This window comes from Haloarcula rara, from assembly GCF_029338235.1.
In the GTDB taxonomy this organism is placed as follows: Archaea; Halobacteriota; Halobacteria; order Halobacteriales; family Haloarculaceae; genus Haloarcula; species Haloarcula rara.
Map to the genome: position 1 here is coordinate 2,098,917 of NZ_CP119785.1, position 221,195 is coordinate 2,320,111.

The 221,195-nt window shown below is 66.2% G+C and carries 229 protein-coding genes, 5 tRNA genes and 7 pseudogenes (2 of these 241 cut by a window edge); 139 read left to right on the forward strand and 102 right to left on the reverse strand.

The features are described 5' to 3' along the window. Both P1K32_RS11110 and P1K32_RS11115 read left to right on the forward strand, forming a co-directional pair. Positions 1-148, forward strand: the 3' end of a protein-coding gene (locus P1K32_RS11110; protein ID WP_276249800.1) for an NAD-dependent epimerase/dehydratase family protein. It extends 311 nt beyond the left edge of the window; the window shows 148 of its 459 coding nt (coding positions 312-459); its start codon lies beyond the left edge, outside the window; the stop codon is at positions 146-148. A 59-nt stretch (positions 149-207) separates the two neighbouring features. Beyond that, on the forward strand, positions 208-465 hold the full coding sequence (locus tag P1K32_RS11115; RefSeq protein WP_276249801.1) for a hypothetical protein: 258 nt from the start codon (positions 208-210) through the stop codon (positions 463-465). Positions 466-509: 44 nt separating this feature from the next. On the opposite strand, the gene P1K32_RS11120 is transcribed toward P1K32_RS11115, so the two are convergent. After that, a complete protein-coding gene (locus tag P1K32_RS11120; RefSeq protein ID WP_276249802.1) occupies positions 510-1,466 on the reverse strand; it encodes a TIGR03557 family F420-dependent LLM class oxidoreductase in 957 nt (318 codons plus the stop codon). A gap of 353 nt (positions 1,467-1,819) precedes the next feature. Between P1K32_RS11120 and P1K32_RS11125 the strand changes: the two genes are divergently transcribed. Then, the gene (locus P1K32_RS11125) at positions 1,820-2,311 is read left to right on the forward strand and encodes a YciE/YciF ferroxidase family protein (protein WP_276249803.1); all 492 of its coding nucleotides are present in this window, start codon (positions 1,820-1,822) and stop codon (positions 2,309-2,311) included. A gap of 18 nt (positions 2,312-2,329) precedes the next feature. On the opposite strand, the gene P1K32_RS11130 is transcribed toward P1K32_RS11125, so the two are convergent. After that, complete coding sequence (locus P1K32_RS11130; protein WP_276249804.1) at positions 2,330-3,571, reverse strand: hypothetical protein; 1,242 nt, start codon at positions 3,569-3,571, stop codon at positions 2,330-2,332. Positions 3,572-3,649: 78 nt separating this feature from the next. Here P1K32_RS11130 and P1K32_RS11135 point away from each other — a divergent pair, with 78 nt between their 5' ends. From P1K32_RS11135 to P1K32_RS11145, 3 genes are all read left to right on the forward strand, one after another. After that, the gene (locus P1K32_RS11135; RefSeq protein ID WP_276249805.1) at positions 3,650-4,381 is read left to right on the forward strand and encodes a 5-formyltetrahydrofolate cyclo-ligase; all 732 of its coding nucleotides are present in this window, start codon (positions 3,650-3,652) and stop codon (positions 4,379-4,381) included. A gap of 67 nt (positions 4,382-4,448) precedes the next feature. Further along, entirely contained in the window at positions 4,449-4,631 is a 183-nt protein-coding gene (locus P1K32_RS11140; RefSeq protein WP_276249806.1) for a hypothetical protein, read from the forward strand. A gap of 137 nt (positions 4,632-4,768) precedes the next feature. Further along, positions 4,769-6,868, forward strand: coding sequence for an outer membrane protein assembly factor BamB family protein (locus P1K32_RS11145; RefSeq protein WP_276249807.1), 2,100 nt, complete (start codon positions 4,769-4,771; stop codon positions 6,866-6,868). On the opposite strand, the gene P1K32_RS11150 is transcribed toward P1K32_RS11145, so the two are convergent. From P1K32_RS11150 to P1K32_RS11165, 4 genes are all read right to left on the reverse strand, one after another. Next, the gene (locus tag P1K32_RS11150) at positions 6,858-8,273 is read right to left on the reverse strand and encodes a dihydrolipoyl dehydrogenase family protein (RefSeq protein WP_276249808.1); all 1,416 of its coding nucleotides are present in this window, start codon (positions 8,271-8,273) and stop codon (positions 6,858-6,860) included. The two genes, P1K32_RS11145 and P1K32_RS11150, sit on opposite strands and share 11 nt — an antisense overlap. A gap of 72 nt (positions 8,274-8,345) precedes the next feature. After that, positions 8,346-10,847: an efflux RND transporter permease subunit gene (locus P1K32_RS11155; RefSeq protein ID WP_276249809.1), complete on the reverse strand. Its 2,502-nt coding sequence runs from the start codon at positions 10,845-10,847 to the stop codon at positions 8,346-8,348. Between the two features lie 94 nt (positions 10,848-10,941). Continuing rightward, positions 10,942-13,428: an efflux RND transporter permease subunit gene (locus tag P1K32_RS11160; protein WP_276249810.1), complete on the reverse strand. Its 2,487-nt coding sequence runs from the start codon at positions 13,426-13,428 to the stop codon at positions 10,942-10,944. A gap of 6 nt (positions 13,429-13,434) precedes the next feature. Then, positions 13,435-15,018, reverse strand: a complete 1,584-nt coding sequence (locus P1K32_RS11165) for a COG1361 S-layer family protein (protein WP_276249811.1) — start codon at positions 15,016-15,018, stop codon at positions 13,435-13,437. 591 nt (positions 15,019-15,609) lie between these two features. Here P1K32_RS11165 and glpK point away from each other — a divergent pair. The 3 genes from glpK (at position 15,610) to P1K32_RS11180 (ending at position 18,795) form a co-directional block, all read left to right on the forward strand. Next, positions 15,610-17,145 (forward strand): glycerol kinase GlpK, encoded by a 1,536-nt coding sequence (gene glpK, locus P1K32_RS11170; protein ID WP_276249812.1) that lies wholly within the window; start codon positions 15,610-15,612, stop codon positions 17,143-17,145. A gap of 97 nt (positions 17,146-17,242) precedes the next feature. Beyond that, positions 17,243-18,058, forward strand: coding sequence for a TSUP family transporter (locus P1K32_RS11175; protein ID WP_276249813.1), 816 nt, complete (start codon positions 17,243-17,245; stop codon positions 18,056-18,058). 137 nt (positions 18,059-18,195) lie between these two features. After that, positions 18,196-18,795, forward strand: a complete 600-nt coding sequence (locus tag P1K32_RS11180; RefSeq protein ID WP_276249814.1) for a hypothetical protein — start codon at positions 18,196-18,198, stop codon at positions 18,793-18,795. Here P1K32_RS11180 and P1K32_RS11185 read toward each other — a convergent pair. Then, positions 18,792-19,367, reverse strand: a complete 576-nt coding sequence (locus P1K32_RS11185; protein WP_276249815.1) for a response regulator — start codon at positions 19,365-19,367, stop codon at positions 18,792-18,794. The genes P1K32_RS11180 and P1K32_RS11185 overlap by 4 nt on opposite strands. 130 nt (positions 19,368-19,497) lie before the next feature. Here P1K32_RS11185 and P1K32_RS11190 point away from each other — a divergent pair, with 130 nt between their 5' ends. Further along, positions 19,498-19,785, forward strand: a complete 288-nt coding sequence (locus P1K32_RS11190) for a DUF8006 family protein (protein WP_276249816.1) — start codon at positions 19,498-19,500, stop codon at positions 19,783-19,785. Here P1K32_RS11190 and P1K32_RS11195 read toward each other — a convergent pair whose 3' ends face one another. After that, entirely contained in the window at positions 19,786-20,637 is an 852-nt protein-coding gene (locus P1K32_RS11195; protein WP_276249817.1) for an NAD(+)/NADH kinase, read from the reverse strand. It lies immediately after the preceding gene. 106 nt (positions 20,638-20,743) lie between these two features. Here P1K32_RS11195 and P1K32_RS11200 point away from each other — a divergent pair, with 106 nt between their 5' ends. Both P1K32_RS11200 and P1K32_RS11205 read left to right on the forward strand, forming a co-directional pair. After that, positions 20,744-21,787, forward strand: a complete 1,044-nt coding sequence (locus P1K32_RS11200; RefSeq protein ID WP_276249818.1) for a KaiC domain-containing protein — start codon at positions 20,744-20,746, stop codon at positions 21,785-21,787. A 90-nt stretch (positions 21,788-21,877) separates the two neighbouring features. Further along, positions 21,878-22,321 (forward strand): universal stress protein, encoded by a 444-nt coding sequence (locus tag P1K32_RS11205; RefSeq protein WP_276249819.1) that lies wholly within the window; start codon positions 21,878-21,880, stop codon positions 22,319-22,321. Positions 22,322-22,509: 188 nt separating this feature from the next. On the opposite strand, the gene P1K32_RS11210 is transcribed toward P1K32_RS11205, so the two are convergent. Then, positions 22,510-22,941 carry a universal stress protein gene (locus P1K32_RS11210; protein WP_276249820.1) on the reverse strand — a complete coding sequence of 144 codons (432 nt, stop codon included), beginning with the start codon at positions 22,939-22,941 and terminating at the stop codon, positions 22,510-22,512. 145 nt (positions 22,942-23,086) lie between these two features. Then, positions 23,087-24,925: an ATP-binding protein gene (locus tag P1K32_RS11215; RefSeq protein WP_276249821.1), complete on the reverse strand. Its 1,839-nt coding sequence runs from the start codon at positions 24,923-24,925 to the stop codon at positions 23,087-23,089. Between the two features lie 107 nt (positions 24,926-25,032). Here P1K32_RS11215 and P1K32_RS17885 point away from each other — a divergent pair. From P1K32_RS17885 to P1K32_RS11225, 3 genes and pseudogenes are all read left to right on the forward strand, one after another. Then, a pseudogene (locus P1K32_RS17885) lies at positions 25,033-25,230 on the forward strand (endonuclease/exonuclease/phosphatase family protein); the annotation flags it as partial. Next, a complete protein-coding gene (locus tag P1K32_RS11220) occupies positions 25,203-25,805 on the forward strand; it encodes an endonuclease/exonuclease/phosphatase family protein (RefSeq protein WP_276249822.1) in 603 nt (200 codons plus the stop codon). The pseudogene P1K32_RS17885 and the gene P1K32_RS11220, both read left to right, overlap by 28 nt. A 42-nt stretch (positions 25,806-25,847) precedes the next feature. Then, entirely contained in the window at positions 25,848-26,183 is a 336-nt protein-coding gene (locus P1K32_RS11225) for a DUF7113 family protein (protein ID WP_276249823.1), read from the forward strand. Here the strand turns inward: P1K32_RS11225 and P1K32_RS11230 are convergent. After that, the gene (locus P1K32_RS11230; protein WP_276249824.1) at positions 26,180-27,430 is read right to left on the reverse strand and encodes a DNA double-strand break repair nuclease NurA; all 1,251 of its coding nucleotides are present in this window, start codon (positions 27,428-27,430) and stop codon (positions 26,180-26,182) included. The two genes, P1K32_RS11225 and P1K32_RS11230, sit on opposite strands and share 4 nt — an antisense overlap. 129 nt (positions 27,431-27,559) lie before the next feature. Here P1K32_RS11230 and P1K32_RS11235 point away from each other — a divergent pair, with 129 nt between their 5' ends. Then, a complete protein-coding gene (locus P1K32_RS11235) occupies positions 27,560-28,474 on the forward strand; it encodes a sodium:calcium antiporter (RefSeq protein WP_276249825.1) in 915 nt (304 codons plus the stop codon). Here the strand turns inward: P1K32_RS11235 and P1K32_RS11240 are convergent, their stop codons facing one another. Further along, positions 28,475-28,867, reverse strand: a complete 393-nt coding sequence (locus tag P1K32_RS11240) for a DUF7522 family protein (RefSeq protein WP_276249826.1) — start codon at positions 28,865-28,867, stop codon at positions 28,475-28,477. 202 nt (positions 28,868-29,069) lie between these two features. Here P1K32_RS11240 and gpmI point away from each other — a divergent pair, with 202 nt between their 5' ends. Further along, on the forward strand, positions 29,070-30,671 hold the full coding sequence (gene gpmI / locus P1K32_RS11245; RefSeq protein ID WP_276249827.1) for a 2,3-bisphosphoglycerate-independent phosphoglycerate mutase: 1,602 nt from the start codon (positions 29,070-29,072) through the stop codon (positions 30,669-30,671). A 1,317-nt stretch (positions 30,672-31,988) separates the two neighbouring features. On the opposite strand, the gene P1K32_RS11250 is transcribed toward gpmI, so the two are convergent. From P1K32_RS11250 to nadA, 4 genes are read right to left on the reverse strand one after another with little or no spacing between them, the layout of a single operon-like run. Then, positions 31,989-32,642 carry an RNA 2'-phosphotransferase gene (locus P1K32_RS11250; protein ID WP_276249828.1) on the reverse strand — a complete coding sequence of 218 codons (654 nt, stop codon included), beginning with the start codon at positions 32,640-32,642 and terminating at the stop codon, positions 31,989-31,991. Between the two features lie 39 nt (positions 32,643-32,681). Continuing rightward, positions 32,682-33,527 carry a carboxylating nicotinate-nucleotide diphosphorylase gene (gene nadC / locus P1K32_RS11255; RefSeq protein WP_276249829.1) on the reverse strand — a complete coding sequence of 282 codons (846 nt, stop codon included), beginning with the start codon at positions 33,525-33,527 and terminating at the stop codon, positions 32,682-32,684. Continuing rightward, on the reverse strand, positions 33,527-35,086 hold the full coding sequence (locus P1K32_RS11260; RefSeq protein ID WP_276249830.1) for an L-aspartate oxidase: 1,560 nt from the start codon (positions 35,084-35,086) through the stop codon (positions 33,527-33,529). The genes nadC and P1K32_RS11260 overlap by 1 nt, the downstream gene beginning before the upstream one ends. After that, positions 35,083-36,204 carry a quinolinate synthase NadA gene (gene nadA / locus P1K32_RS11265; protein WP_276249831.1) on the reverse strand — a complete coding sequence of 374 codons (1,122 nt, stop codon included), beginning with the start codon at positions 36,202-36,204 and terminating at the stop codon, positions 35,083-35,085. Before nadA ends, P1K32_RS11260 begins: the two co-directional genes overlap by 4 nt. A 371-nt stretch (positions 36,205-36,575) precedes the next feature. On the opposite strand from nadA, the gene hmgA reads away from it, so the two are divergent. The 6 genes from hmgA (at position 36,576) to P1K32_RS11295 (ending at position 43,918) form a co-directional block, all read left to right on the forward strand. Beyond that, positions 36,576-37,787, forward strand: coding sequence for a hydroxymethylglutaryl-CoA reductase (NADPH) (hmgA, locus tag P1K32_RS11270; RefSeq protein ID WP_276249832.1), 1,212 nt, complete (start codon positions 36,576-36,578; stop codon positions 37,785-37,787). A 62-nt stretch (positions 37,788-37,849) separates the two neighbouring features. After that, positions 37,850-38,338, forward strand: coding sequence for an Lrp/AsnC family transcriptional regulator (locus tag P1K32_RS11275; protein WP_276249833.1), 489 nt, complete (start codon positions 37,850-37,852; stop codon positions 38,336-38,338). Positions 38,339-38,509: 171 nt separating this feature from the next. Next, complete coding sequence (locus P1K32_RS11280) at positions 38,510-40,684, forward strand: universal stress protein (RefSeq protein WP_276249834.1); 2,175 nt, start codon at positions 38,510-38,512, stop codon at positions 40,682-40,684. 67 nt (positions 40,685-40,751) lie between these two features. Next, positions 40,752-41,264, forward strand: coding sequence for a gamma carbonic anhydrase family protein (locus P1K32_RS11285; RefSeq protein ID WP_276249835.1), 513 nt, complete (start codon positions 40,752-40,754; stop codon positions 41,262-41,264). A gap of 167 nt (positions 41,265-41,431) precedes the next feature. Then, positions 41,432-43,372, forward strand: coding sequence for a glutamate-cysteine ligase family protein (locus P1K32_RS11290; protein WP_276249836.1), 1,941 nt, complete (start codon positions 41,432-41,434; stop codon positions 43,370-43,372). A gap of 72 nt (positions 43,373-43,444) precedes the next feature. Continuing rightward, entirely contained in the window at positions 43,445-43,918 is a 474-nt protein-coding gene (locus P1K32_RS11295; RefSeq protein WP_276249837.1) for a redoxin domain-containing protein, read from the forward strand. A 141-nt stretch (positions 43,919-44,059) separates the two neighbouring features. Here P1K32_RS11295 and P1K32_RS11300 read toward each other — a convergent pair whose 3' ends face one another. The 6 genes and pseudogenes from P1K32_RS11300 to P1K32_RS11325 all read right to left on the reverse strand — a co-directional run bounded on the left by P1K32_RS11300 (position 44,060) and on the right by P1K32_RS11325 (position 49,171). After that, positions 44,060-44,710, reverse strand: coding sequence for a DUF7504 family protein (locus P1K32_RS11300; protein ID WP_276249838.1), 651 nt, complete (start codon positions 44,708-44,710; stop codon positions 44,060-44,062). Beyond that, positions 44,707-45,633: a GAF domain-containing protein gene (locus P1K32_RS11305; protein WP_276249839.1), complete on the reverse strand. Its 927-nt coding sequence runs from the start codon at positions 45,631-45,633 to the stop codon at positions 44,707-44,709. The genes P1K32_RS11300 and P1K32_RS11305 overlap by 4 nt, the downstream gene beginning before the upstream one ends. Positions 45,634-45,778: 145 nt before the next feature. Then, positions 45,779-46,806: pseudogene (locus P1K32_RS11310) on the reverse strand (dipeptide epimerase). After that, on the reverse strand, positions 46,803-47,813 hold the full coding sequence (locus P1K32_RS11315) for an N-acetyltransferase DgcN family protein (protein WP_276249840.1): 1,011 nt from the start codon (positions 47,811-47,813) through the stop codon (positions 46,803-46,805). Before P1K32_RS11315 ends, P1K32_RS11310 begins: the two are co-directional and overlap by 4 nt. A 37-nt stretch (positions 47,814-47,850) precedes the next feature. After that, on the reverse strand, positions 47,851-48,744 hold the full coding sequence (locus P1K32_RS11320) for a Vms1/Ankzf1 family peptidyl-tRNA hydrolase (protein WP_276249841.1): 894 nt from the start codon (positions 48,742-48,744) through the stop codon (positions 47,851-47,853). Positions 48,745-48,811: 67 nt separating this feature from the next. After that, complete coding sequence (locus tag P1K32_RS11325) at positions 48,812-49,171, reverse strand: DUF5802 family protein (RefSeq protein WP_276249842.1); 360 nt, start codon at positions 49,169-49,171, stop codon at positions 48,812-48,814. Between the two features lie 285 nt (positions 49,172-49,456). On the opposite strand from P1K32_RS11325, the gene P1K32_RS11330 reads away from it, so the two are divergent. The 3 genes from P1K32_RS11330 to P1K32_RS11340 all read left to right on the forward strand — a co-directional run bounded on the left by P1K32_RS11330 (position 49,457) and on the right by P1K32_RS11340 (position 51,695). Next, the gene (locus tag P1K32_RS11330) at positions 49,457-50,092 is read left to right on the forward strand and encodes a DUF1405 domain-containing protein (RefSeq protein WP_276249843.1); all 636 of its coding nucleotides are present in this window, start codon (positions 49,457-49,459) and stop codon (positions 50,090-50,092) included. A 95-nt stretch (positions 50,093-50,187) separates the two neighbouring features. Beyond that, complete coding sequence (locus P1K32_RS11335; protein ID WP_276249844.1) at positions 50,188-50,997, forward strand: DUF7096 domain-containing protein; 810 nt, start codon at positions 50,188-50,190, stop codon at positions 50,995-50,997. A 50-nt stretch (positions 50,998-51,047) separates the two neighbouring features. Then, positions 51,048-51,695, forward strand: a complete 648-nt coding sequence (locus P1K32_RS11340) for an ArsR/SmtB family transcription factor (protein WP_276249845.1) — start codon at positions 51,048-51,050, stop codon at positions 51,693-51,695. Here the strand turns inward: P1K32_RS11340 and P1K32_RS11345 are convergent. Then, positions 51,692-52,177, reverse strand: a complete 486-nt coding sequence (locus tag P1K32_RS11345; protein WP_276249846.1) for a hypothetical protein — start codon at positions 52,175-52,177, stop codon at positions 51,692-51,694. The two genes, P1K32_RS11340 and P1K32_RS11345, sit on opposite strands and share 4 nt — an antisense overlap. 243 nt (positions 52,178-52,420) lie before the next feature. On the opposite strand from P1K32_RS11345, the gene gatD reads away from it, so the two are divergent. From gatD to P1K32_RS11360, 3 genes are all read left to right on the forward strand, one after another. Next, complete coding sequence (gene gatD, locus P1K32_RS11350) at positions 52,421-53,668, forward strand: Glu-tRNA(Gln) amidotransferase subunit GatD (RefSeq protein ID WP_276249847.1); 1,248 nt, start codon at positions 52,421-52,423, stop codon at positions 53,666-53,668. Between the two features lie 39 nt (positions 53,669-53,707). Further along, entirely contained in the window at positions 53,708-54,604 is an 897-nt protein-coding gene (locus P1K32_RS11355; RefSeq protein WP_276249848.1) for a GNAT family N-acetyltransferase, read from the forward strand. Positions 54,605-54,688: 84 nt separating this feature from the next. Beyond that, entirely contained in the window at positions 54,689-56,368 is a 1,680-nt protein-coding gene (locus P1K32_RS11360) for a sensor histidine kinase (protein ID WP_276249849.1), read from the forward strand. On the opposite strand, the gene P1K32_RS11365 is transcribed toward P1K32_RS11360, so the two are convergent. From P1K32_RS11365 to P1K32_RS11375, 3 genes are read right to left on the reverse strand one after another with little or no spacing between them, the layout of a single operon-like run. Further along, a complete protein-coding gene (locus P1K32_RS11365; RefSeq protein WP_276249850.1) occupies positions 56,355-56,630 on the reverse strand; it encodes a ubiquitin-like small modifier protein 1 in 276 nt (91 codons plus the stop codon). The two genes, P1K32_RS11360 and P1K32_RS11365, sit on opposite strands and share 14 nt — an antisense overlap. Positions 56,631-56,680: 50 nt before the next feature. Continuing rightward, complete coding sequence (locus P1K32_RS11370) at positions 56,681-58,081, reverse strand: TrkA C-terminal domain-containing protein (RefSeq protein WP_379691125.1); 1,401 nt, start codon at positions 58,079-58,081, stop codon at positions 56,681-56,683. Further along, positions 58,078-59,304 carry a potassium channel family protein gene (locus P1K32_RS11375; RefSeq protein WP_276249851.1) on the reverse strand — a complete coding sequence of 409 codons (1,227 nt, stop codon included), beginning with the start codon at positions 59,302-59,304 and terminating at the stop codon, positions 58,078-58,080. Before P1K32_RS11375 ends, P1K32_RS11370 begins: the two co-directional genes overlap by 4 nt. Before the next feature lie 138 nt (positions 59,305-59,442). On the opposite strand from P1K32_RS11375, the gene P1K32_RS11380 reads away from it, so the two are divergent. Then, on the forward strand, positions 59,443-60,186 hold the full coding sequence (locus tag P1K32_RS11380; protein ID WP_276249852.1) for a hypothetical protein: 744 nt from the start codon (positions 59,443-59,445) through the stop codon (positions 60,184-60,186). A gap of 114 nt (positions 60,187-60,300) precedes the next feature. Here P1K32_RS11380 and icd read toward each other — a convergent pair whose 3' ends face one another. From icd to P1K32_RS11395, 3 genes are all read right to left on the reverse strand, one after another. Beyond that, entirely contained in the window at positions 60,301-61,563 is a 1,263-nt protein-coding gene (gene icd, locus P1K32_RS11385; protein ID WP_276249853.1) for an isocitrate dehydrogenase (NADP(+)), read from the reverse strand. A 110-nt stretch (positions 61,564-61,673) separates the two neighbouring features. Further along, a complete protein-coding gene (locus tag P1K32_RS11390) occupies positions 61,674-61,973 on the reverse strand; it encodes a hypothetical protein (protein ID WP_276249854.1) in 300 nt (99 codons plus the stop codon). 44 nt (positions 61,974-62,017) lie between these two features. Beyond that, a complete protein-coding gene (locus P1K32_RS11395) occupies positions 62,018-62,950 on the reverse strand; it encodes a hypothetical protein (RefSeq protein WP_276249855.1) in 933 nt (310 codons plus the stop codon). A 159-nt stretch (positions 62,951-63,109) separates the two neighbouring features. On the opposite strand from P1K32_RS11395, the pseudogene P1K32_RS11400 reads away from it, so the two are divergent. Then, a pseudogene (locus tag P1K32_RS11400) lies at positions 63,110-63,956 on the forward strand (isoaspartyl peptidase/L-asparaginase). Positions 63,957-64,136: 180 nt separating this feature from the next. Then, positions 64,137-65,027: a type II methionyl aminopeptidase gene (map, locus tag P1K32_RS11405; RefSeq protein WP_276249856.1), complete on the forward strand. Its 891-nt coding sequence runs from the start codon at positions 64,137-64,139 to the stop codon at positions 65,025-65,027. 191 nt (positions 65,028-65,218) lie between these two features. Here map and P1K32_RS11410 read toward each other — a convergent pair whose 3' ends face one another. Further along, on the reverse strand, positions 65,219-65,416 hold the full coding sequence (locus tag P1K32_RS11410) for a DUF7835 family putative zinc beta-ribbon protein (protein WP_276249857.1): 198 nt from the start codon (positions 65,414-65,416) through the stop codon (positions 65,219-65,221). 238 nt (positions 65,417-65,654) lie between these two features. Here P1K32_RS11410 and P1K32_RS11415 point away from each other — a divergent pair, with 238 nt between their 5' ends. From P1K32_RS11415 to P1K32_RS11430, 4 genes are all read left to right on the forward strand, one after another. Beyond that, a complete protein-coding gene (locus P1K32_RS11415; protein ID WP_276249858.1) occupies positions 65,655-66,212 on the forward strand; it encodes an HIT family protein in 558 nt (185 codons plus the stop codon). Between the two features lie 25 nt (positions 66,213-66,237). Next, a complete protein-coding gene (locus P1K32_RS11420; RefSeq protein ID WP_276249859.1) occupies positions 66,238-67,152 on the forward strand; it encodes a cation diffusion facilitator family transporter in 915 nt (304 codons plus the stop codon). A gap of 100 nt (positions 67,153-67,252) precedes the next feature. Then, positions 67,253-67,414 carry a hypothetical protein gene (locus P1K32_RS11425; RefSeq protein ID WP_276249860.1) on the forward strand — a complete coding sequence of 54 codons (162 nt, stop codon included), beginning with the start codon at positions 67,253-67,255 and terminating at the stop codon, positions 67,412-67,414. 47 nt (positions 67,415-67,461) lie between these two features. After that, the gene (locus P1K32_RS11430) at positions 67,462-67,854 is read left to right on the forward strand and encodes a DoxX family protein (RefSeq protein ID WP_276249861.1); all 393 of its coding nucleotides are present in this window, start codon (positions 67,462-67,464) and stop codon (positions 67,852-67,854) included. A gap of 11 nt (positions 67,855-67,865) precedes the next feature. Here the strand turns inward: P1K32_RS11430 and P1K32_RS11435 are convergent, their stop codons facing one another. From P1K32_RS11435 to deoC, 3 genes are read right to left on the reverse strand one after another with little or no spacing between them, the layout of a single operon-like run. Continuing rightward, positions 67,866-69,149 carry a tRNA (N(6)-L-threonylcarbamoyladenosine(37)-C(2))-methylthiotransferase gene (locus P1K32_RS11435; protein ID WP_276249862.1) on the reverse strand — a complete coding sequence of 428 codons (1,284 nt, stop codon included), beginning with the start codon at positions 69,147-69,149 and terminating at the stop codon, positions 67,866-67,868. 54 nt (positions 69,150-69,203) lie between these two features. Further along, positions 69,204-69,428 carry a hypothetical protein gene (locus P1K32_RS11440; protein ID WP_276249863.1) on the reverse strand — a complete coding sequence of 75 codons (225 nt, stop codon included), beginning with the start codon at positions 69,426-69,428 and terminating at the stop codon, positions 69,204-69,206. Beyond that, the gene (deoC, locus tag P1K32_RS11445) at positions 69,425-70,081 is read right to left on the reverse strand and encodes a deoxyribose-phosphate aldolase (protein WP_276249864.1); all 657 of its coding nucleotides are present in this window, start codon (positions 70,079-70,081) and stop codon (positions 69,425-69,427) included. Before deoC ends, P1K32_RS11440 begins: the two co-directional genes overlap by 4 nt. A 162-nt stretch (positions 70,082-70,243) precedes the next feature. Between deoC and P1K32_RS11450 the strand changes: the two genes are divergently transcribed. After that, positions 70,244-71,077: a DUF63 family protein gene (locus tag P1K32_RS11450; protein WP_276249865.1), complete on the forward strand. Its 834-nt coding sequence runs from the start codon at positions 70,244-70,246 to the stop codon at positions 71,075-71,077. A gap of 9 nt (positions 71,078-71,086) precedes the next feature. Here P1K32_RS11450 and P1K32_RS11455 read toward each other — a convergent pair whose 3' ends face one another. Then, positions 71,087-71,311, reverse strand: a complete 225-nt coding sequence (locus P1K32_RS11455) for a hypothetical protein (RefSeq protein ID WP_276249866.1) — start codon at positions 71,309-71,311, stop codon at positions 71,087-71,089. 81 nt (positions 71,312-71,392) lie between these two features. On the opposite strand from P1K32_RS11455, the gene P1K32_RS11460 reads away from it, so the two are divergent. Both P1K32_RS11460 and P1K32_RS11465 read left to right on the forward strand, forming a co-directional pair. Next, positions 71,393-72,118, forward strand: a complete 726-nt coding sequence (locus P1K32_RS11460; RefSeq protein ID WP_276249867.1) for a nucleoside phosphorylase — start codon at positions 71,393-71,395, stop codon at positions 72,116-72,118. 61 nt (positions 72,119-72,179) lie between these two features. Further along, positions 72,180-73,630, forward strand: a pseudogene (locus P1K32_RS11465) (HPP family protein). 30 nt (positions 73,631-73,660) lie between these two features. Here P1K32_RS11465 and P1K32_RS11470 read toward each other — a convergent pair. After that, a complete protein-coding gene (locus tag P1K32_RS11470) occupies positions 73,661-74,821 on the reverse strand; it encodes an NAD-binding protein (RefSeq protein WP_276249868.1) in 1,161 nt (386 codons plus the stop codon). A 114-nt stretch (positions 74,822-74,935) separates the two neighbouring features. Here P1K32_RS11470 and P1K32_RS11475 point away from each other — a divergent pair. Together P1K32_RS11475 and P1K32_RS11480 are read left to right on the forward strand one after the other, a co-directional pair. Beyond that, a pseudogene (locus P1K32_RS11475) lies at positions 74,936-75,459 on the forward strand (DUF5817 domain-containing protein). Beyond that, positions 75,456-75,800, forward strand: coding sequence for a hypothetical protein (locus tag P1K32_RS11480; RefSeq protein WP_276249869.1), 345 nt, complete (start codon positions 75,456-75,458; stop codon positions 75,798-75,800). The pseudogene P1K32_RS11475 and the gene P1K32_RS11480 overlap by 4 nt, the downstream one beginning before the upstream one ends. Here P1K32_RS11480 and P1K32_RS11485 read toward each other — a convergent pair whose 3' ends face one another. The 4 genes from P1K32_RS11485 to P1K32_RS11500 all read right to left on the reverse strand — a co-directional run bounded on the left by P1K32_RS11485 (position 75,801) and on the right by P1K32_RS11500 (position 78,627). Then, positions 75,801-75,929: a hypothetical protein gene (locus P1K32_RS11485; protein ID WP_276249870.1), complete on the reverse strand. Its 129-nt coding sequence runs from the start codon at positions 75,927-75,929 to the stop codon at positions 75,801-75,803. A 96-nt stretch (positions 75,930-76,025) separates the two neighbouring features. Beyond that, complete coding sequence (locus tag P1K32_RS11490) at positions 76,026-76,586, reverse strand: DUF7504 family protein (RefSeq protein WP_276249871.1); 561 nt, start codon at positions 76,584-76,586, stop codon at positions 76,026-76,028. Further along, complete coding sequence (locus P1K32_RS11495) at positions 76,583-78,112, reverse strand: ATPase domain-containing protein (protein WP_276249872.1); 1,530 nt, start codon at positions 78,110-78,112, stop codon at positions 76,583-76,585. The genes P1K32_RS11490 and P1K32_RS11495 overlap by 4 nt, the downstream gene beginning before the upstream one ends. An 83-nt stretch (positions 78,113-78,195) precedes the next feature. Continuing rightward, positions 78,196-78,627 (reverse strand): universal stress protein, encoded by a 432-nt coding sequence (locus P1K32_RS11500; protein WP_276249873.1) that lies wholly within the window; start codon positions 78,625-78,627, stop codon positions 78,196-78,198. A gap of 211 nt (positions 78,628-78,838) precedes the next feature. Here P1K32_RS11500 and P1K32_RS11505 point away from each other — a divergent pair, with 211 nt between their 5' ends. Then, the gene (locus P1K32_RS11505; protein WP_276249874.1) at positions 78,839-79,414 is read left to right on the forward strand and encodes an HTH domain-containing protein; all 576 of its coding nucleotides are present in this window, start codon (positions 78,839-78,841) and stop codon (positions 79,412-79,414) included. Positions 79,415-79,571: 157 nt separating this feature from the next. Next, entirely contained in the window at positions 79,572-81,500 is a 1,929-nt protein-coding gene (thrS, locus tag P1K32_RS11510) for a threonine--tRNA ligase (RefSeq protein ID WP_276249875.1), read from the forward strand. A gap of 18 nt (positions 81,501-81,518) precedes the next feature. Here the strand turns inward: thrS and P1K32_RS11515 are convergent, their stop codons facing one another. Continuing rightward, positions 81,519-82,367 (reverse strand): PspA/IM30 family protein, encoded by an 849-nt coding sequence (locus tag P1K32_RS11515; protein ID WP_276249876.1) that lies wholly within the window; start codon positions 82,365-82,367, stop codon positions 81,519-81,521. 94 nt (positions 82,368-82,461) lie between these two features. Between P1K32_RS11515 and P1K32_RS11520 the strand changes: the two genes are divergently transcribed. The 6 genes from P1K32_RS11520 (at position 82,462) to P1K32_RS11545 (ending at position 86,816) form a co-directional block, all read left to right on the forward strand. Further along, positions 82,462-83,097 (forward strand): alpha/beta hydrolase, encoded by a 636-nt coding sequence (locus P1K32_RS11520; protein ID WP_276249877.1) that lies wholly within the window; start codon positions 82,462-82,464, stop codon positions 83,095-83,097. A gap of 57 nt (positions 83,098-83,154) precedes the next feature. Next, on the forward strand, positions 83,155-83,343 hold the full coding sequence (locus P1K32_RS11525) for a hypothetical protein (protein WP_276249878.1): 189 nt from the start codon (positions 83,155-83,157) through the stop codon (positions 83,341-83,343). Positions 83,344-83,437: 94 nt separating this feature from the next. Continuing rightward, a complete protein-coding gene (locus P1K32_RS11530; RefSeq protein ID WP_276249879.1) occupies positions 83,438-83,836 on the forward strand; it encodes a DUF7344 domain-containing protein in 399 nt (132 codons plus the stop codon). Positions 83,837-83,920: 84 nt separating this feature from the next. Next, positions 83,921-85,585: a CTP synthase gene (locus tag P1K32_RS11535; RefSeq protein ID WP_276249880.1), complete on the forward strand. Its 1,665-nt coding sequence runs from the start codon at positions 83,921-83,923 to the stop codon at positions 85,583-85,585. After that, positions 85,585-86,502, forward strand: a complete 918-nt coding sequence (gene guaA, locus P1K32_RS11540; RefSeq protein ID WP_276249881.1) for a glutamine-hydrolyzing GMP synthase — start codon at positions 85,585-85,587, stop codon at positions 86,500-86,502. The genes P1K32_RS11535 and guaA overlap by 1 nt, the downstream gene beginning before the upstream one ends. Before the next feature lie 2 nt (positions 86,503-86,504). Then, positions 86,505-86,816 (forward strand): DUF7126 family protein, encoded by a 312-nt coding sequence (locus P1K32_RS11545; protein WP_276249882.1) that lies wholly within the window; start codon positions 86,505-86,507, stop codon positions 86,814-86,816. A 346-nt stretch (positions 86,817-87,162) separates the two neighbouring features. Here P1K32_RS11545 and P1K32_RS11550 read toward each other — a convergent pair whose 3' ends face one another. The 3 genes from P1K32_RS11550 to P1K32_RS11560 form a co-directional block, all read right to left on the reverse strand. Then, positions 87,163-87,834, reverse strand: a complete 672-nt coding sequence (locus tag P1K32_RS11550) for an MBL fold metallo-hydrolase (RefSeq protein ID WP_276249883.1) — start codon at positions 87,832-87,834, stop codon at positions 87,163-87,165. Positions 87,835-87,888: 54 nt separating this feature from the next. After that, a complete protein-coding gene (locus tag P1K32_RS11555) occupies positions 87,889-88,713 on the reverse strand; it encodes an aldo/keto reductase (protein ID WP_276249884.1) in 825 nt (274 codons plus the stop codon). Between the two features lie 132 nt (positions 88,714-88,845). Continuing rightward, positions 88,846-89,697 carry a MogA/MoaB family molybdenum cofactor biosynthesis protein gene (locus P1K32_RS11560; protein WP_276249885.1) on the reverse strand — a complete coding sequence of 284 codons (852 nt, stop codon included), beginning with the start codon at positions 89,695-89,697 and terminating at the stop codon, positions 88,846-88,848. Positions 89,698-89,817: 120 nt separating this feature from the next. Between P1K32_RS11560 and P1K32_RS11565 the strand changes: the two genes are divergently transcribed. The 3 genes from P1K32_RS11565 to P1K32_RS11575 all read left to right on the forward strand — a co-directional run bounded on the left by P1K32_RS11565 (position 89,818) and on the right by P1K32_RS11575 (position 92,291). Then, positions 89,818-89,979, forward strand: coding sequence for a hypothetical protein (locus P1K32_RS11565; protein ID WP_276249886.1), 162 nt, complete (start codon positions 89,818-89,820; stop codon positions 89,977-89,979). Positions 89,980-90,137: 158 nt separating this feature from the next. Next, entirely contained in the window at positions 90,138-90,440 is a 303-nt protein-coding gene (locus P1K32_RS11570) for a DUF7977 family protein (RefSeq protein WP_276249887.1), read from the forward strand. 60 nt (positions 90,441-90,500) lie between these two features. Next, positions 90,501-92,291: a histidine kinase N-terminal 7TM domain-containing protein gene (locus tag P1K32_RS11575; RefSeq protein WP_276249888.1), complete on the forward strand. Its 1,791-nt coding sequence runs from the start codon at positions 90,501-90,503 to the stop codon at positions 92,289-92,291. 43 nt (positions 92,292-92,334) lie between these two features. Here P1K32_RS11575 and P1K32_RS11580 read toward each other — a convergent pair whose 3' ends face one another. From P1K32_RS11580 to P1K32_RS11600, 5 genes are all read right to left on the reverse strand, one after another. Further along, on the reverse strand, positions 92,335-92,895 hold the full coding sequence (locus tag P1K32_RS11580; protein ID WP_276249889.1) for an NUDIX hydrolase: 561 nt from the start codon (positions 92,893-92,895) through the stop codon (positions 92,335-92,337). A gap of 139 nt (positions 92,896-93,034) precedes the next feature. Continuing rightward, entirely contained in the window at positions 93,035-93,895 is an 861-nt protein-coding gene (locus tag P1K32_RS11585) for a DUF4013 domain-containing protein (RefSeq protein ID WP_276249890.1), read from the reverse strand. Positions 93,896-94,131: 236 nt separating this feature from the next. Beyond that, positions 94,132-94,205 (reverse strand) — tRNA-Ile (locus tag P1K32_RS11590). A gap of 272 nt (positions 94,206-94,477) precedes the next feature. After that, positions 94,478-95,029, reverse strand: coding sequence for an FxsA family protein (locus P1K32_RS11595; protein WP_276249891.1), 552 nt, complete (start codon positions 95,027-95,029; stop codon positions 94,478-94,480). Positions 95,030-95,191: 162 nt separating this feature from the next. Next, positions 95,192-96,562, reverse strand: a complete 1,371-nt coding sequence (locus P1K32_RS11600) for a cytochrome P450 (protein WP_276249892.1) — start codon at positions 96,560-96,562, stop codon at positions 95,192-95,194. A 474-nt stretch (positions 96,563-97,036) separates the two neighbouring features. Between P1K32_RS11600 and P1K32_RS11605 the strand changes: the two genes are divergently transcribed. Further along, entirely contained in the window at positions 97,037-98,653 is a 1,617-nt protein-coding gene (locus tag P1K32_RS11605) for a DUF255 domain-containing protein (RefSeq protein WP_276249893.1), read from the forward strand. A gap of 49 nt (positions 98,654-98,702) precedes the next feature. Then, on the forward strand, positions 98,703-99,509 hold the full coding sequence (locus P1K32_RS11610) for a TrmB family transcriptional regulator (protein WP_276249894.1): 807 nt from the start codon (positions 98,703-98,705) through the stop codon (positions 99,507-99,509). 3 nt (positions 99,510-99,512) lie between these two features. Here the strand turns inward: P1K32_RS11610 and mptA are convergent, their stop codons facing one another. The 3 genes from mptA to ahbB all read right to left on the reverse strand — a co-directional run bounded on the left by mptA (position 99,513) and on the right by ahbB (position 102,276). Then, positions 99,513-100,457 (reverse strand): GTP cyclohydrolase MptA, encoded by a 945-nt coding sequence (gene mptA / locus P1K32_RS11615; protein WP_276249895.1) that lies wholly within the window; start codon positions 100,455-100,457, stop codon positions 99,513-99,515. 101 nt (positions 100,458-100,558) lie between these two features. After that, complete coding sequence (locus P1K32_RS11620; RefSeq protein WP_276249896.1) at positions 100,559-101,149, reverse strand: response regulator; 591 nt, start codon at positions 101,147-101,149, stop codon at positions 100,559-100,561. An 89-nt stretch (positions 101,150-101,238) separates the two neighbouring features. Beyond that, positions 101,239-102,276, reverse strand: coding sequence for a siroheme decarboxylase subunit beta (gene ahbB / locus P1K32_RS11625; RefSeq protein WP_276249897.1), 1,038 nt, complete (start codon positions 102,274-102,276; stop codon positions 101,239-101,241). Positions 102,277-102,385: 109 nt separating this feature from the next. On the opposite strand from ahbB, the gene P1K32_RS11630 reads away from it, so the two are divergent. The 4 genes from P1K32_RS11630 to P1K32_RS11645 all read left to right on the forward strand — a co-directional run bounded on the left by P1K32_RS11630 (position 102,386) and on the right by P1K32_RS11645 (position 105,984). After that, complete coding sequence (locus P1K32_RS11630) at positions 102,386-103,471, forward strand: anthranilate phosphoribosyltransferase (RefSeq protein ID WP_276249898.1); 1,086 nt, start codon at positions 102,386-102,388, stop codon at positions 103,469-103,471. A gap of 42 nt (positions 103,472-103,513) precedes the next feature. Next, complete coding sequence (locus P1K32_RS11635; RefSeq protein WP_276249899.1) at positions 103,514-104,431, forward strand: alpha/beta fold hydrolase; 918 nt, start codon at positions 103,514-103,516, stop codon at positions 104,429-104,431. A 179-nt stretch (positions 104,432-104,610) separates the two neighbouring features. Beyond that, entirely contained in the window at positions 104,611-105,159 is a 549-nt protein-coding gene (locus tag P1K32_RS11640) for a peptidylprolyl isomerase (RefSeq protein ID WP_276249900.1), read from the forward strand. A gap of 48 nt (positions 105,160-105,207) precedes the next feature. Then, positions 105,208-105,984, forward strand: coding sequence for an MOSC domain-containing protein (locus P1K32_RS11645; protein WP_276249901.1), 777 nt, complete (start codon positions 105,208-105,210; stop codon positions 105,982-105,984). 2 nt (positions 105,985-105,986) lie between these two features. On the opposite strand, the gene P1K32_RS11650 is transcribed toward P1K32_RS11645, so the two are convergent. Continuing rightward, complete coding sequence (locus P1K32_RS11650; RefSeq protein WP_276249902.1) at positions 105,987-106,154, reverse strand: hypothetical protein; 168 nt, start codon at positions 106,152-106,154, stop codon at positions 105,987-105,989. 1 nt (position 106,155) lies between these two features. After that, the gene (locus tag P1K32_RS11655) at positions 106,156-106,341 is read right to left on the reverse strand and encodes a hypothetical protein (RefSeq protein WP_276249903.1); all 186 of its coding nucleotides are present in this window, start codon (positions 106,339-106,341) and stop codon (positions 106,156-106,158) included. A gap of 97 nt (positions 106,342-106,438) precedes the next feature. Between P1K32_RS11655 and P1K32_RS11660 the strand changes: the two genes are divergently transcribed. Together P1K32_RS11660 and P1K32_RS11665 are read left to right on the forward strand one after the other, a co-directional pair. Next, on the forward strand, positions 106,439-106,780 hold the full coding sequence (locus tag P1K32_RS11660) for a ferredoxin (RefSeq protein WP_276249904.1): 342 nt from the start codon (positions 106,439-106,441) through the stop codon (positions 106,778-106,780). A gap of 107 nt (positions 106,781-106,887) precedes the next feature. Next, positions 106,888-106,972 (forward strand) — tRNA-Leu (locus P1K32_RS11665). Between the two features lie 214 nt (positions 106,973-107,186). On the opposite strand, the gene P1K32_RS11670 is transcribed toward P1K32_RS11665, so the two are convergent. After that, positions 107,187-107,993 carry a DUF4397 domain-containing protein gene (locus tag P1K32_RS11670; RefSeq protein ID WP_276249905.1) on the reverse strand — a complete coding sequence of 269 codons (807 nt, stop codon included), beginning with the start codon at positions 107,991-107,993 and terminating at the stop codon, positions 107,187-107,189. A gap of 302 nt (positions 107,994-108,295) precedes the next feature. Between P1K32_RS11670 and P1K32_RS11675 the strand changes: the two genes are divergently transcribed. From P1K32_RS11675 to P1K32_RS11685, 3 genes are all read left to right on the forward strand, one after another. Beyond that, complete coding sequence (locus P1K32_RS11675) at positions 108,296-108,574, forward strand: ArsR/SmtB family transcription factor (protein WP_276249906.1); 279 nt, start codon at positions 108,296-108,298, stop codon at positions 108,572-108,574. Between the two features lie 51 nt (positions 108,575-108,625). Continuing rightward, entirely contained in the window at positions 108,626-108,910 is a 285-nt protein-coding gene (locus P1K32_RS11680; RefSeq protein ID WP_220589101.1) for a DUF8036 family membrane protein, read from the forward strand. Between the two features lie 122 nt (positions 108,911-109,032). Next, positions 109,033-109,545, forward strand: a complete 513-nt coding sequence (locus P1K32_RS11685) for a DUF5813 family protein (protein WP_276249907.1) — start codon at positions 109,033-109,035, stop codon at positions 109,543-109,545. 166 nt (positions 109,546-109,711) lie between these two features. Here the strand turns inward: P1K32_RS11685 and P1K32_RS11690 are convergent, their stop codons facing one another. Together P1K32_RS11690 and P1K32_RS11695 are read right to left on the reverse strand one after the other, a co-directional pair. After that, entirely contained in the window at positions 109,712-109,942 is a 231-nt protein-coding gene (locus tag P1K32_RS11690; protein WP_276249908.1) for an Lrp/AsnC family transcriptional regulator, read from the reverse strand. 1 nt (position 109,943) lies between these two features. Beyond that, positions 109,944-110,630, reverse strand: a complete 687-nt coding sequence (locus P1K32_RS11695) for a potassium channel family protein (RefSeq protein WP_276249909.1) — start codon at positions 110,628-110,630, stop codon at positions 109,944-109,946. 136 nt (positions 110,631-110,766) lie between these two features. Between P1K32_RS11695 and P1K32_RS11700 the strand changes: the two genes are divergently transcribed. Next, positions 110,767-110,997, forward strand: coding sequence for an Lrp/AsnC ligand binding domain-containing protein (locus P1K32_RS11700; protein ID WP_276249910.1), 231 nt, complete (start codon positions 110,767-110,769; stop codon positions 110,995-110,997). 177 nt (positions 110,998-111,174) lie between these two features. Next, entirely contained in the window at positions 111,175-111,492 is a 318-nt protein-coding gene (locus P1K32_RS11705; RefSeq protein ID WP_276249911.1) for a DUF7991 family protein, read from the forward strand. Here P1K32_RS11705 and tmk read toward each other — a convergent pair whose 3' ends face one another. Then, positions 111,493-112,071: a dTMP kinase gene (gene tmk / locus P1K32_RS11710; RefSeq protein ID WP_276249912.1), complete on the reverse strand. Its 579-nt coding sequence runs from the start codon at positions 112,069-112,071 to the stop codon at positions 111,493-111,495. Between the two features lie 176 nt (positions 112,072-112,247). Here tmk and P1K32_RS11715 point away from each other — a divergent pair, with 176 nt between their 5' ends. From P1K32_RS11715 to P1K32_RS11750, 8 genes are all read left to right on the forward strand, one after another. After that, positions 112,248-113,150: a complex I NDUFA9 subunit family protein gene (locus tag P1K32_RS11715; protein ID WP_276249913.1), complete on the forward strand. Its 903-nt coding sequence runs from the start codon at positions 112,248-112,250 to the stop codon at positions 113,148-113,150. Between the two features lie 243 nt (positions 113,151-113,393). After that, complete coding sequence (locus P1K32_RS11720) at positions 113,394-114,578, forward strand: tubulin/FtsZ family protein (RefSeq protein WP_276249914.1); 1,185 nt, start codon at positions 113,394-113,396, stop codon at positions 114,576-114,578. Further along, positions 114,556-115,344 (forward strand): hypothetical protein, encoded by a 789-nt coding sequence (locus P1K32_RS11725; protein WP_276249915.1) that lies wholly within the window; start codon positions 114,556-114,558, stop codon positions 115,342-115,344. Before P1K32_RS11720 ends, P1K32_RS11725 begins: the two co-directional genes overlap by 23 nt. Continuing rightward, entirely contained in the window at positions 115,344-115,955 is a 612-nt protein-coding gene (cofC, locus tag P1K32_RS11730; protein WP_276249916.1) for a 2-phospho-L-lactate guanylyltransferase, read from the forward strand. The genes P1K32_RS11725 and cofC overlap by 1 nt, the downstream gene beginning before the upstream one ends. Positions 115,956-116,007: 52 nt before the next feature. Then, positions 116,008-116,583 (forward strand): J domain-containing protein, encoded by a 576-nt coding sequence (locus P1K32_RS11735; RefSeq protein WP_276252190.1) that lies wholly within the window; start codon positions 116,008-116,010, stop codon positions 116,581-116,583. A gap of 45 nt (positions 116,584-116,628) precedes the next feature. After that, a complete protein-coding gene (locus P1K32_RS11740; protein ID WP_276249917.1) occupies positions 116,629-117,306 on the forward strand; it encodes a phosphoglycolate phosphatase in 678 nt (225 codons plus the stop codon). Between the two features lie 211 nt (positions 117,307-117,517). Continuing rightward, complete coding sequence (locus P1K32_RS11745) at positions 117,518-119,146, forward strand: GTPBP1 family GTP-binding protein (protein ID WP_276249918.1); 1,629 nt, start codon at positions 117,518-117,520, stop codon at positions 119,144-119,146. Positions 119,147-119,194: 48 nt separating this feature from the next. Then, the gene (locus P1K32_RS11750) at positions 119,195-119,806 is read left to right on the forward strand and encodes an NAD(P)-dependent oxidoreductase (RefSeq protein ID WP_276249919.1); all 612 of its coding nucleotides are present in this window, start codon (positions 119,195-119,197) and stop codon (positions 119,804-119,806) included. On the opposite strand, the gene P1K32_RS11755 is transcribed toward P1K32_RS11750, so the two are convergent. The 3 genes from P1K32_RS11755 to P1K32_RS11765 all read right to left on the reverse strand — a co-directional run bounded on the left by P1K32_RS11755 (position 119,800) and on the right by P1K32_RS11765 (position 121,646). After that, entirely contained in the window at positions 119,800-120,279 is a 480-nt protein-coding gene (locus P1K32_RS11755; protein ID WP_276249920.1) for a double winged helix-containing putative transcriptional regulator, read from the reverse strand. The genes P1K32_RS11750 and P1K32_RS11755 overlap by 7 nt on opposite strands. A 3-nt stretch (positions 120,280-120,282) precedes the next feature. Beyond that, positions 120,283-121,218 (reverse strand): methenyltetrahydromethanopterin cyclohydrolase, encoded by a 936-nt coding sequence (gene mch / locus P1K32_RS11760; RefSeq protein ID WP_276249921.1) that lies wholly within the window; start codon positions 121,216-121,218, stop codon positions 120,283-120,285. A 98-nt stretch (positions 121,219-121,316) separates the two neighbouring features. Beyond that, complete coding sequence (locus P1K32_RS11765) at positions 121,317-121,646, reverse strand: MTH1187 family thiamine-binding protein (RefSeq protein WP_276249922.1); 330 nt, start codon at positions 121,644-121,646, stop codon at positions 121,317-121,319. 108 nt (positions 121,647-121,754) lie between these two features. On the opposite strand from P1K32_RS11765, the gene P1K32_RS11770 reads away from it, so the two are divergent. After that, on the forward strand, positions 121,755-122,306 hold the full coding sequence (locus P1K32_RS11770) for a response regulator (RefSeq protein ID WP_276249923.1): 552 nt from the start codon (positions 121,755-121,757) through the stop codon (positions 122,304-122,306). A gap of 232 nt (positions 122,307-122,538) precedes the next feature. Here the strand turns inward: P1K32_RS11770 and P1K32_RS11775 are convergent. After that, positions 122,539-122,610: transfer RNA gene (locus P1K32_RS11775), tRNA-Gly, on the reverse strand. Positions 122,611-122,950: 340 nt separating this feature from the next. Between P1K32_RS11775 and P1K32_RS11780 the strand changes: the two genes are divergently transcribed. The 25 genes from P1K32_RS11780 to secY are packed head-to-tail and all read left to right on the forward strand — an operon-like array spanning position 122,951 to position 137,185. After that, entirely contained in the window at positions 122,951-123,796 is an 846-nt protein-coding gene (locus P1K32_RS11780) for an RNA methyltransferase (protein WP_276249924.1), read from the forward strand. Positions 123,797-123,800: 4 nt separating this feature from the next. Continuing rightward, a complete protein-coding gene (gene rpl3p / locus P1K32_RS11785) occupies positions 123,801-124,817 on the forward strand; it encodes a 50S ribosomal protein L3 (RefSeq protein WP_276249925.1) in 1,017 nt (338 codons plus the stop codon). Between the two features lie 3 nt (positions 124,818-124,820). Continuing rightward, positions 124,821-125,561, forward strand: coding sequence for a 50S ribosomal protein L4 (gene rpl4p, locus P1K32_RS11790; protein WP_276249926.1), 741 nt, complete (start codon positions 124,821-124,823; stop codon positions 125,559-125,561). Continuing rightward, the gene (locus P1K32_RS11795) at positions 125,558-125,815 is read left to right on the forward strand and encodes a 50S ribosomal protein L23 (RefSeq protein ID WP_276249927.1); all 258 of its coding nucleotides are present in this window, start codon (positions 125,558-125,560) and stop codon (positions 125,813-125,815) included. The genes rpl4p and P1K32_RS11795 overlap by 4 nt, the downstream gene beginning before the upstream one ends. A gap of 2 nt (positions 125,816-125,817) precedes the next feature. Beyond that, positions 125,818-126,540, forward strand: a complete 723-nt coding sequence (locus tag P1K32_RS11800) for a 50S ribosomal protein L2 (protein WP_276249928.1) — start codon at positions 125,818-125,820, stop codon at positions 126,538-126,540. Beyond that, positions 126,537-126,959: a 30S ribosomal protein S19 gene (locus P1K32_RS11805; protein ID WP_276249929.1), complete on the forward strand. Its 423-nt coding sequence runs from the start codon at positions 126,537-126,539 to the stop codon at positions 126,957-126,959. Before P1K32_RS11800 ends, P1K32_RS11805 begins: the two co-directional genes overlap by 4 nt. A gap of 2 nt (positions 126,960-126,961) precedes the next feature. After that, on the forward strand, positions 126,962-127,423 hold the full coding sequence (locus P1K32_RS11810; RefSeq protein WP_220589130.1) for a 50S ribosomal protein L22: 462 nt from the start codon (positions 126,962-126,964) through the stop codon (positions 127,421-127,423). Further along, the gene (locus tag P1K32_RS11815) at positions 127,423-128,355 is read left to right on the forward strand and encodes a 30S ribosomal protein S3 (protein ID WP_276249930.1); all 933 of its coding nucleotides are present in this window, start codon (positions 127,423-127,425) and stop codon (positions 128,353-128,355) included. Before P1K32_RS11810 ends, P1K32_RS11815 begins: the two co-directional genes overlap by 1 nt. After that, positions 128,355-128,573 (forward strand): 50S ribosomal protein L29, encoded by a 219-nt coding sequence (gene rpmC, locus P1K32_RS11820; protein ID WP_276249931.1) that lies wholly within the window; start codon positions 128,355-128,357, stop codon positions 128,571-128,573. The genes P1K32_RS11815 and rpmC overlap by 1 nt, the downstream gene beginning before the upstream one ends. Continuing rightward, positions 128,573-128,911, forward strand: coding sequence for a ribonuclease P protein component 1 (locus P1K32_RS11825; RefSeq protein ID WP_276249932.1), 339 nt, complete (start codon positions 128,573-128,575; stop codon positions 128,909-128,911). The genes rpmC and P1K32_RS11825 overlap by 1 nt, the downstream gene beginning before the upstream one ends. After that, positions 128,902-129,228: a 30S ribosomal protein S17 gene (locus tag P1K32_RS11830; protein ID WP_276249933.1), complete on the forward strand. Its 327-nt coding sequence runs from the start codon at positions 128,902-128,904 to the stop codon at positions 129,226-129,228. Before P1K32_RS11825 ends, P1K32_RS11830 begins: the two co-directional genes overlap by 10 nt. Further along, positions 129,228-129,626, forward strand: coding sequence for a 50S ribosomal protein L14 (locus P1K32_RS11835; RefSeq protein WP_220589135.1), 399 nt, complete (start codon positions 129,228-129,230; stop codon positions 129,624-129,626). Before P1K32_RS11830 ends, P1K32_RS11835 begins: the two co-directional genes overlap by 1 nt. A 4-nt stretch (positions 129,627-129,630) precedes the next feature. Beyond that, positions 129,631-129,993, forward strand: a complete 363-nt coding sequence (rplX, locus tag P1K32_RS11840; protein ID WP_276249934.1) for a 50S ribosomal protein L24 — start codon at positions 129,631-129,633, stop codon at positions 129,991-129,993. Next, the gene (locus P1K32_RS11845) at positions 129,990-130,745 is read left to right on the forward strand and encodes a 30S ribosomal protein S4e (RefSeq protein ID WP_276249935.1); all 756 of its coding nucleotides are present in this window, start codon (positions 129,990-129,992) and stop codon (positions 130,743-130,745) included. Before rplX ends, P1K32_RS11845 begins: the two co-directional genes overlap by 4 nt. Beyond that, on the forward strand, positions 130,742-131,272 hold the full coding sequence (locus P1K32_RS11850) for a 50S ribosomal protein L5 (protein WP_276249936.1): 531 nt from the start codon (positions 130,742-130,744) through the stop codon (positions 131,270-131,272). Before P1K32_RS11845 ends, P1K32_RS11850 begins: the two co-directional genes overlap by 4 nt. Then, positions 131,269-131,436 carry a 30S ribosomal protein S14 gene (locus P1K32_RS11855; RefSeq protein WP_220589139.1) on the forward strand — a complete coding sequence of 56 codons (168 nt, stop codon included), beginning with the start codon at positions 131,269-131,271 and terminating at the stop codon, positions 131,434-131,436. The genes P1K32_RS11850 and P1K32_RS11855 overlap by 4 nt, the downstream gene beginning before the upstream one ends. Before the next feature lie 2 nt (positions 131,437-131,438). Then, a complete protein-coding gene (locus P1K32_RS11860; RefSeq protein WP_220589140.1) occupies positions 131,439-131,831 on the forward strand; it encodes a 30S ribosomal protein S8 in 393 nt (130 codons plus the stop codon). A 2-nt stretch (positions 131,832-131,833) separates the two neighbouring features. After that, the gene (locus P1K32_RS11865; RefSeq protein ID WP_276249937.1) at positions 131,834-132,370 is read left to right on the forward strand and encodes a 50S ribosomal protein L6; all 537 of its coding nucleotides are present in this window, start codon (positions 131,834-131,836) and stop codon (positions 132,368-132,370) included. After that, positions 132,370-133,095, forward strand: coding sequence for a 50S ribosomal protein L32e (locus P1K32_RS11870; RefSeq protein ID WP_276249938.1), 726 nt, complete (start codon positions 132,370-132,372; stop codon positions 133,093-133,095). The genes P1K32_RS11865 and P1K32_RS11870 overlap by 1 nt, the downstream gene beginning before the upstream one ends. Next, the gene (locus tag P1K32_RS11875) at positions 133,092-133,541 is read left to right on the forward strand and encodes a 50S ribosomal protein L19e (RefSeq protein ID WP_276249939.1); all 450 of its coding nucleotides are present in this window, start codon (positions 133,092-133,094) and stop codon (positions 133,539-133,541) included. Before P1K32_RS11870 ends, P1K32_RS11875 begins: the two co-directional genes overlap by 4 nt. Beyond that, positions 133,541-134,104, forward strand: coding sequence for a 50S ribosomal protein L18 (locus tag P1K32_RS11880; RefSeq protein ID WP_276249940.1), 564 nt, complete (start codon positions 133,541-133,543; stop codon positions 134,102-134,104). The genes P1K32_RS11875 and P1K32_RS11880 overlap by 1 nt, the downstream gene beginning before the upstream one ends. Beyond that, positions 134,101-134,739, forward strand: coding sequence for a 30S ribosomal protein S5 (locus tag P1K32_RS11885; RefSeq protein ID WP_220589145.1), 639 nt, complete (start codon positions 134,101-134,103; stop codon positions 134,737-134,739). The genes P1K32_RS11880 and P1K32_RS11885 overlap by 4 nt, the downstream gene beginning before the upstream one ends. Continuing rightward, complete coding sequence (gene rpmD / locus P1K32_RS11890) at positions 134,739-135,203, forward strand: 50S ribosomal protein L30 (protein ID WP_276249941.1); 465 nt, start codon at positions 134,739-134,741, stop codon at positions 135,201-135,203. The genes P1K32_RS11885 and rpmD overlap by 1 nt, the downstream gene beginning before the upstream one ends. Further along, positions 135,203-135,697: an uL15m family ribosomal protein gene (locus P1K32_RS11895; protein ID WP_276249942.1), complete on the forward strand. Its 495-nt coding sequence runs from the start codon at positions 135,203-135,205 to the stop codon at positions 135,695-135,697. The genes rpmD and P1K32_RS11895 overlap by 1 nt, the downstream gene beginning before the upstream one ends. A 9-nt stretch (positions 135,698-135,706) precedes the next feature. Continuing rightward, entirely contained in the window at positions 135,707-137,185 is a 1,479-nt protein-coding gene (gene secY / locus P1K32_RS11900; RefSeq protein ID WP_276249943.1) for a preprotein translocase subunit SecY, read from the forward strand. A gap of 421 nt (positions 137,186-137,606) precedes the next feature. Here secY and P1K32_RS11905 read toward each other — a convergent pair whose 3' ends face one another. From P1K32_RS11905 to P1K32_RS11930, 6 genes are all read right to left on the reverse strand, one after another. Continuing rightward, positions 137,607-140,135, reverse strand: coding sequence for an extracellular solute-binding protein (locus tag P1K32_RS11905; protein WP_276249944.1), 2,529 nt, complete (start codon positions 140,133-140,135; stop codon positions 137,607-137,609). Between the two features lie 192 nt (positions 140,136-140,327). Further along, positions 140,328-141,932: an NAD-binding protein gene (locus P1K32_RS11910; RefSeq protein WP_276249945.1), complete on the reverse strand. Its 1,605-nt coding sequence runs from the start codon at positions 141,930-141,932 to the stop codon at positions 140,328-140,330. A gap of 211 nt (positions 141,933-142,143) precedes the next feature. Further along, a complete protein-coding gene (locus P1K32_RS11915) occupies positions 142,144-144,408 on the reverse strand; it encodes an amino acid permease (protein WP_276249946.1) in 2,265 nt (754 codons plus the stop codon). Beyond that, positions 144,405-144,845: a universal stress protein gene (locus P1K32_RS11920; protein ID WP_276249947.1), complete on the reverse strand. Its 441-nt coding sequence runs from the start codon at positions 144,843-144,845 to the stop codon at positions 144,405-144,407. Before P1K32_RS11920 ends, P1K32_RS11915 begins: the two co-directional genes overlap by 4 nt. 133 nt (positions 144,846-144,978) lie before the next feature. Continuing rightward, on the reverse strand, positions 144,979-146,670 hold the full coding sequence (locus tag P1K32_RS11925; protein ID WP_276249948.1) for a potassium transporter TrkG: 1,692 nt from the start codon (positions 146,668-146,670) through the stop codon (positions 144,979-144,981). A gap of 1 nt (position 146,671) precedes the next feature. Continuing rightward, the gene (locus tag P1K32_RS11930) at positions 146,672-147,355 is read right to left on the reverse strand and encodes a potassium channel family protein (RefSeq protein WP_276249949.1); all 684 of its coding nucleotides are present in this window, start codon (positions 147,353-147,355) and stop codon (positions 146,672-146,674) included. 194 nt (positions 147,356-147,549) lie between these two features. Here P1K32_RS11930 and trkA point away from each other — a divergent pair, with 194 nt between their 5' ends. The 4 genes from trkA to phoU (P1K32_RS11950) all read left to right on the forward strand — a co-directional run bounded on the left by trkA (position 147,550) and on the right by phoU (P1K32_RS11950) (position 152,300). Next, positions 147,550-148,881: a Trk system potassium transporter TrkA gene (gene trkA / locus P1K32_RS11935; protein WP_276249950.1), complete on the forward strand. Its 1,332-nt coding sequence runs from the start codon at positions 147,550-147,552 to the stop codon at positions 148,879-148,881. Positions 148,882-148,953: 72 nt separating this feature from the next. Further along, positions 148,954-150,492: a TrkH family potassium uptake protein gene (locus P1K32_RS11940; protein ID WP_276249951.1), complete on the forward strand. Its 1,539-nt coding sequence runs from the start codon at positions 148,954-148,956 to the stop codon at positions 150,490-150,492. Positions 150,493-150,555: 63 nt separating this feature from the next. After that, on the forward strand, positions 150,556-151,221 hold the full coding sequence (phoU, locus tag P1K32_RS11945) for a phosphate signaling complex protein PhoU (protein WP_276249952.1): 666 nt from the start codon (positions 150,556-150,558) through the stop codon (positions 151,219-151,221). A gap of 398 nt (positions 151,222-151,619) precedes the next feature. Beyond that, positions 151,620-152,300 carry a phosphate signaling complex protein PhoU gene (phoU, locus tag P1K32_RS11950; RefSeq protein WP_276249953.1) on the forward strand — a complete coding sequence of 227 codons (681 nt, stop codon included), beginning with the start codon at positions 151,620-151,622 and terminating at the stop codon, positions 152,298-152,300. 255 nt (positions 152,301-152,555) lie between these two features. Here phoU (P1K32_RS11950) and radB read toward each other — a convergent pair whose 3' ends face one another. Further along, complete coding sequence (radB, locus tag P1K32_RS11955) at positions 152,556-153,275, reverse strand: DNA repair and recombination protein RadB (protein ID WP_276249954.1); 720 nt, start codon at positions 153,273-153,275, stop codon at positions 152,556-152,558. 44 nt (positions 153,276-153,319) lie between these two features. Then, positions 153,320-154,150, reverse strand: a complete 831-nt coding sequence (locus P1K32_RS11960) for a hypothetical protein (protein WP_276249955.1) — start codon at positions 154,148-154,150, stop codon at positions 153,320-153,322. A 113-nt stretch (positions 154,151-154,263) separates the two neighbouring features. Between P1K32_RS11960 and P1K32_RS11965 the strand changes: the two are divergent. After that, positions 154,264-155,033, forward strand: a pseudogene (locus tag P1K32_RS11965) (hypothetical protein). Positions 155,034-155,052: 19 nt separating this feature from the next. Here the strand turns inward: P1K32_RS11965 and larC are convergent. Continuing rightward, positions 155,053-156,336 carry a nickel pincer cofactor biosynthesis protein LarC gene (gene larC, locus P1K32_RS11970; protein WP_276249956.1) on the reverse strand — a complete coding sequence of 428 codons (1,284 nt, stop codon included), beginning with the start codon at positions 156,334-156,336 and terminating at the stop codon, positions 155,053-155,055. 483 nt (positions 156,337-156,819) lie between these two features. Further along, positions 156,820-157,236 (reverse strand): universal stress protein, encoded by a 417-nt coding sequence (locus P1K32_RS11975; protein WP_276249957.1) that lies wholly within the window; start codon positions 157,234-157,236, stop codon positions 156,820-156,822. A 113-nt stretch (positions 157,237-157,349) separates the two neighbouring features. Here P1K32_RS11975 and P1K32_RS11980 point away from each other — a divergent pair, with 113 nt between their 5' ends. From P1K32_RS11980 to P1K32_RS11995, 4 genes are all read left to right on the forward strand, one after another. Beyond that, the gene (locus P1K32_RS11980) at positions 157,350-158,003 is read left to right on the forward strand and encodes an L-threonylcarbamoyladenylate synthase (protein WP_276249958.1); all 654 of its coding nucleotides are present in this window, start codon (positions 157,350-157,352) and stop codon (positions 158,001-158,003) included. Between the two features lie 159 nt (positions 158,004-158,162). Next, positions 158,163-160,388, forward strand: a complete 2,226-nt coding sequence (locus P1K32_RS11985) for a CDC48 family AAA ATPase (RefSeq protein WP_220589164.1) — start codon at positions 158,163-158,165, stop codon at positions 160,386-160,388. Between the two features lie 590 nt (positions 160,389-160,978). Beyond that, positions 160,979-161,383: an IS200/IS605-like element ISHko3 family transposase gene (gene tnpA, locus P1K32_RS11990; RefSeq protein WP_276249959.1), complete on the forward strand. Its 405-nt coding sequence runs from the start codon at positions 160,979-160,981 to the stop codon at positions 161,381-161,383. A 4-nt stretch (positions 161,384-161,387) separates the two neighbouring features. Next, positions 161,388-162,629 carry an RNA-guided endonuclease InsQ/TnpB family protein gene (locus P1K32_RS11995; RefSeq protein WP_276249960.1) on the forward strand — a complete coding sequence of 414 codons (1,242 nt, stop codon included), beginning with the start codon at positions 161,388-161,390 and terminating at the stop codon, positions 162,627-162,629. Positions 162,630-162,721: 92 nt separating this feature from the next. Here P1K32_RS11995 and P1K32_RS12000 read toward each other — a convergent pair whose 3' ends face one another. Then, complete coding sequence (locus P1K32_RS12000) at positions 162,722-163,393, reverse strand: helix-turn-helix domain-containing protein (protein WP_276249961.1); 672 nt, start codon at positions 163,391-163,393, stop codon at positions 162,722-162,724. 192 nt (positions 163,394-163,585) lie between these two features. On the opposite strand from P1K32_RS12000, the gene P1K32_RS12005 reads away from it, so the two are divergent. Beyond that, positions 163,586-163,774 (forward strand): hypothetical protein, encoded by a 189-nt coding sequence (locus P1K32_RS12005; protein ID WP_276249962.1) that lies wholly within the window; start codon positions 163,586-163,588, stop codon positions 163,772-163,774. Between the two features lie 195 nt (positions 163,775-163,969). Then, positions 163,970-165,217, forward strand: coding sequence for an RNA-guided endonuclease InsQ/TnpB family protein (locus P1K32_RS12010; protein WP_276252191.1), 1,248 nt, complete (start codon positions 163,970-163,972; stop codon positions 165,215-165,217). Between the two features lie 75 nt (positions 165,218-165,292). On the opposite strand, the gene P1K32_RS12015 is transcribed toward P1K32_RS12010, so the two are convergent. Further along, positions 165,293-165,679, reverse strand: a complete 387-nt coding sequence (locus tag P1K32_RS12015) for a cupin domain-containing protein (RefSeq protein WP_276249963.1) — start codon at positions 165,677-165,679, stop codon at positions 165,293-165,295. Between the two features lie 279 nt (positions 165,680-165,958). Here P1K32_RS12015 and P1K32_RS12020 point away from each other — a divergent pair, with 279 nt between their 5' ends. Continuing rightward, entirely contained in the window at positions 165,959-166,561 is a 603-nt protein-coding gene (locus tag P1K32_RS12020; protein WP_276249964.1) for a twin-arginine translocation signal domain-containing protein, read from the forward strand. 43 nt (positions 166,562-166,604) lie between these two features. On the opposite strand, the gene P1K32_RS12025 is transcribed toward P1K32_RS12020, so the two are convergent. Continuing rightward, positions 166,605-166,922, reverse strand: a complete 318-nt coding sequence (locus P1K32_RS12025; protein WP_276249965.1) for a hypothetical protein — start codon at positions 166,920-166,922, stop codon at positions 166,605-166,607. A 295-nt stretch (positions 166,923-167,217) separates the two neighbouring features. Here P1K32_RS12025 and P1K32_RS17890 point away from each other — a divergent pair, with 295 nt between their 5' ends. Further along, complete coding sequence (locus P1K32_RS17890) at positions 167,218-167,490, forward strand: DUF8106 domain-containing protein (protein ID WP_473092377.1); 273 nt, start codon at positions 167,218-167,220, stop codon at positions 167,488-167,490. 20 nt (positions 167,491-167,510) lie between these two features. Here the strand turns inward: P1K32_RS17890 and P1K32_RS12030 are convergent, their stop codons facing one another. Continuing rightward, positions 167,511-168,647, reverse strand: coding sequence for a CBS domain-containing protein (locus P1K32_RS12030; protein WP_276249966.1), 1,137 nt, complete (start codon positions 168,645-168,647; stop codon positions 167,511-167,513). Positions 168,648-168,754: 107 nt separating this feature from the next. Between P1K32_RS12030 and P1K32_RS12035 the strand changes: the two genes are divergently transcribed. Both P1K32_RS12035 and P1K32_RS12040 read left to right on the forward strand, forming a co-directional pair. Further along, positions 168,755-169,054, forward strand: coding sequence for a lycopene cyclase domain-containing protein (locus P1K32_RS12035; RefSeq protein ID WP_276249967.1), 300 nt, complete (start codon positions 168,755-168,757; stop codon positions 169,052-169,054). 114 nt (positions 169,055-169,168) lie between these two features. Next, a complete protein-coding gene (locus tag P1K32_RS12040) occupies positions 169,169-169,657 on the forward strand; it encodes an HTH domain-containing protein (RefSeq protein ID WP_276249968.1) in 489 nt (162 codons plus the stop codon). Here P1K32_RS12040 and P1K32_RS12045 read toward each other — a convergent pair. Next, entirely contained in the window at positions 169,654-170,004 is a 351-nt protein-coding gene (locus P1K32_RS12045; RefSeq protein WP_276249969.1) for a hypothetical protein, read from the reverse strand. The two genes, P1K32_RS12040 and P1K32_RS12045, sit on opposite strands and share 4 nt — an antisense overlap. Positions 170,005-170,096: 92 nt before the next feature. On the opposite strand from P1K32_RS12045, the gene P1K32_RS12050 reads away from it, so the two are divergent. Further along, a complete protein-coding gene (locus P1K32_RS12050) occupies positions 170,097-170,726 on the forward strand; it encodes a hypothetical protein (protein WP_276249970.1) in 630 nt (209 codons plus the stop codon). A 41-nt stretch (positions 170,727-170,767) separates the two neighbouring features. Here the strand turns inward: P1K32_RS12050 and P1K32_RS12055 are convergent. After that, positions 170,768-170,842: transfer RNA gene (locus P1K32_RS12055), tRNA-Val, on the reverse strand. 178 nt (positions 170,843-171,020) lie between these two features. On the opposite strand from P1K32_RS12055, the gene trpD reads away from it, so the two are divergent. Genes trpD through trpG form a run of 4 tightly spaced genes read left to right on the forward strand, consistent with a single transcriptional unit; the run spans position 171,021 to position 174,899 of the window. Then, positions 171,021-172,016 carry an anthranilate phosphoribosyltransferase gene (gene trpD / locus P1K32_RS12060; protein WP_276249971.1) on the forward strand — a complete coding sequence of 332 codons (996 nt, stop codon included), beginning with the start codon at positions 171,021-171,023 and terminating at the stop codon, positions 172,014-172,016. Further along, a complete protein-coding gene (locus tag P1K32_RS12065; RefSeq protein ID WP_276249972.1) occupies positions 172,013-172,660 on the forward strand; it encodes a phosphoribosylanthranilate isomerase in 648 nt (215 codons plus the stop codon). The genes trpD and P1K32_RS12065 overlap by 4 nt, the downstream gene beginning before the upstream one ends. After that, positions 172,657-174,285 (forward strand): anthranilate synthase component I, encoded by a 1,629-nt coding sequence (gene trpE / locus P1K32_RS12070; RefSeq protein WP_276249973.1) that lies wholly within the window; start codon positions 172,657-172,659, stop codon positions 174,283-174,285. Before P1K32_RS12065 ends, trpE begins: the two co-directional genes overlap by 4 nt. After that, positions 174,282-174,899 (forward strand): anthranilate synthase component II, encoded by a 618-nt coding sequence (gene trpG, locus P1K32_RS12075; RefSeq protein ID WP_276249974.1) that lies wholly within the window; start codon positions 174,282-174,284, stop codon positions 174,897-174,899. The genes trpE and trpG overlap by 4 nt, the downstream gene beginning before the upstream one ends. Here trpG and P1K32_RS12080 read toward each other — a convergent pair. Then, positions 174,896-175,084 carry a DUF8029 family protein gene (locus P1K32_RS12080; protein ID WP_276249975.1) on the reverse strand — a complete coding sequence of 63 codons (189 nt, stop codon included), beginning with the start codon at positions 175,082-175,084 and terminating at the stop codon, positions 174,896-174,898. The genes trpG and P1K32_RS12080 overlap by 4 nt on opposite strands. A gap of 588 nt (positions 175,085-175,672) precedes the next feature. On the opposite strand from P1K32_RS12080, the gene P1K32_RS12085 reads away from it, so the two are divergent. Next, positions 175,673-178,828, forward strand: coding sequence for an adenosylcobalamin-dependent ribonucleoside-diphosphate reductase (locus tag P1K32_RS12085; RefSeq protein ID WP_276249976.1), 3,156 nt, complete (start codon positions 175,673-175,675; stop codon positions 178,826-178,828). A 72-nt stretch (positions 178,829-178,900) separates the two neighbouring features. Here P1K32_RS12085 and P1K32_RS12090 read toward each other — a convergent pair whose 3' ends face one another. Beyond that, positions 178,901-179,191 (reverse strand): DUF7526 family protein, encoded by a 291-nt coding sequence (locus P1K32_RS12090; RefSeq protein WP_276249977.1) that lies wholly within the window; start codon positions 179,189-179,191, stop codon positions 178,901-178,903. Between the two features lie 145 nt (positions 179,192-179,336). Between P1K32_RS12090 and P1K32_RS12095 the strand changes: the two genes are divergently transcribed. Beyond that, the gene (locus P1K32_RS12095) at positions 179,337-180,653 is read left to right on the forward strand and encodes an acyl-CoA thioester hydrolase/BAAT C-terminal domain-containing protein (protein ID WP_276249978.1); all 1,317 of its coding nucleotides are present in this window, start codon (positions 179,337-179,339) and stop codon (positions 180,651-180,653) included. A gap of 2 nt (positions 180,654-180,655) precedes the next feature. Here the strand turns inward: P1K32_RS12095 and P1K32_RS12100 are convergent, their stop codons facing one another. After that, positions 180,656-182,173, reverse strand: coding sequence for a molybdopterin-dependent oxidoreductase (locus tag P1K32_RS12100; RefSeq protein ID WP_276249979.1), 1,518 nt, complete (start codon positions 182,171-182,173; stop codon positions 180,656-180,658). A gap of 96 nt (positions 182,174-182,269) precedes the next feature. On the opposite strand from P1K32_RS12100, the gene P1K32_RS17690 reads away from it, so the two are divergent. Together P1K32_RS17690 and P1K32_RS12105 are read left to right on the forward strand one after the other, a co-directional pair. Next, positions 182,270-182,389 carry an HVO_2523 family zinc finger protein gene (locus P1K32_RS17690; RefSeq protein WP_328763090.1) on the forward strand — a complete coding sequence of 40 codons (120 nt, stop codon included), beginning with the start codon at positions 182,270-182,272 and terminating at the stop codon, positions 182,387-182,389. A 158-nt stretch (positions 182,390-182,547) separates the two neighbouring features. After that, the gene (locus P1K32_RS12105; protein WP_276249980.1) at positions 182,548-185,331 is read left to right on the forward strand and encodes a PAS domain S-box protein; all 2,784 of its coding nucleotides are present in this window, start codon (positions 182,548-182,550) and stop codon (positions 185,329-185,331) included. Here P1K32_RS12105 and P1K32_RS12110 read toward each other — a convergent pair. Next, complete coding sequence (locus tag P1K32_RS12110) at positions 185,306-185,968, reverse strand: TVP38/TMEM64 family protein (RefSeq protein ID WP_276249981.1); 663 nt, start codon at positions 185,966-185,968, stop codon at positions 185,306-185,308. The genes P1K32_RS12105 and P1K32_RS12110 overlap by 26 nt on opposite strands. Before the next feature lie 86 nt (positions 185,969-186,054). Beyond that, positions 186,055-186,234 carry a DUF7317 family protein gene (locus P1K32_RS12115; RefSeq protein WP_276249982.1) on the reverse strand — a complete coding sequence of 60 codons (180 nt, stop codon included), beginning with the start codon at positions 186,232-186,234 and terminating at the stop codon, positions 186,055-186,057. Between the two features lie 237 nt (positions 186,235-186,471). Here P1K32_RS12115 and P1K32_RS12120 point away from each other — a divergent pair, with 237 nt between their 5' ends. After that, entirely contained in the window at positions 186,472-186,840 is a 369-nt protein-coding gene (locus tag P1K32_RS12120) for a DUF5830 family protein (protein ID WP_276249983.1), read from the forward strand. 180 nt (positions 186,841-187,020) lie between these two features. Here the strand turns inward: P1K32_RS12120 and P1K32_RS12125 are convergent, their stop codons facing one another. Next, entirely contained in the window at positions 187,021-187,974 is a 954-nt protein-coding gene (locus tag P1K32_RS12125) for a DUF7115 domain-containing protein (protein ID WP_276249984.1), read from the reverse strand. Positions 187,975-188,089: 115 nt separating this feature from the next. Here P1K32_RS12125 and P1K32_RS12130 point away from each other — a divergent pair. Continuing rightward, positions 188,090-188,234: transfer RNA gene (locus P1K32_RS12130), tRNA-Met, on the forward strand. A gap of 165 nt (positions 188,235-188,399) precedes the next feature. On the opposite strand, the pseudogene P1K32_RS12135 reads toward P1K32_RS12130, so the two are convergent. From P1K32_RS12135 to P1K32_RS12145, 3 genes and pseudogenes are all read right to left on the reverse strand, one after another. Then, positions 188,400-188,807: pseudogene (locus P1K32_RS12135) on the reverse strand (halocyanin domain-containing protein); the annotation flags it as partial. 416 nt (positions 188,808-189,223) lie between these two features. Further along, a complete protein-coding gene (locus P1K32_RS12140; RefSeq protein WP_276249985.1) occupies positions 189,224-190,966 on the reverse strand; it encodes an FG-GAP repeat protein in 1,743 nt (580 codons plus the stop codon). 221 nt (positions 190,967-191,187) lie between these two features. Beyond that, positions 191,188-191,568: a nuclear transport factor 2 family protein gene (locus P1K32_RS12145; RefSeq protein ID WP_276249986.1), complete on the reverse strand. Its 381-nt coding sequence runs from the start codon at positions 191,566-191,568 to the stop codon at positions 191,188-191,190. Positions 191,569-191,642: 74 nt separating this feature from the next. On the opposite strand from P1K32_RS12145, the gene P1K32_RS12150 reads away from it, so the two are divergent. Both P1K32_RS12150 and P1K32_RS12155 read left to right on the forward strand, forming a co-directional pair. Further along, positions 191,643-192,683, forward strand: coding sequence for a zinc-dependent alcohol dehydrogenase family protein (locus P1K32_RS12150; protein WP_276249987.1), 1,041 nt, complete (start codon positions 191,643-191,645; stop codon positions 192,681-192,683). Between the two features lie 42 nt (positions 192,684-192,725). Beyond that, positions 192,726-193,952 carry an FAD-dependent oxidoreductase gene (locus P1K32_RS12155; RefSeq protein ID WP_276249988.1) on the forward strand — a complete coding sequence of 409 codons (1,227 nt, stop codon included), beginning with the start codon at positions 192,726-192,728 and terminating at the stop codon, positions 193,950-193,952. 116 nt (positions 193,953-194,068) lie between these two features. On the opposite strand, the gene P1K32_RS12160 is transcribed toward P1K32_RS12155, so the two are convergent. After that, positions 194,069-194,638 (reverse strand): response regulator transcription factor, encoded by a 570-nt coding sequence (locus P1K32_RS12160; protein ID WP_276249989.1) that lies wholly within the window; start codon positions 194,636-194,638, stop codon positions 194,069-194,071. Between the two features lie 146 nt (positions 194,639-194,784). Here P1K32_RS12160 and P1K32_RS12165 point away from each other — a divergent pair, with 146 nt between their 5' ends. From P1K32_RS12165 to P1K32_RS12185, 5 genes are all read left to right on the forward strand, one after another. Further along, positions 194,785-195,222 (forward strand): pyridoxamine 5'-phosphate oxidase family protein, encoded by a 438-nt coding sequence (locus P1K32_RS12165; RefSeq protein ID WP_276249990.1) that lies wholly within the window; start codon positions 194,785-194,787, stop codon positions 195,220-195,222. 125 nt (positions 195,223-195,347) lie between these two features. After that, positions 195,348-195,764 (forward strand): DUF8009 family protein, encoded by a 417-nt coding sequence (locus P1K32_RS12170; RefSeq protein ID WP_276249991.1) that lies wholly within the window; start codon positions 195,348-195,350, stop codon positions 195,762-195,764. A 203-nt stretch (positions 195,765-195,967) separates the two neighbouring features. Further along, on the forward strand, positions 195,968-196,210 hold the full coding sequence (locus P1K32_RS12175) for a DUF8028 family protein (protein WP_276252192.1): 243 nt from the start codon (positions 195,968-195,970) through the stop codon (positions 196,208-196,210). A gap of 95 nt (positions 196,211-196,305) precedes the next feature. Then, on the forward strand, positions 196,306-196,968 hold the full coding sequence (locus tag P1K32_RS12180; RefSeq protein ID WP_276249992.1) for a ribonuclease H family protein: 663 nt from the start codon (positions 196,306-196,308) through the stop codon (positions 196,966-196,968). Between the two features lie 297 nt (positions 196,969-197,265). Further along, positions 197,266-197,517, forward strand: a complete 252-nt coding sequence (locus tag P1K32_RS12185) for a DUF8015 family protein (RefSeq protein WP_276249993.1) — start codon at positions 197,266-197,268, stop codon at positions 197,515-197,517. 156 nt (positions 197,518-197,673) lie between these two features. Here P1K32_RS12185 and P1K32_RS12190 read toward each other — a convergent pair whose 3' ends face one another. Further along, the gene (locus P1K32_RS12190) at positions 197,674-199,929 is read right to left on the reverse strand and encodes an NADP-dependent malic enzyme (RefSeq protein ID WP_276249994.1); all 2,256 of its coding nucleotides are present in this window, start codon (positions 199,927-199,929) and stop codon (positions 197,674-197,676) included. 109 nt (positions 199,930-200,038) lie between these two features. On the opposite strand from P1K32_RS12190, the gene P1K32_RS12195 reads away from it, so the two are divergent. Continuing rightward, complete coding sequence (locus tag P1K32_RS12195; RefSeq protein ID WP_276249995.1) at positions 200,039-200,533, forward strand: COX15/CtaA family protein; 495 nt, start codon at positions 200,039-200,041, stop codon at positions 200,531-200,533. Between the two features lie 21 nt (positions 200,534-200,554). On the opposite strand, the gene P1K32_RS12200 is transcribed toward P1K32_RS12195, so the two are convergent. The 3 genes from P1K32_RS12200 to P1K32_RS12210 are packed head-to-tail and all read right to left on the reverse strand — an operon-like array spanning position 200,555 to position 202,700. Further along, a complete protein-coding gene (locus P1K32_RS12200; RefSeq protein WP_276249996.1) occupies positions 200,555-202,054 on the reverse strand; it encodes a replication factor C large subunit in 1,500 nt (499 codons plus the stop codon). A 43-nt stretch (positions 202,055-202,097) separates the two neighbouring features. Next, on the reverse strand, positions 202,098-202,469 hold the full coding sequence (locus P1K32_RS12205) for a type II toxin-antitoxin system VapC family toxin (protein WP_276249997.1): 372 nt from the start codon (positions 202,467-202,469) through the stop codon (positions 202,098-202,100). Next, positions 202,470-202,700, reverse strand: coding sequence for an AbrB/MazE/SpoVT family DNA-binding domain-containing protein (locus P1K32_RS12210; RefSeq protein ID WP_276249998.1), 231 nt, complete (start codon positions 202,698-202,700; stop codon positions 202,470-202,472). 151 nt (positions 202,701-202,851) lie between these two features. Here P1K32_RS12210 and P1K32_RS12215 point away from each other — a divergent pair, with 151 nt between their 5' ends. Beyond that, a complete protein-coding gene (locus tag P1K32_RS12215) occupies positions 202,852-203,421 on the forward strand; it encodes a type IV pilin domain-containing protein (protein ID WP_276249999.1) in 570 nt (189 codons plus the stop codon). Between the two features lie 60 nt (positions 203,422-203,481). Beyond that, positions 203,482-204,189, forward strand: coding sequence for a helix-turn-helix domain-containing protein (locus P1K32_RS12220; RefSeq protein WP_276250000.1), 708 nt, complete (start codon positions 203,482-203,484; stop codon positions 204,187-204,189). A gap of 164 nt (positions 204,190-204,353) precedes the next feature. On the opposite strand, the gene hmgB is transcribed toward P1K32_RS12220, so the two are convergent. From hmgB to P1K32_RS12235, 3 genes are all read right to left on the reverse strand, one after another. Then, complete coding sequence (gene hmgB, locus P1K32_RS12225) at positions 204,354-205,691, reverse strand: hydroxymethylglutaryl-CoA synthase (protein WP_276250001.1); 1,338 nt, start codon at positions 205,689-205,691, stop codon at positions 204,354-204,356. 134 nt (positions 205,692-205,825) lie between these two features. Further along, positions 205,826-207,862 carry a hypothetical protein gene (locus tag P1K32_RS12230; RefSeq protein ID WP_276250002.1) on the reverse strand — a complete coding sequence of 679 codons (2,037 nt, stop codon included), beginning with the start codon at positions 207,860-207,862 and terminating at the stop codon, positions 205,826-205,828. A gap of 96 nt (positions 207,863-207,958) precedes the next feature. Beyond that, positions 207,959-208,540 (reverse strand): DUF2150 family protein, encoded by a 582-nt coding sequence (locus P1K32_RS12235; protein WP_276250003.1) that lies wholly within the window; start codon positions 208,538-208,540, stop codon positions 207,959-207,961. 153 nt (positions 208,541-208,693) lie between these two features. On the opposite strand from P1K32_RS12235, the gene P1K32_RS12240 reads away from it, so the two are divergent. Further along, positions 208,694-209,002: a hypothetical protein gene (locus P1K32_RS12240; RefSeq protein ID WP_276250004.1), complete on the forward strand. Its 309-nt coding sequence runs from the start codon at positions 208,694-208,696 to the stop codon at positions 209,000-209,002. Here the strand turns inward: P1K32_RS12240 and P1K32_RS12245 are convergent. Together P1K32_RS12245 and pdxS are read right to left on the reverse strand one after the other, a co-directional pair. After that, positions 208,999-210,204 (reverse strand): mechanosensitive ion channel family protein, encoded by a 1,206-nt coding sequence (locus tag P1K32_RS12245; protein ID WP_276250005.1) that lies wholly within the window; start codon positions 210,202-210,204, stop codon positions 208,999-209,001. The two genes, P1K32_RS12240 and P1K32_RS12245, sit on opposite strands and share 4 nt — an antisense overlap. Positions 210,205-210,277: 73 nt before the next feature. Then, positions 210,278-211,186: a pyridoxal 5'-phosphate synthase lyase subunit PdxS gene (pdxS, locus tag P1K32_RS12250; protein WP_276250006.1), complete on the reverse strand. Its 909-nt coding sequence runs from the start codon at positions 211,184-211,186 to the stop codon at positions 210,278-210,280. Between the two features lie 192 nt (positions 211,187-211,378). On the opposite strand from pdxS, the gene P1K32_RS12255 reads away from it, so the two are divergent. Together P1K32_RS12255 and P1K32_RS12260 are read left to right on the forward strand one after the other, a co-directional pair. Continuing rightward, positions 211,379-212,164 carry a DUF1405 domain-containing protein gene (locus P1K32_RS12255; RefSeq protein WP_276250007.1) on the forward strand — a complete coding sequence of 262 codons (786 nt, stop codon included), beginning with the start codon at positions 211,379-211,381 and terminating at the stop codon, positions 212,162-212,164. Between the two features lie 25 nt (positions 212,165-212,189). Further along, on the forward strand, positions 212,190-212,498 hold the full coding sequence (locus P1K32_RS12260; protein WP_276250008.1) for a hypothetical protein: 309 nt from the start codon (positions 212,190-212,192) through the stop codon (positions 212,496-212,498). 20 nt (positions 212,499-212,518) lie between these two features. Here the strand turns inward: P1K32_RS12260 and P1K32_RS12265 are convergent, their stop codons facing one another. The 6 genes from P1K32_RS12265 to P1K32_RS12290 form a co-directional block, all read right to left on the reverse strand. Then, on the reverse strand, positions 212,519-213,082 hold the full coding sequence (locus P1K32_RS12265; RefSeq protein ID WP_276250009.1) for a hypothetical protein: 564 nt from the start codon (positions 213,080-213,082) through the stop codon (positions 212,519-212,521). 283 nt (positions 213,083-213,365) lie between these two features. Then, a complete protein-coding gene (locus P1K32_RS12270; protein ID WP_276250010.1) occupies positions 213,366-214,178 on the reverse strand; it encodes a hypothetical protein in 813 nt (270 codons plus the stop codon). Positions 214,179-214,242: 64 nt separating this feature from the next. Continuing rightward, complete coding sequence (locus P1K32_RS12275; RefSeq protein WP_276250011.1) at positions 214,243-217,011, reverse strand: valine--tRNA ligase; 2,769 nt, start codon at positions 217,009-217,011, stop codon at positions 214,243-214,245. 225 nt (positions 217,012-217,236) lie between these two features. Further along, complete coding sequence (locus P1K32_RS12280) at positions 217,237-218,754, reverse strand: sodium:solute symporter family protein (RefSeq protein ID WP_276250012.1); 1,518 nt, start codon at positions 218,752-218,754, stop codon at positions 217,237-217,239. Continuing rightward, complete coding sequence (locus P1K32_RS12285) at positions 218,747-218,965, reverse strand: DUF3311 domain-containing protein (protein WP_276250013.1); 219 nt, start codon at positions 218,963-218,965, stop codon at positions 218,747-218,749. The genes P1K32_RS12280 and P1K32_RS12285 overlap by 8 nt, the downstream gene beginning before the upstream one ends. 104 nt (positions 218,966-219,069) lie before the next feature. After that, a complete protein-coding gene (locus P1K32_RS12290) occupies positions 219,070-219,987 on the reverse strand; it encodes an HFX_2341 family transcriptional regulator (RefSeq protein WP_276250014.1) in 918 nt (305 codons plus the stop codon). 369 nt (positions 219,988-220,356) lie between these two features. On the opposite strand from P1K32_RS12290, the gene P1K32_RS12295 reads away from it, so the two are divergent. Continuing rightward, positions 220,357-221,195 carry the 5' portion of a restriction endonuclease gene (locus tag P1K32_RS12295; RefSeq protein WP_276250015.1) on the forward strand. It continues 34 nt past the right edge of the window, so 839 of the gene's 873 nt are visible here — the first part of the coding sequence; it begins with the start codon at positions 220,357-220,359; its stop codon lies beyond the right edge, outside the window.

A 221,195-nucleotide genomic window follows, 5' to 3' on the forward strand; every position in this document is an offset into this window, starting at 1 on the left:
CTCCTCGAACCACGCCGTCGGCGCCTACAACTCCGCCGACGACGACCCCGAGACGACGACGCTGACCGACAGCCGCCCCGTCCGCGGCGACGCGCCCGCCGCGCCGGACTCCTTCTACGGCGTGAGCAAGCCGCCTGCGAGGCCCTGACGAACTACTACGCCGAGCGCCACAGCCTCGAGGTCGTCACCCTCCGTATCGGGTGGTACATGACCGAGGCCGACCTGCGCGAGGCGACCGGCGACGACGTCGACCCGGGCCGGGACCGCTTCGCGCGGGCGACGTGGCTTTCCCCCCGGGACTGTCGGGCCATCCACCGGCGGGCGGCGACGGCCGACCTCCCCGAGAGCCCCGTCACGCTCAACGCCGTCTCGCGCAACGACCGGCGCTACTTCACTCTCACCGAGACGATGCAGACGCTGGGGTATCGACCACGGGACAACGCCGAGGAAGTTCTGGCGGGGTGACCCCCCGAATCACGTGGGACGGGTGGGCCCCGCGCACCGACCAGTCACGAGAACGACGGTAACACCGCTTCCTCGTAGAGGTCGACCATCGCCTGCTGGTCGTCGCCGATCTGCATCGTGTAGACGTGGTCGTAGCCGGCGTCGATAGCGGTCTGGATGCTGTCGATGTGGGCCTGTGGGTCAGGGTCCGTGATGATGCTGCTCTCGGCGATATCGCCCTCGGAGACCATCTGAGTCGCCTGTTCGAACAGCGCCGGCGTCGCCAGCTCGCTGTTCAGCTCGCCCGGTAGCGCCGAGTTGGGCCACTTCTCGTAAGCGGTCGCGACCGCCTCGGCCTCGGTCTCGGCGACACACGCCTGGAGCTGACAGAAACGGGGCCCCTCGCCGCCGTGGTCCTCCCAGGTCTCGATGGCCTCCTGTGGGCCGACCGACCAGAACCCGTCACCGAACTCGGCCGCGGCGGTCGCGGCTCGCTCGCCGTAGGCGGAGACACAGACGGGCGGTGGCTCTTCGGGGAGCGTGAACAGCCGGGCGTTCTCGACGGTGTAGTGCTCCCCGCGGTGGCTGACCTCCCGGCCCGTCCAGAGCCGGTTGCAGATATCGACAGCCTCCTCGAGCATCTCGATGCGGACGGCGTGTGCGGGCCAGCGGTCGCCCAGGACGTGCTCGTTCAAGTTCTCGCCGGTGCCGACGCCAGCGTAGAACTCGCGGCCCTCGAACATCGCGGCGACGGTGGCGACGGCCTGGGCGTAGACGGCCGGATGGACGCGGATGATTGGCGCCGAGACGCCGACCCCGACGTCGATGTCGTCGGTCGCGGTCGCGACCCCGCCTAGCGTCGACCAGACGAACGGGGCCTCTCCCTGCTCGCTGACCCACGGGTGGTAGTGGTCCGAAATGGAGAGGAAGTCGAAGCCGGCGGCCTCCGCTCGCCGCGCGTGCTCGACGAGGTCGGTGGGGCTGTGCTCCTCGCTCGACAGCGTGTAGCCTATCTCCGTCATCGTTCCCGGGACCTAGCCTCACCCGTCCCGGGAGTGAACCCACTGCCGGCACTCGAAAGCGAGCTTTCCGTGCCCAGAGCAGGTGCCGTCGGGGCCGCTCAGAACAGGTCGTCTCGCAGCCGGCCCTCGCTGTTTCGCACCGCCGATTCCGGGGCAGTCTGGGTCGCCTCGTCGGCGTCCCAGTCGAGGCGCTCGGCCAGCTACTCGGTCGTGGACGACTGTCTTGTCGCGGTCCCCCTCGGTTAGCGCTGCTATCGTACTACCAACAGTTCAGCGCCGGGTAGCAAAGGCCGGACCGGACGCAGTTGCAACCCAGCGGCTCATTGCTCGCTCGGTCGAACGAAGACGTGGTCATGACAACTGAATCAATCGAGCAACTGCTCGTCGAAGGTGTCCAGGAACTGTACTACACCGAACAACAGCAGATCGACGCGCTGGAAACGCTCGCCGAGGAGACCGGAATCCAGGCGGCCAGTCACGCCTTTGCCAGCCACCGCGAGGAGACCGAGACACAGGTCCAGCGACTGGAGCAGGTCTTCGAAGCCCTCGGCGAGAAGCCCGAAGCCAGGGAGGACATCGTCGTGACCGCGATGATAGACGAACACGACCAGTTCGCCGGGGCAAACGACGGCGAGGTACTGGACCGGTACAACATGGCGATGGGACAGAAGACCGAACACTACGAGATAGCGGCCTACGGAAACCTCGCGTCGCTGGCGGAGAAGACCGGCCACGACGAGGCCGCCGAACTGCTGGTCGAGACGCTCCGGGAGGAACAGGACGCGCTCGACGAACTCACGGCGGCCAGCGAGCGCTTCGACGAGCAGCAGATAGCAAGCGACTGACCGGCTCGCGGCCGACGGTCACGGGCGGTCCCGGAACAGCGTCAGGTGGGCGACGATGGTCCGGCTCTCCAGCCCGCCTGCCAGCGCCCCCGAGAGGACCCCGATGGTGCTGATGAACGCGCCCGTCCGGACGAGGTCGACGACGCTCACGGTGGGGTCCTCGAGGCTCGGCCAGTTCGACATCAGGTTCGGCGGGAACACGACCACCTGGATGACGAGCATCACGCCCCAGACGAGCGCGAACAGGCCGGCCATCGCCAGCACCAGCACGAGGAAGACGGTGACGTTGACCAGCGCCGTGTGCTCGGTGACGACCCGGTGGCGCTTGCGCGGGAACGAGAGGTTCTGAGCGAACAGGAGATAGAGGGCGGCGACGAGGATGCTCACCACCGCGAACAGCCCCGCCGTCAGATTTCCCATGTGAAAGCCCACGTCCCAGGACTCGGCGCTGAAGACGATGACGAGCGTCGGTGCCACCGCCGCCGTCGACAGCTTCGGCAGGGAGAGCGGAAGCAGCGGCGCCCGGCTATGGCCGAGCGCCTGCAGTATCTGTCGGGGGTTCCGGGCGGCGCTTTTGCCGTGGAAGGCGAGTCGGCCGAGTACCCCTCGCGGCGTGGCCTCCTCGGCGGGTATCTCCCCCGCGATTCTGTGGAGATACGTCTCGACGTCCGCGTCGAACTGCGGGACCGTCGCTCGGTCGGGCAGGAACTCGAACGGGTCCATGACGCCGCCACCGGCGTCGCGGTGCCGGGCGCCCAGCACGTGACCCAGGAGGTGGACCAGTAGCGTCGCCCCGTTCCAGCGGACGGCCGCGTCGTCGAGGTCGTAGGCCGGTTCGCCGCGTGGGGCGCTGCGGAGGGTCCGGGTCGAGAGGACGGCGACGCGGGCGAGCGGTGACGCGAGCCCCGGGACGAACCGCTCCCGGCTGGAGACCACCGGGACGTCCGTCACCACCACGACGGCGTCGTAGGGCCCCGCTACCATCTGGTTGGTCGCCCGGTCGAGGAACTCGGAGGGACCGCGACGGTCGTTGTCGGGAAGCGTGTGTGGCGTTTCGAGATAGAACCGCCAGGACACGTCGGTCGCCGACGCCAGTTCGTCGACGGCGTCCTCGCCAGCCCGTGTCGCGAACGCCCGGAGTTCGTCTGTGTCGCTTCCGGGGGCGTGGGCGAGGAGGACGCCGACGTCTACCGCCAGCCCCGTCGTCCCCTCACACTCCGCGGCCAGCAGTGACGGCTCGGTTCGGGACTCACTTGCCATGCCTATGTTTCATTGTGACGACACTTCTGGCTTTGGCAGAACCGTGAGAGCCGTGTGGCTGGCCCGCGAGGACGCGGTATGGACAAGCAGGCCATCCGCGAGCGGGTGTGGGACCGGCTGGAGGCCGACGGGGTCGCCCGGTTCCCGTTCCCGCCACACGACCGGATACCGAACTACGAAGGGGCCGTCGCGGCCGCCGAGCGGGTGACCGAGACGGCCGTCTGGGAGCGCGCCGAGACGGTGAAGGCCAATCCCGACTCCCCACAGCTCCCGCTGCGCCGGGCCGCGCTCCGGGCGGGCAAAACAGTGTATATGGCGGTCCCACGGCTTCGGGACCGGCGCTGTTTCTACGAGCTGGACCCGACCGAACTCGACGATATCGAGGCGGCCCCGGCGGTCTCGAACGTCGCCGACCACGCCAGCCAGGTCAGCCCCGAGGCCGTCGGGACGCTCGATCTGGTGGTCTCGGGCTCGGTCGGGGTGACCGAGGACGGCGCCCGTATCGGCAAGGGCGAGGGGTACAGCGACCTCGAGTACGCCGTGCTCGACGAACTCGGACTGGTCGACGACACGACGCCGACGCTGACGACCGTCCACGAACTGCAGGTCCTCGATGGGCCCGACAGTGCCGTTCCCGACGCCACCGTCCCCGTCGACGCCCACGATGTCCCGATGGACTACGTCGTCACGCCCGAACGGACCGTCGAGACCGACACCCCGTACCCGCGCTCCGACGGCGTCGACTGGGCCGCCCTCGATGCCGACCGACTCGCCGAGATTCCAGTGCTTGCCGAGCGTGCGCCGGAGTGATGCGCCGATTCGGGCTCGTCCCGCGACGGGACACACGCTTATAGATGTGTAATTTCTATAACAGGATATGGCACACCAGCCAGAGCGACCGAAGGAGTACGTCTGTGAGAACTGCAACAACATCGTCGCGGGCGTCGCCGACGGGGAGCCGCCGGACCGCACCTACCAGCCGCCCAGAGACTGCCGGGCCTGTGGGAACTCCGAGTTCGTGGAACTTGACAACTATTCGTCGACACCCCAGGCGGAGTAACCCGGCGATTACACGCGACCAGTTTTGCATTCTCGTCGTCCCGCCTCGGGAACGGACCGCAGCGTTCTCTCGGCCGAGCCACGTGTTGGGATTGATGGCGACGCATTAATATTAGAGGAACAAAACGTGAACGTATCATGGGTGAGAAACGACGACACGGTATCGACAGACGGTCGTTCCTCGGTGGGGCAGCCGCCAGCGCCCTCGCCGGCCTGGCGGGTTGTAGCTTCCTCCCGTTCGGGCAGTCCGGCCCGACCGGCTACTGGACCGAAGGGGGCAACTTGGCACGAACGAGTTCCACCTTCGACCCGTCGAAGTCAGAAACGCCGGACTGGTTCACCGGACCGACCGACGGGGACCAGGAGTGGCTATACGAGACGCGCAACGGAGGCTACTTCTCGACCGCCGTCGCCGTCGACGACAGTCGCGTGTTCGTCGGAAGCGAGACCGGCGTGGTCACGGCGTTCGACCTCTCAACTGGCTCGGTATCGTGGGAGCGTCGCCTCGACGCCGGCGTCCACACGGCACCGGTCGTCCGGGACGGGGCAGCTTATATCGGTGACGGCGACAACACGCTCCACGCGCTGGCGGCGGCGGACGGTTCCGAACGCTGGACCGTCGACCTCGGGACGGACCTGCGGGCCCGGCCTGCTGCGAGCGACGCGGGCCTTCTCGTCAACACGGGCGAGGGTATCTCTGCCATCTCCTACGAAGATGGTAGCCACCAGTGGAGTACAGGCGGGACACTGCGGTCACAGCCTGTCGTCAGGGACGGGACCGTTTACGCGGCGACCGGCAACGGCGTCACCGCACTCTCGCTGACCGACGGGAGTGAGCGATGGTCGACACTCGACAGTCGTATGGACGGTGTCGACGTCGACGGAGAGAGCGTCTACGCGACCGCCGGCGGAACCGTCTACGGGCTCGACCGCGAGGACGGCACCGAGCAGTGGCAGTACGACCTCGCGGACGGCACTACCGTTGGTCCAACCGTGGCTGACGGGACGGTGTACGCCAGCGCCGGGACTGAACACCTCGTCGCGCTGTCGGCCGCCGATGGCTCGGAGCAGTGGCGCTACGACGAGACGTTCAGCCTCGAAGGGAGCCCGACCGTCGCCGACGGGACCGTCTACGCCCCCGGCAGCGGGGACCTCCACGCGGTCGACGCCGCGACGGGGGAGGCACGATGGACCGTCGAAGGTGACCTCGGGATGACGAAACCGGTCGTACTGAGGGACCGAATCGTCGTCGCCAGCGCGGGCGGCACTGTCCACTCCCTCGAGCCGGGCGACGGGAGCGAGCAGTGGACCGCCGGCACCTATATGCAGGTCACCGGCGGGGTCGCCGTCGTCGGCGACACGGTGTACTTCGGGGACAACACGGACACTGTTTATGCGCTCTCGGCGAGCGACGGGAGCGAACAGTGGACGACCGACGTCGACGGCGAGGTCGCGTACACACCGACTGTCGCCGACGGAACTGTCTACGTTCCCGGTGAGAGCGGCTGGCTCTACGCGCTCGATGCCGAAAGCGGCGAGGAACAGTGGACCCACGAGGAGGGGACGACAATCGCCGGCTCGGTCGCGGTGGCCAACGACACGGTGTACGTCCCCAGCGGCAACGACCGGCTGGTCGCGCTCTCGACCGACGACGGCAGCGAGCAGTGGGAGTACGAGATATCCATCGACAGTGCACCGGCTATCGCCGACGGCACGGTGTACGTCGCTGGTTTCTACGACGACCGACTGGCGGCGGTCTCGGCCGACGACGGTAGCGAGCAGTGGTCGACCTCGGTCGAGGACCTCTCGGACGTGACCCCGGCAGTCGGCAGCGACAACCTCTATGTCGTCTCTGACTCGACGCTCTACGCGTTCGACCGAGAGACCGGCGAGGAGGTGTGGGCCACGGAGGACGAGACAAACTTCTACCGGGCCCCGGCGATTACCGAGGACTACGTCTACGCTGGCACGAGCGACGAGAAACTGGTCGCACTGGACATCGGGAACGGCGACGTCGACTGGGAGTTCGAGTTCGACGACTTCACCGAGGTGCACGCGCCGGTCGCGACCGACGAAGCGGTGTACTTCGGCAACTCTGCCGGCGACCTCTACGCCGTCGACCTGGACGACGACAACGAGCAGTGGTCGGTCGAGACGGAGGCGAGCGTCGAGACGGCTCCAACTGTTTTCGACGGCACCCTCTACGTCGGCGGGTGGGGCGTCCGGGCTATTCGGTAGCCGACGCCAGCTGGGCCACGCAGTCCCGGACCAGCCCGTCGAGATTTTCGGGGAGCGTCGGGTGGTAGGCCCGGTCGGGAATCGCCCGGACGTCGAGTCCGAGTTCGACGACGACCTGGAGCGTCTTCGCGAAGCTATCGGCGTGGTAGTGAAGCCCCTGCCACCCCAGCACCGTGCCGTCCGTGGCATCGACCACGAGCTTCGAGAGTCCCTCGGAGACGTCCTTGGATTTGAAGACGCCGTCGTCGCTGGCCTGCCTGGTCGCCGTCACCACCTCGTACCCCGCCTCGCGGGCGCTCTGTTCGCTGTGGCCGACGCGAGCGAACGGATAGACGCCCAACCCAGAGAAGATGACGTGGTGGTGGACGTTCTCGTAGGGCAGGGGCTGCTGGCCTGACTCCTGGCGCAGGATGTTCTGGGCGGCGGTAAACCCCTGTTCCTTGGCGACGTGAAGAATCGGTTCCTTGCCGTTGACGTCGCCGACGGCGTAGACGTGGTCGGCGTCGACGGTCTGCATCGTGTCCGTGACCCACTCCCCCTCCGTCGAGATGGACGTTCGACCTAGACCCAGTCCGTCGAGCGTTGGACGGCGGCCCGTGAAACAGAACAGCTGGTCGGCCTCGTACTGTTGTTCGCTTCCGTCGTCGAACTCCACGTACAGCCGAACGCCGCCGTCGTCTGTCGGTTCCAGGCGCTGCTCGTAGCAGTTTGTCGGTATCTCTACGTCCCACTCGGCCTCGTAGATGCCGCGGGCGGCGTCGCCGAAGGCGGGGTCGGCCTCGTCGATGGGCCGGGCGTCGTGTTCGATGACGGTGAGTTCCATCCCGCCGGCCTCCGCCAGGTAGGGGACCATCTCCATCCCGATGTAGCCAAAGCCCATGACGATGCCCGACTCGGGCAGTTCCGTCGCGTCGAGCACGTCGGCGCTGGTCATGTAGTCGACGTCCTCTATTCCGGGGGTGTCGGGGACGGAAACGGTCGAACCGGTAGCGACGACGACGTAGTCGGCGTCGAAGGTCCGCCCGCCGGCGCGAACGGTGTGGTCGTCGACGAACTCGGCGGTGGCGTGGACGAACTCGACGCCCTCGCGCTCGGCCAGCTCGTGGATTCCCTCGCGCCGGTGCCTGGCCCAGCCCAGCACGTGGTCGTTCTTCCGTTCGACGGTCGCTTCGAGGTCGACATCGGGGGCCTCGCCTGTGAGGCGCTCGTCGTGGCGCGCCTGGAACCGGTGGGCACCGGCCGACAGCACCTCCTTCGACGGCATACAGCCCTTGAGGATGCAGAGCCCGCCGCCGGGGTCCCCGTCGTCGATGAGCGTCAGGTCGATTCCGTCCACGGTGGCGAGTTCCCCGGCGACGGCCGCGCCGGCGCTGCCGTACGCGCCGATGATGACGACGTGGGTCATACCTGGCCACTAGCTACCCGGTTTGATAAAGGCACCCGCGGCGTGTCCGGTTCGGGCACGACCGCTTGCCCCCTACTTGTCGTCGCCCGGGAGGAGCGACCGGCGGCTGCGGCTCCGGAAGTCGCCGGGCCAGACGTTCCTCGCGCGCGACCAGACGACAAACACCGACGGGAGGACCAGCAGCGAGGTGAGGAAGGCATAGACGATAGAGAGCGCCGTCAGGATGCCGAACTGGCCGATCGCGGGGAAGACGGCGAGCGCGAGGACGCCGATGCCGAAGACGGTGGTGAGCATACTGCCAAACAGCGCACCGCCGGTGCCACGCACCGTTCGGTCGAGCGCGGTCACGAGGTCGGCCGTGTGGTACTCGTCGGCGAAGCGATGGACGACGTGGACGGAGTAGTCCACGCCAAGGCCGATAGTCAACGCCAGCATCGTCCCCGTGATGGCGTTCAGCGGGATGCCAAGATAGCGCATGGTGCCGGCCAGCAAGGCCACGGTGACCACGACCGGCACGACGTTGACGATACCGAGCGAGGGTCGTCCCTCGATGACCCAGTAGATGAACACGAGGAAGACGGCAGTCCCGGTCAGGGCGATGGCCAGCGAGACGATTGCGGACTCGAAGATGACGTCGGAGACGGCCTGGAAGACGACGGTGCTCCCCGTCGCCGTCGCGTCGAACCGGAACTCGTCGGCGACGTCACGGGCGTCGCCCGTCACCTCGCCGTCGCCGGCGTCGGCCTCGACGCTGTAGACGACACGGGTCGCCCGGTAGTCCTCGGTGATATAGCTGAGCGCCTCGCTTCGCGAGGACGACGACAGCAGGTACTCGTATATCTCCGCTAAGTTGTCGTCCGGGACGCCGTTGTCGTTCTGGTCGTTGCGGGAAACGAGCGCCCGGAACTCGGGGTCCCGCTCGGCGCGGTCCTGGATGACGGTGACGATGGAGGTCGAGTCGGCGCGACCGTCCTCACGGACGAACGAGTCGGGCGGGTCTTCGCCCGCCCGATGTATCTGTTCGAGGGCGTCGTCGCTCCGCATCGGCCCCTCGACGTACACCGTCACGTCACCGCCCTGGCTCGAGGTGAACTTCTCGTCTAAGAAGTTCGTCGTTCCCGTGACGGTGTACTCGCTGGGGGCAAAGGGCTCGGGTAGCGACTCTATCCAGTCGGGGTTGTCCTCGGGCGGGAGGAAGTCGTCCTGGGAGAACGAGGTCGAGATGCCGGTCGCGTACATCCCGGCCCCGCCGGTGACGACGAGTATCACCAGCAGGAAGACGACGGGCGCGCGCTCGGCGATGACGACGCCGCCCCGCAACACGCCACTGAGTTTCGACCCCTCCGAGCCCAGCGGGCGCTGGCTGAACGTGGGGATGGGGTAGCGCTCGCGCAGGCGGTCCAGTTCGACCTTCGCAGCGGGGAGGAAGACGCCGAAGATGAGGAACGTAAAGATGATGCCGATGGCGGCGACGTAGCCGAAGTCCTGGATGGGCGGGAGGTCGCTGGAGAGATTCGAGAGGAAGCCGATGACCGTCGTCCCGGTGACGATGCCGAAGGCGACAAGCAGCTGGTCGGTCGTTGTGCGCATCGACCGCCCGATGCCAGTCCCCGTCTCGCGTTCCTCGCGGTAGCGGTTGACCGCGTGGATGCCGAAGTCGATACCCACCGCCAGCAGGAGCGGCGGCACTGCGATGAGCATCTGCGAGAAGGGAATTCCGGCAAGCCCCATGAAGCCGAACGTCCAGACGATGGCCATGAACAGAGCGATAAGTCCCAGCGCCATGTCGGCGAGGTCCCGGTAGGCAATAGAGAGAAAGAGGAGGATAAAGAGGAGTGCCGCGGGCACCGTCAGAATCAGGGAGTCGGCGACGACGTTGGAGAACTCCGCGGCGAGAATGCCCGCGCCGAACACCGTCATCGACCCCGCACCCGTCGTGTCGACGGTGAACTCGGTCTGTCGCTGGATGTCGGTCAGGGGACTGTCACCGCCCTGGCCCGACCCCGACGAGAGACCGGTCGGCAGCTCGTGCGTGACGACGCCGATAGTGGCCGACGCGGCGGCGGACTCGCGGTTGAAGTCGTTGCTGAGCAGCGACGTGAACTGCGGGTTGTCGGCGGCGTCACGGACGGCGGCGTCGATTTCGCTGTCGGTCGACCGTTCGAGCGTCCGAATCTGGGCCTCGGTCGTCGTCGCCGACGGGTCCAGTTCGCGGGCGACGATCGCGGCCGCAGACGACGTCGAGGTCACCCTGAGGTCGTCGTGGTTCTCCAGGGACTCCTGGGTCCGGAGCATCCGCACCATCGCGGGTTTGGCGAGGACGTTCGTCTCCGACTGGATGAGTTGCGTGCTACCGGTATCTGCAGAGAACGCGGGCGAGAACTTCGTGTTCACCTCTTCGAAGGCCTCCTCGGCCGGCAGTCCGGTCGTGAACTGCTGGGTGCCGGCGTTCGTCGAGATGTTGCTCAGGCCGGCAGTAAAGAGCAGAGTCACGACGAGAAATGCGAGGACGACCTTGCGGGAGTCCTCGACGATGCGGTCGTCGGCCCAGTCGATGTAACGCTGATAGTTCATCGGTTCGGGACGCTCCGGGCCACGCGACGGCTAGCCGGTGGCCAGTGGGCTGTCGTCAGGTTGGGGCTGTGACTGGATAAACGCTTCATTTCGATCACCGTTCCTCGCTTTCCGACGGTGGGGTCGCGAGTCCCTGGTCCGTGGTCACGCCCCGCTTGTCGGTCCACGGGAAGATAGAGTCGGCGACGTTCCCGCTTTCGGCGTCGTACCGGCGGAGCCGGTCCCAGACGACCAGCACCGACGGGAGGACGAACATCGACGCTAGATAGGCGTAGACGACCGATAGCGCCGTCAGTAGTCCGAAGTTCCCGACGATTGGGTTCAGCGCGAGCACCAGCACACCGATGCCGCCGACGGTCGTCAGCATGCTGCCGGTCAGCGCGCCGCCGGTGCCGACCACGGTCCGGCGCAGCGCAGGCTCTAGCGCCAGCGTTTCGCGCTCGTCGGCGAAGCGGTGGACGACGTGGACGGCGTAGTCGGTCCCCAGGCCGACGGTGATAGCGAGGATACCGCCGTTGAGGGCGTTGAAATCGATACCCAGGTACCGCATCGTCGCGACGAGGGCGACGACGGCCATCATGATAGGGATGACGTTCACTACGCCGAGGCTCGGCTTCCCTTCGAGCAGCCAGTAGATGCCCACCAGGAACAGCGACGACCCGACGAGCGTTATCAGGAGACTCTGGAGGACCGTATCGAGGATGAGCGCCCCCGCGTCCTTGAAGACGATGGTGATGCCGGTCGCCGAGGCGTCGGCTCGGTGGTTGGCCGCGACCTCGTCACCGGCCGCCGCTATCTCGCCGTTCGTCGCGGTGCCGTCGGCCGTGTAGATAATCTGGGTGCTCCGGCGGTCCTCGCTGAGGAACTGCTCCAGCTGCCCGGGGCTGTCCGCCGCCAGCGCGTCGTAGATGACCGGGAGGTTGTCGTCCGGAATCCCGTTGTCGTTGCGGTCGTTGCGGGAAACGAGCGCCCGGAACTGTGGGTCCCGCTCGGCGCGGTCGCGTATCACCGTCACGAGGCTCGTGACCTCCGCCTCCCGCCCCTCGCCGTCGATTGTCTCGGGCGGGTTCCGGCTGGCGCGGTGGAGTGACTCGAGCGCGTCGTCACGGCGCATGTTCCCCTCGACGTAGACGATTACCTCTTCCTCCTGGTCGAAGTGGCGGTCACGGAGGTTCCGGTTCTCGACGGACTCGAACTTCTCGGGCGGCGCGAGCGGGCCCAGCTGCTGGAGGAAGTCGGGGGTCTCCTCCTTGGGGAGGAAATCGTCGCTGTCGAACTCGGTGCTGACGCCGGTGGCGTACCCGCCGGCGACGGTCGTCGCCACCAGCGCGACAATCAGGAAGACGACCGGGGCACGCTGAGCAACGGTGACACCGCCCGAAAGCAGCCGGCCGAAGGCCGACTCCTCGGAGCTAAACGGGGACTGGCTGAAGACGGGGATGGGGTAGCGCTCGCTCAGGCGGTCGACGTACACCTTCGCGGCGGGGAGGAAGATGCCGAAGATGAGGAACGTAAAGACGATGCCGATGGCGGCGACGACGCCGAAGTCGCGGTTGGGCGGGAACGCGCTGACGAGGTTCGAGAGGAAGCCGATGACCGTCGTCCCGGTGACGATGAAGAAGGCGACGAGCACCTGTCTGTTCGTCACGCCCATCGCGTCGGCGATGTCACTGCCCGTCGCACGCTCCTCGCGGTAGCGGTTGACGACGTGGATACCGAAGTCGATACCCACGGCTATCAGCAGCGGCGGCACGGACACCAGCAGGGGATTGAACGGGATGTCTGCCAGTCCGATAAACCCGAACGTCCAGATGAGCGCCATCACGATGGCGCCGATGCCAAGCAGGAGGTCGACGAGGTCCCGGTAGGCGACGACCAGGAACGTCACGATGAGTATGAAGGCCGCCGGAAGCACGATACCAAGGGATGTCGCGATGGTGTTTGGCGTGCTCCCGAGCACGCGGATGTCACCGCCGACGGTGCCGACGATGCTTCTGACCCGCTCCTCTCGGTTGTCGATGTCGGCGGCGTCGTGGGTGACGGTAGATTCGGTCACCGAGGCCGACGCTGACTCCCGGTTGAAGTCCTCGCTGACCGACGACGTGAACGTGGGGTTCGTCTCCGCGGTCGTCCGGACGGCCCGGTCTATCTCGCGCTCGGTCGCCCCCTCGAGGACGTCTATCTGTGCGGAAAGCGTCGTGGCGTTGGGGTCCAACGTGGTCGCGACGTCACGGGCGGGCGAACTCGTCTCGGAGACGCGCAGCTCGTCGTTGTCGTTGATGCGTTCCTGTGCCCGCAACGACCGCAGCAGTGACTGTTTCGACAGTGCGTTGCTTTCTTTCTGCAGCAGCGTCGTCGACGTCGTCGACTCGCTGAAGGAGGCACCGAAGTCCCGCTGGATATCCTGGAACGTCTCGTAGGACTCCAGGTCCTCGATGAACTGCTCCTGGCCGGATTCGGTCTCTATCGCGCCGAGGCCGGTGGTGAAAGCGACCGTGAGGACCAGGAACAGGAGGACGATACGACCTGGGCTCGTAGTGATGCGCTCGTTCACCCAGTCGATGTAACGCTGGTGGCCCATCCGTGTCTACCGGAACCGCATGTATCCGCCCACGGCCAGTACCAGCACGAGCGCGACGCCCCCGATGGCCGTCAGGGGCAGCCCGCCGCCACCGTTTGCGTCGGTGACTTCGATGGGGACCCGGTAGGTATCGGAGATAGACGAGTCGCCGTCGGGGTCGTCGTACCTGAAGTCCAGCGAGACGGGGTAGGACTTCTGGAGCGCGTCGCCGTCGGCGCTGACGCTGAACGTTATCGTCTCGGACTCGCCGGGTCCGAGCGCGTCGATGTAGGCCTCATCGTCGTCGGTGTCGATGGGCGAGGAGGCAAACAGCTTGGCCGTGATGTCCGAGAGCGTCTCGTTGCGCGTGTTCGTCACCGTGATCTCGATATTACCCGACTGGCCGATACCGACGGAGGTGTTGGCCGAGTCGAGACTGAACTCGTCCTGGTCGGGGCTGACCTGCGCCTGTGCTTCGAGGGTGTCACTCTCCACGCGGTCGTCCTCAGTGTTCCGATAGCTCGTGACGAAATCGAACTGCTTGGAGCCGGCCTCGGCGCTGTCCGTGGCGTCGGCGGTGAAGGTCACCTCGGTCGACTCCCCGGAGTCAAGGTCTCCGACGGCGATCTCGGTCTCCTCTGGCGAGATGTGCTCCTTGTCGCTGACCCACTTGATGACGGCGTTGTCGACGTCACGCGGGCCGTCGTTGGTCACCGTCGCGGTGATAGTCCCCTCCTCGCCGGCTGAGAGGGTGCTCTCGACGTCCGAAAGCGAGAACTCCTGTTCGGGGTCGGGCGTGATGCTCACCGAAGTGTCGGTAGACTCCTTGCGGACGCCGTCGGGGTCGTCGAACGCGACATTGAGCTGGAAGGGATAGGAGTCGACCTGGGCGTCGTCGCTCGCGGTGACGTCGTACCGGAACGTCCGGGTCTCGCCCGGCGCCCACGAGTCGACCGAGCGAGTGCTCTCCGTTCCCTCGCCGAAGGTCAGGTCTCCGCTCTGGCTCGCCAGCGTGACGTCGCTGTCGTTCGCGGCCGTCTGGCCGGTGTTCTCGACGGTGACGGCGACGGTGCCAGTGGAGCCGACCTGTGCGTTGGAGTCGACGTTCGTCACGTCGAAGGTGGCGTCGTCGCTGACGGTGACGCTGACAGTTCGGGTCCGCGTGACGCTCTTTTGCTGTCGCACGCCGCTCGAAATCCGGCTGTAGTAGTCGTAGTCCAGGACGACCGGGACGTCGTAGGTGCCGGGCTCGGCGTTCTCGTCGACGCTGACCTCGAAACTCGCGGTGGTCGGCGCCCCGGTCCCGAGACTACCCAGCGACCGCGTGCCGGTCTTGATAGATATCGGGGCCGACCCGTCCCTGACGTCGACTGTCAGTCCCCGGGCGGTCTGGACCTCGCTGTTCAGGGACGGGTTCTGGTCGTCACCGAGGTCCAGGTCGCCGCTGTTTACGAGTACCACGTCGAGCGTGGTCTCCTCGCCGATGGCGACGGTGTCGTCCTGGAGTGAGGCCTTGATGTCGGGACTCCCCCGGGCGACGGCAGTGGCGGTTCCGGCAGCGAGCACGAGCGCGGCGACGACCAGTAACAGAGAGATTGTGCGATTGTTCATGGGTCAGCGGGTAGGGCGGTCTGGAGGGTCGGTTTCGAATCGGCCGGCGGCCACCCCCCGTGACTCGCCGGCGTGCCGTTTTTGAGCGGCTACTCAGTCAGTTACATCTGAGGACCAATTCGTTAATTAGCTTTGTGATTTCTCACCGCCGTATCGGTCGGCAAGCCACGCCTCGTCCGGTTTCACCGTTCGGTGACGGGTTCTCCTCGGTCTCGTTTCGACCCGAGAGTCCGTGAGCGAGTACATCGAGGACAACGTCGTCCGCGGGCGGACGGACACCGATATCGCCTGCTGCGCCAGCGACCGGGCCGGCTGACGACCGGCGGTACGCAGAACAACGCCGACCCGCGGCTGACGACCGGGAGCCCGGGCGACCACCCGTTCTTCCCGTCGAGACCCCTCGAAAAGGACCTGCGCGACCCCGACGGCGACGAGACCGAGGAGTAGCCCACCCGAGTGCGGTCGGTGTACACGCACGACGCGGCCTTATTTTGGCGGGAAATAATATCAGCTGATCTTATATAATGGTTGTTACCCAACCTTAATACGTCAACCAATTGTCTGTTCGGGCACGCGGAGTTGAGAGACACAATGACAGAAGACACCTACGTCGGTGCGATAGACCAGGGTACCACAGGCACGCGGTTCATGGTGTTCGACCACAGCGGGCAGGTCGTCACCAGCGCCTACGAGAAGCACGAACAGATTTACCCGGATCCAGGCTGGGTCGAGCACGACCCGGTGGAGATCTGGGAGAACACCAAAGAGGTCGTGACCACGGGTCTCGACGAGGCAGACCTCGACCCCGAGCAGCTCGAAGCCATCGGCATCACCAACCAGCGCGAGACCACGATCGTGTGGGACAAGGAGACCGGCAAGCCAGTCCACAACGCCTTGGTCTGGCAGGACCGTCGGACGACGGACCGCGTCGAGGAGATTCAACAGGAGGGGAAAGTCGAGTGGATTCGCGAGAAGACGGGACTCGAGTGCGACGCGTACTTTTCGGCGACGAAGACCGAGTGGATTCTCGACAACGCCGAGCCCCTGAAGCTGGAAGCCGCCCGCGGCGAGGACGTTCGCAAGCGAGCCGAACAGGGCGAACTCCTCATGGGGACCCCCGACACGTGGATGATATACAACCTCACGGGCAACCACATCACGGACGTTTCGAACGCGTCGCGGACGATGCTGTACAACATCCACGAGATGGAGTGGGACGACGAACTCTTAGAGGAGTTCGGCGTGCCAGCGTCCATGCTACCGGAAGTCCGTCCCTCTTCGGACGAGGAGACCTACGGTTCCACGGACGCCGACGGCTTCCTGGGTGCCGAAGTGCCCGTCGCAGGCGCGCTGGGTGACCAGCAGGCCGCGATGTTCGGCCAGACCTGTTTCGACAAGGGTGAGGCCAAAAACACCTACGGGACCGGTGCGTTCTACCTGATGAACACCGGCACCGAGGCCGTCGAATCGGACCACGGCCTCCTGACCACCATCGCCTTCCAGATGTCCGACGAGCCGGTCCAGTACGCGCTGGAGGGCTCCATCTTCATGGCTGGCGCCGCAATCGAGTGGCTCGAGGACGTCGACCTCATCAACAACGCCGCCCAGACTGCAGAACTGTCTCGTTCGGTCGACTCGACTGACGGCGTCTACCTGGTCCCGGCATTTACCGGGCTGGGCGCGCCCCACTGGGACGGCCGCGCACGCGGGACCATCGTGGGGATGACGCGTGGGACGCGCAAAGAGCATATCGTCCGTGCGACGCTGGAGTCCATCGCCTATCAGACCCGTGACCTCGCGGAGGCGATGGAAGCCGATTCGGGCGTCGAGACGGACAAACTCCGCGTCGACGGTGGCGCAGTCAAGAACAACTTCCTGTGTCAGCTCCAGTCCGACATTATCCAGACGGACATCGCGCGACCTGAGGTCGACGAGACCACCGCTCTGGGCTCTGCCTACGCGGCCGGCCTCGCCGTCGGCTACTGGGACACTGTCGACGAGCTGCGCGACAACTGGCGAATCGACCGCGAGTTCAGCCCCGAGAAAGAGGCCGAAGAAGTCGACAAGCTGTACGACCGGTGGGACGACGCCGTCGAGCGCTCCCTCGACTGGGCACAGGAGGAGTAACTGTCGACGGGGCACTGCATCTGCGGTCCGCCGTGGTGTCGGCGCCGCGCATTCCCGACGTACCCTTATTTTGCAACGCGTCCGTTCCTGGAGAGAGATGCTCCAGACACTCGCTGTCGGCGGTCTCCAGCCCGTAATGGTTCTGACCGTCGCGGCCGTCGTCTTTCTGGGCGGTCTGGTGAAGGGGACGGCTGGCTTTGGCTACGCCATCGTCGCTACTGCTGTGCTGGCGACGCTGTTCTCGCCGACCGTCGCCGTCGTCGTGATGATCCTCCCGATGCTCGTGGGCAACCTCCGACTGCTCGGCGAACTCGACCGGGCCGAGATTCCCCGGTGTATCGCCCGCTTCTGGCCCTACGTCCTCGCGACAGCGGTCGGGACGCTCGCGGGCATGGCCCTGCTGGGACGGATTCCCCGACCGGTGCTGGCGCTCGGACTCGGGCTGTTCACGCTTGCCTACGTCGCCGCCACCCAACCCTGGGTCGTCCTCCCGGGCGAAGCGTGGACGCGCGAGCGTTGTTTCCGACCCGGCACCGCGGCGACGGTCGGCATCGGGCTGGTCTCGGGGTTCGTCTTCGGTGCGACGAACGCCGCCGTCCAGGTCGTCGCCTACCTCGACAGCCTCGACCTGGACCGCTCGACGTTCGTCGGGGTCCTGGCCATGATACTCGTCGGTATCTCCCTGCTCCGGCTCGGGGCGGCGTGGGAACTGGGGCTGTTCGCTACCGGCAACGTGGCCCCTGTCACCCTCCTCGCGCTCTCTGCTGTCGCCGCCGTCCCCGGCCTCGTGGGCGTCGCGGCCGGCCAGCGCCTCCGGCGGCGGCTCGCCGAGGGCACGGTGACCGCGGGTGCGCTCCTGTTGCTCACGCTTATCGGGCTGAAACTCCTCGCTGACGGCGCGGCCGGGCTGTGATCGTGATTATTGTAGATTATGGACGGTAGCGCCGACCCCGGGGTCGGCGCGTACCGGTAAACCGCTACACGAATCACTATGACTGGCCGTCCCTGTGCCGAAAGAGGTTAACAGATGGACCGACGATTGCCACTCGAATGAGCGAGCAACCGAACAAGGGGACCAGCGGGGGGCCACAGCTGGGGAACCTCCTCACGGTCGTGGGGTGGATCGCGATAGGCGCGGTGTCGCTCGCCACCGTTCTGGTCGTCCTCGGAACCGTCGTCGTGCTTCCGTTCTCCCGTGACGTCGCCGTCGGCCTCGGGCTTGCACTTGGGGGCGGTGTCGGCGGCGTCGCCCGCCTCTTCCGGGCGTCCGAGGGGGTCGAATCGGCCGACCAGACGATGACAGTCGACGTCGACACCGTCGGACCGACGGCGCCGGAGCCGGCGGACCTCTTCGACGGCCACCCCGACCCGGTGCTGTACTACGCCGACGAGGGCCACGGGACCGTCGTCCGGGCGGCCAACGACGCGTTCGGCGAGACGTTCGACGTGCCCGTCGAGCGCATCGAGGGAACGCCGCTCTCCGAGGCGCTCCTGGTCGCCGGCGAGGAGACGGTCGACGCCGAAGCGGTCACTGCGGGCGGGCTCGACCGTATCGTCGACTGCGAGACGACGGCCGGGACCGAACGGTTCCGCCTCAGAACGATCGGGAACGGCGAGACCGGCTACCTGCTGTACACACCGCAGACCTAGCTCGGCCGCCGCGTGATGTCACGGAACGCGGTGTCGATATCCTCGAAGTCCGAGAGCGCCTCGTCCATCTCCGCCTGCAGCGTGTCGGCGCGCTCCTCGAGCGATTCGACCCCTTCGTTGCTGTCCAGCGTCTGGGGCGTCTTCTCTCCTTTCAGCAGGGCGAGTTTCGACGTGACCTCTAGATACTCCGCGAGCCGGTCGTCGTACCGTCGGGCGGCCAGCTGCTGGTCGATGGCCGCTACCAGGTCCTCCTTCTCGACGGGTTTGCAGAGGTAGTCGTCGAAGGGCATATCGATGATGTCGAAATCGGGGTCGACCGCCGTTATCATGATGACTCGCGTCGAGATATCCCGGTCGCGTATCTCCTCGAGGACCTCGTCGCCACCCACGTCTGGCATCCGCCGGTCGAGCAACACCACGTCGATATCGTCGTCCAGCCGGTCGAGCGCGGCCGCCCCCCCGTAGGCGGTCTCTGTCTCGTACCGGTTGCGGAGACGCAGCGCGTAGACGTCAGCCACTTCCGCCTCGTCGTCGACGACGAGGACGGTCGCGTCCGCAGTAGACTCTGACACAGTAGCCTATACTGTCGGGGGCTGGCATATAACTATTTGTGAGCCACGTAGTGTCGGCCCCTGTCAGGTTCCCGGGGGAAGCGCGGAACGGAACTTTAAAGATTGCGTCACGGCCAGTTTCGGCATAGGAATGCTCGCGCCACCGCTGCAAGTCATCGACGGCTTTCTGCTGAACTACACTATCGGTGATGTCCTGTTGCTCGGGTTCGTCCTCGGTGCCGTCGGCATCCTGCCGACGCGCTCGCTGAAAATGCTGGGTGTCCACACCGTCTCAATCGGTGTATTGTTGCTGTTGATACCCTCCTCGATGCTGGCACCGAACGCCGGCAGCCTGCTCTCGTCGTCGTTCGCGTACAAACTGGTCGGACTCGTCCTCCTCGCGCTCGCGCCGGTCCTGTACTCGGTCGGCCGGAAGTAGCTACCCCAGTTTTCCCAGCGCGGTGAAAAAATCCAGCGGTGGGCCAGCCAGCCGAATCGGTTCGCTCGCCCGCGTTATCGTCACTTTCTCCGGTGGTGACAGCGATTCGCGCACCCGTCCGTCGCTGACGACGACACCCGCGTCAGCGGCGGCGACCGACACCGTCACGTCGCTGTCGACGTCTGCCACGAGCGGCGGCATCCCGTCGGTCTGTGCCATCCCGGTGATGACCAGCCCCCCGACGGCGGGGTGGACGAGCGGCCCGCCCTCGCTCAGGTTGTAGGCCGTCGAGCCGGTCGGCGTCGCCACCAACAGTCCGTCGGCGTGCCCGCTCGTGTACAGCGAGCCGTCGACGCGGACCTCGAACTCGGCGCCGCCACCGCTGCCCCGGTGTGCGCCCTGCACCACGACCTCGTTGAGCGCGGGCGAGAGCTCCCAGCCGTCGCCGGTCGCCCGGAGTCGCGGCATCGCTCTGGTCCGTGCGCTCCCGGTCCGCTGGATGTGGTCGACCTCGGCGACGACCGTCTCGACGGCCTCTTCGGGCGCCAGCGCGTTCAGAAAGCCTACCTCGCCGAGGTTGACGCCCATGATGGGCGTCGAGCCGGCGCCGCGGGCGGCATAGAGGAAGGTTCCGTCGCCGCCGATGCTGACGACCAGCGTACACTCGCTCATCTCCTCGACCGGTCGGGTCGACGGGGTCGCGGCGTTCCACGCGTTGTGGTCCTGGAGCGCCCCGCCGGTGGTCTCGTCGACGGCGACGGTCGCCGAGACCTCCTGGAGCCGGTCAGTCAGCGTACTCGCGAGTGCCATCGCCCGGTCGTTGTCCCGCTGTGCGACGATGCCGACGGTCATGGTGGCCGTTCCCGCCGGGTGATTATAAACCCTCCACGACGGCAAGCTTATATCTGTCTGCACGACAGTGTGCACCCATGGCTGTCTGTGGCCGGTGGTCGCGCGAATGAGCGAGGACCCGGAGGACCGCGACGACGACTGGTTCGAGAGCGCGTTCGACGACGAAGACGAGAGCAACGCGACCGACGAGTCCGGCGACGAACCTGACGCCGAGAGCGACGCAGGGAGCGAGAGTCCGTTTGCCGGCGACGACGGCGGCAGTCCGTTCGAGGACGATAGCGGTAGTCCGTTCGAGGACGATAGCGGTAGTCCGTTCGAGGACGACGGCGAGTCCGACGGGAACGACGGCGGGAGTCTCTTCGGCGACGACTTCGCGACGGCCTTCGAGTCTGCCGGCAGTCCCGGCGGCGGTGGCGGGTCCGGTGCCGAGTTCGAGGACGAGGACTTCGACTCCGACATCCCCCGTATCGACATCGGTATCGATGGGTTAGACCGGATGATACAGGGCGGGATTCCCCGCCGGCACCTCATCGTCGCCATCGGCTCGGCCGGGACCGGCAAGACGACCTTCGGGCTGCAGTTCCTCCATCACGGCCTCGAGAACGGCGAGAACTGCGTGTTTATCACGCTCGAACAGTCCCACGACGCCATCATGGACACCGCCGACGACCGCGACTGGGGGTTCGACGAGTACGAGGCCACCGACCAGCTGGCCGTCGTCGACCTCGACCCGGTGGAGATGGCAAACAGCCTCGACAACATCCGCGGCGAACTCCCGGGACTCATCGAGGACTTCGACGCTGATCGGCTCGTTCTGGACTCCGTCTCCTTGCTGGAGATGATGTACGACAACCCCGCGAAACGGCGCACCGAAGTGTTCGATTTCACCCGCTCGCTGAAGGCCGCCGGGGTGACGACGATGCTGACCTCAGAGGCCAGTGAGGACAACCCCTACGCCTCCCGCCACGGCATCATCGAGTACCTGACCGACGCCGTCTTCGTCCTCCAGTACGTCCGCTCGGAGACCCGGGAGACTCGCCTCGCCGTCGAGATACAGAAGATACGCAACGCCAACCACTCCCGCGAGACCAAGCCCTACGAAATAACGATGGACGGCATCAGCGTCTACCAGCAGGCCAATATCTTCTGAGGGCGCTCGGCTGCGGACAGTCGGCACTGTCCGCTGTCGGGACGTGTGGGGAAACAATCTTTTATTTGCCCGACCGGCGAACCGTCGGGTATGACGCTACTCGTCCCCTTCGACGGCTCGGCGCTCTCGGAAGCCGCCCTCGAACGAGCCACGGAGTTCGCGGAGTTTACCGGCGAGGACGTGCTCGCGCTGACGGTCGTGCCCGACGAACCAGAATACGCCCTCTCGCGGAACTGGGTCGACCCCGAAGACCCCTTCGACCCCGACGACATCGCCGAGCGATTCCGCCAGCGAGTCGTCGATATCGCGCCCGAAGCCGACTTCCGCTATGAGGTTCCCGACGACGTGAGCTCGATGGCCTCCTGTACGACCGACGTGACCCGGACCATCCGCGCGGTCGCCCACGAGGTCGATGCCTCCGTCGTCTTCATCGGTAGCGAGAACGCCGGCCGCGTCTCCTCGCCGGTGTCAAGCGTGGGCGCCCCTGTCTCCGAGGACCCGAGCTACGACGTCTACATTACTCGGCACGCGTGAGCGCGGCAGGTGAGCCGCGCTCTCTCACGCGGAATAGCGGCAGGTGAGCCGCGCTCTCTCACGCGGAATAGCGGCAGGTGAGCCGCGCTCTCTCACGCGGAATAGCGGCAGGTGAGCCGCGCTCTCTCACGCGGAATAGCGGCAGGTGAGCCGCGCTCTCTCCTGCCTGCGAGGGCACCGACGGCCGCTCACCGCACGACGGTCACCGGGACGGTCGCTCGGCGGACGACGATCTCGGCGACGCTGCCCAGCAGGATTCTGGACATCCCCGAGCGGCCGTGACTCCCCATCACAATGTGGTCGATGTCGTGCTCGTCGGCGTACTCGACGATGGCCTTGGTCGGCCGGCCGACTTCGACGGCCCGTTCGACGGCCGCGACGCCGCCGTCGCGGGCGATGGCCGCCAGTTCGTCGAACCGGTCGCTGGCCTCGGCCTGTTTCTCCTCGTACCACTCCTCGGAGAAGGAAGGGACCGACGCTTGCGCGCTGTAGCCCGCCTCCGCGGGGTTGATGACGTGGAACAGCACCAGCGTGGCGTCGGGGAAGTTCTCGACGGCAAAGTCGGCGGCCGCCTCAGCCTGTTCGGAGCGGTCGATCGGGACGAGAACGCGCTTGGTCATACATCCCTTGCCACTGCCGGCGGGCTTGAATGTTCGGCTCGCTGCAGCGGCTCGGTCGTTTCGCGAACGCGGAGCGTTCGCTCACTCCACGGCTCACTACGTTCGCCGTTCCGTTTCGAGGTGGTTCACTGCGTTCACCACCTCGCTACTCCCTGCCGTGGCGTGTCACACACGTCGAGAGCCCGATGAGCTCCACGGGCTCGGAGTTGTCGGGCGAGTAGACGACACGCTGGCCCTTCTCCATGTAGGGGACCTTCGATTCGAGGTTCGTGGGGATGTTGACGGCCTTGATGGCGTCCTCGTCGCCCAGATTCAGGACCATCGTCGTGTTGATCTGCTTGAATACGGGGTCGGCGATGTCCTGGGGGTCCTGCGTGATGAGATACAGCCCTAGTCGCTCCTTGCGGCCCTGCTTTGCGGCCTCGGTGAACTTCCCGATGACCTGCCGGCCCTGGACGCTGTCGGCGTCGGTGAGGAAGTTGTGGGCCTCGTCCATCCCCAGCACCAGCGGGGTCTCCTTGATGCGGTCGTACAGCGGGTCGTTCGAGAGCTTCTGGTCGATGAGCAGGCTTGAGACGGCGAGCACGATGGTCGAGGCGGTGCGAGAGTCCGTGATGTGGTAGGTCGGAATCACGGTCAGCCCGCCGGCCCGCACGAGCTGGGAGATCTGGTCGGTGATGGGGCGGGCGTCCTGGTCGAAGACCGTGCCAAAGCCCTGGACCCGCCGTTTCACGGCGTCGAAGGTGGCCTCGTGGATGTCGCCGGTCTCGTCGAGTTCCTCCTTGAGCGCGGGGTCGCTCAGGAAGGTCGTGAACTGGTCGTACGTGGCGCTGCGGCCGTACTCACGCTTGAACCGCGGCAGGAGCGTGTTCGTCAGCGCGGTGTACTGGTTGTCATTGAGGCTGGAACCGGCGATGAGCCACGGGTTCGAGTGGACCAGCGAGAACGGGATGGTGAACTCGACCTGTTCGGCGCGGTGATGACTGGCGCTGTACTCGGCGCCTGCGACTTTCGGAACGAACGCGATGGTGTCGTCGTGCCCGCCCGTCTTGACCCCCTCGCGCTCGCAGCGACGGGCGAAGTCGTCGGTCATCTTGGGGTTGTCGTCGTGCATCTGGGCGTACTCGTCTTGGGGGTCGAACTGGACGACGGCGAGTTCCGGCGTGCGCCCGTCGCCCATCTCGTAGGTGCGACCCAGATACTGCCGGAGGACGTTCTTCGAGCTGTGGGTCTTCCCGGAGCCGGTGCCACCCGCCACGAGCGTGTGCCGGAAGACGAGCGGGTCGCCCGACTCGTAGTCGTCTTTGAGTCGATAGTCGATGGTCGGCGGGCTGGCGCTCGTCTTGACCTTCTCGCCGCCGACGGAGAGGTGGCCCAGGAAGACGCCGTCCTCGGGAATCTTCAGCCCGGTCTTTATCTCGGATTTGTCGGTCGCCTCGCGGACGACCGTCTCGGGTTTGGGGACGCGGTCGGTCATCCGGCGCTTGAGTTCGTCTCCGTCCTGATAGAGCACGGCGATGGGGTCCAGCGCCGCCATGAACTTGAAGTCCTGCTCGTCGATTCCAGCCTCGCGCATCGCCCGTCGGGCGTGTATCTCGGTGGCGTCGTCGGCGCGGAACTCCTGGGCGTACTCCAGGGCGGAGATGCGACAGAAGAGCCGCTCGCCGTCGGGATAGGGCACCAGGAGGTACTTCCCAAGACGGACCCGCGAGCGGTTCTGGACGGTGACGTAGGCCTGGAGGTGACACTCTTCGTCGTCCTCACTGATGCGGAGCCCGTCGGCCGCCGAGAGGACGCCCAGCCCGGTGTCGATCCCGGCCGGCGTCACGTCCATGGTCTCGAAGTCGTCGTCCGCGGTGTCGCCGACGCCGTCCGCGGTGGTGGCGCCGCTATCGGTCGCGTCGGCCGCCGCTGTCCCGTCGGTCGACCCGTCGCTCTCGTCGTCCTCGCCGTCGAAATCAGTGAAGTCCCCGAGGTCGGACATACAGCCATCCACGGTAGCCGGGGATTAACACCTTTCCCCAGCACGCCGGAAGTGGAACGCTTACCCTGCTGGCCCACAGACTGACGCGTATGAAGCCGGTGCGGCTGATGTCGTTCAACGTTCGCTACGACACTGCCACGGACGGCGTCCACAACTGGGCCCATCGGCGGCGGCTGGTGGCCGATACCGTCCGGTACCACGACCCCGACGTGGTGGGCGTTCAGGAGGCGATGACCCACCAGCTCCGGGAGTTAGAGACCATGCTGCCGGGCTATGAGTGGGTCGGCGACGCGCGCGATACGGCCGCACCGAGCGGCGAGCACACCGCCGTCGGCTACCGGCGCGACCGGTTCAGCGGTCTGGCGACGGACACCTTCTGGCTCTCGGAGACCCCCGAGACGGCAAACTCCGTCGGCTGGGACGCCAGGCATCCGCGGGTTGCGACCTGGGTGCGACTGCGCGAGCGGGGCGCGGACCGCCCGCTGGTCGTACTGAACACCCATCTGGACCACGCCGGGGGCGCGCCAGACGGGAGGGTATCGAGCTGGCGCTGTCGCGACTCGCCGAGCTCGTCGACGACGCGGCGGTCGTCCTCTGTGGCGATTTCAACTGCGTCGTCGGCGGGCCGGCCCACGACGCTGCCAGCGGCTACGACCTGGGCGGCGGCCGACGGCTCCGCGACAGCCGCCGGCTGGCACCGACCCGCCACGGTCCGACGACGACCCGGACCGACTTCGAGGACCTGCTGCCGGAGATGGGTATCGACCACGTCTTCGTCAGCGACGACGCCGCGGTCACCGGCTGGGCGGCCGTCACCGACCGCGACGACGCCCACTACGCCTCGGACCACCTGCCGGTCGTCGTCGACTGCGAGTTCTGAGCCGAGGTGATGCTTTTGCCCGCTGGGTGCTTACTCTCGGGTATGTTACTCGTTTCCGGCACTGCGGGGGAGGCCGGCCTGACCGGCACGCTGTACGAACCGGGCGAATCACCGCCGTCGTTTCGCGGGGCGCCCGAGGAGGGGTCGCCCTACGTCTGGGTGTGTGACGCCTTCTACGAGGTCGAGAGCGGCGGACAGCCCCAGACCGTCGGGGACCGCGAGCTCCGGGTCGCCTTCGAGTCGCCGGCGCCCCGTGGGTTCCCGGACCAGGCGGCGGCGCTGTCGGCAGCGAAAGAGCACATCAGAACCCAGTTCGCCCGGCTGGACGTCCCCAGAAGCGAGGTCGACATCACGGTTCGTCGGCGCGTCGACGCCTAGAACTTCTCTTCGATGGCGCCCCAGCGGAGGTCGTTGTAGGAGGCGTCGCGGTCCGTCTCGAACTCCCGCTCGATACGTCGGGTGAGTTCCTCGCTGCCCTGTCGGTCGATACTGGCGAGTTCGTCCGCCTTCGCGACGGCCAGTGGCGGCCCCTGCTCGGCGGCTACGTCGTGCAGTAGCTGGCGGGTGAGCCGCTCCCGGCGCTCGGGCTCTTTCGTGAAGGCGTAGGGCGCTTCCACTCGAAAGACGAGGTCCGTTCGCGGGTCGTAGACGACGAAGAAGGTCACCTCGTAGGCCTCGGGCTCGAGTTCGCGGTCGATATCCAGGGCGTCGCCGTCGGCGGCCATCATCCCGTCGGTGCCGGCCCGCGAGCGGAACCAGTTGGTGCAGGTCAGCGCCTCTGTCTGCCGGTCGCCGTCGTCGCGGCGTTCGAGGATGTGCCGGAAGAAGGCGCTGTCGCTGGTCCATGGGGCCGCGGTCTTCTTTCGGATGGTCCGGGTCAGGGGCTTGCGCGAGGAACTCTTGACGAACCCCACGAGGGGGACGTCCTTCCTGACGAACCGCTCGACGAGTTCGACGTAGTTGCCGACCACGCTCTTGGGGCGGTCGTCCTCGGCCAGCAACTCGGCGAGTTCGGTGTCCCGGTCGGCCCACCGGAGCAGGCCGGTGGGGTAGATGGGACCGTCGAGCACGAGCAGGTCCTCGACGGCGTCGGCGTTCATGAGGGCGTGGTCGCTCTCGGCGAGATACAGCGCCAGCGCGTGGACGACCCGCTGTTCGAAGCGGTCGACCTTGGGTGCATCGAGCACCCGCCGGCGGGCGTAGCCGCGGTCGTCGGCCCGCCACTCGTCGTCGAAGGCGAGCGTCGCGTCGTTCGAGTGGACCGCCATGATGATAGTCCGACCGCGGTGGAGGTCCACGTCCGACGGCGTCGCGCTCATCGCGGCCTGTGCCACGTCCAGCACCAGCCCGTTCTTGAACGTTGTGGGGTTGATAGTGCCCGAATCTAGCCCGTGCTGGGTCGGGAACGGGGCGTCCTCAAGGGCGATGTCCGCGACGGGGACCTTCCGACGGCGCTGCTCGCCAAGCGGGACGAGTATCTCGCGGCCGTCGGTGTCGTACAGCGGGTCCAGAAACGACTCCCAGACGTCCTCTGCGGCGGCCCCCTGGTCACTCGTCTCGACGGTCGCCCCGACCTGGCCGGCCAGCCGGGCGATTCCGTCGACGTGTACCGGGTCCAGCGTCATGTGCGTGGGTTCGCCGGTGACGGCATAACTCTGGTGGGCCGTGGGGGCAACAGTTAGGGGCGTCCTGTCGCTACGCTACCCCAGTGCCATCACACCGTCGCCGACCCCGTCCCGCCGGAGGGGACTGACGTGGTCCTCTTCGACGTGCTGTACGTCGGTGTCGCCGTCGTCGCGCTGTGGTTCGGCGCCGACCAGTTCGTCACCGGCGCCTCGCGGGTCGCCCGCCGGCTCGGTGTGCCGGGGCTTGTCATCGGCCTCACCGTCGTCGCCTTCGGCACCTCGGCCCCGGAGTTCGCGGTGACGATAGATGCAGCCCTCGCTGGCCAGTCGGACATCTCCGTGGCCAACGTCGTCGGCTCGAACGTGCTGAACCTGGGCTTTATCCTCGGTGGGGTCGCGCTGGTTCGGGCCATGGCGACCTCCCGAACCCTCGTGCGCCGCGACGGCCTCCTGCTGGTCGCGTCGACGGCACTGCTGCTGGTTGTCGCACTCGACGGCCACCTCTCCGCGGTCGAGGGGGGACTGCTGTTCGCGTCGCTACTGGCGTATCTGGTCGCGCTCGCACGCTCGGAGAGCGACGGCGCGGCGACCGCCACCGACCAGTTCCACGCGCCCGACGTCGGTCGGCTGCTGGTCGGCCTCGCGCTCGTGGTCGGCGGGGGCCACCTGCTGGTCGTCTCGGCCGTCGACATCGCCCGGGTCGCCGGCGTCTCCGAGTGGGTAATCGGGCTCACCATCGTGGCCGCGGGCACCTCGCTGCCGGAGTTCGCCACCTCGCTCGCCGCCGCCAGGGCCGGCCGGACCGGCATCTCTGCGGGGAATCTGGTCGGCAGCTGTATCTTCAATACGCTCGGCGTGCTCGGGCTGGCCGCACTCATCCGGCCGCTGACCGTCTCGTCGGTCGGTGTCGAGGGGGCCGCGTGGTTACTGGGAACCACCGTGGTGGTCGTGGTGCTGTTCTACACCGAAGAGACGCTGTCCAGAATAGAAGGTGGGTTGCTCGTCGCGCTCAACGCCGCGAACTGGCTCTGGAATCTGCTGTGACTACTCTTTGCCCGACTCCTCGCGCAGCAGCCGCTCGATGGCCTCCGCAATCTCCTCGTAGGACCCCATCGAGAGGCCGTCAGTGGTGATGAGCACGCCCTGGCGCTCCGTGGTTGCCCGGAGCAGATAGCCGTTCTCGAAGGCCCGCACGGTAAAGCGGTACTCGCCCAGCTCGGACTCCTGGTAGGCGTTCTTGGTCTGTTTGTACCCCTGCCACTCGTGGCCGACGAAGTCGTTGAGGTCCGCGTCCTGTTCGAGGTCCTCGCGCAGATAGAGCTGCTCGAAGTTCGCCCGTGTGAAGTACGTCACCGACCGCAGCGAGTCGCCTGTCGCTGTGCGGGCCGTCGTGACGATGGCGTCGGCCAGGTCCTCCGAGAGGATGTTTCGCGTCATGCCAGTAGGGTGACGGTCCACCCTCTTAACGTCGGGGTTCCCGGCTAGGGAACCTGATACTGGGGCGGTCGTGCTACGCGGTCACAGCGGGGCGTTGTCGCGGGTCGACGCCGCAGACGGAAGCCGAAACTCACGGCGTTGCGGTGTCCGCGACACTTCGGCGACCGAAGGGCTATTACCCCGTTCGTGTGACCATTCGCGTATGCAAGTCGGGCTCGTAATCCTCGACGGCTGGGGACTGAATCCGGACGAGAACGTACGGGACGCCGTGGCTGCGGCCGAGACACCCAACTTCGACCGGTACCGCGAGGCCGGTGCGGACTCGACGCTTTCGACACACGGCCGCCGGGTCGGGTTGCCCGAGGGCCAGATGGGCAACAGCGAGGTGGGCCATCTCAACATCGGCGCCGGGCGCGTCGTCAAGCAGGACTCCGCCCGGGTCACCGACACCGTCGCCCGGTCGCGCGGCGAGACGGAACCCGACCCCGACGACCAGGACCCACCGTTCTTCGAGAACGAACACATCCTCTCGGCCTTCGACTACGCCGAGACCAACGACGGCAAAGTCCACTTCATGGGGCTGGTCTCGGACGGCGGCGTCCACTCGTATCAGGACCACCTCCACGCGCTCATCGAACTCGCCGACGAGCGCGGGACCGAGGCGGTCACACACGCCTTCACCGACGGCCGCGACACCTCGCCGAAGGGCGGTGAGGGCTACCTCTCTCAACTGGCCGCCCACGCCGAGAAACACGGCACCGGCCACGTCGCGACGGTGACGGGCCGATACTTCGCGATGGACCGCGACCAGAACTGGGAGCGCACCCGCCGGGCCTACGACGCTGTCGTCGACGCCGACGCCGACCATCAGGTCGAGACGGCCGTCACGGCCGCCACGGAGTCGTACGCCCGTGACACCACCGACGAGTTCATCGAGCCGACCGTCATCGACGGCTACGACGGCATGGACGACGGCGACGCGGCCGTCTTCTTCAACTTCCGGTCGGACCGGGCCCGCCAGCTCTCCCGGATGCTCGCGGATATCCGCCCCGACGCCTGGGGCGCTGACACAGAGCCGCCGACGATTCGGCTGGTGACGATGACCCAGTACGACAGCACGTTCGACCTCCCCGTCGCCTTCCCGCCGAACCAGCCCGCCGACACCTACGGCGAGGTGCTCTCTGCGGCCGGCCTGACCCAGCTCCGGCTCGCCGAGTCCGAGAAGTACCCCCACGTCACCTACTTCCTCAACGGCGGCCGGGAGGTCGAGTTCGAGGGCGAGCGCCGGGAAATCGTCGAGTCCCCGGACGTGCCGACCTACGACCTCCAGCCGGAGATGAGCGCGCCCGGCGTCACGGACACCGCTATCGACGTGATAGAATCCGAAGACCCGGACGCCCTCGTCCTGAACTACGCCAACCCCGACATGGTCGGCCACACCGGTGACTTCGACGCGGCCAAGACTGCCGTCGAAGCGGTCGACGAGCAACTCGGCCGGCTGGTCGAGACCATCCACGACGCCGGCGGCCACGTCCTCGTCTGTGCCGACCACGGCAACGCCGACGACATGGGAACCGAAGAGGACCCACACACCGCTCACACGACCAACCCGGTGCCGTTCATCTACGTCGCGCCGGGAGCGGGGTCGGGAACCGACCCCGAAGAAGCGAACGGCGACGCCGTGAGCGACGGCGGGCTGACCGCCCGCGACGGCGGGACGCTGGCCGACCTCGCGCCGACCATGCTCTCGCTCATCGACGTCGACCGGCCCGACGCGATGACTGGCGAGCCGCTGCTTGAGTAACTGCTCTCCGGTCCGGGGCCGCTCCGCAAGTCCCGCTCACTCCTCGCGCAGCCCGAACTCCGCCGCAGTACCGACCGCTGCGTGCGTATCGCGTCGGCGTCACCCGGCGGATACGCCGTCGCCAGTTCGAGCGCGCGGTCGAGGTCGGCCCGCGCCGACACGGCCAGCTCCCGGGCAGCCGCCTCGTTGCCGACCGCCAGCTCCCAGTTGGCCGCCTCCCGGCCGTCAGCGGCGCGCTCAAGCCGCACGTCGACGAGCGCCTCGATGGCAGCCGCCGCCTCCTCGCGCGCCCGCTCTCTGATGTCGTCCGACAGCGTCGCGTCACCGGTGACCAGCGCTCCGACCGTCTCGTAGATATCCAGGGCCGCCTCGAGGTCCGCGATACGCTCCTCGGGGTTCTCCCGGTCCGCCGCACGGGCGGACCGGTGGCGCCCGGTCGCGAACAGCCGTCCGAGACTCGTATCGGCGATATCGTCTGCCATCGTCAGCCCGACCATGCTGTTCTCGGTCGCGAGGCCGTCCCGCTGGGCCCGCTCGAGGGCCTGCTCGAAGCGGTCGTAGGCCGCGCGCGCTCGCCGGTAGCTCAGCTCCAGGTCTCCGGTGTCGAGGCGGCGGCGCGCCGACGTGAGCGTCTCTCGGCCCGCCAGGACGTACCGATCGCGGACGAGACAGTGGAGGTCTCTCTCCACCGTGGACTGCGCGCTCGCGGTGGTTTCAGGACGCGTCTCGACTGCCTCCATCGCCGCCCCCAGTCGACGGTCGAAGGCCTCCCACTCCCCGGCCGCGAGATGGGCCGACAGCGCCTCGCAGTGGTCCGCGAGGTCGGTGTCTCCGGTTGACACGGCCCCCGGGTTGTCACAGGCCACCGGGAGGAACGCCGCCACCGCCTCGAGGTCCGACTCGCGGGTCGGAAACGAGTACGCCTGCCCGTGCTGCGTCTCGAACTCGACACGCGGCGTCCCGGCCTCGCGGTGGACCGCCACCTCGGCGACGTTCGTGTACCGGTGGGAGGTCACGAAGTCGGTGTCGCGGCCGACCGGGTCGGCGACCAGGATAACGATGCGGTGATCGGTCAGGCCAAGGTAGGCGCCGGCCCCGTCATCGGGACGGACCGCTCGGCCGCCGTCCGCGCCGCGCTCGACGCCGGCTTGCGTGTTCGTCAGCAGGTGTCGCAACCGCTCGCCGTCCTGCAGATACGGATCGAGTGGCGTCGCGGTAGTCGTGTCTGTCATCGGCGATCCGGCTCCGGGGGAAATACAGCGAGTAGGGGACCGCAGGGAAGATAAATCTACCTGAGACCCGTCGAAAAATAATCGACTACGAACGCCCGTTTCGCGTCGAGAGATACGCAGGGGGGACGCGGTCGGTGGTGTAGGTCGCCTCGCCTCGTTTGGCAATCTCCAGACCGTCCGCTTCCATCGCCGCCGCGTCGACTTCGAGCAGTACCGGGTCGTCCGCGTGGCGGGAGCCGACCTCCGTCGCCGTCTCGACGCTCGCCGAGAGGTGGACCCGCTGGCGGTTCATCGGTCGAAGCCCTTCCTCGGCGATTGCAGCCACGTTCCGGGGTGCGGTGCCGTGATAGAGCGTGTCCGGGACCGGGCCGCCGTCGGCCTCGATGGTCACGTCGACCGAGTGGCCGTAGGCCGCCCGGATTCGGTCGGAGTCGCCGCCGGGGTCGCGCTCGAAACGGCCCTTCGGGTCCGTCACCACGACGGCGTCGACGGTCTCCCGGTCTGGCCAGTTGTACTTCGACTCGACAGCGTCGACGAGGTCCGGCAGCGCTGTCCAGCCGTTCCCGTCCAGGTCGAGCCCGGCGTCGTCGGGGAAATGCCGAAGCGCACCCGAGACGAACTTCGAGAGCTGTCGACGGCGGTCACCGTCGACGACGTGCTCACCGTCTGCCTCGCAGTGTGGGCAGCTATCGCCCTCGAAGAAGCCGTGGTCGTCGCATCGTCGCACGTCTGCTGGCATGGTCTCCGTGTCTGTGGGCGCCGGTGAAAAGCTCCCTGCTCACCCGGTCCGAAACGACAGGTCCAGCGTCGGCGCGGAGTGGGTCAGCGACCCCATAGAGATGATGTCCACGCCGGTCGCGGCGTAGTCGGGGACGGTCTCGACGGTGATGCCGCCGCTGGCCTCGGTGAGCGTCTCACCGTCGGTCTCGGCGACCAGTTCGACGGCCCGCTCGGTCTCTTCGGTCGTCATGTTGTCAAGCAGGACGATATCGGCCCCGTACTCGGCCGCTCGCGGGGCGTCTTCGACGGTCTCGACCTCCACGTCCAGCTTCGTGGCGAAGGAGGCACGTTCGCGGAAATGCGAGATAGCGCCTGCAAGTCCCATCTCGGCGACTTGGTTGTCTTTGACCATCACCATATGCGAGAGGTCGAGCCGGTGGGTGTCGCCGCCGCCGGCCGCGACGGCGCGCTTCTCGACGCCGCGCAGGCCGGGCGTGGTCTTGCGGGTCCCGGCGATAGCGGTGTCGTCCGAGACGGTCCGGGCCGCGTCCACTGCAGCGGCCGTCTTCGTCGCGATACCCGCGGCGTGGCCGACAATATTCACGGCGACGCGCTCGCCCCGCAGTACCTCGCGGGCGGGTCCCTCGACGGTGAGGACGAGGTCGCCGGCTTCGATGCGGTCGCCGGCTTCGACCTGCTCGGTGGTTCCACCGCCTCGCTTCGAGGTGTTTCGCACCTCGCAATCGAGATACGAAAACACCGCTCGCGCGGCGTCCAGCCCGGCGACGGTTCCGGTCTCCTTGGCGACCAGCCGCCCCTCGGTCTCGCCGGGTACGTCGTTGGTCACGTCGTGGTGGCCCACGTCTTCCCGCAGCCACCGTTCGACGTCGGCGTCGGTAATCATCAGTCCGCGGACGATTCCGCCGGCGCTTTCTCGACGAGGTTGTGGGTGCCGACGCTCTCGGTGTTCTCGCTGGCGTGGCGGGCCACGAGCAGCGCCGTCACGCTCGCGTGGCGCAGCTCGTACAGCGACCGGCTCGTGCGGGTGCGCACGTAGGCGTCGACCTCGCCCTTGAGGCGGCGCAGCAACGCCATCGCCTTCCCGAGTTCGGCGGGGTCGCGTTCCACGCCCAGTTGCTCGTCCATCACGCGGCGCAGCCGGTGCATCTTGTCGCCGGCGAAGCGGGCGGGGAGGTCCGGGTCCCGCTCCAGCAGGTCCGGGGCTTCGATGGGGTCGACCGGCTTGCCGGCGGCGTCCTCGCCGGCGCGAAGGCCCCAGACCAGCCCTTCGAGCAGGGAGGTCGAGGCCAGTCGGTTCGCGCCGTGGACCCCCGTTCGGGAGCACTCCCCGACGGCGTAGAGCCGGTCGAGCGTGCTCCGGCCGCGGTCGTCGACGCTGACCCCGCCACAGAGGAAGTGCTCGGCGGGGGCGACCGGGATACCCTGCTCGTAGTCGATACCGTGGTCCCCACAGCGCCGGGCCAGCCCGGGGAACTCGGCGGCGAACTCGAGCGGCGAGACGTCGAGCAGGACCTCGCCCGTCGCCTCCCGTTCGGCTTTGACGGCGCGGGCGACCACGTCGCGGGGCGCGAGTTCGGCGTCCGCGTGGTAGTCCGGCATGAACCGCTCGCCCTCCCCGTTGCGCAGCAGGCCGCCCTCGCCGCGGACGGCCTCGCTGACGAGGAAGACGCCGCTGTCGTCGTCTTGCTCTGCGGTTTCGCCGCTTCGCTTCGAGGCCCGCTGGGCCTCGCCTGGTACTGCGACGGTCGGATGGAACTGGACGTACTCCATGTCTTCCACGTCCGCGCCAGCCAGTGCGGCCATCGCGATGCCGTCGCCGGTGGCCATGTCGGGGTTGGTCGTCCGCGGGTAGAGCTCGCCGATGCCGCCGGTCGCCAGCACCACGCTCCCGGCGTAGTGCGGGGTCACCTCGCCGTCGGATTCGAGCATCGCGCCGTGGACGCGCCCCTCGTGGCGAATCAGTTCGAGCGCGGCGGTGTCGTCCATGATCTCGACGCCGTCGCGGGCGTCGAGGTAGTTCAGGAACGGGACGTGGATGTGCTTGCCCGTCGCGGCGTCCACGTGGAGGATGCGGTCCTCGCTGTGGGCGGCCTCGCGGGTGAAATCCAGGTCGTCGCCGCTGCCGTTCGTATCAAATTCGACGTCGAGCGTCTCCAGCAGCACGTCCTCGACGGCGTCGTTGGCGTTCTCGACGAGCACGTCGACGGCGTCGGGGTCGGCGGTGTCGTCGCTTGCGGCGATGATGTCTTCTTTGAACTGCTCGGGGTGGTCCCGGGAGACGGCGATGCCGCCCTGGGCCCACCACGAGGAGGCGCCTTCCGGGCGGGTCGCTTTCGTCGCGACGGTCACGTCGCTGCCCTCGCGTACGGCGCCGAGCGCAGCAGCCAGCCCGGCGATACCGGAACCGACGACGAGTACGTCGGAGGTGTCGTGGTCAGTCATATTTCCAGCATCCGGTCGAGTGCGACCTGGGCCAGGTCCTTCTCCTCGGGCGCGACCTCGATGACGTTGCGTTCGCGGCCCTCGACCAGCTCCTCCAGGACCCAGGTGAGGTAGTTCGGGTCTATCTGGCGCATCGCGTTACAGTCCATGCAGGCGTCACCGCACAGCGGGACGACGTTGACCTCGGGGTGCCACCGCTGGAGGTGGTGGGTGAGGTGAATCTCCGTGCCAATGGCCCACGTGTCGCCGGGGTCGGCCTCGGTGACCTTCTCGCAGATAGTCGCCGTGGAGCCGCTCACGTCGGCGGCTTCGACGACTTCGCGGCGACACTCCGGATGGACGATGACGTTCGCGTCCGGGTGCTCCTCGCGGATGCTCTCGATGTGGTGCTCGCGGAAGCGCTCGTGGACCTGACAGTACCCTTCCCAGAGGATGATGTCGTTCTCGACGGCCTCGGCGGCGGTGGTCCCCTCGGGGTCCCACGGGTCCCAGTCGACGATTTCGTCTTCCATCCCCAGCCGGTAGGCGGTGTTTTCCCCCAGATGCTTGTCTGGCAGGAAGAGTACTTTATCGCCTCTCTCGAAGGCGTACTCGAAGGCCTTGTGGGCGTTCGAGGACGTACAGACCAGCCCGCCCTGCTCGGCACAGAACGCCTTCAGATCGGCGTAGCTGTTCATGTACGTGATGGGGATGATGTTCTCGTCGGTCTCGGCGGTGAGTTCGGCCCACGCGGCGTCGACCTGGAGCGCCTCGGCCATCCCGGCCATGGGACAGGACGCCTCCATCGAGGGGAGGATGACGCTCTGGGCGTCGTCGGTGATGATGTCGGCGGACTCGGCCATGAACGTCACCCCGCCGAAAATGACGTAGTCGGCGTCGGAGTCGGCGGCCTCCTTCGAGAGCTGGTAGGAGTCCCCGATGAAGTCGGCGTGCTCGACGATTTCCCGTCGCTGGTAGTTGTGACCCAGGATGACAACGTCGTCACCTAGCTCGTCGAGCGCCGCCTCGATGCGCTCGGTCCGTTCGTCCTCCTCGAGCTCCCGATACGCCGGTGGGAGCTGTTCGAGGTTGTCGTATTTGAAGAGGCTGAGGTCGGTCTCGAACTCAGCCGTTTCCATTTCGGGCAAAGTTGACCCTCCTATAGGTGACTAGTCGTTCGAACTCCTCTATTGAAAAAATTTTGCCTTCAATATACTCCGATGGGGAGAATAGTAGGTCGGTAACGAACTTTGTTGGAATTCGGCGTATGATAACGATAGTCATACACTCGGCGACCGACCGTCCCGTCGCTGTCTCGCGATAGATGGGGCTTACACCGCCTGTCGCGCACCGCTGTTCGGTGTTTTTCCCTCCCTAACTCGGCGGCTGTGCCAGACTGCGGGTGGGCGTGACGCGGCTCTGACTCGCTATGCTGGTGGCGTGTCGTCGTCCGGCTCCGGGGGCCACCGATAAGAGCAACTGTTAGGGGGCCGGCCCGCAACCGACCTGTATGACCGACGCCGAGACCCTCGCCCGGAAGGTACAGGACGGCGAGTTGCGCCTCTACGAACTCGAAGACCACGCCGACGCCGAGACGGCCGCCGCCGCCCGCCGGCAGCTGCTGGCCGAAGAGGTCGGCGCCGACCTCGAAACGGTCGGCGAGTACGCCTTCGACGCCGCCGACGCCGAGCCCAACATCGAGAACATGGTCGGTGCGGCCCAGATACCGATGGGTGTCGTCGGCCCGCTACCCGTCGACGGCGGCGCGGCCGAGGGCGAGCACTACCTCCCGCTGGCGACGACCGAGGGCGCCCTGCTCGCGAGCGTCAACCGCGGCGTCTCCACGATTCGCCACGCCGGCGGTGCGACGGCGAGAGTACTCAAGTCCGGGATGACGCGTGCGCCCGTGTTCAAGGTCGACGACGTGGCCGAGGCCGGCGAAGTGTCGGCCTGGGTCCGCGAACACGTCGCGGAACTGGCCGACGCGGCCGAAGCGACCACGAGCCACGGGGAGCTACAGGACGTGACTCCCTACGTCGTCGGCGACAGCGTCTTCCTCCGATTCAGCTACGACACCAAGGACGCGATGGGGATGAACATGGCCACCATCGCCACCGAGGCGGCCTGCGACGTCATCGAGGCCGAGACGCCCGCCGACCTCGTCGCGCTGTCGGGCAACCTCTGTTCCGACAAGAAACCCGCCGCCATCAACGCCGTCGAGGGCCGCGGCCGCACGGTGTCGGCCGACGTCCTGATTCCCCACGAGCAGGTCGAGGAACGGCTGGACACGACGACGGCGGCCATCGCCGAAGCGAATACCAGAAAGAACCTCGTGGGCTCGGCGAAGGCCGGCGCGCTGGGCTTTAACGCCCACGCCGCCAACGTCGTCGCCGCCGCGTTCCTCGCGCTGGGCCAGGACGCCGCCCAGGTCGTCGAGGGGTCCAACACCATCACGACCGTCGACGCGCGCGAGGAGGGGCTGTACGCCTCGGTGACGCTGGCCTCGCTCGAAGTGGGCACTGTCGGCGGCGGGACCTCCTTACCCACCCAGTCGGAGGCGCTCGACGTGCTCGGCTACGGCGGCGGCGGCGACCCCGCCGGGAGCAACGCCGACGCGCTGGCGGAGGTCATCGCCGCCGGGGTGCTGGCCGGCGAGCTCTCCCTGCTGGCCGCGCTGTCCTCGCGGCACCTCTCCTCGGCACACGCGGAACTCGGCCGGTAACGCGGGTCGCGAGCGGGGCCGAATCACGTACTTTTGTGCTACCGGCTCGCAAACCGGGTGACATGGCCGACTCCGAGTACCCGATAGACGACCTCGACCGACAGATAATCCACGCGTTGCAGGGCGATGCCCGTCACACGTCAGCCAGCGAAATCGCCGAGTCCCTGGACGTCTCGGCCCGGACTGTCCGCAACCGAATCAGCAACTTGGAGGCGGCCGAGGTCATCCGCGGCTATGACGTCGACGTGGACTACGAGGCCGCGGGCTATCAGCTCCACACGCTCATCGTCTGTACGGCGCCGATTCACGAGCGAGAAGAGATAGCCCGCCGGGCCCTCGACGTGGACGGCGTCGTCGCCATCCGGGAGGTGATGACCGGTGCGGAAAACGTCCACGTCGAAGTCGTCGGCGTCGACGGCAACGACCTCAGCCGCATCGGCCGCGACCTGAACGACATCGGTCTCGAGGTCGTCGACGAGGACCTCATCCGCAACGAGTACACGCGGCCGTTCCACCAGTTCGACCCGGAGGCGGTTGCCGATGATAAATGAGTATAATTTTCCGGGTACGGCTATATACCAATCTTGATTTCGGATACGGAATTCAAACCCGTTCCTTTATTCACTTCCGGAATTAAGTGTCGGCCAGTACCTGAGCGGTCGAGAGCCACTCGACCGCTATGACAACGCCTGTCCACAAATGACACATCTGGCCCCCCACTCATGACGAAAGACCTCGAACGCGACCTCGGACTCCCCGCTGTGCTGGCTATCAGTATCGGTGCGATGATCGGTAGCGGCATCTTCATCCTCCCGGCACTTGCGCTGAAAATCGCCGGCCCCGCCGTCATCGTCGCGTACGCGCTGGCCGGCCTCCTCGTGGTTCCGGCAGCCCTCTCGAAGTCGGAGATGGCGACCGCGATGCCCGAGGCCGGCGGGACCTACATCTACATCGAGCGCGGGATGGGCCCGCTGCTTGGTACCGTTGCCGGCGTCGGCACGTGGTTCTCGCTGTCGTTCAAGGGCGCGCTCGCCCTGGTCGGCGGTGTCCCGTACCTCCTCCTTCTCTTCGACCTGCCGCTGAAACCGGTCGCGCTGGCGCTGGCCGGCGTGCTCATCCTCATCAACATCGTCGGCGCCAAACAGACGGGGCGGCTGCAGGTCGGTATCGTCGTCGTGATGCTGGCGGCGCTTGGCTGGTTCGCCGCCGGCAGCGCCCCCAGCGTCCAGTCGGCCAACTACGCGAACTTCTTCGCCGACGGCATCGGCGGGTTACTTGCGGCGACCGGGCTGGTCTTCGTCTCGTATGCCGGCGTCACCAAGGTCGCGAGCGTCGCCGAAGAGGTCGAGAACCCAGGCAAGAACATCCCACTCGGTATCCTCGGATCGCTCGTGTTCACCACGCTGTTGTACGTCGGAATCGTGGCCGTACTCGTCGGCGTGACCGACGCCGGCACCGTCGCGGGTTCGCTGACGCCCGTCGCCGACGCCGCCGAGGTGACGATGGGCCAGGCCGGCGTCGTCGCGGTCATCCTCGCTGCCATCCTCGCGCTGATTTCGACGGCCAACGCGGGTATCCTCTCCTCCTCGCGGTACCCCCTTGCGATGAGCCGGGACCAGCTCGCGCCGCCGTCGCTGTCGAAAGTCAGCGAGCGGTTCGGGACGCCGCTGAACGCCATCACGCTCACCGGCGCCGTGTTGCTGGTGCTCATCGCCTTCGTCCCGATACTGGAGATTGCGAAGCTCGCCAGCGCGTTCCAGATCATCGTGTTCGCGCTCATCAACGTCGCCGTCGTCGCCTTTCGCGAGGGGTCGGCGGAGTACGAACCGGTGTTCACCTCGCCGCTGTACCCCTGGATGCAGATATTCGGCACGATAACCGGGTTCCTGTTGCTCACCCAGATGGGGACTATCGCCCTGCTCGGCGCCGTCGTCATCACTGTCGGCAGTATCGCCTGGTACTTCCTCTACGTCCGCCAGCGCGTCGACCGCGAGGGGGCGGCGACCGACGCCATCCGACGACAGGTCGGCCGCGAGGCGCTCACCGACGTCGAGTCCGAGATCGCACGGGACTCGAACGAGGTGCTCGTCGCCCTGACGAAAAACGACGGCGGCGCGCGCGAACGCGCCCTCGTCGCGCTCGCGGCTGACCTGGTCCGACCCGACGACGGCCGCGTCGTCGCGGTCCGGTTCGAGGAGGTCCCCGACCAGATGCCCCTGACCGACGACATGGCGACCCAGTCGGAGGCGGACATCTCCTTCGAGACGCGGACAGAGGCCCTTTCCGACGAGCTCGGTGTCGACATCGAGGCAGACGAAATCGTCAGCCACGACACGAAACACGCCATCGTCAACTTCGCCGAGGGCCGTGGCGTCGACACCATCGTGACCGAACACGAGCCCCTCCGACTCCGCTCACGACTGGGCGGCGACCCCATCGACTGGGTCGTCCGCCACGCCCCCTGTGACGTGTTACTCGTGGACAACCTGGGGTACAACGAACCCAGTGACATCGCCCTCTCGGGTGACGGCGGCCCGTACCCGCCCCTGGCCGTGAAAGTCGCCGGCGCCGTCGCCGAGGCCAACGACGGCAGCGTCTCGCTGTGGCACCCCGGAAACGGGTCCGACGAGCAACAGCGGACCATCGACGACTACCAGGCCGAGCTGTCGTCGATGCTTTCGGTCCCGGTGCAGTCCGAGCCGTTCCGGACCGACGGCGGCGCCCCGCCCCAACCGGACCTGCTGGTGCGCCGTGGCGCAGACGACCGCATCCGCAACGCGGTGCTCGACGACGGCCCGACCGTCCCGAACCCCGGCTGTACGACGGTAACGGCCTACCCGCACCAGTCGCGCCGCCCGTCGCTCACTCGGCGGCTGCTCGAACGACTCACGTTCTGACCCTCCGGGTCCCGGTTGCGGGTACGGTGACCGGTATCTTTTCGGATGGCCCACTCCCGATATCCGTATGGACAGTCGCGAGTACGCTTTCGAGGGAGCCGAGCCCGATATCCACGGATACGCCCACGTCAGCCGCGAGGCGACGGTCGTCGGCGACGTGTCTGTTGGGCCGAACGCGAACGTCTGGCCCGGCGCGGTGCTGCGGGGCGACGTTGGGCCGGTCGAGGTCGGCCGCGAGACGGCTATCGGCGACGGGGCCATCCTCCACGCCTCGACCGTCGGCGAGAAGGTGATGGTCGGCCACGGCGCCGTGCTCAACGACGCCGACGTGAAAGACGGGGCGCTCGTTGGCTTCAACTCCACCGTCAGCGACGCCGTCATCGGCGAGGGCTCTATCGTCGCCATGGGCACTGTCGTCCCACCGGGCTACGAAGTGCCCGCCAAGTCGTTCGTCCGTGGGAGCCCCGCGCAGGTGACACCGCTCTCGGAGACGACTATCGACCCCGACGAAGTGTTCGAGGCGTTCTCCTCGGGCGACTACGCCAACCTGGCCGCGCGACACGAGGACCTCTTCGAATAGGGTGAGGGTCCGACCGCAGGGAGGACCCTCGAAACGAAGCGGTGACCGAAGGGAACCGCAGAGCAGCGCGAGTCACTTCCATTCTGGTTCTCGGCGTTTGGACTGCCATCGCAAACTCCCACTACCGGACGGACCACTTATAATGCAAGAGCCGCCACAGTTGCGTCATGGACGATATCGTCGACCTGGTGCGCCGCTCGCTGGCCGATGAGACCTACGGGGAGTTCACCGACCGGGTCGACGCACAGGCCGCGGAGCTTCGCCGGGCCATCGCGGCCGGCGAGTTCGACAACGAGGCCTTCTCGGTCGGGCTGGAGGTAGAGCTGTACGCCATCAACAGCGTCCCGGAGCCACCCGAACCCGAGGACGAAGCGGACGAAGACGCCGAGGACGACGGGGCGGCGGAGGCGGCCCTCGACGACGACCTGTCGGGCGGCGACGGCGGGTCGGCGTGGGACGGCTCGCTGGAGCCCCAGAGCGAGTCCGGCGGGGGCGGGGCGTCACTGGAGCCCGCAGACGAGACGCCGCCGCCCGACACGGGAGACGGCGAGGCCGAAGCCGAGAGCGCGGGCGACGACTCGGGCGACGACTTCGGCCCCGGCGAGGGCCCCTCGCTCGACGTCGACCCGGACAGCCCGCTCGCGCCCGACGACCCCGAGGACGTCGAGCCCGACGACCCCGAACCGGCCGTCGAGGCCGAAGCCGAGGGCGAGGACGACGAGCCGTACATGGACCCCGAGGAGTGGGAGGGGCGGCTCACCCGGCTCCCAGACGTGGTGTTCGACGGGGAGGCGAACAAGGAACTGGGTCTGCACAACGCCGAGATAAACACCGAACCCAACACCTTCGACGGGGCGGGCATGGAGGTCCAGACCACGGCCGTCGAGATGCACACCAAGCAGGCCCGAGCACAGGCTGAGAAACACAACTGCGAGCTGATTCTGGACGCGATGTGGACCATCCCGCCCGAGGAGGGCGCCGAGTCGTATCTCTCGGCCCACGAGGAACGCGACGGCGTGATTCTGGCCGACAACATGCGCCAGGCGCCCCGCTACGTCGCGCTGGACAACGAGGCCGTCCAGCACGCCGGCGGCGCTATCGACTTCGCGGTGCCGGGCTACGAGGGGTCGTTCCCGACGATCCTGTTCGAGTCGCTGGCGACCTCTATCCAGCCCCATCTCCAGATTCCCGACACCGATGCGTTCCCCGACTACTACAACGCCGCCATCCGCACCCTGGGGCCGCTCCTGGCGCTGTCGGTGAACTCACCGTTCCTGCCGGCGGATTTCTACCCCGACCATACCGACGGGGAGTGGCTCTGTGCCAACACCGACCACGAACTGCGAATCTCGGCGTTCGAGCAGTCGGTCAACACCAGCGAGAACCCCAAAGTACGGGTCCCACGCGACATCGATAGCGTCGAAGACGTGGTCGACCGCGTCGTCGCGGACGATTGCTTCGGTCCGTTCCTTCGGGAGTGGCTCGACGAGAGCGAGCGGGACACCCTCGAAGACGATATCTGGGAGTTCGACCACAAGCGGGGGACCTACTGGCGCTGGCTCCGCTGTGTCATCGGCGGCACACCTGTCGAAGGCGCCAGCGACGAGCGCTCGCTGCGCATCGAGTACCGCCCGCTGCCCACCCAGCCCCACGTCAAGGACATGATCGGGCTGCAGGCGCTGACGGTCGGGCTCATCCGCGGCCTCGTCGTCGCGGACCACCCCGTCACCGAGCTCCCGTGGGTGGAGGCCGAGCGGAGTTTCTACGCCGCCGCGGCCGACGGGCTGGCGGCCGACCTCTCGTGGGTCACCATCCACGGCGAGCGTACCACCGACCACGAGGTCATCTTCGACGAAATCTTCCGCTTTGCCCGGCTGGGACTGGAAGAACAGGACCTGCCCGAAGCCCGTATCGACGAGTATCTCGACCCCATCGAGGACCGCTACGACGCCGGCGAGACGCCGAGTTCGTGGAAGATAGACCGGGTCCGAAGCCACCTCGACGACGGGCTCGCACTCGAGGACGCGATGACCGAGATGCAACGGGAGTACTTCGAGCACTGCCGCGAGCACCACACGTTCGCGGAGTGGGTGCGCGACGAGACGTAGCTCTCTGGCGACCGCTGGCAGGACACGCCGCCGAACGACCATTTATCCGGGTGCCGAACCTACGGAAAGTCGATGGTATCCACAGGCGATTCCGCACCCGATATCTCCGCGACGCTCGCGAACGGAGAGGTAGAGGCGTTCGAACTGTCCGACCACCTGGGCGACGGGCCAGTCGTGCTCGCGTTCTTCCCCGGTGCGTTCACGCCGCCGTGTTCCAACGAGATGGTGGCGCTCCAGGAGCACCTGGACGACTTCGAGGCCGCCGGCGCGACCATTCTGGGCGTCAGCGCCGACTCGGCGTTCTCGCAGAACGCCTTCCGCGAGGAACACGGCCTGGACTTCGCCCTGGTCAGCGACATGGACCGTAACGCCATCGAGGACTACGGGGTCCGTATCGACATCGGCGACCTCGGTCTCATGGGCGTCGCCAATCGCTCGGTGTTCGTCCTGGACGACGACGGCGAGGTCACCTACAGCTGGGTCGCCGACGACCCGACCAACGAGCCCGACTACGAGGAGCTCCTCGACGCCGTCGAGAGCGTCTAGAGGACGCGGATTTCTTTATAGCCGATTCGGATACGAACAGCCAGAAAGCCCCGACCGGCTACACTCGGGGGGTCTGGCTCTCGCTACTAATCCCTTCGGTCACTGATACTGAAAACCCGAAAACAGCTTTTCTATCGGTCGCTACAGGTCGACGTCGACCGTCTCGTCGCCGTCCAGCCCGTCGACGGTGAGCGTCGCCTGTCCGGGGCCGGTCTTCTCGACCTCGATGTGGGCCGAAAAGGAGGTCTGGAGGCCGCTGATGGTACTCGACATATCCGCGCCGATGTCGGCGCTGGTGTCAAGCGCACAGACGCCGATACCGTCGCCCCGGCGCAGTTCGGTCAGGAAGTTGGAGTTGAGAAAGCGATACAGCGACCGGGTGTCGTCGACCTCGCCGGCGATGGTCGAACAGAGCATGATGCCCGAGCGGAACCGGTCCGAGTGCTGCTGGGCCGAGGCCACGAGCGTCGAGAAGTCCATCCCCAGTCGGGTGAGGTCGCTGATGTCGTCGACGGACTGGACGTCCTCGCCGCTGGCCGGGCCCTCGCAGGTCAGCACCGAGGCCCGGTTGCCGGCACCCGTTCGGGCGTTGTTCAGGTCCCGCTGGACGGCCCGACCGCCGCTCCCGGTCGAGAGGACGATAGAGCGCTCGTCGTCGTCGGCCGCGACGAGCTGACTGAACACCGTCTGCAGCGTGTCGGCGTCCTCGCCGGTCAGCAGGATACTCGTCCCGCTGTCGATTGGGCCCAGTGAGAGCGAGTCGACAGCGAACCCGTCGGTTGCGAGACTCATCGGGCCACCTCCTCGCCGCGGGCGTCGCGAAGCGACTTCCGCAGGTCCAGAATCTCCATGGCCGTCTCGGCGAAGTCCTGGAGTTCGGCGCGTTCGACCGCGTCGTAACTCCGCTTCTCGAAGTCGATGAGACACACCTGGCCGATGACCTGTCCGTTCGGGGCGGTCATGTTCGCACCGGCGTAGGAGACGATACCGAGGTTCTCGAGCTGTTCGTTCTTGTTGAACCGGTTGTCGTCGGCGATGTCTTCGATGACCATGACGTCCTCCTGGAGCATGCTGTGGGTGCAGATGGTGTCCTCACGCGTGAGACTGTCCAGGTCGGCCCCGTGGCAGGCCAGGAAGTTCTCTTCGTCTTTCTCTATGAGGCCGATGAAGGCGACGCCGGCGTCGAAGTGGCTCGCGATGAGGTCGGTGAGCCGCTCGAAGCTCTCGTCGATGGGGAGCTCGTCGATGTCGTACTCGGCCAGCGTCGCCAGTCGCTCCTCTTCGTCGTCGGGCCGGAGGAAACCGACCTGGGCGCTGTGTTCGATGACGTCGTTCGTGACGAACCCGAGCCGGTCGTGGGCGTCCGGGAGGTCCCGGTTCAGATATTCGACGATGGTCTCCTCGAAGGAGGCGGTGTCGATCTCCTGCGGTGGTCGGTCCGTAAAGAGGACGCTCGGTACCTGGGGTGCGTGTTCGCGCACGGCCTCGATGACGTCCATCCCGGTTCCGTCGGGCAGGTCGTAGCTCGTGACCACACAGACGACTGACTCCGCCTGGAGCAGTTCGGTCGCATCCTCGACGGTGGTCGCTTCGACGGCTGCGAGCGTCCCTTCACCGTCGATGGCCGTCGACACGTCGTCGATTCGCTGCTCGTCGTCGACGCACAGCACGGTTCGTGAGAGGTCGGTCGCCTCCTCTGTTGTCGCTTTGGACATACACTCCAGTTCGGAAACCGACGTATAACTGTGGGTAGCCGATTATCGGCCATGATTTTTCAAGCAATTATATAAATAAGATCGGTGCCAACAACGCTACTGACGGTTGACAGCACTGGCCGGAAAGCGCCCCGTTTTGCCCGGCTCAGACCCGGCGCGCGCCCGTGCCCGCCGACACCTGCCGGAGGTCGAACCGGTCGCCCTCGATGGGGACGCCCTCGAAGGGGTCCGCATCGAGCAAGAGCGCGCCGTCGAGGTCGGCGTAGTCGACGAGGGGCGCGAGGTGGACGGCGGCGGAAAGCGAGGCGCTGGACTCGACCATACAGCCAAGCATCGTGGCGAGCCGGTGGGCGTCGGCAGCGTGAACCAGCCGCCGGGCCGCCCGCGGACCGCCGCACTTGGCAGCTTGACGTTGACGACGTTACAGGCGTCTGCCAGCCGCGGGATGTCCGTCGCGGTCTGGCAGGCCTCGTCGGCACACACCGCCATGGTCGTCACGTCGGTGACCCGGGCGAGCCCGGCCACGTCGTCGGCGGCGACGGGCTGTTCGAGCATCGTCACGCCGCCGGCTTCCAGCCAGCCCGCCTTCGCGACGGCCTCGTCTGCGTCCCAGGCCGCGTTGGCGTCGACCCGCAACTCGGTCTCTGGGACGGCCGCCCGCACCGCGTCGAAGCGGGCCCGGTCGTCGTCACTGCCGAGCTTCAGCTTCAGTATCCCGAACCCGGCCTCGACGGCTGCGTGAGCCTTCGCCGCCATCTCCTCGGGCGGGTCGATGCCGACGGTGTAGCTCGTCGCCGGCACGCGCTCCGGGTCCAGTCCCCACTGGCGGTACAGCGGGACGCCCAGCGTCCGGGCGGCCCAGTCGGCGACGGCGATACCGACGGCGCTGCGGGCCGCCGGCTGGTCGGGCGCCACCTCGCGGCACAGTCGCTCGATGCGCTGGCCGGCGTGGGGGTCGCCGACCTCGTCGACGGCGGCGAGCAGGTCGGGGAGCGTCTCGGTGACCGTCTCGGTCGTCTCGCCGAAGTAGGCCGACGGGGTGACTGCGCCGTACCCCGTGGTTCCCTCGTGGGTCAGCTCGACGACGACACACTCACAAATCTCGCTGGTCCCGCGGCTGATACCGAACGGCGCCGACAGCGGCAGGTCGTGGCGGGAGACGGTCCAGTTCATATTATCGCCTCGAAGAGGCGGTCGGGAATCCCGTCACGGACCGGGTCGGTCGCGGGCGCGTCGATGGCCTCGCCGTAGGCGGCGACGGCGTCGGCGGCCGCGTCGTCGTCGAGTCCCAGGGTGTTCAGGGCGCCGGCGGCGACCGGGGCGTCGGAGATTGGCGCAGCCACCCGCTCGTAGAGGTCGGCGTACTCGCCTGGCTGTGGCAGTTCGAACGACTCGTAGCCGTGGACCCGCTCGCGGCCGGCATCGTGGCACATGACCATGGCGTCCGGCGCCGACCCGTGGAGGATACTCGTCGTCACACCGGAGTACGCCGGGTGACCGAGCGCGCCCTGACCCTCCACCACGACGAGGTCCATCCCCACCGGCGTCTCGACGAGCCGTTCGACCGCGCCGGCGGCGTAGTCCGAGACGACGCGGTCGACGACGATTCCCCACCCCTCGATGACGACACCGGTCTGGCCCGTCGGCACGACGACAGCGTCGAGGCCCCGTTCGCGGGCCGCGTCTCGGAGTTCGTAGGCCGTGGTCATCTTCCCCGTCGAACAGTCGGTGCCGACGGTGGTGACGACGGTCGCCTCGACCTCGCCGGCGGTCCCCTCGGCCACAGTGAGGTTCTCGGGCGGTTTCCGCACGTCGACGAGCTGTCCGCCGTGTTCGGCGGCCAGCTTGGCGAACGCTTCGTCCTCGGCGAGGAAGGTGTGTAGCCCAGAGAGGACGTGTACGCCCCGCTCCAGGGCCGCCCGAACGTCGGGCCGCCAGGACGCCTCGAAGCCGCCGCCGATGGGCGCGACGCCGATGACCAGGGCGTCTATCTCGGGGACCTCGTCCATCGACGCGACGATTGGGGCGTCCTGGACGTCCGGGAGGTGGTCGGCGACCCGTCCGCCGGCTCGCTCGCGGTCCAGTACGGCCCGAACCTCGTGGTCGCCGTAACGGAGCAGTCCCACCGCTGTCTTGGCGCGGTCGGGAAACGAATCGTGGGCGAGAACGGCGACCTGCATACGTGGCGAGTCGCGTGGCGAGCGCCTAAAGCTAGGGTTACGGGACGACCAGCCGCACGGTCCACAGCGACCGCACCGCGTCGGCGAGTGCGTCCTCAGGTTCGCCGGTGGCGTCGACAGCTTTCGTCACCGCGGCCCGCTCGTCGAACTCGTGGATGACCGACCCCTCGCCGAGGACGTACAGCCGCTCGGGATCGACCTCCTCGATGGCTGCGCGACAGCGCTCGACGTGGTTCGCTATCTGCTGGTCGCGCAGGCGCTCGAACCGCGACTGGGAGAACCCGCCCTTGGAGTGTTGGCTTTTCAGCTCGGAGTCGAAGCCGTGGAACGCCGTCCGCTCGCGGCCGTCGTACTCCCCGAGGGCGAACAGGTCCGAGCGAACGAGCGCGACCGTATGCTCGCCGGTCGGTTCGAACCACGACCGGTCGAACTGGACGCTGTCGTCCCAGCCGGCGAAGGGTTCGGGCGGCACGGGCACCGAGAGGCAGGCCGACAGCAGTCCCGCGTCGTCGGTGACCGCGAGACACGGCGCGGCGCCGGCCACGGCCTCGCTGCGGTCGCCGAAGGCCGCCCGGACCGCGTCTGGCACGTCGTGTTCGCCGGCGACGTAGGCGGTGAAGACGCCTTCTCGCGCTGTCTCGAAGGCGGCCAGCCGGTCGAGTATCTCACCGACGCGGTGGCCGTGGAGCCGTTCGGCGTCGCGGTCGGCGGCGCCGGCGTCGGCCGACTGCAGACGCTCGACGCGGTCCTCGAGCTCGGCGACGCGGTCCTCGAGGCGGTTCTCCCGCTCCTCGGCCCGCTGGCGAGCCGTCGTCGCCTCGGCGCGCCGTTCCTCCTCCGCGTCGAGTTGCCGTTCGAGGTGGCGCTTTGCTTCTTCGAGTTCGGCGACGCGCTCCTTCAGCGACTCGCGCCCCAGCAACCGGTCAAGCATGGACTGAACTGCCAACGGGGAGTGGCTTAAAAGTGGTTGCCCGCGCCGACCGCGCCGAGCCGGCCGGCTACACCGCGCTGTCGGGGAGTGTCTCACTCGTGTCCGCCACCGACAGCAGCTGGGCCGCGTGGTCGGCCTTCGCGAGGAACACCTCGCTCAGGCTCGGCGGGTTCCGGATGTCCGCGTCCGCGAGTACCGCCTCGGGGACCGCGAGCGTGTCCGCCGGCACCTCCTCGTCGCCCCGGACGGGGAAGTGACGCCGGCCCAGTTTCATCACCAGCGGGAGGTCTGTCCGTGTTACGCCCTCGTCGCCGTACAGCTGTTGATTCACTCGCTCGTGCTGGTCCCGACACATCGCGGGGCCGCCCTCTCGTGGTTCGACGTAGAGGCGGCCGAGGTAGTAGCCGCGTGAGAACTGTTCGAACATCGGTACGCGTGAACGATGCACATGAATATATAAAAGCCTTCGGCGAAATCCTCTTGTCGTCGGGCTATTCTAGCGAACGCGGGTTCTGTCGGCCCGGTCTGTTATACCGATGGCTGTAAGTTCCTGTTTGTTACAGCCACCAGTATTAGGCACTCGTTTCCAGCGCTGCAACTTATCCACAGGTGCGGAAATCCCCGGCCTGTTCCGACTGGTCGCCTCTGCTCTCGCTATGACTTGGCCACCGCGTATCGACAGCGTTTCACACCGCCGTCCTACATCCTCTGTATGGAGAGTCGGGGACCGCTTCCACGGCGGTACGCACGCTACTACCTGGAGAACGCGCCGAGTCTGGTGTGGCTGGTCGTCGTCAACGCCGTGGCTATCCTCGTGGGCGTTCGGTACTACGTCGAGACGATGCCGGGCGTCTCGACGTTCCTCTGGCCGCTGTACGCCGATTCGCCGACGGCCCTGTTCCTGATGACGCTGTCGCTGGTGACGCTGTGGCCGTTCCTGGGTGATTCGCTGGAGGACGTGCCGACGAATCTCCCGCTCGCCTATCTCCACACCATCGCCCTGGTGTGGCTGGTGAAGATGGGCGTCTGGACGGTCGTCGCCCTGAACCTCGGATTCGACGTCTACTTCCCCGCGCTGTGGGCGTACTTCGGTATCATCGTCACCCACGTCGGCTTCGTCGCCGAGGGGGCGCTGGTCCCACATTACGCGCGGACGACCCGCGGAGCGCTGGTGACGGCGCTGGTTCTGGCGCTGGCCAACGACCTGTTAGACTACGGCTTTGGCTACTATCCGCCGTTGCGCTACGACCCCGGGCCGGCGCTCGTCGTCGCCACCGTGGCGCTGTCGGTGGGGTCGGTCGCGGTGGCGTCACGATGGCTGCCGAGGCTGGATGAGAGCGGCGAATAAACGCTCTTGGACTAGCTCGGCGCGTCTCGCGGGCGCGTGAACGACACGAACGAACGACCCGGTTTTTATTTGGGGGAGGCCATAGACCCTGATAGATGACTCACCGTCACACGCTGGTGGTCGTGTCGGTCGCCGTCGCTATGCTGGTCGCCCCGACTATCATGGCCGGGGAGACCGCGACGGCGACCCGCAACACGACCAACGAGAGCGGGGAAACCGCTGGGATGGGGGCGCAAGTGACGGCCTTTACCCAGTCTAGCTCTACCGCGATGAACGATTCCGTCGAGAACGGGATGTGGAAAGCCGGGTTTAACCAGTCGAACGCCAGTGAACGGGCACCGCTCGTCCAGAACCGGACCGGAACGCTGGAACAGCGGCTCGACCGACTCCAGCGACAGAACGAGAGCCTGACAGAGCGTTACGAGAACGACTCGATTCCGGAGCCAGCCTATCTCGCCCAGCAGAGCCGGCTCAGCGCCCGTATCGACTCGCTGCAGACGGCGATAAACGACACCGATGAAGCCGCGGCCCAGGCCGGTGTGAACGATAGCCGGCTCGAACGGCTCCGACAGAACGCCTCCGAGCTGAAGGGGCCGGAAGTTGCGGCCATCGCTCGCGGTCTGGGCGGCGGCCCGCCGGCGGAGCGGGGCCCGCCCGAAGACCGCGGCGAGCGGGGCCAGTCGGCCGGTGAAGGCGACCGCGGGGCAACAGAGAACCGGACGAACGGTCCCGACCGGACGGGTGGCAACGCCGCCAACGAAACGGACAAAGGCAGTTCCGGCGGGAACAGTTCCGCGGGCGAGACCGACGGCGAGAGCGGCAGTCAGGCTGGCTCGGGTGGCGGCGATAACCGCGCCGGCGGCGGGCAAGGAAGCGACAACGCGCCGGGCCGGTCGAAGAACTGACGGCCATCTGAGGGTCAACCTTTTTAACTACGACCCATTACGTCAGGTGAATGGACTCCGCCGAGTTGCTCGACCTGCTTGGAAACGCCAACCGCCGGCGGATTCTGCGGCTGCTCGCGCACAAGCCCTGCTACGTGACCGAGATAAGCGAGTATCTCGGCGTCAGCCCGAAAGCCGTCATCGACCACCTCAAGAAGCTAGAGGAGGCGGGACTGGTCGAGTCCCGGACCGACGACCAGCGCCGGAAGTACTTCTCTATCTCGCGGAACCTCCGGCTCGAAGTGCGGGTCTCGCCCTACGAGTTCGGGACCAAGAGTGCCTATCCGACGAGTACCGGACTGGATATCTCGACCTGCCGGCACCTCTCTATCGAGGTCGAGGACGAGGGCGGCGGCGACCTCCGGGACCTCGCGCGACAGCTCAACCGGCTCGAACAGCTGGAAAACGAGCTCTCGCTGGCCCAGCGGTGGGTCCAGGGCCGGGTGACCGACGTCCGCGACCGCTTCGACGAGGCCGTCGAGAACGGCGAGGGGCGCCTGTACGCCGAGCTGGTGAGCGCGCTCACTCACGGGCCCCTGTCGGTCCAGTCACTGTCCCGTGAGCTCGAGGCCCCGCCGGAACTCGTCGAGAAGGCGCTGGGACGACTCGCCAGGGAGGACGTCGTCGAGCGGACGGAAGAGGGCTGGCAGCTCCACTAGAGCTCCCGGGTCAGTCCGTCGCGTAAGTCGCGCCCGAAGTAGTGGCCGACGACAGCCAGCACGAGCCCGACAGCGGCGGTGATGGCGAACAGTCGCGTCCCGTTCAGGCCGGCAAGCACCTGCGGGAGCAGCGAGGTGACGACAGACAGACCAGCGAGCACGCCGCCGGCGACGGCCGTCTCGACGTAGCGGCGCTCGCGGTCCAGCAGTCCGTGGAGGAACGCGCCGACGGGGATGCCGGCGAAGGCCACGAACGGAATCATCGGGACGAGGCTCCCGAGCGTCATCCCGGCACCGACGGCGACAAAGGCGACAATCAGCGCCCGGACCGAAACGTAGCTGCCGCTGGATTCGGCGGCTGTGTCAGTGGCGTCCTCGGACAGTGACCCGAGTGTGGTGTCCGTCCCGTCGGTGGCGTCCGTCGCCACCGACTCTACGTCCGTCTCGGATTCGCGGGTTCGCTCCACCGTTCCGTCGGACATACCGGTACTCGGCTCGCTGGACGTATGTCTTTTATGGGCGCCGTCTGACGCGCGTCAGCCGCCGGGTGACGCCGGCAGCGGGGCAGCCGGCGTTCGACTGCCGGGTGACGCCGGCAGCGGGGCAGCCGGCGTTCGACTGCCGGGTGACGCCGGCAGCGGGGCAGCCGGCGCTGCCTGCTCACGGACCGCCTGTCGCGAGGGCGAACGAGTGGGTTCAAGTCACGGCAGCCAGAACTGGCGGCTATGAACGCAGGCGACCGGGTCCGTGTCGACCGCGCGGACCAGCGTTACGAGGGCGTTTTGCTCCCTTCGAGCACTGACGAGCACCTCGTGGTCAAGCTCGACGGGGGGTACAACGTGGGTATCGACCGCGACGAAGCGAGCGTCGACGTCCTCGAATCCGACGTCTACGACGTCGAGAGCGCACAGGACGAGGAGGGCACCTCCGAAATCGAGTTCGACGACGACCTCCCGACGGTGTCGCTCATCTCGACCGGCGGGACCATCGCCTCGACCGTCGACTACCGCACCGGCGCGGTGACGGCGCAGTTCGACGCCGAGGACGTCCTCCGGGCGGTGCCCGACCTCGCGGGGATGGCCAACTACCGCGGCCGCGTCGTCGCCAACATCCTCTCGGAGAACATGACGCCGGCGGTGTGGCAGGACCTCGCCCGCGCCGTCTACGACGAGATAGAGGCCGGTGCCGACGGCGTCGTCGTCATGCACGGCACCGACACGATGCAGTTTACCGCCTCGGCGCTTTCCTTCATGCTCGAGACGCCGGTCCCCATCGTCTTTACGGGCAGCCAGCGCTCGGCGGACCGGCCCTCTTCGGACAACGTCATGAACGCCGTCTCGGCGGTCGAGGCGGCCACGAGCGACTGCGCCGAGGTGCTCGTCTGTATGCACGCCGGGGAGTCCGACGACCGCTGTGCGCTCCACCGCGGGACCCGCGTGCGCAAGAACCACACCTCCCGCCGGGACGCCTTCGAGACGGTGGGCGCGGAGCCGCTGGGGACCGTCGACTACGACACCGACGGCGACAACGCGGTGTCGTTCCGCAGGGACTACCAGTCCCGGGGCGAGCAGGACCTGGCCCTGCACGACGAGCTCGCGACCGACGTCGAACTCGTCAAGTTCACGCCGGGGATGGACACCGCTGTCCTCGAAGCCGCGGCCGACGGCAGCGACGGGCTCGTCATCGAGGGCACCGGGCTGGGCCACGTCAACACCGACTGGATATCCGTCGTCGAGGACCTCGATATCCCGGTCGTGATGACCAGCCAGTGCCTGGAGGGCCGAGTCTGTGACCGCGTCTACGACACCGGCCGGGACCTGCTCGACGCTGGCGTCATCGAGGGCGAGGACATGCTGCCCGGCACCGCCAAGGTCAAGCTGATGTGGGCGCTCGAAAACAGCGACGACGTGGCCAAGGCGATGGGGACGCCCCTTTCCGGGGAGATTCAGCAGCGCTCGACGCCGTGGCTGTAAGCGCTGTAGCTTTTTCTCGCTGGCCGTCGACCGTTCGATATGACGCCGACCGTCCGACAGGCCCGCCTCGACGACGCCGACGACGTCGTCGCGTTCGCAGAGCAGGTGTGGAACGAGCGCCACGACACGGTCGATTACGTCCCTGACGTGTTCGCCTCGTGGGTCGAGAGCGACGGCCCTGACCAGCACACCGTCGTCGCCGAGGTCGACGGCACTGCTGCCGGGCTCTGTCAGGCGGTCATGCTGACCGACCACGAGGCGTGGTTCCAGGGGATGCGCGTCGCCCCCGACCACCGCGGCGAGGGGCTGGGGCTGGCGATGGTCGAGCACTGTTTCGACTGGGCCCGCGAGCGCGGCGCGACGGTCGGGCGCAACATGGTCTTCTCCTGGAACGACGCCGGCCTCGGCCAGTCGGTCGCGGCGGGATTCGAGCCAGACACCGCCTTTCGGTTCGCTCATCCCGAGCCGCGCGCCGACGCAACGCCCGACGGTCCCGTGACGAACGACCCCGCCGCCGCCTGGAGCTACTGGACCGCGAGCGACGCCCGGACACACCTCTCGGGGCTGGCACTGGACCCCGACCGGGCCTGGGCGCTCTCGGAACTGACCCGCGACCGGCTCGATCGGCTGGCCGACGAGGCGGCCGTCTTCGCGGTCACGGCCGACGGCACGACCGGCATGGCCTGCCGAACCGGGACGAGGCCGGCGCCGTCGGGCGATGGGACGGTCGCCGAGTACGCCGTCGGCGCCTGGGACGACCGGGACGCCGCCATGGCGCTGTTCGACGCGATTCGGGCCGACGCCGGCGACCTCGGTGTCGAGGGGACGCGTGTCCTCGTCCCCGAGACGCCCCGCCACGTGGCCGAGGCCGCCGCTGTCCGGGCCGAACTGGCCGACTGGCCCGACTTCGTGCTCGCTGTCGACCTCACCCGCTGAGGGCACCTCAGAACCGTTCAGTCGTTATCAGAGCTTGTAATCCGCCACAGTACTCAAATGCGATACCGACCAATCACGGTGTAGATGGCCCGCTTCGGCGTCTCGTCTGCCTTCCTCGCATACACGCTCACCTACGCGATCGCCACACTCGGCTGCGGTATCGCCCTCTTTCGCGCCCGCCGTGTCACCGACAGGGACACCCGACGGGGGCTCGTCGGGCTCCTGGCCGCAAGCGGTGGGTGGGCCGCCCTGGAACTGGCCTTTCTGGTCGCCCCGACGCCCGCGACGGCGTACGTGACGTATACCCTCAGCCTCGTCGTCGGATTGACGACCGTCGGGGCGTGGCTCTACTTCTGTTCGGCCTACACCGGCCGCTCGTTCCATCGGAATCAGTTCTACCGGCGCCTCTCGGTCGCCGTCTATCTCGGTATCGTCGCGGTGAAACTGACGAACCCGATTCACGGGCTGTACTTCGATACCGCCCTGGTCACGACGCCGTTCCCGCACATGACAATCAGGCACGAACTGTTCCACTGGGTCGTCGCCGGGCTCTCGTATGCCCTCGTCTCGGTCGGCATATTCATGCTCTACGAGATGTTCCTCGACGCGGAGTTCGATACGAGACCGCTTGCAGCCCTCGTCGGTGTCACGGCAGTCCCGGTCGTGCTCGATATCGTCGGATTCAGCACCGACTATCTCATCGACATCAACTACGAGCCCATCGGGGTCGCCGTCTTCGCCATCGGTGTCCTCTATGTCTACCAGTCCGAGTTCCTGACCGTCCAGCTGACCGACGGGGTCGAGGACCCGGTCATCTACCTCGACGGTGACGAAATCCGCAAGTACAACCGGATGGCCGAACGGCTCTTCCCTGAGCTTTCCGGCTCCACCGGTGATTCGCTCCCGTCGGTCGCCCCCGACGCCGCCGCCGCCCTCGAGAGCGACACCAAGATACTCGAACGGAGCCGGGACGGCGAGCCGGCGTACTACCTCGTCAGCGAGACCACGTTCGCACTCGGACAGGCCAGTATCGGCCGGCTCGTCGTCTTCACCGACGTGACCGAGACCGAGGGCCAGCGCCGGGAGCTGGTCCGGCAGAACGAGCAACTCGAGGGGTTCGCCGCCGCCATCAGACACGAACTGCTCAACACGCTACAGGTCGTCAGCGCCAGAGTCGATATCGCCGGCAAGGCGCTCGACGACGGCGACGTGACCGCGGCCCGGGATTCGCTGCGCACCGCCTCGGGGACGACCGACAGGATGTCGTCCATCGTCGGGGACCTCGCGACACTGGCCAGATACGGACAGACGGTCGAAGCGGCGGAGGTAGAACGTGTGGGACTCGCCGATATCGCCGGCGCGGCGTGGGAGCGAGCCGACACTGGGTCGATGGCGCTCTCGGTCGACGGCGACGCGACGCTTTCGGCCGACCCGGCGCGACTGCGGTCGCTGTTCGTCGACGCCTTCGATTTCGCGGCACACAACGACGCCACGATGGTGACCGTCCGCCCGACCGACGACGGGTTCACCATAACCGACGACGGAAACGGGGTGGGCGACAACGACCCGGACGAGTTCTTCGAGTACGGCAGCGCGATTCCGGACGCCGAGGCCGGGCTGGACCTGCCGAACCTCCGGATGCTGGCCGAGACGCACGGCTGGGACGCGACGCTCGATACGGCCTACCAGGACGGCATCAGAATCGTCGTCAGCGGGGTCACGACGCTCCGGGCCGAGTCCGACCAGCCCCCTACCCGCCACTGACCGGCGGGAAGAGCGCGAGCTCGGCGTCCGCCCTCAGTTCCGTCGCCAGTCCCTGACGGGCGCTGAATGCGTCCTCGCCGTCGACCAGCAGGCGGATGTGGTCGGCCAGGTCGCCGTCCTCGAACACCTCCGCACGCAGTGCCGGCTCGGTCTCGACCAGCGCATCGAGTGCGTCCCCGACGGTCGCGCCGGGTTCGACGTCGACGCTGACCGTCTCGGCACCGGCGGCGTCGCGGAGGTGTGCGAACAGCTTCCACTCCATACACGATGCCCGAGAGCGCCGCCCTTGAGGGTTGTGACACCGCCCAATGCTCAGCTCCGCGGTCCCTCGTCGGTGGCGCCGGTGTTCTCGCCGTCGGTCTCGCCGGGGGATTCGTCGCCGGTGGGCTCGTCGTCGCCCTCCGCGAGGAGGTCCCCGTCAGCTGGTTCATCGGCCGTCGGTTCGGTGTCGTCGCCGGTCCCGCTGGCGTCGTCTACCCCGTCGTCTTCGATTTCGTCCGTCTCGTCCGCCTCCTCGGACTCCGCAGCTTGCCGCTGTCGGTTCGCGGCCGTCTCGACCCGGCGGAGCGCCTCCGGCGTGGCGATGGCGTAGATGACGTCGCCGTCGTCGAGCACGCACTCGCGGGAGGGAATCGGCTCCGGCGGGCTGTCGGGCTGTGTGATGGCTGCGACGGTGACACCCAGCTCGCCGATGGGCGTCCCGGCGAGCTCGCTGCCGGCCGGGACCGTGATTGTCCCCATCGTCTCGTCGGCGGCCCGGAGCAGGGAGGCGAACTCCCGGTCCGGGCGGTCCTGGACGGGGAGCGTGACCAGCTTGTACTCTCTGGTCGGGTCGAGCTTGGGCGTGTCGGCCGCGTCGATAGCGACGGTCACCACGTCGCCCGCGACGCCGCGCAGCTCGCCGGTCAGCACGCGCTCGTGGGGGTCGGTGTCCCACACTTGCACGAGGTCGCCGGAGCTGGCGGCGTTGGCCGGGTCCGCCCGCACCGCGACGGCGTTGGTCGCCGGCGGGAGCGTCGGACCGATGCCGGCCGCTCGTGAGCCCACGGCGACGTAGTCGACGGTGCCGTCGTCGTCGAGTTCGAGGTCGACGTGGCCGACGCCGTAGTCGGTCTTGAGCCGGCTGACGAGCCGGTCGCGGAGTTCGGTCTTCGTCAGCCGCCGCGGGAAGAGAAAGCGCTTGCCGGCCAGCGACGCTTTGGTCTCTTCGGGCATCGGGTCGTAACCGACGATGTCGTCGATGTCGTCGGGCAGCTTCACTGAGGTGACCCGACCAACTGTCTGGACGATCTCACTCACGTCGGCGTCGACGGTGCGCCCGCCGGTCGCAGCAAAGAGGTCCGTCCCGACGGCGTCGCCGACCCGGATACCGACAGAGGAGCCCGCGGCCCCGAGCGCGAAGGCGCCGAGATTCGGGAGCACGTCGCTCGTCTGGAGGATGGCCGCTTCGGCCTGGGGGTCCGAGATGACGGCGCCGAGCGCGCCGGTCGCCCCGACGTACACCGAGACGACCGTCAGCCCGAAGAGCACGCCCAGTCCGGTCGGGACGCGCTCACGGACGTACCAGCGATACACCAGCGCGACGAGGCCCGCCGCGACCGCGGCGGCGAACCCGACGCCGAGGAGCCACGCCGCGAGCAGTACCGGGTCCTCGGTGGTCGGATTGCTCTGGAGCGGGGCCGCCTGTAGCGCGACGAGCGCGTGGGCGCTCATGCGACCGCCTCCTCGAACGCGTCGAGTGCGTCCGTGGTTCCGACCACGTACAGCTCCTCGCCGGCGACGAGTTCGGTGTCGCCACGCGGTGCGAGGCGCCAGCCGCTGGGTTTCCGCACCGAAAGCACCGCGACGTCGTACTGCTCTCGGACCCGCGCCTCGCGGAGCGACTGGCCGTCGAGCTCGCTCTCGGCGTCGAGTGTCACCCGTCGGAACCGGTTGCCGGCCCGTCGCAGCAGGGAGATGAGTTCGTACTCGCGACGGGTCCCACGCGGTTCGACGACGACCTTCGCGCTTTCGGCCCGCAGGAGCGGGCCCGCGTCGGTCCGGGTCACCGCGACGGTGAGTCGACCCTCCCCGCCGGCGGTCGTCGGTGCCCGCACACCTGCCGGCGGCGCGTCGGCGTCGGCTACCGCCGACGTCTCGGTCGTCTCCACGGGGGTCGGTTCGTCCGTGTCCGTGGTTCGTGCGCTGACGACGGTTCCCCTGACCTCGGCGTCGGGAGTCAGCACCGTCACCTCGTCTTTGCGCCCGAGGCCGGTCGGGAGCAGGGCGTCGACCGACACCGCGTGGCGCCCGTCGCTGATTCGCTTCGAGAGCCCCGAAAAGGGCGGCGCGGCGGTGACACTCGCCCGGCCCTGCTCGTCGATGCTGACGGCGACGTCGCCGAGATCGAACTCCGTCTTCAGGCGCTCTTCCATGCGGGATTCGAGTTCACCGATGCGGAGGTCGACGGGGAACGTCCACTCGCCGCCCCGTATCTCGGCCCGCAGCGACTCGGGCAGGGGCGGATACCCCTCCATGTCGGCCACGTCGCCGACCACGCCGATGCGGACCTCGTCGCGTCCACCGACCAGCTCCACCACGTCAGCCGACAGGCGCTTGTCCCGCAACCCCTGCAGGGAGAGCCGCTTCGGGAACTCGGCGCCCATCTTGTCCCCTTTGCTGTGGGCGTACAGCGACACCATCCCGACCAGCAGGATGGCGGTGACGACGCGCTCGGCGTTTGGCGCCGACGTGATCGACTGGTCGGCGAGTGCCAACAGTCCGCCGCTGACGCCCGCCAGCGCGATAGCCAGCACGACGACACCCAGGCCGGGGATGGTCACCCCGGTGAAGTACTTGAACGCAAAGCCCAGGGCCCACGAGACCAGCGCCGGAACGACGCCGACGAGCAACCCCAGATAGATGCCGAGCAGAATCTCGACGGGGAGGGAAGCCATGTGCCCACCGTACCGTTCCGGTAGTAAATCGTTTCCGGCGGGGTCCGTGCGGTGGCGCTGTGTGGCCGCCAGCGACTCACCGCGCTCCCCGGGTTGTGTCGGCACAAACGGTTTGCCCGACCGCACGGATTGGCGTGTATGGCTCGTGGCCGTGCTGTCGCCGTGGTCGCGCTGCTTCTGCTGGCGGGCTGCCAGGGGTTCGAGAGCGACGGCGGCGAGACGGTGACGCCCGCGACGGTCCCGACAGCTAGCGGCGAGGCCACGACCGACCCGGCGGCGATAGCGGACCGACACCGGCAGGCACTCAGCAACCGGTCGTACACGACGACGGTGGCGCTGACCGTCGAGTACGAGAACGCCACGACGGCCCGGCTCATAGACGAGTTCGCCGTCGGAAGTAACGGGGCCTACCGCTACCAGCGTCGGGTTCGCGACCCATACCCCCAGGCCGCGTCGAACTTCACCATCTGGCAGAACGGCTCGACGGAGTTCCGGCGGGAGACGGCCGAGAACGGGACGGCGACCGTGACGGTTAGCGACAGCGTCGGCTTCGAGGACGTCACGCTCTCGGGCTTTCTGCGGCGGGTACTGCGGGGCTTTGACTTGACCGCGGCGCGGGCAAACGGGCAGACACAACTCACCGGGGAGCAGACCGGGCCCCTGACCGTGCCGCTGCCGACCGCTCTGCGCGACGGCCGCGACGGCACGCTCGAGGCGGAGCGACGCGACGGCATCGTCCGGTCGCTAACGGTCGACGCGCAGGCGGACCACCCCGATAGCGACCAGTCCGTGACCGTCCGGATGCGCGTTACTGTCAAGCGTGTCGGTCGGACCGACCCCGAACGGCCGGCGTGGGCCACCGAGTCGAACGCCAGTGGCTGATACCGGCCGCCGGGCTACGAGCGGTGGCAGCGAAAAAACGGTGGTGTCGCGAACTCGCTTCCGCGAGTTTCTGGATATTCTGACGGTTACGCCGTCAGCGCCCAGAAACTGGCCTCAGGCCAGTTTCTGTATATTCTCGACGACGGCCTCGGCGAACTCGGAGGTCGAGAGCTTCTCGCCGCCCTCGATCTGTCGCTCGAGGTCGTAGGTGACCTTGCCGCTGGAGATGGTCTCCTCGACGGCGTCGCGGATGAGCTGTCCGGCGTCCTTCCAGCCCATGTACTCGAGCATGAGTCGGCCGGAGAGAATCATCGCGGTCGGGTTGACCTTGTCCTCGCCGGCGTATTTCGGCGCCGAGCCGTGGACCGGTTCGGCGAGACAGCGGGCCTCGCCGAAGTTCGCGCCGGGGGCGATGCCCAGGCCGCCGATCTGTGCGCCGGCGGCGTCGGACATGTAGTCCCCGTTTAAGTTCATCGTCGCGATGACGTCGTAGTCGCCGGTGCGGGTCAGGAGCTGCTGGAGCATGTTGTCCGCGATGCGGTCGTTGACGACGAGCGTGCCCTCGGGCTGTTCGCCGTCGTACTCCTCCCAGAGCTCGTCCTCGGTGATGACGTCCTCGCCGTACTCCTCCTCGGCGACCTCGTAGCCCCAGTCGCGGAAGGCGCCCTCGGTGAACTTCATGATGTTGCCCTTGTGGACGAGCGTGACCGAGTCACGGCCCTCCTCGATGGCGTAGTCGATTGCCTCACGGACCAGTCGCTTGGTGCCGAACTCCGTGATGGGTTTGACGCCGATGCCGACCGGACCGTCGTGGATGGTCTGGTCGAAGTCCATCTCCTCTTCGACGAACTCCTTGACCTCCTGGACTTCGTCGGTGCCGGCCTCCCACTCGATGCCGGCGTAGACGTCCTCGGTGTTCTCCCGGAACGTGACCATGTCCATCTCGCTGGGGTCCTTCACGGGGGAGGGGACGCCGTCGATGTAGTACGTCGGCCGGACGTTCGCGTAGAGGTCGAGCGTCTTCCGGAGCGCGACGTTCAGCGAACGGAAGCCGGCGCCGACGGGCGTCGTCAGCGGCCCCTTGATGGCGACGTTGAACTCCTTGATGGCCTCGACGGTGTCGTCGGGCAGGTTCTCGTCGTACATCTCGCGGGCGCTACCGCCGGCGTAGACGCGCATCCAGGAGATGTCGCGACCGGTGGCCTCGGCGGCCGCTTCGAGGACCTTCTGGGCGGCCGGACCCACGTCCGTCCCGATACCGTCCCCGTGGATGATGGGAATAATCGGGTTCTCCGGCACGTTCAGCTCGTTGTCGTCGGTAACTTCGATCTGCTGTCCCTCGTCTGGGACATCCACTTTGTCGTAGTCGTAGCCCATATCGCGCCCCATGATAGTTGTCCCTAAAGGGTTGCCGCTTTCCTGCAAACTTGGTAACGTACACCACTCGAAGACGCGACAGTACTACCGGACCGCGTCGACCATCGCTTTCAGCTCGCGGGGGCCGTCGAGACCAGCGCACGGGAGAGTCTGCGGCGGGCGTTCGCGAGGGAATCGCCCACCGCTGCGCTCGCTCCGCCGAAGACGCCCGCTCCGTGGCCCAGCAGGACGCGGTCGGGGTCGATATCGGCGAACGTCTCTCGGGGCGGGGACAGGCGCGCGAGGACGTTCAAACCGAGCCGTTCGTCACCGATAGTAAAGGCCGTCCCCGAGGAGAGCACGTCCGGCACGTACACTGTCCCGTCGCGATCGCGGTAGTCGTCGGTGCCGTCGCGTCGGTACATCGACATGACGACTACCAGACCCGAATCGAAAAAACGGTTGTGTGCTCCTGTCAGTCCGCGGCAGTGCCGCTCGGGCTCGACGAGTCGGTGGAGTCCGTCTCCGAGCCCGTGGCCTCGGAGTCGGCTTTCTGCATCAACTCGCCGAACTTGCTGGACCGGTCGGCGAGCATGTCGGCCGTCTCCGAGTCGGGCGTGTCGTCGGCCGACTCGATGAGGAACGTCGTGATGACGACGGTCTTTATCCACGGGCGGAGGAAGCCGAGATAGAGTGGCCCGAAGATACCGGCCACGACAACCCAGCCGATGTACTCGACGGTCGTCGAGAGCCCGCTGAACACCGAGGCCAGCGGGCTCAAGGCGAGCAACAACAGGAACGCTGTCCCGTAGAGGGCGAAGACGATGGCCAGCGTCGACCCCAGCACCGACTTCCAGTTCTTCGCGTAGAGGGTGAGGCCGTCCCGGGCCGCAGTCCACCGGCCCTGCTCGGGGTGGCGGAACACGTGGGCCAGTATCGCCTCGTCGATGTACGTCGCGGCCAGCGCGACTCCCTTGCCCAGCAGCCAGACGAGCTTCTGGAGTTGGGGCGCGAAGCTCAACCACCGGGAGACCGAGAGGACCGCGTTGTTGAACTGCCTGACGATGCCTTTCACGAGCTGGTCGACGCCGAACAGCGTGCTGGCCTCGGCGAAGTTGTCCTTGACCGTTGTGACGCCGTGGCGAATCTGGTTCTCCGGGACCTCGCCGGTTTCGATAATTTCGACGATGACCGCGATGTGGCCGGCTTTCGCCAGATACAGCACGTACCTGTTGAGGAGCTTCCAGATGTAGACGAAAAGCAGCGTGGCAAGGAGTAGCCCCACGATGCCGATGACTCCCGATATCGACTGAGTCTGGAACAGCCGGTAGCCGGCATAGAGGACGCCCCCGAAGTATACGACGGTGAACACCCCGAACAGGAGCCCGATGCCTATCCGTAGTAACACGAACGGAAGCGTCTGTTTGAATACGCTCGTCGCCCTTCTGAAATGAAGCTTCATCTCGATGTTGGTTGTCCGAGGTTTGAGTTAATAATAATGGTTGCATGGGACGAATCCACAATGAGGCCACCGGGGGCTTATCCGGCCGCCGACCGAGGAAGGAGTATGGAAATCGTCGTCCACGGCGGTGCCGGCAGCCCACCCGAGGAGCCGGCCGACCGCCAGCGGGCGCTCGCCGACGCGGTCGAGAGCGCCGCGACCGCCGACGGGCCACTCGAGGCCGTCTGTCGGGCCGTCCACCCGCTGGAACTGGACCCCGATTTCAACGCCGGCGTCGGCGGGGCCGTCCAGAGCGACGGCGTCGTCCGCACGGAGGCCGGTGTCATGACCGACGAGGGGTGGCGGGCGCGCAGCGGGCCTGACGGGCGTGGCACACGCCGCAGCCGTGGCTCGTCTCGTCGCCACGGAGACGCCCCATCTCATCGTCGCCGGTGACCCGGCCCGCGAGCTGGCGGCCGCCCACGGTGTCGACACCGGTGTTACCCTGCTGACCGACGCGACCGACGGGCGATTCGAGGCGGCTGACCCGCCACTCCTCACGAGCGACACCCACCTCGACTGGGTCCGCGAGCACTTCGGCGGCACCGACACCGTCGGCGCCGTGGCGACCGATGGCGACCGTCTGGCGGCGGCCACCTCGACGGCCGGACGGTGGTTCGCGCTGGCCGGCCGCGTCGGCGACGTGTCGCAACTGGGCGCGGGCTTTTTCGCCGACGACCGCGGCGGCGCCAGCGCGACCGGCGAGGGCGAGGCTATCGCCCGGTTCGGACTGGCTCGCCGCGCCGTCGAACTCCTCGATACGTTCGGCCCTCGGGAGGCCGCTAGCGAGGCTATCGCCGAGTTCAAGCGCGAGACTGGGGGGCGAGCGGGTGTGCTCGTGCTGGACCACGAGGGCCGCGTGGGTCGGGAGCACAACACTGCCGCGATGCAGACCGCGCGGAGTGAAAAGTGAGACTCGGTGGGCGCTACCGGGCTTTCACCGCGACAGACGCCCCTATCTGGTTGGTACTAGAACTGTAGACTGCGCTTCGTAGCGAGGCTCTATCCCTCTTTACTCTAGAACGACCAGACAAACGGCGACTGCTGCCAGCGAACACAAACGCTTTCGGCGGCCGGCCCGGAGTCGTCGGGTATGAGCGATGTCGATTTCGAAGCCGAGCAGTACGAGAAGTGTCGCGAGGCCGGCGAGATACTGGCCCAGGTGCGCGACGAGGCCGCCGAGCGCGTCGAGGTCGGGGTCTCCCACCTCGAAGTCGCCGAGTGGGCCGAGGGCAAGATACGGGAACTGGGGGGCGAACCGGCGTTCCCGGTCAACATCTCTATCGACGAGGAGGCCGCCCATGCGACGCCGGAACGGGACGACGACAGCACGTTCGGCGAAGAGATGGTCAACCTGGACATCGGCGTCCACGTCGACGGCTGGCTGGCCGACACCGCGGTGACGGTGGACCTCTCGGGACGGGACGAGCTGGCTGCCGCCTCCGCCGAGGCGCTCGACGCGGCCCTGGACGTTGCGGGCCCGGGCGTCGACGTGGGCGAGATAGGTGCGGCGGTCGAGGACGTCATCGAGGGATACGGGTTCAACCCCGTCGTCAACCTGACCGGCCACGGGCTGGGCCACTGGGAACAGCACACCGCGCCGAACATCCCGAACCGCGAGGTCGCCCAGGGGGCGACGCTCTCGCCGGGCGACGTGGTCGCCATCGAGCCGTTCGCGACCGACGGCCGCGGCAAGGTCAAGGAGGGGTCTAGCGAGGAGATTTTCGCGCTCGAACGCGAGGGGACGATTAGGGACCGGACCGCTCGGCAGGTGCTAGACCAGGTCACCGAGGAGTTCAAGACCCTGCCCTTCGCCGCTCGCTGGCTCGACTCGCCGCGCTCGAAGATGGCGCTGCGCCGGCTCAAACAGCAGGATATGGTCCACGGCTATCCGGTGCTGAAGGAGGAAGACGGGACGTTCGTCAGTCAGAAGGAACACACCGTCATCGTGACTGAAGACGGCGTGGAAGTGACGACGCGGTGAGCGTGGTCGCACGCGACCACGAATCGGCGAACGGGCGGCCTCGACGCCAGTGAGCCTGGAGCCCACGGTTCTTCGGGAGACCACGCTAACTGGTCGACGCCGACACGGGACTCACTGACGTCGTTTGCACGGACTCCAGTGGACGAGCCGTCGGTTACTGGCTCGGCTCGTCAGACAGTAAAATAGGCCGTCTATGCGTTGTTCATCCGCGTGCTCGTCGTCGCGCCACAGATCTGGCACTCGCTGACCCGGTACGGTTCCCGCGAGAACTCCGCGTTCTCCTGCTTGTTGCTCTCGGTCTGTATCTGGACGCTGACCGCGTGTGGTGTATCCCGCTCGCAGTCGGCACACGTCTCTGACATATCGACCCCGTCGTTTGTAGTGGCCATTCTACTTCGTACTCGCTCGGAAAACAGCATAAAAACCGTCTACCGTTCCAGTTGTTCAGACGGTTCATGCCCGGAAAGGAAGCCGACAGCGGTGGGCGACGTTACCGCCGCCGACAGCGCGTTCTGGTGCCGTTCTCAGCGGTTGATATTCGGTTCAGGGGGTGTGAACGGCCGAAACATTTAAATATTGGGGGCGGTCGGTCGAAGTGGTTTTAGACCGGCGTCCAGAGCCACCTGTATGGACAGCGTGTTCGCGCCGTGGCGCATCGACTGGGTCGAACGTGATGAGAAGAACCCCGACGTTGACTGTGTCTTCTGTGCGTTCCGGGACGCTGAGGACGACCGCGAGAACCGCGTTGTCGCCCGGAGCGACCGCGCGTTCGTCCTGCTGAACAACTACCCGTACAACCCCGGGCACGTGATGGTCATCCCCCACGTGCACACCGGCGAGTACGGCGACCTCGACGACGAGACGCTGCTCGACCACGCCCGGCTGAAACAGCGGACCTTCGACGCCGTAGAGCGTGGCATGGGTCCGGACGCGTTCAACGCCGGCCTGAACCTCGGCGGCTCGGCGGCGGGTGGCTCTATCGACGACCACCTCCACACCCACGTCGTCCCGCGATGGGAGGGCGACACCAACTTCATGCCCGTCGTGGGCGACACGCAGGTCATCGTCGAGGCGGTCGACGACAGCTACGACCGGATACACGAGGGGTTCGCCGAGCAGGACGGTACCAGCGTCCCCGGGCCCGAGGCCGCCGTCCGGGTCGAGACGGCCCCGAAGGGGATTTAGGGTCGACCGACCACTCCCCGAACAGATGACCCGGCGCGACACACTGAGGCGGGTCGGCATCCTCGTACTGGGAGTCAACCTCGCGCTGGCGCTGCTGAAAGGCGCCGTCTGGCTCTCCACGGGGAGTCTGGCCGTCCAGAGCGAGGCGGTAAACAGCACCGCCGACACCGCCTACTCGCTGGTCATCGTCGCCGGGCTCTACCTGACGACCCAGCCGCCCGATTTCGAACACCCCCACGGTCACGAGCGCATCGAGCCGTTCGTCTCGCTGTTCGTCGCCGCCGGTATCTTCGCCGCGGGCGGTATCGTGCTCTTCCAGGCCGGCCGGGCGCTGCTTTCGGGCACCGTCGCCGTCACGCAAGGTCCCTACGCCGTCGGCGTGCTCGTGCTGTCGGCGGTCGCGAAGTACGGCCTGTACCGGTACTGTCTCGCGGCCGGCGACGACTCTCACTCCCCGGCGCTGGTGGCGACGGCGAAGGACAACCGCAACGACATCCTGACCGCCGGCGCGGCGCTGGTCGGTGTCGTCGGCGCGTCGGCCGGCTACCCGCAGCTGGACCCGCTGGCCGCGGTCGTCGTCGCCGTCGGTATCCTCTATACGGGCTACGAGGTCGTCCGAGACAACGTCGCCTATCTCGTGGGTGCCGCGCCGCCCGAGGACCTCCGCCGGGAGATTCTCGAACGCGCACTGGCCCACGACCAGGTCCAGGGCGCCCACGACGTCATCGCCCACTACGTCGGCCCCGAAATCGACGTGAGCCTCCACATCGAGGTCGAGGGCGAGTTGACGCTGTATGCGGCCCACGACATCGAGACCGAGGTCATCCAGTCCATCAAGGCGCTGCCGGAGGTCGACGACGTGTTCGTCCACGTCGACCCGAAGGAACTGGGCGAGTGGAAAGAGGACGACGAGGTCGAGCGACTCGCCGACCTGGAGTGACTGGACCGCCGCCTGGCTGGCGGCCCAGGCGTTCGTCCCGGCCCGCCGGGACCGCCGGGGGTTTCCCGCCACGGACCGTAGACTTGCGAACATGGCTCATATGACCGCGGAGCTCGACGACGGCACCGAAATCAAAGGCATCGAGGAGGTCGTCGAAGGCTCCCACGGCGTCCACCTGAAGAAAGAAGTCCAGAGCAACAGCGTCGAGCGCGTCGCCTACATCCCCTACCCGAACCTGGTCTACGTCTACCACGACCAGTAGTCCGATTCGCGTCGGATTTTATTACAGATGCTGTCGTGTGTTGTGGTATGACAGACGACAGCGAAACGGACGGCACGACGTTCAGACTCGGGCGGATCGTCTTCGGCCTCGGGATGGCCCTGCAGGCTTCCGAGGACTTCCGGGATATGGACGACACCGTCGAGTACGCCGAATCGGCTGGCGTCCCGTTCCCGGACCTGCTGGCCCCGCTGGCCTCGGGGATGATGATCGCCGGCGGTCTGGGGGTCGCGTTCTGGCGGCTGCCCCGTATCGCGACCGGCGCGGTGACGAGCTTTCTCGCGGTCGTCACGCTGACCATGCACGACTTCTGGAACGCCGACCCGGACGACCGCGACGGCGAACGACTCGCCTTCTTCGGGAACCTGGCGATGTTCGGCGGCGCCCTTGCCTTCCTGCACGAGGCCTACCGGAGCGACTAGCATGGCCGCCGTCAGTCCGCCAGCGGTGCCCGCTTGACCGGCTCGCCGAAGGCATACACCGTGCTGTGACTCGTTATCTTCACGTCGACGAAATCGCCGACTTCCAGCCCGCGCTCTTCGGCGTCGACGATGACGACCTGGCGGTAGGCCTCGTCGTAGCCGACCAGCGACTCGTCGGTCCCGTCCTCGACCAGGAGCACCGACGAGGTCCGGCCGACCATCTCCTCGTGGGCCTGGCCCACCACGTCCATCTTCAGTTCGGACATGGCCTTCGAGCGGTCCTTCTTCGTCTGGCCGCCCAGTCCCTTCATGTCGGCGGCGTCCGTACCGGGACGCTTCGAGAACCGCGTGACGTTGATTTTCTCCGGTGTGGTCTCCCGGAGGAGGTCCATCGACTGCTCGTGGTCGGCTGGGTCCTCGGTCGGGAAGCCGACGATGAAGTCCGTCGAGAGCGTCCAGTAGTCGAGCGCGTCGTCGAACGCGTCGACGACTTCGAGGTACTCGGAGACGCTGTGCTGGCGGCGCATGTCCGCGAGCACGTCGTCGCTCCCGGACTGGACCGGCGCGTGGATGAAGTTGTACAGTTCGTCGTGCTCGGCGAACACCGCCGCGAGTTCGTCGCGAACGCCGTGGAGTCCCTTCGGGTTCGCCATCCCGACACGCACGCGAAAGTCCCCGTCGATTTCGGTGCAGATGCGCTCGAGCAGTTCGGGCAGGAGACTCTCGCCCTGGTTGGTGTCCCAGCCGTAGACGCCGGTGTCCTGGCCCGTAATCCGAATCTCCTTCGCGCCGGCGTGGACCAGGGCCCGGGCCTTCTCGACGTTCTCCGCGACCGACGGCGACTCGATGCGCCCGGTCGCCTGCTTGGTGATGCAATAGGAGCAGTCGCTCATACAGCCCCGAGCGATGGGGAGGATGCCGACGACGCCGTTGATGACCGTCTCCGTGTCGGGCGTCACCGTCGGACACTCGCCGTTGAGGACGTACTGTGGCACGTCGTCCCAGTGCAGGACTTCGGCGTCGAGGCCCGCCTCGCGGAACTCCTCGCCCTGTGCGAGTGCCATACAGCCCGTGACGACGAGGTCGGCGGGTGTCTCCGCGTCCAGCTCTCTGGCCCGTTTGAGCATGTTGCGCTCGGTCTTCTCCAGTACCGTGCAGGTGTTGAGGATAGCCACGTCGGCCGATTCGGGACCGTCGGCCGGGTGGTGGCCCCCCTCGCGGAGCGCCTGCTCTATCTGCTGGGTCTCACCTCTGTTGGAGGTGCACCCGTACGTCTCGATGTGATAGCGGGCCATCGCGTGCTAGGACGCAGTATCCTTGCGGGCAAAAGTGCGACGGATTGGGGGCAGTCACGGCAAGACGATTCCGGGCAGTGCTTCGCGCAGGAGCGGGAACGCTGTTTCTCCGGAGAGATAGAGGCTTAGCCCCACGGCACCCGCGTAGATTCCGAGGCCGGCGAGAGCGGTGACGAACAGCGGCGAGAGCCCCGCAGCCGTGGCCGCGGCGTAGACGATTACGGCGCCACCGATTCCAAACGGCAGCGCGTCGAGCAGCGCGTACAGGAGCATACTCATGTCTCGCTCGGGTCCGCAAACGTCGGATAGGCCTGCCACTGTTCGACGATGCGGTCACCGGCTGAGGCCCCGATACGCTCCGCGCCGGCCTCGAACATCGCCTCGGCGTCGGCCCACGAGCCGATGCCGCCGCTGGCTTTCACGGGGCGGTACTGGCTCAGTAGCTCGACGTCCGCGACGGTCGCCCCACCGTCGGCAAAACCGGTGGCGGTCTTGAGGTAGTCGGCGCCGGCGTCGGCGACCAGTCCGCCGACGCGGTGGAGCTCCGATTCGGAGAGCAGCGGGGCCTCGACGATGACTTTCACCGGAATCGGGACCGAGGCGACGACCTCCGAGAGGTGCTCGCGGACGGCGTCGTCCTCGCCGGCCTTGAGCCGCCCGACGTTACAGACCACGTCGAGTTCGTCGGCACCCGCCTCCCACGCCGCCCGGGCCGCCCCGGAGACGGCGTCGGTCGCGCCCTGGCCGTGCGGGAAGTCGATAACCGCGGTCAGGGGGACGTTCGCGTAGTCGGTCGCCAGCGGGAGCGCCCACGGCGGGACGCAGGCCCGCATCCCGTACTGCAGCGCCGCGTCCAGACACTCACGGACCGCGTCGGGCCCCGTCGTCGGTCCCAGAACCGTGTGCTCGATGCGGTCAGCTACCTCGTCCATACCCGATATGCAGATGGCATCTACCTAAACGTCCCGGGTAGAGACGGGTACTCGTCGCGACGTCCCGGGGTGGACCGACCGCCTAGTCGGCTCCCGTCGATACCCTGCACTGTTCGATATGAGGCCGGAAGCTTTTCATCTACTGAGGGCGGGGTGGGAGATATGGTATTGCCGACGGGGTTCGCGTTGCCGCCGCTGCCGTATCTGGTCGTGCTCGTCGGCGGCGTCGTTCTCATCGCTGCGTTGCTGGTGGCCCTGGAGCCGCCCGTCGACCAGCGCACTGTCGTCGCCCTGGCGCCGTGGATGGCCCTGGGCGGCGCGTTACACGCGCTCAACCAGCCACCCATCGAACTCTACAACCCGACGCTCGCCCCCCTCTTCGGGACGCCATCGGTGTATCTCACCACGTTCAACACCATGGGGACGGTGTGGCTCCTGCTGTCCTTTCTGGGGGTCCGACTGGGCCACGACGAGAACGTCCCCCGGAACCTCGGGCTCGTCGGCACCGGCATCCTGACGGTCATCCTGGTACTCTCTGCCATCACTGCCCTTCGCTCCGGCATCATCGACCCCGTCTGGGCGCCGCTCTCGGTGATTCTCTCCCTGTTTGTCGCCGCTATCGCCGTCCTCGCGGTGGCGCTCTGGCGGACGCCGCTGGTCATCAGGGCGCGCTATGCCGCCCCGGTCGTCGTCTTCGCACACGTCTTCGACGGTATCTCGACGGCCATCGGTACCGACGTCATCGGCGTCGCCGAGCGCTCCCCCGTTCCACGCGCCATCATGGAGTTCGCCGGCGGGCTGCCGACGGCCTCGACCATCGGGAGCGGTTGGCTGTTCGTCCTCGTGAAGCTGGTCGTCGCGATCGCCGTCGTCGTCCTCATGGACGACTACCTGCAGGAAGAGCCGGTCGAGGCGAGCCTCCTCCTCTCGCTGGTGGCCGCCGTCGGACTCGGGCCGGCGACGAACAACGTCGTTCTGTTCCTCTTTACGGGCTGACCGGGTCCGTCACTCTTCCTGTGACAGCTGCCCGGAGAGGTTTCGGTACATGATACCGTAGAGGAACGCCGCGGCCAGCAGTCCCAGGACGACGCCGAGGGCCAGCGACTGGCCCGACCCGTCGGTGATTCGTTGGGCGCCCACCGCCAGGAAGCCGAGTACGAGGCCAAAGACCAGGGCGATGACCGCCGGTTTTCGCATCCGCGGGTGAAACAGCGAGATATCGTCGCTCATAGCTGCAGCGTTGCGACGAACCCACGTCATTGTTGCGGAGAATCCCCGGCGGTTTTACCGACCGGCGTCGAAGGCCCCCGCATGGCCAAACAACCCCATCTGCTGGTGGAACCGGGCGACCTGCACGATATCGTCCTGCTCCCCGGCGACCCCGGTCGCGTCGACCGCATCGCCGGTCACTGCGAGGACAGCGAGGTCGTCGCACAGAACCGCGAGTACAAGCTCGTCAACGCGACCTACGAGGGACGGGACGTGACCGTCTGCTCGACCGGAATCGGCTCGCCGTCGGCCGCAATCGCCGTCGAGGAGCTCGCGGCCGTCGGCTGTGAGACGTTCGTCCGCGTGGGCACGACCGGCGCCCTCCAGTCCGGCATCGACATCGGTGACATGGTCGTCGCCACCGGCGCCGCAAAGGACGAGGGCACCACGGAGCGCTACGAGGACAAAGCCGTCCCCGCGGTGCCGGACTACGACGTGCTGTCGGCGCTGGTGGACGCGGCGGAGGATAATAACGAGGACGTCCACGTCGGACCTGTCGCCACGGACGACGCCTTCTACGCCGAGACAGAGGCATACGTCGAGGACTGGGAGGCCGCCGGGCTGCAGTGTGTCGAGATGGAGGCCGCCGCCATCTTCTCGCTGGCCCGCCGCAAGGGGCTGGCCGCCGGCGCCATCTGCACCGTCGACGGCAACCTCGTCGAGGGGACCCAGAAGGGCGAGACCGACGACGACGAGCTCCCTGAGAAGGCGAAGAACAACGTCGAGCGAGCCATCGACATCGCGCTGACTGCGGCGACGACGCTGTGAGTCACAGACTGCACCGGAACGTGGCCGGTGTGCTTAGGATGGCCGAGACCCAGGCATAGATATGTTCGACGAGTTCGGCCAGCGTATCCGGAGGCTCCTGGAACGGCTCCGCCGCGCCGAGCGACGAGAGCTACGGGAGTTTCGCCGCTGGGCGGAGACGACCGACCGGCTCGTTCACCTTTCGGTGCTCGTGTTCGTCCCGCTGCTCATCGGGCTGGTGACGCTGCTGTCGAACGCCGTCCCACAGCTTTCCTTCCTGCTCTTTCCGCCGCTGGCCTCGGGCAGTTACACGCTGTTCGTGGACCCGCGCGGGAAGTACGCCGACCCCGTGCAGTTCGTCGCCGGGCTGACCATCGGCGCGGCCTGTGGGCTGGGGGCGCTGTGGGTGTCGACAGCGCTGCTTTCGTCCCCTTCGGGACAGTTTCAGGTGGCCGCCGGGGCGGCGGTGCTCGCGACGCTGGCGACGGGGCTTATCACGTGGCCCTTCGACATCGAGGAGCCCTCGGCGTACTCGACGGCGCTGCTGGCGCTTTTGGTCCAGCCGTCCCAGCGACTGACCTTCCTGGGCAGTATCTTCCTCGCGAGTGCCATCGTCGCCGTTGTCTTCGTCGTCTGGCGCAACCGCTTCTACGACCGCCGGGCGACCGTGCTGTACGAGTCGACCACCGGTGACGACCACGTGCTGGTCCCGATGCGTGGCGAGCACGCCCACGCGACGGCGATGCTCGCCGCGCGCCTGGCCGCGGCCCACGAGGCCGGGAAGGTGGTGTTGCTGGATATCGTCGGTGACACCGAGGCCGCCGAGACGGAACGGGCGATGCTGAACGGCGGCATGGGGGTCGCCGGCGTGGAGGCGGCCGGCACCGATGGCGAGGTGAGCGATGCGGTCCGCGAGCGTGTCGAGCGCCTGGAGTCCCGCGCCGCGACCGTCGAGACGCGCGTCGGCGTCCCCTGTCAGGTCGTGGTCGCGACCGGCGAGGAGTCGGCGGCCGCGACGACGTTGCAGGCCGCCGAATCGACGAACTGCGACCTCATCGCGCGCCATACGAGAGCGAACACGGCGCCCTGACGACGTATCTCCGGGAGCTGTTCCGCGGTCGGTCGGACGTACTCGTCCACCGCTCGCGCAACGGCCGCACCCGCTGGCGCCGGGTGCTGGTCCCGGTCAGGCGGGCCAGCGACGTGGCCCATCACATGGTCGATTTCGCCGTGCGCCTGGCCGGCGGGAGCGGCCGCGTCGCCGTCGCGACCTGCATCGGCGACGGCGGGGACCGGCGTCGCGCCGAGTCGATGCTGGCCGACCTCGCCGAACCGTTCGTCGGCGATATCGAGACCCGCGTCAGCGGTGCCGACATCCACTCGTTTCTTGGCCGGGCGAGTACGGAGTACGACCTGGTGATCATCGGGGCGAGCCAGGACCGCAGCGCGGCCTCCCGCTTCATCACGCCGCCGACGTTCGAGCGCCTGGACGACCTCGAGACGGACGTCGCTATCGTCGACCGGAGCCGCTGACTGGTGGGCTGTAATCTCTTTTTCGCCCGGTCACAGGTCGGTTTTCTCTTCGACGTCGAGAAGATGGTCGGCGACGGACTCCATGCCTTCGCGACCCAGCGCCGACTGGACGAGCAGGTGCCCGCCGATTACCGCCGGGCTGATGACGGTGTCGGCGCCAGCCCGCCTGAGCTTCTCGACGTTTTCGCGGTCGGTCGCGGCGGCGACGACGTTTACCTCGGGGTTCAGCGCACGGGCGGTCAGTATGCCCAGCGCGTCCTGCGCGTCGTCGTTCGTGGCAGCCACCACGGCCAGAGCGTCGTGGATACCGGCCCGTTCCAGGGGCACCTCGTCGCTGGGGTCGTCAGTCAAGACGGTGATGTCGCGCTGCTGGAGCCGTGTCGCCTTCTCCTGGTCCGGTGTCACGACGACGAACTGCGCCGCGCCCGTGAGCTCTTCGAGTATCGGTTCCGTCAGGTCGCCGTAGCCGAGGACGACCACGTGGTCCTCGAGCAGGTCGAGTTGTGCGTCAGTCATGTTCCCGAGTGCCTCCGAGAGGCGTTTTTCGATGGCGGGTCCCAGCAGGGTCCCAAGCGCGATGGCGAAGCTGGCCGTTCCCAGCAACACCACCGACATCCCGAACAGCGTCGCCCGATCGCTGGCCGGCGTCACGTCGCCATAGCCGACCGTACTGGCCGTCACGAGCGTGTAGTAGAAGGCGTCGGTGAGCGTCGTGACGCCGTTGAACTCCTCGCGCAAGGCCCACGTGCCGACCGTGCCGTACACCTGGGCGCCGAGCAGGGCCGCCCCGGCTGCCAGCTGGGCCGTCGAGAGGTCGAACTCGCGGTCGAAGCGGTACCGGTTGACCAGCAGCGTCGGCAGCGACACAAGCGAGAGGACGACAAGCGGCGCCGACAGCGGCGACGACTGGACCACGCCCTGTAGCGCCGACACCGGGAGCAAGACGACGGTCAGATACCATGCGGCCCGCAGCCGCCGGCGCAGTCCCGTGACACTCACGAGCAGCGTAAACCCCGTCAGTGCCCCGGTGAACCCGGCGGCCTGCTGGAAGCTCGCCGGGATGAACGTCTCCAGTGTCCCGCTGACGGGGGCGGTGATGTTCGCCACGCCGGTGACAAAGGAGAGTATCGCGACGAGCGTCGGCAGCAGTATCGTCGCCCGGGCGCTCAGCCACTCCCGCGACCAGTCCATACCCCTCTGTCAGTATCGGACGGGGTAAATGTACTGTCCCTGGCTCGGTTGTGTGGTTGCGTGACGCGCCGCCAAATCCGAACGTTCAACCCCGAACCGGCCCTACTGCCACCTATGTATGCGGTCGTCGGCTGTAGCGAGTGCAGCGCCCTCTGGGTCGTCGAGGGCCGCCCCGAGACGAGCCAGTGTCCCCGCTGTGGGGGGCGCCGCCAGCACGCCAAACGCCGGAAGTTCGTCGAGACCGACGACGAGGACCACGCCCGCGAGGTGCGCTCGTCGATGCTCGCCAACCGCCAGGGCCACGGTGACGCCTTCGCGGAACTGGATTCGTTCGCCGAGATGGACCGCCAGGTCGACGATGCGGGCGTCGACGACGAGACCTACCTCGAAGCGTCGGGTATCGACAGCGAGGCCGTCGCGTCGGCCGGCGACCGGGCCGACCAGGGTCCGGCGGCGGGCGCAGCCGGAAAGAGACCGTCCTGCAGGCCCTGCGCGACCTGGACGAGCCGACCGAGGCGGACGTGGTCGCCTACGCCACAGAGCGCGACGTCCCGGCCGACTACACCCGGCGAGCGCTCGCGAAGCTCGTCCGGGCCGGCCAGGTCAGCGAGTCCGGCGGGAGCTACCGGCTCGTATGACCGACCTGGAACTGGAGGCCGGGCCGGCCGCCGTCGGGTCCTTGGTCGGGCTCGCCGGGATACTCTTCCTCGCCGCGCCGGTCGTCGCCCCGGTCCCGATTGGCGGACTCCGGGTCAGTCCCGTCGCGCTCTCCGCTGTGGTACTCACCGCCGGTTTCGCGCTCGGGACCGTCGTCTTCGCGCTGCGGGGCCGGCGGCTGTTCGCGATGGCTCACGGCGTCTTCGCGGTCGCGTGGGCGCTGCTTGTGGCCGGGCCGCTCTTCGGGAACGGCGACCTGTTGCTTGCCGGCGTGGTCGTGCTCGTCGCCGGCGTCGGCTTCCTCGTGAGTCAGGCACGCTGATCACAGCCAGCCGGCCATCTCAGCGAGGGTCGCCAGCGCGAGGACGATAGAGACGACCTGCTTTACCAGCGCAAGCAGCCGCTGTGCGGACGCGACGGGCGAGTCGGTGTCGGGTTCGTTGGAGGACATAGTGGACGTCCGCGGGGACTGCCCGTCGGACGCATCGGAACTACTGCCGGCTCCGAGAAAAGCGACGGCCACGGCCCCGTGGCGAAAGTGAAACTGTCAGGTCAGGTCGACGGCCTCGTCGAACAGCGGTTTCAGGCGGCTGACGGTCTGGTCGTCGTGGGCGCCCGGGTCGAGATGGAAGTGAGCGACGGCGTCGGCGTCCCGGAGCTGGCCGGCGAACATGTGGAGGAACTTGAAGACGGGCTGTAACTCCGCGAACTGCAGCATCTCGGTCATCGAGTCCATGCAAGCGACGAGCTGGCTGTCGTCGTCGTGGTCGTTGAGGTAGTTGTTGAGCCGCATCCCCAGACCGGTGATGTCGTTCGGGTTCGCCGTCGTGACGAAGACATTCTCGGGGACGTTCTCACCACTTGGCTGCTTTCCGGGCTGGTCGCCGACGACGACGATACCCATCCGCCCGGGCAGCTCGCCGTGGTGGTCGCGCCACTGGGCGACGAGATCCGACGGTGTGCCGGAGTAGGTGACGTGCAACACGTCGAGGCGGCCGGGCGGGCCGGCGCCCTGCAGGTCGAGACAGGTCGTCCGTTTTTCGTCACTGAGGGAGGGGGCCATCACGATGACGTTCGTTCCGGGCGCTGGGCTGTCGGATGCCGTCATTGGTGCCCGTCGCCGAGGGTCGCTTCGGTACTACCGGCGCCAGGCGGTTGCTGGATTCGCATATAGGGTTCTCGTTCGATGTACTCGACGAGACGGGTCGAGCCCATAAACCCGCTGGGTGACTTCTTGAGTTCGATGTACTGCAGCCCCTTGTCGGTCACCCAGGTCTCCAGCGTCTGCCAGGCGCCGTTCTCGTAGAACGCGGCGAGTTCGTCGTCGATTGTCGCGGGGTTGAACATATATATCGAGGTGTCCCCCGGCAGGTAGAGGTTCTCCTCTTCCCAGAACCGTATCTGGCGGAGCTCGTCGTCCGACAGCACCGGCAGCTGTGCCTCGACGTTGAGGACGCTGAGCATCGGCCGGTCGCCCCGGCGGTCGTCGATGGTGCGGAAGACGGCGGCTGGGTTGTCGGTGTCGTGCTCCTGTGGCTTGAACACGTTTCGCTTGGTGTTCTCCCAGATGTTGGCAAAGTCCACCAGAAAGAGCTCGTCGTTCGCCAGCATATCCGCCATGTCGCCGATGCGCTCGTCGATGATGGTCCGCAGCCGCTTGGGCGGCAGTTCCACGGGCGGAATTATCGTGATGGGCATCCCCGCCTCGCGGGCCTGGACCATGAGGTTCGTCAGGATGGAGTGGGGGCTGGCTTGCCCGTCGTGTTCCAGCAGCAACGTCCCGCCCTCGACGATACCGCCGCCCATGAGGCGGTCGAGCCCGTCGATGCCCGTGGTCATGTGGTCCGAGGGGACGAACTCCCCGGGGTGGGTCCGCAGCCGCGGCGAGATGCGCAGCCCCTCGTGCGTGAAGCTCACCTCGTGGACGCGGGTGTCGTGGTCGACGCCGCGCATCTTCACGACCTCCAGGAAGCGGTGGTAGTCGCCGCCGACGTTCTCCCGCCACAGCCGGAGTACGCCGTGGGTGTTGAACTGGACGGCGTCACTGGCGGCGACTGTCTTGACGTCCTGCTGGGTGAGGTCGGGCTGGGACTCCTCGGCGGTAAAGACGGCTGTCGCGCCGAACTCGTCGTTGAGCAGGCGGATGAAATCCAGTAGCGTCCGGCGGAACACGTCCTGGTCGTCGCCGATGGCCGACAGCCCCGAGACGGAGTCGAGCACGACCCGGTCGGCGGGGGCGAACCGTTCGAGGTACTGGGTGATGTACTGGGACTCGAAGGGCGCCGAGTACTCTCCCCCGAGCATCTTCCCGCCTTCGAGGGTTTCGAGCGTGAGTTCACGGCTGTCACCGCCCTCGACGGTCTGGCCCGGGGTCGCGTGCAGCGACGTGACCGTGAGGTTGTCGTGGTGGAGGTCGAAGGCGAAGTCCTCGAAGGCGTCGGCCAGCTCCTGGAAGGTCTGTTCGGTGCTGATGTACAGACAGTCCTCGTCGCGGGCCACCCCCTCGGCGAGGAACTGCATGGCCAGCGTGGATTTCCCCGTTCCCGGGCCGCCGGTGACCAGTACCGTCCGGTTTTCGGGGAGTCCGCCGTCGAGGATGCTGTCTAGGGTCTCACTGCCTGTCGGGACGGACATGTGATTATCTGCCCGCAGTTAGCAATCGCCCCGTAAATCACTGATGCCAACAGTATCAGTCCTGAAACTCCTCAGTGCCACTGCTAGTCGATGTGGACCACGAGGACGGGGACCGGCGAGCTCTCGACGACACGCTCTGTGACGCTCCCAAGGTTGGCCACCCGGTCGCGCCCGGTGCGCCCGTGGGTACCCATCACGACGAGGTCGATATCCGCCGATTCCGCGTAGTCCACGATGGCCTTGTGGGGAATCCCTTCCTCCATTCGCGTCTCGACCTCGAGCCCGGCTTCCTCGCCGCCGACCCCGATGTCGTCGAGCGCGACTTCGCCTTCCTCCTCCAGGGACTGGCGCACGTCGTCCTGCGTGTCCTTCTCGGCGGCCAGTACGAGCCGCCGGTCGACCACGTAGAGTCCGTGCAGCAGGGCGTCGTTGTCGCGGGCGATGGAGACGGCGTGGGAAAGGGTCTCCGTCGTCCCGGCACTCCCGTCGGTCGCGACCAGTACGTTGTCGTACATCCCGTGGGACTGCGTCCCGACGGTACATAGTACTCCCTGTTGGCACACCGCACGGTATCGGCTCTCCCGCCGTGGCCCGCGTTCAGTCGAAACCTCGCTGCTCCGCGGTTCCCGACGGTCACCGCGTCGCTTTCGAGGCGTCTCGCAAGCGAGACGCCTCGCCAATCATGCCATACACTTTTGCTCCCGGCAATCTTTGCTAGTTACTACCATGCATGGGGAGCATCAGCCGGTGGCGGACCGGGCGGAGCTATACGTCCGGTCGCTGCTCCCGGAGGGGTACAGCCAGCAGCAGGCGGCCACGCTGGACCGGGTCGACGGCCTCATCGCGGACGGTGTCGTCGGGGAGCGGCAGGTACAGGTGTGTGGGCACCAGGTCCCCGCGTCGGTCGCCGCGACCCGGACCGCGGCCGGCGAGCGGCTCGTCACCCGACTGACCGCCTTCCAGGCGTGGGCGAAGCGAAACGACTGCTCGCTCGCGCCGGCGATGGAACTCCGCTCAGTGGACGACTCACTGGCCGACGCTCACTACCGAGCGCTCCGTCTCCCCGCCGTGTTGCTGGCCGAATACCGCGACGGTGACCTCCGCTGTGTGACGCCCCACCACGACGGGGAGGCGGTCCGAAGCGTCGGAGACCGCCTCGACGAGCTGGCGACGGGAGAGCCGACGACCTTCGAGCCGCTCCGACAGACCACGCGCCTGACTCCCACCTCGGCCATGGAATTCGAGCCCGAAGACGGCGACTCCGAGGAGCGCGACACCGAGGAACCCGCCCTGCTCACGTAGCGGTACGGCGTTTCCGTCCGTCGATATTTATCACGGCGTGCGCCCGACGGCCGATGACTCCCGTCGGCCGTCTCCGTGCTCTCGCCCTCGCTGCCTTCCTGGGGACCGCGCCACCATCTCAATACACTTATCCCCGGCCGCTGTCGTAGCGTGGAGTATGAGTACGGTCACGGTCACACTGCCCGACGGGTCCACGCTCTCGATGGACGAAGGCAGCACGGTCGAGGACGTCGCCTACGAAATCGGGCCGGGCCTCGGTTCGGACACCGTCGCGGGCGTCGTCGACGGCGACTTGGTCGATAAACACACCCCCCTCATCGAGGACGTCGAACTGGTCATCGTCACACCCCAGAGCGACGAGTACGTCGACGTACTGCGTCACTCGGCCGCCCACGTCTTCGCGCAGGCGCTCCAGCGGGAGTTCCCCGAAGCGACGCTGACAATCGGACCGTGGACCGACGACGGCTTCTACTACGACGTCACCGGCGTCGACTTAGACGAGGACGACCTCGAAACCATCGAGGCCGAAGCCGAGCGCATCATCGAGGCCGACTACGACATCGAGCGCGAGGAGGTCCCCCGCGAGGACGCCTTCGAGCGCTACGAGGACAACCCCTTCAAACAGGATATCCTCGAGACCGAGGCCGCCGACGAGGACCCCGTCTCCTTCTACCAACAGGACGACTTCTACGACCTCTGTCAGGGTCCCCACGTCGAATCGACCGGCGAGATCGGCGGGTTCGCCCTGCTGGAGATATCCGCGTCGTTCTGGCGCGGCGACGAGGACAACGAGACCCTGACTCGCGTGTACGGGACGGCGTTCCCGACCGAGGACGGGCTCGAAGAGTACCTCGAGATGCGAAAGCAAGCCCAGGAACGTGACCACCGGAAGATCGGTCAGGAGATGGACCTCTTCTCCATCGACGACACCACCGGGCCGGGGCTCCCGCTGTACGAACCCAACGGCAAGAAGATCCTCAACGAGCTCTCCGACTACGTCGGCCAGCTCAACCGCGACGCGGGCTACGACGAGATAGAGACGCCCCACGTCTTCCGCACGGAACTGTGGAAGAAGTCGGGCCACTACGACAACTACGTCGACGACATGTTCCTGCTGGAGGTCAACGACGAGGAGTACGGCCTCAAGCCGATGAACTGCCCGGGCCACGCGACCATCTTCGACCAGAAGTCCTGGTCCTACCGTGACCTCCCGGTGCGGTACTTCGAGGACGGGAAGGTCTACCGGAAAGAGCAGCGCGGCGAGCTGTCGGGGCTCTCCCGAACGTGGGCCTTCACCATCGACGACGGCCACCTGTTCGTCCGGCCCGACCAGATCGAACAGGAGGTGCTGGCGACGGTCGACATCATCCTCGACACGCTCGATACGTTCAACCTCGACTACACGGTGCAGTTCGCCACCCGGCCCGAGAAGAGCGTCGGCGGCGACGAAATCTGGGAGAAGGCGGAGAACCAGCTCGAAACCGTCCTCGAGGAGCAGGACATCGACTACGTCGTCGAAGCGGGCGACGGCGCCTTCTACGGCCCGAAGATAGACTTCGCCTTCGAGGACGCCCTCGGTCGCAACTGGGACGGACCCACGGTCCAACTGGACTTCAACATGCCCGAGCGGTTCGATCTGACCTACACTGGCGAGGACAACGAGGACCACCGCCCGGTGATGATTCACCGCGCGCTGTATGGCAGCTACGAGCGCTTCTTCATGGTGCTGACCGAGCACTACAACGGGAAGTTCCCGCCGTGGCTCGCCCCGGAACAGGTCCGCATCCTCCCCGTTTCCGACGACAACATCCCCTACTGCGAGGAACTGCAGGCCGAACTCGACGACTTCCGCGTCGAGATAGAGGACCGCTCCTGGACCGTCGGCAAGAAGATTCAGGTCGCCCACGACGACCGGGTGCCCTACATGCTCATCATCGGCGACAACGAGGAGGAGGCCGGCGATATCTCGGTCCGCGACCGGAACGAGCGCGAGGAGAAAGGTATCGACCTCGCGGAGTTTCGCGACCACCTCGAAACCGAAGTCGAACAGCAGCGCACCGCCGTCACCTTCCTCGCCGGTCGGTAACCTCGCCCGACACGCCGATTATTTCTTCTCCTCTTTTAGCTCGTCGAGTTCGGCCTCGACTTCGCTGTCGTCGACTTCGCTGATGGTGTCGTCTTCGAGTTCGTGTTCGAGCTCTGACCCGAGGGGTTCCTCGTCGCCGTCCTCGCTCGCCTCGCCCTCATCCACACGCTCCTCGCCCATCTCCGCTTTCAGCGTGTCCAGCTCGGCGTCGACCTCACCGTCCTGCTGGACCGTCTCCAGCTCTCTGTCCAGCTGGCTGCGGTCGTCGAGCTGGTTCTCAAGGACCCCGTCCTCCCGGAGCTCGTCCATCGCCTGCGAGCGGGCCTCCATGTCCTCGGTGCGCTCCTCCGCGCGCTCTATCGCTCGGCTCACGTCCTCCATCTCGTCGCCCGCACCGGTCATGGCCTCGTTGACCCGCACGGAGGCCTTGGCGGCCTCGTGTCGGGCCTTCATCGTCTCCTTTTTCGTCCGGAACTGCTCTATCTGGCGCTGGAGCTCGTCTTTCTGCTCGACCAGCTGGTCCTGCTGGGACTGGAGCTGGCTTATCTGGCCTTCCAGCTCCTCTATCTGGCTCATCTTCTGCTTTTTCTTCTCCAGGGCCTGCCGTGCGAGGTCGTCGCGGTCCTGCTTGACGGCCTGGCGGGCCTGGTCGTTGTGTTTCTCGACGTTCTCTTCGAGCCGGCGCTTCTGAATCTCCAGACGCTTCTTCTGGGTCGTCAGGTCTGCGATACCTTGCTTGACGTCTTGCAGTTCGTCGCGGAGCTGTTCGTAGCTGTAGTCCAGCGTCTCGGTCGGGTCTTCGGAACGGTTCAGGACGGCGTTGACCTTCGACCTGATGACGTACGATGCGCGCGAGAGGATTCCCATATCCCACATTTCGGGTCTCTGACCTTAAACTTCTTTCATGCGGTGGGTTCACCGTGTCGACAGCTACACGCGCCTCGCGCCCGACAGTCGAGCCATGAGCGACCCCGTCGTGATATCCGGCGGCCGCGATGTCCGCGGGCGTCTCGACGGAGGGACGGACGCAGAACCCACGTCCGTCGACGGAGGGACGGACGCAGAACCGACGTCCGTCGACAGCCCCGACACAGACAGCGTGGTCGTGGCCTGTCCGCCCCACCCACAGCACGGCGGCACACGGTCTGACCCGCGGCTCCGGGCCGTGAGTGACGGCCTGGCTCCCGACGTGGCCTGTCTCCGATTCGACTACGGCGAGTGGGACGAGGGTGAGGGCGAGACCGCCGACGCCGAGCACGCCGTCGCGTGGGCCGCCGACCGTTTCGACAGCGTCGGCCTGTTCGGCTACAGCTTCGGCGGCGGCGTGGCGCTGCGGGCGGCCGCCCGCGCCGACCCGCGAGTCGCGGCCTGTTCCGTGCTGGCGCCGGCCGCCGACCCCGACGTGCTCGAGGCGCTGGACTGTCCGCTGCAACTGGTCGTCGGCGAGCGCGACACCGCTGTCGACTGGGCGCCGGTGGCCGACCGCGCGGCGGCGCTTGGCCACGCGGTCGAGCGGCTGCCGGCGACCCACCAGTTCCACGGTGCGTTCGATAGGATCTCACAACTCGTTGGCCGCTACCTGGCGACACGGCTGTGACGATGGCCGGCAATCGCCGGCCGAGTACTTATTCTATATACTACAAAATAGGGGGCTATGTCCACGGCCAATCGACTGCCGACCATCAAGCGGGCCAGCCACGGCGCGGTCTCGCTGGCTGCCGGCTTCCTGGCCGGTCTCGCGCTGTTTCTCTCTATCGGCGCCTCGACGGGTGACGCGGTGTTTTCCGCCCTCGTACTCTCGGCGCTGGTCGCGCTCACTCGCGCACTGACCCGTGGTGTCTGAGGCCCGTACCGCTGGGACAGATGGCCGCTATCGTGTCCGTATCTGGGACGAACACTCATAGATTCGCTCGTGATAGACCAGTCGTGGTGTCTCTGTGGACACGAGTACTGAAATTCGACCGGGCGATGAACTGACGGAAGACCGAATATTCACCCTGCTGTCGATGGGACGCCGGCGCGAGCTGCTTCGGGCCGTCGACCAGCTGGGCAGGGAGGCGACAGTCGGCGACGTCACCAACGAGATAGTCACCGGCGAACACGGGACAGACGCCGGCGCGAGAGCGCGAAAGACGGTCTACGTTTCGCTGCATCAGACACACCTTCCCCGACTCGTCGAGGCGGGCGCACTCGTCCACGACGCCCACGAGAAGACGGTTCGCCTGACCGAGCGCGGCGACGTGTTGCTGGCGTATCTCCGGTTCGACCCGACCGCCGAGCGAGCGGGACTGCTCTCCAGGGTGTTCCGACCGGGCGGGCACAAGCGCGCGAAGTAGCCACTACCGCGGGCGACAGTGCGAGCGAGTGGCGAAGATGGCGCGCTCCGAAACCGTTTTGAGGGCACGGGATTCACCGACAGTATGCCGACCGAACCCGAAACGGACTACGACCCGGAACTGGGTCGCAAGTTCATCTTCGTCACCGGCGGCGTGATGTCTGGCCTGGGGAAAGGCATCACCGCCGCGAGCACGGGCCGCCTTCTGAAAAACGCCGGGTTCGACGTGACCGCGGTCAAGATTGACCCGTATCTCAACGTCGACGCCGGCACGATGAACCCCTTCCAGCACGGCGAGGTGTACGTGCTGAAAGACGGCGGGGAAGTCGACCTCGACCTGGGGAACTACGAGCGCTTTCTCGACATCGACATGACGTTCGACCACAACGTCACCACGGGGAAGACCTACCAGCACGTCATCGAGAAGGAGCGCGCCGGCGACTACCTGGGCCGCACGGTCCAGATCATCCCGCATATCACCGACGACATCAAGCGGCGCATCCGCGAGGCCGCAGAGGGCAACGACGTCTGTATCATCGAAGTCGGCGGTACCGTCGGCGACATCGAGGGGATGCCCTATCTCGAAGCCCTGCGCCAGTTCGCCCACGAGGAAGACGAGGACGACATCCTCTTTACCCACGTCACCCTCGTCCCGTACTCGAAGAACGGCGAGCAGAAGACAAAGCCCACACAGCACTCCGTGAAGGAACTGCGCTCTATCGGCCTCCAGCCGGACGTGCTGGTCGGGCGCTGTTCGGACAAGCTCGACATCGACACGAAAGAGAAGATAGCGCTGTTCTGTGACGTCCCCACCGACGCCGTCTTCTCGAACCCAGACGTCGACGACATCTACCACGTCCCGCTGATGGTCGAGGAAGAAGGCCTGGACCAGTACGTCATGGAGCAACTGGACATCGCCGAGGAGGCCCTGCCCGAGGCCGAGCGGGAGAACCGCTGGCGCGAACTCGTCACCCAGCAGACCGAGGGCGAGGTCGACGTCGCGCTGGTCGGCAAGTACGACCTCGAGGACGCCTACATGTCAGTCCACGAGGCGCTGAAACACGCCGGGCTGGAGAAGAACGTCGACGTCAACGTCGAGTGGGTCAACTCCGAGAAGATGCCCGACCACCACGAGAGCCGGATGCGCGAGGCCGACGCCATCGTCGTCCCCGGCGGCTTCGGGACGCGGGGCACCCAGGGCAAGATAGACGCCATCCGGTACGCCCGCGAGAACGACGTGCCGTATCTGGGTCTCTGTCTTGGCTTCCAGCTCGCGGTCATCGAGTACGCCCGCAATGTCCTCGGACTCGAGGGCGCGCATTCGGCGGAACTCGACGAGGAGACGCCCCACCCCGTCATCGACATCCTCCCCGAGCAGTACGAGGTCGAAGATATGGGCGGGACGATGCGGCTGGGCGCCCACGAGACCGACATCGAGCCCGGGACGCTGGCCGCGTCACTGTACGGCGAGGACTCCTGTACGGAACGACACCGCCACCGCTACGAGGTGAACCCGGAGTACTTCGACGAACTCGAAGCCGCCGGCCTCAAGTTCTCCGGGCGCTCGGCAAACCGTATGGAGATACTCGAACTCGCGCCCGAGGAACACCCCTACTTCATCGGGACGCAGTTCCACCCCGAGTTCCGCTCGCGGCCAACGAGAGCCAGCCCGCCCTTCGTCGGCCTGCTGGAGGCCGTCCTCGGTGACGATCCACACGGCGTCGACGCCGAGACGGAGGTGAGCCACTGATGGTGAACCCCGAAGAGTTCATCGACGAGAAGATCGAGGAGATAGCCGACGAAGTCGGCGAGAAGAACGCCGTCATCGGCCTCTCCGGTGGGGTCGACTCCTCGACTGCGGCCGCGCTGGCCTACGAGGCTATCGGCGACCAGCTCACCGCCGTCTACGTCGACACCGGGCTGATGCGGAAAGGCGAGACTGACGAGATCCGCGACACCTTCGACTACATGGAGTCGCTGCGTATCGTCGACGCGAAAGATCGCTTCCTCGAGGAACTGGGCGGCGAGACCGACCCCGAAGAGAAACGCCACATCATCGGCGAGCAGTTCATCCGGGAGTTCGAGACCGTCGCCCGCGAGGTCGACGCCGACTACCTCGTCCAGGGGACCATCTACCCCGACCGCATCGAGAGCGAGGGGACCATCAAGTCCCACCACAACGTCGGCGGCCTCCCCGAGCGCATCGACTTCGACGGCATCGTCGAACCGATGCGGGACCTCTACAAGGACGAGGTCCGCGAGGTCGCTCGCGCGCTCGACCTCGAAGAGATAATCTCCGAGCGGATGCCGTTCCCCGGCCCCGGCCTCGCGGTGCGCATCATCGGCGAGGTCACCGAGGAGAAGCTGGAGGTCGCCCGCGAGGCCAACCACGTCGTCGAGGAGGAACTCGAGGAGTACGAGCCGTGGCAGGCGCTGGCGGCGGTCATCGGCAAGGCCACCGGCGTCAAGGGCGACAACCGCGTCCACGGCTGGGTCGTCGCGGTGCGGTCGGTCGAATCGCGTGACGGCATGACGGCCCGCGCCCAGGAACTGGACTGGGACACCCTCCAGCGGATGCAGAGCCGTATCACGGGCGCCCACGAGAACGTCGCCCGCGTCGTCTATGACGTGACACACAAACCGCCCGCGACCATCGAGTACGAGTGACGATGGACATTATTCTCGTGGGGGACGACCCCGAACGGATGCGCGACGCTCTCGAGAACGAGGGCCACACTGTCACCGTCGCCGACGTGGGGAATCGTCCGGGGCTGGAGGAAGCCGGCGTCATGGACGCCACGGTGTACCTCCTGACGGAGATGGACCAGGCCACCTCCATCGTGGTCGCGAAGGACCTCAACCCCGAACTGCGCGTCGTCGTCTACGCCGAGGGGTCGCTGCCGGACTTCGCCAGCCGCCAGACCGACCTCGTCGTCGACCCGAACCTGCTGAACCCCGACGCAGTCGCCGAGGAGCTGTAAGGGGGAACCTCGGTTTTTGATTGCTATCTAGTGAGACAGCGCTGCAAGAGCCAGAAAGCCCCGGCGGGCTTCGGTCGAGGGCTTCTCTGCGCTCCTCGCCTCCCGCTGGTCGGCTTCGGTGCTTGTATCAGCCGTCTTCCCGAAGCCCGCCGCCCCTTTCAGTCCCACCCATAGCTGGTTGGGCAGTCACCGATGGGCGGGACCGAAAGGGACCGGTTGCTTGACGAACCCGGACGATGCAAGCACTGGACGGAAAATAGTGGGGAAGCACACAGCGAGTCCCGGGAGTCGAGCAACCGGGGGCTTTCTGGCTGTTGGCACATCTATTCGATACCTCGAATCTCCCTCACAACCGCTTGACAATATCGGATAGCCGCTCGCTCCCGCCCTTCTTGAAGGGAACGCCGTGGCCCATTCCCGCCACCTCGAACTCGGGCGCACGCTCGACCAGCGAGCGGACGCTCCGCTCGACGGCCGCGGTGTCGTAGCTGATGACCCAGGGCGAGGGTTTCAGCCGCCCGCCGGACTCCCGGACCAGGTCGCCTAGGAACGCCGTCGACAGCGACTCGCTGACATAACAGACGTGACCCGGGGTGTGTCCCGGCGTCTCGTAGACGGTGAACGTGCCGACGGTGTCGCCGTCGACGACGGGTTCGACCGGATTGTCGGGCGGCGAGGCGAGCGGTCCGCCGAGTCGCTGGATGAGTCCCTTGTGATTCGACAGCGGCGGTTTCCGCTCGCCGGTCACCAGCGGCGCGTCGGCCGCCCCGACGTGGATTGTCACCTCGGTACCGTCGAACGCGCTCAGTCCGCCGACGTGGTCCATATCGAAGTGCGTGATGAGGATTCGGTCGAGGTCACGCAGTTCGAAGCCCGCCGCACGGAGCCCGCCGATGAGCTCACTGGCGTGAAAGGCCGTTCCGGCGTCGACAAGTGTCAGGCTGCCGTCGTCGACGAGGAATGCGTTGGTTCCCGTGAGGTCGTACCACCACACGTCGTCGGCAAGCGTGGTGACCATACCGGCGCTACGGGCTCAGGGTGAAAAATCGTCTCGAAAGTGGGCGCCGGCCGCTCAGAACGGGAGTTGCGACCGGACGAACTGGACGCCGGTCTTGGTCTTGGACGGGTCCCGAATCCACGCCATCTCATCGTCGGTTAGCTCGAAATCGAAGATAGCCATGTTCGCTTCCAGATGCTCGCGACTCGACGCCTTGGGGATGGTGGCCACGCCCGCCTGCTGGACGAGCCAGCGCAGCGCGACCTGTGCGGGGGACTTGTGGTAGCGGTTGCCGATAGTGACCAGGGCGGGGTCGGAAAGGACGCCTCCGCGAGCCAGCGGGCTGTAGGCCGTCAGCAGGACGTCGTGGATGCGACAGTAGTCCAGTAGCTTCTGCTGGTCCCAGTAGGGGTGGTACTGGACCTGGTCGGTGAGGATAGGCGCATCCGAGAGCTCGCGGGCCCGGTCGAGACGCTCGGGCGAGAAGTTGCTGACGCCGATATGCTCGACGACGCCGTCGTCGACGAGGTCGTTCATCGCGTCGAGGGTCTCTTCGAGGGGTGCCATCCACGGCGTGTTCGGCCAGTGGATGAGCAGGCAATCGAGGTACTCTGTCCCGAGCTTGTGCAGGCTCTCGCGGGTCGATTGCCGAACCGACGTGGCGTCCCGGTTCGAGCCGTCGAGTTTCGTCACCAGAAACACGTCCTCGCGGTCGACGTCGGCGGCCTCGATGCCCAGGCCGACCTGGCGTTCGTTGCCGTAGGCCTGTGCCGTGTCGACGTGGCGATACCCCAGCTCCAGAGCCGTCTGGACCGTCTCGGTACACGTCGGACCGGTCAGCTGCCAGGTACCCAGGCCGAGCGCGGGGACCGAGGTGCCCTGGACCTCGATGGTTTCCATACCCGAGCTACTGCCGCCAGCGGGATAACAGCGATGCCAACAGCGGCCGTCCGCGGATGGTGGCGCCCGAGCCGACGGCGATGTCAGGCGTGCCGCGACCGGCGGCGTGCAGAGTCGCGCCGTCTCGGCCGCTCACTCGTCGAGCTGGTCGACCAGTACCGGCGCTTCGGTGGCCAGAATCTCTCCCACCGCCAGCTCGGCCGCCTCGACGTCGCCCGGCAGACAGAAGACGAGCGTTCCGTCGCTGATGCCGGCCGTCGACCGGACGCCGACGATGCCGGTGCCGATGTGGTCGGCCAGGCGGGCGCGAAACGCCTCGCCGAAGCCCGGCAGGGCCTTCTCCAGGAGGGGATGGACCGCCTCGATGGCCATCTCGTCGGCCGCCAGCCCGACGCCGCCGACGGTGACGACGACGTCGACGGCGTCCCGGTCGACCAGGGTGTCGACCATCTGCTGGATGGCGTCGTAGCCGCCCCGGAGGCGCTCGCGCCGCACGACTGTGTGTCCGGCTGCCTCGAACGCCCCCGTGACGCTGTCTTCGAGCGCGGCCCGGTCGCCCGACACCGTCACCACGGCCACGTCGACCGCGCGGCTCGGCGGGGTTGTCCCGGCCGTCTGGGCCGCTGGTGCCGTCTGGGCGGTGCCACCGGCCGTGACTGCCGCCTCGCTGTCGCCGTGGGTGGCGTCCGCCGACGTGGTCGCGTCCGCGAGCGGGTCCTCGTCGGCTCGCTCTGCCGCCGAGCCGTTGTCCTCGTCGGCTCGCTCTGCCGCCGAGCCGTTGTCCTCGACCAGTGGGTCCGTTGAGGCCGCCGGCTCTCCGTCGGTGTCCGTACTGTTCCCCGCCGTTTTGTCCCCCGTATCGTCGGCCGCCCCGGTAGCGTCGTCCTCGCTCGACGATTCGCTGTCCGCCGAGTCCGACTCGGACTCCGACTCGTCGTCGATGGTAGGGCCACGCCGGGTGTCACGGGACTGGAAATCGACCATATCGGCCCAAAGGCCGGGACCCGCTAAATGGTTGTCCCGCACATAGCTTTCGAATGTCGCCGACATATTTGTAAAATATCGCGCAGAAAATTTATATAAAGGAGCATAAATACATTACATATGGAAGGGGTGTACCACGTGGTGTGTCACAAGTGCCCGTTCGAGGGGCTCTACGGGTCGGCCACGCACGCAACTGTAGAGCGCACGGCACACGAACAGGAGTACGACCATCGCGTTAGCTCCCTCCAGATTGAGCGACCGACGCCGCCGACCGAGGTGTGACCGACCGACCGCCAGTGTTTTGCAGTCGCTGACCCGACGGTGAGCTATGCAGGCTGTTCAGGCCGCTGTCAGGGGCCGGCGTCTCGCCCGACGAGCCCGACCTGAGGGAACAACGATTCGCTCGGCCGGGCACTCGGTCGCGCAGGCAGGTGCATTCGATGGGTGACGACGCGCCCGACGACGCGCCCGACGACGGCTACGTCCACCGCCCCAGCGGCGAACCGCCACGCCAGGCCGATACCAGCGACGAGTTCGGTCGTGAGGGATGGGTGCTCGTGGGGATGATTATCCTCGGATTCCTCGTCGTCCCCACGGCCATCCTGGTCCTGCCGGCCGCCCAGGGTGTTGTCCGGTCGCTCGGGCTGACGCTTCGGGCCGCCTATCTGGCCCTGCCGCTCGTCCCGGCGTTCCTGCTGGGGGCCATCGCGGTGTGGTCGGCACTGCGCTCGCGGCAGTCGTAGTATCGGAGTCGATACTCGGCCGCGAACGTTTATACAGGCGTCTACCCACCTCCGTACCAAATGGTCTCTACGCCCCTCGCGGTGGTCCTGCTGGCCGCCGTCGTCGGGATGGGCGTGGCCGGACTGGTCTGGCTCCACCGCGACCGGCCAGGTGCCGGCCCGCTGGCCGCATTCGTCATCTCGGCCAGCCTCTGGGCCGTCGCCCACGGGCTCGAACTCGCAGCACCCGGTGTCGTACTGATGGAACGGCTGGTCCAGATGCAGCTCACGCTCTCGGTCGTCGTCCCCGTCGCGTGGCTCGTGACGGTGCTCGAGTACACGGGCCACCCGGGCTGGCTCACCCGCAAGCGGGTCGCGCTACTGTTGATAGAGCCCGCCGTCTTCGTCACGCTGGTGTGGTCGAACGGGGCCCATCGGCTCGTCTTCCGGAGTGTCACCGTCGCCACGACCGCCGAAACGAGCACGCTGGTCCCCGTCTGGGGGCTGGCCCGCTGGGGCCACCTGGCGTATATGCTCGTGTTGATACTGGCGGGCGGGGTCTTGCTCATCCGGATGATGCTGCGAACCACCGAGCATTTTCAGGGCCAGGTGCTCGCGCTGCTTGTCGCCATCACCGTCCCGACGGTCGGCCACTCCATCCACGCGTTCGACCTAGTGCCGGCCTCGTTTGACCCGACCAGTCTCGGCTACGTCGTCTCCGGTGTCGTGCTGTCGGCGGCCATGTTACGGGGCCAGCTGTTAGACGTCGCCCCCGTCACCCGCGACCTGGGCCGGGAGGCGGTGTTCGCCGAGATGGACGACGCGGTCGTCATCGTGGACGGGTCGGGCCGCATCGTCGACATCAACGCCGCCGCCACGGTCTTTTTCTCGGCGGGTCCCGCGGAGCTGTCGGGTCGGGAACTGGCTAGCGAACTGCCCGACCTGGCCGAGACCGTCCCCGAGGCGGGCAAACGCGCCCAGACCGAGACCCGGCTGGAGCGCGACGGCGCGGTCCGGTACTACGACGTCCGAATCACGCCGCTGTACCGCTCCTACGGCGTCGTCTCGGGCCACCTCATCAGTCTCCGGGACGTGACGAACCGCCGCCAGCGCGAACAGCGCATCGACGTGCTCAACCGACTGCTCAGACACAACATCCGCAACGAGATGAACGTCGTCCGGGGGAACGCCGACCTGCTGACCGACAGCGTCGACCCGGCCGAACGGGACCGCATCGACCGCATCGTCCGGACCGTCGACAGCATCGTCGACCGGAGCAACAAGATCGGCCGCGTCTCCGAGGCCCTCGAAAGCGAGCGCGCCAGACCGGTCCGGCTGCCGGAACTCCTGGAGACGGTCGTCGCGGACGCCCGGGAGCGCTACCCCGAGGCCGATATCTCACTCTCCTGTCCCGAAGCGTGCTGGGTTGACGGCTCGCCGGCGCTCACGCTGGCGTTCGAGGAGCTGCTCGACAACGCTGTCGAGCACAGTTCCACGAGCCCTGACTCGCAGGCTCGCCAGGACGCTGTCGAGCACAGCTCGACGGGTAGTCGACAGGCGGCGGACGGCGCCCTCGAACAGGTCGCGGCCGCGGTGACCGTCGACATCGAGGTCACTGTCGGGGACGACGGCGTCGTCGTCCGGGTCAGCGACGACGGCCCCGGTATCGCCGACCACGAGCGGGAAGTCATCCTGGCCGGCGAGGAGACGCCGCTCCAGCACGGCTCTGGGGTGGGGCTCTGGCTCGTGAAGTGGGTCGTCCGCAACGTCGGCGGCACGCTCTCCTTTGGGGACGGTCCCGGAACGGCCGTCGAGATAGAGCTCCCGGTGGCGGCGCGGCCGCCGACCGCGGACAGGCAGACTGACAGGTAGAACGCGGACGAGTCGGCGACGGACGACTCGCCGACTGCGTGAGCTACCGTTCTTCGTCGCGGCGCATCGCGATTTCGAACCACGGACAGAGCCGGAGCTGCCGGTAGTACTCCGGATGCTCGTCCAGGCGGTCGTAGGGCGCCCACATGAGGCCGTCGACCTCCTCGGGGTTCGGGTCGAGCGTCGTGTCGGTCAGTGTCGCCTGCAGGACCGCACAGACCTCCCACTCCAGGCCCGCGTTCTCGTAGTAGCGCTTGTACTCGAAGCGGTCGGTCACCCGGAGGTCCTCGTACTGGTCGGGCGTGATACCCAGTTCCTCTTCGAGGCGTTCCTCGGTCGCCTCGACCTGGGTCTGGCCCTCGACGGGGTGGGAGGCGACGGTGCCGTCCCAGTGGGTGTCCCAGAGGCGCTTTTCGGCCGCGCGCTGGGCCAGCAGAATGTTCCCGTCCTCGTCGAACAGCAAGGCGGTAAAGGCACGGTGTCGGATACCGTCGCCAGTGTGGGCGTCGAGCCGGTTGACGAGACCCTGTGGGTTGTCGTCGGCGTCGACCGCGATGACGTCTTGCTCGGCGTTCTCGTGTTGCTCGTCGGCGTCGGAGGTCATGGCTGCTAGCACACCCGGTGGTGTCTTACGCGCTTCGACTTTTGACGGCGCTCGGGCGGGGGAAACCAGCGACACCTGCCAGTGTGGGTCGTGACGGATGCGAGACGCGATACTCGACTGCGAAAACGCGTTCTGCGCCTCAGTCCCACCGATTCCCGTCGGTCGGGTCCGGGCCGCTGTAATCGTCGTCCGCGTCGCTCGTCCCGCTGTCGTCGGGCGTGCTCTGGGTGGTCGTGGTGTCGGCGTCCGCGCTGGCGGCGCCCGCACCCGCCGTGGTTCCGGCGGCCGCATCGGGGCCCGTCTTGGTCGGCCCGTCCGGAATCTCCGGCAACTCACCGTGTATCTCCCGGTACGCGTCGGCGAAGCCGCTCGCCCAGACGAAGGCGATAGCCGAGAAGCCGACGAAGAAGATGAACGGGACGACGAGCAGGCCGATAATCGTGATACCCACGACGGTGCTGACCACTTGCATGAGGATGCTGATGACGATGGCGAACCCGACAGCCCGCAGCATCGTCCGGCTCGTACAGACCCGCTTCAACACGTTGACGTCGAAGCCGGCCGCGAGCTCGTCTTTGAGGACGAAGTTCGACAGCGCCACCGGCACTACGATGGCCAGTAGCAGGCTCCCGGCGAAATTAAGCACGAACCCGACGAGCGACCCCAGCAGCGAGAGAATCTCGATGCCGGCCACGGCTCCGATAAACGAGATGACCGCCGACGGTATCCCGGCGACGAGGCCGACGACGATACCGTAGGCGAACAGTATCGCGAACGTCTTGGCGCCCTGGATAGTGAGGTCAACGATGTCGAACTCGCCCCACGACGGCGGATTCTCCGTGTCCCCGCGGAGGACCCGCCGTACTACTTCCATCATATAGCCGTACACGGTGAGAACCGGTACGAAGAGCCAGAAGAAAAACAGTAGCACGCCGCCGATTCCCACCCGCTTGATCCAGTCTTCGCCCTGCGTCTGGTAGCGCAGTGCCGCTTCTAACATAGTATCGTAGCAATTCGTAGTTGCCTGTAAATAGCTTGTGACTGGCAGTAAACACTACTGCAAGTGGTTCACTTGCTCCCCAGTCCGGTTTCGGAGCTATTGGACACACTACTGTCCGGTGTATGCGCAGCGCCGGCTCACCTCAGCGGGCAGACCCGCCGCTCAGAACAGTTCGGACCGAAGATGAAATGGCTGGGGAGTTTTGACCCCAATGACGGCAAAGCCGTCGGTTGGAGTGGGCCAACTCGGATTTGAACCGAGAGCCTCCCGGTTATCAGCCGAGCGCTCAACCTGATTGAGCTATTGGCCCAGGTGAGCGCATCTGAGTATTCCCGAGGGGTATAGAAAAGGGTGACGTTTCACCACCGCGGTGTCAAACCGCCACAGGGCGTGAGCGTATGCTGCCCCTGCTCCACGGGTCGCTACTGCTCTGCGGTCACCGCTCCGCTTCGAGGCGTCTCCCGTCGTCGTCGGGCGGCTCTGCCGCCCGACTGCCCGAGGGACCGCCGGTCCCTCGCTGGTCGACGCCTCGCTATCGCTCCCCGTTCCGCTTCGAGGAAGCTCCTTGCAGTCGCTTCCTCGCTACTTGTCTTCTGACTCTTCGAAGTCCACGTCGGTCGCGTTGTCGGGGTCGAAGCCGCTCCCCGAATCGCCGGAGGCGTCCGGCCCCGGACCGGTCGCGCCCGGCCCGGCAGCGCCCTCCTCGTTGGGGAAGCCGCCGATGTACACCTGGCCGGAGGCGAAGCCGCCGGTCTTGGCGTCGATGTAGGGGCGGACGACCCACCGGCGCACCGCCGCGCGGATGGGGTAGCGGGTCGGCGGCAGGGCGAGCAGCAGTCCGACGAAGTCGGTCACGAGCCCGGGCGTGAGGAAGAACGCGCCGGCGGCGATGAGCAGCCCGCCGTCGATGAGCTCGTTTGTCGGCACCTCGCCGGTCGCGAGCTTCTGCTGTATCTTCTGGAGCGTGGCCCGCCCCTCCGCCCGGACGAGTAACATCCCGACGAGGGCGGTCAGGACGACCAGGGCGACGATGACCAGCGGCGGGACCGAATAGACGACGCCCGTCGCGAGCGCGACGAGCAACACCGCGTCGAACAGCGGAATGAGCAACAACAGGGCGATTGCCCGGAGCATACCCTCGATTGCAGGGCCTTGGTCAAACGCTTTTGGATAGCGAGATGTCGACCGAAGGGAGACATCTCGATAAAGCACAGCGGGGAGCGTAGCGACCCGCGAGCAGCGAGGTCGCGAACAGAGTGAACGACCTCGAATAGCGAGCGGTAACCGCGCCCGCCGCTACCGCTCGTGCACCCGAACGTCGACCGGCTCGGTCGGCGAGAGCGTGATGCGCATTGCCAGGTCGAGCGGCGGTTCGGTGACGGTCTCGAAGCGGTAGCGCTGGGCCAGGGTGGCGATGGCGAGTTTCGCTTCCATCCGGGCAAAGCGCATCCCGATGCAGTGCCGTGGGCCGCCGCCGAATGGGTAGTAGGCGTAGTCGGGCAGTTGCGCCTCGAACGCGTCGGTCCAGCGCTCCGGGCGGAAGGCGTCGGGCTCGTCGAACCAGCGCTCGTCGCGGTGGACGAGCCACTGGGGAATCGTCAGCTGGGCGTCCGGCGCCACGTCGTAGCTGCCCAGTGTCACCGGCTCGGTGGGCTGACGGAAGGTGGTGAAGGCGGGTGGGTAGAGCCGCAGCGCCTCGGTCAGCACGTCGTCGAGATAGGGGAGTTCGAAGAGGGCTTCCGGGGTGGGGTCCGCGCCGCCCAGCACCGAGTCGAGTTCGTCGTGGAGCTTCTGCTGGCGCTCGGGGTGGTGGCCAAGCAGGAACCAGGTGTAGGTGAGCGTCAGCGCCGTCGTGTCGTGGCCCGCCACGAGGAAGGTCAGCAACTGATGGCCCAGCCGTTCCCGGGTCATCGTCTCGTCGTCCAGCGACAGGAGCAGGGAGAGCACGTCGTCACGGGCCTCGCGCTCAGTGGCGCTCTCGGCCTGGCGCTCGGCGATGATGTCGTCCAGCGTCGCCTCGAAGTTCGCGCGGGCCGTTCGCACGCGACGGTTCGTCGGCGTCGGCACCGCGAGCGGGACGTAGGCCGACAGCGAGCGGGGGTCGAGTCGTTCCCGGAGCGCCGACAGGAGCGGCTCCAGGGCGCCGGCGGTGCGGTCGATGTCCACGTCCAGCAGCGTCTTCCCGAGCACGCGCAGGGTGTACTCGCGCATCTCGGGCAGGACGTCGAAGCGCTCGCCGTCGGTCCACTCGTCACAGGTCGCGGCGGCGAAGCCAGTCATCGTCTCACCGTAGGCGGCGATTTTCTCCCGGTAGAAGGCGGGCTGGAGTGCGGTGCGCTGTTCTTTCCACTCCTCGCCTTCCAGCAGAAAGAGCCCCTCGCCGATGTACTCCCCGAGCGAGCGCTGAAGCAACGCGCCCTTCTCGTAGCTCCCCTCCTGGGTGACCAGTATCTGCTCGACGAGGTCCGGATGGGTGACGAAGTAGCCCGTCGTCCCCGCGACGTTGTACCCCACCACGTCGGGGTCCATCGCGCCCACGCGGTCGTAGAAGCCAAGCGGGTCCCGCAGCATCGAGAGCGTGTTGTCGACGACGGGGACGCGGCCGAGACGGGGCGGGTTATCTCCGGGCGTGACCGGCCCCGGATGGTCCACCTCCTGTGTTGCCATATTTCACCCTTTGGCCGGTGGACAATTCGGTCTTTCGTCCTAGCAAGTGTTGTCAACGTTTCGTCTGATACTGTTGCTTACAGCCAGAAAGCCCCGGCCTGCTACACTCGGGGGTCTCGTTGCGCGCTTCGCTCACTGCGTTCGCTCCAGTGCTTACTTCGTCCGCCTTCGTGTAGCAGGCCGCCCCTTTCAGCCCCACCCAGCCCTGTTTGACCAACCGGCTACGGGCGGGACTGAAAGGGGCGAACCGTTCGACGACGGCGGACGACGCAAGCACCGCAGGCCGGAGGCCGAGGAGCGCAGCGAGGCCCCCGAGTCGAACGGTTCGGGGCTTTCTGGCTGTGCTGAGTCGCACTCTCGGTAACGGTCGCTGCCGTCTGTCCGGGAATTGGGCCATCCAGACCGTCCCCATCGGAATGACGCATGTTTGGTCGGAGTGACAGCCCCTATGTGTGCCCATCACCGACAGCCGGTATGGACGAATTCGCAGCGGAGACCAAGGTGGAGTGGCGCGAGTGGGGGCCCGAGGCCTTCGAGCGGGCCGCCGGCAGCGGCAAGCCGCTCCTGCTCTCGCTTTCGGTGCCCTGGAGTCCGGAGTGTCGGGCGATGGACCGGGGCGTCTTCGGGGAGCCACGCATCGCGGCCAACATCAACGACGGGTTCGTGCCGGTGCGGGTCGACGCCGACCGGAACCCGCTGGTGCGGGAACGGTACACCATGGGCGGGTTCCCGTCGACGGTGTTCCTGACGCCCGAGGGCGAGGTCATCAGCGGCTCGACCTTCCTCGGGCCCGACGGGTTCCGGGGCATTCTCGACTCGGTGCGTGAGGCGTGGGACGCCAAGGGGGCGTCGGCCGGCTCCGTCCCTCGCCAGCTCCAGGACGAGGCACCGCCGGCGGGCGAACTGCGCCCGCGCATCGAGGAGCACATGGTCGAACAGCTGCTTGGGGCCTTCGACGAGGAGTACGGGGGCTGGGGCTCGGACGTGAAGTTCCCGCTGGCCCGGACCATCGAGTTCGCCCTCGTCAGAGCGCGCGACCAGGCCACCCGAACGCTGGAAGCCGTCCAGACGCACCTGCTCGACACCTACGACGGCGGCTTCTATCGGTACGCGACGGGGCGGGACTGGTCGAACCCGCGCCGGGAGAAACTGCTGGACGAGAACGCGGCGCTGGTCCGGGCCTTTGCCCACGGCTACCGGTACACCGGCACGGAGGCCTACCGGGACACGGCCATGCGGACCGTGGCGTATCTGACGACGGAGCTGTGGACCGGCGACGCCTTCGCCGGGAGCCAGGCCGGTGACGACGACTACTACCAGGCCGGGCCGACCGACCGGGAGGACGCCGAGCCACCGCACGTCGATACGACCGTCTTCGCCGACCGGAACGGGCTCGCGATAGACGGGCTCCTGTGGGCCCACGCGTACACCGACGACGAGCGAGCCCGACGCTACGCCGAGCGCGCGCGTGACTACGTCACTACTCAGCTCGTCGACGAGGACGGCGCGGTGATTCACGACGACGCCGCCGACAGCCACCGCGGGCTGCTCATCGACCAGGCCGGATTGTTGCAGGGGCTGACGACGAGCTGGCAGGTACTGGGCGAGGGCGGGCCCGCCGAAGCCGTCGCCGACTGGACCGTCGACCACCGCCAGCAGGAAAGTGGCGCGTTCCGCGACGGCCCCGACGAGGGTGCGGGGCTCTGTGGCCGGTCGCTCCACCCACTGGACTCGACGGTGGAACTGGCCGACGCCCTGGTGGACCTTGCCGCGCTCACCGGCGAGGAGCGATACCGTGCCACTGCCCGCGAGGCCGTCGAGTCTTTCGCCGGCGCCGCCGAGCGGATGGGCGTCGAGGTGGCCGGCTACGCCGGTGTCGCCGCCCGGTTGCGGGACCCCCAGCGACTCGTCGTCGGCACCGAAGCGGGAACGGACCTCCACCGGGCCGCGCTTCGCCTGGCCGACCACGAGACGACGGTGGTGCCCGACTCGGACGGCGACGGCGTCGCCCGTCGCTACGAGGGCGAGACGGTCACCGCCGAGGGCGAGACCCCACAGGACCTCGACGCTGCGCTGACGGGCGACGTATGAAACAGTAAACATCCGATTAGTTTTTGTCCGTCCGTCGAGAGGATGGCGTATGGCAAGTCTGCGAGACCTGGGGCTCTCCGAGTACGAAGCCCGCGCGTTCCGGTCGCTGCTTTCCACCGGGCCGACGACGGCGAAGGAGCTCTCCCGGGCCAGCGACGTCCCGATGGGACGCATCTACGACGTGCTCAACAGCCTGGAGACCTACCGGCTGGTGCGCAGCCAGACGGCGAGCCGGCCGAAGAAGTACGTCGCCGTCGAGCCCGAGACGGCACTGGACCGGCTGCTCGACGACAAGAAGGAAGAACTCGAGGCGAAGGCCGAGCAGTACGAGGACATCGTCTCGGAGCTGGGCGACCAGCTGGAGGCCGGCGACCACGTCGACGAGCCGTTCTGGACCGCCGCCGTCGGGCCCGAAGAGACGCTGAACCTCCTGCTGGAGCGGCTGGCCGCCGCCGAGGACCGCATCGTCATCGTCGGCTCGCCGCCGGCTCGCCAGCTGGACATCGTCGAAGCGACCGAGATGGTCGTGGACAAGCTGGTCGCCGCCCTCGAACGCGGCGTCGACGTCTCCCTGCTGGTCGAACGCGACCTCTTCGAGCGCCTCCCCGAGGGCGCCAACCGCGCCTACTACGAGCGGCTCTCGGCGTACGATAACTACAGCGCCCGCTACAGCGAAGCCGTCTCGACGACGTTCGAACTCATCGACGACACCGAGGTCTGCATCGAGGTCCCACACCCGCTGGGTCGGGACGAGACCTTCGGCGTCATCGACCTGAAAGACCCCGATTTCACGGCCGACGTCAGCGAGGCCTTCGCCGAACACTGGGCCGAGGCCACGCCGGTCGGACCGCCCTGAGAATCAGTCGTCGTTAGGCTGCTCTTCGGACACTTCGCTCCGCAGGTCTTCCAGCTTCGCGATGCGTTCGGCGTGAGCGTTGTGCTGGTGGATGGACTCGTCGTTGGACTGTTCCATGTAGACGATGGCGTCGTCCGGGAGGTCCGGGAAGCGGTCGACGACACCCTCGGCCAGCGCTCGCACGCAGTCCTCGACGAACTTCGCGTCCTTGTGGGCCTCGAAGGTCATGTGGTCCTCGTCGGGCCGTTTCGCGAGGTTGTAGATGCGCGCGCTCATAGAGTCACGGGCGACCTCGATGAGCTCGTTCAGGTCGACCTCCGGGGCACCGTCGCTCTCGACGGTGAGCGTGGCGTGGCCCCGCTGTGAGTGGCCGGCCTGGGGCATCTTCTGGAGGAACTCGTCGATGACCTCGTCCTCGACGGCCATGCTCTGGAGGGTCTCACGGGCGCGAGCGGCGGACATCCCCTGCGAACAGGGGCAGACGGTCATCCCGGTGACCTGCGCGCCGATCTCCTCGCTGGTGCCCTCGTCAGTGGCCGTCGCCGAGGCGATGATGGTCGCCGTCGACTGGGTGGCCATCTCGCTCTCGGGAGTCTTCTCGTGGGTGACGTAGTCGGCTTCCATCCGAACCTCCGCCTTCGTGGTGTAGTCGTGTTTCTCCAGGAGGAGCTCGGCGGCGTCGCCACAGACGTCCTCGACGCGGTAGGCCTCTTCCGAGACCGCCGTCTCCAGCGTCTCGTCGATGACTTCCATGTTCCGGGACATGTCCGCGCCCTTCCGCCAGGAGGGGAGGTCGACGAACACTTCGAACTCTGCCATGAGAACGATTGGGTCCCGGTCGCGCCGGCCCAGTTTGACGAGCTTCTCGACACCGGTGACACCGACTCGGTTGAGACCGACGGTCACATCCGGACTCGACGCCTGCACGTCCGGGAGTTGCTGACTCATTGGCCTCGCTTAGGACGAGACTCGGTTATTGCTTTCGGAACCTACAGGACGTGAACAGACAGGTGCCACCGGTGGTGCTGGCCGACGGAAAAACAGACGAATCAGTCCGCGGTCGTGGGGTCCGGCCTGTCGATGTCCCGGAACGCCCGGTCGAAATCGGTCGGGTCGAAGTCGGCCACCAGGTCCGACAGCGCCGCTTCCGCCGTCTCGATATCCGCTTCCAGCTCGCTGAACCGGTCGCTCTCGGCCAGTTCCTCGAGGGTTTTGCTCTGGATGAGGGCGGCCCGTTTCGACGTAAGCGCGTAGTACTCGCGGAGCTGTTCGTCGTAGGTCAGACACCGCACGAGGTGAGCCACTGTCCCCAGCAGCGCTCCCTCGGTGACCGGTTTCTGGACGTAGTCGTCGAAGGGCATCTCGATGATGTCGAAGTCGGCTTCCTCGCCGGTCACCATCGCGACCCGCGTCTCCAGCCCGCGCTCGCGGATGGCCTCAAGCACTTCACACCCCGAGAGCTTGGGCATCCGCCGGTCCAGCAACACGATGTCGACCGACGGCGACAGCGCCTCCAGCGCCGCCGGCCCGCTGTAGACCGTCTCGACGTCGTACGTCTCCTCGAGCTGTGATGCGTACGTGTCCGCGACGTCGACGTCGTCGTCGACGATGAGTATGCGAGCCCCCCCAGCTTCTGACATTGTCTCGATTCAGAGGACGGACAAAGACAACAAAAGGGTTGTGGCGGTTTACAGCGCGTGAAACAACCCCCCGCGATATCCCCGTCCCGCTACTCTCCGACGATGTCGTCGTACCGCGCCCCGGTCTGCTTGAGCGTGGCTGTCGAGTAGAGCCGGTCGTGGTCGACGGGGAGATACGCCGTCGAGAGCTCGTCTATCTTCTCGTCGACGGCGTCGGCGTCCCGGCCGTGAATCATCGTAAACAGGTTGTACTCCCACTCTTGTTCGGGCCGGCGCGGGCGGTGGTAACACAGCGTGACGTAGGGGAGCTCACCGACGCGCTCGCCCAGTTCGTCGAGCCGGTCGTCGGGCACGTCCCAGACGACCATGCAGTTGTTGTCGAAGCCGGTCGTGATGTGGTTGACGACACAGCCGATACGCTTGATACAGCCGTCGTCACGCAGGCGCTCGATAGCCGCGAGCACGTCGCCCACGTCGGCATCGATGGCGTCGGCGATATCCCGGTAGGGCGTCGCCGAGAGCGGGAACCCCTCCTGTATCTCCAGCAGGAGCCGGCGGTCCAGCGCTGAGAGGTTCGCGGCGGCGTCCTCGCTGATACGGGTGGCGCTTGCGTCGGTCCCCTCGATAGATTCTCGCGCGAATCTGTCGCTGTTGACGACCGGGAACTCCAGGTCGATGTAGTAGTCGGTCAGCATCGGGAGGACGAGCACTGAACAGCCGGTGCGGGCCTCGATGTCGGCGAGAATCTCGTCGCGTTTCTCGCGGGAGCCCGCGGTGACGACGAACCACATGTTCCACTCGTGGTCGCGGGCGTAGTTGTGGTTCACCTGCCGGTAGTCGTTGATGACGGCGGCGACCTCGTCGAAGCGGTCCTCGGGGGCCGACACTGCGGCCAGCGTCGAGGAGCCGATGACCGGCGGGTTCAACACGGCGCCAAAGCGCCGGAAGATACCGTCATCGCGGAGCTCCTCGACGCGTTCGAGCGCTTCCTCGGCCGGGATACCCAGCTGTTCGCCCAGCGCGTCGAACGGGCGTTCGCGAATCGGGAAGTCGCTCTGAAAGCCGTCGATGAGCGCGGCGTCGACGTCGTCGATACGCTCCCGCCAGTCACCCGCCCGGAGACTCATTGGGTCGGCTTAGGAGTGGACGGGTGTATCGTTTTCGGGAGCGACCGCTGTTCCCGCAATATGAGAACGAAACGGAGGGGCTTTCAAACTCGCCGCCTAACGGCGTGGCATGGCACAAGCGACCCGCGAGTACGGCGACTGGCCGCTGAAACGGCTGATGACCGAGGTCGTCGGCTCCGGCCACAAATCGGCCGACGACATGACCCGCGAGCAGGCCCGCGAGGCGTTCCAGCGCATCCTCGACGGCGAACCTGACCAGACGACACTCGGCGCGTTCTGGCTGGCCAACCGCTGGAAGCGCAACACGCCCGAGGAGCTGGGCGCCTACGTCGACGTGATGGCCGAAGAGTCGGTCAGTACGGCCCAGCCCGACGCCGACCCCGTGGACTGCGGGGCGAACTACGACGGCAAGGGCCGCTCGGCCATCCTGGGTGTGGCCGCCGGGCTCGTAGCCGCCGCCGCCGGGACCCCCGTCGTCGTCCACTCCGGCGACCGCGTCCCCACACAGAAGCAAGACGCCTACAAGCACGTGCTCGACGAACTCGGCGTGCGCACGGAACTCGACCCCACCGAGAGTGCCGACATGGTCGACGACGTCGGCTTTGGCTTCTACTACCAGCCCGCGTTCAACCCCGGCATCGACGCCCTCTTCGACCGCCGTGACAACATGGGCGTGCGCGTCTTCGTCAACACCGTCGAGACGCTCGCGAACCCGTCCGGCGCCAGCGTCCACCTGGGCAGTTTCTACCACCTCCCGTTCGCGAAGAAGATGGTCCGCACCCTCACCGAGTCCGAGACGACCAGCCTCGAGCGGGCGCTGTTCTTCCAGGGCATGGAAGGGTACGACGACGTGCGCCCCGGTGAGACCGTCGTCGCCGAGTGGCCCGTCGAGGGCGCGGAATCGGACGGCGATGACATCGCTGACTTCGAGATTCGCACGGGCGAATACGGGATGGACGTGACCAGCGACGACCTCGCCGTCGAGGACGTCGCCGGCGAGTCGGCCGCGATTACCGAGGCGGTCCTGACCGGCGAGCGCACCGACGGCTTCGCCGACGCCGTCGCGCTCAACGCCGCCCTGCGAATCTACGCCCGCGAGGACGCCGACAGTATCGCGGAGGGACTCGAACAGGCCCGCGCGGCCATCGACGACGGCAGCGCCGCCGAGGCCCTCGAGGCGCTCCGGGCGTTCTGAACCGGCGGAATCCACTTTTCCGTTCGGCCCGAACGACGAGTGATGACTACGACTGCCGACGAGTGGACGGTCCCAGCCGACGGGGCGCCCTGGCGCCACGACACCGTCGAGACCAACGGCGTCCGGCTCCACGTCGTCACCGCCGGCCCTGAGGACGGCGACCTGGTCGTACTTTTGCACGGCTTCCCGGAGTTCTGGTACGCCTGGCACCAGCAGATTCCGGCCCTGGCCGAGGCGGGTTACCGCGTCGTCGCGCCGGATATGCGCGGCTACAACCGCTCTGAGAAGCCAGCCGGCGTCGACGCCTACCACATCGACGAGCTGGTAAGCGACGTGGCGGGGGTAGTCCACGCGTTCGACCGGGACTCGGCCAACGTCGTCGGCCACGACTGGGGCGGCCTCGTGGCCTGGCAGACCGCCATCGACCGACCCGCCGTCGTCGACCAGCTGGCGGTGCTGAACGCGCCACACCCGACGAAGTACGAGCGAACGCTGCGCTCGAACCGGGCCCAGCTCGGCAAGTCCTGGTACGTCGGCTTCTTCCAGCTGCCGGCACTACCCGAGTGGGTCCTCGGTGCGCGGGACTTCGAGGCTATAGAGCGGATGCTCGGCGAGGGGACGGTTCGGGACGGGGCCTTCTCCGAGACGGACCTCGAGCGCTACAAGGCGGCGTTCGCACAGCCGGGTGCCCGGACGGCGGCCCTTAACTACTACCGGGCGCTCGCCAGACGGAACGCGTTGCTGACGCTCACCCAGGGCGGCGTCGGCGACCTGCCGGTTCGAGCGCCGACGCTGCTCATCTGGGGCGAACAGGACGCCGCGCTGGACGTGTCCCTGACAGAGGGCCTGCAGGAGTGGGTGCCAGACATCCGGGTCGAACGGCTCCCCGACGCGAGCCACTGGGTGCAGTTCGACGCACCTGAACGGGTGAGTGAGTTGCTACTTGAGCACCTTGCATAGGGCGGACAGCCGACACTCCCGCAGCTCCACGGATCGCTTCGCTCGCGAGGCGACGTGTCGGGCTCCCGCAACCCGCCCCGCGGTTGCTGGTCAGGCCATAGTGGTCATGGTCGCGTCCCCCTTCAAGAACCCTCGGCGCCAGTGGGCAAGTTTTTCTCCCGGGGTGTCCTCCCACCTGTATGAGCGACCTGACAGCGACGCTCCACACGACAGAGGGCGACATCGAAGTCGAACTGTACGAGGACAGAGTCCCGAACACCGTCGAGAACTTCGTCGGGCTGGCCGAGGGCGCCGACGACTACGACGAGGCCGAGGTCGGCCCCGGCAGCGGCGCCTGGGAGGACCCCGACAGCGGGGAGAAGCGCATCGACCCGCTCTATACGGACATCGAGATTCATCGCGTCATCGACGACTTCATGATTCAGATGGGCGACCCGACTGGGACCGGTCGCGGCGGCCCGGGCTACACCTTCGAGGACGAGTTCCACGACGACCTGACCCACGACGAGGCCGGCATCCTCAGCATGGCCAACCGCGGCCCCGACACCAACGGCTCGCAGTTCTTCATCACGCTGGGCGCCACGCACCACCTCAACGGCAAGCACGCGGTCTTCGGCAAGGTCACCGACGGCATGGACGTCGTCGAGGCGATCGGCGCGACGGAGACGGACCCGAACGACGCACCCACCTCGGAGATTCTGCTCGAATCCGTCGACGTTCACCGATAGTTGCATCGGTGGTAACTGCTTTTTAGGCGGCGGTCCTCACCCCGACCAGTGGCACATATCGACCGACTGACCGTGTATCCGGTGAAGGGGCTGGACGCGCTCGACGTCGACCACGCGCGGGTGCGTCCGGGCGGGACGCTCGAACACGACCGGGAGTTCGCGTTGCTCGACGCCGACGGCGAGCGCGTCAACGCGAAGCAGTCCGACCGGTTTCACACGCTGCAGACGAGCTACGACCCCGAGACGACGACGTTGCGCGTCACCTCGCCCGAGCGCCGCGAGTTCACCCTCGACACCGAGGCCGGCCGGGCCGAGGCGGCGACGTGGCTCACCGACGCGCTCGGGCTGGACGGCGACATGACACTCGACCGAAGTACGGGACTGGGACACGTCGACCGCCAGTCGATGGGGCCGTCGGTCATCAGCACCGCGACGCTTTCGACCGTCGCCGACTGGTTCGACGAGCTGACCGTCGACAGCGTGCGACGGCGAATGCGCGCCAATATCGAGGTCGGCGGCGTCCCGGCGTTCTGGGAGGACCGCTTCGTCGGTGCGGACGCACCGGCGTTCCGGGCCGGTGACGTCCGCATCGAGGGGGTCACGCCGTGTGCCCGCTGTGTCGTCCCCGAGCGGGACCCCGACACCGGCGAGCCGACCCCCGAGTTCCGCGAACAGTTCCTCAGGAACCGCCGGGAGACGTTCCCCGAGTGGGCCGACCGGGACGCCTTCGACCACCTCTACTCGCTGATGGTCATCGCCCGCGTCCCAGAGGCCGACCGCGAGGAACGTATCACCGTCGGCGACGACGTGGTGGTCGTTCCGTAGGCCTACTTCGCGCCGGCGACGCCGCTCCCGATTGCGGCCCCGCAGTGGCCACAGGCGACGAGGTAGAACCGTTTCGAAGCCTTGATGAATCCAGTTTCGACCCCCATCTCGACGAACTCTACGTCGCTTTGCTCGTCCAGGGCCGTCTCGCAGTCCGGACAGTGGGCCATTTCAGGCTGCCCCCGCGTTGCCGCGTGCACCCGCGACGCCGCTCCCGATGGTCCGCCCACAGGCGGCACAACTGGCGGTGTAGAACCGCTTGGACGAGTTGATGATGCCGATGGTCGAATCGCGGTCGGTGAACTCGATGTCGGTCTCGTCTTCGAGCGTGGTCCCACATCCAGGGCAGTGAACCATACCGGCCGTGTTCGAACGGCCCCGACAAGTGTTTTCTGCAGAAACAGTTTCCGTGGGAACCGACAGCGGAAAGAGCTTCCGCCCTCTACGGACTGCTATGACAGAGGCCGACGAACCAGTCGACCCAAGCGAGTTTGGGGAGCAGAACGCGCCGCCGGTCGAGGAGAAGCCCTACAAGATAATCTTCGAGGCCAACAAGTGCTTCGGCGCGGGCAAGTGCGCCGAGGTCTCGATGAACTGGTCACTGGACCTCGACACCGGCATCGCACAGCCCAAGGCCTACTTCTTCGGAGAGGAGGAACTCGACCACAACGTCGAGGCGGCCGAGATCTGCCCGGCCAAGAAGGACCGCGGCGTCATCCACGTCGTCGACCGACGAACCAACGAGGAAATCGCCCCCGACCCGGCCGGTGACGGCAGCCTCTCTGTCGACTGGTGAGACTGTCGGCGACGCGAGCGCCCCGTCTGGGCGCACGGTAACCGAAAGCCGTTCTGGGCGGCCGTAACCGAAACCCGTTTTCCCTCGCAGTGTACAGAGTGAGACGCGCGAGGGTAGCCGAGCCTGGCCAAAGGCGGTGGGCTTAAGACCCGCTCCCGTAGGGGTCCGCGCGTTCAAATCGCGTCCCTCGCACTCTCAGACCGCAAGCGGGAGGCGTGAGCGTAGCGATTGCTCCGAAACGGCACAGCGGGGAGAGCGAGGCGTGAGCGAAGTAAACGCCTCGAACGCGAGCGGCTACGCCGCGAGCGCGAAGTGACCCGCGAGCCACGGCTACGCCGTTCCGCTCGTGGCCCGAAAAAAGCGCCAGGGGGACTGGTCAGCACTGCCGTGGGACTGGACGCCGACCTTACATCGAGCCCGCGTTCTGTTTCACGAGCAGGTCGAACGCCTCGTCACCGGGCTCGTCGTCCGGCGAGAGGTAGCCGGCCGCGTAGGCGGTGTAGATCTGGCCGCCCTCGAGGCTCGTGTCCGGGAACTCCGCGACCACGTCGCCGTCGTTGCTCGACGTGTCCGGTCGTATCTCGACCTCGTAGGTGCCCGACCCGACTTCGGTACTGCCGGATTCGCCGTAGGGGACGTTGTCGAACAGGACGACGTCGCCGTCGCTGGCAGTGACGTCGACGTTGGGGGCGTCGGGCGAGACGTGGACCACGCGGAGTCGGGCGTTGCCCTCGGCCGGGGCGCTGTTGTCGTCCTCCAGGACGAGCGGCGCGAACGCCTCGTCGGCACCCTCGCTGATTTCCCCGGCCGCGACCACCGTGTAGGCCGTCCCCGCCGCCACGGTGACTGCCTCGTCGTAGACGACCGTGCTCTCGTCGCCGGCGGCGGTTATCTTCACCTGGCGGTCGCCCGCGGGAACCTCCAGATAGCCGCTCTGGGAACCGAATTCGACGTCGCTGAGGACCTCGTCGCCGTCGACGTAGACGTCGACGTTGGGTGCGTCCGGCGACATGTGGGCGACCCGAACCATCGCCATCTCGGACATATCGCCGTCTGCCGTCTCGGTCGCCGTTCCGTCGTCCATCTCCGTCCCGGTCTCTGTCCCATTCGGGGAGCTCTCGCCGCCCTCGCTGCCCCCACAGCCGGCCAGTCCGACAGTCGCTGCCGTTCCGAGACCGAGCAAGACTTTCCGTCGACTTGTGTCAGATGACATCACCTGATTCCGAGGCGTGTCGGTAATATAATACATTTCGCAACTCGGACTAGAATCTCTCTCAAAACTCGCTAAAATGGGGTGAGAGTCTCTCTAAACACTGCTCACGGGATTGTAGCCGAAATGGTTTTACCGGGCATTCCCCGAGTATGAAACATGGTGCAGCGGCGTTCGGTCGGGGCCCCCGAGGCGACGGGGCTATCGGCGGTCGGCAGCGAGTCGGACCGGCGGGTCCGGACTCCACCCCGTCCGAACCGCGATGTCGGTAGATTCTTTTCGTGGCGTTTGGAATCAACTCCCGAATGGATACGGTCCTCTGGCAGACGCTTGCCGGTACGCGTGGAGGACCGAACCGCGCCCGTGTCCTCCGTGCGCTGGACGACCAGCCGCGGAACGCCAACCAGCTCGCCGAGGAGCTCGACCTGGCGTACAACACGATTCGGCACCATCTGGAGGTCCTCGAAGAGAACGGTGTCATCACCAGCAGCGACGCCAGCTACGGGGTCATCTACCTCCCGAGCGAGCGGGCACAGAACAACTGGGACACGGTCGAGCAGATACTCACACAGGTGGACGACTGATATGAACTCAACGTCACGGGCCAGGACCGTCGGCGGGACTCGGGAGGCGCTATGAGTCTCGTCCTCGACGTCGCGCGAATCGCCGCCGCTATCAACATCGTGTTGCTGGGTGGGCTCATCGCTATCTGGGTCCAGACCTATCGGGAGATACGCGCGCCGATGACGCTTGGCTCTATCGTGTTCGCGACGTTCCTGCTGGCCGAGAACGCCGTCGCGCTGTACTTCTATTTCAACGCGCCGGCGGGGATGCCGCCACTGGCCGTCGACGTGATGGCAGTGCTGCAGGTTCTCGAAGTGGTCGGTATCGCCGCGCTGAGCTACGTCACCTGGAAGTGATACGGATTGTTGTAGCTGTTTACCGGTTATCGTTCGACCGAGGGTCGGCGATACCGGTACGAGACTACAACAATTCGTATGAGACGACGCGCTTTTGGCGGTGAGACGGCTATACTCGGCAGATGACTGACGTGCCAGACGACGTCGCAGACGTGTTCGACGCCCGCGAGACCTTCGTGCCAGGCGGCAGCGGGTACGTGATCGAGACGACGAGTTTCGAGGGCCACGTCACCGCGAGCGAGGGCGAGAAGTGGCGCACCGACTACGAGGTGACCGTTCGAGCGCCGACGTTGCAGGCCGCGACGGCCGACGAGGTCGGCCCGGCCGTCCGTGACGGCTGGTTCGAGACCTTCGAACGGCGACTCGAAGACGCGCCGAAGGCCACCCGCGTCGCGGTCGACCTGGACGACTACACCGTCGAGGAAGACGACGAGGAGGTCGTCGTCACCTACCGCTTCAGCCTGGGCGGCGAACGCGAGGCCGCCGACGTGGCAAAGGCGTTCGTCGAGTACGTCGAGGGGACCTACGTCGAGGGTATCATCCCCGGCTACGAGTACGTCGGCGTCGTCGCCGACCTGCTGAGCGCCGCCAGCACCGGCGGCAGCGAGGGGAGTCGCGGCGGGACGCCGCTGTAGTGGGGCGGTAGCGGAAAGTGTGGCATACGGCGAGCGAAGCGAGCCGTTTCACCGGAATCGAGGTCGAAGACCGAGATTCCGGCCGTTTTTCCCCAAGTTTTTGCAAGGAGTGGTTCGAGCGCGCCGGAGGCGCGACTCGAACCCGACGCCGTAAAAAGTGGGTTTACTAATCCATAGCGATGTACGTCTGCGTGGACTCGACACCCTCGATGTCCTGGACGTGGGTCGCGGCCACGTCCTTGACGGCGGCGGGAGTCTCGACGCGCACCTTGGCGATGAGGTCGACGTCGCCGGCGACGATGTGGGCCTCTTCGACGCCGTCGATGGCCTCTATCTCGCGTCGCAGGCGGTCGGCGTCGCCGGTGTGGGCCTTGACCATGACGTAGGCGGTGACCATTCTAGGCACCTCCCAGCGCTTTGGCGGGGCCGCTCTCACCGGCGACGATGCTCCTGACGTCCGAGAGCGTATCGAAGTCGGCCAGGACGACGAGGTGGTCGCCGGCTTCGAGTGTCTCGTCGAGGTCGGGCGTCGTCAGCGGTGCGTCGCCTTTCCCGTGGGCCATGAGCTTGGTGTTTGCGGGCAGTTCGAGTTCGGAGAGCGAGTAGCCTTTCATGGGTGCGGAGTCGGTGATGGTGAACTCGACGAGCTGGAGGTGCTGGGCGATGTCGGCGATGGCGCGGATGTTCCCACCCAGCAGCGCGTTCTTCGCGGCGATGGCGCCGAGCCGCTCGGGGTAGATGACTTCGTCGACGTCGGACGCGTAGCGCCGGTATATCTCCTCACGGTAGTCCTCGTCGATGCGCATGACGGTGCGACAGCCGTGTTCTTTGGCTATCATGCAGGCGACGAAGTTGTTGTTGAGGTCGCCGGTCAGCGCGCCCAGAGCGTCCGCCTCGTCCAGGTCGGCCGATTCGAGGGTCTCCTCCAGCGCGCCGTCGCCGGCGATGACGTCAAAGCCGGCGGCCCGGGCCCGCTCGATGGCGCTCTCGTCGAGTTCGATGAGCGTGACGTCGTGGCCACTCTCCCGCAGTACCCGTGCGGTCCGCAGCCCCACACGGCCGGCACCCACGATAACGTATAGCATAGACGGCAGTACGCGACGGGGACGAATAAAAGTACCCCGCCACGCCTGCCCAGTGAGGGGACGCGCCGGCCGCTCCCGACGCCCGGAGCAAAACTCGCGCGAACGTTTTTGATACTGTGGTACGTCATACCACAGTATGGCATCCGCGTTCATCATGATAAAGACAGTCGCAGGCAAGTCCGAGGACCTGCTCGCTGCCGTCCGTGACTCGGCGGGCATCACCGAGGCACATATCGTTGCGGGGCAGTACGACATCATCGCCGAGGCCACCGGCGAGGAAGTGTACGACGTGATGCAGTCCGTCTCGACACGCGTACGGGACCTGGATGGCGTCGCGGACACCCGGACCTACATCTGTCTCGAATAGCGAGGAAGCGACCTGAGGGAGCTTTCTCGACCATTGCGAGCGGGGAGCAGGTGCGACCCGCGAGTAGCGGGACGCCGACCGAAGGGAGGCGTCCCGGAAAATCGAAGCGGTGACCGAAGGGAGCCGCGAGTAGCGTCGTTCCGACACGGCAAAGAGCCTCGCCGCCCTACGAGTGGTATGGTCAGCGTCGTCGCCATCGCCGGGCTCGTCGTCATCGTGCTAATCAACAGCGCTCTGACGGCACTGATGACGCGCTTTTTCCGGGTCCGACTGGACACTCGATGGGGTGGGTTCGTCTACTCGCTGTTGCTCTGTCCGTTCGCCATGTTCGTCGTGTTCATGGTGTTTGCAGTGCTGGGCTTTGGCGCCGGACTGGGGCTCAGTAACGGTATCGCGGTCGCGGTGACGATACTGGTCCCGCTCGCACTGGGGATGACGTTCGACTACATCTGGATGCCCTCGCCCGACGAGGTCGACCTGCCGACGTCGACGTAGCTACGCCAGCGCGTCGCGAACCTGTTCGTAGACGGTGTCTGGCTCCTGGGTAGCGTCGACCCGGACGAAGCGGTCGGGGTCGGCCTCGATGAGTCGTTCGTAGTTCGCCCGAACGTCGGCAAGGTACTCCGCCGTCTCGAACTTGTTCGTGGCGCCGCTGCGGCGGGCGGCCGTCTCCGGGTCGAGGTCGAGATACACCGTCAGGTCTGGCGGGCGGGTCCAGGGTTCGTGGACCTGCTTGACGTACGCGAGTGGGTCGTCGAAGTGGTCGCTGCCGGCAAGCGTGGCGCCCTGATAGGCGTATCTTGAGTCGGAGTAGCGGTCGGAAACCACCAGCGAGCCGTCCTCGAGGGCGGGCCGGACGGTGTCGGCCAGATGGGCCGCGTGGTCGGCCGTGTAGAGAAAGAGCTCGGCCAGCGAGTCGGCGCTGTCGTCCTGGATAGAGCGCATGACCGCCTCGCCGTACCAGCTGTCGGTCGGTTCGCGGGTGAAGGTCGCTTCGACCCCGTCGTCGGCCCGCAGCCGCTCCCACACCGTCGTCTTCCCGCTGCCGTCGAGCCCCTCCAGCGTAACGAGCATACCGGAGCGTCGGCGGCCGGGTACGTAAGCGCCCCGAACCCCGATACGGACTGTTCTAGCTGTTTACCGATGCCTGTCCATCGGGGTGGACGATATCGGTACGAGACTACAACAGTCCGTCTGCCCCCAACTGGTTTCGCCCTATCTTTACGGTCGTTCGGCGGAAAGGAAATGGTATGGACGTACTTGTAGTCGGCGGGACTGGTTTCGTTGGACAGCACCTCTGCCGGGAACTCGACGACCGCGACCACGACGTGACTGCCCTGTCACGGGACCCCCACGATACCGAGCTGCCCGACGGCGTCACCCGCAAGGAGGGCGACGTGACCGACTACGACAGCATCGCGGGCGCCTTCGAGGGCCGTGACGCCGTCGTCTTCCTCCCAGCGCTGTCGCCGCTGTTCAAGCCCGACGGCGGCGACGAGATGCACGAGGTGGTTCATCTCGGCGGCACCGAGAACTGCGTCACGGCGGCCGAAGAATACGACGTGGACCGCTTCCTCCAGATGAGCGCGCTGGGTGCGGACCCCGACGGCGCGACCCACTATCTCCGGGCGAAGGGGAAAGCCGAAGACGTCGTCAAAAACTCTGAGCTGGACTGGACCATCTTCCGCCCGTCGGTCGTCTTCGGCGACGGCGGCGAGTTCGTCTACTTCACCAAGCGGCTCAAGGAGATATTCGCCCCTGCGGTGCCGCTGTACCCGCTGCCCGGCGGCGGCAAAAAGGCCCACTTCCAGCTCATCTGGATAGACGACCTCGTGCCGATGCTCGCCGACGCGCTGGAGGACGAGGACCACGTCGGCCAGACCTACGAGGTCGGCGGACCCGAGACGCTGACCCTCCGGGAGGCCACGGAACTGGTCTTCGAGGCCGAGGGGAAGTCAATCACTATCGTCCCGCTGCCGATGCCCCTGGCCAAAATCGGGCTCCCGGTGCTTGGCTCGCTCGGGTTCCCGATGGGGAGCGACCAGTACGAGGGGCTGGACTTCGACAACACGCCCACCACCAACGACGTCGAGGCGTTCGGTCGCGACCCCGCGTCGTTGCGGTCGTTCCGCTCGTATCTCGGGGTGGCCTAGTCTCCCTGCATTGTCAAGGCAAATAATGAGGGCTGCCGTTCCTGTCGGGAATCGCTACAGTCCGGACGCGAGCCGAACGGCCGTCAACCGACTGTAGCCGTCCCGTGGCGCCCGCTGGCGATTTCAGGGACCATCGTACGTCAGCCAGCTTTTGTTTCTGCATCGAGCTTTCATCGATGAGATTTGGGCAAAAAACTTATACGCACTATCCTACTTACCACTTTCAACCGGAGAACTATATCAATGAAACTCGCGATGATCGGCTTCGGGCAGGCCGGTGGCAAAATCGTGGACAAATTCCTCGAGTACGACGAGAAGACGGGCTCGGGAATCGTCCGCTCGGCCGTGGCGGTCAACACGGCCAAAGCTGACCTGCTGGGGCTAGAACACATTCCGGAGGAGAATCGGGTACTAATCGGCCAGGCTCGCGTCAAGGGCCACGGCGTTGGCGCCGACAACGAACTGGGCGCCGAAATCGCCGAGGAGGACATCGACGAGGTCCAGGGGGCCATCGACAACATCCCCGTCCACGAGGTCGACGCGTTCCTCGTCGTCGCCGGGCTCGGCGGCGGGACCGGGTCCGGTGGGTCGCCGGTCGTCGCGAAACACCTCAAACGCATCTACACCGAACCCGTCTACGGGCTCGGTGTCCTGCCGGGCAGCGACGAGGGCGGCATCTACACGCTCAACGCCGCCCGGTCGTTCCAGACGTTCGTCCGCGAGGTGGACAACCTCATGGTGTTCGACAACGACGCCTGGCGACAGACCGGCGAGTCCGTCGAGGGCGGCTACGACACTATCAACGAGGAGATCGTCCGGCGCTTCGGCGTGCTCTTTGGCGCCGGCGAGGTCGAGGCCGGCGACAACGTCGCCGAGAGCGTCGTCGACTCCTCCGAGATTATCAACACGCTCGATGGCGGCGGCGTCTCCACCGTCGGCTACGCCTCCGAGGACGTCGAAGTCGACTCCAGCGGGGGCGGACTGCTCTCGCGGTTCAAGGGTGACAGCGACAGCGGTGACGACGGAATGGACACGGCCAACACCACCAACCGCATCACCTCGCTGGTCCGCAAGGCCGCCCTCGGGCGGCTGACGCTGCCCTGTGAAATCGAGGGCACCGAGCGCGCGCTGCTCGTGATGGCCGGGCCGCCCAACCATCTCAACCGGAAGGGTATCGAGCGCGGCCGCAAGTGGCTCGAAGAGCAGACCGGCTCGATGGAAGTGCGTGGCGGGGACTACCCGACCAACGCCCCGAAGGTCGCCGCCTCTATCCTGCTGGCCGGCGTCCACAACGTACCCCGAATCAAGGAGCTCCAGCAGGTCGCCATCGAAGCCCAGGACAACATCGACGACATCCGCCAGCAAAGCGAAGATAACTTAGAGAACTTGGTTGAAGACGATGAAGATGAACTCGATCCGCTATTCTAGGGCGACGGTCGCATTGCTCTGTGTCGTCGGGTTGCTGGCCGTTGCGGGCACAGCGGGTGCCTTCACCGTCTCGACAGAGGGCGATGTGCCCAACGAGACTGCCGTCGGCAGCGAGGTGTCGGTCACGTACGTCATCGACGACCCGTATACGGACGTTCCGAGCGAATGGACGCTCGACGGCGAAACCGAACTGGAGAACGTTAGCTGGTCCGTGGAGGTCCGCGACCGCGGGAGCGTCGTCTACGACGAGACCTACGGTGAGCAGTCGTTCACACAGACGATGAACGGCGAGGGCGCCCAGGACGGTGACGAGGTCCGTATCACGCTCGAGGGGACCGTCCCAGCAGTCGAGACCTACACCTACGAGCCACCCGAGCAGTACACGGTCGCGAACCTCGCCCGCGTGACTGGGAGCAACGAGAACGAGTTCCGTAACGATTCCGCTCACCACTACACCGAGGACAGCCGCGAGGCGCGCCAGGCTATCAACGCCTCCCAGCAAGCCGTCGCGGACGCACCGGGCGATAACTCGGATGCGAAGGCACAGCTCGACCGGGCCATCTCCGCCTACGAGGCCGAGGACTTCGACAACGCGGTTTCGCTGGCCGAAGACGCCGAGCAGCAGGCCGAGCAGGCCCAGCAAAGCCAGCAGACCACCCAGACGCTGCTGTACGCGGCCGGTGCGGTCGTGCTCCTCCTCCTGGTCGGTGGCGGGGGCTTCTATCTCTACAGCAAGTCCCAAGAGGACGACTACAGCAAGCTGTAATGCGACTCGTCGTCCCCGTCTCGGGGTCCGACCCGAAAACCCGCCTCTCCTCCGTTCTCACGCCCGACGAGCGCCGCGAGTTTACGGAAGCGATGCTCGCAGACGTCCTCGCCGCACTCGAGGCGGCCGACCACGCACCGGCGGTCGTCGCGACGGCGCCTGTTACGTGTGAAGCGCCGGTCACTGTCGACGAGCGTGGGCTCGATTCGCTCGTCAATGGGCTGCTCGCCGAGACCGACGGGGAGCTTGCGATCGTGATGGCCGACCTCCCGCTGCTCACGCCGGGCGCCGTCGAGCGGCTGTTCGCGCCCGAGGCCGATGTGGTGCTGGCGCCCGGCACCGGTGGCGGGACGAACGCCTTCGTCTCCCGCCATCCCGACTTCCGGGTGGACTACCACGGCGCGTCGATACGAGACCACCGCCAGATTGCTCGCGCGGCCGGCGCGAGCGTCGCCGAAGTGGACTCGCGCCGACTGGCGACGGATATCGACGAGCCGGACGACCTGGCGGAGGTCCTGCTTCACAGCGACGGCGCCGCCGCCAACTGGCTCCGCGACGCCGGCTTCGAACTCGTCACCGACGACGGTCGCGTGACGGTCGAACGGGCCTGAGCGGACCCCCGGAGGCGAGACGCTTACAGTGCTCTGGCCCGAACCAGAGAGCGTGCAGTACGACCGGCTTACCAAGGGAATCGCGGTCGTCTTCGGCGTCCTCACAGCCGTGCTGACCGTGGTGGGCATCCTCTCCAGCCCGGCCGTGCTCTTTCTGGCGCTGATGTTCGGGGCCTCGACGTACCTGATGTACTACCACCTCAGCGGACGGATGGCCGCGAGCGTCTACGAGCGCGTCGAGCAGCGGGCCGCGACCGACGGTCGTGGCGCCCGCCGTGGCGACAGCCGCGGCGGCTTCGGTGCGGGGCCGCGCGAGGAGTGGGAACCACCCCGCGACGGCCGGGCGCGCCGCACCGCAGAGCGGGTCCGCCAGGAGCGAGCCCGCCGGCAGCAGGCCCGGGGCGGACGCCAGAGGACGGCCCGGCGCCGCCAGTCCGTTCAGCAGTCGTCCGGACCCACGCCCGCGGAGGCGTACGACCGGCTGGGACTGGACCCCAGCGCGGACCAGAGCACGGTCAAGCAGGCCTACCGCGAGCGGGTCAAGGAGACCCATCCGGACACCGACAGCGGGAGCGAACGGGAGTTCAAGCGGGTGAAAGCGGCCTACGAGACGCTCACCGACGACTGATGCGGTGACCGCAACGACCAAATCCGTGCCGGCGCCAGTTCCCGTATGACCGAGACACCGCCGCTGGTGGTCGATATTGACGGGACGCTCACCGACGACACCCGAGCCGTCGACCCGCGCGTGTTTCCAGTCCTCGCGGAGTGGCCCGAACCAGTCGTCGTCGCGACCGGCAAAGCGATGCCCTATCCTATCGCTCTCTGTGAGTTCGTCGGCATCGACTACACCGTCATCGCGGAGAACGGCGGGGTAGTGTTCGTCGAGGCCACGGACACGCTCCAGATAGAGGGCGACAAGGCGGCGTGTCTCGCCGTCGCCGAGGCGTACCGGGAGCTGGGATACGAGATGGGCTTTGGCGAGGTCGACCTGGCGAACCGGTGGCGCGAGACCGAGGTCGTCGTCGACCTGTCCCAGCCCGAGGAACCGCTGCGGCGTCTGGCTGAGGAGCACGGACTGGAGTTTTTCGACACCGGCTTCGCCTATCACGTCACCGACGCCAGTATCGACAAGGGGACCGGACTGGACGCGGTCTGTACCGAGCTGGGACTCGAACCGGTGGATTTCCTCGCGGTCGGTGACTCCGAGAACGACGCGGCGACGTTCGACGTGGCCGGTGAGTCGGTGGCCGTCGCCAACGCCGACGAGACGGCGCTTTCTCGGGCCGACCGCGTGACCGAGGCGAGCTACGCCGACGGCTTCCTCGAGGCGGTCGAGCCGTATCGCTAGGGCGAACCGGCGACACAGACGCTCTGAACAGCGGGGCTGGTGTCGCACGACGGCTGGACCCCGCTGGCGAGTGACCTACATAGGCCACGCTGGCCCTGCCTTCGCCTATGAACCTTCACTGTGAGAGATAGAGACACCCACCGTACATAACAGGGCGCAGGAACTCCATACCCGGGGAAAGCTTTTGTTTGCCCCTCCGTTACGCACCGTCATGAGCCCCGACCGGGCCGTCCTCCAGCGCGCGCTGGACCGCGGCGAACAGGAGGGTGGCAGCGTCGAATTCAAAGAGCGGCTCACCGAGGACCTCCACCTCTCGGAGGGGCGGCTGGAATCGCTGGCCGCACAGCTTCGCCATCGCGTCCTCTCCGGGGAGGGCGAGGCGACCTACGTCGTCGGCGTGACCGACGAGGGCGGGCTGGCCGGTATCTCCCCCGCCGAGTTCTCCGAGTCCATGGACGTACTGAGCCTGCTCGCAGAGGAGGCCGGCGCCCACATCGAGGAGGTCCAGACGTGGGGTGTCGACGGCGTCGCCGACTCGGGCGGCGGAGGCGACGCCAAGGGTATCGTCGGCGTCGCCACCATCCGCGAGGGCGCAGTACTGGAAGACGACGACCACATCGTCGTGGGGACCGCCGGCCACGTCGACCACGGCAAGTCCACGCTCGTGGGGTCGCTCGTCACGGGGGAGGCCGACGACGGCGAGGGGAACACGAGGGGCTTCCTTGACGTGCAACCCCACGAGGTCGAACGCGGTCTCTCGGCGGACCTCTCGTATGGCGTCTACGGCTTCGACGAGGACGGTCCGGTGCGGATGGACAATCCGCATCGCAAGACGGACCGGGCCCGCGTCGTCGAGGAGTCCGACCGGCTGGTGAGCTTCGTCGACACCGTGGGCCACGAGCCCTGGCTTCGGACCACGATTCGCGGGCTGGTGGGCCAGAAACTGGACTACGGCTTGCTCACTGTGGCCGCCGACGACGGCGTCACCGAGACCACCCGCGAGCATCTGGGCATTCTGCTGGCGACCGAACTCCCGACCATCGTCGCGCTCACGAAGACAGACCTCGTGACCGACGAACGGGTCAGCGAGGTCGAGCGGGAGGTCGAGCGGGCGCTGCGCGAGGTCGATAAGACGCCGCTTCGGGTCGAACGCCACGGTATCGACGCCGCTATCGAGGAAATCTCCGAGACTGTGGTCCCCGTGGTGACGACCAGTGCTGTCACACAGTGCGGGCTGGACACGCTGGACGAGATGTTCGAACGGATGCCCAAGACCGGCGGCGAGGTCGGCGAGTTCCGGATGTACATCGACCGGACCTACAACGTCCAGGGCGTGGGCGCCGTCGCGTCCGGGACGGTGAAAGCCGGCGAAGTAGAGGCTGGCGACGAACTCCTGCTGGGCCCGATGCAGGACGGCCAGTTCCGCGAGGTCGAGGTCCGCTCCATCGAGATGCATTACCACCGTGTCGACGAGGCTAAGGCCGGCCGTATCGTCGGTATCGCGCTCAAGGGGGTGCGAGAGGCCGACATCGAGCGCGGGATGGTGTTGCTGCCCCGGGACGCAGACCCCGACCCGGTCCGTGAGTTCGAGGCCGAAGTGATGGTGTTGAACCACCCGACTCGCATCGGCGACGGCTACGAGCCGGTCGTCCACCTCGAAACCGTAAGCGAGGCTGCGAAGTTCTACCCGGCCGGGGGCCAGCTGCTGCCGGGCGACGCCGGTCAGACCAGGGTTCGGTTCAAGTTCCGGTCATACCTGGTCGAGGAAGGCCAGAAGTTCGTCTTCCGCGAGGGCCGCTCGAAGGGCGTCGGGACGGTCACCGACGTGGGGACGGAGTGACCGCCGTTAGGTACCCTTGCTTTATCTGTCGGGTGTCTCTCGTGGGGCATGGAGCTGCTCGTCTACGGTGCCAGTGGTCCTGTCGGGCGCCGGCTCTGTGCGTCCGCCGTGTCCGACGGCCACAGTGTGACGGCGTTCGTTCGTGACACCGCGCGGGCCCCCGACGGCGTCTCGGTTATCGAGGAGGACGTGACCGACCTGGAGGCCGTCGCGGCCGCGGTCAGCGGTCAGGACGCCGTCTGTAGCGCGCTCGGGCCCGACGACGGCGATTTCGCAGCGCTCGACACCGGTCTCGAGAACCTCGTCGCCGCGATGGAAGCCTGCGGCGCCGAGCGACTGGTCGCCGTCGCCGCCGCGGGCATCCTCCAGGCCACGCCCGGGCGACTCCGCCTCGACGTGGACGACTTTCCCGAGACGCTGCGACCGCTCGCCGACGCCCACCGGGCGGTGTACGACCGACTCCAGCCCTCGGGGCTGGACTGGACGCTCGTGTGCCCGCCCCGGATGCCTGACGGTCCGCCGACGGACCACTATCGCACCGCGGTCGAGTACCTCCCGGAGGGCGGGCAGTCCGTCTCGACCGGCGACGTGGCGGCGTTCGTCTACGACGCGGTCCTCAACGACCGGCACAGCTGCGAGCGAGTCGGCATCGCCTACTGAGACGAGACGAAACTGTCGTTCTCGACCGCGAGCATGTCGAAGCGGACGGCCCACTCGAGAATGTGCTCAACGCGTCGTCGCCAGTCCGCTTCCCACTCGGGGTCGCGCTCGCGTTCCCAGCGCGGTATCTCCTCGCGTACCCCCTCGAACGCCGTCCCAGGACTGTCTGCACCCGCAGCCACTGCGTCGAGCAACTCGGCGACGAGAAACACCCGCTCGCGGGCGGCCGTCGCGAGCGCGTCGCGGTTCAGTTCCGCACGAGTCCGATGGTACCCGCGCTCGGTCTCGGTCACTAGCCCGAGCGCCTGCAGGAACGTCAGATACGACCGGGCCTGTTCACGGTTGTCGACGTCGGTCGCGCGCTGGATGGCTGCACAGCAGTCGGCCTTGTCGTCGGGGACGAGCGGTATCGCCGTTCGGGCCGTCCGGAGAAAGTCGAGCGAGCGGGCCGGCGGGGCGACCTTGTAGCGCATCCCTCAGAGCCCGAAGCTCTCGACCAGGACGTCCTCGTGGGTCTCGCCGACGACGTGGGTGTCGCCCCCGACCACGTCGATGGTCACCTTCGCCGGCCCGAACAGCTCCACCGGCAGTTCCGCGAAGTCCCAGTCGACGTCCTCGAAGACACCGTCGAGCGGTCGGCCGTACTCCGCGCCGGCGACAGAGGTGACCTCGTCGACGATATCGTCGACCGGCTCGTCGACGGTGAGGTGGACCTCGCTCCCGTAGGCCAGTGCGTCTGTGGTCCGGGCCATCGCCGTCGCCTCGTCGGCCGCGACGGGGGCGACCGGCGCCCGACCGTTCGCCGAGAGCACTTCCGCCGGGTCGTAGCCCAGCTCGGCCAGCCGGAAGACGGCGATTTCGGCGGCCCGCGCCGCGCTGGCGACGCTACCGGTGACGCTCGCGGTGGCGAACGCGGGCAGGAAGACCCCGGTCTCGGGAACGCCGGTGCGCTCGGCGACCTGCGCGGCGACGGCCTGGTCGGGGAGCTGGTCGGTCTCGACGGCGAGGACGGCGAACTGCTCCTCTTCGCGATAGCCGATGCGGCCGAAGATGTCCTCCTCGGCGACCAGCGCACGTGCCGGGCCGCTGCCCAGTCCTTCGAAATCGTCCGTGGTCAGCTCCCAGCCGCCCTTCTGGGAACAGAGCAGGGCCAGCGCCGGGTGGTCAGTCGCGAGTTCGACGTGTGTCAGCGGGGCCGCACCGACCCGTTCCATCCCAGTCTGGACCGTCGCCAGGCCGGCCGTCTGGAGCTCCGCCAGCACCAGCCCGGCCTCGACGGCGCCGGGGACCTCGACGCCGAAATCGAGGACTGCGGCGTCGCCCTCCAGGGCGTGGACGTCTATCGTCAGTTCGTCGGCGAAGTCGATGGCCTCGTCGACCAGCTCCGTGGCCATCCGATTGAGCGTGTTCATACCCCGCTTTCGCCAGCCGGCCTTTTATACGGATTGCTGTAGTCTCGTTTCGGTATTTCGCTGTCGCGAACACTGGGACACAGCTACAACAATCTGTATCAAGTGCCGCCTTCGCCGCCGCTCCGTGCTTCCCGACCCAGCTCGTCCGCTACCCTGTCGACCTTCTCGCTGGCGCGCTGGTCGACGCCGCGCTTGTCGTCTATCTTCAGGAACGTCTCGACGCGGTCGGACTGGGCGCCGACGGCCTCGTGGGCGGCGTGGGCGGCCGCGAACAGCTCCTCGCTGTCCGCTGCCTCGATGACGGTGCCCATCGGCGTGGTCTCGTACTCGACGTCGAACTCCTCCAGCGCGGCGACTGCGTCGGCGACGTAGGGCGCCATACTCTCCTCGACGACCGGTGCGACCGACAGGAATCCGATGCAGGTCATATGCCTGTCTCGGTGTGGCCCGTTCCTAACGCTGGTGTTTGGCGACGCGTCGTCGCGAGTGGTTGCACCATCAACATTTATTGTCAGGCCCACCACAGAAAAAATCAAATGGGGGATGGGACGCGTGTCCTCGTCGTGGAGGATGACGCCGAGCACCGGGAGGTGTACGACCGCGTACTCTCCGAGTTCTACGCGGTCTCGACGGTCGCCAGCGGGGCCCGCGCCGTCGAGACGATGACCGACGACACCGACGTCGTCGTGGTCGACCGGCCGCTCCCGGAGCTGTCGGTGGCCACGCTCGTCGGTGAACTCACGAACCGATACCGCGATTGCTGTGTCGGGCTGGTGACCCGCAGCGAGCCCCACTTCGACGTCGACCGGTGGCTCGGGGTCGACGACTACCTGGTCAAGCCCGTGACTACCGAGGGGTTGCGCGAGACCGTCGAGGGGCTGCTCGCGCTGGCCGAGTACGACACCACCTACCGAACGCTGAGTCAGAAGCGCGTCAGAAAGAGCGTGCTGGCCCAGGAACAGCGGTCGACGAGACGCCAACAGAATCCCGAGTGTGCCCGCCTCCGTGCCGATATCGAACGGCTGGAGCGGGAACTCGACGAGCTAGCCGAGCGCCTCGACGGGACGGCGCGGGCAGTGCAACGGTGAGGTGGCGTCACAGGCATCGGGCCGGGAGCGGCCTTTGTGCCGCGACTCGGGGAAGGGCAGGGCTGCCGACACTATGGATTGTGCAGACTAGTATACGGCGAGCGAAGCGAGCCGTTTCACGGGAATCGAACGAAGTGAGATTCCCGCGTTTTTCCCCCAAGTTTTTGCGAGGAGTGGTTCCCGCAGTGAGCCAAAGGCTCACGAGGAAACCCGACGAAGTAAAAAGTGGGAATGCGCTGGCTGGGATTTGAACCCAGGTTGTGACCATGGCAAGGTCACGTGATACCAACTACACTACCAGCGCTCACTTCATTCGCCCTGACCCTCGCGACCACGTGGGGTCGCTCGGTACCAGCGCGCACCGTTTCGCACGTCGCCTCTCTGCATTCCAAAGTGGCGAGGGTGATAGTAAAAAGCCTTCCGTTTCGCGGGGAAACCACGGGGCCGGAGCGGGGCCGTTCGTGTGGAACGTCACCACGGCGCTGGCTTTTGGAAGCGGCAAACTATGGGCTGGCAATTCAGGTGAGAGTGGGCTGTAGTGGCGTGTGAACGCGTCTCAACGCACGCGCGAAGCGGGGTCTTTTTACCGTAGGGACGGAGTAGTATCGCTACAGTCTAGTGGCGCGACGTGGAAGCGTCACGGCATGACGACCAGCGTACTCGTGCCCGACTCCCTCACACGGGAAGCCGAGGACCGCCGCGAGGCGACTCGGAAACTCGGATACGTGGCCCGCGCGGCCACCGTGTTCCGGGTGGACCGGCTGACAGTGTACCCCGACCCGGATGGTCGGGGCAAGTGGGAAGACGGGTTCGTCGAAACCGTGCTGCGGTACGCCGCGACGCCGCCACACCTCCGAAAGGAGATGTGGGGCAAGCGGGACGAACTAGAGTACGTCGGCGTCCTGCCGCCGCTCCGCGTGCGTTCACAGACCGGCTCCGGATCCGAGGGTTCGGGGTCGTTAAGACAGGGAATCGTGACCGAGGTCGGAGCTGATGGGCGCGTCCGGGTCAATTGCGGAATGCAACACCCGATCTCCCTCCCCGTTCCAGCGGATATGGATGTGGGTGAGGGAGAGCGCGTGACCGTCAGGGTCTCTTCGCGACGGCCGGTCCGGGCGAAACTCGTCGACGCCCCCATATCGGGGTTCGACGTCGTTTCCGCGGACCTCAACATGGCACTCTCGCGTGACGACGCCGGACTCACCATCGCGTCATCGCGATACGGTGAGCTGGCAACGACTCGTCGCCTGGGCGAACTGGCCCAACGACGGGACACCGAGGGCGGCATGACAGTCGCCTTCGGGGCACCCGAGCGTGGGTTACCGTCCATACTCGACGTGGACCCGGACGCCGTCCGGGGAGACCAGCGGAACGACGAATCCACAGGGTTCGACCTCTGGCTGAATACGGTTCCGAACCAGGGCAGTGAGGTCGTGCGAACTGAAGAAGCGATGTTCGCCTCCCTCGCCTGTCTAACCCTCACGGAGTAAACGAATGCCACAACCAAGCAGACCACGCAAAGGCTCGCTGGGCTTCGGCCCGCGCAAGCGCTCGACGAGCGAGACACCTCGCTTCAACAGCTGGCCGTCCGACGACGGGCAGCCGGGCGTCCAGGGGTTCGCCGGCTACAAGGCGGGCATGACACACGTCGTGCTCGTCAACGACGAACCTAACTCCCCCCGCGAAGGGATGGAGGAGACTGTCCCGGTGACAGTCGTCGAGACGCCGCCGATGCGCGCCGTCGCCCTGCGTGCGTACGAAGACACGCCGTACGGTCAGCGTCCGCTGACGGAGGTATGGACCGACGAGTTCCACACGGATCTCGATCGGACCCTCAACCTGCCGGAGGACCACGACCCGGACGCTGCTGAGGAACAGGTACGCGACGCTCTCGACGACGGTCGACTGGGCGACGTGCGTCTCATCACGCACACCGTCCCAGAGGCCGTCCCGAGCGTCCCGAAGAAAAAGCCCGACGTGATGGAGACTCGCGTCGGCGGTGGATCCGTCTCGGACCGCCTCGAGCACGCCCTCGAGCTCGTCGACGACGGTGGCGAGCACTCGATGAACGACGTCTTCCGCGCCGGTGAGTACACCGACATCGCGGGCGTCACCAAGGGCAAAGGGACGCAGGGTCCTGTCAAGCGCTGGGGCGTCCAGAAGCGGAAGGGCAAACACGCCCGCCAGGGCTGGCGCCGACGCATCGGCAACCTCGGCCCGTGGAACCCATCTCGCGTGCGCTCGACGGTCCCCCAGCAGGGTCAGACCGGTTACCACCAGCGCACGGAACTGAACAAGCGCCTCATCGACATCGGTGAGGGCGACGACGCCACCGTCGACGGCGGCTTCGTCAACTACGGCGAGGTCGACGGGCCGTACACGCTCGTCAAAGGCTCGGTCCCCGGTCCGGACAAGCGCCTGGTGCGCTTCCGGCCCGCGGTCCGACCCAACGACCAGCCGCGCCTCGACCCCGAGGTGCGCTTCGTCTCCACGGAATCGAACCAGGGATAATCCATGCAGGCAACTATCTACACTCTGGACGGCGAGGCCGACGGCGAGGTCGAGCTCCCCGATGTCTTCGAGACACCGGTGCGCTCAGACCTCATCGCCAAGGCTGTACACGCCGCCCAGGCAAACCGAAAGCAGGACTACGGTACCGACGAGTACGCCGGCCTCCGAACGCCGGCCGAGTCGTTCGGTAGCGGTCGCGGCCAGGCACACGTCCCACAGCAGGACGGTCGTGCCCGCCGCGTCCCGCAGGCGGTCAAGGGCCGCGCGGCCCACCCGCCGAAAGCCGAGAAAGACCGCTCTGTCGACATCAACGACAAGGAGCGCCAGCTCGCCGTCCGGTCGGCCCTCGCCGCCACGACGGACGCCGAACTCGTCGCCGAGCGCGGCCACGAGTTCGACATCGAGGAGGTCCCCGTCGTCGTCTCCGACGACTTCGAGGACCTGGTCAAGACCCAGGAAGTCCTGGGGCTTCTCGAGGAGCTCGGCCTCGAGGCGGACATCGAGCGCGCTGACGAGACGAAGATCAAGGCCGGGAAGGGCTCGATGCGCGGTCGGAAGTACCGCCGCCCCTCCTCTATCCTCTTCGTAACCAGCAGCGAGCCGTCGAAGGCCGCCCGCAACCTCGCGGGCGTCGACGTGGCCACGGCCGGGGAGGTCAACGCGGAAGACCTCGCACCCGGTGCCGCGCCGGGTCGGCTCACCGTCTTCACCGAGTCCGCAGTCGAGGAGGTGGGCGACCGATGAGCTGGGACGTCATCAAGTACCCACACGTCACCGAGAAGGCCATGAACGACATGGACTTCCAGAACAAGCTCCAGTTCGTCGTCGACGACAGCGCTGGGAAGCCCGAGGTCGCGGAGGCCGTCGAATCTCAGTACGAAGTCACCGTCGTCAGTGTGAACACGCAGAACACGATGGACGGCGAGAAGAAGGCCGTCGTTCGCCTCTCCGAGGACGACGACGCCCAGGAAGTCGCCTCCAGAATCGGGGTGTTCTAACCATGGGACGACGAATTCAGGGACAACGACGCGGTCGCGGGACGTCCACGTTCCGGGCGCCCTCCCACCGCTACAAAGCAGATCTGGAGCACCGTAAAGTCGAAGACGGCGACGTCATCGCCGGCGAAGTCGTCGACATCGAACACGACCCGGCCCGCTCGGCGCCCGTCGCGGCCGTCGAGTTCGAGGACGGCGACCACCGCCTCGTGCTCGCGCCGGAAGGCGTGGGCGTGGGCGACGAACTGCAGGTCGGCGTCAGCGCCGAAATCGCCCCCGGGAACACGCTCCCGCTCGCGGAGATTCCCGAGGGTGTGCCGGTGTGTAACGTCGAGTCCAGCCCCGGTGACGGTGGCCGTTTCGCCCGCTCGTCGGGCGTCAACGCCACGCTGCTCACCCACGACCGCAACGTCGCGGTCGTGAAGCTCCCCTCCGGGGAGATGAAGCGACTGGATCCGCAGTGCCGTGCGACCATCGGCGTCGTCGCCGGTGGCGGCCGGACGGACAAGCCGTTCGTCAAGGCCGGCAAGAAGCACCACAAGATGAAAGCCCGCGGGACGAAGTACCCACGCGTCCGTGGTGTCGCGATGAACGCCGTCGACCACCCCTTCGGTGGCGGTGGCCGACAGCACCCGGGCAAGCCCAAGTCCATCTCCCGCAACGCACCGCCTGGCCGGAAAGTCGGGGACATCGCCTCGAAGCGGACCGGCCGAGGGAGTGACAAATGAGTTCGGAATACCAGATCGGCCACGAGGGAGAGTTTACCTTCCGAGGCCACACGCTCGACGAGCTGCAGGACATGGAGCTCGAGGAAGTCGCGGAACTGCTCCCCGCTCGCCAGCGGCGAAGTATCGAACGCGGTCTGACCGAGGAAAAGCAGAAGCTCCTCGCAAAGGCCCGCGACGCCGAGGAGGAGGAAACGGCCAACAACCCCATCCGGACGCACCTGCGCGATATGCCGGTGCTGCCGGTGATGGTCGACCTCACCTTCGCCGTCCACAACGGTCAGGAGTTCGAGCGCGTGAAAGTCGAGCCCGAGATGCTCGGCCACTACCTCGGTGAGTTCCAGCTCACCCGCAGCTCGGTCGAACACGGTCAGGCCGGTATCGGGGCGACACGCTCCTCGAAATTCGTACCGCTCAAGTAATCATGGGAATCAGCTACTCAGTCGACGCCGACCCGGACGCCACCGCGAAAGCGATGCTTCGGGAGCGGCAGATGAGCTTCAAGCACAGCAAGGCTATCGCCCGCGAAATCAAGGGCAAGACGGCCGGCGAGGCCGTCGAGTTCCTCGATAGCGTTATCGCCGGCGACCAGCCGGTCGCGTTCAAACAGCACAACTCCGGTGTCGGCCACAAGTCGAAGGTCGACGGGTGGGACGCCGGTCGCTTCCCGAAGAAGGCCAGCGAGGCCTTCCAGGACCTGCTCGAGAACGCTATCGGCAACGCCGACCACCAGGGCTTCGACGGTGAGGCCATGGAGATAATGCACGTCGCCGCCCACAAGGTCGGCGAATCACAGGGTCGCAAACCGCGTGCGATGGGTCGCGCGTCCGCGTGGAACTCCACGCAGGTCGACGTCGAACTCATCCTCGAGGAGGTCGAAGGCTAATGGCCGACGAACAGCAGTTCATCGAGGACGGCCTCCAGCGGACCCAGATCGACGAGTTCTTCGCGGACGAACTCGGTCGCGCCGGCTACGGCGGCATGGACGTCGCCAAGACGCCGATGGGTACCCAGATCGTCCTCAAAGCCGAGAAGCCAGGAATGGTCATCGGCAAGGGCGGGAAGAACATCCGGAAGATCACGACGGAACTCGAGGAGCGGTTCGACCTCGACGACCCGCAGGTCGACGTCCAGGAAGTCGAGGAGCCGGACCTCAACGCCCGCATCGTCGCGGACCGCCTGGGCAACGCCCTCGAACGTGGCTGGTACTTCCGCAAGGCCGGCCACACCACCATCGACCGCATCATGGAGTCCGGTGCGCTCGGTGCTGAGATCGTCCTCTCCGGGAAGGTCACGGGCGCCCGCTCGCGCGTGGAGAAGTTCAACCGCGGCTACATCAAGCACAACGGCGAACCCGCCGAGGACATCGTCGACAGCGGCGTCGGCGTCGCGGTGATGAAGCTGGGCACCATCGGTGTCCAGGTGAAGATCATCCCGCCGGAGGCGGAACTCCCCGACGACTTCGAGGTCTACGACGACGCCGAGGTCGAGGACTACGTTGCCGACACGGACGGGGAAAGCGTCGAGGAGCTGCTCGAAGGCGAGCCCGAAGAGGCTACCGAGGCCGAGGAAGCGGCCGATGAGGCCGCTGCTGCCGAGGCAACCGACGACGCTGCTCCCGACGAGGAAGTCATCGAGGAAGCGGTCGACGTGCCTACCGACGAGGACGTCGAGGATGTCGACGTCGACGAACTCGAAGAGGCCGTCGACGAGGAGCTCGACGAGGACGTCGAGGCCGAAGCGGAAGAGCTCATGGACGAGATGGACGAGGCGGACGACAAGTCCGCCGACGCCGACGAAGAGGAGGCTGAGCAGTAATGGCCGTCCTCCACGTCCAGGAGATCCGAGACATGACTCCCGCCGAGCGAGCGGCGGAGCTCGATGATCTCAAGACGGAGCTGCTCAATTCCCGCGCCACGCTGGCGGCGGGTGGCGCCCCGGACAACCCGGGCCGCATCAAGGAACTGAAGAAGGCCATCGCCCGAATCAAGACGATTCAGGGCGAAGAAGGCGACCTCCAGTCGGAGGACGAATAATGCCACTGACACCCGAGACGCTCACACGACACGAACTCGTCGGCCTCGACGTCGAGGTCGTCGCGGCGTCCAACCCGGACGCCATCGGTATCAGCGGCAGCGTCGTCATGGAGACGACGCAGCTGCTGACTGTCGAGGGAGACACTCGGGTGTGGCACGTGCCGAAGGACAGCGCGACGTTCGCGTTCGACCTTCCATCTGGACAGAGCGAGGCGCGAAGCGCCTCGACAACCGTGAGCGGCGACGAGCCGCGAACGCGTGTCCGGGTGGAGGGCGAGCGCCTCGTCGACCGTCCCGCTCGACGCACAGCGAACGCAGGTGATTCCAAATGGCGCTAGGACTGAACGTACAGGAACCGGAGACGGCCTGTTCCGACCAGAACTGCCCCTTCCACGGAGAGCTATCCGTGCGGGGCCAGACACTGGACGGAGAGGTCGCTTCCACTGACATGGAGAAGACTGTCGTCGTCGAACGCGAGTACGACGTGAAGGTGCCCAAATACGACCGCTTTATGAAGCGGCGGAGCCGCGTCCCGGCTCACGCACCCGAATGTCTCGACCTCGCGGTCGGTGACACGGTCACGATAGCAGAGTGTCGACCGCTCTCGAAGACGAAGAGCCACGTCGTTGTGGCTGTCGAGGACGGTGAGCAATAATGGAGGCAATGAACGCCGACGTCACCCAGGGCCTGGAGAAGGGTTCGCTGATCACGTGTGCCGACAACACTGGCGCACGCCAGCTGAAAGTCATCTCCGTCCACGGCTACTCGGGGACGAAGAACCGCCACCCGAAGGCGGGACTGGGCGACAAGATCACGGTCTCGGTCACCAAGGGGACGCCCGAAATGCGTCGCCAGGTGCTCGAAGCCGTCGTCGTCCGCCAGCGCAAACCCATCCGCCGTCCCGACGGCACCCGCGTCAAGTTCGAAGACAACGCGGCTGTCATCGTAGACGAGAACGAGGACCCGCGCGGGACCGAACTCAAGGGTCCCATCTCGCGGGAAGTCGCGGAACGGTTCGGGAGTGTCGCCTCCGCAGCGACGATGATCGTATAGAACCATGACAACGCAACCAGACAAACAGCGAACGAGTCAACGAGACGCGCCGCTGCACGAGCGACACAAGCAGGTGCGGGCCACGCTGGCCGAGGACCTCCGCGAGGAGTACGACCAGCGAAACGTCCGCGTCAACGCCGGGGACACCGTCGAGGTGCTCCGTGGCGACTACGCCGGCGAGTCGGGCGAGGTCCTCACCGTCGACCTCTCGGATGCCGTCATCCACGTGGAAGACGTCACCTTAGAGACCACCGACGGCGAGGAAGTTCCCCGCCCGCTCGACACCTCGAACGTCCGGGTCACGGACCTGAACACCGAGGACGACCGACGTGTGGAGCGTCTCGAATCGGAGGATGATACCGCATGAGCAAGCATCAGAAACGCCTGTCGGTGCCAAACAGCTGGCCCGTCGAGCGCAAGACGGCAACGTTTACGGTCAAGGCCGGCGCCGGCCCGCACGGTGAGTCGGGGGTCCCCCTCCTCATCGTCCTGCGGGACGTGCTGGGCTACGCCGACAACCGCAAGGAAGCGCGCTACGCGCTCAACGAGGACAACGTCCTCATCAACGGGAAGGCGGTCTCCGACGAGGAACGGCCCGTCGGGATGTTCGACATCATGGCCTTCACCGAGCGAGAGGAGTACTACCGCGTCTTCCCCGGCGAGGGCGGTCGACTGGCGCTGACGGCCATCGAGGCCGACGCCGCCGAGTCCAAGCTCGGGAAGATCGTCAACAAGACCCACGTCGCCGGCGGCGACGTCCAGCTCGGTCTCCACGACGGTGAGACGCTCATCGTCGAGGACGCCGACGACTACTCCGGAGGCGACTCCGTCGTCGTCGACAACGAGACCAGCGAGATAATCGCCCACTTCGAGTACGAAGAGGGCGCGCTCGTCACCGCCGTCGACGGTGCCCACGCGGGCGAGATTGGCACGGTCGACGAGATTCAGGTCACCCCCGGCTCGGCCCAGAATAACGTGCTCGTCGAACAGGACGAGGGCGAGGGCTTCGAGACGGTCGAGGAGTACGTCGTCGTCATCGACGAGAACTTCACTGGCGATGCCGGAACGGCATCGGAAAACGCGAGCGGTGAAACCGCGAGCGAGGGTGATGACGAATGAGCTCGGAAACTGAGTCGGCCGACTTCCACGAGATGCGCGAACCGAGCATCGAGAAGGTCGTCGTCCACATGGGTATCGGCCACGGTGGCCGCGACCTGGCCAACGCCGAGGACATCATCGGCGAGATTACCGGCCAGAGCCCGGTTCGGACGACGGCAAAGCGGACCGTCGGCGAGTTCGACATCCGCCAGGGCGACCCAATCGGCGCGAAGGTCACGCTGCGTGACGAGGCCGCCGAGGAGTTCCTCGAGACCGCCTTGCCGCTTGCCGACCTGGCAGAGAGCCAGTTCGACGACACCGGCAACTTCAGCTTCGGTATCGAGGAGCACACGGAGTTCCCGAGCCAGGAGTACGACCCGAGCATCGGAATCTACGGGCTGGACGTCACGGTCAACCTCGTCCGCCCGGGCTACCGCGTCGCCAAGCGGGACAAGGCGTCCCGTTCGATTCCGTCGAACCATCGACTCAACCCCGAGGACGCGACCGCGTTCATCGAGTCGACCTTCGACGTGGAGGTGAGCGAATGAGCGAAAGTGAAACCCAACAGGCCAACGACGAGCGTACCGGCCAGCTCGAGTCCTGCCAGCGCTGCGGGCGCGAGCAGGGACTCGTCGGCAAGTACGACATCTGGCTGTGTCGCCAGTGCTTCCGGGAGATTTCCCGGGGCATGGGCTTCAAGAAGTACAGCTAACCATGACAGGAAACGACCCATTCGCCAACGCACTGTCGGCACTCAACAACGCCGAGAGCGTCGGGCATCTGGAGCAGACGGTATCGCCCGCCTCGAACGAGATCGGTAGCGTGCTCGAGGTCTTCTACGACCGCGGGTACATCGACGGATTCAGCTTCGTCGACGACGGCAAAGCCGGTGAGTTCGAGGTCGAACTGAAAGGAGCCATCAACGAGTGTGGCCCGGTCAAGCCCCGCTACTCTGCGGGCGCAGACGAGTTCGAAAAGTGGGAGAAGCGGTTCCTCCCCGCCCGTGACTACGGGACCCTCGTCGTGACGACCAGCCACGGCATCATGAGCCACTACGAGGCTCGTGAGGAAGGCGTCGGTGGCCAAGTAATCGCGTACGTGTACTAACAATGCCACGAGTAGAACTGGAGATTCCGGAGGACGTGTCCGTCTCCCAGGACCATCTCGACCTCACGGTCGAGGGTCCCAACGGGAGCGTCACACGTCGGCTCTGGTATCCCGACATCGACGTCACAGTCGCGGACGACGTCGTCGCGGTCGAGTCCGACGAGGACGACGCCAAGACGATGTCGACCATCGGGACCTTCGAGAGCCACATAGAGAACATGTTCCACGGCGTCATCGAGGGGTGGGAGTACGAGATGGAAGTCTTCTACTCTCACTTCCCGATGCAGGTTAACGTCGAAGGCGACGACGTCGTCATCGAGAACTTCCTCGGCGAGAAGGCCGCCCGTCGGACCACCGTCCACGGTGACACCGACGTGTCGGTCGACGGCGAGGAGCTGACCGTCACCGGCCCCGACATCGAGGCCGTCGGCCAGACCGCCGCGGACATCGAACAGCTCACACGCATCAACGACAAGGACGTGCGTGTGTTCCAGGACGGGGTGTACATCACCCAGAAACCCTCCCGAGGTGACGCCTGATGGCAGATGACGAATCCAACGACGAGACAGTCGAAGCCGAGGAACTGACCGACATCAGCGGCGTCGGTGAGGCCAAAGCGGACTCGCTCCGCGAGGCTGGCTTCCAGACGGTCGACGACGTCCGTGCGGCCGACCAGTCCGAACTGGCCGAGGCCGACGGCGTCGGCAACGCGCTGGCGGCCCGAATCAAGGCAGACGTCGGCGGTCTCGAAGTCGAGACCGAGACGGAGGCCGAGGTCGAAGAGGAAGGCGAGGAAGAGGACGAGGCCGAGGACGTGGAGACGGAGCTCCAGCCCCGCGGTCTCGCCGACAAGACGCCGGACCTCGACGACGAGACGGCCCGACAGCTGGCCCAGCGACACCGCGTCGGTGGCCCGCAGTTCAACCGACAGGACCACCACAAGAAAAAGCGCGTCCCGACGTCCTGGCGCAAGCCACGCGGCGACCTCTCGAAACAGCGCCGCGGTATCAAGGGCAAGGGCGCTACCGTCGAAGCCGGCTTCCGAACGCCGAAGGCGGTCCGCGGCAAACACCCTTCGGGCTTCGAGGAAGTCCGCGTCCACAACGTGGACGACCTGGAGGGCGTCGACGGCGACGTCGAGGCCGTCCGAATCGCCTCGAAGGTCGGCGCTCGCAAGCGCGAGCGCATCGAGGAGGAAGCCGAGGACGCGGGCGTCCGCGTGCTCAACCCCACCTACGTCGAAGTCGAGGTGAACGAAGAATGACGGATCTGTCCGCACAGAAGCGACTCGCATCGGACATCCTCGACGTCGGGAAGGACCGCGTCTGGTTCAACCCCGACCGCCAGGGTGACATCGCCGACGCCATCACTCGCGAGGACGTTCGCGAGCTGGTCGAGGAAGGTGCCATCACGGCCAAAGACAAGAAGGGCAACTCCCGCGGTCGCGCTCGCGAGCGCAAGGCAAAGCAGGCCTACGGCCACCAGAAGGGAGCCGGTTCCCGGAAGGGCAAGGCCGGGGCCCGACAGAACGAGAAGAAAAACTGGGAATCACGCATCCGCGCACAGCGCAAGAAGCTGCGCGAACTGCGTGACGACGGCACGCTGTCGAAGTCCGTCTACCGCGACCTGTACGACAAGGCCGGCGGTGGCGAGTTCGACAGTGTCGCCGACCTCGAACGATTCATCGAAGCAAACCACGGTGACGCATAATGGCGACAGGACCACGATACAAGGTGCCGATGCGGCGACGCCGCGAGGCCCGAACGGATTACCATCAGCGGTTGCGCCTGCTGAAATCCGGCAAGCCCCGCCTTGTCGCTCGAAAGAGCAACAAGCACACCAGGGCGCAGCTGGTGACTCTCGGACCAGACGGCGACCGCACGCTGGCGGCAGCAGAGTCCGGTGACCTCGAGGAGTACGGCTGGGAGGCGCCGACGGGCAACATGCCCGCGGCCTACCTCACCGGGCTGCTCGCAGGTCTTCGCGCGCTCGACGCTGGCGTCGAGGAAGCGGTGCTCGACATCGGCCTCAACACCCCGACCCCCGGAAGCAAAGTATTCGCAATACAGGAAGGCGCAATCGACGCCGGCCTGGAAATCCCCCACAACGACGACGTGCTCGCCGACTGGCAGCGCACGCGCGGTAGCCACATCGCCGAGTACGCCGAGCAGCTGGACGAACCGCTGTACAGCGGGGACTTCGACGCTGCAGACCTCCCGGAGCACTTCGATGAGACCCGGGAGACCCTACTGGAAGGTGACATCGAACTATGAGTGGTAACAACGGCTGGGAACCCCGCACACGCCTCGGCAAGCAGGTTGTCGAAGGCGAGATCGACTCCATGCAGGAGGCGCTCAACTCCGGGCTTCCCCTGAAAGAATCGGAAGTCGTCGACCAGCTCGTTCCCGATCTGGAAGACGAAGTGCTGGACATCAACATGGTCCAGCGGATGACCGACTCCGGCCGGCGAGTGAAGTTCCGCTGTGTCGTCGCAGTCGGCAACCGCGACGGGCTGGTCGGCTACGCGGAAGGGCGTGACGACCAGGTCGGCGGTGCCATCCAGAAGGCCATCGACGTGGCCAAACTGAACATCATCGACGTCTCCCGCGGCTGTGGGTCCTGGGAGTGTGGCTGTGGCCGTCCGCACACGGTCGCGCTGCGCACCGAGGGCAAGGCCGGGAGCGTCGAGGTCGAGCTCCAGCCCGCCCCGCGCGGGCTGGGACTTGCGGGCGGGGAGACCGTCCGCAAGGTGCTCGAACTCGCCGGTATCGAGGACATCTGGACCCGCTCGTCGGGTAACACGCGAACCACGGTCAACTTCGCGAAGGCGACGTTCAACGCGCTCCAGAACACGGCCGAAGCCCGTGTCCCCGAGCGTACCTTCGAGAAACGTGAGGTGATCGAGTGATGCAAGCACTCGTCCAGATTCGCGGCGACGTGAACATGGATACGGACATCCACGACACGCTGAAGATGCTGAACATCCACCACGTCAACCACTGTACGCTCGTCCCCGACACGGACGCGTACAACGGCATGGTGTCGAAGGTCAACGACTTCGTGGCCTTCGGTGAACCCAGCCAGGAGACCATCGAGCTCCTGCTTTCGACGCGTGCCGAACCCGCCGAGGGCGACGCCGACGTCGACGACGAGTGGGTCGCAGCAAACACCGAGTTCGACGACATCGAGGGACTGGCCTGGGCGCTGGTCTCCGAGGAGACGACGCTGCAGGAGCAGGGTCTCTCCCCCACACTCCGTCTGCACCCGCCGCGTGGCGGCCACGACGGCATCAAACACCCGACCAAAGAGGGCGGTGAACTCGGGCGACACGACACCGAGGGCATCGACGCGCTCCTGGAGGCGATGCGATAATGACGAGCAAGAAACGACGACAGCGCGGCTCGCGCACGCACGGTGGCGGCTCGCACAAGAACCGACGCGGCGCCGGTCACCGCGGTGGTCGCGGGGCCGCCGGCCGCGACAAGCACGAGTTCCACAACTACGAGCCGCTGGGCAAGAGCGGCTTCAAGCGACCCGAGCAGGTAAAGGAAGAGGTCGCAACGGTCGACGTCCGCGAGCTCGACGAGAACGCCGTGCTGTACGCGGCCGACGGACTCGCCGAGGAGGCCGGCGACGGTTACATCATCGACGCCCGCGAGGTCGTCGACGACGCCGACGACGCCGACGTGGTGAAGGTACTCGGTGCGGGCCAGGTCCGCAACGAACTCACCCTCATCGCCGACGAGTTCTCGGCGGGCGCTATCGAGAAAGTCGAGGACGCGGGCGGCACCGCAAAGTTGACGGACTTCGGTGAGGAACGGCAGGCAGATGCCGACACCGAAGGCGACGCGGAAGACGAGGAATAAGGATACACAATGAGCTGGAAGGACACCGCCGAACCACTGCTCGTGCGGATGCCGGCAGTCCGTCGTCCGGAAGGACACGTCCCGTTCAAGCGCAAACTCGCCTGGACTGGTGGCGTGTTGATTCTGTACTTCTTCCTGACGAACGTGAAGCTGTTCGGCCTCGACATCGACGCGAGCCAGCAGGTTTTCGGTCGATTCGGGTCGATTCTGGCATCGGGCCAGGGGAGTATCATGCAGCTGGGTATCGGACCCATCGTCACCGCCTCCATCGTGTTGCAGTTGCTCGGTGGGGCGAATCTGCTCGGGTTGGACACGCAGGACGACCCGCGTGACCAGGTCCTCTACCAGGGCCTCCAGAAGCTGCTGGTAATCGTGATGATCTGTCTGACCGGTATCCCGATGGTGTTCGCGGCGGACTTCCTGCCGCCGGACACGGCGGTCGCCCAGTCGCTGGGCGTCGGCACGACCGGTATCCAGGCGCTCATCTTCGCCCAGATGTTCGTCGGCGGTGTCCTCATCCTGTTCATGGACGAGGTCATCTCCAAGTGGGGCGTCGGCTCCGGTATCGGGCTGTTCATCGTCGCCGGCGTGAGCCAGCGACTGCTGGGTGGACTGCTGTCGACCCCCTTCATCGGTAACCAGAACGGCATCGTCTACACCTGGTACCTGTACATCACGGGCCAGCAGGCGACCGGGTCGCTGTTTACGGCCTCTGGTATCCAGACGCTGTTCCTGTCGCCCGGTGGTGGCCGGCTGCTCGCCTTGATAACGACGGTGCTCATCTTCTCCATCGTCGTTTACGCCGAGTCGGTCCGCGTCGAGATTCCGCTCTCGAACGCCCGGGTCAAGGGCGCGCGTGGTCGCTTCCCCGTGAAGCTCATCTACGCCAGCGTCCTGCCGATGATCCTCGTCCGCGCGCTGCAGGCCAACATCCAGTTCCTGGGGCGTATCCTCGACCAGCAGGTCGCGAACCTGCCGGGCTGGGTCGGCACCTACAACAACGCCGGCCAGCCGGTTGGTGGCCTGTTCTACTATCTGGCGCCCATCCAGTCGCCCGGTGACTGGATGTGGTTCCTGCAGGGGACGACCACGAACGAGGTCTGGCAGATACTCGCCCGCATCGGTGTGGACCTGACGTTCATGATAATCGGCGGCGGTATCTTCGCCGTCTTCTGGGTCGAGACCACCGACATGGGTCCCGAGGCGACGGCAAAGCAGATCCACAACTCCGGGATGCAGATTCCCGGCTTCCGCCAGAACGTCGGCGTCATCGAGAAGGTCCTGGAGCGGTACATCCCGCAGGTCACCGTCATCGGCGGTGCCCTCGTCGGACTGTTGGCCGTCATGGCCAACATGATGGGTACCATCGGGAACGTCTCCGGTACGGGCCTGCTGCTGACGGTCTCTATCACGTACAAGCTGTACGAGGAGATCGCCGAGGAGCAGCTCATGGAGATGCACCCGATGATGCGCCAGATGTTCGGATAACCCGTCTCGAAGGACTTTTTTGCGGTCGTTTCTTCCGTCGAGCAGCTGCGCGCCGAGCGGGGTTCTTGCCGGCTACACGAACGGCGCCGACACGACGGTAGTTACTTGACTCTGCAGCAAGCGATACTGTCGGTCCCACAGTGGGGTCACTGGACCGTGTCCGACGAGACGGATGCCACACCGTCGACACTCGTAGACGACTTCCGACCCGGTCAGAACCTTCTCAAGCATCGGTCACCCCGGAATTTGATATCTCGGGTTCGGTTCGTGCCGACACGGGACCCGCGCCACCGCTGGGCTCAGCAAAGCCGCCGGGGAGTCGTGTCCGGGCTGACAGTGGAACGCATAGCTCTCCCGGTAGCTTTGGATGAAAACTCGCACCTGACCACGGGAAAACCCGTAGCAAACTGTGGTTTTCAGCCTACTGTCCGGCTTCCCAGCTGAACAGCTCCGCTTCGACCTCGTTGTTCAGCTCGCGCAGGTCGTCGCTGATGTCCTCGCCGACGGGCATCTCCGCGCGGGCTTGTTCGATGATGCCACGGACCTCCGGGAACGGCCCCATCTGTGCGCCGTTGGTCGCGGGGGTGTCCGAGGACTCCTGGAACTGGTCGAAGGCGGTGGCGAAGTGGGGGTTCTCCTCGAACCAGCCCTCGCTGCGCAGCAGGTCGGCGGCACCGTCACAGACCGGGAAGTAGCCGGTCTCGCGGTGCCAGCGGGCCTGCTGTTCCGGCTCGAGCAGCCACGCGAGGAACTCCGCGGCGGCATCTTCGACCTGCGGGTCGAGGTTGTCGCCGATCCACAGCGACGCCCCGCCGACGAGGACGCCGTTGCGCTCTGAGAGCACGGGGAGGTAGCCGGTCTTCAGGCCGAAGTCGGCGCCCGACTCGATGGAGCCAAGCGACGACGTCGAGCCGATGAGCATGGCGGCTCGCTGGTCGTGGAACGTCTTCTTGGCCTTGCCGCGGGCCTTGATACCGCTGTTGTGGTAGAGGCCGTCGGCCTCCATGTCGGTCCACCACTGGAAGAAGTCCTGTCCGAACTCGCTGTCTAGGTAGGCCTTGTCGGGGACGCCGGCCCGACCGTTCTGCTCGTTGACCAGTTCCTGGCCGGCCTCGGCGAACCACTGCTCGACGAACCAGGAGTAGTTCGCGAAGGTGATTCCGTAGTCGACCACGCCCGCGCTGACGAGTTGCTCGCTGGCCTCGCGGACCTCGGCGAAGGTCTCGGGCGGGTTCTCCGGGTTCAGGCCGGCGGCCTCGAAGGCCTCTTTGTTGATACACAGCACGGGGTTCGAGGAGTTGAACGGGACCGACTGCAGCTCTCCGTCGACAGTGTAGTAGTCCGAGACGGAGTCGGTCAGTGACGATTTCGAGTCCTCCGAGAGGATACGCTCGGCGGGCTTGAACGCCCCGCTCAGTCGAGCTTTCATGCTCCCGATCTCGTTTATCTGTGCGATAGCGGGCATCTCCTCGGTCCCGGCAGCGGCCAGGCTCTCGTCTAAGACCCCGTCGTAGCTCCCCAGCGAGGAGAGTCGGAAGTGCACCGAGCCGTGTCGCTCCTCGAACTCACGGGCGAAGTCGTGCAGGAGGAGAGACTTCGAGCCGCCCATCGCATGCCAGAAGTCGACGACGGTGTCGCCTTTCGACACCGTGTGTTTCTGGCGCTCGCCGGTCGTGAACTGCGCGGCCGTCGACCCCAGCTCCTCGGCCCGCTCGGACATCACACCGACCTCCTGGGTGACGTCGGTGAGCGATTCGGCCTGACTCTCGGCGGCGTCGGCGACCGTCTCCGCCTCTGCGGTGGTCTCCTCGCTGACCGCGCTGACCTCGTCGACCATCGAGACGACCGACTGGGTGGTCTGGGCCTGCTGGTCGACCGCGTCGTCTATCTCCTTTATCGAGGAGTTGACCTGGTCGATCATGTGGACCACGTCGTCGAGCCCATCGATGGTCGAGTCCACCGCCGTGCTCGCCTGCGAGACGACGCCCTGGGTCTCGTACATGTTCTCGACGGTGGTCTCGGTCTGTTCGCGAACGTCCGAGACCGTCGAGCTGATCTCGTCGGTCGCGTCCTTGGTCTCGTTGGCCAGGTCTTTGACCTCGTTGGCGACGACGGCAAAGCCCGCGCCCGCTTCGCCGGCACGGGCCGCCTCGATGTTGGCGTTCAGCGCGAGCATGTTCGTGTCGTCAGCCACGTCGTTGATAAACTCGGTAATCTCCTCGATGTCGCTCATCAGGTCAGAGAGCTGTTCGACCTGCTGGACCATCTCCTCAGTCTTGTCCTCCATCGCCTCGAGGTCCTCGATGGCCTTGGTCGCGGCTTCCTGGGCGCTGTCGCCGCTCTCGACGGAGTCTTCCGCGGTGTTTGCCACCTCCGTCGCCGAGGCCGCGACCTCCTCGATGGTCGCCGAAATCGAGCGCATCTCGTCGCCGACCTGCTGGAGGTGTTCGTTCTGTTCGTGGGCGCCGTCGGCGATCTCGCTTATCGACTGGCTCACCTGCTCGCCCTCCTGTTCGACCTTCTCGACCTCCTGCTCGACGTCGGAGGTAGACTTGTCGACGGACGTGCTGACCTCCTTGACCTGTTTGAGCATCGTGTTCCACTCGTCGAGCATCCGGTTGTAGCTGGAGACGAAATCGACGACGGAGTCGACGTTGGAGTCGATATCTGCACGGCGGGTCAGGTCGCCAGAGGCGTTGGCGTTGACGACGCCCTGGAGCTCGGCCAGTGACCCCTCGAGGTCGTACAGTCGGTGTTGCTGGTCCTCGACGGTGTCCTCGAGGTCTTCGACCCGATTCCGGGCCTGGTCGCGCTCGTTCTGGACCTCCCGGAACTTCGCACGCAGCTCGCTGTCGGACAGCTCCTCGATGTCCACGCCCTCCTCGTCCTCGGACGGGGGCTCGACCACGCCACCGTCCGGCGTCGGGTCGTTACCGCGATTATCGCTCATACTGGGATATCTATGAAGCGGGTCTTAAGCGTCGCGTCCACATTTCACAGATTAATAATCGGGCACGAGGCCGCTCGAGAAAACTGGCCGTCGCTGTGGAACTGCGGCGGCGGGTCGTCGCTTTTCGACCTGCCGTCGTCGACGGACGTCGAGACGGGGCGCTGGCCCAACGTGTGCCCACATTTCGGCCCGTCAGGCCTCCGGCTCCATCGGGGTGACGTCGAACTGTTTCCTGAACTGCTGGACCGCCTCGTCGGAGCCGACGAGAACGATTCGTTCGTCCCCGGTGAACCGCCGCTGGGGGTCGACCGTGCTGGTGAACCCGGACTCGTCCTCGACGGCGATGACGCGACAGCCGGTCTTCTCGTAGATGCCCGACTCGGCGAGTGTCGACCCCGAAAGCGGTGTCGCGGGGACGCGGAGCAACCGAATCTGACTCGCTGGCGCGAGGACGTCCTCGCCCCGGAGCTCCATGGCGACCATCCGGGCGCTCACCTGGGGGACCGAGAGGACGTAGTCAGCGCCGGCACTCAACGCCTTCCGTGTCGCGTCGGTGTCGCTCACCCGTGCGAGTATCTCGATATCGGGGTTCAGCGACCGCGCCAGCACGGTCGTCAGGAGCGAGTCGGAGTCGTCGGGAAGGCCGACGATGATAGCGCCGGCGGTTTCCACCCCGGCGTCCCCCAGTACCTCGTCTGACCCCGCATCACCGACGATATCGACGTCGTCGCCGTCTTCGACGTCGATAGTCACGACGTCGAGCCCCGCCTCGGAGACGACCGCCAGTGCGGCCTCGCCGACCTCGCCCTGTCCGGCGATGACGATGCGCTCGTGTCTGCGGAGTGTGCGGGCCGGCTGGATGAAGTCACTGAACGCCTCCAGGGCGTCGTGTGGGCCGGAGACGAGCAACACCGTGTTCGACCGGATAATCGCGTCCGGGTCGGGCGGGAGCTGGAGTTCGCCGTCGATCCACGCGCCGATTATGTTCGCGCCCGTCTCTTCTCTGATGTTCGAGTTGCGGATTCTGGTCCCGATGAGCGGGTTCCCCTGCTGAATCGGCACCTCCGTGACCTCCAGCTCGCCGCCGAGGTCGATGGTGTCGGTCAGCTCCGAACTGAACGAGGAGACGGCCTTCTCGGCGAGCCGCTGGCCGAGCACACCGTGGGGTGACAGGACGCTATCCGCGCCCGTCTCGAGCAGGACGTCCCGCATATCGCTGTCGTCGGTGAGGGTGATGATTTCGACGTCGGGGTCTATCGACCGAACCGTCAGAATCGTGCTGACGTTCGCGTCGCCGGCGTCCGTGATGACTGCCCGTGCGGAGTCGATGCTGGCTCGTTCGAACGACGCCGCGTCCTGTGGCGAGCCGTCGATGACGGAGTAGCCGTCGTCGGCGAGGTCCTTCGCGTTTGCTTCGGACGATGAGATGAGGACGTAATCGATACCGAGCTCCCGTAACTCGTCTAGGAGCACGGCCGAGTCACGGCGGTACTCACAGATGATGACGTGGTCTTGCTTCGGGGTGAGTCGGCTGTCCAGGTTTACTTCGGCCCCGGTAAACAGCGGGATGATGATGAGTCGGAGCGTGAAAAAGCCGAGTGCGATACCGGAAATCTGCGTCCCGGCGACGAAGAGGAACATCGGCGGGTGGGTCCAGATACCCGAGTCCTGGCCGTAGCCGGTCGTGGTCATCGTCTGGACGATGAACTCGAAGGACGCGAATATCGACTGGTCGACCCCCTCGAGCCGTGCCAGCGCGACGTTGTACGTGGCGGTGTAGGCGAGTACCAGCAGCACCAGCCCGGTGAGGTACTACGCGACGAGCCGGTCCCGCCGGGAGAGCTGGATATCGGATAACCGGTCGGGCAGGTCCACCATGGTCGATTACTCCCACGTTCCTCGGCGATAGATAAAAATGATTCCCGCTGTCCGAGTTGGCCGCCCCGGTACCGACCGTGCCACGGGCGGCACGTCGTCGCCGACGTCGTGCCTTCGAGACCAGCCCCGCTCAGAACAGTCGTTCGAGCAGGCTGCGGTCGCGGTGTTTCTCCGCCAGCAGCACCGAACAGGCAACCTCGTCGATGACGTCCAGCACGAGCGACCCGGAGACGAGCCGGCGGAGCAGGCCCTCCTCGGTGGCACCGATGATGAGCAGCGTCGCGTCCTCGGCGGCCGTCTCGATAGCCGTCTCGACGTCGCCGGACTCGATGCGGAGGTCTGCGTCTTCGAGCCCGTGTTCGAGCGCCCACTCCTGGAGGAACTGCTGTCCGTTGTCCTCGTCGGCGGCGACGTGGAGCAGCGTCACGTCGGCGTCGTACTCGGCCTGTAGCAGCTTCGCCACGGACGCCGACAGCTCTGAGTCCGGGCCACCGGCGGTCGGCACCAGTATCTTCGAGGGGTCGAACCCGCGGTCCCGAAAGACCAGGAAGTCACAGGGAAGCGATTCGGTGAGCTCGTCCAGGGCCGACTCGGCTCGACCGGGCGAGCCGTGGGCGTCCGGCCCCCACCCCATCACGACCTGGTCCGCGCCGTGGGTCCGGGCGGCGTCGAAGATGGCCTCGAAGGACTTGTGCGAGACGATGGTGTGGGTCTCGACCTCGACGCCGAACGTCTCGGCGTCCTCGCGGGCGCTCTCTAGCAGCCGTTCTGAGGTCGCGTCGAGCTCGTCGGCCCGCTCGGCGGCGCCCGCGAGTGCGGTCTGGTCCGGGACGGTGACGATGTGGGTGGCGACGACTTTCCCGCCGCGCTGTTTGGCGATGGCGCTGGCGAGCGTGATGAGCTCTTTCTCGTTCTCCGGATTGGCCAGTGGCACCATCACGCGGTACTGTCCGCCGTCGGGCACCGGCGCGACGGCGTCGGCGGCGCTTACGACCTGGTCGGGCAGCTCCTCCTCGCGGCGCTGGATGTAGTCCGACAGCACGCCCTTCTGTGTGGTCTTGCCGCGGGCGTAGACGAAGTACCAGACGACCGCAACGAGCACAAACGCGCCCGAGAGCGCAATCTCCGTCCCGTCCATGAACCCGACGAGTCCGAGCGAGAAGACGGCCCCGAGTATCGGGGTGACGGGGTAGAACGGGACCTCGAAGTCCGGGTCGTACTCGGGGACGTCGGCCTCCCGGAAGACGATGAGGCCCACGTTCAACAGGGCATAGACGATGAGATGGAGGACGCTCGCGGCCTTCGCGAGCACCTCGATGTCCCGGCCGAGGAAGGCGATGAAGACGATGATGAGCGCCCCGGTGACCAGTATCGACCGGTAGGGGGTCGCGTAGTTGGGGTGAATCTCGTTGAGCCAGTTCGTGACAATCTTGTCCCGGCCCATCGCGAAGTTGATGCGGGCCGACGCGAGGATGGAGGCGTTGGCCGAGGAGGCCGTCGCCAGCAGGGCGCCGACGGTCATCACCGCGGCCGCGCCGGCGGCGACACCGCCTATCGGACCGATAGAACTGGGGAACGCCACTTCGGCGGCCTGTGCGACCGGCGCGTCCTGGCTGAGCTCCGGCCACGGAACCACGCCCAGCATCGTCGACACGAGCACGGCGTAGATGACGGTGACGAGTGCGACGGAGCCGATGATGGCGATGGGGAGGTTCCGGCCCGGGTTCTTGAGTTCCTCGGCGACGGTGGCTATCTTCGCATAGCCCAGGAAGGAGACGAACACGAGCGCCGTCGCCGGGAGGATGGCGCCGGTGCCGGACGGTGCGAGGCCGTCAGACCCGCTCAGGGTCCCGTAGTCGAAGGAGAAAAAGCCCGCGACGGCGAAGGCAGTCAGAATCGCGAGCAGGAGGGTGACGATAATGGTCTGGATGCCGCCGGTCTCTTTGGCGCCGATGTAGTTGACCGCGACGAAGACGAGCCCGGCGAGCAACGCGCCGACCTGTATCGGATTCAGAAAGGCGATGGTCGGGAGCCCGACGAACTCGGCCAGATACTGGCCGAAGCCGATGCAGTAGAACGCAGACGCGAAGGCAAGTCCCATCCAGTCGCCCATTCCGGCGATAGAGCCGAACATCGGCCCCAGCGACTTGTTGATGTAGTAGTAGCCGCCGCCGGCTTTGGGCATCGCGGTCCCGAGTTCCGAGACCGACAGCGCGTTGACCATCGCTATCAGCCCGCCGACGACGAAGGAGACGACGACGATGGGACCGGCCCCGCCGTCGGCGTTCACGGCGACGCCGGGCAGGACGAAGATACCGGCGCCGATCATCGTCCCGATGCCGATGGTCATCGCCGAGACCAGCCCGAGGTCCTTGGCGAGTTCCTCCTCGGTCATTCGTCGGCGTCCTCCCGCGGCAGGGCGACGACGGGAATCTCGGCGTTCGTGACGAGCTTCAGCGACATATCTCCCGAGAGGAACTTCATGATGCGGCCGCCGCTCCGGGCGCGGTAGGCGATAGCGCTGGCGCCGACTTCGTCGGCGGCGTCGAAGATGGCCTCGACGACGTTGCGCGCGTAGGCGGTGTGGTCTTCGGCGTCGGGGAACACCGTTCGTACGCCGGCGTACGATTCCTCGGCAATCTCCTCGGACTGTTCGACCGGTGTCTTATCGGGGACGCCCTCGCCCTTCTCAACGACGTGGAGGGAGGTCACGTGTGCCGGGTCGTACAGTTCGAGCGCCCTGGCAGTGGCCAGGGCGTCGTCTTCGTTGGCGACCGGGAGGAGGACGTGAGCGAGAAGGTCCGTGTCTTCCTCGTCGGATGAACTGCTCATACCGTCCAGTACGTGCACTCTCCGTAATGAGTGTGTTCACTGTGGGCGCTATCGGCCATATCAATATATACCGGGTTTCCGAACCAGAAGTCAGCCGCCGTCGACGCGACGGAGACTGCGGCCGTCATACGCCCTATCGCGGGTTGAGTCCGTAGATGGCCGAGCGGATGAACACGAGCACCGGGATTATCTCCAGGCGGCCGATCCACATGTTGAACAGGAACATCGTCTCGGCGGCCGGATGCATCGACGGGCCGGTGATGCCCGAGGAGAGGCCGACGTTGCCCTGGGCGCTTGCGACCTCGAAGAGGGCGTCGGCGTAGCCGAAGTCGGGCCCGGCGACGTTGACGAGGACGAGGCTGCTCACGCCGAGGAGGAGCACCCACAGGATGGTGACGATAGCGGCCTCACTGAACTCCCGTTCCATCTCCGACTGGTCGAGCACGCGGCCGTCGATGCGGGCAGTGACGACTGCGTTCTTCGGGAGGAAGACGCGCGCGAACTGCCAGATGATACCGCGAACGACGGTGTAGCCCCGTATTATCTTGATGCCGCCGACGGTCGACCCGGCGGCCCCGCCCAGCGTCATCGCGCCGACCACCATCACCTTCCCGCCGGCGACCCAGCGGCCGATGGGCGCCGACTGGAACCCCGTACACGAGAGGGCGCTCACCCACTGGAACGTGGAGTCCCGGACGGCGTCTAGCTGTCCGGCACTGAGCATCGGCACCGAAAAGGGGAGAAAGGACTGCGTCGCGAAAGCGTCGGCGCTCGCCGAGACGGTCAGTGCGTTCTGGGCGGAGAGGACGACGACGCCGAGTCCGAGCAGGACGAACAGCCAGCGCGTCTGGAGGTCGCCGACGAGCTGACGCCACTCCCGGTCGTGGAGCACCAGATAGTGGACCGGGAAGGCGATGGCCCCCAGTATCATGATGGGCAGGAGGACGAGTTCGACCAGCGGGGAGTCGTAGGTCGCGATGGAGTTGTCCGTCACGGAGAACCCGCCGGTCGTCAGCCCGGTCATCGCGTGGTTGAGCGCCTGCCAGGCGGTCTCCCACAGCGGGAGCTGGCTGCCGTAGTCGCTTTCGTTGATGGCCCAGAACAGCAACAGGAACGCGACCAGGGTGTAGCCGACGACGAGTTTCCACACCGTCCGGACGGTGGAGACGATGCTGGGGTGTATCTTCTCCTCGCGGGCCTCGCTGCGGTAGAGGGCGTAGCTCCCGCTCCCTGGGCGGGCGAGAATCGAGACCGTCAGGACGATGACGCCGACGCCGCCGACCCACTGGATGAACGAGCGCCACCACTGGATGGCGCGGGGCAGGGAGGGCTCGTGGATGGCCATCGTCAGGCCGCTGCCGGTCCAGCCGCTCATGCTCTCGAAGACGGCGTGCAGCGGGTTCCGGAAGTACGCCAGACTGGAGACGGTCGTCGTGCCGCCGACGCTGATCGGCTCCCACGCGCTCGTGTCCGTCCCGGCCGGAACGAACGTCGCCATCACCTCGGGTGGGGTCAGCCACGCGGTCAGGAAGAACGGGAGCGCCCCGAACGTCGCCACCATGAACCAGCCGCCGGCGGCGATGACCATCCCGTGTTTCATCCCCGGCACCGGGGCGTCGGCGAAGTGACGGTTCGCCAGCCCGCCGACGCCGGCGGTGAGTCCGCCCGCCGTGACGAACGCGAGCGCGGCGTAGAACTCCCGGAAGCCCAGCGAAATCACCGCGGTAACGACCATCAGCGCCGACTCCATCAACAGGAGCGAGCCGATGTCGCGGGCGATTATCCGCAGGTCCGTCGGAAACAGGTCGCCGGTCCGTCTGGACATGTCAGCTGTGGTCCTCGGTGTGGCCGAAGATGTCGGTCACGTCGGGGGTCGCACCCGTCGCGGAGTAGACGGTCAGCAGGTCGTCCGCTTCGATGCGTGTCTCCCCGCGCGGGGTTATCGGCTCGTCGCTCGACTCCCGTTCGACCGCGACGATGAGCACGTCCGGCCCCAGCAGGTCGGCCTCGTTGGCCTCCTGTAAGGTCTTGCCGTCGATAGGCGCGCCCGCCTCGACGGTAATCTCGAACACCTCCGCCTGCTCGCCGATGCGCATGAAGTCGACGATGGAGGGGCGTTTGACGGCCCGGTAGAGATACTCCGCGATGAGCCGCTGGGGGTTCTGCATCGTGTTCACGCCGATCTGGCGGAACAGCCCCATGTGTTCGGGGTTGTGGACGACAGAGACCACCTCGGGGACCTCGAGCTCCTGAGCCAGCAGACAGACCATGATGTTCGTCGCGTCCTGGTCGGTCGTCGAGACGAGCGCGTCGGCCCGGTCGGCGCCCGCGTCCGCGAGCACCTCCTTCGACGTCGCGTCGTCGTTGATGACCAGACAGTCGAAGGCCCGGGACGCCTGCTCGGCCTTGGCCTCGTCGCGCTCGATGACGACGACCTCGTTGCCCCCGGCGGTCGCAATCTCGATGAGCGGCGTGCCGATGTCACCAGCCCCAACGATGACGATATACATTCGTTCCGTCGTTCTGAATCAATCAATGAAAGGCTACCGTTCTCCCGAAGCAGGTGCCGTATGCCCCAACGCCGGTGTGGCCGTCTCTCCCCATCACTGCCACGTTCCGCGCGGCGAGACCTGCCTCAGGAGATGGAAATACACTTGGGTGGCCCTCCTGAAGCCCCCCCTATGAACACGGCAGAGGGTCGACGATGTACGTCGTAATCGTCGGCGCGGGCGAGGTCGGGTCGGCTATCGCCGAGAGCCTCGCCCCGAGCCATGACGTCGCCGTCATCGACATCGACGGTGACCGCGTGGAACAGCTGATGTACGAGGCCGATATCCTCGGTATCGAGGGCGATGGGGCCGACCTCGACACCCTGCGAGAGGCAGACGTCGAGAAGGCGGACATCCTCATCGCCAGCACGGACGACGACGAGACGAACATCGTCACCTGCGGGACCACGATGACCGTCACGGACGCCTTCACCATCTCGCGGGTCAAGAGTGCGAAGTTCCTCCGGACGTGGAAACAGTCCGAGCGGGCCTTCGGCGTCGACCACATGGTCGCGACGAACCTCCTGACCGCCGAGAGCATCGCCCGCGTGGTCGGCCTGCCCGCGGCACAGGACGTCGACACATTCGCCGACGGTGTGGTCCAGATGGCCGAGTTCGAGATATCCGAGTCGAGCCCGGTCGCCGACCTGACCGTCCAGGAGGCCGACCAGTACGACTCGCTGACCTTCGCCGCAGTGTTGCGCGGGGACAGCGTCGTCATCCCGCGCGGGGAGACGGTCCTCGAAGCCGGCGACGACGTCATCGTCATCGGGAGTCCGGAGAGCGTCCAGACGTTCGCGCACGAACTCGAACCGGACTCCGACAGCGCCCGCAACATTCTCGTCGTCGGCGGGAGCGACGTGGGCTATCACACCGCTCGCCTGCTGCAGGAACGCGGCCTGAAGCCCCGCCTCATCGAACGGGACCCAGAGCGGGCCCGCGAAATCGCCGAGGAGCTCAGCGGCACCACCGTCCTGGAGAGCGACGCGACCGACCGGGAGTTCCTCGAACGGGAACACATCGAGGACGTCGACATCGTCGTCACGGCGCTTGACAACGACGAGAAGAACCTGCTTGCGGGGCTGCTCGCAAAGCGGCTGGGCGCCCAGCGCGCCGTGGCCGTCGTCGACTCGGGCGAGTACGTCCCGCTGTTCGAGGCCGTCGGTATCGACGTGGCCGTCAACCCGCGAGAGGCGACCGCCGAGGAGATAACCCGCTTCACCCGCGAGCAACACGCAGAGAACGTCGCCATCATCGAGTCCGACCGGGCCGAGGTCCTCGAGATAGAGATAGACGAGGAGAGCGTGCTGGTCGACCGCCCGATTCGCGAGTCGGTCGCGGACCTCCCCGAGGGCGTCGTCATCGGGGCGATAACACGGGACGGCGAACTGATAAGCCCCCGCGGTGACACGGTCATCGAACTCGGGGACCACGTCGTCGTCTTCGTCGACGTCGAGTATCTGGACGAAGCCAGCAGTCTGTTGTAACGACCCCAGTCAGAGAACGGGGGATTTTTCGCAGTCCGGCATGGAGGGTACGCCCATGTACGGTGTTCGGTGATGTCGGTCCGCGTCGACTGGCGACAGAGCGTCGCGTTTACCGGCACAGTCATCAAGTACCTCGCCGTCGCGATGCTGGTGCCGCTCGCGGTCAGCGTCGTCTACGGCGACGACATCGTCACCTTCCTCGCCGCTATCGCTATCACGGTCGCCGTCGGCGTCGCCCTGGAGCGAATCGACGACAACCCCGACCTCGGCGCACGCGAGGCGCTCCTGTTTGTCGCCATCTCCTGGGGCGCCGTCGCTGTCATCGGTGCGATTCCGTACGTCATCGCGGGCTACGGCACCGAGTCGACGCTGCGTCACCCGGTCAACGCCCTGTTCGAGTCGATGTCCGGCTTCACCACCACCGGGGCGACTGTCACGGGAGAGATATCCTTCGAGCGCCACTCCCACGCCCTGCTGATGTGGCGCCAGCTCACCCAGTGGCTGGGCGGGATGGGTATCATCGTCCTGATGGTCGCTATCCTTCCCGAGGCCGCGGTCAACGGCGCCCAGCTCATCGACTCCGAGGCACCGGGACCGGAACTACAGAAGCTGACACCCAAGATAGCCGAGACCGCCCGACTGCTCTGGCTGTTCTATCTCGGCTTCACGGTCCTTTATGCCGTCCTCCTGCTCGGGCTCCACTACGCCGGGATGGCGCCGAACATGGACCTCTACAACGCCATCGCCCACGCCTTCACGACGCTTCCGACCGGCGGGTTCTCCCCGCAGGCCCAGAGCATCGCCTACTTCTCGCCGGCCGTCCAGTGGCTCGTCATCCCGTTCATGCTCGTCGCCGGGATGAACTTCGCCCTGTTTTATTTCCTGTTGCAGGACAACTACGGGGCCTTCCTCAAGGACCGCGAACTCCAGGCGTATCTCGGGGCCAACGCCGGCGTCATCGTCATCCTCTGGGGCTTTCTCTTTACGGGGTCGGCGCCGCCCCTCGGTGACCTCGGTGGCATCACGCAGGGCGCCCTGGAGAACTCACTTCGCCAGGCGTCGTTCCAGGTCGCGTCGCTGCTGAACTCGACGGGGTACGCGACGAGTGACTTCGCCCAGTGGGACACGACCTCGCAGGCGATTCTGGTGTTCGCGATGTTCATCGGCGGCTCCGCCGGCTCGACCGGGGGCGGCGTGAAGGTCGTCCGCTGGCTCGTTGTCCTGAAGGGCATCCGCCGACAGCTGTTTACCACCGCCCACCCCAGCGCCGTCAAACCCGTCCGACTGGGCGGCGCCGTCATCGACGAGGACGTCATCAACGCTATCTACGGCTTCACGCTGTTGTATCTGCTCACCTTCGGCGTCGCGACGGTGCTCCTCATGCTCGATGCAAGCCGCGTCGGACTGGAGATGACGCTGCTCGAAGGGCTCAGTGCGAGCCTGGCCACTATCGGGAATATCGGCCCCGGTTTCGGCTTCCTGGGACCGTTCGGGAGCTACGTCGACTTCCCGGCGACCAGCAAATTGTTGATGATATTCCTGATGTGGATCGGCCGCCTGGAGATCATCCCTGTCTTCGTCATGTTCACCGGCGCGTTCTGGAACGAGTAGCGGCCCCGATTCTCACTCACCCACCGGCACGCCTATACAGCGCCTCGCCCACAGTTATCGCATATGCCGCGTGACACGTTCGAGGCACGCCTCGACGCCCTGTGGACCGACGTCTGCGAGATGGGCCGTGACGTCACCGAGCGCCTCGACCGGGCGGTCACCGCCTACGAACAGCGGGACCCGGCTGCGGGTCGGGCCGTCGCCGACGCCGACGGCGAGATAAACGCTCGCTATCTCGACCTCGAGGCCGAGTGTATCGACTTGCTGGCGCTGTACCAGCCCGTCGCCTCGGACCTCCGACTGGTCGTCGCCTCGTTCAAGATTCTGACCGACCTCGAACGCGTCGGTGACCTGGCCGCCAACCTCGGCGGCTACGTCGACGCGATGGCCGGCGACACCGTCCCCTCGGTCCCCATCACCGATATCGGCGAGATGGCGCTGGCCCAGCTCCGGGACGCGCTGGCCGCCTACGAGACCGGCGACGCCGAGCGCTGCCGCGACGTCGCCGCCGCCGACACCGACCTCGACGAGCGCTGTAGCGCCGCCACGAACGACCTCGTGCGCTCGCTGGTGAACCACACCCCGGACGGCGACGTGACCGCGACGCTCGCCGACACCAAACGGTATCTGCTCACTGTCAGGGACCTCGAACGCGCGGGCGACCACGCCGTCAACATCGCCGCCCGCACGCTGTACATGGTCGAGAACGACGACGCGCTCATCTACTGAACCTTTTTTCGCCCGGGGCATCGCGCTCGCCGACGGCGAGCGCTCAACCCCGGGCAAAAACGCTCATGAAAAAAGGCCGGAATCGCCGACGGCGATTCCGGTGAAACGGCTCGCTTCGCTCGCCGCACAGTCCAGCGTAGAGAACGCGGTGTCGGCGTTCCCACGGCCGTCCACGCTACCCTCACCGTTTGACCGGTGGAACCGCAACGCGCCGAGGGTCAGCCCGGCGACGTCGACGGTCGGGCGGAATCGTCGCCGCCTCGACGCTCACCGCGCGTTCGTGACCGGTCCCCCATCAGCGACGCGGCTGGCCAGCGTTCAAATGTCAACATGTCCCACAAGAGGACTTTATTAACCCAATGGAAAAGCTGATACGGCCAGCCAAGTGAGAGCGCACAATGCCACGCGAATCCTATCAGGAACTGCTGGAGTCGCTCCGGGAGGACGTGCTCTACATGTCCGAACTCGTTCTGGACCGGCTCCGGCTGGGGCTGTCGGCTATCGAACAGAAAGACGAAGAGCTCGCCTGGGAGGTCATCGAGGGCGACGACGAGATCAACCAGCTGTATCTCGACCTCGAACAGGACTGTATCGACCTGCTGGCGCTCCAGCAGCCCGTCGCCTCGGACCTGCGCTTTATCGCCGCCTCGTTCAAGATCATCACCGACCTCGAACGCATCGGCGACCTGGCGACGAACCTCGGGGAGTACTCCCTGGAGGCCGAACGCGACGTGTTCCCGGAAGTCGACATCCAGGAGGTCGCCGAGGTCGTCATCGAGATGGTCGAGCAGGCGATGGACGCTTACGACACGGAAGACCCCGAGCTGTGTTACACCATCAGCGAGACCGACGACGAGGTCGACGAGCGCTGTGAAGCGGCCTCCGAGACCGTCGTCCGGGACCTCATCGAGCGCGAGATCGACGCCGAGTCCAGCGATTCGGACATCGAACAGCTGATGGCCGACGTCTCGCGGCTGCTCCTGACGATTCGGGATATCGAACGCGTGGGCGACCACGCGGTCAACATCGCCGCCCGCACGCTGTACATGATAGAGAACGACGACGCGCTCATCTACTAAGAACCCACTTTTTACTGCACGGGGGTCGCGAGGCGACCCCCGTTTGCAAAAACTTGGGGAAAAACTGCCGGACGCTCGTTCCACTCGCGTCCGGTGAAACGGCTCGCTTCGCTCGCCGTATGCTCTCCGCGACGGCCACGTCCTCCCCAGCCGACTGCGTTGCTCGGCTCACTGTGTTCGCCTGCGCTACTCGTCCCTCGCACAGTGTCGTCGCGCCACGGGGGCGCGACAGTGCGCGCCGGCCACCGCAGTCTCTCAGTCCAGATTTCGTGTGGGCTCCATCGATTCTTCACCGGCCAGCCCCGCGTCGGTAATCGAGAACTGCGCGGTGTCGCCGGCGGGTTTCGCGCGGTGTTTCTCCAGTGTCGCGCGGCGGTTCCCGCCCCGGAAGCGGTCCAGCCGGAGGATAGCGCCGGACCAGTGGTTCAGGGTGTGTCCGCCAAGCGCCGTCGAGCGGTCGCTGTCGGGGTCGGTGAAGACCTGGTTGGTGAAGACGACGGCGAGGTCGTGCTTGCGGGCCAGCGAGAGCAGGTGGGTTATCTGGCGGGCCACGTCCCGCAGTGTCTCGCCGCCGTCGTCGTCGTCGCGGCGCAGCCGATAGAAACCGGTGGCGCTATCTAGCACGACGAGTTCGACCTCCGGGGCGAACTCCGCGGCGTCCTGAACGGCTTCGGTCTGTTCGTCGTAGTCGTACACCTCAGAGACGATGAGACGGCCGGCAAGGTCGTCGACGGTCTGATTCGTCCCCTCGGCACGCCCGCGGGCGATCTGGGCCATCCGGTCTGGCGACAGTCCCTCGGTGTCGATGTAGAGGGCGGCGTCGCCGGCCGCCGCGACCTCAATGGCCGACGACAGCGCCAGATTCGTCTTGCCGGCCGCCGGGGGGCCGTACACCTGCGTGACGGTGCCGCGTTCGAGTCCCCCACCGAGCAGCTCGTCGACCGGGCCACAGCCGGTCGGCACGTAGTCGCTCACGGAGACGGGTTGGACGTATTCGGGTATAAACGCTCGCACCGCGGTCAGGCTGGGGGGAGGTGCCCAGCGACTGCGGCCTCGACGGTGTCGGGGTCCTCGAGGTCCGCGAGCGCGAACCGCGTGTCGACCCGCCACGGGCAGTGGAGGACGAGCGCGTCGTCGGTGCGGGTGTAGCCGTCGAAGGCGTTCCACGGTGTCAGCCGACGCGCGACGGGCAGTCGCCGTTCCAGCCCGGCGGGGCTGACGGTGTAGTCCCGCGCTTCGGTCGAGGTGTACGTGACGACGCCGAGCGGAAGTAGTAGCTGACCCGCAAGCTGGAGGGCGAACCAGTCGGCCAGGAGGCCGCCGACGAAACAGGCCCCCGTGAGGAGGGTGAACGCGCCGACGGCGAGGGCCAGTCGCTGCCGTAACGGGCCCGGCCAGCCGGCGCGAAATTCGGCCACGATATCGACGCCGTCGAGCACCGCGTCAGTGTAGCGCGTGCGGGCCATCACGCCCAGGGTGAAGCCGACGACCATCGCGCCGAGTCCGAAGGAGAACGCGAGTGCGCCGACGACACCGGTAGTCGAGAGGGCGGTTAAACCACCGAGGATGTAGGCCCCGGGTATCGCGGCCGGCAGCCACCGCAGCCGCGTCGCTCCGAGTCGGACCGCCAGCTTCGGCCGGCGGTCGGTCGCCCACCAGCCGAGCCCGATGACGACGGCGAGCGCGACGACCGTGACGCCGTACAGCAGGCCCGCGCTCTCTCCCCCGAGATGCACGACCCCGAGCACTGCGAGGGGTGTGACCAGTAGCCCGAGGTAGGTTCCGACGAGGACGCCCCAGAGCGGGTCGCTCGTCTGCTGGGTCGCCGGCGCTTGCGCGGAGGGACACATCGGTTCGGCTTCGAAGCGGAGCGAAAAAACGGTTGCCTGTCGTTCGTCTCCGCTTCCGGGGCGTCTACCACCACGCCAGCAATCGTAAGTGCCAGCCCGTCCAAGCGTAGCCAGTGATAGTCGTTGCCACGGACGACTTCGAGCTGTATCACGGCGTGGTCACGGAGCTGCGCGACCGCGGCGTGGACTTTACCACCATCGAACCCGACGGTGAGTGGCCCGACGACGCCGCTGTCGCCGTGGTCGCGGCCGGCGAGCGCGTCGAGATTCCCGACGGCGTCGAACTCGTCTCAGCCGACCCCGAACGCCCCCGCCGGGCGGTCGAGGCCGCCATCGACGCCCTGCGGGGGAGTCGGGTCGCACCGTCGTCGGTATCGACCCCGGCGAGCGGCCGGGTATCGCCGTCCTCCACGGCGAGACAGTCGTGGCGGCGTTTCAGGTGCCCGCCGCCGACGCCGCCGAGGTGGTCGGCCGGGAGGTCCAGGACGCCGCCGACCCGCTCGTGCGTATCGGCGACGGCGCTCGGCTGGCCGGCTCGCGGGTCATCGACGACATCGAGGACGTCCCCGTGGAACTGGTCGACGAGACCGGCACGACGCCGTATCTCGGTAGCGGCGCCCGCGGGATGGGCGACGTGCTGGCGGCGGCCAACATCGCCCGCCGGGAGGGCGAGGCGATAACGAGCCGCGACATCGAGCCGACGCCCGGTGAACTCACGCGTATCAAGGACCGCTCGCGGGAGGAAAGCGACACCAACCGCGCCATCGGCGCCGACCTCGCCCGGCGAGTCGCGGCGGGCGAACTCACTATCGAGGAAGCGCTGGCCGAACACGGCGGGGAGCCGGTCGAGGACGACGGCGGGCCGGACCCGACCGACCGCTGACACCGAACGCGGCCCGGCCCTACTCGCGAACCGACCGCTCGGCTCGCCGGATAACCGTCCGGACCGGAACGCCCGTCGCGTCGGCGACAGCCGCCGCGTCGTCGAACTCACAGCTCACGTCGTACACCTCGCCGTCGGTGTCGCTGGCTATTTTCACCGTCACCTCGTAGCTGTCGCCGTCGACGTCGATCGTGACCGTCTCGAAGGCCCGCTCGGCTATCCAGCGGTGGCCCGCGCCGTGCTCCCGGATGCCCAGCGTCCCCGTCTCCTCGGCGAGTCGACGGGCGACCCGGTCGGCGTCGGCCGGTTTGCAGATGACCTTCACCAGGTGACCCGGCCGGGACTTTTTCATCGTCAGCGGGACAACAGAGACGTCCCGTGCGCCCGCCGCCGACAGCGAGCGCTGGAGGTCGCCAAGCACCTCTGGCGGGGCGTCGTCGAGGTTCGTCTCGAGGACGGTGATGTCGTCCCGTCGCAGCCCGCCCGACCCGTCGCCGACCATCGCCCGCAGGACGTTCGGATGGTCCTCGAACTCGCGGGCGCCGGCGCCGTAGCCTGAGCCCTCGACTGTCAGCGACGGGAGCTGTTCGACGCCCTCGGCGACGTGGGCGAGAATCGCCGCGCCGGTCGGGGTCAGTAGTTCGGTGTCGACGGGGCCGCCCTGCATCGCCCAGTCGGCTCGCTCGGCTATCTCGACGACCGCCGGCGTCGGCACGGGATAGGTGCCGTGGCTCATCGAAACCGTGCCGCCGCCGGCCGACAGCGGCGTCGTCACGACTCGCTCGACGTCGAGGTCCGAAAGCAGGAGCGCGGCGCCCACCACGTCCGCGATGGCGTCGTCGGCCCCGACCTCGTGGAAATGGGTCTCGTCGAGGTCGGTGCCGTGTACCGCCGCCTCCGCTTTGCCGAGAATTTCGAAGATTGCGAGCGCGTCCGCTTCGACAGCCCCGGGCAGGGCCATCCCCTCGACGATGTCGACGACCTCCGGGTAGCTCCGGTGTGGGCCGTGGCCCTCGGCGGGGGTGTCGTGCTCGTGGTCCTCGTCGTCGTGGCTGTGGTGGTGGTCACCGTGGTCGTGACTGTCCCTGTCTTCGTGTCCCCCGTCAGTCGTCGGCTCGGTCAGCAGCACCTCGACCCCGGTGGCGCTGATACCGTTCCGGTCGACCGTCGAGACGACGTATTCGACGTCAAGCGCCCGCTCGACGGGCGCGAGCGCGTCGCGGTCGGCGCCCGCGGCAAGCAGCGCCCCCAGAATCATGTCGCCGGCCGCGCCCATTCGGCCGTCGAAGGCGAGTGTTCGCATACCCGCATCTCGCTCTATAGGCTGAAAAGTCTACCACACCGCTGGCTCTGCGAGCAGTACTGCATAAGCCAGAAAGCCCCCGCCCTCTGGACTTTGACTCGCGGCTTCGCCGCTCGTCAAGACGAGGGACCGCCGGTCTCTCGCGACCCGCGACTCGCTGCGCTCCTCACTACGTTGCGGTGCTTGAGTCGTCGGGGTTCGTCCAGAGGGCGGCCCCTTTCAATCCCACCCATGCCGGTTGGCCAATCAGCTACGGGTGGGACTGAAAGGGGCGCTTGGCTAAACGAAGGCGGGCGAAGCAAGCACCGAAGCCGACCAGCGGGAGGCGAGGAGCGTCGTTCGAAAGGCGCTACGCGCCTTTCGTGATCACGAGAGAGCGGAGCTCTCTCGGACGACAGCGAGACCCCCGAGTTTAGCCAAGCGGGGCTTTCTGGCTGTTCACGACTGCAGTCAGGCTGTTCAAACCCTCGCTCACTCCAACTCCTAGGTTCGGCGGACGATGTGGACGTCGTAGGCGTTGGCGTCGTCGAGCTCCGAGATGGGGACGACGACGTCGTCGGTGTCGGCGCTGCCCAGGAAGACGACCTCGGCGTCGACGTCGCGGGCCACGCGGCGGATGGTCTCGGAGAGTTCGTTGGCCGAGTAGGCGCTGACGTCCTCGTAGTTCAGTTCGGCGTCGTCAGTCGCCTCCTCTATCTTCCGGCGGAGGTCGCTGGCGGCGGTCTCGGCGGCGAAGTCCTCGCTGGGGTCGACACGCAGGCGGCGCACAGCGTAGTCCGCGCCGGTCGGGACCAGACTCACAGCGACGACGTCGGTGTCCATCGCGGCCGCGTAGTCGACTGCGCGGTTGAGGGCGGCGTCTGCGAGCGGCGAGCCGTCGAAGGGAACGAGAAATACCATATCGCGCCTTCTGTGGCCAGCCTTATCAAACGCGGCGGTGGCGGCAGTCGGCGTCGGTTTCTCGAAACCGGAACGAAAAACTGTTGGCCAATCTCCTATCTGGGCTACCTGAGATGTCTTCGCCCGCGCTGTCGCCGACGCCAGAGAACGTTCAGACCGTCGCCAACTGTATACGGAACGGCGGCGTTGTCGTCGCGCCCAGCGACACGAACATGGCCCTGACCGTCGCCCCCGACCAGCCCGACGCTATCGACCGCGTTTACGCCATCAAGGACCGGCCGACTCACAAGCCGTTGACGCTGTTCGTCCGGGACCCGCGCGACTGGCGCCGCTTCGCTCGCGACGACGACCCGGAGACCGTCGACGCCCTCGCCGAGGCGTTCTGGCCGGGACCGCTGAACCTGGTGCTCGAACGCGACAGTCCGGGACTGGACGACCGCTGTGCGATGGACGGCACGGTCAGCGTCAGCTGTCTGGCGAACCCGGTGTGGTGCGAACTGGCCGACGCGGTCGGCGGACCGGTCGCGATGACCTCCGCGAACCAGTCGGGGACGGTGCCTGACGACCGACTGGTCGACGTCGAGCTGGCGGCCGACCACGTCGGCGAGGCGGCCGATTACATCCTCGGGGGCGAGCCGGCGGGCACGACGCGCGCCTCGACTATCCTCTCGCTGGCAGCCGGCGAATCCGGCGAGGCACGGATGCTGCGCCGGGGCGACCTGACGGCGAGCGATATCGAGCGCGCCACGTCGCTGACTGTCGATTGACTGGCCTAGATGGCCGCGAACGGTGGGCAGGTGGCCCGAACCTGGCGAGAACGTGGCGTGTGATAGCAGTACGCATATAAACCCGTCGCTGCTCCTCGCAACCGCCGGTAGCATAAAGCATATCTCCCGGGATGACGGACCTTCTCATAGTCTCACTCTATGAACGAAGTGCAACTAGAAGTGGCGAAAGCGTACCCGAACGACTCGGGTCGTGGCATCGCCCGTCTTGACCCCGATACGTTGTTGCATCTCAAGCTCTCGCCCGGTGATATCATCGAAATCGAGGGTAGCGATACGACGGCTGCGAAGGTGTGGCGCGCGGACCGGCAGGACTGGAACACGGACACGGTGCGAATCGACGGGTTCACTCGGCAGAATGCCGACGTGGGCATCGGCGAACGCGTAACCATCCGGAAAGCGGAAGCGGAGAAGGCAGACAAGCTCGTGCTGGCACCGCCCGAGGAGGCGTCGGTACAGTTTGGCTCCGACGCCGCCGGCATGGTCAAACGCCAGATTCTGAAACGGCCGGTCGTCGAGCGCGATATCGTCCCCGTGATGAGCTCGACGAACCACCCGTTCATGCGCTCGCCCGGGCAGGCGATTCCGCTCATCGCGGTCGAGACCGAGCCGGAGGGGGTCTGTCTCATCACTGAGGACACCGAAGTAGAGCTTCGAGAAGAGCCCATCTCGGGCTTCGAGAAGACCGGCGGCGGCATCACCTACGAGGACATCGGCGGGCTCCAGAACGAGATTCAGCGGGTCCGCGAGATGGTCGAGCTGCCGATGAAACACCCCCAGATATTCAAGAAACTCGGCATCGAGCCGCCCCAGGGGGTCCTGCTGCACGGTCCACCGGGCACCGGGAAAACCTTACTTGCCAAGGCGGTCGCCAACGAGACCTCCGCCAGTTTCTTCTCTATCGCCGGGCCGGAGATTATCTCGAAGTACTACGGCGAGTCCGAACAGCAGTTACGCGAGATATTCGAGGACGCCAGCGAGGAGTCCCCGGCTATCATCTTCATCGACGAACTGGACTCCATCGCGCCCAAGCGCGAGGACGTCACCGGCGAGGTCGAACGTCGCGTCGTCGCCCAGCTGCTGACGATGATGGACGGGCTGGAATCCCGTGGCCAGGTCATCGTCATCGCCGCGACGAACCGTGTCGACAGTGTCGACCCCGCGCTGCGTCGCCCGGGCCGGTTCGATCGCGAAATCGAAATCGGCGTGCCAGACGAGGTCGGCCGCGAGGAGATCCTCCAGATTCACACCCGCGGGATGCCCCTCTCGGACGACGTCACCCTCTCGAAGCTGGCGACCGACACCCACGGCTTCGTCGGCGCCGACATCGAGAGTCTGACCAAGGAGGCGGCGATGAAGGCGCTGCGCCGGTACCTCCCCGAGATAGACTTAGACGAGGAGGACATCCCGCCCAGTCTCATCGACCGGATGATAATCAAACGGGAGGACTTCAAGGGCGCGCTCAACGAGGTCTCCCCGTCGGCGATGCGGGAGGTGCTGGTCGAGCTGCCGAAGATGTCATGGGACAGCGTCGGCGGCCTCAACGAGGCCAAAGAGCAGGTCCAGGAGGCCGTCGAGTGGCCGATGAGCTCCCCGGAGAAGTTCGAGCGCATGGGCGTCACGCCGCCTTCTGGCGTGTTGCTCTACGGCCCACCGGGCACCGGCAAGACCCTGATGGCGAAAGCCGTCGCCAACGAGACCGACGCCAACTTCATCTCGGTGCGTGGGCCGCAGCTACTCTCCAAGTGGGTCGGCGAATCGGAGAAGGCCATCCGCCAGACCTTCCGCAAGGCCCGCCAGGTCGCCCCGACCATCATCTTCTTCGACGAGCTCGACTCCCTGGCGCCGGGCCGGGGCGGTGAGATGGGGTCGAACGTCTCCGAGCGCGTCGTCAACCAGCTCCTGACGGAGCTCGACGGTCTAGAGGAGATGGAGGACGTCATGGTCATCGGCGCGACCAACCGTCCCGACATGATAGACCCGGCGCTCATCCGCTCGGGCCGGTTCGACCGCCTCGTCATGATCGGCGAGCCCGACGTCGACGGCCGCGAGCAGATTCTGCGCATCCACACGGACGACACGCCGCTGGCCCCCGACGTGAGCCTGCGCGAGCTGGCCGAACGCTCCAGTGGATTCGTCGGTTCGGACCTCGAATCCATCACCCGCGAGGCGGCCATCGAGGCCCTGCGCGAGTCCGACGACGCCGAGGAAGTCGAGATGCGTCACTTCCGTCAGGCCATGGAGAGCGTCCGGCCGACGATTACCGACGACATCCGCGACTACTACGAGCAGATGCAAGAGGAGTTCAAGGGCGGCTCCAGCCCGCAGCGCCAGCCCGGCGGCAGCGGTCGCATCGGCTTCCAGTGAACCTTTTACTTCGTCGGGTTCGCGCCTGACGGCGCGAACTACTCTCTGCTCACGGCGACGGAGTCGCCGTTCGCACGGTCAGCGGGACCTCCGGTCCCGCTCGACTCGCAAAACGTTCATGAAAACGCGGGAATCTCACTGACTCACGGCGCTTTGCGCCGTTCGTCTCTCGCGGTCGCAAGCGACCGCGCATCGTTCGATTCCCGTGAAACGGCGGCTACGCCGTCGTATGCTCACTTCGACAGCCCTGCCCTTCCCCGTCCTCGCGAGCGAAGCGAGCGAGGGCTCGTCAGAGCGGCGCTCTGACGGTGGTGAGCGCGACAGAGCGCGCTCACGGCCTACAGCCCGCGAAAGCTGCAGCGACGGATTCGGATTGCTGGGTCGGCTGTCTGGCAGTGTTTCCTTTAGCAGAGATTAGCTGAATTGAGGCGCTAAGCCCCCTTCCTCAGCGAGCGCCGACCGAAGGGTAGACGCGAGCAGGGAGGGGATACAGCGCCGCACAGTTTTCTTGCACGATTCGGTGGCAGGCTCACAGGCCCACGCAACCACAACGTTTTTTCAGTAGGGTAGCAGAGTATTGGGTGAACCCAATGGAGTACGACCTCGACTCGGGAGCGCACTCAACGTATTCTCTGCACTACCACCTGATACTCACCACGAAGTATCGGCGCGGAGTGCTAACCGAGGAGCGAACCCAATTCATTCGCGGGGTCATCAGCGGGTTCACGGACAACTACGGTGTCGAACTGACGAACCTCGACGGCGAGGACGACCATGTACACATCCTGTTCCGAGCGAAGCCGACCACAGACCTTGTGAAGTTCATCAACACGGTCAAGGGCGCGACCGCCCGCCGTATCCGCAACGAGTACGCGGATGAACTGAAGACCGAACTGTGGGGAGACTCGTTCTGGAACGACTCGTACTGCCTCATCTCGACGGGGCAGGTGTCGCTGGATGTGCTGAAACAGTACGTCGAGGACCAACGCGAGTAGCGTCATGTACTACGCCTACAAGTACCGTCTCACGCCATCCGACGCCCACCGTGAGGAGTTGGACCGCCACCGAGACATTTGTAGGCAACTCTACAACCACGCGCTCTACCGACTCAACGAGTACCAAGACGAACACGGTGAACTGCCGTCTATGACCACCCTACGGTCGGAATTGCCCGACCTCAAGAAATGGTGGGACAGTCTCTCTGACGTGTACTCGAAGGTTCTCCAAACCGTCGTGGAACGCCTGTTCGACAACCTCAAAGGGCTCTCCAAGCTCAAGGAGAACGGCTACGGCGTCGGTCAACTCAAGTGGAAGCCGCCACGGGAGTTCCGCAGTTTCACGTACAGTCAGTCTGGCTTCAAGCTCGACAAGAAGGGCGGCCAGACTGTGCTGTCACTCTCGAAACTCGCGGACATACCGATTCGGCTTCACCGCGCCATCCCCGACGACGCCAAACTCAAGCAGGTAACGCTCAAGAAGGAGCCGACGGGCGAGTGGTTCGCCACGTTCGGGGTCCAAATGGACCGAGAACCTCCTGAGCCGCCTAAGAATCCCGAGAACTGCGTCGGTATCGACGTGGGGATTCTCAAGTATGCCCACGACACGGACGGAACCGCCGTGGGGTCGCTCGACCTCTCCGCCGAACGGGAACGCTTGGAGCGCGAGCAACGGAAACTCTCGCGGAAGCAACACGGGTCAAACAACTACGAGAAGCAACGCCGACGAGTCGCGGAGTGTCACGCGGACCTCCGACGTAAGCGCCGTGATTTCTTGCACAAACTCTCGGCGTACTACGCACGAAAGTACGACCTCGTGGCGGTCGAAGACCTGAACGTGAAGGGGATAATGGAGTCGCCGTCGAACAGCCGCAACACGGCGTCGGCGGCGTGGCGAACGTTCCTCTCGTTGCTCGAATACAAGTGCAAGCGAGAGGGGGCGCACTTCGTGGCGGTCAACCCGAGAGGGACGACCAAGGAGTGCGCGTCCTGTGGCGTTTGGACGGAGAAGCCGCTGTGGGTCCGTGAACACTCCTGTCCTGCCTGTGGTTTCGAGGCGGACAGGGACGCGAATGCGGCGTGGAACATTCTTTCTCGCGGCCTCAAAGATGTAGGAGTGGGACACTCCGAATCAACGCCTGTGGAGACTGCGCTCCCTGTGGATACGTCCGTATCTGCAAAGCGCGTCGTGGAAGCAGGAAGCCCTACCCTCAAGGAGCGAACGGCGTCAGCCGTGAGCGAGTAGGGTAGGGTAGTTCACTTCTGGCTGTTTGAACTCCAAATCTCCGAACTAAACACGACCGGCTCCCCTCGCAGCAACCGCTCCGAGAGCCGACGCTACTCCTCTGGCTCGGACTCGGCTTCCATGGCGGCGACCAGCGAGTTATCCACGAGCGTGAGAATCGCACGCCGCAGCCGCTCGGTGACCGCCTGGTCCGAGATGCCGAACTCCTCGGCCAGGTCCTTCGTCGACACCCGCCGCGGAATCGAGTAGTACCCGCCCTCGACTGCCCGTACCAGGGCCTCCCGCTGTGGCTGTGTGAGCCCGTAGAACGGGCCGCTTTCGGGTCGGGACGGGTTGTAGATGCGGTCGATCTCGACGAGGACGTTCCGCGCCGAACAGTGCTCGCGGAACGCCTCCAGGGTCTCGTAGGTGGGGAACCGAAGCTCGAACGCCCAGGTGTCGGGCCCGCCCGTCGCGGAGAGGATGGTTGCCCCGGTCTCGGCGATGCTCCGAAAGAAGGAGTCCGCGCCCACCTCCCAGTCCAGGGCATACAGGATACTGTCGTCGTGTTCGCTGACCGCGGTGATGCTGGTCACGGAGTCGTGGGCCCGGACGTTCGCTTCGAAGGTCGACGCGACGGTCCCGTGGACGGAGAAGAAGGGCACTGCTTTCTCGCCCAGCGGGACGAGTGTCTCGAGTTTGATGCTGGCGCCCTCCGTCATATCGAGTATCTGACCCAGTTCGAAGGTGCCAGCGGGAATCCGCAGATGCGCGAGGACAGCCATTACCCTGCTTAAGGGTGCCTGTCATGTAAATATCGCTCGCTTGGGACACCGTCGCCCGAAGCGTAACTTGGCACACCATGCTTAACGACAGTTCTTTTACCCCACGCACCAACTGGTAGCTATACTGCAAGCCGCCGGAGTCTGGTCCGTTTCTGACGATGCGACCGCGTCACGGGCGGACGACAACCAGCCATGACAGGAGATATCAACAGCGCCGCAGAGTTCGAGTCCGCCCTCGCGGACATCGTCGAATCGGCTATCGAGAACAACGTCGACGTCCGCGGCTCCTGGGAGTTCGAGACGGAGGGCTCGACTCACTACTGGGAGCTCAACGTCGTCGAACTGGCACGGGAATCCGACAAAGCGGACGAGACCGACTGACTGCGGTCCCGTCTGGAACCACCCGCTCGCCGGAAGGCGACCCCTTCAGCATTTTCGAGGTGGAGTCTCAGGCCTCAAGGAGCGAACGAAGGGAGCGAGTAGGCCGGAGAGGAAACCGACACGGAACGACGCAACCGGCATACTGCGACAGGGCGACTCCCGAATATATAAGTACCGTCGATTACTCTCTGAAGTATAGACGTGCGTCGAACCGCCGTCGTGAAGCTCGCCGTATCCGACGAGCAACGGGACGCACTCCACCGAACCGCCGAGCAATACCTGTACTGCGCGAACCGAACCGCCGACTACTGTTGGTCGGACACCTCCTACACCAAGTGTAAGACCAACAAGCGGGAGGTTCGTGACGCACTCTACTCCGAACTCCGAGAGGAGACGGACCTACAGGCACAACTCGTCCAAGCCGCCATTTGTCGTGCTGTCGAAGCCGTCAAATCATGTGTCGGGCGCTGGAAGAAAGGACAGAGAGTCTCCCGTCCCACGTTCACCGTCGAAACGATGGACTACGACACGCGAAGCGCGACGTTCTACCGCAACAAGGTGTCGCTGGCAACTGTCGAGGGTCGGGTCGAACCCTCGTTCATCCTCCCGGCAGACAGCCCGACACCCTACGAGCGGTACGTGCTCTCTGAGCACTACGAGTTCCGCGAGAGTACACTTCGGTACGACGCGGTGGACGACGAGTTCTACCTCAACATCTCGACCCGGCGGACAGACGGCGACGACGAGGTTCCGGCAGATACCGGGCACCCCGACCAAACGGTCCTCGGTATCGACCTCGGCGTCAACAGCCTCGCCGTCTCCTCAACCGGCACGTTCTGGCAGGCCGACGACTACGACCACTGGTGCCGTGAGTTCGAGAAGCGACGTGGAGAGATGCAACAGCGCGGCACCCAAGCCGCGCACAACGCCCTGTGTCGACTCGGGAAGCGAGAAGACGCATGGCGGAAACAGTACATCCACACCGTCGCCAACGAGATTGTCACGGAAGCCGTCGAACACGACTGCGACGTAATCGCGTTCGAGGACTTGACCGACATTCGAGAGCGACTTCCGCACGCGAAGTGGCACCACGTTTGGGCGTTCCGACGCCTCTACGAGTACGTCTGCTACAAAGCGCCCGAACAGGGCGTCTCCGTGGAGCAGGTCGAACCGAACCACACGTCTCAACGCTGTTCTCGGATGGACTGTGGGTTCACGCACGAGGACAACCGCCACGGAGAACACTTTGAGTGTCAGAAGTGCGGCTACGAGGTGAACGCGGATTACAACGGCGCGAAGAACATCGGGCTACGGTACGCTCGAAAGCGAACACACAGACTCCGCTCCTCGCCCAAGTCGGGGAGCGGAGACGCACCAGTAGACGTGCGTCTGAATGGTGGGACGTTGAACGGCAAGAGTCACCGGCAGATTGCTGGAGACTGATTGCCGGGAGTCCACATCAAAGCCACACCCTCAAGGACCGAGGCGCGTAGCGCCGAGGGAGTAGGGTGGGGTAGTTTACGACTCCATCTGCTCGCCCATGTGGTCGAAGACGTCCCGGTGGTCCTCCTGCGGGCTGAACAGGACGACCTCGGTGTCTCGCTCGGCCCAGGCGGTGTGGCCCGGCGGCCAGTAGACCACGTCACCGCCGCGGTCGGTCTCCTCGCCCCCATCGACGTAGGAAATGGTTATTTCGCCCTCGATGACGTAGCCCCAGTGGGGGACCGGACAGTGGTCGTCCGGGAGCCCTTCAAGCAGCGGAGAGATGTCAGTTCCGGCGGAAAAGTGCATATGTTCGGCACTCAGCGTGGTGTCAGCGGGGAGTTCGCCGAAGTCCATCTGCTGCTGGACTACGGCGTCCGGTGTCTCCATCAGTGTCGGGAGTTCTTCTTTTGTCGTGTGCATCGAACGTCACCAACGGTACCGTACAGCATGGCCAGGTAAAGCTGGGTAGTACCAACTGCTGGTCGGTGCCGCGGCCGGTGCGTGCCCGATACTCCAGTGGCAACTGCAAACGGACTACAGCGGACCTCCAGCGACGGATGTCCGGGGAGTGAAACGCTTTACCCCGTCGTCACCGGGGCTGCATTGCCCGCCACGCGGCGGGGCGCCGATTGCAGGGCCGCAACTGCAGGGCCAGTCCTTACGCCCGGAAATCCGCTACGAAGGGTCGGAGGACTAATTATGACCGACGACAGCAGCGAGACACTGCTCGACCGTATCGACGACTCCCGACGGGACTTCATGAAGAAAGGCGCGCTCGCCACGGGGGCCCTCGCGCTCGGGGCGTCCGGCACCGCCGCTGCACAGGAGGACGACGACGGCGTCTTCGGCGACGGGTGGGAGGCCCTCGTCTTCATCGACAACTTCCATCCCAACGCCCGGTTCACGTTCGTCTCCGGCGTCGTCGACTGGGTCCCGAACTACGGGGACGTCCGGGACACCTTCTTCACTGACTACAACACCTACCACATCCGGTGGCTGAACACCGACGAGGTCGTCCCGCTGTTCGTCGCCGAGGACGCTCCTATCGGGGAGTACGACGAGGACCTCGGGTTCATCCCGGACGAGGACGACGACGCGGACCAGCCACAGCTCTACGAGATGGAGCGCGAATGGTCGCCCTTCGGCGACAACGAGCGCCTTATCGAGGTCGACGCCAGTCCCGTCGACGAGGACGAGGAGGACCAGATTCTCGAGAACGAGGACTGGTGGCAGCCCACGGACGACGACGGTGGGGGAACGAACGGCGCGCCGACCGACGACAACACGACGAACGGCACGTGACGCTCACGCCGTTTCGACCGACGACTGGCCGAGGCCGTCTCGGCTAGAGCACCCGCAGCCGATACCCCTCGATAGCCGTCTCGTCGGCCACGCGTCCGGTTTCGACCGCGGTGTCGACGATGTCAGCGACGAAAGCCTTCGGGACCTCGACGCTGATGAAATCCGTCTCGCCGGGGACGGTCAGGCGGGCCATCGTCCGTTCGGTGCCGTCGTCGTTGTAGATGCTTCCGACCTTCTCGCCGTCCCGCAGGAACCGAAGCGTCACGTCCGTCGCGTCGAGCCGGTCGAAACTGACCTCGAAGACCATCTGGTCGTCCTCGATACGAGCGAGCAGTCGGCCGTCGTGTTCTGTGACCAACATGAAAGGCCGTTGGAACTGACGACGTATAGGCGCCCTGCCCCTGTTATCTCATGCCGACACCGTTCCTATATAGCGCTATATTCTGACTGAACGTTCCTGAACTAGCTCGATTTATATCCCGAAAAACATTTTTCACGGTAGAAACGGAACACCCGGTACAGTATGCAACTCGACCCGTCCGCGGTCGGTGGTGCCGTGGCCGCCGACCAGTTGGTTCCTCTCGCACCTGTGGCGCCGGTCGCCGTCGACCCGGCCGCCACCGCATCGTGAACGAGGTGACGCCCTCCCCACTCCAATGACTCCTGATACCCCAACAGCCGATAGTGTGCCGAAAGCCACGCTCTTCTGTCCGGAGTGTAGCCACAGCAGTCGGTACGACGGTGATTGGACGCGAACCAGAAGCGGCAACACCGTTCACTACCTGTGTCCGGACTGTCATACGGAGATTACGAGCCGTCCGGCGCCGGCCGAACCGACGGCGGCCCCTGTCACCGAGCTCTGGACCCGCTGGACCGACACCGTCCAGATGCTCCAGCGCGTCTGGCTGCAAATGTTTTTCCGGGCCTGAAACGACCGGTCAGGGCGCGACTACAGCTCGCCCAGCTTCCGCAGCAGCTGCCCGCGGTACTCCTCGTCGGCCTGGACGCCCTTGCGTTCGAGGACGTTGCGCTCTAGCTTGTCGAGTGCGACGTTGAACGCCATCTCGGCGCCGTACCCCTCGCCGGAGCCGGCGGCCTGGCCCTTGTTGGTCCGGAGGCGAATCTGGCACTGGATGAGCGGGGTGCCACGGAGCTTCTCCTTGTGCTCGTGGAAGCGGACGTGTGCGTGCTGGACCTGCATGGCCTGGTACTTGTCGGCCACGCTGCTGATGTCCTCGCGGATGTCCGCCCGGGAGATGGTGTCCAGCAGGGAGATGTTCGTAATCTGGACGTCCATGTGGTCCTCCTCGGTGTAGGTCAGCGCCCGGAGCACGTCGGTCTTGGTGACGATACCGATGACGTGGTCCACGTCGTCGGTCACCACGAGGCCGGCGAAGTCGTGTTCCAGCATCCGGGACACGGCATCGCGCACCGAGTCGCTCGGGTCGGCCGTCTCGACCGGGCTGTTCATGATGTCGTAGACGGGCATATCGAGCACCCGCTCTATCTCGCCCGAGCGGTCGCCGCGGGTGGCCTTGTTCATGTCCCGGACCACGACGTCGACGATGTCGTGGCGGGTGACCATCCCGGTGAGGCCCTCGGTGTCATCGAGCACCGGGAGCCGGGAGATGCTGTGTTTCCGCAGGAGGTTGACGACCTGGCCGACGTTGGTGTCCTCTCGGACGGTGATGACGTCCTCCGTGTAGATCTGCTCGATGGTCAGGGCGTCGAGGTTCTCGAGAACTGCTTCCAGGATGGCGTCCTCGGTGATGATGCCCCACAGCTCTTCGCCCTGGAACACCGGCGCGACTTTGGTCCCGCCTTCCACGAGGACACGGGCGACCTTGCGCACGTCGGCCGTCCGCTCGACCTTGGGCGCCGAGCGGACCATCGCCCCTGCCTTCGCGTCGTCCTCGACGTGGGACTGCACCAACTGCTTCTGCGTGATGATGCCGACGTACTCACCGTCTTCCGTGACGATGATGCCTTTCGGGTTCTCCCGCTCGAAGATAGCGCGGACCTTCCCGAGCCGCTTGTTGGCGTCGACCTCGACAAACTCTCTCGTGGCAATGTCAGAAATATCCATCGTGGTTCCCAGACGGAGATAGTGCGTGAAGGGTTATCAAGGTTGGTTTAGTTCCCATCGCGTGGGGCCGGGGACAACGTTTAGGATGGTCGAGCCCTCTGTGGGATATGCTCCCCGACATCGGCGTGTTCGGTCCTTACACCTACCTCGTGACGGAAGTCGTCTGGGGGACCGTCGCACTGGCGCTCCTGTGGCGGGCCGACGCCCTGCGGCCGGCCGGAAAGACCATCGTCGCGCTCTACCCCATCGCGTACGTCTGGGACTGGTATACCCTCGAAGTCGGCGTCTTCGCCATCCAGCTGCGGACCGGCATCGACCTGCTGGGCATTCCTATCGAGGAACACATCTTCATGGTCGTCGTTCCCGCCCTGGTCATCGGCCTGCACGAGACTCTCCACGGCGAGTAATGGAGCCGTCCGCTGGCCTTTCCCGGTCAAGTTCTAGGTGATTATATCCTCCCGGGAGGTCCATACACTCCCCACCGAACGTATATGTAGTCCTATCTGCATATCTCGGATACCATGAATCAGACCGAACCCCACGTCGAACTGTACGTCCGGTCGATGCTCCCCGACGGCGCCGGCTCGCGCCAGGAGGCCGTCATCGACAAACTCGACGAACTGGAGCGGCGCGAGGAGATAGCGGGCTACAACGTCGTCGTCTGGGGCAAGCAAATCGCCCCCGAGTCGGCGGCCGCCAACACGGAGGCAGGGCGGTACATCCTCAACCGCGTCGCCGAGTTCAAGCAGTGGGCGCTCTCGAACAACGTCTCGCTTGAGTCGTTCTACCAGCGGACCTCGGTCGATTCCGAGGTGACCGAGTCGGCGTACGATGCGATGGTCCTCCCGGTGATGGGGCTGGCCGAGTACGACGGGAACGAACTGGCACACGTCGCACCGTGTACCCGCGGCGAGGCCGTCCACACTATCACTGACCGACTGGAGCGACTGGAAGCCGGCGAACCGTCCGCGCTCGACCAGCAGCCGGTGACCCCGATTTCGTCCGACTAGGCGTCGAGCGACCGGGCGTAGGCGCCGACGTCTTCGTCCTCGGACAGCAACGCTATCACGTCGTCGCTCGCGACGGCGAGCTCGTAGGCCGGGCGCCCCTTCCCGACTGCGTCCTCCGTCTCCGCCTTCGCGAGCAGGTTCGCCTCGGTCAGGTTCCCCAGCGCCGAGATGACCTCCCGGCGCTCGATGCCGCCGAAGGGCGGGCGGTCGAGCTCGTCCATGCGCGCCTTGGCCGTCTCGGTCACGTCGTAGGAGTGGGCCGGCGTCTCCCCCTCTTCCGACAGCTCGGCGACGGACAGCAGGACGAACTGTTCGAACGACTGGACCGAACCGAGTGCATCGTTCATACATATAAGTTCACTGGCCGGTGTAAGAAGCTACTGAAACTGACCGGAATTGCGGGACTTGATACGGGAAGGCGGTCCCAGACCGCCCCGAGATGGACCGTCGCTACAGGGACGTCGACTTTCTGCGGCGCCGGTACGCCGATGCGGACCAATCAGCGGGCGACATCGCCGACGACTGTGGCGTGACCAAATCGACGATATCCCACTGGCTCTCCCGACACGGTATCACCGATGGGGCTGCCTACGAGCGAACTCAGTGCGACAACTGCGGCGACTACTTCCGGTATGCCTCCTCGCTCCGTGCTGGCACCTACTGCTCGAACGCCTGTGCCAACGACCAGCGCAAGCGACAGGTCGCGGTCGAGTGTGCGGGCTGTGGTGAGACCTTCCAGCGACGGGCCTCTCTCGATACGGAGTACTGTTCTATCGGGTGTTGGGGCCAGGAAATCCGCACCGAGGGCGATTTCTACTGCGGTATCTGGAACGAACAGCGACGGAAAGCACTCGAACACGATGAGTTTCAGTGCGTCGAGTGCGGAATCAGCAACAGCGAACACAACGCCCAGTTCGGTCACGAACTCGATGTCCACCACCGCGTTCCTGTCCGACAGTTTGCCAAGTGGGACTGTCCTATCAGAGACGCTCACGTATTACGGAATCTTGTCACGTACTGTAGAACCCATCTCCCAGACGCGCCTGGGAGTACTACAGAGCCCGAATGACGTGAAATCTCTCACGGATTTTGTGTTGGGGATTTGAAAAATGGGTTCGGGCGGATTTGAACCGCCGGCCTCCTCCATGTCAAGGAGGTGTCATAACCGACCTAGACCACGAACCCTCGCTGCCTCGTGCAACTCTTTCTTGCCGGGGGGTATAATTGAAGGTTTCGAATTCCGGACCCGCACGGCGTCTGTTGATTCGGCACACACGACGGTGAGCAAGATGGCACCCCGATAGGCTTAAGTCAGTGTGCAGATTTGTACATTATAACACGAAAAAGACCATTGGTGACCACTATGCAGGATTACATCGAGCGCGTTACTGACGGCGAGGACCTGACACAGGACGAGGCACGCGCGGTCGCGACGCTCGTCTTCGAGGACGCCACCGAGGCCCAGATAGGGGCGCTGCTGTCGGCGCTGCGGGCCAAGGGCGAGACCGAGGCCGAAATCGCGGGCTTCGCCCAGGGGATGCGCGACGCGGCCCGGACCATCCAGCCCGACCGCGAGGGGCTGGTCGACACCTGTGGGACGGGCGGGGACGACTACAACACCATCAACGTCTCGACGACGAGCGCCATCGTCGCGGCGGGGGCGGGCGTCCCCGTCGCGAAACACGGTAACTACTCGGTCTCCTCGTCGTCGGGCAGCGCCGACGTGCTGGAGGTCGCCGGGGTCGACGTCGACGCGGAACCGCCGGCCGTCGAGGAGCGCATCGAACGGGACGGTATCGGGTTCATGCTCGCGCCCGTCTTCCACCCGGCGATGAAGGCCGTCATCGGCCCGCGCAAGGAACTGGGGATGCGGACCGTCTTCAACATCCTCGGGCCGCTGACGAACCCCGCCGGGGCCCACGCGCAGGTGCTCGGGGTGTACGACCCCGACCTCGTGCCCGTCCTGGCCGAGGCGCTGGCCCGGCTGGACACCGAGCGGGCCCTCGTCGTCCACGGGAGCGGGCTGGACGAGATAGCTATCCACGACGAGACCACCGTCGCGGAGGTCACCGGCGACTCCATCTCGGAGTACACCATCACGCCGGCGGACATGGGGCTGGAACAGCACGCCATCGGCGCCGTCGCCGGCGGCTCGCCGGAGGCAAACGCCGAGGACCTCCGGGGTATCGTCTCCGGTGAGGTCACCGGCGCCAAGCGGGACATCATCCTCGCGAACGCGGGCGCGGCCATCTACGTCGCCGGCGTCGCCGACAGCCACGAGGCGGGCGTCGAGCACGCCCGAGAGGCCATCGAGTCGGGCGACGCCGCCGCGAAGCTGGAGGACCTGATCGGGGAATGACGCGCGTGAAAATCTGTGGCGTGACAGCGGAGGCGGACCGAGACGCCGTCGTCGCGGCCGGCGCGGACGCCGTCGGTGTCATCCACGGCGTCCCGGTCGAGACGCCCCGCGAAGTCGGGGCGGACACCGCCGAGTCACTCGTCGCCGGCGTGCCCCCGTTCGTGACGAGCGTGCTGGTGACGATGCCGACGACGGTCCAGGAGGCGGTCAAGCGTGTCGACGAGATCGAGCCCGACACCGTACAGATTCACGACGGGCTGGCACCCGCGGAGCTGGGCGCGCTGGCCCGGCGTGTCACCCAGCAGATAGTCGCCGCTGTCGACGCCGAGGCCGACGATATCGCCGAGTACGCCGACCACGCCGACGCACTGCTGGTAGACTCGGTCGACGACGAGGGTGCGGGTGGTACCGGCGAGACCCACGACTGGGAGCGCACGCGCGAGGTCGTTGCCTCACTCGACGTCCCCGTGGTTCTGGCCGGCGGGCTCACGCCCGACAACGTCGCCGAGGCCGTTCGAACTGTCCAGCCGTTCGCCGTCGACACCGCGAGCGGGGTCGAGGAACGCGGCGGCGTGAAAGACCACGACGCGGTCCGGCGCTTCGTCGCGAACGCGGCGAACACCGACGGGGAGGTATCGGCGTGACCCTCGATATCTCCCGCGAGGAGTTCCTCGAGCACGCCGAGACAGACCGACCGGTCGTGGTCCGGGCCGCGGCCGACCTCGACGTCGACCTCGAACCGCTGTCGGCCTACGCCGCGCTCTCGGGGCGAACGAGCGACGCCACCGAGAGCGACTACACCTTCCTGCTGGAGAGCGCAGAGAAGGTCGCCTCCAGCGACCCGGACGGGGCCTTCGCCCCCGAGACGGACGACCGCCACGCCCGCTTTTCCTTCGTCGGCTACGACCCGCGAGCGCTCGTCACCGTCACCGGCGAGGAAAGCGAGGTCGAGGTCTTCGACGACCGCTACGCCGACCTCGTGGCCACCGACGGCGGCGACGTCGTCGACGACCTCCGGGCGGCGATGCCCGACGTCGAACTGCGCGGGTTCCCCGAGATGGACCGCCAGCATCTCGACGGCGGGCTGGTGGGCTTTCTGGCCTACGACGCCGTTTACGACCTCTGGCTCGACGAGGTCGGGATGGAGCGACCCGACTCCCGGTTCCCGGACGCGCAGTTCGTCCTGACCACCTCGACGCTGCGCTTTGACCACGCCGAGGAGCGGGTCGAACTCGTGTTCACGCCGGTCGTCCGCGCCGACGAGGACGCCGGCGAGCGCTACGACGAGCTAGTGGCGGAGGCCGACCGTGTCGAGACGGCCCTCTCGACGGCCGAGACGCTCTCGACCGGCGGCTTCACTCGCGAGGCCGAGGTGGCCGGGCCGAGAGACGAGTACGAGGACGCCGTCAGGACGGCCAAGGAGTACGTCCTCTCGGGGGACATCTACCAGGGCGTCATCTCCCGGACTCGGGAGCTGTACGGCGATGTCGACCCGCTGGGGCTGTACGCGGCGCTGCGGGAGGTCAACCCCTCGCCGTACATGTATCTGCTCGGCCACGACGACCTGAGCATCGTCGGCGCGAGCCCGGAGACGCTGGTCTCGGTGGCCGGCGACCGCGTGGTCTCGAACCCCATCGCGGGCACGTGCCCACGAGGGAACTCGCCCGTCGAGGACCGACGGCTCGCCGGCGAGATGCTCGCCGACGGGAAAGAGCGGGCCGAACACACGATGCTCGTCGACCTGGCGCGCAACGACGTCCGGCGGGTCGCCGAGGCCGGCTCCGTTCGGGTCGAGGAGTTCATGAACGTCCTCAAGTACAGCCACGTCCAGCACATCGAGTCCACGGTGACGGGGACGCTGGCGCCGGAGAAAGACGCCTTCGACGCCGCGCGCGCGACGTTCCCGGCCGGGACCCTTTCGGGGGCGCCCAAGATTCGCGCGATGGAGATAATCGACGAGCTGGAGCGCTCGCCAAGGGGACCCTACGGCGGTGGCGTCGGCTACTTCGACTGGGGCGGTGACACCGACTTCGCCATTGTCATCCGCTCGGCGACGGTCGAGGAAGGCGTTTCACTGCCCGACGGCACCGGGAGCCACGACCGCATCACTGTCCAGGCCGGTGCCGGTATCGTCGCGGATTCGGACCCAGAGAGCGAGTACGTCGAGACCGAACAGAAGATGGACGGCGTGCTGGCGGCCGTCGAGCGCATCGAGCGCGAGGGCGAGGCGGTTGAACCCACCGCTGGCGGCGCGGAGGTGGAGCGATGAGCGCCGACGCTGCGAGTGAGACGACGGGGGACCAGCCCCGCGTCCTCTTCATCGACAACTTCGACTCCTTTACCTACAATCTCGTCGAGTACGTCTCCGAGCACGCCGAGACCGAGGTCGTCCGGAACACGGCCTCCCTGGCGGACGTGCGGGCCTTTGACCCCGACGCCATCGTCATCTCGCCGGGGCCGGGCCACCCGAAGAACGACCGCGACGTGGGCGTGACGATGGATGTGCTCCGCGAGATAAGCCCCGACACGCCGACGCTGGGCGTCTGTCTGGGCCTGGAAGCGGCTGTCTACGCCTACGGCGGCACCGTGGGCCGCGCACCCGAGCCAATCCACGGGAAAGCGTTCCCCATCGACCACGACGGCGAGGGCGTCTTCGCCGGGCTGGAACAGGGGTTACAAGGCGGGCGCTACCACTCGCTGGTCGCGACCGAAGTGCCCGAGGTGTTCGAGGTGTCGGCCACGACGACAACGGAGGAGGGGACCGAGCTGGTGATGGGCGTCCGCCACCGCGAGTACCCCATCGAGGCCGTCCAGTTCCACCCCGAGTCCGTGCTGACGGCCGTCGGTCACGACGTCATCGAGAACTTCCTCGCCGGGCTCTAGAGCACGCCGAAGCCGAGCAGGCTCAACAGCCACAGCACCGAGACGACGATGATGCCGATGATGACGAGCCGCCACGCGATTTTCATCACCAGGCGGCCGACGAGCAGGACGACGGCGATCAGGACGAGTCCGACGAGCAGTGACTCGAGTGTGCCGAACCCACCGAGTTGCAATAGGGCGAACATACGTTCTATGACACACAGCGGACACAAATACTTCGTGGCTTCGACAGCGGTAGCATCAACGTTCAGCTGGTTGAAACGAACTTGAGATGGCGTGCTCCGACTCCCCACGCTCACGCCGTCTAGCGAGTTGTTGCCCGCCGCTGCTGGGGCGCATCGCAAGACGGCGGTGGTATGCTCCAATAATCGCCGGACGGCGTCACGTCTGACGCGGATTGTGGCCGTCTATATCGGGGCCCAGTCGCCGACAATCTCCACCTGAAACCCCCGCTCGTTTCTACTGGATTTCTCGCTCCTATCAGGCGGTTAGTGGGGTTCCGATTTCACTTTCACTGCGGTCTACTCACCATTAAGAAGTTATCGCCGTTGCTAGTGCTCGTACACGAGCAGTCCGTACCGTGCCGTCGGCATCGCTCACAACCACCGTAGCATCGTCTATCTGATAACTACGGAACCTGACACGAAACTGAGAAAGCAAGCGTTATACCGCATCCATGAATACCTATTCGCCGCCAGAAATGACCGGAACTCGGAACACATCACAACGGAACATCGGCCGCCAGCGGGTCGCAACAGTGGGGAGGACGACGGATGAGTGACGCGGAGCTCACCGCCGACGACCTCACGCTACCCATCAAGCGCACCGAGGGGGACACCCTCGAAGACCGGCTGACAGGAAACGCCTACCACAACATCCTGCCCGCACGTTACCTCCGCAAGGACTCGAACGGAGACCTCGTCGAAGACCCCGAGGACCTCTTCGAGCGCGTCGCGAAGAACATCGCCCTTGCCGAGGCCGTTTTCGAGGCCGGCAAGCAGGACCTCGAAATCGCGGTCACGCCCGACCAGCTCAAACCCGACCACCCGCGCCGGGACGAGCTCGCTGCCGAAGTCTTCGGCAAGGGAACGACCGCTCAGGACGACGCCGAGACGACGCTGTCGGTGTACAACGTCAACAAGTTCGCCTACGACACCGTCGTCCCGGAGCTGCCCGACGCCGTCCGGGACCACGTCGAGGAGACCGCCGACTCCTTCAAGGACCAGATGGAGTCGCTGTCCTTCATGCCGAACTCGCCGACGCTGATGAACGCCGGCGACGAGCTCCAGCAGCTCTCCGCGTGTTTCGTCGACTCGCCGGCCGACGACATCGACGACATCCACCAGACCGCCAAGGAGGCCGCCCAGGTGTTCCAGTCCGGTGGCGGGATGGGCTATGCGTTCTGGAAACTGCGCCCGTACGGCGACCCCGTCGGCTCGACCGGCGGCATCGCCTCCGGGCCCATCACGTTCATGCGGACCTACGACCAGATGTGTGAGACCATCGCCCAGGGCGGTGCCCGCCGTGGCGCCCAGATGGGTGTCATGCGTGTCTCGCACCCGGACGTCATCCAGTTCATCCACGCCAAGAACAAGGACGTCTCCCTGGCCGAGACCCTGCGCCTGAACGACCCCGACGACTTCACGCACAACTCCTTCGCCGAAGCGCTCGAAGAGGCCCGCGAACTCATCGACGACGAGGGCAAGGTTCCCAAACACCTCCGCAACGCCGTCGAGGGCCACCTCTCGAATTTCAACATCTCGGTGGGTATCACCGACGACTTCATGGAGGCCTACAAGAACGGCGAGGAGTTCACCTTCACCAACCCGCGCACCGAAGAGCCCCACATCGCCACCGCCGAGACCAAGGAGCTGTACTCGATGTTCGACCTCGGCGAGCACGTCGAGGTCGGCGAGGAGCTCTCCATTCCCGCCGAGAAGCTCTTCGAGCGCATCGTCCAGGGCGCCCACGAGAACGGCGAACCGGGCGTCATCTACCTCGAGCGGGTGAACAAGGAGCACTCCTTCGACGTCGAGGAACACCCCGACCACCAGATTCTCGCCACCAACCCCTGTGGCGAGCAGCCCCTGGAGGAGTACGAGGCCTGTAACCTCGGCCACATCAACCTCTCGACGCTCGCCTCGTTCGACGCCCCGGACTACCGCGTCTGGGCCGACGAGCACGCCGACGAGTACGACTCCCAGGAGGAAGCCATCTCGGCGTTCCTCGACGAAGCGCTGGACATGGCGGAGCTCGACCACCGCATCGAGCTCGGGACCCGCTTCCTCGAGAACGTCGTCACGATGTCTGACTTCCCGGTCGAGAAGATAGAGCAGAAGGTCCGCGAGATGCGGAAAATCGGCCTGGGTATCATGGGACTGGCCCAGCTGTACATCCAGCTCGGCGTCGAGTACGGCTCGCCCGAGGCCAACGAGATCGCCCGTCAGGTGATGCGCCACATCAACCACGGCTCGAAGAAAGCCAGCCGCGAACTCGCTGAGGACCGCGGCGTCTTCGAGGAGTGGGACAACTCCAAGTACGCGAACCCGACGGAGTACCGCGAGTGGTTCGAGAAACAGACCGGCGAGGACGCCGACGACTGGGCCGAAGGCTTCCCCATCCGGAACCACAACACGACGACCATCGCGCCCACCGGCACCACGTCGATGATTGGCAACACCACCGGCGGGTGTGAGCCCATCTACAACGTCGCCTACTACAAAAACGTCTCCGACGACGTCCAGGGCGACGAGATGCTCGTCGAGTTCGACGACTACTTCCTCCGGGCTCTGGAGGAGAACGACATCGACGTCGAGGCCGTCAAGGAAGAGGCCCAGGAGCAGATGGCCAACAACGAGTTCGACGGCGTCGACGGGCTGACCACCGTCCCGGACGCCATCGGCGAGCTGTTCGTCACCACCGGCGACCTCTCGGCGCGTGACCACGCCGGCATCCAGGTCGCCTGCCAGGAGGGCGTCGACTCCGCTATCTCGAAGACCGTCAACGCCCCGAACGACTCGACTATCGAGGACGCCGCCGAGGTGTTCCAGTACATCTACGACCACGGCGGGAAGGGCGTCACCTACTACCGCGACGGCACCCGAAGCAAGCAGGTGCTGACCACCCGTGCCCAGAACACCGAGTTCTCGGACATGGACACCGAGGAACTGGTCGCCCAGCTGGAAGATATGTTCGGCGGTATCGAGGGCTTCCTCGAGGACGACGCGGTCCAGGCCGCACTGGAGGACTCCGTCGAGGGGATGCTGTCGGTCGCCGACGGCGAACAGAGCGAGTTCGCCCGCAAGCGCTCGCGTCCCGACGTGCTCCACGGCGTCACCCAGCGCATCGACACCGGCTACGGGAAACTCTACGTCAACATCAACGAGGACCCCGAGGCCGAGCGACCGTTCGAGCTGTTCGCCAACATCGGCAACTCCGGTGGCTTTACCGCCTCCTTCACCGAGGCGCTGGCAAAGACCATCTCGACGGCGCTCCGTTCGGGCGTCGACCCCGAGGAGATTGCCGACGAGCTACAGGGTATCCGGTCGCCGAAGGTCGCCTGGGACAAGGGCGAGCAGATTCAGTCCATCCCGGACGCCATCGGCACGGCCCTGCGTCGCTACCTCGACGGCGACGTCGACAAGGCCTACCCGCAGCAGGTCACCCTCGAAGAGACCGCCGAAGAGGAGGAGGCCCGCGAGCAGTCCGCCTCCCACCAGACCGATGGCGGGCCACAGGCCGGCGACGCGAGCGTCGACGCCAACGTCCAGACCGACGCTGGCCCGCAGGCTGATGCGGGCACTGACAGCGCCCAGCAGGACCTCATCGACGCCGGCGAGAGCCCGGAGTGTCCCGAGTGTAGCTCGATGTCGCTGTACTACTCGGAAGGCTGCAAGACCTGCGAGTCCTGTGGCTGGTCCGAGTGCTGACGTAGCGACAACAACTACCGCCGCGGCCACCTGGAGCGTGTGACACCGGAGCCACCTTTCACCGCCCGCGTTCTACTCTATTTCGATGACCTCGTAGACGCCGTCCACAGTCGTGAAATCGACCGTCGCCTCGATTTCGGCGCCTTCCTCGGCCCCCTCGTCCGAGACGAGGGTCACCGGCGTGATGGGGTCGCGTTTGAAGAAGGCGACTAGCCGCTCGAAGAACGAGGGCACGCCGCCCTCCCGGCAGACGAGGAGATACCGCGAGTCGGCGAGTTCAGCCACGGTCCCGTCGAGTTCGTAGTCGTCGTGTTCGTCGGGTTCGACGACGTGGATGACCTCGCCCGTTATCTCTCTGGGCATACGCTCCGATTGGTGTCGAGGCGGATGGGTGTTACTGGTTCCGGACGACAGACCACTCGTCGCAACTGTTGTGTCGACGGTCGCCGAAGATTTCCTCCAGACAGAACGCGGAATTTTAATCCATGACCCAGTTTGAACGACAGTTATGGGTCCCACCATTTCGGTCTCTCCGGAGTCACCACTCCTCGACGAGGAACTCACTATCCGCGGTACAGGCTTCGAGCCCGGCGAACGTGTCAGGCTGGTCGCCGAGTTCGAGGTGCTCTGGGGTCAGTTTCGCGGGGAGGCGACGTTCGAGACGGACGAGAGCGGCCACATCGACCTGACCGAACAGGCGCCAGTCGCGGGCGACTACGAGGGTGTCCGCCCGATGGGGCTTGTCGAGTTCGCCGAACTGGTCGAACGGGCGGACGACGGCCCGGGCGCGATTGCGGACAGTCACCGGCTCACAGTGCGGGCCGAGCGTAACGGCGATACAGTCGCCGAGTCGTTCGTCCAGCGCCGAGCGCTCGATTCGCAGGTAGACACTCTCACCGTCGAAGACGAGCACGAGGAATTCGTCGGTGACCTGTATCTCCCGTCGGGTGACGGCCCGCATCCGGGTGTCGTCGTGCTGGGCGGGTCAGGCGGTGGCGTCCCCGCGGGGCCGCGTGCCAAACTGCTGGCGTCGCAAGGGTACGCCGTACTGGCGCTCGCGTACTTCCAGCGGGCCGGCAGCACGGACTCCGACCGCGATGACGAACACCTCCCCGAAGAGCTCATCGAGGTACCTATCGAGTATACACAAGGGGCTATCGAGTGGTTCCGCGACCACGACCGCGTCCAGTCGGTACCGGTTGGAGTGGTCGGTACCTCGCGGGGGAGCGAACTCGCCTACCTGCTGGGCGCACGAGTGAGTTCGGTCCGGACCGTCGTCGGCTACGTTCCAAGCGGTGTGCTGTTCGAGGGCATCTCCTTCAATGGCAACAGCGGTCCAGCGTGGGTGGCCGACGGTGACCCGATTCCGCACGTCGACTACCGGTTCAAGCGGCGGTACTATCTCGCTGCACTCTGGCACGTGCTCCGCGGGAAACCGGTCCCCATCGAGATAACGTACCGTGGTGGCCTGGCGGATGCCGACGCCGACACAGTCGAGGCCGCGACGGTTCCAGTCGAGAACATCGGTGGACCGGTGCTGTCGCTGGCTGGGGGCGACGACGCCATGTGGCCCTCTGACGAACTCGGTGCGAAAGCCGTCGAGCGACTCGAAGGACAGGAGTACGACCATTTCCACGACCACGTCGTCTATCCCGACGCCGGCCACAGTATCCTGGTGCCGTATCTCCCTGTCAGGGGGCGTGAGTCCACCCCGGTCTTCCCGCGATTTTCCTTTGCGATGGGTGGAAGACCAGCGGGATACGCCGAGGCGGATGTCGACTCGTGGCAGCGTGTCCTTGAAACACTGGAACGTGGACTTGGCTAGTCTTACGACTCGAACTCCTTCGAGACCCATCCCGAGGGCCCGGTCGGTGCGGGGTCGGTCTCCTCGCTCGTCTGGACGTTCCCGTCGCGGTCGACCATCCGGACCACGACCGTATGCGTCGAGCCGGGCGGGTCGTAGCTGTACTGCCACTGGCGCCAGGCATCTGCTGCGGGGCCGTCGCCGTCGGCGGCGGGCAGCGGGTCCGAGAGGGTCGCCTCGGACCACGACGAGCCGCCGTCGGTCGACACCTCGACCGTCGAGACCCCTCGGAGGCCGCCGTAGGCGTGGCCGGCGAGCTGGCGCTGGTCGTCGTCGAGCATTGTGTCGTGTTTCAGTGTCGCGGTGGGTTTGACCGAGCCGGTCCCCTCCCAGCCGCGCTGTTCCCAGTAGCCGTCGACCTCGCGGTTCAGGAACTCGATCTCCGTGAGCCACTTCGTGTTGACCTCGCCCCAGTGGCCCGGAATCACGGCGCGGACGGGGTAGCCGTGGCCCCGGGGCAACAGATTGCCGTTCATGCCGTAGACGGCCAGCCCGCGGTCGAACGCCTCCAGGGGGAACTCCACCTCGTAGCCGTCTTCGGCCTTGAGAAACACACAGTCACAGTCGCTCTGGGGGCCGGCCTCCTCGACGAGACGCCGGAGCGGGACGCCGGTCCAGAGGGCGGTGTCTATCTTGTCGCCGTTTAGCTGGTCGCCGACACAGCGAAGCGTCGAGAACTGGTTCACGGCGTCCATCTGCTTGAGGTCCTCGTAGCTGAAGCTTGCCTCGGACTCGACGGCGCCCGTTATCGAGAGGGTGTAGTCCTCGGCCGTCGGGTTGGGGTCGATGGAGTTGATGTCGACCTCGAAGAAGTTCTCGCTCACGAGCGGCTCGATGCCGTCGATATCGAAGGAGTTGCCCTCGGCGGTGTCGAGTTTCGCCTGGAGGTCCTCGTTGTCCACGCCCTCGGCGTCCAGCGGCGGGGCCGTCTCGCCCATCGAACGCTGTCGCTGGCCGACACTGACACCGACTGCGGTGGCGCCCAGCGCGACCCCGACCGTCGAGAGGGCCTGTCGGCGTTTCGAGGATATCGGGTCCGTACTGCCTCGATAGGCGTCGAACGCCTGGGCGAGCGCGACGACGGCGACTGCCGGGACGACCGGCCCCACTGCGGGGACGAGCGTCCGGGTGACGGCGGCGGTGACGAGCCAGGTGACCACCGCCGTCCCGACGGTCGGGAGCAGGCGGTTGTTGGTCTCGCGGCCGGCGAGGACGGCGGCGGTGATGCCCGCAGTAAACAGGAGCCAGGTCAGGGCGAGGGCCGTGGCCAGGTTCAGCTGCTGGCCGAGGCTGCCCAGATAGGTGATGGCGACCGTGACGACCTCTCCCGGCATCGTCCGCGAGAGCGTCCGCTCGATAGGCGAGGCGACGAACGTCGGCGTGTAGCCGGTCGCGGCGTAGGAGCCGGCGACGCCGGCGGCCCCGGCGGCGAGACCGACCAGCAGTTGCCCGCCGCGACTGTCGAGCAGCGCGTCGTTCACGGCTAGGGCTTGGCAAACCGTCTCAAAAGGTATTTTTCCAACACTGTTCCAATTTCGTCCCAAAGAGGGATATGGGGGTGGCCCGTTCGCCGTCGTATGAGCGACGACGCCGGCCGGCCCTGCCCGCTGTGTGACCGGTCGATGTACCATCGACACTGCAAGTACGTCTGCCCGGAACACGGCGTCGTCTACGACTGCGCCGATACGTTCTACTGAGACGGACTTCCGTAGCGAGTTCCCGGCGTATGCCGACCCCGGAGCCGGCAGATAGCGGAACGAATCTACGAGAACCCGACGACCGGCCACGGCCCTGTGGCAGTCGCCACACTCCGGCTGCTGGCGGATTTATAGGGATGGAAACATAGTATGTGGCAATGAGTAGTGAGGGCGATATCCGCGTGCTCCACGTCGACGACGAACGGGAGTTCGCGGAGGTCGCCGCCATGCACCTCGAACGGGCGGACGAGGGCCTGGACGTGGTCAACGAGTTTTCGGCCCAGGACGGGCTGGACCGACTCCGCACCGACCCCATAGATTGTGTCGTTAGCGACCACGATATGCCGGGGATGGACGGCCTGGTGTTCCTGAAGGCTGTCCGCGAGGAGTTCGAGGAACTCCCCTTCATCCTCTTTACCGGGAAGGGCAACGAAGAGATAGCGAGCGACGCCATCAGCGCGGGGGTCACGGAGTACCTCCAGAAGGACGTCGGCACCGACCAGTACACCGTGCTGGCGAACCGTATCAGACGGGCAGTCGGCGAGACCCGGGCCAAGTCGGCCCTCCAGGAGTCAGAACGGCAGCTCTCGACGCTCATCTCGAACCTGCCGGGGATGGTGTACCGGGCGCGCAACGAGCCCGGCTGGCCGATGGAATTCGTCAGCGACGGCGCCGCCGACCTGGTCGGCTACGACGCCGAGGCCATCGAGTCCGGCGACGTGGTGTGGGGCTCGCTCATCGACGAGTCGGACGCAGACCGTATCAACCCGCAGGTCGAAGCGAGCATCAGAGCCGGGGAACCGTTCGAGGTGAGCTACCGGGTCACGACGGCCGAGGGCGAACACCGGTGGCTGTGGGAACGGGGGCGGGTCGTCGGGAGGGCGAGGGCTTCGACCTCGAGGGAAGACGGACCCGCCGGGTCCGTCGACAGCGACGACGGCGTCGAGGTGCTGGAGGGGTTCATCACCGACATAACCGCCCGGAAGGAACGCGAACGAGAACTGGAACGGGAGCGGGAGTTCACGGAGAACCTCGTCGACACGCTCGACGACGTGTTCTATCTCATCAACCTCGACGGCGAGCTACTGCGCTGGAACGACACTACGACTGCGGTGCTTGGCTACAGCGACGAGGAGCTCTCGACGATGACGGCCTTTGACCTCATCCCGCCGGAGTTCCACGAGGCGGTCAGCGAGACAATCGAGCGGACCGTCCAGACCGGGCAGGCCACCTTCGAGGCGCCGCTGGTGACGGCCGACGGCGAGCGCATCCGCCACGAGTTCCGGGGCTCGCTCATCGAGGACGGGAGCGGCGACCTGCTCGGCGTCGCCGGTATCGCTCGCGACATCACCGAACAGCGCGAGCGCGAACGGACGCTCGAACAGTACCGGACCCTCGTCGAGAACGTCGGCGACCCGATGTACATCCTCGACGCCGACGGGGAGATACAGATGGCCAACGACGCCATGGTCGCCCACCTGGGGTACGAGCGCGCCGATATCGTCGGTAGCGACCCCGAGCGGTTCATCCCGCCCGAGGACGTCGAGCGAGGGACAGACGTGCTCACCGACCTGCTTGGCTCGCCCGAGCGGACGTGGAAGACCGTCGAGATGCGAACTATCGACGCCGACGGGAACCGGACTGTCACCGAGAACAAGGTCGCGCCGCTGGTCGACGTCGACGGCGAGTTCGCCGGCTCGGTCGGGGTGATGCGCGACGTCACCGACCGGAAGCAGCGCGACCGGGAACTGGGGCGCTACGAGACCATCGTCGAGGCCGTCGGCGACCCCGTCTACGCCCTCGACGAGGACGGCGCCTTCACGTTCGTCAACGAGGCCATCGAGCCGATGACCGGCTACACGCCCGACGAACTGGTCGGTGAGCACATCGGGACCATTATGACCGACGAGGACCTCGCGCGGGGCGACCAGCTCATTCAGGACCTGCTCGCGGACCCCGACACCGACAGCGGCACACTGGAGATGGACGTGGTGACGAAGTGGGGCGAGCGTATCCCGTCGGAGAACAACCTCGCCTTGCTCCCGAGCGAGGGCGACTTTGCGGGCACCGCCGGCGTCATCCGTGACATCCACGAGCGAAAGGCCCGTGAGGAGCGCCTCTCGGAGTTCGCCTCCGTCGTCAGCCACGACCTCCGGAACCCGCTCAACGTCGTCCAGGGGCGGCTCTCGCTGGCCCTGGAGACCGGTGACGTCAGTCACCTGGACGCCGCTGCCGGGGCCGCCGACCGGATGGAACAGCTCATCGAGGACCTGCTGACGCTCGCCCGCCAGGGCGATGCCGTCGGGAGCGTCGAGCGGATAGACGTCGCGACGGCCGCCGAGGAGGCGTGGGCGAGCGTCGACACCGTGGGAGCGACCCTCGAACTAGTCGATACCGCGACCGTCGACGCCGACCCGGACCGGCTGCAGGAGCTTCTGGAGAACCTGTTTCGCAACAGCGTCGAGCATGGTCGTTCGAGAGACGGCAAAGCCGTCTCTCGTGATGACGAAAATTCCCAAGAGGAATTTTCGAACCACTCGACGAGCCCTGCCTCGCAGGCTCGGCAGGACAGCGTGGAACACGGTCGGCCGAGAGATGGCGCGGAACAGGAGACGGCCCGCCACAGACCGACGTACGACTCCATCTCCAGGCGGCCACCCGAGGACGCTTCCATGGCGGATCTGACGGTGACCGTGGGGACGATGTCGGCAGGTAGCGACGCCATAACCGGGTTCTACGTGGCCGACGACGGCCCCGGTATCCCGCCGGAGAACCGCGAGAAAGTGTTCGAACGGGGCTACACCACGGCCAAAGCCGGGACCGGTTTCGGTCTCGCTATCGTCGAGGATATCGCGACCGCCCACGGGTGGTCGGTGCGGGTGACCGAGAGCGAGTCCGGGGGCGCCCGCTTCGAGTTCACGACGAGTCGGGCCGACCGCTGAAGTGTCGGTACGTCGGACCGGCCAGCACGAGTACCGAGAGCGAGCCAAGCAAGACCAGCAGCTGGGGCAACGCTTCGATAGAGAGCCCTTCCAGTGTCAGCGACCGCATCGACGCGCCGGCGATGACCTCGACGACGACCCACGGAATCTCGCCGACGAACGTGCCGACGACGAACGCTCGCGTCGAGACGCCCGCGAAGCCGGCGCCGTAGGAGACGGGGTCGGCCGGCACCGGCGAGAGTCTGGCTGCCAGGACACCGCGCGTCTCGCCGGTCACTTCGATGATGCGCTGGCCGGACTCGCCCAGCCAGCCGAACATCCCGCCCTGCTCGCCCGCCCGTTCGGCAAAGCGGTAGGGGATGAGACAGGTCACCAGCGCGCCCATCAGCGCCACCGGAATCCCGTAGCCGATGCCCAGCACGAAGCCGACGAAGGCCGAGAGCGGCATCGTCGGCCACGCGAAGAAGGGGCGGACGAGATACAGCGTGACGATGACGCCCGCGAGATATACCGGGTGGTCGGCGAGATGCATGGCCTCCCCGATGAGTCGAGCCGGGGAGAAGACGGCGGCGACGGCGGCGACGGCGACGACGAGGGCGGCCGACCCCAACAGCTGTCGCTTCGCGAGACTGTCCATCTACACGTGTGAGTGGTGCGGGCCGTCAAACCTCTTGTGGTGGGCGTCAGCGGGGAGTCTGTATAAAAAGCCGGCTGCGTCCGGTGTTAGTTACGTGTCGTTGTCCCGACGGCGCCCTGGTCTTCGGGTCGGAGGCTGATGCCTCGGGAGCGCAGTTCGGCGGCGAGTTCGCTTTCGTCGACGCCTGCTCGTGCCGCTATCTGAGAGAGGCTCAGCTCCGTCGTCTGGTACATCTCGACCGACTGGCTGAGTGGTGTGTAAGTCATTGCACTCGAACGGAGGGACCAGACACGTATAAATCTTGTCCGAATATTGAAATGTATGTCACGAAAAGTCTGGAGATTTCATCGTCAATCACTATATATAGTTCTATAAATGGACAATCGTCATTATCGGCTGCTTGTCGGACGGTGGCGAGTTGCAAGTCGTTGACACTGGGGAGACCGCTCTCACACCCTCGACCGGCGGTAAGGATTAATCCGGTCGCACTCGTCGGGGCTGGTGTGCCCGACGACGCGCACGACCCCGTGGAACTCGGGGTCGAACTGCTTGCCCATCTGGAACAGGAGTCGCTGTCGGTCGCCGAGGCGATAGACCGCATCGAGACGGTCACCACGAACCCCGGCGTCCAGCGCGAGATTCTCGACACCGCGGCGATGCGCGGCGTCATCGACCGCGAGGACGGCCTCGTCCGTCCCACCTCGGGTGGCACCTACGTCAGCTTCGACGCCGACGTGGTGGTCCGGGAGGGCGACTTCTCTTGTGAGCGCTGTGGCGCCGCAATCAGCACCGGCCACTTCGTCCAGTTCGATGGCGGCGAGCTCGGGCCCTTCGGCTCGACGTGTATTCGGAAAGTGCTGGGGAGAGAGTAGCGAGGTCACGAACGAAGTGAGTGACCTCGACGGAACGGGGAGCGGAGCGACCCGTGGAGTAGGAGGACTCGACCGACGGGAGAGTCCTCCGAACGTGCGAGCGGCGGAGCCGCGAGCAGTAGCGAGGTCCCGACCGGAGGAAGACCTCGAGAGCGAACCGGCGAACGGTATCCTGACTGTTTAGCGACCCTGCCGTAGTTCCTCGATTAGCGTCTGGATGGTCTCTTCCTGGGCCTCGATGCGCTCGTGCTGGCGTTCGATGGCCGTCGTGAGGTCGGCGACCTGCTGTTCGAGGGCGGCGATGTCGCCGCCGTCGTCGGCGCTGTCGGGAGCGGGAGCGACGGTCTGGGTGCTCGGCTCGGACGACGCCGTCGTCTGGGCCGGTGCAGTCGCCGTCTCGTCACCGTCACCCTCGTCATCGTCGTCGTCGCTCACCAGCGGGTCGATGCCGCTCTCCAGTCCCAGCCCGCCGCCGTCGTCGGGTTCGTCCTCGGCGTCGGTCGCCACTTTCGCGTTGAGGTCGGAAAGCGACGATACCTCGTGGAACGCAAAGAGAGCCTCTTGGAGCGTCTTGCGGACCGCGGGGGCCTGGTCGCTTGGCGCTTTGATTCGTTCGGGGCGGTCCTCGACGGCGAGGACGATGGCCGTCGCGACCGACCCCTCCTCGAAGTCAAGGCCCGTGACGGCGTCGAACGGGTAGGACTCGAAGTCGTTGTCCCAGGTGACGCTACCGATGTGTTTGAGCAGCCGTCCCTCCGTAATCACGAGCGTGAGTTCGCTAAAGCGGAAGACGCCGGTGACCTGCTCTTCGGCGTCGATGGCGTTCGAGGCTCGCAGCGTGCCCTCGATGAGCCGTTCGAGGACGGCATCGGTGCGGCTCCCGGGGACGCCGAAGTCCCGCTTCCCGTCGGTGTAAACGAGCGTGAACTTGGTCTTTCGGCGCCCCTCCGAGACGGTCAGTCGTTCGAAGTCGAAGGGGTAGGCCTCTACCTTCTCGTCGCTCAGCAGGCCTTCGCCACGGTAGACGAGCGTTCGTGTCGACGTGAAACAGACCGCGTCCTCGTCGCCGAGGGTGACGCCGGCCTGGATCTCCTCGTCCCCGAGCTCCTGCCGGACGAGGTCTGGAATATCCATGCAGGGTGCATACCAGCGCGGTGGCTTAAATCCCCCGACCGTGTGAGGGCGCCACAGTCTCCGGGGAGATGAGAACCTTCAATACGGCGAGTGGCAAAGCACCGAGTGCACTTGAGCCCGGGTGGCTTAGCTGGACATAGCGCCGCACTCATAGGGTCACACGACTCATGCGGTACCACACCGGCATGACCCGTGGGGTGCTCGTCACACCCCGGACCTGGGTTATGCGGAGATCGAGGGTTCGGAGCCCTCCCCGGGCATTTTCCAAGGAACGACGAGCGACAGCGAGTCGTGACGCCGTGAAATGCCCCAGTGGCGACGAACCCGTAGGGTCTCGGCGAGCGTATCGAGCCGAGAGCAGGAAAGAGCTTGCTCTTTCCGTGGTTCGGAGCCCTTCCCGGGCATTCGCAAACCGCCTAGTCGGTCGTCGGATAGTCGTCGCCGACGATTATCGACCCCTTCATGGCGAGCCCCTCGTGGGGCGTACAGTGGTAGTTGTAGATGCCGTCTTCCTCGAACGTATACGAGTAGTTGACGCCCGGCTCAGCGACTGCATCCCCGGAGTCCAGCGGGCCGTCGTCGGCTGAGACGACGGTGTGGGCGCCGCCCTCGCCGGTCCACTCCCACTGGACCGTGGCGCCGTTGTCGACGTGGACCGCGGGCGGCCCGAAGCCGTATGGGCCGCCGTTGGCTTCGACGCCGACCCCGACGGTGATCTGGGACCGCCCGCGCGCGTCTACGATAGTTCCGTCGTAGTTGCCCGCCGGTGCCAGATACGAATCGACCGCCGGTCGTGGGTCGGTGGTGGGCGTGCCCTGTTCCTCGGTCGGTGTCTGCTCCGGCGTCGCTGTCGGCTCCTTGTCGGTCTCTGTAGCGGTCGGTGTCGACTCCGTGCCGGTCTCCGCAGCGGTCGGTGTCGACTCCGTGCCGACCCTCGTGGCGGTCGTCGTCGGGTCTCCGGAGGACCTGGTCGCTTCGGACTCCGGGGTGCTGGAACAGCCGGCCAGTCCCACCGACGCGGCCCCGGCCAGAAGCGAAACGACCTGTCGCCGTGTCTGTCGGTCTGCCATACCGTTGCGTGATAGCGCGGAGGCATAAAATCGATGCCAAACGGCCGAATTAAACGGCGGCGTCGGTCACACCCGCCAGTTCAGGCGCCCATGCCGGCGAGCGAGGGCTCTCACAATGGGGGGCAGTGGGCGGCGAACCCGAGAGAGTTCACGCGACCGTGGGGAGGCCACGCCGTGACTCACCGCTGGAAGAGGTACGCCGTCCCCGACCGTGCGGCGCTTCCGCCCTGGCCGTCCTCGGCACAGATGAACGCGGCGTCGCCGGAAAGCGCGACGTCGGAGCCGAACTTGTCGTAGGGCTCGCCGTCGTCGGCGGTGAGCTTCGCCAGCTGGCTCCAGTCGGTTCCCGAGCGGGTGAAGATGTAGGCCGCGCCCTGGGCGTCGCTGCCCAGCCCGTCGTAGACGTCCGAGCCGACGAGCAGACGGTCGCCGTCGAGCGATATCGAGTAGCCGAACCAGCCGCGGGGCGCCCAGTCGTCAGGGGTGAGTTTCGCCCGCTGACGCCAGTTCGAGCCGTCGCGGCTGTAGACCCACGCGGCGCCGGCGTCGCCACCGGAGACGTCGTCTTTGTGTGCGTTGTGGCTCGCGACGACGGCGGTATCGGCTTCGATGGCCACCGACTGGCCCTGCCGGTCACCGCCCATGGCGTCGTCGCTCCGGAGGAACGCCTGCTGGCTCCAGCTATCGTCCGAGCGGGTGAAGACGAACGCGCCGCCGACGTCGCTGTAGCCGCGGTCGTAGCCGATGGTGAACGGGGCGCCGGCGACGACGGTACCGCCGTCTATCGCCACGTCATGGCCCAGCCCGCCGGCGGTGTCTTCCACGTCGGTCCGCTCGTCTTCGAGTTTCGACTGCTGGCTCCAGCTCTCGTCCGAGCGGGTGAAGACGTAGACGATTCCGTCGCTGTCCTCGCTGGTCCCGTCGGCCTCCGGCGCACCCACGACGACCGTGTCGCCGTCGATGTCGAACGCGCTGGCGAACCCGTCGTCGGCCTCGAGGTCGTCGGGCGCCAGCGTCGCCTGTCTCTCCCAGCGGTCCTCCGACCGGGTGAAGACACACACCGAGTCGTTCTGTTCGACCGCGTCGTTGGGCGCGTCGACGAGCACGGTCTCGCCGCTGATGGCCACGTCGTTCCCGATGACGTCCACCTCGTCACCGAGTTTCGCCTCCATGACCCAGCCGTCGTCGGTGAGGGTGTAGACGTACGCCGCGGCCGCTCCGTCGGCGCCCACGACCGCCGTGTCACCGTCCATCGCCGCGGCCGCGCCGAAGCCGGCGTCCAGTCCACCTCTGATGAGCGTCCCGACCTGTGACCACCGTTCCGCCGGGGGGACTTCTTCGAGGGTGACCTCCACGAGGTCCATCGGCGAGCCGATCTCGTCGCCGTCGCTGTCGGTCGCGGTGACGCCCTCGTAGTCGGCCGCTGCTGGCCCGCTGGTGGACTCCGTCGACACGCGATAGACGCTGTCCGTCTCCAGTGTCTCCTCGTCCCCGACGAACACCCAGGTCCCACAGGACTCTTGCCAGGGGCCGTGGCCGCTGGGGCCCCCGGCGAGCCCGACCTGTTCGTCCGCAGCCGCGGTGTAGGCCTCGTACCGTTCGGTCGCCCCACCGCCCGCCGACGAGTCGGGTACTTCGACGGAGACGCCGGTCTCGCCGTCACCGTCTTCGGCCACTCGCTCGACGTAGAACGTGTCACCCCACCCCTCGACGTTCGGGACGCAGTCGACGTCCTCGGCGCCCGTGACCTTTCGGTACGACGAGTGGCTGATGTAGCCCTGGACAGTGGTCTGATCGTCGCTAGCTTGCGCAGTGACACTCCCGCCCGCAAAGACGCTCGCTAGCAGTCCCCCACCCGCGACTGCACCGCTGCGAAGGACGTCACGCCGGTTCATCTGGTTCACGCCCATCTCATCTGACATATGTCTGGCGTCGCCGTTGCTACCGATTAGTTACGCACGATGTACGTACCAGTTCGACAGCTGTAGACAGTGATACGCTGCAAGTAGATGCATCCTACTACAGGTTCCGGAGCAGCTGTGGTCCAGCTCGCTACGTCCGGTGTCGGCACCGGCCGCCTGACACGGGAGCCAAGCGACTGGCTCCGGTGCAGGGTCGACATAACTGTACCCGCCGGGGGCCGCTACAGCTCCGTCGCGACGCTGACGTGCATCCCGACGAACGACCAGTCCCCGCTGCGGTGTTCGAGGGTGCCGCTCCATCGGGTGTCGAACTCGTACCGTTCGCCCGCTTCCGTCCAGGCAAGGCCCACGTCGTCGCTGAACCAGGCGACGGCGTCGCGCTGGGTGACACGCAGGTCCCGGCTGTCGACGGTCCAGTCGCTCGTCGAGGCGGTCTGGTCGCGCAGCCCCGCCTGGACGGTGTCGGAGCCGACCAGCCGCTCTGAGACGCCACACTTCACGATGGCGTCGTCGTCTGGCCGGTCGTCCGCGAAGAAGGTATCGAGTGGTGCCCCGTGTCGTAGCGAGTCGTAGTACTCGTGGATGGTGGCTCGCGCGTCCATAGCGGAAGCATTCGCATGGAGCAACTTACCGCTGTGGGGCGAACGAATTTCAAGCGGCCAGTCCAAGGAGGGCTATGCGCGCAGCTATCTACAACGGTCCCGGCGACATCACCGTCGAGGAGGTCCCCCGGCCCACCATCGACGCACCGACCGACGCTATCGTCCGAGTCACGCACACGGCCATCTGTGGCTCGGACCTGTGGTTCTACCGCGGCGAGAGCGACCGCGAGGAGGGCTCCCGGGTCGGCCACGAACCGATGGGTATCGTCGAGGAGGTGGGCGGGGCGGTCACCTCGGTCGAACCGGGCGACCGCGTCTTCGCCCCGTTCCTCATCAGCTGTGGGTACTGCGAGTTCTGCCGGAAAGGCTTGCACACCTCCTGTGTCAACGGTGACTCCTGGGGCGGCGAGAACGGCGGCTGTCAGGGGGAGTACATCCGGTCGACCCACGCCGACGGGACGCTCGTCAGGGTGCCCGACCGGTACGCCGACGACGAGGACACACTGCGGTCGGTGCTCCCCCTGACCGACGTGCTGGCCACGGGCCATCACGCGGCCGTGAGCGCGGGCGTGGGCGAGGGCGACACCTGTATCGTCGTCGGTGACGGCGCCGTCGGGCTGTGTGGCGTGCTGGCGGCTCGGCGGCTGGGCGCAGAGCGCATCGTCTCGATGGGCCACCACGAGGACCGCCTCGACGTGGCCGAGCAGTTCGGCGCGACGGAGACCGTTTCCGCCCGCGGCGAGGAAGCCCTCGAGCGCGCGACGGAACTCACCGACGGCGGCGCAAATCACGTCCTCGAGTGCGTGGGTGCCGCGTCGGCGATGGACACCGCCATCGAGGTCTGTCGGCCCGGTGGGACCGTCGGCTACGTCGGTGTCCCCCACGGCGTCGACGAGTCGGGACTGGACGTCTTCGGACTCTTCCGCCAGAACCGAACGCTCCGGGGCGGCGTGGCGCCGGTGCGGGCCTACGCGGAGGACTTGCTCGCCGACGTGTTGCAGGGGACGCTCGACCCCTCGCCAATCTTCACGAAGACTGTCGATCTCGACGGCGTGCCCGAGGGGTATCAGGCGATGGACGAGCGCGAGGCCATCAAAGTGCTCGTGAAAGTGTGAATTCGCCGTCAACCACATAAGTACAGAAACCAATATGGTGCGATGGCAACCACTACCACGGTTCTGGTCGTCGGCGGCGGTGCGACGGGCACTGGCATCGCACGCGACCTCGCCTTGCGCGGGGTCGACGTAACGCTCGCCGAGCGCGGTGGCATCTCCAGTGGCACCTCTGGGCGCTCACACGGGCTGCTCCACAGCGGCGCCCGCTACGCCGAGGCCGACCGTGTGGGCGCCGAGGAGTGTATCGCGGAGAACCGGATACTCCGCGAGATAGCCGGCGAGTGCATCCGCGATACGGGTGGGTTGTTCGTCCAACTCGCCGGGGACGACCCGGACTACTTCGACGAGAAACGGGCCGCCTGCGAGGAGATCGGTATCGAGACCGAGGTGATGGACGGCGACGAGGCCCGCGAGCGGGTCCCCGACCTCTCGGCGGCCGTCGAACGCGCGATGTGGGTCCCCGACGGGGCCATCTACCCGTCGCGGCTCTGTGCGGCCAACGCCGCCGACGCCGAGGCCCACGGCGCGACGATTTACCCGCACGGCCCGCTCGAGGAGCTGACCGTCGAGGACGGCCACGTGACCGGCGCTCGCCTGGGCGGGACCGTCGACGACACTGTCGAGCCCGACTACGTCGTCAACGCTGCCGGGGCCTGGGGCGGCAAGGTAGCTGCTATGGCCGGCCTCGACGTGGAGATGGCCCCCTCTCGCGGCGTGATGGTCTCCGTCGAGTACGACCGGCTGGGTCCGGTGTTGAACCGCTGTCGGGACCCCGACGACGGCGACATCGTCGTGCCCCACGAGAAGCAGGCGGTGCTGGGGACGACGAGCGTCCCCGTCTCGGACCCCGACGAGTACGAGGAGGCCGAGTGGGAAGTCGAGAAATCAATCGCGGAGTGTGCCGAGATGCTGCCGCCGGTCGCCGACGCCCCGGTCGTCCGGGAGTGGTGGGGCGTCAGACCGCTGTACGCGCCCGACGAGGGCGACGGCAATCGCCGGGGTATCTCGCGGGGGTTCTTCGCGCTCGACCACGCCGAGGACGGCGTCGAGAACATGACAAGCGTCGTCGGCGGGAAGCTCACGACCTACCGGCAGATGGCCGAGGCGGCGACCGACCGGGTCTGTGCGAAACTGGGCGTCGACGCCGACTGTGAGACCGCGACGCGGCAGTTACCCGGCGCCGAGGACGCGGCGCGGCTAGACGAGCTCGTCAAGTCCTACGACGGACAGGGCCCGACCGACCAGGACGTGGTCGGCGAGGATGCCTGAGCGAAGCGAGGGCATCCTCGAGGCAAAGCGGGGAGAGCGAGGCGCCACGCGCCTCGAAATCGAACGGCGCAGCCGTGAGCGCAGCGACCCGTGGAGCTGGGCGCGACCCAGTAGGGTTACCCGCTGGGAAAATCCCGGAACGCCGACTCGAAGTCGTCGAGTTCGGTGACGGCGGCGTCGGCCTCCTCGCGCAGGGCGTCGACGCGCTCGCTCACCTCGTGGTACTCTTCGTGGGCGTCGAGTTCGACGGGGTTCTTCTCCGCCTCGAGGGTGGCCTTCTTCGAGGCCATGGCGAAGTACTCCTGTAGCTGTTCGTCGTAGGAGTCCCGCGTCAGCATCGTCTCGACCATCTCCAGCAGGTCGCTCCGACCCACCGGTTTCGTCAGATAGTCGTCGAAGGGCATCTCGATGATATCGAAATCGGGGTCGACTGCCGTGACCATCACCACGCGGCAGTCGAGTCCGCGCGCTTCGATCTCTTCGAGCACTTCGTCGCCGGACATCTCCGGCATCTGCCGGTCCAGAAACACCACGTCGGCGCCGTCGACCAGTTCCAGCGCCTCGCGCCCGTCGTGGGCACTCCGAACCTCGTGTTCGGTCGCGAGCCACGCCGTGTAGAGCTCGGCCACGTCTCGTTCGTCGTCGACGACGAGAGCCGTAATCTCCTCTGTTGCTGTCGTTTGCACCCTTTCACCTCCAGTCAGTAACCGCGTTCACGCTACGCCACTTTGACTAGCCTCCATGATAAATCCACCCTCGGTATTATCAACGCTGATTTTTCAGGTCGGTACCACCCCAGCATAGATACCCCAGCAACTGCTACGACTATGGGATGGTTTCCGTCACTGGTGTGTGGTCACGCGAGGACCTCGCCGCGTTCCTTGAGGCCCAGACGGCCCCCCTGCGACTTGGCTGTCGGCGGCCCCGCGGTGACCTCTGGATGCTGTCGCTGTGGTATCGCTACCAGAACGGCGCCTTCGAGTGTGCGACGGCCGCAGACGCGGACGTCGTCTCGTATCTGGACCACGACCCCGACGTCTCCTTCGAGGTGTCGACGAACGACCCGCCCTATCGCGGTGTCAGGGGCAACGGGACGTCGACGGTCACGACCGACGAAGAGAAAGCGGTCCTGCGGGCGCTCATCGAGCGGTATCTCGGCGGGACCGACAGCGACCTCGCACAGCGACTGCTCGCACCGTCCCGCGAGGAGGTCTGCATCCGTATCGAACCGGACCGGCTCCACTCCTGGGACTACAGCGAACGGATGTGAGACGGTCGGTTGTAGCTGTTTTCCGGTTATCGTTGCACGTGGCCGACGATACCGGCAAGAGACTACAACCGACCGTCTCAGTCGTTTCGTCGGCGCTTTGTATCGCGCCCACGTACGTGTCGTCGATGACTCCCGACCCGTCGGTGCTCCGGTCCCTCGCTATCAGCGCGGAGGACCTGCTCGCGGCGATGGAAGCCCACGCTCGCGGTGGGCCAGCGACCGTGCTGCGTGTCACCCCGCCGTTCAGCGGCCGGATGCGCGCGCGACTGCACGTGGTTCAGACGGACGACGACACCGAGGAGACGGTCCATATCTCGCCACAGACGCTCCTCGACGAGGACGCGCCGGCGTATCCGACGCCGGACGAGACGGCCGACGAACTCCGTTCGCACGAGGAGCTTGAATACTCGGTCGACTGCCACCGCGAGTACCACGAACAGCAGGTCGAGGACTGGCGGGCGGCAGTGCTCGACCACGTCGTCGACGCTGTCAGGCTCCCCGAAGTTGACGGCGATGTGACCATCTCGCTGCTCGGTCCATAGTCTCTTGAGACCTCCCGAGCAGTATGTACTGTGTATTATCAGCAAAAACGGCCTTAGATCGCGATATAAAATCTCTCGACGGCTCTAAATAGGTTGTGAAAGGTTGGCAAGGAGCCGTCTAGTACCGTGAAACGGGCCGAAATATACCGAAACCTCTCGCAGTTATAAGATGATAACAACTGTAGCCCATGACAGGTGAAATCATGTCGAGTTCGTCAGTAAACGAACTGTTCGCCCTCGTGGACGACGCGGTCCCCAGCGTCGGCCGCACACTCGTGGCGCCCATTCGGGGCGTCGCGTTCTGGACGGCCATCGCCCTCCCGTTCCTCTATCTCCCGCTACTGGCGACCGGGCTCCAGTCCTCGGCCGTCAGGACGGCTTTCGGCGTGTTGGTGCTCGCCAACGCCGTGGCGCTCCTCGTCGGCCACTCCTACGCCCGCGAGTGAACTGGTCTCGGGACGGCGGCGACGTCGACTCCGGTACGTCGGTTTACCAGGATTTCGGGCCACATATTTAATATCCCGCTTGTCCTACCTATCTTATGGCCGCTTATGGCCGGCCGACGTTACGAGACCTGTTCGATGAGTCACCGACGCCTCACATCGCCCACCCGCCTCGTAGCCACCATCGCGACTTCTACATCGCTACCGATGGCTCGTTCCGACCCCACAGCGGTGGGCCGGTAAACGGCGACCGAACACCGACTGAGTCCGGCGGACTCGGTGTCGTCATCGAGACGCTCGACGGCGAGCGCGTCGTCCGACTGTCGGTGCCCGACTGTGCCCCCGACAACAACGTCGCGGAGTATCGGGCGCTGCATCTGGGACTGGACGTCCTCGCGACACGGGCGCCAAAAGACGCCCGCGTCGGGCTGCTCATCGACCACGACCAGCTGGCCGAGAACGTCAACGCCGAGGTGCTCGCGACACACAGCTCGGCGTACGACCCACCCCACGGGGTCAGCGTCCCGCCGGCGACGGGACTCCACTGGCGGGGCATCCAGGCCCGCATCAACGGCTTCGAAGAGGTCCGGGCCGCACGCATCGCGAGCGACCACAACCCGGCCCATCCGCTGGCAAACGCCCCCGACCAGTACGACCACGTCAACGGCGAGCCGGACCGCTGTCTCCGGCCCGAATCAGCGAGTTCGGACGAGCGGGTCCCGCCGCCCTCCAGAGCCGACCGGGGCGAGGCGTCGGACTGACGACGGCCAGGAGCGGACCGACAGCGGCTCCTTTTCTCGGTGCGTGTGATCCTCCGATAGCGGACTCAGTGGCGTCTCCCACCGTGTGATAGCGGACACAAGAGCGTCTCCCACCGTGTGATAGCGGACTCAGTGGCGTCTTTCGAGACGCGCGTGGAATTCTGATAAGTTATGAATTCCCTATATTGTGACTTGTGTAACGTTCGAAAGTGGTTCGGAGAACCTTTGCAGAACGTCACCCAGCTCAAATTTTAAGTGGGGGCGGGTATATAGTATACAACGAGAGGTGTTCCCCGCATGAGTACCGAATCGAAAACACGAGGCCCCGAGGAACAGTACCTGAACCAGTCGGCGCGCCCGACCGCCGTGTCGCGGTACGACCTCGTCCTGGCGGTCATCCCGCTGGCTTTCCTCTTGGCCGCCGCTGCCAGCGGCGTGCTCGGTGTCTCACTGTCGACCGCACTCGCCGTCGGGTCGCTCCTTGGAATCGCGGTACTCGCTGACGCGCTCTTTTTGCATCCACCGACCGGCGGCGGGCCGACGAACTAGTTACTCCTGCTGTGCGTCCACCACCGCGACACCCGCCAGCTCGACGACCACCTTTTTGCAGGTACCCTTCCTCGCTCGTTTCCCTCGCTCCGGGGAGGGCACCTGGAAAAACGTGGGCGAAAATGGCCGGTCACTCACTCCGTTCGTGACCGGGTGCTACTCCTGCTGTGCGTCCACCACCGCGACACCCGCCAGATTGACGATATCTTTCACCTCGTCGCCGCGCTGGATGACGTGGACCGGCTTGTCCATGCCGACGAGCATCGGGCCGATGGCCTCGGCGCCGCCCAGCCGCTGGAGGAGCTTGTAGCCGATGTTGCCGGCTTCGAGGTTCGGGAACACGAGCACGTTCGCGGGGTCGTCCAGCTCGGCGAAGTCGTAGGTGCCCGTGAGGATGTCCTCGACGACGGCGGTGTCGGCCTGCATCTCACCGTCGACGGGGAAGTCGACGCGGTCGTCGGCCTGCAAGTCGGCGACGGCGTCCCGGGGTTTCTGGGTCCCGGCGTTGTCGACGCTGCCGAAGTTCGAATAGGAGAGCATCGCGGCGCGGGGCTCGACGTTGAACCGGCGGGCCAGCTCGGCGGTGTGGCGGGTCACCTCCGCCAGCACGTCGGCGTCGGGGTTCTGGTTGACGGTGGTGTCGGCACAGAAGACGACCTGGTTTTTGAACGTCAGCATGTAGACGCCGGCGGCGTAGTCGGCGTCCTCGGCGGTGCCGATGACCTGCAGCGGCGGGCGCAGCGCCCGCGGGTAGTGGTGGGTCAGCCCCGTCAGCATCGCGTCGGCGTCGCCCATCTCCACCATGACACTCCCGAGGTAGTTGCCGTTCCGACACAGCTCCTCTGCCTCCCGACGGGTGACGCCCTTGCGCTGGCGCAGTTCGTACAGTCGGTCGGCGTAGGCGTCGATGTCCGCGGTCTCGGGGTCAACGACGACTGGGTCGAATTCCAGGCCAAAGCGGCGGCGGGTCGCCTCTATCTTCTCGGCGTCACCCAGCAGGACCGGTTCGGCGATGCCCTGCTCTACGAGCTGGTAGGCCGCCCGGATCATCTTTTCGTCGTCGCCCTCGCCCAGCACCACGCGCTTGGGGTCGCTCTTTGCCTTGTTCAGGACGACTCGCATCATCTCGCGTGATTTCCCCAGCCGGGCCTCCAGCTGTTCGACGTAGCTGTCGGTGTCGATCTCTGTGCGTGCACAGCCGCTGTCCATCGCGGCCTGTGCGACGGCGGGGGTCACCTCGAACAGCACCCGCGGGTCCAGCGGCTTCGGGATGATGTACTCGGGGCCGAACTGCAGCGGCTGGTCGCCGTAGGCCTTGACGACGGCGTCGGGCACGTCCTTGCGCGCCAGCTCGGCCAGCGCTTCGGCGGCGGCGACCTTCATCGCCTCGTTTATCTCCGTCGCCCGCACGTCGAGCGCGCCGCGGAATATAAAGGGAAAGCCCAGGACGTTGTTCACCTGGTTCGGGTAGTCAGAGCGCCCCGTCGCCATGATGACCGTGTCGTCGCGGGCGTGTTTGGCCGTCTCGTAGTCGATTTCGGGGTCCGGATTGGCCATCGCGAAGATGACGGGGTCCGCGGCCATCGACTGGACCATCGCCTCGTCGACGATGCCGCCGACGGAGAGCCCGACGAACACGTCCGCGCCGTCCATCGCGTCGGCCAGGTCACCCTCGGGGACGTCGCGAGCGAAGGCCGATTTGAACTCGTTGAGCTCCTCGTGGTCGGCCCGGTCGGCGGTGATGATACCCGAGGAGTCACACATCGTGATGTTCTCCCGCTTTGCGCCAAGCGAGACGTAGAACTCCGCCGTCGCGATGGCGCTGGCGCCCGCCCCGGAGAAGATGATATCGAGGTCGGAAAGGTCCTTGCCAGCGATGTCCGCGGCGTTGACCAGCGCCGCCCCGGAGATGATGGCGGTGCCGTGCTGGTCGTCGTGGAACACGGGGATGTCCATCGTCTCCCGGAGCCGTCGCTCCACCTCGAAACACTCCGGTGCCGCGATGTCTTCGAGATTGATGCCGCCGAAGGTCGGCTCCATCGCATTGATGGCGTTGACCATCACGTCGACGTCCTCGTCGGTGTCGAGTTCGATGTCGAAGACGTCGATGTCGGCGAAGCGCTTGAACAGCACGCCCTTGCCCTCCATCACCGGCTTCGACGCTTCGGGGCCGATGTCACCGAGCCCGAGCACGGCCGTCCCGTCGGAGACCACGCCGACGAGGTTCCCCTTGGCCGTGTACTGGAACGTCTTCTCGGCGTCCGCGGCTATCTCCTCACACGGCGCGGCCACGCCCGGCGAGTACGCAAGCGAGAGGTCTCGCTGGGTGTTTGTCGGTTTCGTCGTCGCTATCTCTATCTTGCCGGGCGGGTCCTGGCTGTGATACTCCAGTGCGTCCTCGTCGAGTCCCATAGGGAATGCCAGTCAGGCGGCCGTATAAATGTACGCTGGGTCATGGGCGGTGTCGCCCCCGCGAGCGCAAAGAGCGATTCCTAAGTACATCGAGTCCTCAGTGCCAACTATGACCACCCGCTTCCGCCAGTTGCTCACGGCGACGACGGCGCTTACCTTCGGGCTCATCCTGCTCGGAGTGTACACCGGAGCCATCGGTGCCGGCCTGACCTGTGAAGGTCGCTGGCCGCTGTGTGACGGCTGGCTGAATCTGTTCCCGGCTAACTGGGCGAGCTTCGTCGAGTGGTTCCACCGCCTGGTCGCGATGATAACCGGCTTCGCTATCATCGGCTCGACGGTCGCTGCCTGGCGGGGCGACTACTCGTCACGAATCAAGTATGCGACCGGCGTCGCCACGGTCGTCCTCCCGGTCCAGATACTGCTCGGCGCCAACACCATCATCAACTTCGGCGCGCTCGCGCAGGTGCTTCACCACACCGCCGCGCTGACGATTCTGACCGCGATGGTCGCCGCGACCGCGTGGTCGTTCGACGGACCCGCGACCGCTGCCGGCGCCGACACGTCGGCCGACTCGGGGACCGACGCGACGCCGAGTTCGGACTAGAAAGGCTGTTTTTCCGGCCCGCTACATGAAGTCCGAGAGGCCGGACTGCTGGTCGTCATCGTCGGCGACCTCGCTGTCGACCGTCTCGTCGGGCTCGTCACCGTCGTCATCGTCGCTGACTGACCCGCCCAGGGTCGCCTGAGCGTCCTCGTCATCCCCTTCCTCGTCGTCACCGCCCACATCCTCCTCCACGTCCCCGGCGCCGTTCGCGACGGCGCCCTCGAAGGCCCCGCCCGAATGCTCGACGGCCGCTTCCTCCCGCAGCCGTTCGGCGTCCTCGACGACGGACTGCACTTTGTTCGTGGACTCGCCCGAGCCAGTGATGAAGGAGACGTGGTCGGCCTCGAGTTCGTAGGTCGCGGCCATCGCCACGGTCAGCTCGCGGTTCTTGCAGTGATGGGTCATCGTCGCGAGGAACGGCATAACCTCCCGGCGGGCCGTCCGCATGGAGACGCCGTCGATGGCCGCTATCTTCTGGGCGATGTAGTCTCTGGTGTTGCGAGCCCCCTTCGAGCGGCCGAGCTTCGACCAGTAGCTGGGCGGGCCGTAGCGGGTCCACCCTCCTTTCTCCCCGTCGCGGGCGGCGGCCACCCCGGCGGTCATCGCGTCGCCGGCGTAGCGCCAGAAGGAGTAGTTCTGGGTCGCACGCACCCGGCCGAGCCACCGGTCGGCGTCCGACAGCGAGCGGTAGGCCCGCGCGAGCTCCGCGCCCTCGTAGTCCTTTGGCATGTTGTCCTCTATCCAGTTGATGAGGTCGTCGGGCGTCTCGTCGACGTCGTAACTGTCTTTCAGCGCCGTCTCGGCGTCGCCCTCCTTCAACACGACGTCCAGATACTCGAAGATGCCAGAGGAGGTGTCCCGTTCGCCAGAGACGTAGTCGTCGGCCTCGATGCGCTCGTTGCCCTCCGCTGTCGTCTGGAGGTCCTTGATAGCACCCCGTAAATCGCCGCTGTTCTGTTCGGCGATGTCCTCGATGGCGGCGTCGGTGTACTCGATGCCCTCCTTCCGGCAGATGTCCCGCAGGACCGGGACGATAGAGCGCTTCTGGACCGGGGAGAACTCGATGTCCTGGCAGCTGTTCCGGAGGCTATTGGACATCTCGTAGTACTCGTTGGCGATGAGAATCATCGGCTGGCCGGCCTCCTTGACGAGCGAGCCGATGGCTCGGGCCCCGCCGCGGTCCGAGTTCCCGTGGATGTTGTCGGCCTCGTCCATGATGACCAGCCGGCGACCCGCCCCGCCGGCGGTGAGGGTGCCCGACTTGGCGGCCTCGCCGGCCACCTGATTGATGACGTCTTTCGTCCGGGTGTCGCTGGCGTTGAGTTCGATGGTTGGCCAGCCCATGTCGCTGGCGAGGGCGTGTGCCGCGGAGGTCTTGCCCACGCCGGGCGTGCCATGAAGGATGACAGCCTCGTGGTGGTCGTCCCACGTGTCGGCCCACTCTTTCAGGCTATCGCGGGCCTTGTTGTTCCCCCGTACCTCCGAGAGCGTGCTCGGGCGGTACTTCTCGGTCCAGTCCATTGGTCCGTGGTTGGCGCGAGGGTCGTTTATGGATTGCGGAGCGTCACTCGTCGGCCGAGCGCAAATTCAGCCGGTTCGCGAATCCATCGCACGTGCCGTCGCTGGAGACGATGGTGTCGCCGCCGGACTCGACGAGGTGGAGCGCGTCGAACGGTGTGAACCCGTGGTCGTCGACGTACGTCGCCGCTGTGACCACTGTGTCCACGTCGCCGCGAACATCGAGAAATTTTGCGGCGTTCGTGACGACTCGTTGGGTATCGCGGTCTTCCCGGTAGGCGACCAGCAGGAGTTCGATGAGCGTGAACTGTGAGGTCCAGAGTTCGTCTTCGTGGTCCCGATACACCGTTTCTGCCGCCTCGCCGAGCCAGTCTTCGTCCTTGATGAGCGCGAGGAGAAAGTCCGTTTCCGCGTACATTCAGCGCCCGGCCTCGTCCAGTGACACTTCGCGAGCCCGGTCTCGAAGTTCGGCTGCCGTCTTGTCCACGTCGTCGAACTCGTCCCGAAGCGCTTCGAGGGGGTCCCCAGCGACCGGAATCAGCTTGATGCCGTCGTGCACGTCGACGACGTGATAGCTGTCGCCGTACCGCTCCCGAATCTCTTTCGGGAGCGTCAGGCGCCCCCGGTCATCGAGCGTCGTATTGGACATACGTCCTCCTACAATGGGTATCCTGAAAAGAGTTCCCCGGAAGCGTCTATCTACCCATCAGTGGCGCTTCACGCAAAATTGCGTGTCGAGTAGCTCTCTGGGGTTGCGGAGACGGCAAGAGTTCTTGTCGGATAGCGCGCCCAGACCGCCCGTGTCACCTCGCCGCGTCCGTCAACCGAGCGATCGCGCCCTCTCGCCCGTCGTCGGCGTCGTCTTGCTCGTCGGCCTCACACTCTTGCTGGCCGCCACTGTCTCGGCCACTGCGCTGGGACTGACGGACCAATTGACCGACCCCGCCCCGACGGTGGCCCAGTCCACCGGGACCTACGACCGCTACGCCAGCGGCGGCGGGCACTACACAGAGCAGGTCGTCCGCATCACGCACGAGGGCGGGGACACGCTCACCGTCGCCGACATCGAACTCGTCGTCGACGCGAGCGACGCCTGCGGGAAGACCGGCCGGCTGGTGAACCTCCCCGCCGAGGGCGACGACCCGCGACCCGCAAGCAAATACGTCCGCGGCGACGACATCTTCGACAACTCGGCGAACTCGGTGGAGGGCCCCATCGGCACCGGCGACGGCGAGTGGTCGGCCGGCGAGACCGCCCAGTTCCGCCTCGCGATACGGGCCTGTCGCGTCGACGACGGCGACCGACTCGTCGTCCGCATCGTCCACACGCCCACGGACGCCGTCGTCGCCGACCAGCCGATCAGGGCGTGAACCGCTGGCTCCGCCCCTGCTCCGGTACGCTTTTGTCCGCGACTGCCCTCCCGCTAGCCAATGGCACGGGGTGCCCGCGACGAGCTCGCCGAGAAGATCGCCGGCGAGGTCGCACTCAGCGACGACCCGGGGGCGACGCTTCGAAAGTGGCGGACGGACTTCGACGTCGCTCAGACCGAACTCGCCGGGCGGCTTGACGTCTCGCCGTCGGTCGTCTCGGACTACGAGAGCGGCCGCCGCGACAACCCCGGTATCGGCGTCGTCCGGCGGCTCGTCGCCGCCTTACTCGACATCGACGAGGACCGCGGCGGCGACCACATCCGGCAGTACGCCCGCGTCCTCTCCTCGGGCTTCGACAGCGACGTCGTCCACGACCTGCGGGAGTATCCGGCGACCGTCGGCGTCGACCGGGTGTACGACGCCATCGACGCCGAAGAGCTCCATCGGGGCGGGGCCGACACCGTCGCCGGCCACACAGTCATCAACTCCATGGCCGCCATCACCCGGCTCTCCTCGGACCAGTTCCACCAGCTCTACGGCCAGTCGACCAACCGGGCCCTGGTCTTTACAGGCGTCACACGCGGCGAGTCGCCGCTGGTAGCGATGCGGGTGCTCTCGCCGACGCCCAGCGCCGTCGTCCTGCACGGCCTCGACAGCGACGACATCTGGGAACACGCCCCGGACCTCGCCCGCATCGACGACGTCTCGCTGGCCGTCACCGACGCCGACCTGGAGACGGTGCTGGGCGGGCTGCGCGGGTTGCCCTAGCCGTCTCTCACAGAATCATAGTCGGCCTGCTGACTCCAGATACAGAGAGCCGGAAAGCCCCGGCTCTTTCTGGCTGTTCACCGGATGGTTGAGTGGAGTTGCTAGCGGGTCTATTCGGCTGTCACCAGTCCTGTCCTCGTCACGAGAGACAGCTAAAAGCCGGACTACTCCACGTACTTGTACGTCCGCTCGCCCATCCGGCCCCAGCCGTCGAAGACGAACTCCTCGCTGGGCTCGGTGAAGGCCTCAGCGTCGGCCTCGGCGTCGTGGTTGTGGACGTCGTGAATCTGCTCGTACTCCTCGAAGGACAGCTCGTAGCGGGTCCGAATCTGTTCGTCGACGTTGAGCTGGGCGATTTCGTCTTCCCAGCCGTCGACGACCGTCTCGGCGTGGACCTCGGCCTGGGCGCCGGAGCCATACGAGGCCACCAGCAGCTGCGTGCCGTCGAGGTCGCGACCGTTCTCGCGGGCGTGTTTGAGGCCGGCGGCGCGGGCGATGTGGACCGACCCGGTGTACCAGTTCCCGACGTGGCGGGATATCTCGAGTGTCGGGTCGATGGTCTCGCCGTACCACGCCTGGTAGCGTTCGGTCTCGGTCAGCGAGTCGGTGTACTCCCGGATGGCCTCGTAGAACGCGTCGTCGTCGTCGAATGCATCGGGCACCGGCTGGTAGCCGATCTCCTCGGCGAGTTCGTCCTCGATCTCTGTGTCGCGGATGATGTGCCGGTAGCCAAGCGCTGCGGCCTTCCGGACCATCCCCGGGAACGGGGTGTGGAACGGGATAAGCGGGTAGTCCTCGGGGTGGATGTCGCCCGAGACAGACGCGAAGTCTTCGAGGGCCTCGCGCATCCGCGCGAGGTAGACGTTGACCGACCGTTTCCCGTCGACGGAGGGGAACTGCTGGTTGGGCTTGAGGAAGTCCGTCTCGTCGGCGCTGCCAAAGCCCTGTTCGGGCGAGAGCTCCACGAGGTCGGGGTCCTCGGCGACCAGCATCGCCACGGCCCCGGCGCCCTGGGTGGCCTCGCCGGGGTCGTCGCGGGCATAGAGTGCCGTATCGGTGGCGATGACGATAGCCGCGCGGCCGCGGTGCCGGTCGGCGCGAATCCAGTTGTACGCGTCGTCCAGGCTCTGGGTGCCCGCGATACAGGCGAACTTCCGCTCGCCCTTGTTGGCGTGGTGGAAGTCGCCGTCGTACACCTTCTCCAGACAGCCCGCGACGTAGGTGGAGACGGGCTTTGAGTTGTCGAAAGAGGACTCGGTGGCGACGTCGATGCGGCCGATATCATCGGGTTCGAGGCCCTTGCGGTCCATCAGCCGGTGGGCGGCGTTGGCCGCCATCGTCACGATATCCTCGTGGACGTCCGGGAACGAGGAGGCGTGCAGTCCCAGCCCCTTCGTGTACTTGCCGGGGTCGTCTCCCTGTGCCGGCGCGAACGTCTCGGCGAGGTCCAGTTTCAGCTTTCCTGTCCAGATCTCCATCGCGTCGATGCCGACTGCGGTCATTGCTGGAGGGTCAGCCCGTACGTATAAATGACTGTCGTCCACTAGTTCGACAGATGTCGACCTATGTGACTGCTCGACATCCCACGCAGTTAGCTAACTGAGGGAGAACGGCCACCCGGTCCGCGTCCTGTCAGCTAGAGCGCCGCGAAGTAGAACCGCTGGACTGTACCATCACTCAGTCCGATTGTCACCTCGAGGTCGGCATCGGCTTGATTGTCCACGAAGTCTAGATCTCCGAAGTCCTTCTCGAAATACCTGAACCAGACTTCCACCTGCTCGCCAGGACCGATAGTGATATCTGCGCCACCATTACTGGCGAACTCGTAGGTAGTGCCGTCGGCATTCGTATTGCCATTTCTGGCTATTGTCGTCGCCCCGCCGATTCGCATCTCGTCGCTATTGCCGTTGTCGAGTTTGGTCGAGGCTCCCTGATTCGCGAAATCGTCTACCGAGAAATTAACTGCAGTTACGGCTGTCGAACGAGTGTTCTCGATATCGAACGTCATCCTGTAATTGTCGTTTCCGCCGTAATTACTGGTCACTGTGTCCTCGACCGGTTCCAGTGCTTGCCCGCTGCCACCACCGCCACCGCCGCCACCACCCGAACTCACGTTCTCGACGGTCAGATTGAACAGGTCACTCGCGCCGCCACTTGCGGCGTAGACACCGACAGTACCGTTCTCGCTGGCGTTGAAGTCGGTGGTCGCCTCGCCGTCTGCATCTGTCTCGGTGTCCGTGGTCAACACGCTCCCCACAGTACTGTCGTCGCCCGCGAACTCCACGCCGAAGCCCTCGAGTGCCGGCACGGTGCCCACCCTGAGCGTCAGCGTCGAATCGCTACTACCCCCGACGTCCCACGTGCATCCGGACGCTGTGCAGTCTGACAGGACCGCATTGGTGTTGTCTGGCTCCGGGTCAGCCCAATTTAGGCTGTACGCGCCGCCACCGCCGCCACCGCCGCCACTCGACGACGCTGTCACGTCAACAGTCATCGAGACGTTCTGAACCGTTTCTGCGTTAAATGCCGTCGCATTGGCCGCATCAGAACTGACGTAGCTGAAGTTGACGGCCGTCTCAGGGGTCCCGGACTCAGGTGCCGTGTATTCGAACGTCACCTGTCCGTCGCTGTCCGGTGTCCGTGAGAGCCGGTCCAGGCTACCGGTGTCCGCCTGTGCGTAGACGGCGGTCTTTGCGGCGTCGTTCGGCGGGTTGTTGAACCGGTCGCGGACCTCCAGGGTCAGTTCGGTGGTCTCGCCCTGGGTGACGGACGCACCGTCGCCGTCGACGTCGGTCAGATAGGCGGTGTCCTCCTTCGTAACCCCAGACCCGACGCCGACCTTCGTTAGCTGGAGGTCGTAGGTCTCGCCCCGTTCGAGTTCGACGCTGACGTTGTAGAACCCGTTCCCACTGGGAGTACTCGTCACGTTCGTGACGTTTGGCTGGGAGGTCTCGAGGTCGTCCCAGTAGGCCGCCGACCGCTGGGAGGTGAACGTGATATTAATCGGCTCAGCACTGTCGTTTTCCAGGCTGACCCGCTGTGTCGAGCTACTCACGGACCGGACGTCGACCGACGTGGCCTGCGTCGAGGACGCCGAGACGCTGCCGTTGATGGCCACGAGCGAGATGTCGGTCCCGTCGATAAAGGACTGGTCCGAGACCGTGATGTTGCCCGTCGGGAACTGGTTGTAGAGGGCGGTCTGTTCGTACGTCGTGGCCGGCGGGTCGGCGTAGACGTTGTAGTTGGGCCGGTAGGTGAGACCGCCGGTGTTGTACGTCTGGCTCTCGTTCCAGAAGTCGCCCGTCTCACGGGCGTTGCTGCCGGCGGCCTGCGCGTTCGATATCTGTAGTGCGACGCTCTCGTCCGTCGTGCCGACGGTGTTCAGCGACCCCGACGGCGGGCTGGGGTTTCTGGCCACCAGCCGACTGGGATACCGGGTGCCCAACTGCACGGAGACGCTGCGGTCCTCACCGGTCCCACGGCCCGAGACGATGGCGTTACGGAGGTCCTGCATATCTGACTGGACCTGCTGGTTGTGGTTGAACTCGACCCCGCGGTTCTGGTTGGGGACGACGACGGCCTGGTAGCTCGCGAAAGCGATGATGAGGACGGCAAAGAGCAGGATAGCACCGATCTGGATAGACTGCCCTCGCCGGTCCCCGACCAAATCCATGCCGACTACTTACGTGGTGGTACGTAAAAACCTACCCGCCAGCTATCGGACGCGAAAACGAACGATGCCAGTCCGACCAGCGCTGGCAGCGACGACTCAGTTCTCGTCTTCTTCGACGACTTCCGGGTCCGAAAGCGCCGTCTGGAGGCTGTCCAGTCCGTTGACCCACTCCGAGACGAGGCCGTATTCGAGGTCCTCGACGACCTCCATCGCCAGTTCGTCGCCGTCGATGATCCGCGTACCCGCCTGGACACAGTAGCCCAGCGCGGCGTCGAGGTCTTCCTCGGCCTCTGCGTCGGCGGCCGCGCCGACGTAGTCGGTGACCGTCGCGTCGCTCGCGACGCCCTCGGCGGTGTACTCCTCGGCGGCGTAGAAGACACAGACCAGCGAGGTCTGCACGCCGTCGATGAGCATCAGCGTCTCCTCGTCGTCGATATCTATCTCGTCGAGAACTATCTCCCGGACTCCCGCTAGCTCCGACAGCGCGGTCTCCTCGTCGAGCTCACCGTCGTCGTAGTCGGTGAGTATTTTCGCGACCGCGATGGCGGCGTCGTCCTGCAGGTTCAACAGGAGCCGAGCCGAGTCTTCGTCTTCGGGGTCTATCCCCTCGTTTTCGATGCGGTCGAGCCAGTTCTGCCAGCGTTCGTCTGTGTAGTACTCCCCCGGCGGCGTGCTCATATCTCCCCGTACGTGCGCCCGGGGATAATAGCTTCGACAGCCAATTGCGCCCGTAGTCAGGGTCGTAACCGCACGACGGGAGTCTGGCTTTCCCGCTCAGGTTCCCCGGGCTCGATGCGGATATTTATCAGTTCGCGAACAGAATGGCACGGTATGGCACACAGCGGTTCCACCGTCCGCCAGGCCGGCCGGCTCGACCCCGCGTTCGTCGGTGTCGTCCTGACGCGGCTGGGCGCTGGCGTTATCGCGCTCACGCTCCCGGTGGTCGCGGGGACGTTCGCCGGACTGCTCCTGACTGCCGGGTCGCCAGCGGTCGGGGTCGCGCACGCGCTGGCAGCGATGGACGGCCCGCTGCTCGGTGGTTTCGGGCTGCCCTGGCTGTTCCACGTCGCGACCCTCGCAGGGCTCTGTGGCTGCTGGGTGCTCGGTGCCGGACTCCTGCTTTCGGGACTGTACGACTAATCTTCCGAATGCACGCCGCGTGGTCGCTCGGTCGACGACGACTCGTCGCGCATGGTGAGCGTGCGCTGTGGGAAGGGGATATCGACGTTCTCTTCCTCGAAGGCCGTCTTGACCGCTCGTACCACGGCCGAGACGGCCCGCCACTTTCGGGGCGGCGTCGGGTGGTCTATCCAGAACCGCAGCTCCAGCACCACGGCGGAGTCGCCGAAGGACTTGGGGACGACCCGTGGCGGCGGGGAGTCGATGACGTCGCTGACGCCGACCATCGCCTCGCGGGCCAGCTCCATGGCCGCGTCGACGTCGGTGTCGTAGTCGACGCCGATATCTAGCGTCAGCCGGAGCAGCCCCTTCCGGCTCCGGTTGGTGATGGCGCTGTCGCTTACCCGGTCGTTGGGGAGGACGACGAACTCACCGTCGAAGTTCTCAAGACGCGTGTTGAAGATGGTGATGTCGGTGACGATACCCTCCTCGTCGCCGATGGCGACCCAGTCACCGATGGTAAACGGTCGCGAGAACATCAGGACGAAGCCGGCGATGAGCGACCCCAGCGTCTGGCGGGCCGCGAGTCCGACGACGATACCCAGGAAGCCGGCCCCGACGAGCAGGCCCCCGATATTGATGCTCCAGACCGCGAAGATGGTCGCGCCGACGGCGACGAAGATGGTGACCTGCCCGACCCGCAGGAGAATCTCCTCCTGATGCTCGGTGAAATCCGACAGCGCGGTGCTGAAGCGGTCTATCCACCGCTGGAGCTGGTCCGACGCGACGAAGGCCAGCATGATGAGCACAATCGTCTGTATCGTCGGAACGAGCGTCGGGTCCCGATCCGCCAGAAACGGCCGGAGCGCCGCTTCGACGTCCGCGATTCCCCAGACGACCAGAAACGAGATCACGACGATCGACAGCATCGTGAGCTGTGCCATCCGGAGCAGGAGTCCGCGGAACGTCGTCGGCGTGTACGTCGCAATCGTCTGGAGCCAGCTGCCCGACCCCGCTCCCATCTGCTCGACCGCAACCGTTCGAAGCCACGAGAGCACCGCTGGAATCACGACGACGGTCACGAGAAGGACGGCAAGAAGCAGCGCCGTCGCGACGACCCGTCCCTGGCTGGCAGCCAGCCCTTCGAGTGCCTCCTGAAACGCTCTGATGAGGTCCAGCAGCCCCCTGTTCGCGTCGGTCGCCGCGGTCTCCGTCTGCTGCACAGTCCCAGTCACGCGCCGACGGACTTGGTTCTTCGTCTTTCGATAGTGAACGGCGACCAGTCGAAAACCCGGCTCAGACGCCGCGACCCTGCAGCTTCTCTTCCTCGGGGAGGTCGGCGTTCGCGTCGCCTTTCATGCCCTTGCCGACGTTCTTGCTGATCTCGGTCAGCTTCTCGGGGTCGTCCCAGTTGTTCACCGCTTCGACGATTGCGGTGCCCATCGCCTCGGGGTCCTCGGCACCGAAGATACCCGACCCGACGAAGATGCCGTCACAGCCGTGGTGCATCATCAGCGCCGCGTCGGCGGGCGTCGCGATGCCGCCGGCAGCGAAGTTCACGACCGGCAGGCGCCCCATCTCGGCGGTCTCGTGGACGAGGTCGGCGGGCGCCTCGTGCTCGCGGGCCCACTTCTCTCGCTCCTCGTAGCTCATCCCTTCGAGCTTGCGAATCGACCCCTTGATGTTGCGCTGGTGGTGGACGGCCTGGTTCACGTCACCGGTGCCGGCCTCGCCTTTGGTTCGAATCATCGCCGCGCCCTCGTCGATGCGTCGCAGGGCCTCCTGGAGGTTGCGCGCGCCACAGACGAACGGCGCGGTGAAGTCCCGTTTGTCGATGTGGTAACGGTCGTCCGCCGGCGTCAGGACCTCGCTCTCGTCGAGCATGTCCGCGCCCGCGGCCTCCAGAATCTCGGCCTCCTTGGTGTGGCCGATACGGGCCTTGCCCATCACCGGAATCGAGACTTCGTCGATGACGGCTTCCAGCGAGGCGGGGTCGGCCATCCGCGCGACGCCACCGCGCTTGCGGATGTCCGCCGGGACGGCCTCGAGGTTCATGACGGCGACCGCGCCGACGTCCTCGGCGATGCGGGCCTGCTCGGGCGTGACGACGTCCATGATGACGCCGCCCTTCTGCATCTTCGCGAAGCCGCGCTTGACCAGGTCAGTACCGCGGCGGAGTTCCTCCAGATCGGTAGCTTCAGGCATTACGCCGGGCTTAGGACTGGATTAACTTAACGCGTGTCCTTCCACCGCTCGAACTGTGCTCTGCGGGCGATTTCGCCGCCTGGACTACGTTCTGTAACAGCACCCAGTGGCGGTTCGTCGCGACACGAAATACAACCAGCAGAACCCTGCACAATCGCTATCGGTTTACCACCGGAACCCACACGAGGAGATATGTCGGCTGTGAACCGGGTGGGACGGCGAATCGAGTCGGTCGTCGCCCGGTACTTCGACGCGTCGCTACCCGAGTCGGAGGGACTGCCACGCTACGTGGCGCCACTGCCCGAGTGGCTCGAGAACGTTGGGCTCCGACTTGCCTGGCCCATCGCCATCGTCAACCTCGTCGGGACGCTTTTTGGCTTCTGGTACTACGCCGGCCAGCCGCTGAACCTGTCGCCGCCGCTGCTGGGCGGGCAACTGGGCGCCGCCACGCCGCTGGCCTGGCCCCTGATTCCGGACTCGCCCGTCGCCACGCTGTTTATCGGCCTCTCCTTTGTGGCGTGGAAACTGGACTGGGACCTCCAGTGGCTCCACGTGCTTGCCTTCTTTGGCTGTATCAAGCTCGGCCTCTGGACGCCCTACGTCCAGCTGGTCATCAACGGCAGCGAGGGCATCGCGCCGTGGCTCTACTGGTTCCTGATACTCTCGCATATGGCGATGGCCGTCGAGGCATTCCTCATCCACCGCTATGCGACCTTTTCGGTCCCTGCAGTCGCCGTGGCCGCCTTCTGGTACGGCTTCAACGACATCGTGGACTACTTCGTCCCCGTCCTGGGCGGCCCACACCACACGTGGCTGCGTGGCGAGCCGTTGCTGTCGGGGCCCGGTGTCCACTTCGACCACACCGTCCTCGCCCACGACCTCGCGGCCGGGTGGGCGGTGACGCTGACGATTGTGGCGACCTTCCTCGCGCTCGCGACGCGGGTGGAGAAGGTGAAACGACGCCGGGCCGACAGCTAACTGCGTCGCGCCCGAACTCCTGGCCGTGAACGTCATCTGTACCGACGGCACCCGGTTTCGCTGTGACCGCTACGAACTGACCGAAAAGGGCGTGAAACTGTACAGCGGCGACGCCGAGGAGGCGCCCGAACGGTACGAGTCCGGCACCGACGAGCACCAGATCGGGTTCGTCCCCGACGCGATGTTGCAGTTCATCCTGCCCGAGGGCGTCACGCCCGCCGGTGCGAGTACGGCCCAGCCGCCACAGCAGCCGACAGGCCAGCCGCCACAGCAGCCGCCCGCCCGGCCGACCGGGCGCGCGCACTCGACGACTCGACAGCAGCCACAGCAGTGACGCCGCAGTCGGCGGCGGACTCAGAGCCGCGGGACGCGGTCGTCCAGAATCCTGACGACGCGCTCGCTGTTGTCTATCCGGTCGAGGTCGTAGACCAGATCGGGACCGAATTCCGTCGCGATTCTGAGCCGGTCGTCGGTCGCCTCGTAGCCGTAGACCTGCATCCAGGGCGTGTGCGTCAGGTCGAACGGGACCACCCAGCAGACGTAGCGGGTGGTGACGAGCCCACCGTCCGTGACCCGGACCTGCGAGCGCGTTCCGGGGAGGAACACGACCAGAAAGAGGCCGCCGAAGAGCCAGCCGGAGGGGTCCGACAGGACCGCTGCCCGGACGAAGAGGCCGGCCACGACGACGAGGACGGCTACGTCGACGACCAGTTTGAGCTGCCGGCGGCGACCGTCGTCCCCGCTCTCCGTCGTCCGCGGGAGCGTGGCCAGCGTCTCCGCGTCGCCGGGCGGCTGCTCGCGTCCCGCCATCACGGCCCAGCCGACGACGGCGAGAAAGACGCTGGCGATGGCAAACTGGTAGCGGCCGCCGGCCCCGCTCTGTATCCCGGTCCAGGTCACCCAGAGCCCCAGTCCCACCAGCGCGCCCCCGTGAACCGCACCGTGACTCTGTGGCCCAGCAGCCGACTGCGGGTAACCAGCAGGCCGCCCGCGGCGATGCCCAGGCACAGCCCCCGACTGCGACGGCGGCGACCGTCGCGTAGGGCGGCCCGCCCAGCAGCAGCACGGCCGCGGCGACCCCCGCGACGTAAGCCCCACTCCCCAGCGCAGCCGGCGGTTTCCCCTGCATGGCTGGTGGCTCACTGCGGCGGAAAATAAAGCTGTGCGGTCGGTGACGGGCCCAACAGAGTTCCAGAGAGTGTCACCGTTCGACGGCGTACTCGTCGAGCACGCTTCGAACGCGCTCTAGGTCGTCGAAGTCGCCGATTTCGTAGGTGAAGTTCGGTCCCAGTGCCGTGGCGATAGTGAGCGTCTCGTCGCCGACTTCGTAACCGGAGATCTCGTCCCACGACGTGAACTTCGTGCCGATGGGAACCGACGACCCGAGTGTATTCTCAGAGACAAGTCCCTCTTCGGTGACGTGGACGGTGAACGTCATCCCCGGCAGGAACGTGGCGGCGACGGGCACGGTGAAGACGAGAAACAGGGGATTGGACTCCACGACGGCGAGCCAGCCGAACCAGCCGACCAGCAGGGCGCCCACAGCCCAGCCCAGCAGCCGCATCGTCTGGCGGTAGCGTTCGACACCGACGATACCGACGAGGTCAGTCTCCGGCAGCGTCAACAGTGTCGCACCGCGCTCGCGGGCCGCGTCGCTCTCCGCGTTCTGGCCGACCTGTAGCACCGTGACCCACCCGACGAGCGCGAGATAGATGGCACCCATCGCGGTGGCGTACTGGCCACCGAGCTCCGCCACGAATCCGTCCCACGAGGCCAAGCCGACCAGCCCAAGCAGGGAAAGAGCCGACAGCAACATCAATCGCTTTCGTTCGGCGAAGGCCGCCAACCGTTCGTCCGTCAGAACGCGGCTGCCGACGACCAGTCCGAGACAGGCGGCGGCGAGCCCGGTGACGGCGACGGTCCGGAGCGGGCGGCCGACCAGCGCGACGACGGCCCCCACGTGACCGGCCGCGAGCGCACCGCTACCGAGCGTAGCCAGCGTCCGTCGCCTCATACGTGGCTGCTATCGGCGATGGCAAATAAATATCAGGGAACCGGTTTGTCGTCGGATCCGAACCCTATCGCACGACGACGACGGCCCTTTCGGTCTCGGTCATCTCGCCCTCGCCGGAGTAGGTGCGGGTCTCCTCGACCTCGAAGAGGTCCGGACCGAGTTCGAACTCGTCGGCGACGACGAGCCGTTCGCCGTCTATCTCGTAGTCGCCCGACTCGATGCCCGAATCGATGGCGCCCACGTCGCTGCCGAACTCCGGCCCGACGACGGAGTAGTCGAGGTCGATGCCGCTGACCTCGGTCGTGATGTCGGGGGCGTCCTCGTAGGTGTCCAGCGTCTCGACGTGCATCGCCTCGGCGATGGCGGCCTCGAACCCGTCGACGTGGCCGTACACCTCGACGTGCTCTACGTCGGCGTTCAGCGGGAGGCCGTTCTCGGTCTTGTACCGGCGCAGGGCGGAGACGACCTCCATGGCCGTCTCGCCGGCTGCGAGGTCGGCCTCGTAGCCGCCCGCGACCGGCCAGTCGGTGGTGTGGATGGAGCCGTCGTCGCTCTCAGCTCCGTATGCAAGCCGGTCCCACAGCTCCTCCGTGATGTGCGGGAGGAAGGGGGCAAACAGCTTCAGGAACGTCTGGTGAGCGGTCAGCAGCGTGTACTCGGTGCTGGCATCGCCACCGTCGCTCAGGCGCTGTTTCGCGATTTCGAGGTAGTCGTCACAGAAGGTGTTCCAGAAGAACGACCGCAGTTCGTTGCGGGCCTTCGAGAAGGCGTAGTCCTCGAACTTCGCGGTGACGGAGTCGACGGTGGCGTCCAGCTCGGCCAGTAGCCAGCGGTCGACGGCCGAGAGCTCCTCGGGCTCGGCGGGGCGGGTCGCCGGCGTGAGCTGGTCGACCAGCCGGGAGGCGTTCCAGAGCTTCTGTAGCAGGCGCTCCCCGGCTTCGAGGTCGCCCTCCTTGTACGGGAAGTCGTCGCCGATGGAGGTGCCGGCGGCCCAGTAGCGGGCGGCGTCGACGGGGAAGTTCTCGAGCACTTCGCTGGGCGGGATGACGTTGCCCTTGGACTTGGACATCGCCTCGCGGTTCTCATCGAGGACCATCCCGTTGACCATCACGTTCTCGAAGGGGACCTCGCCGGTGTGTTCGTAGCACTTCACGACGGTGTGGAACAGCCAGAACGAGATGATGTCGTGGCCCTGCGGGCGGAGGTCGAAGGGGTAGAGTTCGGGGTTGTCCATCGTGAACTCCCCGGCTTCTGCGTCCACCGAGTCGGCTGTGTCTGCCGACTCGTCGGCGTGCCAGTCCCAGCCGGCGTTGACCAGCGGCGTCAGCGAGGAGGTCGCCCACGTGTCGAAGACGTCCTCCTCGGGCGTGAGCTCGTCGTGGCCACACTCGGGGCAGCTATCGACCGGCGGGTCGTCCGAGAGTGGGTCGACCGGCAGGTCTGCCTTCTCGGCCATGACCGGTTCGCCGCAGTCCGCACAGTACCACACCGGAATCGGGATGCCAGAGTCGCGCTGGCGGGAGATACACCAGTCCCACTCCAGGCCCTCTATCCAGTGCTGGTAGCGGCTGAACATCTTCTCGGGGAACCAGTCCATCTCCCGGCCCGCCTCGAGGTACTCGTCTTTCTTGTCGAGCATCTCGATGTACCACTGCTCGGTGACGAGATACTCGACCTCGACGCCACAGCGCTCGTGGACCTGGACGGTGTGGTCGTGGTCGCGCGATTCCAGCAGATACCCTTCCCCGTCAAGGTCCTCGATGATGGCCTCGCGGGCCTCCGTCGTCGAGAGCCCCTCGTAGTCGCCGGCGACCTCGGTCATCGTCGCGGACTCGTCGATGGCCAGCCGCAGGTCCAGGTCGTGGGCCTGGTACCACTCGATGTCGTTCTGGTCGCCGAAGGTACAGCACATCACCAGGCCGCTGCCGGTCTCCATGTCGACACGCTCGTCGGCGATGATGGGCACCTCCTGGCCGAACAGGGGGACCCGAGCGGTGCCGCCGACGAGATGCTGATTCTCGTCGTCGTCGGGATGGACGAAGACCGAGACACACGCCGGGAGCAGTTCGGGGCGGGTCGTCGAGATGGTGAACGTCTCGTCCCACGTGATTGGGCCGTCGCCGTCGGCCACGAGGTCGAAAGCGATGTCGTTGAACTTCGTGGCCTTGTCCTCGTCTTCCTGTTCGACCTGCGAGATGGCGGTCTCGCAGTCGGGACACCAGATGGTCGGCGCGCGCTGGCGGTACTCCCGTCCCTTCTCGTAGAGGTCCAGGAAGGACAGCTGCGAGACGCGCTGGACCTCCGGCGCGATGGTCTTGTAGGTGTTGTCCCAGTCGACGGAGATGGCCAGCGACTGGACGTCCTCGGTGAACTCGTCCTCGTAGGTCGCACAGACCTCGCGGCACTTCTCCTGGAACTCCCGTCGCTCGAAGTCCTGGTGGCGGATGTCCAGTTCGCGCTCCGTGAGTCGCTCGGAAGCGATTCCGTTGTCGTCGTAGCCAAAGGGGAAGTAGACCGTGTCGTCGGCCATCCGATGGTACCGGGCGACGAAGTCCTGCAGCGTGAACTGGTAGAGGTGGCCCATGTGGAGGTTGCCCGATACCGTGGGCGGGGGCGTGTCGATGGAGAAACGGGTGTCGGCGTCATCTCGCGGGCTCTGCCCGCTCGATTGGTCCGCGGAGCTTTGCTCCGCGCTATCCCCGTCGTAGGCGTAGGTGTCCTCGGCCACCCAGTGGTCTTGCCACTTGGACTCGATGTCGGCTGGGTCGTACTCGCCGGTGAGCTGGTCGTCGGCTGGCGGTTCGTCGGTCGGTGGGTCCTGTGTGTCACTCATGTCGAATCTGCTGTTGGGGTAGTCGAAAACCGGTGCGGGCGTCGAGGAGGTGTATTAGTGGGGCGTGGGGACCCCTACTACGGGTACGAGAAGGGTCGGACGGTCTGCTCGACGCACCATTATCTGTTTATGAGCCAACCGGGGGCTAAACGACTTCGGTTTGGCATGGCAGCCAGCAGGTGTCGGTGGACACCTGTCAGTGGGACACGTGGAAGCGATGGCCGCTCAGTCGCTCTCGACGCCGGAGACGGCGTAGGCGGTCCGGTCCTCGGTCGCGGCGGGCGCCGTCACCAGCGAGACGCCCACGGTCAGCGAGGCGCCGACGAGGATACCGACGACCCCGGGTGTCCAGCCGAAATACGTCGCTGGCACGGCGACGTCGGTGCCGACCAGTCCCGAAAGCGTCGAGACGACGGGGAAGACGTGCAGCCCGTAGAACAGTTGGCTCCCGAGGACGCCGGCGTACATCCCGCGACGGGTGGTCCCCTGCCAGTACAGCGCCAGCGCGACCGGCACCGTGAGCTGTGCGAAGCCGCTGAAGGCGGTGTCGCCGATCTGGACGAGCGTCCCCGGCGTGTAGAGGCTGGCGACGAAAGAGAGGGTCGCAAAGACGACGACGCCCACGCGAGCAACGAGCGTCTCCCGGCTCTCGTCGCTTTCCTCGTCGCGACCGGTCAGGGGCCGGTAGAGGTCCCGTGTCAGATATGACGACCCAGAGAGCAGCATGGAGTCACTGGAGGACATCATCGCGGCCATCGCACCGGCGATGACCAGGGCGGCGAACCAGGTCGGCGTGTACTCGCCCAGTATCGCGGGGATGACGTTGCCTCCCTCCGGGACTGTGACACCGAGCCCGGCCGCCCAGGCGCCCAGCATGAACGCCGGGACAAAGAGGAGTACGACGAGTATCGGCCACAGCGCGAACGTACGCTTGAGAACTTTCTTCGAGCCGGCGGCGAAAAAGCGCTGGTTTATCTGGGGGAACATCGTCACGCCGAAGGCGATGCTCACCGCCGTGGAGATGATATACTGGGGTGTGTAGAGACCGCCGCCCAGACCGAGGAAATCGGGGTTCTCCACCGCTAGCGCGGCGGTGGCCTCGCCGGCGCCACCGACGGCCGAGAGGACCCACGCGACCGCGACCCAGACGAGCGAGAGCATAAAGAGTCCCTGGAGCGTGTCGGTCCAGGCGACCCCGCGCATCCCCGAGAGCGCGACGTACAGCACCATGAACAATGTGATACCGCCCGCACCGACCCAGAACGGGACCGCGCCGCCGGTGAGTCCGACGATGGCCTGCCCCGCGCCCTTCTGCTGGAGCATGACATAGGGGAACAGCCAGAAGAGGCTGACGGCGGCGACCACGACCCGGAGCGCGGTCGAGCCAAAGCGGTCGCCGAGCATCTCCCCCAGCGTCACGTAGCCGTGGCGCTTGCCGACGAGCCACTGTTTGTACCCAAGCACGTACCAGAGGACGGCGAAGATGATGCCGTCCATCAGCCCCATGACGAGTATCCACTCTGGGCCGGCGCTGTAGGCGAGGTTCGGGCCGCCGAAGAACGTAAACGCCGACAGCAGCGTCGCGAAGGTCGTAAACAGCAGGACGACTGTTCCGAGCGTGCGGCTCGCGAGGTAGTAGTCCTCGGCGGTGCGGTCGGTCAGGCGATAGGCGACGACGCCGACCGCGAGCGCGACGACCATGTACGCGCCGACGATGCCCAGCTGGAGCGCCGTATCAGCCACGCGTGTTCACCTCCTCGATGCCCAGTCCCCAGTCGGTCCGCGCGAAGACGGCGAAGACCACACTGGCGAGGGCCATCCAGCCGATATGCCACCAGAGCCACACCGGGAGACCCAGGGCCGTCTGGCTGGCTCCCCAGAGGAACCACGGCACGGCGAGCGCCATCAGCACCAGTGCGACGACTGTCCAGCCGACGATTCTAACGGTGCTCATTCTAGGTCTGTCTAACGGTTGTCGCTACTAATGCGTAGTGTTTCTTCACGCAGTTATTTTGAAGAACTATTCTCTTCAGCAATCCGGGCCGACGGCACCGGCAGTCACGGCAGCTCGGTGTCGCCGCGTTCGCGATCCTCCGCAGAGTGTGCTCGCACCCACAGTTCGCCGATGCGCGACAGCTTCGTCCGGTAGGACTTCCCGTGTTCCTCCTGCTCGATGTACCCCTTCCCACCGGGGCCCAGCCGGTCGACGTTGTAGATGACTTTCGAGCGGAAGGAGTCGGTGTACTCCTCGCCCATATCACGGGCCAGCGCCTGGGCCAGCTCGGAGACGGACTCGAACTCGCCGTGCTCGCCCAGTGTAAAGAGGATGACCTCCTCGAACGGTTTGACGTTCGAAAAGGAGGCGACGGGGAGTTCGACGATGTGGGAGCCGTCGATCTCCTTTGCGCCGATGGTCGTCCCGCGCTCGTCGAACTCGTTGAGCAGGTCGAGTGCCGTCGACAGTCGCTCGTCGACGCGGTCGTCGACGGCCTCGCCGGACTGTAAGTCCTCGAGCAGGGCTATCTGCTTGCGCAGCTCCTCTGCGAGTTCGGTCTCCAGGTACTTCTCGGGGACCGTGTAGTAGGTGTGGATGCGCTCGCGGTCCCCTTCACGCTCGACCATGATGGAGTGGGAAGCGGTCGCGAAGGCAAAGGAAACTGTCCGGGGCATCGCCGAGACGTTGACCCACACCTCGCTGCCCGAGTCCAGTTCGGCGTTGATGAGGGCGAAGGCCTGTTCGAAGGCCTCGTCGTAGTCGTAGACGTCGGCGACGACGACCCGCTCGGTCTCGGCCCCGAGCAGGTTCTGGTAGTCTTTCTCCAGTTTCTCGGCGAGGTTGCGCGAGTACTCGACGTTGGCTTCGGAGCCGACTGCCCCTTCCAGCAAGATGACGCGGTCCACGTCGAGTTGCTCGCGCACAAGCGGCGCGATGAGCCGGTCGTAGTCGAAGCCGACCGGGACGATGTGGGTCTGCATACCCGGGACAACGGTACGGGGTTTAAATAAAGCACCAGTTTCAGGACTGTTGACCCACAGTACTCGTGACGACACGAGACACAAGTGTCGCTGTGTGAGCGACCGTCGAGTTCGGAGAGTGGCTCTTCACGATCAGTACCAACAACGCGCTCGACCGTTCCCGGTTGATATCCGCTTACCGGGCACGCTCGCGAGAAATCTGTTTCCCGATAGTTCACTCGGTGGCGAGGTTATAACGGCTTTCGGTACTCAGTCCAGTTCACTTATCCTGGACTGTCTGATAGCCAAGTGCCGAATATCCATACCGTGCGATATCATCCAGCGACAGTTGTTTTATGTCCTTCCAACGACTGACCACTATAGAATAATATGGATATTACAGATGAAGAAATATTGAAAAAGTTACAGGGGATTGACGAGTACGAATTTGAAGCGTTGGTTGCTGAACTGTGGGAGAAACAAGGATGGAACACGACGGTTACATCTGGCTCAAACGATCGTGGCGTAGACGTTATTGCTGAAAAGAACACTCCGTTCTATCAGAAACAACTGATACAAGCCAAGCGATACTCACCGGATAGCAAGGTGGGGAGCCCGGATATACAGCAGTACAGTAGCTTAAGACACCAAATGGACAACGTAGACTCTGTCGTTGTGGTGACTACCAGCGATTTTACGCTTCAAGCACAAGAGGCCGCGAAAAATCTCAATGTCAAAATTATCGATGGGAAGCAATTCATATCATTGATAAATAAGTTGGATGCAGAAAGTATAATACAAAATTATACAGAGACACAAACGAATGACAAATCTAAGGAATATTTTCCACGTTCTCCCAATAGAAATAATAAAAAAGACATACTAAACCAGTCTATACGACTATCGAAACAAAACTCTGGAACACCAGTATATGTAATGGTCTATTTGGACGGCGCGAAATCCGGTTATGCAATAGCACCTCAATTCCCCAATGGAGCTTATAATGTTCATATGTTTATCAACGAGGCTAATACTATCGGTAATTTCGATAGACAAGATTGGGAGAATATTGTATCAGTTGCCGACAAGAACGATTTTAAATTAGTCGACATCAATGAGCAAAATCGTGAGAAAATATTCGTAGGAAGAGATAGTGGTAAGCCCCCTGAGGCTGATGAAATGTTACATGTGATGAGGCAGTTTCTGCCTGAAATTTTCTCCATTTCACC

Excerpts from the sequence above, each read along its gene's own strand:
- mch (WP_276249921.1), bottom strand. The coding sequence starts at position 121,218 with ATGAACACGCTCAATCGGATGGCCACGGAGCTGGTCGACGAGGCCATC.
- P1K32_RS11770 (WP_276249923.1), top strand. The coding sequence starts at position 121,755 with ATGGGGGATGGGACGCGTGTCCTCGTCGTGGAGGATGACGCCGAGCAC.
- P1K32_RS11565 (WP_276249886.1), top strand. The coding sequence starts at position 89,818 with ATGGAAGGGGTGTACCACGTGGTGTGTCACAAGTGCCCGTTCGAGGGG.
- P1K32_RS12105 (WP_276249980.1), top strand. The coding sequence starts at position 182,548 with ATGAGTAGTGAGGGCGATATCCGCGTGCTCCACGTCGACGACGAACGG.
- P1K32_RS11285 (WP_276249835.1), top strand. The coding sequence starts at position 40,752 with ATGGACAGTCGCGAGTACGCTTTCGAGGGAGCCGAGCCCGATATCCAC.
- P1K32_RS12200 (WP_276249996.1), bottom strand. The coding sequence starts at position 202,054 with ATGGACTGGACCGAGAAGTACCGCCCGAGCACGCTCTCGGAGGTACGG.
- P1K32_RS11725 (WP_276249915.1), top strand. The coding sequence starts at position 114,556 with ATGAACTCGATCCGCTATTCTAGGGCGACGGTCGCATTGCTCTGTGTC.
- P1K32_RS11150 (WP_276249808.1), bottom strand. The coding sequence starts at position 8,273 with ATGACCCACGTCGTCATCATCGGCGCGTACGGCAGCGCCGGCGCGGCC.
- P1K32_RS11555 (WP_276249884.1), bottom strand. The coding sequence starts at position 88,713 with ATGGAAACCATCGAGGTCCAGGGCACCTCGGTCCCCGCGCTCGGCCTG.
- P1K32_RS11560 (WP_276249885.1), bottom strand. The coding sequence starts at position 89,697 with ATGGTCGATTTCCAGTCCCGTGACACCCGGCGTGGCCCTACCATCGAC.
- gpmI (WP_276249827.1), top strand. The coding sequence starts at position 29,070 with ATGCAAGTCGGGCTCGTAATCCTCGACGGCTGGGGACTGAATCCGGAC.
- P1K32_RS12270 (WP_276250010.1), bottom strand. The coding sequence starts at position 214,178 with ATGAGGCGACGGACGCTGGCTACGCTCGGTAGCGGTGCGCTCGCGGCC.
- P1K32_RS11320 (WP_276249841.1), bottom strand. The coding sequence starts at position 48,744 with ATGCTTGACCGGTTGCTGGGGCGCGAGTCGCTGAAGGAGCGCGTCGCC.
- P1K32_RS12095 (WP_276249978.1), top strand. The coding sequence starts at position 179,337 with ATGGGTCCCACCATTTCGGTCTCTCCGGAGTCACCACTCCTCGACGAG.
- P1K32_RS11305 (WP_276249839.1), bottom strand. The coding sequence starts at position 45,633 with ATGTCCAAAGCGACAACAGAGGAGGCGACCGACCTCTCACGAACCGTG.
- P1K32_RS12290 (WP_276250014.1), bottom strand. The coding sequence starts at position 219,987 with ATGCAGACCCACATCGTCCCGGTCGGCTTCGACTACGACCGGCTCATC.
- P1K32_RS11905 (WP_276249944.1), bottom strand. The coding sequence starts at position 140,135 with ATGAGCGATAATCGCGGTAACGACCCGACGCCGGACGGTGGCGTGGTC.
- P1K32_RS12220 (WP_276250000.1), top strand. The coding sequence starts at position 203,482 with ATGGCACGGGGTGCCCGCGACGAGCTCGCCGAGAAGATCGCCGGCGAG.
- P1K32_RS11670 (WP_276249905.1), bottom strand. The coding sequence starts at position 107,993 with ATGTCATCTGACACAAGTCGACGGAAAGTCTTGCTCGGTCTCGGAACG.
- nadA (WP_276249831.1), bottom strand. The coding sequence starts at position 36,204 with ATGGAAACGGCTGAGTTCGAGACCGACCTCAGCCTCTTCAAATACGAC.
- P1K32_RS11175 (WP_276249813.1), top strand. The coding sequence starts at position 17,243 with ATGCTCCAGACACTCGCTGTCGGCGGTCTCCAGCCCGTAATGGTTCTG.
- P1K32_RS12155 (WP_276249988.1), top strand. The coding sequence starts at position 192,726 with ATGGCAACCACTACCACGGTTCTGGTCGTCGGCGGCGGTGCGACGGGC.
- P1K32_RS11260 (WP_276249830.1), bottom strand. The coding sequence starts at position 35,086 with ATGACTGACCACGACACCTCCGACGTACTCGTCGTCGGTTCCGGTATC.
- P1K32_RS11610 (WP_276249894.1), top strand. The coding sequence starts at position 98,703 with ATGGCAAGTCTGCGAGACCTGGGGCTCTCCGAGTACGAAGCCCGCGCG.
- P1K32_RS11335 (WP_276249844.1), top strand. The coding sequence starts at position 50,188 with ATGACTCACCGTCACACGCTGGTGGTCGTGTCGGTCGCCGTCGCTATG.
- P1K32_RS11455 (WP_276249866.1), bottom strand. The coding sequence starts at position 71,311 with ATGAGCGACGATATCTCGCTGTTTCACCCGCGGATGCGAAAACCGGCG.
- P1K32_RS11380 (WP_276249852.1), top strand. The coding sequence starts at position 59,443 with ATGGCTCGTGGCCGTGCTGTCGCCGTGGTCGCGCTGCTTCTGCTGGCG.
- map (WP_276249856.1), top strand. The coding sequence starts at position 64,137 with ATGAGCGATGTCGATTTCGAAGCCGAGCAGTACGAGAAGTGTCGCGAG.
- P1K32_RS11470 (WP_276249868.1), bottom strand. The coding sequence starts at position 74,821 with ATGGACTGGTCGCGGGAGTGGCTGAGCGCCCGGGCGACGATACTGCTG.
- P1K32_RS11595 (WP_276249891.1), bottom strand. The coding sequence starts at position 95,029 with ATGCTCCGGGCAATCGCCCTGTTGTTGCTCATTCCGCTGTTCGACGCG.
- P1K32_RS11780 (WP_276249924.1), top strand. The coding sequence starts at position 122,951 with ATGACGACCAGCGTACTCGTGCCCGACTCCCTCACACGGGAAGCCGAG.
- P1K32_RS12040 (WP_276249968.1), top strand. The coding sequence starts at position 169,169 with ATGAATCAGACCGAACCCCACGTCGAACTGTACGTCCGGTCGATGCTC.
- P1K32_RS11635 (WP_276249899.1), top strand. The coding sequence starts at position 103,514 with ATGACTACGACTGCCGACGAGTGGACGGTCCCAGCCGACGGGGCGCCC.
- P1K32_RS12180 (WP_276249992.1), top strand. The coding sequence starts at position 196,306 with ATGGCCGCTTATGGCCGGCCGACGTTACGAGACCTGTTCGATGAGTCA.
- trpD (WP_276249971.1), top strand. The coding sequence starts at position 171,021 with ATGCAGGATTACATCGAGCGCGTTACTGACGGCGAGGACCTGACACAG.
- P1K32_RS11800 (WP_276249928.1), top strand. The coding sequence starts at position 125,818 with ATGGGACGACGAATTCAGGGACAACGACGCGGTCGCGGGACGTCCACG.
- P1K32_RS11325 (WP_276249842.1), bottom strand. The coding sequence starts at position 49,171 with ATGTTCGAACAGTTCTCACGCGGCTACTACCTCGGCCGCCTCTACGTC.
- P1K32_RS12085 (WP_276249976.1), top strand. The coding sequence starts at position 175,673 with ATGAGTGACGCGGAGCTCACCGCCGACGACCTCACGCTACCCATCAAG.
- phoU (WP_276249952.1), top strand. The coding sequence starts at position 150,556 with ATGCCGCGTGACACGTTCGAGGCACGCCTCGACGCCCTGTGGACCGAC.
- P1K32_RS11655 (WP_276249903.1), bottom strand. The coding sequence starts at position 106,341 with ATGGTTCACTGCCCTGGATGTGGGACCACGCTCGAAGACGAGACCGAC.
- rpl3p (WP_276249925.1), top strand. The coding sequence starts at position 123,801 with ATGCCACAACCAAGCAGACCACGCAAAGGCTCGCTGGGCTTCGGCCCG.
- rpl4p (WP_276249926.1), top strand. The coding sequence starts at position 124,821 with ATGCAGGCAACTATCTACACTCTGGACGGCGAGGCCGACGGCGAGGTC.
- ahbB (WP_276249897.1), bottom strand. The coding sequence starts at position 102,276 with ATGAGTCTCCGGGCGGGTGACTGGCGGGAGCGTATCGACGACGTCGAC.
- P1K32_RS11795 (WP_276249927.1), top strand. The coding sequence starts at position 125,558 with ATGAGCTGGGACGTCATCAAGTACCCACACGTCACCGAGAAGGCCATG.
- P1K32_RS11845 (WP_276249935.1), top strand. The coding sequence starts at position 129,990 with ATGAGCAAGCATCAGAAACGCCTGTCGGTGCCAAACAGCTGGCCCGTC.
- secY (WP_276249943.1), top strand. The coding sequence starts at position 135,707 with ATGAGCTGGAAGGACACCGCCGAACCACTGCTCGTGCGGATGCCGGCA.
- P1K32_RS11205 (WP_276249819.1), top strand. The coding sequence starts at position 21,878 with ATGACGCTACTCGTCCCCTTCGACGGCTCGGCGCTCTCGGAAGCCGCC.
- P1K32_RS11300 (WP_276249838.1), bottom strand. The coding sequence starts at position 44,710 with ATGAGTCTCGCAACCGACGGGTTCGCTGTCGACTCGCTCTCACTGGGC.
- P1K32_RS12190 (WP_276249994.1), bottom strand. The coding sequence starts at position 199,929 with ATGGGACTCGACGAGGACGCACTGGAGTATCACAGCCAGGACCCGCCC.
- P1K32_RS11690 (WP_276249908.1), bottom strand. The coding sequence starts at position 109,942 with ATGGTCACCGCCTACGTCATGGTCAAGGCCCACACCGGCGACGCCGAC.
- P1K32_RS11755 (WP_276249920.1), bottom strand. The coding sequence starts at position 120,279 with ATGCGCTACAAGGTCGCCCCGCCGGCCCGCTCGCTCGACTTTCTCCGG.
- P1K32_RS11490 (WP_276249871.1), bottom strand. The coding sequence starts at position 76,586 with ATGACGGCATCCGACAGCCCAGCGCCCGGAACGAACGTCATCGTGATG.
- P1K32_RS11460 (WP_276249867.1), top strand. The coding sequence starts at position 71,393 with ATGGCCAAACAACCCCATCTGCTGGTGGAACCGGGCGACCTGCACGAT.
- P1K32_RS11685 (WP_276249907.1), top strand. The coding sequence starts at position 109,033 with ATGACTGACGTGCCAGACGACGTCGCAGACGTGTTCGACGCCCGCGAG.
- P1K32_RS12080 (WP_276249975.1), bottom strand. The coding sequence starts at position 175,084 with ATGTTCGCCCTATTGCAACTCGGTGGGTTCGGCACACTCGAGTCACTG.
- P1K32_RS11850 (WP_276249936.1), top strand. The coding sequence starts at position 130,742 with ATGAGCTCGGAAACTGAGTCGGCCGACTTCCACGAGATGCGCGAACCG.
- P1K32_RS11605 (WP_276249893.1), top strand. The coding sequence starts at position 97,037 with ATGGACGAATTCGCAGCGGAGACCAAGGTGGAGTGGCGCGAGTGGGGG.
- P1K32_RS11870 (WP_276249938.1), top strand. The coding sequence starts at position 132,370 with ATGGCAGATGACGAATCCAACGACGAGACAGTCGAAGCCGAGGAACTG.
- P1K32_RS11240 (WP_276249826.1), bottom strand. The coding sequence starts at position 28,867 with ATGACGCGAAACATCCTCTCGGAGGACCTGGCCGACGCCATCGTCACG.
- icd (WP_276249853.1), bottom strand. The coding sequence starts at position 61,563 with ATGGGCTACGACTACGACAAAGTGGATGTCCCAGACGAGGGACAGCAG.
- P1K32_RS11660 (WP_276249904.1), top strand. The coding sequence starts at position 106,439 with ATGACAGAGGCCGACGAACCAGTCGACCCAAGCGAGTTTGGGGAGCAG.
- P1K32_RS11740 (WP_276249917.1), top strand. The coding sequence starts at position 116,629 with ATGACCGAGACACCGCCGCTGGTGGTCGATATTGACGGGACGCTCACC.
- P1K32_RS11700 (WP_276249910.1), top strand. The coding sequence starts at position 110,767 with ATGGCATCCGCGTTCATCATGATAAAGACAGTCGCAGGCAAGTCCGAG.
- P1K32_RS11855 (WP_220589139.1), top strand. The coding sequence starts at position 131,269 with ATGAGCGAAAGTGAAACCCAACAGGCCAACGACGAGCGTACCGGCCAG.
- hmgA (WP_276249832.1), top strand. The coding sequence starts at position 36,576 with ATGACCGACGCCGAGACCCTCGCCCGGAAGGTACAGGACGGCGAGTTG.
- P1K32_RS11415 (WP_276249858.1), top strand. The coding sequence starts at position 65,655 with ATGGACAGCGTGTTCGCGCCGTGGCGCATCGACTGGGTCGAACGTGAT.
- P1K32_RS11250 (WP_276249828.1), bottom strand. The coding sequence starts at position 32,642 with ATGCCAGCAGACGTGCGACGATGCGACGACCACGGCTTCTTCGAGGGC.
- P1K32_RS11675 (WP_276249906.1), top strand. The coding sequence starts at position 108,296 with ATGGATACGGTCCTCTGGCAGACGCTTGCCGGTACGCGTGGAGGACCG.
- P1K32_RS11505 (WP_276249874.1), top strand. The coding sequence starts at position 78,839 with ATGCATGGGGAGCATCAGCCGGTGGCGGACCGGGCGGAGCTATACGTC.
- P1K32_RS11280 (WP_276249834.1), top strand. The coding sequence starts at position 38,510 with ATGACGAAAGACCTCGAACGCGACCTCGGACTCCCCGCTGTGCTGGCT.
- P1K32_RS11485 (WP_276249870.1), bottom strand. The coding sequence starts at position 75,929 with ATGTCCTCCAACGAACCCGACACCGACTCGCCCGTCGCGTCCGCACAG.
- P1K32_RS11450 (WP_276249865.1), top strand. The coding sequence starts at position 70,244 with ATGGTATTGCCGACGGGGTTCGCGTTGCCGCCGCTGCCGTATCTGGTC.
- P1K32_RS12165 (WP_276249990.1), top strand. The coding sequence starts at position 194,785 with ATGGTTTCCGTCACTGGTGTGTGGTCACGCGAGGACCTCGCCGCGTTC.
- pdxS (WP_276250006.1), bottom strand. The coding sequence starts at position 211,186 with ATGCCTGAAGCTACCGATCTGGAGGAACTCCGCCGCGGTACTGACCTG.
- P1K32_RS11920 (WP_276249947.1), bottom strand. The coding sequence starts at position 144,845 with ATGAGCAGTTCATCCGACGAGGAAGACACGGACCTTCTCGCTCACGTC.
- P1K32_RS11825 (WP_276249932.1), top strand. The coding sequence starts at position 128,573 with ATGCCACTGACACCCGAGACGCTCACACGACACGAACTCGTCGGCCTC.
- P1K32_RS12035 (WP_276249967.1), top strand. The coding sequence starts at position 168,755 with ATGCTCCCCGACATCGGCGTGTTCGGTCCTTACACCTACCTCGTGACG.
- P1K32_RS11140 (WP_276249806.1), top strand. The coding sequence starts at position 4,449 with ATGGCACACCAGCCAGAGCGACCGAAGGAGTACGTCTGTGAGAACTGC.
- P1K32_RS11420 (WP_276249859.1), top strand. The coding sequence starts at position 66,238 with ATGACCCGGCGCGACACACTGAGGCGGGTCGGCATCCTCGTACTGGGA.
- P1K32_RS11390 (WP_276249854.1), bottom strand. The coding sequence starts at position 61,973 with ATGTCGATGTACCGACGCGACGGCACCGACGACTACCGCGATCGCGAC.
- P1K32_RS11525 (WP_276249878.1), top strand. The coding sequence starts at position 83,155 with ATGTCCACGGCCAATCGACTGCCGACCATCAAGCGGGCCAGCCACGGC.
- P1K32_RS11425 (WP_276249860.1), top strand. The coding sequence starts at position 67,253 with ATGACCGCGGAGCTCGACGACGGCACCGAAATCAAAGGCATCGAGGAG.
- P1K32_RS11115 (WP_276249801.1), top strand. The coding sequence starts at position 208 with ATGACCGAGGCCGACCTGCGCGAGGCGACCGGCGACGACGTCGACCCG.
- P1K32_RS11620 (WP_276249896.1), bottom strand. The coding sequence starts at position 101,149 with ATGTCAGAAGCTGGGGGGGCTCGCATACTCATCGTCGACGACGACGTC.
- P1K32_RS11865 (WP_276249937.1), top strand. The coding sequence starts at position 131,834 with ATGCCACGAGTAGAACTGGAGATTCCGGAGGACGTGTCCGTCTCCCAG.
- P1K32_RS12125 (WP_276249984.1), bottom strand. The coding sequence starts at position 187,974 with ATGGATATTCCAGACCTCGTCCGGCAGGAGCTCGGGGACGAGGAGATC.
- P1K32_RS11600 (WP_276249892.1), bottom strand. The coding sequence starts at position 96,562 with ATGGCAACACAGGAGGTGGACCATCCGGGGCCGGTCACGCCCGGAGAT.
- P1K32_RS12005 (WP_276249962.1), top strand. The coding sequence starts at position 163,586 with ATGACAGGAGATATCAACAGCGCCGCAGAGTTCGAGTCCGCCCTCGCG.
- P1K32_RS12020 (WP_276249964.1), top strand. The coding sequence starts at position 165,959 with ATGACCGACGACAGCAGCGAGACACTGCTCGACCGTATCGACGACTCC.
- P1K32_RS11960 (WP_276249955.1), bottom strand. The coding sequence starts at position 154,150 with ATGTGTCCCTCCGCGCAAGCGCCGGCGACCCAGCAGACGAGCGACCCG.
- P1K32_RS11340 (WP_276249845.1), top strand. The coding sequence starts at position 51,048 with ATGGACTCCGCCGAGTTGCTCGACCTGCTTGGAAACGCCAACCGCCGG.
- P1K32_RS12030 (WP_276249966.1), bottom strand. The coding sequence starts at position 168,647 with ATGGATATTTCTGACATTGCCACGAGAGAGTTTGTCGAGGTCGACGCC.
- P1K32_RS11315 (WP_276249840.1), bottom strand. The coding sequence starts at position 47,813 with ATGCAGGTCGCCGTTCTCGCCCACGATTCGTTTCCCGACCGCGCCAAG.
- P1K32_RS11435 (WP_276249862.1), bottom strand. The coding sequence starts at position 69,149 with ATGGCCCGCTATCACATCGAGACGTACGGGTGCACCTCCAACAGAGGT.
- P1K32_RS12015 (WP_276249963.1), bottom strand. The coding sequence starts at position 165,679 with ATGCACACGACAAAAGAAGAACTCCCGACACTGATGGAGACACCGGAC.
- rpmD (WP_276249941.1), top strand. The coding sequence starts at position 134,739 with ATGCAAGCACTCGTCCAGATTCGCGGCGACGTGAACATGGATACGGAC.
- P1K32_RS11975 (WP_276249957.1), bottom strand. The coding sequence starts at position 157,236 with ATGGTATTTCTCGTTCCCTTCGACGGCTCGCCGCTCGCAGACGCCGCC.
- P1K32_RS11515 (WP_276249876.1), bottom strand. The coding sequence starts at position 82,367 with ATGGGAATCCTCTCGCGCGCATCGTACGTCATCAGGTCGAAGGTCAAC.
- P1K32_RS11720 (WP_276249914.1), top strand. The coding sequence starts at position 113,394 with ATGAAACTCGCGATGATCGGCTTCGGGCAGGCCGGTGGCAAAATCGTG.
- P1K32_RS11875 (WP_276249939.1), top strand. The coding sequence starts at position 133,092 with ATGACGGATCTGTCCGCACAGAAGCGACTCGCATCGGACATCCTCGAC.
- P1K32_RS11430 (WP_276249861.1), top strand. The coding sequence starts at position 67,462 with ATGACAGACGACAGCGAAACGGACGGCACGACGTTCAGACTCGGGCGG.
- P1K32_RS11995 (WP_276249960.1), top strand. The coding sequence starts at position 161,388 with ATGTACTACGCCTACAAGTACCGTCTCACGCCATCCGACGCCCACCGT.
- P1K32_RS12235 (WP_276250003.1), bottom strand. The coding sequence starts at position 208,540 with ATGAGCACGCCGCCGGGGGAGTACTACACAGACGAACGCTGGCAGAAC.
- P1K32_RS11410 (WP_276249857.1), bottom strand. The coding sequence starts at position 65,416 with ATGGCCACTACAAACGACGGGGTCGATATGTCAGAGACGTGTGCCGAC.
- P1K32_RS11130 (WP_276249804.1), bottom strand. The coding sequence starts at position 3,571 with ATGGCAAGTGAGTCCCGAACCGAGCCGTCACTGCTGGCCGCGGAGTGT.
- P1K32_RS11200 (WP_276249818.1), top strand. The coding sequence starts at position 20,744 with ATGAGCGAGGACCCGGAGGACCGCGACGACGACTGGTTCGAGAGCGCG.
- P1K32_RS12230 (WP_276250002.1), bottom strand. The coding sequence starts at position 207,862 with ATGGATTTGGTCGGGGACCGGCGAGGGCAGTCTATCCAGATCGGTGCT.
- P1K32_RS11520 (WP_276249877.1), top strand. The coding sequence starts at position 82,462 with ATGAGCGACCCCGTCGTGATATCCGGCGGCCGCGATGTCCGCGGGCGT.
- P1K32_RS11225 (WP_276249823.1), top strand. The coding sequence starts at position 25,848 with ATGTTACTCGTTTCCGGCACTGCGGGGGAGGCCGGCCTGACCGGCACG.
- P1K32_RS11745 (WP_276249918.1), top strand. The coding sequence starts at position 117,518 with ATGAGCCCCGACCGGGCCGTCCTCCAGCGCGCGCTGGACCGCGGCGAA.
- tmk (WP_276249912.1), bottom strand. The coding sequence starts at position 112,071 with ATGCTCGTTACGCTGGAGGGGCTCGACGGCAGCGGGAAGACGACGGTG.
- P1K32_RS11895 (WP_276249942.1), top strand. The coding sequence starts at position 135,203 with ATGACGAGCAAGAAACGACGACAGCGCGGCTCGCGCACGCACGGTGGC.
- P1K32_RS11550 (WP_276249883.1), bottom strand. The coding sequence starts at position 87,834 with ATGGTCACCACGCTTGCCGACGACGTGTGGTGGTACGACCTCACGGGA.
- P1K32_RS11190 (WP_276249816.1), top strand. The coding sequence starts at position 19,498 with ATGCTCGCGCCACCGCTGCAAGTCATCGACGGCTTTCTGCTGAACTAC.
- trpG (WP_276249974.1), top strand. The coding sequence starts at position 174,282 with ATGAGCGCCGACGCTGCGAGTGAGACGACGGGGGACCAGCCCCGCGTC.
- P1K32_RS11135 (WP_276249805.1), top strand. The coding sequence starts at position 3,650 with ATGGACAAGCAGGCCATCCGCGAGCGGGTGTGGGACCGGCTGGAGGCC.
- P1K32_RS12115 (WP_276249982.1), bottom strand. The coding sequence starts at position 186,234 with ATGACTTACACACCACTCAGCCAGTCGGTCGAGATGTACCAGACGACG.
- cofC (WP_276249916.1), top strand. The coding sequence starts at position 115,344 with ATGCGACTCGTCGTCCCCGTCTCGGGGTCCGACCCGAAAACCCGCCTC.
- P1K32_RS11705 (WP_276249911.1), top strand. The coding sequence starts at position 111,175 with ATGGTCAGCGTCGTCGCCATCGCCGGGCTCGTCGTCATCGTGCTAATC.
- hmgB (WP_276250001.1), bottom strand. The coding sequence starts at position 205,691 with ATGACCGCAGTCGGCATCGACGCGATGGAGATCTGGACAGGAAAGCTG.
- P1K32_RS11195 (WP_276249817.1), bottom strand. The coding sequence starts at position 20,637 with ATGACCGTCGGCATCGTCGCACAGCGGGACAACGACCGGGCGATGGCA.
- P1K32_RS11295 (WP_276249837.1), top strand. The coding sequence starts at position 43,445 with ATGGTATCCACAGGCGATTCCGCACCCGATATCTCCGCGACGCTCGCG.
- P1K32_RS11365 (WP_276249850.1), bottom strand. The coding sequence starts at position 56,630 with ATGGAGTGGAAGCTGTTCGCACACCTCCGCGACGCCGCCGGTGCCGAG.
- P1K32_RS11545 (WP_276249882.1), top strand. The coding sequence starts at position 86,505 with ATGGACATTATTCTCGTGGGGGACGACCCCGAACGGATGCGCGACGCT.
- P1K32_RS11570 (WP_276249887.1), top strand. The coding sequence starts at position 90,138 with ATGGGTGACGACGCGCCCGACGACGCGCCCGACGACGGCTACGTCCAC.
- P1K32_RS11930 (WP_276249949.1), bottom strand. The coding sequence starts at position 147,355 with ATGTATATCGTCATCGTTGGGGCTGGTGACATCGGCACGCCGCTCATC.
- P1K32_RS11535 (WP_276249880.1), top strand. The coding sequence starts at position 83,921 with ATGCCGACCGAACCCGAAACGGACTACGACCCGGAACTGGGTCGCAAG.
- P1K32_RS11375 (WP_276249851.1), bottom strand. The coding sequence starts at position 59,304 with ATGGCTTCCCTCCCCGTCGAGATTCTGCTCGGCATCTATCTGGGGTTG.
- P1K32_RS12025 (WP_276249965.1), bottom strand. The coding sequence starts at position 166,922 with ATGTTGGTCACAGAACACGACGGCCGACTGCTCGCTCGTATCGAGGAC.
- P1K32_RS11155 (WP_276249809.1), bottom strand. The coding sequence starts at position 10,847 with ATGAACTATCAGCGTTACATCGACTGGGCCGACGACCGCATCGTCGAG.
- P1K32_RS12210 (WP_276249998.1), bottom strand. The coding sequence starts at position 202,700 with ATGTCCAATACGACGCTCGATGACCGGGGGCGCCTGACGCTCCCGAAA.
- P1K32_RS11585 (WP_276249890.1), bottom strand. The coding sequence starts at position 93,895 with ATGTTAGAAGCGGCACTGCGCTACCAGACGCAGGGCGAAGACTGGATC.
- P1K32_RS11580 (WP_276249889.1), bottom strand. The coding sequence starts at position 92,895 with ATGACCTCCGACGCCGACGAGCAACACGAGAACGCCGAGCAAGACGTC.
- P1K32_RS11215 (WP_276249821.1), bottom strand. The coding sequence starts at position 24,925 with ATGTCCGACCTCGGGGACTTCACTGATTTCGACGGCGAGGACGACGAG.
- P1K32_RS11915 (WP_276249946.1), bottom strand. The coding sequence starts at position 144,408 with ATGACCGAGGAGGAACTCGCCAAGGACCTCGGGCTGGTCTCGGCGATG.
- P1K32_RS11885 (WP_220589145.1), top strand. The coding sequence starts at position 134,101 with ATGAGTGGTAACAACGGCTGGGAACCCCGCACACGCCTCGGCAAGCAG.
- P1K32_RS12050 (WP_276249970.1), top strand. The coding sequence starts at position 170,097 with ATGGACCGTCGCTACAGGGACGTCGACTTTCTGCGGCGCCGGTACGCC.
- P1K32_RS12090 (WP_276249977.1), bottom strand. The coding sequence starts at position 179,191 with ATGCCCAGAGAGATAACGGGCGAGGTCATCCACGTCGTCGAACCCGAC.
- P1K32_RS11480 (WP_276249869.1), top strand. The coding sequence starts at position 75,456 with ATGACCGACCTGGAACTGGAGGCCGGGCCGGCCGCCGTCGGGTCCTTG.
- P1K32_RS11630 (WP_276249898.1), top strand. The coding sequence starts at position 102,386 with ATGGCACAAGCGACCCGCGAGTACGGCGACTGGCCGCTGAAACGGCTG.
- P1K32_RS11125 (WP_276249803.1), top strand. The coding sequence starts at position 1,820 with ATGACAACTGAATCAATCGAGCAACTGCTCGTCGAAGGTGTCCAGGAA.
- P1K32_RS11715 (WP_276249913.1), top strand. The coding sequence starts at position 112,248 with ATGGACGTACTTGTAGTCGGCGGGACTGGTTTCGTTGGACAGCACCTC.
- rpmC (WP_276249931.1), top strand. The coding sequence starts at position 128,355 with ATGGCCGTCCTCCACGTCCAGGAGATCCGAGACATGACTCCCGCCGAG.
- P1K32_RS12175 (WP_276252192.1), top strand. The coding sequence starts at position 195,968 with ATGTCGAGTTCGTCAGTAAACGAACTGTTCGCCCTCGTGGACGACGCG.
- trkA (WP_276249950.1), top strand. The coding sequence starts at position 147,550 with ATGTACGTCGTAATCGTCGGCGCGGGCGAGGTCGGGTCGGCTATCGCC.
- P1K32_RS11940 (WP_276249951.1), top strand. The coding sequence starts at position 148,954 with ATGTCGGTCCGCGTCGACTGGCGACAGAGCGTCGCGTTTACCGGCACA.
- P1K32_RS11925 (WP_276249948.1), bottom strand. The coding sequence starts at position 146,670 with ATGTCCAGACGGACCGGCGACCTGTTTCCGACGGACCTGCGGATAATC.
- P1K32_RS12195 (WP_276249995.1), top strand. The coding sequence starts at position 200,039 with ATGACCACCCGCTTCCGCCAGTTGCTCACGGCGACGACGGCGCTTACC.
- P1K32_RS11360 (WP_276249849.1), top strand. The coding sequence starts at position 54,689 with ATGGCCCGCTTCGGCGTCTCGTCTGCCTTCCTCGCATACACGCTCACC.
- P1K32_RS11835 (WP_220589135.1), top strand. The coding sequence starts at position 129,228 with ATGGAGGCAATGAACGCCGACGTCACCCAGGGCCTGGAGAAGGGTTCG.
- P1K32_RS12110 (WP_276249981.1), bottom strand. The coding sequence starts at position 185,968 with ATGGACAGTCTCGCGAAGCGACAGCTGTTGGGGTCGGCCGCCCTCGTC.
- larC (WP_276249956.1), bottom strand. The coding sequence starts at position 156,336 with ATGCGAACACTCGCCTTCGACGGCCGAATGGGCGCGGCCGGCGACATG.
- P1K32_RS12240 (WP_276250004.1), top strand. The coding sequence starts at position 208,694 with ATGGCACACAGCGGTTCCACCGTCCGCCAGGCCGGCCGGCTCGACCCC.
- P1K32_RS12045 (WP_276249969.1), bottom strand. The coding sequence starts at position 170,004 with ATGAACGATGCACTCGGTTCGGTCCAGTCGTTCGAACAGTTCGTCCTG.
- P1K32_RS11145 (WP_276249807.1), top strand. The coding sequence starts at position 4,769 with ATGGGTGAGAAACGACGACACGGTATCGACAGACGGTCGTTCCTCGGT.
- P1K32_RS12205 (WP_276249997.1), bottom strand. The coding sequence starts at position 202,469 with ATGTACGCGGAAACGGACTTTCTCCTCGCGCTCATCAAGGACGAAGAC.
- P1K32_RS11810 (WP_220589130.1), top strand. The coding sequence starts at position 126,962 with ATGGGAATCAGCTACTCAGTCGACGCCGACCCGGACGCCACCGCGAAA.
- P1K32_RS12185 (WP_276249993.1), top strand. The coding sequence starts at position 197,266 with ATGAGTACCGAATCGAAAACACGAGGCCCCGAGGAACAGTACCTGAAC.
- nadC (WP_276249829.1), bottom strand. The coding sequence starts at position 33,527 with ATGATTACCGACGCCGACGTCGAACGGTGGCTGCGGGAAGACGTGGGC.
- P1K32_RS12065 (WP_276249972.1), top strand. The coding sequence starts at position 172,013 with ATGACGCGCGTGAAAATCTGTGGCGTGACAGCGGAGGCGGACCGAGAC.
- P1K32_RS11880 (WP_276249940.1), top strand. The coding sequence starts at position 133,541 with ATGGCGACAGGACCACGATACAAGGTGCCGATGCGGCGACGCCGCGAG.
- P1K32_RS11805 (WP_276249929.1), top strand. The coding sequence starts at position 126,537 with ATGAGTTCGGAATACCAGATCGGCCACGAGGGAGAGTTTACCTTCCGA.
- P1K32_RS11330 (WP_276249843.1), top strand. The coding sequence starts at position 49,457 with ATGGAGAGTCGGGGACCGCTTCCACGGCGGTACGCACGCTACTACCTG.
- P1K32_RS11275 (WP_276249833.1), top strand. The coding sequence starts at position 37,850 with ATGGCCGACTCCGAGTACCCGATAGACGACCTCGACCGACAGATAATC.
- P1K32_RS11160 (WP_276249810.1), bottom strand. The coding sequence starts at position 13,428 with ATGGGCCACCAGCGTTACATCGACTGGGTGAACGAGCGCATCACTACG.
- P1K32_RS12285 (WP_276250013.1), bottom strand. The coding sequence starts at position 218,965 with ATGAGCACCGTTAGAATCGTCGGCTGGACAGTCGTCGCACTGGTGCTG.
- thrS (WP_276249875.1), top strand. The coding sequence starts at position 79,572 with ATGAGTACGGTCACGGTCACACTGCCCGACGGGTCCACGCTCTCGATG.
- P1K32_RS12145 (WP_276249986.1), bottom strand. The coding sequence starts at position 191,568 with ATGGACGCGCGAGCCACCATCCACGAGTACTACGACTCGCTACGACAC.
- P1K32_RS11815 (WP_276249930.1), top strand. The coding sequence starts at position 127,423 with ATGGCCGACGAACAGCAGTTCATCGAGGACGGCCTCCAGCGGACCCAG.
- P1K32_RS11650 (WP_276249902.1), bottom strand. The coding sequence starts at position 106,154 with ATGGCCCACTGTCCGGACTGCGAGACGGCCCTGGACGAGCAAAGCGAC.
- P1K32_RS11355 (WP_276249848.1), top strand. The coding sequence starts at position 53,708 with ATGACGCCGACCGTCCGACAGGCCCGCCTCGACGACGCCGACGACGTC.
- P1K32_RS12150 (WP_276249987.1), top strand. The coding sequence starts at position 191,643 with ATGCGCGCAGCTATCTACAACGGTCCCGGCGACATCACCGTCGAGGAG.
- glpK (WP_276249812.1), top strand. The coding sequence starts at position 15,610 with ATGACAGAAGACACCTACGTCGGTGCGATAGACCAGGGTACCACAGGC.
- P1K32_RS11120 (WP_276249802.1), bottom strand. The coding sequence starts at position 1,466 with ATGACGGAGATAGGCTACACGCTGTCGAGCGAGGAGCACAGCCCCACC.
- P1K32_RS11210 (WP_276249820.1), bottom strand. The coding sequence starts at position 22,941 with ATGACCAAGCGCGTTCTCGTCCCGATCGACCGCTCCGAACAGGCTGAG.
- phoU (WP_276249953.1), top strand. The coding sequence starts at position 151,620 with ATGCCACGCGAATCCTATCAGGAACTGCTGGAGTCGCTCCGGGAGGAC.
- P1K32_RS11290 (WP_276249836.1), top strand. The coding sequence starts at position 41,432 with ATGGACGATATCGTCGACCTGGTGCGCCGCTCGCTGGCCGATGAGACC.
- guaA (WP_276249881.1), top strand. The coding sequence starts at position 85,585 with ATGGTGAACCCCGAAGAGTTCATCGACGAGAAGATCGAGGAGATAGCC.
- P1K32_RS11575 (WP_276249888.1), top strand. The coding sequence starts at position 90,501 with ATGGTCTCTACGCCCCTCGCGGTGGTCCTGCTGGCCGCCGTCGTCGGG.
- P1K32_RS11370 (WP_379691125.1), bottom strand. The coding sequence starts at position 58,081 with ATGAGCGCCCACGCGCTCGTCGCGCTACAGGCGGCCCCGCTCCAGAGC.
- P1K32_RS11680 (WP_220589101.1), top strand. The coding sequence starts at position 108,626 with ATGAGTCTCGTCCTCGACGTCGCGCGAATCGCCGCCGCTATCAACATC.
- P1K32_RS17890 (WP_473092377.1), top strand. The coding sequence starts at position 167,218 with ATGACTCCTGATACCCCAACAGCCGATAGTGTGCCGAAAGCCACGCTC.
- P1K32_RS11765 (WP_276249922.1), bottom strand. The coding sequence starts at position 121,646 with ATGACCTGCATCGGATTCCTGTCGGTCGCACCGGTCGTCGAGGAGAGT.
- P1K32_RS11500 (WP_276249873.1), bottom strand. The coding sequence starts at position 78,627 with ATGTACGACAACGTACTGGTCGCGACCGACGGGAGTGCCGGGACGACG.
- mptA (WP_276249895.1), bottom strand. The coding sequence starts at position 100,457 with ATGAGTCAGCAACTCCCGGACGTGCAGGCGTCGAGTCCGGATGTGACC.
- deoC (WP_276249864.1), bottom strand. The coding sequence starts at position 70,081 with ATGGACGAGGTAGCTGACCGCATCGAGCACACGGTTCTGGGACCGACG.
- P1K32_RS11985 (WP_220589164.1), top strand. The coding sequence starts at position 158,163 with ATGAACGAAGTGCAACTAGAAGTGGCGAAAGCGTACCCGAACGACTCG.
- P1K32_RS17690 (WP_328763090.1), top strand. The coding sequence starts at position 182,270 with ATGAGCGACGACGCCGGCCGGCCCTGCCCGCTGTGTGACCGGTCGATG.
- P1K32_RS12275 (WP_276250011.1), bottom strand. The coding sequence starts at position 217,011 with ATGAGTGACACACAGGACCCACCGACCGACGAACCGCCAGCCGACGAC.
- P1K32_RS11495 (WP_276249872.1), bottom strand. The coding sequence starts at position 78,112 with ATGTCCGTCCCGACAGGCAGTGAGACCCTAGACAGCATCCTCGACGGC.
- tnpA (WP_276249959.1), top strand. The coding sequence starts at position 160,979 with ATGGAGTACGACCTCGACTCGGGAGCGCACTCAACGTATTCTCTGCAC.
- P1K32_RS11695 (WP_276249909.1), bottom strand. The coding sequence starts at position 110,630 with ATGCTATACGTTATCGTGGGTGCCGGCCGTGTGGGGCTGCGGACCGCA.
- P1K32_RS11440 (WP_276249863.1), bottom strand. The coding sequence starts at position 69,428 with ATGAGTATGCTCCTGTACGCGCTGCTCGACGCGCTGCCGTTTGGAATC.
- P1K32_RS12170 (WP_276249991.1), top strand. The coding sequence starts at position 195,348 with ATGACTCCCGACCCGTCGGTGCTCCGGTCCCTCGCTATCAGCGCGGAG.
- P1K32_RS11230 (WP_276249824.1), bottom strand. The coding sequence starts at position 27,430 with ATGACGCTGGACCCGGTACACGTCGACGGAATCGCCCGGCTGGCCGGC.
- P1K32_RS12255 (WP_276250007.1), top strand. The coding sequence starts at position 211,379 with ATGTCGGCTGTGAACCGGGTGGGACGGCGAATCGAGTCGGTCGTCGCC.
- P1K32_RS11750 (WP_276249919.1), top strand. The coding sequence starts at position 119,195 with ATGGAGCTGCTCGTCTACGGTGCCAGTGGTCCTGTCGGGCGCCGGCTC.
- P1K32_RS11180 (WP_276249814.1), top strand. The coding sequence starts at position 18,196 with ATGAGCGAGCAACCGAACAAGGGGACCAGCGGGGGGCCACAGCTGGGG.
- P1K32_RS12140 (WP_276249985.1), bottom strand. The coding sequence starts at position 190,966 with ATGTCAGATGAGATGGGCGTGAACCAGATGAACCGGCGTGACGTCCTT.
- P1K32_RS12000 (WP_276249961.1), bottom strand. The coding sequence starts at position 163,393 with ATGGCTGTCCTCGCGCATCTGCGGATTCCCGCTGGCACCTTCGAACTG.
- P1K32_RS11860 (WP_220589140.1), top strand. The coding sequence starts at position 131,439 with ATGACAGGAAACGACCCATTCGCCAACGCACTGTCGGCACTCAACAAC.
- P1K32_RS11165 (WP_276249811.1), bottom strand. The coding sequence starts at position 15,018 with ATGAACAATCGCACAATCTCTCTGTTACTGGTCGTCGCCGCGCTCGTG.
- P1K32_RS11980 (WP_276249958.1), top strand. The coding sequence starts at position 157,350 with ATGTCTTCGCCCGCGCTGTCGCCGACGCCAGAGAACGTTCAGACCGTC.
- P1K32_RS11830 (WP_276249933.1), top strand. The coding sequence starts at position 128,902 with ATGGCGCTAGGACTGAACGTACAGGAACCGGAGACGGCCTGTTCCGAC.
- gatD (WP_276249847.1), top strand. The coding sequence starts at position 52,421 with ATGAACGCAGGCGACCGGGTCCGTGTCGACCGCGCGGACCAGCGTTAC.
- rplX (WP_276249934.1), top strand. The coding sequence starts at position 129,631 with ATGACAACGCAACCAGACAAACAGCGAACGAGTCAACGAGACGCGCCG.
- P1K32_RS11345 (WP_276249846.1), bottom strand. The coding sequence starts at position 52,177 with ATGTCCGACGGAACGGTGGAGCGAACCCGCGAATCCGAGACGGACGTA.
- P1K32_RS11640 (WP_276249900.1), top strand. The coding sequence starts at position 104,611 with ATGAGCGACCTGACAGCGACGCTCCACACGACAGAGGGCGACATCGAA.